Origin of the sequence: [Clostridium] polysaccharolyticum (assembly GCF_900111595.1) — a bacterium.
GTDB lineage: Bacteria > Bacillota > Clostridia > Lachnospirales > Lachnospiraceae > Clostridium_AI > Clostridium_AI polysaccharolyticum.
The window spans coordinates 1-230686 of the sequence record NZ_FOHN01000002.1; the positions used below are offsets into that span (position 1 = coordinate 1).

A 230686-nucleotide genomic window follows, 5' to 3' on the forward strand; every position below is an offset into this window, starting at 1 on the left:
CTTACATTGCTCCAAAGAGAATTGGGCTGGGAATTGCTATTTAATGCACCTTTATTATAACATTGATAGGTAACACCTGCTGGTCTTGGAACAATTGTATCATATTCTTCAAAAGAACCGCATACATTTATCAGGCAGGCAAGCATAAAAGCTTCCCGATAGGCTTCGTTTTTTGAAGGAATTATCTCATCCCTTGCATTTCGACTATTCAATGAAGCAAATGCCCCGCTTTTTGTAAGAATCGAATACAGGTTCGGTGTGGATGTACTGGAAAAGGTACAGGCCTGTCCTTTCATTTTCCTGTATTTATCCTCTAAAAGCCGGTTAATAATAACCCATGCAATTCCTTGTCTGTTATAATGCAAGTATGTTTCCATATTGGCATTATTGTTTGTATTAGTATTTTCAGCATAAATAATCCGGGCAGCCAGTTTATAATGCATCGCAGGACTGCTAAAATTAGTATACCATGTGCTTCCATATTTTTCATACGTACCTGCATTGGTACTTAACGCAGCAGCATACTTGTTGGTGGCAGCGTACAGAAGCTGTGATTCCAAAGTTCCTGGCAGGCTTAAAGGCGAAACTTCCTTTTTGTCAGCCTCTGTACTTTTCCCCCTGCTTAATCTTTCATACTGATCCCCAAACAGTCCTTCCATATCCACATAACACGTATCATCCACTATTTTATTCTTCTTGGGATCGTAGTAGCTTCCTGCATGGATACAGAACAGATCCGTCTCTGGATCGTAACATTCCCCATCATATCTTAGGGAATTTACACAGCCAACAAACTTATCTCCAGAGTTGTCCTTATGCTCTATTTTCTTGCTTCCTCTAATCTCATAGATATGTTTCGTCGCTCCGTTTTTATCATAATCATAAGTGCATATTGTCTTGTTGTTCCTGTCAAGCAGTCCTGTAATAATGCCATTTTGAATACAGTATTTATATGTAGCATTGCAATAAGATATACTGTGGGCACTGGTTTCACTGCCGTTTGCCGTATAGGAGTATTTGATCTGCTTTTTGTCCGGCAGCACTTCCGATACCAGATTGGAAAACTCGTCATACTCGTACGTGGTGATTTCCTGTCCTACGATTTTCTCCGTTCTCTGCCTTTCTTCATTGTATTCAAATTCAATCTCAGTTCCATCTTCTGTTTCCATTGAAGCAATGGGATCTGGCACGATGGTATATGCAAGGACTCTCTCCACAAACTGCTGTGCTGTATATCCACAGCCATTAATTGTAATAATGGGTTCGTTCTGCTGGCAGTATTCCGATTCTTCTGGAGGGAAACTGACGGTTTCATCTGCCTGTATAGATACAGGAATGCTAGATAGCATTGTGGAGAAAGCCATAACAGCCGCCAAAGTTTTCTGTAATTTCATAAAGGTATCCTTTCCGTTGCAAAAGAAGCAACCTAATCCATTCATTTTCCTGCTAATTATAGATTGTTTTGGTTTATTATGTCAACTTGGAAAACTAAAATTCATGATATCCTTATCAATGGGGAGGCAGGACTGGCGAATGCTTTGGAGATTGGTGCAGATTTCCTTTTTATGCCTTTATGAACAAAACTCCAGCTAATCCCTAACTACAGACTGATTAGGATTTAACTGGAGTTTTTTCTTCCTAAATCTTATAACACTTTAGACAGAAATGCCTTTAATCTTTCGTTCTTTGGATTTTTGAAAAATTCTTCTGGTTCATTTTCTTCCTGAATATTTCCTCCATCCATAAACAGCACTCTTGTTGCAGCTTCCCTTGCAAAGCCCATCTCATGGGTTACTACAACCATTGTCATTCCATCTTCTGCAAGTTCTTTCATGAGAGCAAGAACTTCCCCTACCATTTCTGGATCCAGAGCTGATGTTGGTTCATCAAACAGAATCACTTCTGGATTCATAGCCAAAGTCCTTGCAATTGCAATTCTCTGCTTCTGTCCACCTGATAAATGCTTTGGATAAGCATCTGCCTTATCTGGCAAGCCAATGCGTTTTAGAAGTTCATCTGCCCTTTTAGATGCCTCCTCCTTAGACATAAGCTTTAACTTTACAGGTGCTAGCATAATATTCTCTTTCACTGTCAGATGTGGAAATAAATTAAACTGCTGGAAAACCATTCCCATCTTCTGCCGAACCTGATTCATGTTTACCCTTTTGTCCGTAATGCTTTTTCCATCAAACCAGATCTCCCCTGATGTAGGTTCTTCCATACGGTTTAAACATCTTAAAAATGTAGATTTTCCCGAACCAGATGGTCCAATAATGACAACTTTTTCTCCCTTTTGGATAGTGGTTGTCACCCCATTTAACACCACATGTTCCCCAAATGTTTTATTCAAATTCTTAACCTCTATCACCTTGTCCCATCCTCCTTTCAATCAGGCTTAGACCTTTTGTAAGACCTACTACCATTACCAGATAAATAGCTGCTGCAATGATTAATGGGGGCAGCACATCGTAAGTACGGTTTCCTACAAGCTGTGCAGCTTTTGTAAGGTCTGTAACGGCAATATAACCTGCTACTGATGTTTCTTTAATTAATGAAATAAACTCATTGCCAAGAGCAGGCAGGATATTGCGAACTGCCTGTGGAAGAATGATATAAATCATGGTCTGCCCATAAGTAAACCCAAGGGAACGTCCTGCTTCTGTCTGTCCATTATCCAATGATTCTATTCCTGCACGTACAATCTCTGCAACATAAGCACTAGAATTAATACCAAAACAAACTGCACCGGTCAAAATCGGATTCGCATCTTTTGATGTAAAAATCAAGTTATAAATAATCAGCAATTGTACAATGACTGGCGTTCCACGTATAATAGTTGTATAAATGCCACAAAGCTTTCCCAGCCAGCCAAACTTTGAATTAGCATTAGCAGTTACTTTTCCAATGGCAATTAAAACCCCTAATAAAATACCCAGCAGAATAGCAAAGAAGGATATTTCAATAGTTACTAATAACCCACTTAAATATGTTTTATAGCGTCCTCCTTTAATCAGAGAATCATAAAAACGCCCACCAATATTAGAAATCCAGCTTCTTTCTTCTTCAGAACCATATTTGGCAAATATTTCATCCATGCCGCCATTATCCTTCAGTTCCTTGATAACTGCATTAATCTTAGTCAATAATTCCTGATTTCCTTTTTTTACGGCTATGGCATAATTATCAGAAAATGCTATATTTTCCTCTCCTTCAAGAATCTTAAGGCCAGAAACAGACTTCACAAGTTTCTTAGCAGGTGCCTCATCCATAACAATACAGTCTATTTTCCCATTTTTTAAATCCTGGGCTGCTTGTGCAAATGCTGTATATCGTTTAATTTCTTTTGCCGTTACATTGTCCTCATTTGACACCCATAAATCTGCCACGTTTCCCTGCTGCACTCCAATTACCTTATCATTTAACTCTGTAACTCCCTGTAAGGCTGGCTTATCAGCATTCACAACTACAACATCTGTAGAATCTACATAGTTATCGGAAAAATCCATGTTCTTTTTACGTTCTTCTGTTACGGATACTCCCGCAGCCACAAAATCTACTTTTCCTTGCTGTACAGCTACCAAAGCTCCGTCAAAGTCCATATTCTTAATTACAAGTTTTTTACCAGTCTTATTGGCAATTTTCTCGGCAATATCCATGTCAATTCCTACAACCTGATTGCCTTCCATAAATTCATATGGTGCAAAACCTGCTTCTGTCCCTACAATAATGGATTCTGCCGAAGCATTTTTTTTATCTGCACTTGATGAACTGCATCCTGCAAACCCAATCAGCATAGCAGCGCAAATCAACAGATACGCCCATTTCCTTAATTTCTCTTTCATATGCTTCCCTTTCCTATCATTAAACTTACCCTAAGTATATAATATCCTATTATGTTTCGCAATATAAATTTTATATTTATGCATTAAAACCGAATAATAATTCAAACCAGTAGAAATTTTCCTCTCCTGTTTCTTGTATTCAAATAAAAAAGAAGAAAAATGTAATATTTCACCAATATGCAACAAAGGAAGAACTAAAGTTCTCCCTTTTATTATTCCTGTAATATTTTCTCTAACCCTTGCCTTTCAATATTCTCCACTGTTAAAAGAATATGCTTATGAGCTAATTCTTCTGCCCTTTCCGGATTATGTTCCTTTAATGCATCCAAAATCGCCTTATGTTCTAAATTGCATTTTTCCGCTCTCTCTGTGGAGGACAAAGTAATTTTTCTGACACGCTTTACATAATGATGAAAATCCTTTAATAAATGACGTAACATCTTGCTTTGTGAAGCATCGTAAATAATGTCATGAAATTTATTATCCAGTTCCAGCATCTGTTCATAGTGATGCTTTGCAGCCCTAAACTCACTTAGAAAAACGATCTCTTCCAGTTCCTCAATCTGTTCCTGGGTAATATTTTCACAAGCCCATCTAGCACATAACCCTTCTAATTGGGAACGTATTGCATAAATATCCTCTATATCTTTAACCGATAGGCTAATCACCTGCGCACCCTTATTGGGAATGATTTTAACCAGTCCTTCCAGCTCAAGCTGCCTTAACGCTTCCCTTACTGGCGTACGACTGACCCCTAATTCATTGCCAATTGTACTCTCTTTTAATTCTTCCCCTGATTTATATTTTCCGGATAAGATGTCTTCACGAATCTGGTTAAACACTCTACCTCTAAGAGTATATTTATCAGTGGTTTCTTTCTCCACATCAAACTCATCCACAGGTATTCCTCCTACTGCATTCCTGCACAAATTTTATAAATTTTCGATAGTCTCCATAATATAGTCAGCAAATTCTGCACTTGTACAGCCTGTATCACGCCCTGTGATTTTTAACTTGCTGTCTGCTGCTGTACAGATATCTAATGCTTTGTACAATTTATCTGCTTCCTGATTGTAACCAATGTGTGCCAATAACATTGCACCAGCACGGATTACGCTACATGGATCTGCATACTGGTCACGGCCTTCTTTTACCATACGAGGTGCGGAACCATGAATCGCTTCGAACATGGCATACTTTTTGCCTAAGTTCGCACTGCCAGCTGTACCTACACCTCCTTGGAATTCAGCAGCTTCATCTGTAATGATATCCCCATATAAGTTAGGCAATACAACAACCTGAAAGTCTCTCCTTCTCTTTTCATCTACTAACTTAGCTGTCATAATATCAATATACCAGTCATCTGCTGTGATTCCTTCATATTCTTTCGCAATGTTATAGAATGTATCAAGGAATTTGCCATCCGTAGTTTTGATGATGTTTGCCTTTGTAACAGCTGTAACTCTTGTTTTGCCATTATTCTTAGCAAACTCAAATGCAGCACGGATAATACGGTCACATCCCTGGCTTGTAGCGATTGTAAAGTCAACACCAAGGTCTTCTGTCACATTTACGCCTTCCTTGCCAGCAGCATAACCACCTTCTGTATTTTCACGGTAAAAAGTCCAGTCAATTCCTTGTTCTGGAATACGAACAGGCCTTACGTTCGCAAATAAGTCTAATTCTTTTCTCATAGCAACATTAGCAGATTCTACGTTTGGCCATGGATCCCCTTTTCTAGGTGTTGTTGTAGGCCCTTTTAAGATAACGTCACATTGTTTTAACTCTGCTAATACGTCATCAGGAATTGCTTTCATTTCTGCGGCTCTTCTTTCAATAGTAAGGCCATCAATTACTTTGAATTCCACTTTGCCTTTTTCTACTTCGCCTTTTAATAAATATTCTAAAACTCTCTGTGCCTGGCCTGTGATCGCTGGTCCGATACCGTCTCCACCGCAAACACCGATTACAATTTTCTCAAGTGATTTGTAATCTACAAAGCCACCTTGTGCTTTCATTTCTTCCACTCTTTTAAGTTGTTTTTCCAGTAACTGGCCAAATTTCTCTTTTGCAGCTTCAATTTGTTCGTTGTACATAATGTTCCTCCTAAAATTAATTTTCGCCAAACATTGTGGTTGCTGTTTCTTCGCATGCCTGACGGATAATATCCAGTAACTCATCATCCGTAATTACGGTAATACGTCCACTTTCATACTCTGCATCTACCCATTCTTTTACAAGGGCAACAACAGGGTGGGACTTATCCACAGCATTCTGATCTTTTAATTTAAAATGTGTATTAATCCAATGAGCAATTCCTGCAAGGCCAGATGTATTAGACACTGCTACTACGGCAGGCCGGTTCAAGAATTTCTCTGTATCAAATATATTATAAATTTCTTCATTTTTCAATAACCCATCTGCATGGATTCCTGCTCTGGTTACATTGAAGTTACGGCCTACAAATGGCGTACGGGAAGGTACACGGTAACCAATTTCCTTTTCATAGTATTCAGCAAGTTCTGTAATTACCGTTGTATCCATGCCATCTAAAGTTCCCTTTAACTGGGCATATTCAAATACCATTGCTTCAAGCGGTGTATTGCCTGTACGTTCTCCAATTCCAAATAAAGAACAGTTTACACCACATGCACCATAAAGCCATGCTGTTGTAGAATTGCTGACGGCTTTGTAAAAATCGTTGTGCCCATGCCATTCCATCCATTCAGAAGGCACACCGGCATGATTGGTAATGCCATAAATGATTCCTTGTACAGATCGTGGAATAACGGCACCAGGATAGTTGACACCATAACCCATGGTATCACAGCAGCGGATTTTTACTGGAAGATTATATTCTTTGCTTAATTTCATTAATTCAAGACAAAATGGAATAACAAATCCATGGATATCACTACGTGTAATATCTTCTAAATGACATCTTGCTGCAACACCAGTCTCTAAGCATTCACGCACAACACTTAGATAATGTTCCATAGCCTGGCGTCTTGTCATTTTCATTTTATAGAAAATATGGAAATCCGAACAGCTTACTAAGATACCAGTTTCTTTCAAACCAAGTTCTTTTACTAATTCAAAATCTTTTTTACTAGCACGGATCCATGCAGTTACTTCCGGGAACTCATATCCACGCTCTAAACACTTATAAACGGCATCTCTGTCTTTTTTGCTGTATAGGAAAAACTCGCTTGCACGAATAATGCCTTTTGGTCCTCCTAATTTATGTAAGTAGTCATATAATGTAACAATCTGTTCTGTTGAATATGGTGTTCTAGACTGCTGTCCATCACGGAATGTGGTGTCTGTTATCCAAATATTTTCTGGGAAATTATGTGGCACAATTCGGTCGTTAAATGCAATCTTAGGAATTTCATCATAAGGAAATAAGTTACGAAATACATTTGGCTTTTCTACATCAACAAGAGTATACAAATGTTCCTCTAATTGCAAGAGGTTTGTATGTGCGTTCTTAGTGACTCGTCTGTTCTCCATCTTCAGTTGCTCCTCTTCTGCTTTTTGTATTATTGTATACAATAATACGTGTATTGTCAAGCAAATGGGTTAAAATTCCTCTGTTAATTCCTATTATGCTATATATTTCCTGCTAACGTGCAGAAAACGAATTCGCACTTAACAAAATCATATAGCTACAAACAAAGCCAGCTCCCTCTCATCTTCCTCTTGCGACTTTTTTCTTCATATGCCATAATGATAACATACGATTTTTTTCAAAAGAATGGAGGATATTATGGCAAACAGAAAAATAGTTGTTGTATTAGGACACAAAGCTTTTGGACGCAGTTTTCCAGAACAGAAAACTGCTATTAAAACTGCAGCAGGTGCCATTGCTGATTTAGCAGAGTCAAAATATCAAATCGTAATCACACACAGTAACACTCCACAGATAGGAATGATTCATTCTGCAATGACAGAGTTTAGTCGTTTAGATTCCAAATACACGGTTGCTCCAATGTCAATTTGTAGTGCTATGAGCCAAGGTTACATAGGGTATGACTTACAAAATGCAATTCGTACAGAATTAGTAAACAGAGGTATCTTCAAACCAGTTTCTACTTTAATCACCCAAGTTCGTGTAGATCCATTTGATGAAGCTTTCAGCAGGCCTTGCAAAGTCATCGGAAGGTCTATGACTGAACAGGAAGCCAAAGCAGAAGAGAAAAAAGGAAACTATGTTGTAAAAGAAGGTGATGGATACCGCAGAATTATAGCAGCTCCAAAACCTGTTGAAATCTATGAAAAAGATGCTATTAACGCTTTAGTAGATGCAAACCAGATTGTAATCGCTGCTGGTGGTGGCGGAATTCCTGTATTACAGCAAGGGGCTACTTTAAAAGGCGCCAGTGCAATTATTGAAAAAGACTATATCGGTGAAAAACTTGCGGAAGCAGTTAATGCAGATACGCTTCTTTTCTTAACTGGCGTTGATAACGTATGCTTAAACTTCGGACAGCCTGGAGAACTTCCATTAGATGAAATCAGTGCAGAGCAGGCTATTGGGTATCTGGAAGAAGGACATTTCGCTGCAAATTCCATGTTCCCTAAGGTGGAAGCCGCTGCTGCATTTGCTAAGTTAGGCGAAGAGAAAACAGCTATTATTGCTCCAATTGAAAAAGCTTTGGAAAGTGTAAAAGGAAATGCTGGTACTGTAATAAAATAAAGGACTTAAAAAAGGAAATGCTTTGCTCTTAAGCATTTCCTTTTTTAAGTCCTTTTCCTGTTATTTTATTAATTTGGATACTGCCTTAAATTCAGGTGTCCCTGCTTTTTCTAAAAGTTCAAATAAGACAGCTTCTACAGAAGTAACAAAAACACCTTCCTGTTTCATGCGTTCCATCCCAACCTGTAAGTCAGCTTCTGTTCTTGAGCTTGTACAATCGGTTACAATGCATACCTTATATCCTTGTGCAATCAGATCTCTTGCTGTCTGCATAACACAAATATGAGCTTCTACTCCTGCTAAAATTACGGTCTTTCTATTATGTGTTTCTAATTCTTTGCGGATTTCTTCTGTATCAAGGCAGCTGTATGTGATTTTTTCAAGGTAGCCAAACTGTTCCTGAGTTTCCGTTATTTCTGGAACTGTCATTCCTAGTCCTTTTGTATACTGCTGCGTAAACATTACTGGGCAGCCTACTATCTTTAGTCCTGTTAATAACTGAACGGTTTTCTCAATTACCTTTTCATGATTATGAATGGCTGGCATTAATTTCTCTTGATAGTCTACTAGCATTGCAATACTATCTTCTAATTTAATACGCATTGGTACTTCTCCTTTCAAAACTTTATGTAATATGCATTGCTATTATACTGTGGCATTGGCAAAAAAGCAATAAGCCTATTAAGGACTTTCAGACTCCTCAACAGGCTTATGTATGATGAAGCCTACATAGTTTTATTAGCCATTCTCCATAACATCCTCCTCTGCCCTTGTCTGCTGCTTAGTCCCATATGGGTGGCTTGGTGGTGCATAGATAGAATATGCCTTCATAACAATATCACCTGTATTGGATACATTGTGCCATGCACCTGCTGGAATAATGATAGCATCATCATCCGTAACTGGCTGATTGAAAGAAAGATTATCACGAGATGTTCCCATTTCTACAATGCCATCTCCCGCTTCGATACGGACAAACTGATCAACATCAGGATGCATTTCCACCCCAATATCTTCACCTGGCTGAAGACTCATTACAGTCACCTGAAGATGTTTTCCCGTCCAGATTGCTGTACGGAAGGATGTATTCAATTTGGTCATGGATTCCATATCAAAGATAACTGGTACAGGGCCATAGTCACGGAACTGACTTGCTTGTGAGGAACCAGCATTCTGGCCTGTCATGTTATTCTGACTTGTCATGTTATTCTGACTTGTCATGTTATTCTGACTTGTCATGCTGTTCTGACCTGTCATTCCGCCTTGATCTGACATATTATTCTGACCTGTCTGGTTATTCTGCCAGAAATTATTATTTCTATTCTCCAATGAAAAACCTCTAATCTGTTTATATTCCATACAATATATGAATGCATTTGGAAAATATGCTAACTCATTCTTATTAAGCAAAAGAACTGAAGACCTGCAAACAGATCCTCAGTTCTTAACATTAAGCTACTAACGGGAGTTGAACCCGCTAGTTACAGTTTAGCCAAATCCCCATAAACGCGTGAATCCCTTGTAAATACTAGGTTTTCATGCGTATTTATTTTTCTTAAAATACATGTATTTTTCTTAAAATGTATGTATTTTTTCTGCTTATGCAACACGAAATACAACACGACAATTTGAGTTGTATAGATACCTCCAGAACTGATTGCATATGATATTGCAATATGCTATACTCCAATAAATAAGCAAATAAGGAGGATTATTTTATGAAAAAGATTTTGATTTGTGTTGCATTTATTTTTATTTTGTCAGGGTGCAATACTGTAACAAAAGAGACAGTTGTGGTAGATGATGTTACACAGTATAGCAACATATCGGTCGAACAGTTAAAAGAAGTCATGGGAGAACCAGTCTTAAAAGAAGACTGGACAAATAAGACATCTAAAGGTAATTTTAAAGTCTCAACGTGGGGATATGATAAAGATACCAGACACTATGAATTTATTATCGCTGATAAGAAAGTTGTAAGAGCAACAATAAATTCCGGTGATTACTGGAATAGAGACGGTAACAAATTTGAATATGATGGTGATATCAACACCGTATTCAAAATGTTTAATGTTGTTCCAGATAAAAGTGCTAGAAAAAAAGATACTGGTTCAGCATATATCTTAAGACCAGCGAATAATATTATCAGCGAGTTTAATATACAGGATATAAACAATAATACTTTTGGAATGGTTAAAGTTACATACAATCATGATTATTTTGATTAACAGACAAGTGGCAGAACATCACTGCCGCTTTATTTTTTTTATTTTTCTCTTGACAAACCGTACAATGTACGGTATAATATATACATAAGATGAGGAAAGAAAGGATGAATTATTTATGAAATTAAAAGAATTGGAATCAGAAAGAAATGAATTAGAAAAAATATTTGACGGAAATGAAAAATTAAAAGAGCGTACTAAAGAATTTATAATGACATGGATAGACAAAAAGCTTCAAGAAGAAGCTGTGGAATTCGGCTTCAAAATGGGAGTCGAAGAATTATTTTTAAAACTTACAGGAAAAAAGTTCTCCGATGCAGAGAACTGGTTTGCTCTTGATTGTTTTCTCAACGACATCTTAGAGGGGGATGAGTTAGAATTTGAAAAAAAGGGGGGCAAAGAAATATATAAAAATTTAAAATCTAACGAATCGTTAATATACGATTCATTAGAAAATAAATGGACGTGGGAGGTAAGATAGGTATGGAATTTAGAGACCTGCTGAAATTCGAGATTGACCGTCTCGGCTTGACTCAGCGGGAAGCCGCTGAGTTCTTAGACGTAAGCTTAACCACTATAGAAAAGTGGTTAAGTGGAAAAAGAAAGCCGTCAGCAAGAACGGCAAGAAGCGTTCTTGACGATTTAAAGAAAGAAGGGTATAATTAAATTGCAAGAACCAAAGTGGAATGTAAACAGATATATTGTTTGTATTTTGATGAGAAGAACCAAAGTGGAATGTAAATAGTTTAAATATTTACATCCTGATATGTTGAGAAGAACCAAAGTGGAAAAAGGACTAAATAAAATAGTCCTTTTTTTATTTTTCTCTTGACATACCGTACAATGTACGGTATAATATATACATAAGATAAAGAAAAACAAGTCATAGAAAAGGAAAGGTGATAGATATGAAAGAAACATTAAGTAAAGTAATGAAAAGAGCATGGGAAATCAAAAGACAGGATGTAAGAAACATCTTTTCGCTTTGCCTTAAAATGGCTTGGGCAGAAGTCAAGAAAGGGGGTAATACTATAGAAAAGCTTACAGAAGATATTATTGAAAATATAAACAAAGGTGTTGCTAAAACTATAGAAATGCGAAATCGTAGATTTCACAAAAACGAAGAAGCTAAATTCTTCTTAACTAGTGAAAATACTACGGTTTACAATGATATGACTGTAATAACAGTCAATATGTTTGTAAATTATAAAACTTATAAACAGCTGTGCCGTGTTTATAAAGTTACAGTAAAGGAAAACACTTACAATGTTTCTACAAAAAAAATTTTTTTAGAAACTGTAAGTGTTGAAAATACTGCAAGAAATCTGTTATCAGATATCACAGCCGCTTTAGCAATCGACTAAAGCAACTGCACTGCAACCACTTAATAAGATAAAGGAAAAGGTGATTAAGATGAGAAAAAAAATGGAAAGATTAGCGAAAGAATTAAGTATAAGATCCTCACATTCTTATAGCTTTACTGAAACACCATTTAAAGTTGCGAACTTTGTTGAAGGAGAACGATATTTCATAGTTCAAACAACCAGCGATGAAGTTGTGAGGGCTTGGAAAACACAGCAGGAAGCTGTGTTTGATTTACAAGACATCTTACAAAAAGGTGTCTTCAGAACAAGATTCGGAGAAGTATACTTAAATAAATATAAGCAGTCTTAAAGAGCCTGCAATATGGAATTAAGTCTACATTGCAGGGCTCTTGTTGTTGCACTGGTACAACTTTACTTTACAGAAGCAATTGCTTTTACAATTGCTTCTGCTGCCTTATCAGTATTGTACTTTTCAACATCGTCCTTATCGTCTACAAAACATACTTCTACTAAAAGTGCAGGAGCATTTGTCTTTCTCAGGAAGTAAAGACTCTTATCTTCTTTTACTCCCCTGTTTGTTACTCCAAGAGCATTAGCCACTTCTTTTGCAATTGCCTCTGCATATTTTGTAACTTGTCCTTTTTTATTATAAACCAGTACCTCTACACCCTTGGTTTTCCCATCTCCTTTGTCTTGCTTGCAAGCATTAAAGTGGATCGATATATCTAAATCCACTTTATTTGCATTACACTTTTTAACAATCTTGTTAAGCACATCTAATTGACTTATTCCATTATCAACCGTACAGTCATGCACGGTATTCCCTGCTGCTTTTAGCATCTTTTTGACACGTTCTTTTACTTTACGTGCCTCTTTGCTTTCGTCTATGTATCCTACTGCTCCACACGCCTTTTTCCCTGGAGCATTATGTCCAGCATGGATGTTAATTTTCATTAGTCCTCTCCTCCTTGTTTTTTAGCACTTCGATCGCCTTAACAATTTGATTTGGGATTGGCACTCCCATTAATCCAGAGTTTTCTGTTATGCTTATTGCCTCGTTGCATGTAAATGCCATAACCACTGCATCCCTAATGTATACTGTGCCTATTGCTATATCTAGTCTGTTTGCAACAAGCACAAATGCTAGCATCATTCCCTTTCTGCATAAGCCTTTCCATCCTACACTGGAATTAAGCGCACCACTATCTGTTTTTGTACTTTTTTTAAAAACTCCTGCAACAACTATCCCAGATAAATAGTCAAGTGCCATAAATACTAACATCGTTATTATCGCACTGTCCCATCCTCCTAACATGTTTGTTATTGCTCCACCTGTCACTCCTACAATTGCACACATTAAATCCTTTTTCACCTAAATCATTCCTTTCATTATTTTTTGCATAAAAAAAGATTCTAAATTAATAGAACCTCTCTCTTTGCATCATACTATCTGTTATGTTCCGCATCCCATGACGCTCTTGTGTAATGTCTGCTGTGCCCTTTGTAATAATTTACTCCACTAGAAATTCCCAAAATGTCAAGTTCTTCTTCTGTTAATTTTACACATTCTGTGTATTCTGCCACTTCGGTTTGAGTCAATATTACAAAAGTGGTAGCGTCTATCCAGTTTCCACCTCCTGGATTAGTTGCTGAATCAACAGAAGTTTCTGTAAACATCTGTATTCCGTTATCCACTATTAGAACCATGTCTGCCGCCTCCCTTCTAATTCATAAAACATAGTCTTGCAGTTAAAGTTCCTGCAGTTGTAGTATTTAATGCAAACTCTGTATCAAAAATATTTGATGCCATTGCTTGCTCTATTTTTCCTGTGTTTCGTTTTGCTACATGACAACGAAAATAATTATCAGAAGTCCCAGATGATGTATAGGCTAGTATCCCTACGTCCTCTGACAATGATACCATACTACCCATGTATCCATTCGATAGTAGGTACGGTGTGCCATTGTATGTATAATTGTTATATGTATCATTGTAATAACCATCTTTACATATCCGAAGATAACCGTTGTTATCTAAATAGATTCCGTCAATAGTTTCTGCTACTCCGTTCCCCTCCATTCCAAGTGTCTTTCTTGCTGTTGTACCTACGTAGTTAAGGTTTAAACCACTTGCATTTAGTGTACCTGTTGTTCTAGCATCTTCAGACGGAGCAGACAGCATTCTCCCGTCGATTTTTCCATTTTGTATTATGTACAAATGGTGGAATAGAGATAGCTTGATATGATCTAATATCCCATAATTCATCCCAACTGCATTGGCACAAGCTCTATATTCTGACAATGATTTATCTGTAGTTTGAACTTTCCCACTCAAACTATACATTTTTGAATTTTCGCAGTGTGCAGGATATGCACCCACAAAAAAACTTTCATTTTTTCTACAACCATTATTAAATGCTCCATATGAATAACCGGAAGCATTCATATCATTTGTTATTCGAATACTTCCTTTTCTTTCATAAGGATTGAAATTCGACAAAATCCCTATTCTATGGAATTTTATCATTACACTTCTATGTCCGCTCGAAGGAACAGAAGTAATATCTACAGTCTCTCCATTTTTATTTTTAGAATAATCATCTTGATCTAAATATGTTTCGATTAAGCCTTGTGTGTTAGTACTAGTAACAACAAGTACACATGGCTTGTATCCTAGCCATTCAACCCAATCTTCTTGTGTAAAATTTTCACACCCTCCATGGTATGTTATTCCATTTCCTTTGCATGGATTTAAACTTGCATTAAAGTCTAAATCAATTCTAAAATGGTCATATTTTTCTTTTATAGCTAAAAAAGTTACTTTGCTAAAATCCATGTTTCCAGTGAATTGCTCGTTTACTTTGTAATATGCATCATTGTAAACGACAATATCATTGTTCTTGTAATTATTAGCATTGTCATACTCACCACGCCATTCCATTTTTTTATTTACAGCATCATTTAATTGTGACAATGTAACAACTCCAGCTGGATCAACTTCAACTGTCACATTCTCACTACTGGACGTTGTAAGTACCATATCAATGTTCAATGCACTTGATGTGTTACTAGCAGCTGGTAAGTGACAATTACCACTGGTTTCTTGACATACTGCATATAGTATCTCACCAACATCAGGATCATTTGCATATAATCCTAATGTTTTGATGTAGTATCCACTGATAAGACCAGCATTATTGAATACTACCGATAGTTTTACATCCGTAGTATTAACTATTGTTTTACTGGAAATATTACTGATTTGCTGTACATTTATAGATTCTAAACTATGTAATGTAGATGTTTGATATTCTGTGGAGCTTGTAGAAATCTTTGTAAGGTTTAACGTTACACCATTCCCAACTTTAGCATTTAATTCCACGCCTTTATCAGTCATTATCATGTTGCCAAACTGCGCCATTATGAAACACCTCCTACTTGTATTATTTCCGTACTAGTTACCGTACCAGCAATGTATGTATTCCCATATGGTTTACACTCTATCACATTAGATATGTCATATGAAATGTTAAGTGGTAACATTTCATCTAAAATAGTCTCTAATGTTTTGACTTCTGAGAATAATTCTAAATGCACTATTAAATGAAAGTAGTAGTTTTCCCAGTCTGCATCCAATTCGTAGTTGTTTATTCCACACAAGCCATTGATGCGGTTGATTAATATTTTCAAAGTATATGGAATCCTGTCATTCCATCGTAATGATACTCTAGCCTTACGTGATTCCAGTGATTCTGTCCTACTTGGAGTAATTTTAAGTAGTTTCTCATACACTTTTATACCATCCTCATTACAATCATCTATGAATGCATTATTGAGTAATAACTGTATGGATGCATCAACCACATCCATCTCTTTATCCTCAGTCGACATTATCTGTTGCATTTCTTTAAACTTTATCATATATGGTGGTAAATACTCAATCAGATTGTTACGTTCCACTGCTCACCACCCCCAGCACAGGTATATGTTCAATATCTAATGCAAGATTAGATGCAGATCCATTTATCATCGTTTCTGTAATATCTATTACACCATCAATACTAAGTATCGATGATTCAATCACTGATTTTCTTATAATGATACCATCTGATGCGCTCCATTGCTGTCTCAACTCAGTAAGTTTACTCTCTATTACTGTTTCAATCACACTTTGCACATCATCGAATGTTTTACCGCTATCTAATGTGAGTGTAAATGTAAAGTTTACAGTTGTTTCCTCCACGCCTACTACATTAACCACGTGGCCAACTGGAGCAACACCGTCACCCTCTCCATCATATCCAGGATCTAATTCTTCCTGAACAGACTGTATAAGTGTATCTGATGGCTTACGAAACTGTGAATTAATTATGATTATTTTTACTGTACCACCAGTTGTAAGCAAGTGATTCATAGCCGCATTGTAAACATTACTAATCCAGGTGTAAACACCACTACCCAGTGTGCTACTTGACTGCTGATCAAACCAAGTTGTAACTGCAGAATCAGGAATCATACTGGATGGACTGTATCCATTCCAAGCTCTTATTGGTTTACATCCACCTACACCCTGCATGGAGTTTACTTTTTCCATGTAATCCAACTTGTTACCACCATACGACTTAGAAGAAAAGCTGTTAAAATATCGTTCTCTAAAGTCTTCCTCTTCTTCCTCTTCCTCACCGGGTATTAATACACCGGTTATTGTGGCAGTTTCCAATCCTTCAATAGTTTCGATTGGTATTAAATCACCTGTTTCTTTGTTACCGCATTCTCCATCACTCTCACATTCTATTTTCCATTTTCCTGTTTCATCTGCCACAGGACCAATTACACTGTAATTTAAGTCATCTAAATTAAATCTGTCACCTGCATTCAGTGTAACGCTGGACGGTGTTGCTGACATTTTACATACAGCATTTGTGGCCTGCTGTGGATAAACCCCACGCTCTGCCGCACGTTTTATTAAATAGTAATAACTTGCACTGTCACCAAATACTTCTTTCATCACCATTTCAAGAGCCACATAAAAATTAGACAGTTCCAATGCAGCTGGTGCCAATGCATCGTAAATAATTGATCCCTCACGCTTATCCATCTTGTCATCTACTTTTTCCAGCATTCTATCTAATAAAAATTTATCTGTATATGATTCAAACATTATGCTGCCACCTCCCATTCAAATGGTATTTCATCCCCATTGGTTGTGTTAATTGTAAATGTACAATGCACTGCACGCTTACTAATTTTTTCTGCAGTATAATCAGTTATGGATTCTATGCGGTCATCAGTTGTCAATGCATCTGATATGCGATACTCTAATTCCACCATTACATAATCCATATCTTTTCCTATAAGGTCCTTTAGTTCAATTCCATAGTTCCAGCTATAGATTGGACTATCATAACGTTCAGTGTTTAATATCTTATCGGCTGCCTGTATTACTGCATCTGTTTCATCTATTTTACCAGTTATTGTTTCATCACATAATCTGTAAGTTCTCGATGTTTCCTCTTCTATTTCAAAGTCACTTGTATCTATATCATCATCGTATGCATTATCTAAATCAGGAATCATCCACTCACCACCTTATCTACAATTACATATTGTTTTCCACCTGCTTTTCTAATCATAAGTACTTTATCACCTGTACATATGATATTATTGGCTGTATTAGTAACAAGCAGGAAATCTTCATCCAGTGTAATTTGTTGTGATACTTGTACTTTCAATGGTAACAGTGACACAACCTTACCTACTATGTAATCACTAGGCTTGGATGCTCTAAATGCTTCCATAGCGCATTTTTTAATAAGCTGTGTCAGATTGTTAGCCACTGAAACCACCTCCAGATACAGTTAAATCCATTGTGTACTGTTTATTTTTAAAATTGTGTACCACTTTTTCGACTAGCATATAATTAGATATTTTCATATCTTGAAGAGTTAAAAGAACTGGTATCAGGCATCCAGCATGCACTGCAGTATTACCAATGACACCTTTTATTGTCAGATTCTTGGTTTTCTGATTATACAGTTTTAAATATGCCTGTGATTTCAATTTTCCAACATCAGGATCATCTATTTTCTCTAAGTACTGCAAAACTCCCCATTTATTTATATTGTTACTGTCTTTAGTCACATATAAGTCAAATGTACCTTTATCTTTGTTTTCGTATATAAGTTTCACCTGATTGTATGTATTGCTGTCTATGGATGTCTTATATGTATAATCCTCACCAGTTTCTGCATCAATGAGACAACCATTCACAATCATTTTGGAAGTGTCCTGTAACATAAGTTTTCCACAGTCATCCCACAGTGTATATATGATTCCTTTTGTCATCATGGTGTCATCTAATACATTCTGCATGATATCAAACAGAGTCATATTGTCCTCTATTGCAGACACCTTATACTTGGTATCCGTAATAGTACCTGCATTAAGGTTAAATCTGTCTATTATGATTTTAAGTACCTCTGATGCTGTTTTATTCTTATACACAAGTGTATCCTTATTCTTAAAGTATCTCAATTGATTATAAGCAGTAATTGACATCATCCCATCTTTAGATACAGAACGTGTAAATACAAATCCATAAAAACGTTTTACACCATCCACTACAATGAGTACTGCGTTACCCTCTTCAACCTTGTATTTTCTTTCATACTTAAATTCAAACTTTGCTGTACCAGGAGAACATTTACGTTCTTCCGTAATAGTCATGCTCTCATTAACTGGTAAGAAAAATTTATCTTTACCATTGTTAATCAACACAAGTACTTTACCATCAGGTAATTTATTCGTTTCTTTTATCTCTCTGTCAGTAACATCAGCAATAATGGCTGACTTATGATTTTTCAGTATGGAGTTTAAATATGCCAGTTCTTTAGCTGACGTTTTTTTCTTGTTTGAACTTCCTTGTGTAGAGCCTGCAGCTGATGAATTGATATTTGGATATTGAGGTGTGCCATATCCTGTAATCGTTGATTCAGATAAAGAATATGTTCGCCTTGCAACCTTTGATGAAGTGTTACCCTCAATCGTATGTAGAGTGTTTCCTGTCACTGATTCGACTAATCCAACATGACTCCTACCAGTCTTAAAATAAACTACATCACCACGCTTAGGTGTATAGGAGCCTTTGTATTTAAATAACCCATGATCTTTAAACCACTGCATTCCAACATCGGTCGACGCAGTACGTGGAAATATGGATGTACTGACACCTGCCTGATTTGCACACCAACTAGCAAACATATGACACCATGGAGCACCGTTCATACCATACCATGCACCATATTTTGTCCTGTTTTTACCCTCTTCATGGTATCCGATTTGACTCTCGGCAACATTTATTATATCTTTTGCCAATACACCCACCTCCAACTATTTAGGTAATTTTAGTTTAGTTCCTGGATAAATCCACCATCCATCACTCGATGACTTTCTTCCGTGTTTCTTAGCAGTAGATTCTATCACGTTTTTATTTAATGTGTAGATTTCTTTCCACCTGCTGGAGTCATTAAGCTGTGACTTTGCTATTTTTATTAAGCAGTCACCCTTAACGACTGTATAAGATTTAGCTATAGGTTTTGATGCCCTATGCTTTTTGACTGTTACTGTTGTTTTTTTACTACTGCTTGACGATTTTTTCTTTTTTCGTACAAGCTTTTTGATACCTACATCCTTATACTGTTTTAATGTCAGTTTTACTTCTACATCCATGCCATTTCCTGCATCCTCAGTAAACTGTAGTTCTTCTATGGATACTTTTAGTCTTGTACTTCCAAAATTAATTTTATTCGGTGCCTTACGTACAAATAAAAATGTAAGCGCTTTACCTGATGATTTCCACGCTGTAAGTTTATCCATATAGTATTTTGCCCTGTGGAACGTACCGCTATATATGGCAAAAGGATAACGCTGGTTTGGTATTAACAACTTGTCAATCTGCACTTCCATCAACCCTGCATCTTTTAAAACATTAACCTCACTCTCATTAATGAGGTTGATTGTTTTATTCTGATTCTTTGTCTTTATCACCAGTTTCGATGGAGTGACAGGAAACAACACACCATTTATATACATCTTATACACTGTTGTGTTCCCCCTCTGCCATATTACTCATTTCTTCCTCTAATCTGTTTTTGAGGTGTTCCACTAATCCATCCGCATCAACTCCACTATTGATGTTGTTATGATTAGTCATCTCCACTTTAATCTCAGCAGTAGTGAATCTGTTTATTATGTCACGCTCTGCAATGTCTCTCAGATACTTTAAATCCTCTGATGTAGCTTCTAAGGATTTTGCAGTTTTAGATGTACTATCTGCAGTATCTGCCAAGTTAGGCATGCTGTTTAAAGCGTTTGCATAATCACTAGCTCGTGGGATATCAGTTCTTCCAAACAGATTACCTACATTGAAATTCTGAACAGTTTCATCTACTTTTTCACCGAAACTATAACCTGTATTCCACGCATCATCGTAATTAATGTGTGCATCTATCTGTGGTGCATTCCTGTCTAATGTTATTGCATTGTCATTTTTACCCCACGCAAGAACTGTATCCTGCAATGAGTTAAGTCCACTGGTCCAGTCTGTTCCAAATATGGCATCTATAATCTTTGTGACTACTTTTCCTAATGATAAGAACCAGCTTATTATCTGTCCTATCAAATTTGCCACTGCTCCACCAAAGCTGTCAAAACCGCCATTACATACGTTCAACACCCATTCAATAATGCTGATAAATGGCTGTACAAACGTATTATAAATACTTTGAATGATAGCATTAATTAAACCTATTGCTGTATTCCATATAAATGCACCAGCGGTTGTAATTACTCCACATATCACACCAGTGGCTGATATAGTGCTATTTGTTACCTTGTTAATAGCTGCTACAACCATATATATCACCGCTATCACAGCTATTATGAGAATGAGTATCCATGTGATAGGGCATGCGAGTAATGCAGTATTAAATCCATACTGTGCGGCTGTTGCGGCTGCAGTTGCAGATACTTCCGCACCTGTGGCTGCCGCATGAGCATAAGATGCTATGCACGATGCAACTTTTATAGCGTTACTCATCAGCTCCATTGCATTTGTAACAGCTAAGTAGCCAAGATAAATACCCATAGCCGCCGCCACACCAAGTACCAATGGCTCTAGTATAGACCAGTTATTTTGTACAAATCCAGCCACTGAACCAACCATATCAAAAATATTCAGTGTGATATTTGCTATTATCGCAAGACTGTCTATGGCTGATGTCGTAAACAATTGAAAATCACTACTATTTACCATATCGTTCAGTCTTTGTAGTACAGGCTGGAAAGCCATTATGGCTGTATTCTGCATACTCTGCCATGCCTGCCCCCATGTCATAGGCATTTCTTCAAACTGTCTGTTTATATCATCACTGGCATCAAATATGGCCGCCTTGACAACACTAGCGGATAATTCACCATCCTGCGCCATTTCTCGAATCTTGCCTATTGGAACATCCAAATAGTCTGCAATATTCTGAATCAGGTTAGGAGCCTGCTCAAAAATACTATTTAACTCATCACCACGTAATACACCACTACCTAATGCTTGTGATAACTGCAATTCTGCATTTGCAGCTTCTTGTGTACTAGCACCTGCTATTGTCATCTGCTTCTGTATTAAGTTAGCGAATTGTATTACTTCTGCATTGCTGGAGAATGCATCCTTGGCATTGTTGCCAAACCTAGCGACTACATCCGCCATATCTGAAAAACTACCTCTAGCATCTTGTGCAGATATATACACCATGTTTACAAGATCTTTCGTGGACTGCAATCCATCATTCATCATGTTCAGTCTTGCTGTTGTCTGTGTTAGTTCATCAGACTCTTTCAATGCATTTTTCGCTGTTTGCACTCCAATATATGCACTGGCAAGTCTTAAAACATTTGAAATGAGTCCATTATAACAGTCAGATCCACTTCTAGCAATTTGGTTAAACTCTTCCTGTTTTTGTGTATTATATTGTATTTCTTCCCCTATTCTGATTGCATTTTCTGCCACATCATCATAAGCTTCAGTCGGCATATCAATCCCAACTGCCTGCTGTAAGTCGTACACACTCGATACAGCTGATTCAGTTGCAGTTACGACATTATACATGACAGATGAAAAGCCGTCATGCATCTCGATACCTGTCTGTATCATAGCTTATCACCTGCCCCTCTTAGATTCTCTTTCTAATCTTCTCTGTTCTTTCTTTTCATTTTCAACTCTTATTTGTATTGATGCAATGACAAAGGCCTTTTCCTCTTCACACATCGCATCGAATACACTAGGTAGAATTTTAAGTTTATAAAGGGCATAGTAAGCATAATTTGCTTCACTATCCCCTTCCAAAATTAGTTTTTTGCTTCTTCTACCTTGTCATCCAATGATTTAAATCCTTGGAACTGTTGTACCCATGCACCAAGGTTTTGATATTCCCCTGGATCATCCACCATTGCATAAAGCAGTTCGCTAGGCTCTTTCACACTATAACTGTTTTGCAGTTCTGCATTGTATAAATCAGGATCAACCACAGATGCTATAATCATTTCATTGATGTACTTGGATGTATTTAACTTTGGTCTGAATGCATTAGGTTTACCTGTAATTGGAACATCAATCATACATCTATCTCTGATTGCATCGTGTTCCTGCGATGTAATGTGCTTAAACTCCCATTGTAGCGGATTACCTTGTTCATCAGTTAAGAATTTAGTAACCGCATGCATTTCGTTTTTCTTTGTTACTTTATTCTGTTTCATAAATCTACTAAATTTACTCATTGATTTCCCTCCAAAACATATAAAAAAGACACTCAGCAGAGTGTCTTAAATTAAATTTTTACATACCTGGTAATAGTTTGAATTTATCAGGCATTTCAAAGTTTTCAAATGTTCCATCTACATCTTCATCTAGTGGATCGTCACTGGATGCATCAAATTTGGCTAAAACTCCACCGTCGATGTTACAACCAAGAAATGTGACAGTTTGTTTTCCAGCAGCTGACGTTGGATCTTCATTGGATACCTGAATTTCAAAGTATACATCTGCACCAGTGTTCTTGTAATCTAACATCATCTGTCTATAAATACTAGTGTTATAGTGCATAGTGGCTGACCAAGTACCCTCCCAGCCTGTGGCCTTGTTGCCGGCCCCAGTCTGTCCTAAAATTGGTACTTTTACTTTCTTCTTAGTGAACTTCGCTTCAAACTTAATCAAATTAAACGCATTGTATCTTCTCCCGTTAATAGTTACATAGCATTTAGCTAATTTAGCGCTAATGGAATCACCTGCACTCATTACTACATCTGACATTCGTTATCACCTCTTTCTTACGCTACAATGACAGTCATGTACAATTGTGCCATTGCATTTACTACTGTCACAGGATTGCTTACAACTACAGATTTGTGAGTATTCCCCTGTTCCACGGACAAAGTATCAGGGTTGAAATTCTCGATTGCTCTTAATTTTTCAAGTTCCTGATAATACTTGACTAAATCCAGCCATAAACTTGTCCTGCCATCCGCATCGTTTGGAATGTCACCAAGATACTTATTATTAAATAAAGATGCTACATCAATAGCAATCTGATCCAACACTCTGATAGTCTGATTTGACTTAAAGTCCTCACCTTTTTCATCTGTAACGGTGACTAATGAATTGACATCATCCAACACTCTTACTTCATTGGATGACTTGTGGAATACGAATTCACCAGTTGTCAACGCTGCACTTAACTGTGTTTGCGTATATTTAGTATCAATTTCATATTCACCGTCGTATTTCATATTCTGAATTGTCTTATTAATTTGACATTCAGACTCAGCACCAGTCAACCAGTAAACTGCATTTGCCTCATTAGGGTATGTAGTAACACCATCTGACACAGTAGCATCATCAATACATTTATTCTTAAGATTAATTACACCTTCGTAATCAGCTGCTTTATTATAAATAACAAGCTGGAATTTAGCTCCTACTTCATCTCTCATACGCTTTGTGAAACTAATATAAAGAGTCTTTGTTGTGTCATCAGTAGTAACAACACCGATTGTATTGAAACTGTAAGATTCTATTGCATCCAAATAGGATTGATGTTCTGCACCGGTTACTGTTTTATTTGTACCTCCTGCCAACGCTACTGCGCTAGTCGCTGATAGTGATGCATTCGCTTTAAAGTCCACCCAGTCATTACTCTTTAACTCACTAGCAGATGTTACAGTTTGCGTATCTACCAGTGTAGTATCTAAGTATGTAGACACGTCAAATACATCTTCATCATCCACATTAGTAGTTATAGCAATTCTGATGTCATTCCCCCTAATACCGCCATATTTGGCAGTTGCGAATGTATTTGTTGCCTTAGTACCACCACCGTTAAGCCTGTACGCATGTAAGACTTTACAGTGTAGGAATAAATCTCTAAGACCTTTTAATTTATCATGTGTAAAATCATAACCAAAGATTCTTTTACAGTCTTTTTGGAAGTCCTTCAGTGTTACTGTGAATACTTCATTCTCCTGCCCCCAATCTAATTCCAAAGGCATTGTAGCAACTCCACGATCACCAACGCTTGCAGTTGCTCTATTGGCGGAAATAAAGTTGATATATGCACCAGGAAGAACTTTATTTTGACTTGTAAATGTACCTCCACCTAAAGCCATTTATTTCACCTCTTTCTTTAAGTAATCATTAATCAGCTTTTCAACTTCTGACAAAGAAAAAGAACCATTGTCATCCAACACTGCGTTGACAAGGTCCTTCTTACTTTCATATCTTTTACTGTTTAGAATTTGTTCTTTTGTGAACTTAGTTTCTTTACTCTTTTTATCCAAATTATCACCTCACGATGCTTGTATTAGCTTGTAATGTCCCCATAGATGGACTTTGTTGTACTTGCTTGACAGTAAAGCAGTTGTAATCTACAAAGTAGCTTAAAACGTCTCCTGCGAACTCAGAATGAGTATTACTGCCACGTATCAAATTACCGCTCACTGTTATGTACTCAAGTATGCTGTTTAATTCTTCTGAAACACTGTTACATTCACGTTGCTTATGTAATTTGTCCGCAGGAAAGTATTGAATACAAAACTGATTTGTACTCTTATACCTATTATCCCTAAACAAGTTACTTGATGGGTTGATACACTGAATAAAAAAACAAGGCTCCTGTAAACCCTGTTTGATTTCTTCCGTGTAAATATCATACACGTCAGAATTTTTATTAAAATTAGCATCCAAAGCATTTACTATGCCTTGTATAATCTCATTTATCAATGTATCACATCCTCTAAATAATTTTTAATCTTTCTCTCCAATATTGCAGGAGCCATTCGCCGCAGTTCCTCTTCACTTATTGTCATCATGAACTGGCCTTTTACCCATCCTTTGTGGTTTGCGGTTCTATGTCCATATTCCACATAGCTTGCGTACTCGACTGGATTTACTATCTCAATCTTGTACGTATTACCTTCCTTTGCTATTTCCATTGATTCAGCGTAATCCTTGGCAGATGACTTTTTGTTTGCTGTCCAACCACGTCTTAACGTTCCACCATTTTTACCAGTACTGGATGGATATTGTCCAACTGGTGTACGTTTTACAACTAACCTTAAGAGCCTTGCTGCCAATTCCTTAGTACAGGATTCCACGAATTGTTGTGGGTCCTGTAATTTGTTAAGTTCGTCTCTAAGCTTTTCCATCTGTTTGAAATCAAACTTCCCCATGTTAGCCATTACGACCATCCCCTAAATAGTTCTAGCATAATTTCTTGATGTGTATTGTAAACTGCAGGAACACCGCTTGACTTGTATTCTGTCAAACGGTTCTTTTTATCTAAGACTGAAATCTTACTTCCTGGTTTAATTGTTATATCAGGAGATATAAACAATTTTACACACTGACCAATATTGGCAGCTGATTCTGATTGAACGACTGTTTTTAAACTGCTGAAAGAAATTCTGCACGGCTGTTCTTCCAGTACACATTGCTCTGACATTTCAGTTGTACGTGTATTTTGATTCTTATGTTTACCATACTCATAAACATTACATTTACAATCATACATTGATTCCACGGCCTGTCTTGCTGCTAATAACGCAACTTTCGGAAGTGACATAGTCGTTTCCTCCCTTCGTCAATAAGACTAGAAATAAGGCTATCATGTGTATTTTTACTAGTGTTAAATGTAGTGGAAGTATCTCCCTCTGTAATACTCTTAACAGAAATACATCCGTCCTGTTGACCTGTGCTGACTTTTTCCCGATAAAAATAGCCACATACCATATCAATTTCGATTGGTATGCAGCCATCTGGAATATCTTTTCGGTTGCAGAATGTTTTAATTTCTGTTTCTGTTGATTCTATCAACTCTGTTAGCAAAAATGCATCTGCTTTAACAACTTCACATTGCATCTTAATTAGTTTCAGTACCAACCTTTGCATTAACGTTTCATTCAATTCTGAATTAATAGCTACACACGCATTTACTACATCTGTAACTTTTTCAACTGTTTCCTCGCTTTCATTAGCTAGATAGTTCATATCATCACCTATCCAATCTTATGACGAATTTCCACCATACGGATTTGTTTGTCCTCATAAACCTTGTTCCAGTTACGTGCATTTTCAAGTTCTGACCTCAATGGTGTCTCAACCTTTTCACGAACAGCACCAGTATAAGCCACTCCACGTGGATGCAAGATATAAGCTTTACGGTTGATAAGATAGTCTATACCTCCACCAGTCTGCTTATCTCTATCAATTTCAACAGCAACGTGTCCCTCTGGACTTCCATTACCGTAAGCAAAAGCACCATTGCCAAACAGATATGTACTATATACACCATTGCTAACAGGACATCCATCATCTACAATTACTCGTCTTCCCTGGTATGTTTCAAACTCTACATCTGTGCTATCTCTTTCTGTTTCAATAAGATTTCTCTTCTTTAAGTAAGACTTTGTTGCACTGTGCATCATAACACCAGTTAAAGTGCTTTGAGCATCACCAAGCTTTTGGCATCCATCAATAAAAGCATCTGCGCAAATAAGCTGGTCTGACGCATTTGCTTCTGTTGAAATATCCAGGATGTGATTTGCAAGTGGAGATACGCTATTTCCTACACCAGCAGTTGTTGTTGCAGCCGCTGCTACAAGTGTACCGTCGGTTGTTTGCACAACTGAAATTGTAGGTTGTGCTCCATCTCCTGCAACTACTTGAGTAAGAGTAATTACATTTGATGTTACGGTAACTGTAAATACCCCAGAGTACTGCTCCTCTAAAAGAGTTTTTAAAGCAGATGCCTGAGTACTGTTTGTAGAACCTACAGCAATTGTTCGACTTGCTGCACTTGTATCATCGGCAATTGTGTATTCTACTTCATCAACTGTAATTTTATCTCCTATTGCTCCCTTAGTGCTAATTGTAATTGTATAAACACCTATTGTTCCACCAGTGGATGTGTCGTAAGAACCAAAGATACCTTTCAGTACCGCAACAAGCTCTTTTTGATGATCTCTAGCCCAAAATCCAGCGGCTAAGTCACCTATTGCCATCATCGGATCTTTTCCTGCAAGTGCGGCGGATAAGTTACTAGCCCCCCACATTTTCTGACGTAAGATTGTAGTTGATACATCCTTATTGGAACCAATCTTTGCAGCAGTCATTTTAACATCTTCTAATGTAGGTTCTGAATCTCCTGTTAAATCCTCGAAGAACGGCATATTATGTGTTCTTGCCGCTTCACTTGCTAATGCATTGAAGGTATCATTTGTTGCTACGATACCACTAGAAAACATTGCAGATAGTTCCATAGTTCGTTGGATAACATAAGGTTCGAACAGCTCTGGAACGATTACATCACTAATTCTTGTAATTGGCATAAATTACACTCTCCTTTTTTAAATATTTAATTTTAATGTTACACCAGCTGCGGCTGCCATTTCTTTGGCTTGCGCTGGATTTTCTTTTAATAACTTGCCCTGCTCTGTAAGATTAAAAGAATCTTTCGCAAAGGGATTTTTTACATTACCGCCACCATTTCCACCTGCTGGGTCATAGTGTTGATTAGAAGTTCCAAACAGATGAGCCATTGTCTTATCTTCACGGTAAGGCTTGATGGAGTCCTCTACTCCGATAGGCTTGTTATCTTTGTCGAAGTTAAACTTATCCAGTCCCCCATGCTTGAAAATAAGATAGTCAGGATCCGTTACACCTGCTTTGCTTAACTGTTCTTTCAGCGCATAGGTCTTAGTTGTGTTCAGTGCTTCTGATTGAATTTTTTCTAAATCTGCATTTGCTGTATCAAGCTTCCCTTGCAACTCTGTAATAGTATTCTGAAGCTTTTGATTGTCCTTATTACCGTTTTTAAGAGTTTCAATAGTCTTATTTAACTCTGTAATCTGTCCGGTAAGATTTGTTTTCTCCGCTTCTAGCGAATCATACTTGCCTTTTCCAACATACTCACCAGTTCCAAGGTTGGCAATCTTAATTTGCTTATCCTTGTTTTCTGACTTGCTATTGTAGGCATTCACAGCTGTTTCAAACTGCTTATACAGCTCTTCTCCTAATATTTCTTTTAAAAACTCCATAATTCTCTCCTTCAGCTACGTTTTTAATCGTGGTTTCTTCCACTGCAAGCGGTGTTTTAATCACTACCCGCAAGTGAAAATTAGTTTAAACGTCATTTCGGACAAAAAAAAAATTTATCATCCTTCCTTAAGAAATTTTTCTTTCCACTCTTTATACTTCATATTTGAATGTACTTCATAAGTTTTTCCATCAGAACCCTTTGCAGCACGAGTGCCAACTAAATCAAACTCGTCATCAAAGAATGGTACAGTAGTAGAACGACACCAGACATGAAACGGTGGAGCTGTTACACCGACTTGCCATTGCGACATCGGAAAGTGTTGACCGTCCATGCTCTGACAGATATCTGAGGTATGGCTATCCAAGGTTGCCACAACCTCAAATTGTTCAACCCCTAAATCTGAAAAACAATCCTTTTGAGCTACAGACGAGAAAAACGCTGATTCCGTCATAACTAAACGTCCAGCGTTCTTTTTACTAACATCTAACTTTTTACTTATAGCATCAATTGCCTTTCCTGGTTCTCTGCCAAGAATATAGTTCTGTGTAAGCTGGTTTTGTAGCTCATTAATCAACTTAGTTTTGTTACTCCATATTCTATCCGAGAAGTTCTTCCCATCCACTGCCCAAGGCTTGTGTATAAGTAAATCGACCTTGTTTGGATCAATCTTTGTGAACTCAAATCCAATACCTGCTCCCTTTTGAATCTCGAAAACCGATTTATAGTAGGCTTCTGAGTATGACTGTTTTAAGAAGTCTGTTACTCCACCTTCGTAAAGTGTACTTAAAAGCTCACAATGCTGTTCAATTGCGATTTTTGAAGCTTCCAAGTATGAAATATGATGCCTTGCGGATGCATTTTCTAGCTGCTTCATCCAAGCACCATCAACAGCATTATCTTCACCAGCTTGAATGTATCTGTCAACATCCCATTTAAACTCTTCAAGCTCATTTTTCTTAAGAAGTTTTCTAGCAGCATACAAGCTAATATCGTTATTGTCTGCTAATCTCATGTACCATTTTTCAATATCCATTGTGATATCATTCTTGGCACGTCTAAATATTTCTTGCAAGTCGTTATAATACTTCTGAGAATTTACATAGCTATCATTCTCCAATTGTACGAACCGTTCTTTCCAGTAAGCAGATTCTTTACTCATTCAACATCCTCCTGCTTTGGTGGAACATTCCCATTGTAAGGGTCAAACTTCTTTTCCTGTTCTTCCTCTTCCTGTTTCAGATACTCTAATTCCTTATCTGCATCTTCTACCAGAGGATGATTCTTAAGTATTGTACGTTTACTAACAATTCCAACACTATCTTTGCAAATTTGAGCCTGTTCAGTGTCATTCTTTATACAAGTGCGGGTCCAAGTTTGGATTATAGTCTTGCATTCAATTCCTTTATACTTGCATATAGCTCTTACCAATTCAGCAAATCCCAACTGAAATTCAGTTTGCATAAGACCGACTTTCATTTCGAGTAAACTGTACATGAACTTAAGAGCTTCACCCGATTGATTTCCGAAGCTTTCTGGCTGAGGATCAAACCCTTGCCCCTGCTCGAAAATTGCTTTCCTGGTTGCTTCAAGTATGGTTTTTCTAGCTTCAATTGGAATCTCAATTGAAAGAGTGCTAACACCAGCGTTTTCCTCGTCACCATCAACTTTTATTGTTTTGTATTTCTTAAGGTCTTTCAAAAAGTCACTCAGTTCAGTTCCTCCATAACCAGAAAGTATAAAAATCAATTCTTGGATATCATCTAAATCATTGATAAATCCAGAGTACACCTTATCATAAACGTCAATAAGGTGTTTGATATTCTTTAAATCATTGGTACCAATATTATTATTCATGAACGGTATAAACGGAACTCTTCCTAAGTTGTGCTTATACTCTGATGTATCAGAGTTATCCGCTGAATCTGAAAACATATTGTAAAATTCAAGCGTATCAAGTTCATTTATTCGTTTGAACGCTTGACACTCTGTTTCGCTCCAATACTCATATACCGTGTAGCTGGCACTGTCTGTTTCGTCAATTTCATTGTAAACCCTTAACACTCCAACAAGTGTTTTCTTAAGCTTCTTTGACCAAACAGGTATAATCTGCTTACTGTCAACAACTGCCCACTCAAATCCTTCATCACCTTGCCAATAATGAACCCAAGCAATTGAAGCATTAGAAGCATTAATACACAGCTCCATACAATTTTTTGCGTATTCATCACCAAGACACTCAGCAACTGTTTTATTTGCAGCAGTATTTCCAACATCAAAAATTGGAGGTGCCGTGAATGCGTAAGATGCTTTTTGATTCACTATCAGTCCATGAAAGTTCCTTGGAATTCTGTTATCTGCATTCCTCAATGGGTTTCCATCTTCATCCTCTTTCTTTTTTTGAAATAGGACATCTGTTTCATTTCTGTAATATCTCTCAGCTGTCATTGCTGCGTTTACAAAATCCATATGTCCTGATTCATATTTTTTTATTAGTTTTTTTATAACATCTAAATCCACTTTATCACCTCGCTTATTTCATTATTGCAATTCCTGCAGGTTTTCTTATAACTGTATAACAAAAATACCTTACCGCATCCATTGCATGGTCAAGTGTTTTTATTGGCTTATCCTCGCCTTTTTCACTAGCCTTTAAGTCCCATGTATAAGAAGAGAATTCTTTTAGTGTATTTGTGCACTGATTAGAAAATGCAATCAAATTACGATTAAGCAATGTTCCGACGTATCTAATTCCATCAAGTACATCGTTCTTTGCTTTTTTAATCTTGAACCCATTCTTCTTTAACAATGCAATAAAGCTTGCTGCAGATGGGTCAATAACTATCTTTCTTGGATTTATTCCTCCAAGCCAATCTTTCAAGTCCTCTAAGTACTCCTGGTCTGTTTTCTGCTTATCTTCATCACGGCCAGAGTAATAATACTCTTTAATGCAACACCAAACACCGTCTGACCTTTTCCGCCAGAGCAAGAACACTGTAGCATTCTGTGTACCATAGTCACAGCTTACATAGTATTCATCTAGCATGTTTGAAAACACATTGCAAACATGCTTTGCTGAATCAAACATATCGTATATGATTCCCTCAGCAACTACCCACAGTCCTAAAATAAAGCGCTTGTAGAATACACCGGTGTACATGCTCCTGTATCTTTCCTTTATCTTCTCAGAAAGAGACAGGTTATCATCCATTGTAAAGTGCAGGTATAACAGTTTTTTTTCAGCTGCCTTATCAATCCAGTTTAGCTTGAACCAATGCATTGGTCCGTCTGGATTGCAATTGAACCAGAATTTACTTCCGTCAACCGAACAACGTCCGGTTGCTTGGTTCACGAATGACTCAGGCATCAAAGCGACCTCATCGAAGAATACCCCCGCAAGCGTGATACCCTGTATAAGGTCTTGGCTTCTCTCGTCTTTTCCACCAAACATATAAAAATAGTTAGTCACGTTACCACGGCTAACTTCTAACAAATTATCTGCTCTATGGTCTTTGAATGTGTATCCTCTGCTCTTCAACATCAGTTTCAACCAGAACAGAACATTCCTTCGGAAACTTCCTATGGTCTTTCCACACATACCGAAGTTCTGTCCATTAAAACAACACATTGCCCACATAACGAACGAAAGGGACATACAAACCGTTTTACCCGATCTGATTGCCCCATCTGCAATAATGCCATCTTGATTTCTGACTGGTGATGCTGGACACCACCAGGTAAGAACTTGTTTCTGCTTCTTACTAAAAGGCTTGAACTTAAAGCATTTCTGCTTTACTACGTTCTTTACCTTTTTCTTAGCTCTCTCCCTGACTGCTTTAATTCTTTCATCAATGCTTTTTAAGTCAATCCGCATCACCTCCTAACATAAAGTAACCTATTTTTACATGTTCTATTTCAATGCTTGGATAACACATGAAACTCTTTTCAATCATGTTTAGCATGTATTCTATGCTACATGGCAATATATTTTTATTATTCATACGACAACCTCCAATTTATTCATCTTCACAAAGAGTAAGCATCAATTGATTTCTATAACTTGGTTCAAAATCGCATCCTTTTCCTGCTGCTGGATCGTAGTGTACTAGACATCTGCCGCTAATGCAATGCATCCACGCACATCTATATTCCATTGTTGCCATCGTTATCATCTTTCCACACATCTCCTGCAGTAGCGTTCAGGCATTCCAAGAAGCCATCATCTTCCTGTTCTGATGGAACATCATCTTTCTGGCTTAGTTCAATCTTAAGCATTTCAAGCTCAAGCTTCTTGGATGCAAATTCATCTTTTCTTCTATCAGATGGAAACAGTTCAAAGAACTTTGTAAGCCAATTTATTGCTTGCTGCTTATCCTGTAAAACAACGCTCATTCCGCCTTTTGAATCAACCTTGACTTCTTTTATAAGCTGAGTATCAGTATTCTTTGAATTTTCAAGCAATACACAATCTCCATCAAATCTAGCATAGTTACCCATGTCAGAAAATGCAATTCGCATCTGCAAATCAACTATATCGCTTGCATCTGCAACTATATTTTGACGCTTGATTTCTTTCAACCTGTCTATCTCAGTCTTAACACATGGTTTTACAAGCATCTTGTAACCTTCCGCATTAGCTGTATTGTAACAAGATCCAAACGCATTTATATAGCTTTGAGTTGCATTAAACGTTTTTATGTAATACAAGCAAAACAGCTTTTCCTTTTCAGTTAAGTCAGAATTGCTCATTGTTTCCTTTGTTCCGTCGCTCACTTTTTTCGAACGTTCGTTTTTCTTATTCTGAACGTTCGCAATAACAGTGTTTGGATCTGCATCCCATTTACCCTCACACTTCCATCGACGAATTGTCCCTTCTGGCTTACTGAGCTGCTTGGCTATATCAATCAATTGCTTTCCAGCCTTATACATTTGTCTTGCTTCTTCCTTTAATGGATTTTGTTTCCTAGCCATCTTTCTCAGCTCCTTCCGTGACATACATTTAAAACAACATAGGTTGACCTGACGTATTAAAGTATATATATATAATAATTATTGTCACTATATATATTAATATAGTGTTTTTTCTTGCAATAAAAAAAGTACCAACTTTTAACTGCTGGTACTTTTCGGCTAGATGATTAATCGTATCACTCTTTTATAGTAACACATTGTTTTGTATATGTGTGAACATGTTTGTCTAATATCGTACATTTGCATACATTTTATGTTGTATCAAATATGTTAAGTTGACCTGCGCTATCCAATAATAATTTATAACCAGCAATCGCAAGGAATAAAATCTGCTATCTGGTATTGGTTATTTTCCCATTCTTCCTTGTTCATGAAGTTCTTTTCAAGTTCTTCTAATTTTGTGTCCTTAAAAACAGTATATCCAGTTTCATTTTCTGCTTGTTTAGCAAGTTCGAACTGTTCTGGATAAAACTTATATACTTGATAGAAGTATTCTTTCCCTCCCTTGAAGCAAGGAATACAATTATTATGCTTTAGAGCCTTGTATGCATTTGGCAGTTGAAGCTTCCATTCTTCTGTAATGAACTTCTTTATTTCTTCGCTTGAAATACAGCTTTCTGCAATTGGAAATCTGATTTTTCTTCCATGCTTTTGTGCTCTTGCATATGCCTTTTGTACCCTACTAGGTTCATCAGCTCCAAAGCCAACATATTCTATGTACTCTTCTCCCATTCGTTCCAAGTATTTATAATACTGCTCCTTCATTTCTTGCTTTAACCTCTGTGTACAAAACGGTATAAAGTTTCCTGGAATTGCTCCTCTATCCTGTATTAGCTGCCAGATAGTTCTTCCATCCCCCCATATTGTAATAGGCAATTTCAATTTTCTACCTACCTGACACATGAAGCGATATATATCCCTGTCCTCACTCCACGTTGGTGTATTTAATAACACAATGTCCCTCAGTCCTTCCTTGCCTAACTCATTTTTTACCATATGAGCAACATATGCACTTGCTACTCCTCCGCTAAATAAAACTACATGTTTCATACCAACTACACACCAACTTTCATATAAGATTCAACAGCATACTTATTCTTGCTTTTTGCCCAACTTTCTGACTTGTCAAATTGGTTCCCAACCTCTGACCAGTTCAATTCATCTTTGTATCTTAAGCGTACTATTTCAGAAAGCTCGTCATCTTCCATGAGATATATTTTATTTTCGATTTCAGCAATATGTTCAATTGTCTTTTTTCTCCTGTTCTCAATCTCTTCTTTTGTTATTATATAATCGCTTAAGTCTGAGTTTTTCCCACTACCATGCGGCATATCATCAATTTGTTGTGTTTTAGCAGAACTTATCTTTTGTTCCAATTCTTTTATATTTTCCAACAACCTTTTACTTCTTAGTACAAGCTTAGGATAACTTTTAAGTTCTCTCAAAGCATCTCTATATTCCATCAAGCCACCTCCTAAGCAAAACGAATCTGTCCGTTCGGTTCTTCTATGCTTTTAACATTCCCCCTCTGATACTCCTTTATGAACTCAACCAGAACTGGCTTGTTTTGAACACAGTCAGCGAATGTTGTTCCGTCAACTACTTCGAAAACATTCTTCGTTCCATCATATCTAACGTTTACATTAAGCAGGTAATAGCACTGTACAATCTCTTTAAGGCTTCCATCGTAAATGTGTTTCATAGCTGTTTTAACTGCAAATGCAGCACCATTTTTCATCTGGTGGAAGTAAATTTTCTCACCAGTCACTGCATTGTGAGAAATAAGTTCCCAACTCTTGAAATTATCAATAAACTCTGTTCTCAGCTTGTTATTAGTTAATGTTTCCAACATTAATACCATCCTCCATCCATTGATTTAATGTTAATTGCTCATAAATATCATAGTTATACCAAATAACCTCTTTACGTTTTAACCCATGTTCAGCAGTAGCATCGTATGTTACTTTATTCCAACCTTTAAGATAAAAATCGTACATATCATGTTGATATCCACTGATTAGAATTTTTGCTTTGCTATCAACTATTGTTTCTAGCAATCTTACATGATCTGAATCTGACATTTCATGCCTGTACTGCTTTCTAGTTCTTGTAGAAAGCACGTAAGGAGGATCTAAATTCATGAATACGTTTGAATAGTTAAACCTCTTAATCAATTCAATCGCATCCATGTTTTCAATCTGTACCATCTTTAATCTTGCAGTTACCTCTTCTATCAATTGTGGTACCTGATTGAAGTGTTCTACACAGTAAGCTTTCTCTCTTCCTTGAACATCGTTTTTCCACCCACTCTTTTCCGTAACTCTGAATCCATGTGACTGCAGACTTTTAACTAAGAGCAGTCTAGCTCTTTCAATCGGATCATCTGTTTCTATCAGAAAAGCATTGTTGTACTCTTCTCTGCTATAAGGTGTAAACTTAATTACATGTTTCAAATCGTCTGGCCGTTCTCTAATAACTTTGAATAGATTTACAATCTCATTATCTAAATCGTTAATTGTTTCTATGTGAGAACGCTTCTTTGTAAAAAGCACTGCTCCACTTCCAAAGAACGGTTCCAGGTAACTTTTATGCGGTGGAATCATTCCAACTATTCGATTGGCTAGATTCCACTTGCTGCCTGGATATCTAAGTATACTTTTCATCACTCACCAACCTTAAATCCTTTAATTTCAGTTTCTGGAGTAAAACCAGTAACTTTTTTTTCTATCAGAACGGGCTTGTCTCCACGTTCAGCACGTTCAACTTCCTCTAGGTACTGGCAAACTGCAAGAACAAGCTTTTCAGTCAGCAAGTCATTTCCAGTACGTTCTACTACTGAATTGCAATCAGACATTAGCATCATCCATATCATTTCAGACTGTAAATCTTTGCTTATATAGTTACTAAGTATCTTTTTAGTAGTTTCAAAGCTCCATTCTATCTGTTTTGGATTACTTCTTTTCATTCTTGCAATTTACACCCCTTTTATATTGCGATATTGTTTAAAAGTGACATTTTTTTAGTTGTCGGTGACAGTTTTTAAACTATCGGTGACAGTTAAGTGACAATTTTCAAAATTGCTGTAAGCCTTATATATCAAGGCTTTCATAGTTTAGGTGACAAAGTGACAGTTTTTTGAGAGTATACCTATACGCGAGTAAAAAAATATTTTAAATATTCATTTTTTTAGTATGATTTATATAGGTATATTGTTTTTGCTGTCACTTTTGTCACCTCGGCTTGAAAAATCTCTGTAAGCCTTGCAAACACTAGATTTCTTGCAGTGACGGAAAATTGTCACCGCCTGTAAGCTTTTTAAGATAATTAGTTTGATTCTCAATAGTCTCTAAATGAGTACAACAATTCTTTTCAAGGCATCTGATAATCTCTATCAGTTCAGATTTTTTCATATTCAGAAGCATACTATCCGAGTATGTGTTTACTCCATCACCAATTCCCATATTTTCACCCTCTCATTTCTTCAAGCATCTTAATCCAATCATCAATAGTAAATTGCTTAATTTCATTTTTGCTTCTTGCTTCTTTATTAACTTCTGTTTCAACTTTTCCAATAATTTTTGATAGTAAATTCAAAGCACACCGCATATTTTCATCTGGATTTTCATGGTAGAATTTTACCATTGCTCTCCATGCATTTTTAAAGCTTTCAATTACTTTGTTTGCTTCCACTTTTTTCACTTCCTATTCTACTGGAAACGGTACATCTGATTCATCAAGAAGGTCCTTGATGGATTCGTACTCGCTTCCATGATCCAGCTTCAAGAACACACACCTTGGCGCCGAACCATTTTTCATTTTTTTAGTTTTTGTTTGGCTACTTCCACTAGTAAGAAGTAGACCTTGTTTCTCTGCCCAGTTAAGGAAACTCTTCTTGTTAAAGTTCCCTTTCTCAGCCATCCTTGAGAATATATTGTTGATGATAACTGCATAACCTGCATCTATGCATCCCCAACATTCCCCGTGGTAATCGCCGTACTGGTCAGGATTGAACCTGTTTACGTTGATTTCAACCTCTGACATGATGAAATCATACGCTCGCTGGTTCTCTGAAACCTCTCCTTTGTTCTTAAGAATGCTTAAGCATCTGTCAAAATCAAGATACATTTCATCTTTAAACAGATAGTCTGTAACAATCTTATCTGTCGTAAGAAGAATAGACATCGGAAGAACCTGCTTCTCTTCCTTTTCAACACCTTGTCCATGAGCAGCATTGTTAAGCTTGTCCTTAAAGTCATTCTGAATTTTTTTTATTCTATCAGTGCCAATTGACTGCAAAACCTGTATGAAATCAAACCCAGCCCATCCATAGTTCTGCTTTACAGATGTTGCAACCTCGTTTCCGCTTTTAAAAAAATTTCCTTCATCCGCTTCAACGTCGATTACACGGTTTACTGCCCCGCCCTGCATTGTTTCTGTAATAAGACTATGTTCAGCGTTAGTTATAATTACGTTCCGCCAACTGGTAGACTTGTTTAATCCTAATGTTGCATTCGCCCTGTCCTTACCAGCACCACTACAAAGCATGTAAACCAGCTCAGTATAATCATTACCAAATTTCGATGCTATTTGTGCCATATCATCTATCATCATAGGCAAGTTATTCAGAAAATCGAGCCTTAATTCAAGCGCTGTTACCGTGCTTTTTGGGCTTGTTATGTAATCGTTGTCCTTAGGGGTTGCCCATACTGATGTAGCAAACATTAAAGCAACTGTTTTTCCGCGCCCACTGTCTCCCCATAAATTTAAAATAAAAGGCAAAGCATTTAATCCCTCTATCAATACGCTTGCAAAAGATGCTATTAGCATTATGTTAGGCTCAAATCTACCAGAGGAACGAATTTTCTTAGCCGTCTTATACCACATTTCACGGCTTCCACTTGGATTAATCGAATCAAAAGCAGTCTTAAACTTTGATTCGTTATCAAAAATTATGTCTGAACCATAAGGCATAAACTGCCCATTTATCCAACCCAATTTAGATGTTGATATCTGAACAGGGATCATGTTTACATTAAGATTCTCTATATCTGCCAGATACCTTACTAATGCTTTCGCATTTTCCGATGTTACGCTTATTCCGTAATCAGACAGAGATACTATCTTGCTCGAACTTGCTATCTGATTTTTCTCGACAACTATCTTTTTCCACTTGAAACCTTTCCGAAAAGCAAGCTCTATTTTTTCTTTTCCAGTCTCAGCGTTCTCCATACGCTTTACAGGCAATATTGGGTGATAGCAAGCAAGAATAGGTTGCCCCATGAATCCATATGTTTGTATCCCGTGGTCTGTTGCAATCCATGTACCACAGAACAGATTATCGAATCCAGCATCTTCAGGAATGCTAAAGTCTGTATAATGTTCAAATGAATCATTTCCGATTTTCTTTTCACTTTCAGCCTTTAAGTATTCCTTTTCCTTTTTTTTGTATGCTGATAGAAGTTTCTTAAATTCTGTCAGCTTTCCAAGCTCCCTGGCACGAGACATACATTCTAATTCCAACCTTGAACGGTCTATCTCGTCCTTTTCATCCATTATTTCGCAAAATATTTCATCAGCAAGAATGCTGACAGAATCTAAAGTTTCTACGTTAATTGTTCTCACCTCATATCTGTTAGATATTCAAGCTCTGCGATTTGATATTGCAAAGCATTCATATGAAGACACCATTCATCTGAAAATGGTGGATATTTTAAAGTTTGCATTCTGTATATATCAATAAGTTTCTGGCAGAGAGTTATTCTAAACTTTAAATCAGTTCTCAATTCTGCTGTCTTTGCTCTTTTACGCTTAATTTTCTCAATTTCTCGCATTTCTGAAAATGAGTGAGTATAACATCCGCCAAGAGACTTGAAAGCTTCCTTGAAAGTCAAATTGTCCATCAGCATTACGAATGTAAAGATATCTCCATCCGCTCCACATCCGAAGCAGTGGAAATTATCTTTATAAATTTTCATACTGGCCGACTTATTATCATGATGGAATGGGCACATACAAAACCCACTCCGATTGATTTTGATTCCGTAAGACTCCACAACCTCTTTCATTGGGTGCAGAATCTTAAGATCTTCGCTTGTCATTGTTCCAAATCGGGGTCTAAGTATTCCGAACCGTTTCCTTTTAATTCGTTCTTAATTAAGACTAACTCAAGCATGTCTGTATACTCCTTTTCGCCGATCTTTTTAAAAAGATCAACTTTTTTGTTACTATTATCAAATCCAATAACGTTTATAGAGTTATCGAGTAAATCGCAAGAAACATAATCTAAATTATATTTCTTCGCTAATTTTTCAATTGATTTTGCAATTTTTTTAAACTCGTCTTTCATATTTACACCACCTTGTAATTATTTAAAATATCAATTATTCTCTTTCCAGTCTGCCTTTTATCGCAAAACTGAAAAGAAACATCATACTTTTCCTGCATTGTGACTAGTATTTTATACAGTTCTAATCCAGTTGTTGGGTGGAACTCTCTTGTATATTTATTATTTGTACGCTTGTCCACTATTTCTCTTTTGTAGACAACTAGTTCTGTATGCCACTTTCCATCCTCGCCCTTAACACGCTTCTCTGAGCGAGGATTCTTCCACCAAATAACATCATCCAATGACTTTATCATTCCACCATGTTCCACCAGAATGATAAGTTTTACGCCGTGTTCCTTAGCTTTTTCAAGCTCAGATACAAACCGCTTGTGGTCTTGTATTACGTTATTTGTTAGTTCAGTCAAGTTCTGCTTTCTGTCAATTATCAGCCTTGGGTTGTCCAAGTTCATGTAGTCCCCCCAAGGCAGTTTTGACACATACCATCTAACACCTTGATTATCAAACTCTGATAGAATTTTATGTATAGCTTTTGATTTCTCTCTGCTATCAACTTGAATGTCCATCTTGATTATCCTCAATCAATTTATAAAATTCACTAGCTTTCATTTCAACAACATCATTATCAAGCTTTATGTCTGCATAGTCTGTATGTATAGAGCAATATAAGATATCACCTATTTCAAAAATTCTCTCTCTCCAACAACCACATCCGTTTATATAACGAAATAAATTTGGTTTTTGAGGTACTTTAGTATCACGTACAAGCCGAACCCATGCCTTACCTACTTCTGAATATCTTCTGAATTTTCTCAATCCATTATCATGTCTTTCAGCTGTAAACTGTTCATTAAATTTATCTTCATCCTTCAAAGTTGGAACTATAAACAAATATTCTTTCCTTGGTAGATACTCTGTAGCTTCAATTCCGAATTTTTCACGAAGATTATTGAAGACAATTCGGTTTGCTTTCAAATCTTCTTTGTATTTCATATACTCTGTATAAAATACACCATCTTTTGCAAAGATAAAAAACTTTTCCACTTTGACCACCTTTAAAATTTATAATCTTTCAATCTAATGCTACCATCTGTAATTTCAAGATGTAAGCAAAATTCACATCTGAAATTGTCGATGTATTCGATGCCATTTTCAACAAATGTTGAATCAGGCATCATTCTTCTCCCGCATCTTGAACATTTTAATGGTGCTTTAATTAAAGGGTAACTCTTCATCAATTCCATCAGGAATATTCATGAATCCATCACCTGCGGCGAATCCAGATGGACCATTCGCATTTTGAGGATTGAAACCACCTGCAGGTTGCTGATATCCACCTTGCTGTCCTTGGTTCTGATTGTTCTTGCTTTCAACAAATTCTACTTCCTCTGCGACAACATCAGTTGTGTAGACTTTTTGTCCTTCACGGTTTGTGTAACTTCCTGTTTGTATCCGACCAGTAAGACCTATCTTCATACCTTTAAAAAAATAGTTCTGAATAAACTCTGCTGTTTTTCCAAATGCTTTGCAGCTAATAAAATCAGCTTCTTGTTCTCCTTGACGCTTAAATCTTCTATCAACTGCTACCGAAAATGAAGCAACACACATTGATGATTCTTGAGAATATCTTATATCTGGATCTCTTGTTAATCTTCCTACTAAACTAACTTTATTCATTAAAGAACCTCCTTATTGTTGAAGCAAGCCTTCTGAATATCCAGGAGTTGCCTTAAAGCACTGCATGATATGGTCAAACTCTTGAACCGTCATCGTTTCAAGATTCTTTGTAGCGACAAATCCTAATACTTGCCCCTCTTGTACATTCAATGCTTTACACAATTTTCTTACTGTTTCTACCATGTACTTGTTAGATTGATTAGGATTCTGCTGTGCTGGTTGCTGCTGAGAAGATTGCTGTTGAGGTCTATTCTGTTGAACTTGCTGTTGCTGATATTGCTGACCAAATTGGTTATTTGGAACAGTTTCGTAAACTTGTTGTTGATTTTGCTGGTTCTTAAACTCTTCAGTATCAGGATCTTTATTATCATCAATACAGAACAACCCATTGAGTGCGTACTTTCGTGCATAAGAACTTGTAGCACCTGTTACTTGGCTTGCATCCATACCCTTCTTAGACTCTTCCTCTCTTGCAAAAGACGAATTAGAAATCTTTTCTTGCGTTTCAACATCAGTAAATGTTGCAGTCGCTTTAACATAAACTCTTTTATCCCCACATGGAACAATTTCATCCGTGATAATCAATGTTGCTCCAACCTCTGAAAGAAGAGGTTTAACACCTTCCAATATGTCCTCACATGAGCGGTATTTGTATTTTCCAAAAGAATTGTACTGGTTCTTTGGTGCTACCAATCTTCTCTGAACTTCTGCTAACTTTTTATGTACTCCAATTACTCTTGATTCTGCCATTTTTTCATCATTTCCTTTCTTTTCTTCTATATTTGATTCGTTATCAACTACTACTTTAATAATCTCAGCAATATCCATTTTTATTTCATCTGGATGCCCTGCAGGAATGTACATGGTTACCTCCTGTCAAAATCAGTGTAACCCCATTGAGTAATTAAACCCTCAAAATGATTCGCCATTTCGTTAGCAACTCTAACAGTAAACACAACCTGTCTATGCTCTTCCTGTTTTACACCAAACCCTTGAACTGGTGGTGTATCAAACCCTGTTGATGGCGATTCTTGCGAAAATCCTTCAACACCATGAACTGGTGGTGTATCTTGCACTTGTTGTTCAAATCCAACAAAATTATTACTTGCATTTGGATCCGCACTTTGTTCAAATCCACCAAAGCCAGACTGCTCCTGTGAGAATCCAGTTTGAACCGGTTCTTTATGTTCCTGTTGCTGTTGACTGAATCCACCAAACGAGGTTTCTTGCTTTGACTGCTCCTGCACCAATTCGCGTGCCATATTCTCATTGCTTTCCTTGGCTTCTGCTTCTTTTCTCTCTGCTTCTGCCTTGGCTTGACGTTCCTGTTCCTCTTTTCTGATTCTTTCCTCTTCTGCTTTTCTTTGACGTTCCTGCTCTTCCTCTCGTTGCTTTTTAAAAATTTCTTCTTTTTGCACTCTATACTGGTTAATCCATGCAAGAACTTCCTGTAAGCTCTTCCCTGCCTTAAACATTTTCAACGCCTTGTCTTCTGTTTCTTCTCCACAGTCTTTAATAGTTGCAATGCTTTCCTCAACAGCTGACTTTTTAGCATCCATAGTATCCTTGATTGATTTCATAGTAGTTGTTGAATTCAACCATTTTTCATCCCATATTGATTCTAGCTGACAATATTCAGCCAGTTCGGAATCAAATCTCTTCTCATACTCTGCTTTAATTTGCTCTCTCTTTTCCTTTTTTCGCAGATTCTCAAATTCTTCAAGCTGTGAATTAATCTGTTCAATAGGTTCATCAATTATTGCAATAAGTTCCTTAGCCATTTTTTCAAATGCTTTGTAAGGATCATCCCAAGTTCTTTTGATTTCCTTACGCTTATCATCAATGACTTTTCTCATTTTTCTTAGGTCCGCAATATCTTTCTTTGCATCTTTTACTGTATCTGATGTATACACAACATTAGTGTAATCAGAAATCTTAGCTTCAATTGACGCTTTAACATCTTCAAAATTTCCTGTAATCACACCTGCTTGGTATGATACTTGTAATTCTAATATTTCCGACATTATATTTTTCCCCCTCTTTAACGAACATTAAAACTATTTACATCACCTGGAACATAAGGTTCAACAATCTTCCACGCCGCAACATAAAAACCTGATGGTGAATCCCATTTGCCATCTCCTAGATACTCGCATGTGTGAACGTACGGCTCTTGAAACTCTGTATCTGAAGTAGCATACATTGTTGTTTCAAAACATTCACCAGTTCTATTAGGAAATTTATCAACAATCCAGTTTTCTTTTACTACTTCAATAGCTTTCTTCACTATCGAAGTAACAGTTTCAGACTGCTTTATTCGATTTCGAACAATTCTGTCAATGTCATTGCATGATATCACTGTTCCAGAAACTAGTAACCACTTCTTGTAGAATCTGAATGAATCAGGAGCTGAATACACCTTGCTTAAAATATAAGCTGCAGCTTCAAAATCTTTATGTAACAGTTCAAATTTGAACTTGTTCCCTTTTGCAGTTAGAAGCAGGTCAAGGCTAAGTACTTCACCCAAGCTCGAAATAACTGGTTGCTGGTGGAACGCTTCAATCAGCTGTTCAGCTGTGCATTCTTTTCCGCATCCGCGGAACTCTTCAACTTTACGTTTTGTTATAATCTTTCTACTTTTTCTCTGAGTTGCCCTTTTACAAAATTCAATTAATCCCATAACGACCTCCTATTTCTTGCAAACTTTACAGTTCAATTCTTTCTTATTCCGAACTCACTAGAACCTCTTTTAAAGTAAATTGTATTTTCAGTAATCTTTACCACAGTGCCATATGTATAAGGCATTACAGACTTTGTTTTTCTATCAAAGCTAATAATCTGCCCTTCTTTGATATCTTTTACTGCAATTGCAGTCCTTTTCATTCAATCACTCCTATCTTGCACAATTCCATCAGACATGGTACAATGTGCTTGAAATATTATCTTTGTGGGTTCGTGTTCCAGCACACCCACTTTTTTATAACTTCTTACATAATCCAAGTGCACCTTTTCGATCAAGTCTTTGATATTTAAAAGCAACCTCGCATGAGTTTTTAAGCTCGCATTTGTTACAATCACACTTTCTATCTGTCCTATCCCAAATTATTTAACTTCAACTTTGCTAAATTTAGGTATGTAATCTGTGTTAAATCTTAACACGCAATCTTCATGATTAATTCGATTTTGCATTGCTTCTTTTTCAGTGTCATACCAGCATACGGCATCATCTTTCCAACTGTCTACTTTGTGTAATCCATAGCTATTATTTAAATACGCATAATAGCTAACACTCGCTTTTTCTGAATCTACATGCACACTAGCGACACAATACTTATTCATAATTGAACCTCCCGTTTTCTGTTTTAGCTCTGTTACTTTAAATCAACTGCAATTTATCTTCATCTGATAATTTAAATACCTCTGATAATTTTCTTAATTCAGCAAGAGTAAATGTCCCTGGTCGCTTTTTCTTGTTTTGAAAAGTACGTTTTGTAACATGAAGCTTTATTGCTACTGATTCATCATTCAATCCGTTTAACTCCATGTTTTTTGCAATACAAGCTCTTGCTCTTCTGTCTTTTTCTTCCTGCTCAGATAATTTAATCTTTGGCATTTTTTACCCTCCGATCATGCTGTTTGTGGTTGGGATACTTCATAGACATATAGCTGACCTTCCAGCCGTCCTTTTTCCCTCTCTGAAAGCATGTCCCAAATCTTCGCTGCTCTCAGAAGAAACTCGATTTTTTCTGCCGTATCAATTTTTTTTGGCATTGTATCACACCTCCTTAATATTCAACTCATATGTACGTTTTGTAACTGCTCCTACTTTCTTAGTCTTTGTGCTTGTCCCATGTAAAAGGTTTACCTTTCTACTAAACAACGTCTTACTTAACGAATCAGCACCGAATTTAGTTGTATATTCCTCATACACATCATCTGTAATTCTTCCAACTACATCCAGAGACTTAATAAACTTGTCCTCATAAGATTCAGCATTGCTTGTCCCCATATTGAACCCTGCATCTTGTAATATGCTAGATACAAAAGGTAATTGTTCTTTCGTTGACTTCATTATGTATTCCAATGCCTTGACATGTTCATCTGTCAGCTTGACAGTTTCATATTTTCCTGTCTTTCTGATTGATGGAAGTACATCAGAAGTAATCCATTTACGAAACTTCTTAGCTGACGGTTTGTCGCTTCTGAGAATAACTGCATATAGTCCACTCTCATTCACGATGTTTACTTGCCCTTGACGACCTAAGTTAAATTTAGACCGTTCATCTTCGTCTAATCTCTCCTTTACCATTGAGACATTTTTCAATTCCAATGCTGTACATACATCAGTTAATACAAACCAAGGTTCGTTATTAACTGAAACTGTCCGAACTTGTCCGAACTCTGAATTTTCAAACACTTTTATCTGCTCCATGCTACCTCCTGTTGTTAATTTTCTCTTTCTCCTATATAATGTTAATTACCGTGTACAAGACGGAATACTTACAAAAGGAGAATACAAATGACTGATAACGAAAAACGTGCTCATGATTTAACCATTGCAATGATTCCTATAATCTACGATAAAAATTATCGTGACAAAGAAATTGTTGGTGGAAACGCATTTGACATCTATCATGATTTATACCAGCAATTTCTTGGACAGTTCAATCAGGAATATCGCTAACGACCTAAGTTACATAAACTTTTGTCTTTTTGGTTTGGATCAATTTCTTTGAGGTGGAAATTATTTTCCATCTCTTCTCTTGCTGCATCAAAATTCACATTCATTATTTTTTCTACCTTCCTCCATTCTCCTAGAGAAATTCCTTTTAATGCTTTCAAATATTTTTCCATTAAATTTCCTCCTTTAGCTGTGACTATGACGTTATTATAAATCTCTAAGAGATATTTGTCAATATATTTTTATCTCATTGACGTTTTTTGTTGACAATGACGTTTTTATGTTATAGAATTTATTCATACAAAAAGATTGGAGTGATAGCTTGAATGAAAGAATAAAATCATTACGTAAAGTTCTTGACTTAACTCAAACCAAATTTGCACAGAGAATTGGTTCAACGCAAAACACACTAGCAAATTATGAACTTGGCAGAAGAAATCCTTCATCATCTGTAATCAACAATATTTGTAAAGAGTTTAATGTAAATGAAGACTGGTTAAGAGAAGGAAAAGGTGAGATGTTCAAAACATTAACCCCCGACCAAGAGCTTGCCGATTTCGTCGGCGAATTGTTTTCTGATGATTGCGAACCAAAGAAAAAAGAATTTTTCAGAGCAATGGCAAAGCTTCCAGATGAATTTTTCATTCAGATGATGAAAGCATTTGAGGAAGTTCAAGAAGAAAAGGAAAAGCGAGAGGATTAGTTTCCACTCGCTTTTTTGATTATTCTATACACTATATCTAATTTTTCCGTATTAAGTTCTTTCAACCAACTGGATATTTTTTCTCTTTTTTCAATATCTGTCAAAAGGCATCACTCCTTCTATCAGCAGGGGTTAATTGTTAATTGCATTATACAAAAGCAACCTTGCTAATACAATAGACTTTGCTCATTCCGTCGCATGTTTGCAGATCTTGTATCTGTTCTCACAATCTGCAAACTCATCCTTGCAGATTTATTGTAAAAATAAGTAATGTGCAAGTTTATCTTTGCAGATTCAGTTACAAAAATAGTAATCTACAAACTAGACATGCACACGCGAAAAAGCAAAATCCATATTTTTATATAAGATATATTTATATTATTATATATATTTATAAGTTATATTTATTAAAGTGACAATTTTTCTATTCAGGTGACAGCTAATGACAGTAAGGTGACAATTTTCAAAATCGCTGTATCCCTTGTCTGATAAGGCTTACAGCGTTTCGGTGACAAAGTGACAGTTTTTTAAGAGTATATATACCATTACGCGAGTAAAAAAAATTACGAATATTCCATTTTTTACTCTGATAGATATAAACCCTATTATTTTTGTTGTCACTTTTGTCACCAACAGTAAAAAAACGCTTGAAACCATTGTAAATACAGGAATCAAACGCTTTTTTATTTTTGTCACCGAATATCAAATTAGAATTTCCTAAGAGCTGCAACCTTACCTGGCAGTTTCTTCTGATAGAAGAAAAAACCACACCCCTGGTTAGCTTCTTTCTTTGCAACCTCATAAGCTGCTTTTGCAATGAGCTTCATAATTCACCTTCTTTCATCATCTTTTTAGATGCATATAAAACTGTGCCATTTTTCAACTTCACACAGTCCTTGTCAACGTTGATAATATATTTGCGATTAACAAGTATGCCTTGATTTATTTTTTTGAACTGTTGTTCGCCTAATAACTCAAACATTTTGGCAATAGAAGAATTAATTTCGTGTTTCTGACCATCCTGCTCTATTATAATAATTTTTCTAGCATAACGCTCAACATATAAAATACTATCTCTGTTAATATATATTTTCTTCCTGTTTTCAGTAAATTCCAGCATGCTGGAATTCTTTTCTGTCTTCTCTTGCGTATTGGTTTCTTTTAGCTTGAGTTCTTTTAACTCTTCTGTAAGCATATGCAACTTTATTGTTTTCTTTTCAAGTTCAGCTTCTTTTTTCTTAAAATTAGCAAATATAGTATTTTTTGCGCACAATAATTGCTGGACATAGCATATCATTGCAACAACAGTCATCTGGATTATAGTACACATTACAATATTGACAATACTTCCGCTACATGATGATTTGAACATCACAACAAGCGGAATTTCCATTGCAATCATCAAAAATGCAAAAGGGATCATTTCTGAACTAATAGAGACACTTCTTTTTATAATGATTTGTATAAGACAAAACATAACTATCTTAGACAATAACATCCCTGCAGCATTCAAAATGCCATTCCCTGATATCTGTTCTACAGTTGCAAATATAGATAAGATAAGCATAGCAATAATATCGCTTGCAAGATAAACTAAAAACATTGTTCCTGTATGTTTTAGTTTACTTTTTATGCTTCCTTCAAACGCATAACATATAAATACAGTTATGTAAGTAAAGAAAACTAATGAATGAAACGTTTGCAAAATAGTGCAGTTTGCCAGTTTTGTGTATTGATTTAAGAGAGAATCAACTAAATCAATTAGCATAAATAACTGTATTGCTTTTTTACTTTTTACATAGAATTTTGACTTTGCTGATTGATACCATAGCAACGGTTCGGCTACAAATGCTAATATTAGTAATACGTTTACCATGTAATTTCCCTTCTATTGAGTTTATTTTTCTATATTTAATATAGCACATTTGTAATATCTTATATAGTATTTATATTATTTTTGTGATTTTTGCATATATTTATTGTGCTATTTTACAACTACTATTATTTTTAACATGCCGATATACTTTTTTGTATTATTTTTTCTTGATATGTTTTTATTTTTCGTCTATCCTATATACTATATAGTATATAGGATAGACATGAAAGGATGATGACAATGGCAAAGGCAAAAAAATTACCGTCTGGTCAATGGCGAACTTTGGTTTATAGCCATACTGATGGAAACGGCAAAAGAAAATATGAAAGCTTTACAGCAGATACAAAGAAAGAAAGCGAATATCTAGCCGCTGAATTTGCAATGAATAAAAAGAAGTCATCAGGAAAAAAAGTGATGCCAACATTTAAAGTAGCATTTGAAACTTATATAGATTCAAAGAGCAATGTACTATCACCAAGTACTATAAGAGGGTACGTGCAAATGAAGAGCTATTATAATGAACTGGATAATGTTCTGTTATCAGATATAAATACACAGTTATTACAAAGCTGGGTAAACGAACTATCAAAGACACATGCACCGAAAACAGTATCAAATGCTCATGGTTTGGTGGTAAGCATCATGAATTTTTTTGACTGCAAAAAGGTAACTGTTACATTGCCAGCGGCTGAAAGTGTAACTTACCACATTCCAAACGATGAAGAAATACAGCGTATAATAGAATACTTAAAAGAAAATGACATGGAATTATTAAAAGCCGTATATCTTGCTGCATTCGCAACACTCAGACGTTCTGAGATCGTCGGATTATCTGCGAATGACCTGGATGTGCATAACAACACAATACATGTACACCGTGTACGTGTGATAAATAAGGATAAAGTATTTGTAGATAAGAATACAACTAAAACAAAAAGTAGTGACAGGTATATACAAATACCAAGTTTCGTTATGGATGAAATAAAGGATTGCCAAGACAAGGTTGTTACAATAAGTGCAGACAACATAACAAATCGCTTTGGCAGAATGCTGAAGAAACTAAAGATAGGACATTTCCGATTCCATGATTTACGTCATTACTCTGCCAGCATCATGCACGCACTTGGAATACCAGATCAGTACATCATGGCTAGAGGTGGCTGGTCTAATGACAAAGTGTTAAAACAGGTATATAGGAATGTGATGGATGATTATAATAAACAATTCGTTATGGATACGAACAGCCATTTTGAAAAAATGCAACATAAAATACAACACAAAAAATAAAACCCTTGCAAATACAAGGGTTTTAGACAGCTACTAACGGGAGTTGAACCCGTGACCTCCGCATTACCAATGCGACGCTCTACCAACTGAGCTATAGCAGCAGCTATTTATTATTTTCCAATACCTCTATCAGCTTTGACTTAATCCGCTGTATGGCATTATCAATTGACTTTGGCTGGCGATCCAGTTTTTTTGCAATCTCTTTATAATCCATTCCCATAGAAAACAAAGCGAAAACATTTTGTTCAAATGAACTCAATCGCCTTTCGAGTTCATATTGTAACATACTTGTACTCTCTTTGTCAATCACTAATTCTTCTGGATTTCGATTATTTGCAAAAAAGATATCCAGCAATGGAATCTTGTCTCCTTCATTTTCTCCAAATAAAGGCGTATCAAACGAAACGTAATCGTTTAATGGTTTGTTTTTCTTTCTGTTTGACAGTTTTATGGCCGTATAGATCTGACGGGAAATACACAATTCCGCAAATGAATAAAAGTTTGTATTCCGTGTTACATTATAATCACGAATCGCTTTATACAAGCCTATCATCCCTTCTTGTATTAAATCATCCTTGTCCCCACCGATTAAAAATAATGTATTGGCCTTTTTCCGAACCATATGCTTATACTTTTCCAAAAGGAATTCCATAGCTTCATGTTCCTTTTGCCGAATACACTGGATGATTTCATTATCGGTCATTTCCGAATATTTCTCACCTCGCATACCTACCTCCATATATGCCTTTCCCCACTAATATTTCTGCTCTATATTGATTCAAAGGAAAAAGCATAGTTTTATGCCTTTCCCTTCATCTTTTTTTATTTTATTCCTAATCTCTGACGTACAATTTCATATGCTAAAACACCCATTGCAACTGAAGCATTCAGAGAATCAATATCCCCCATCATAGGAATTTTAGCTACGTAGTCACAGTTTTCCTTTACCAATCTGCCTACACCTTCGCCTTCGTTTCCGATTACAAGACCAATTGGGCCAGTTAAGTTCTGTCTATACATCACTTCACCGTCCATATCTGCACAGACAAACCAAAGTCCTCGTTCTTTTAGTTCTTCCATTGTCTGGACCAGATTGGTAACCTTTACAACTGGCGTGTAATTAATCGCACCTGCTGAAGCTTTTGCTACTGTAGCAGTAAGCCCTGCTGCACGACGTTTTGGAATAATAACCCCGTGAGCTCCACACTGATTCGCTGTACGGATGATAGCACCTAAATTATGAGGATCTTCAATGTTATCTAACAGAATAACAAAAGGTGCTTCCCCTTTTTTCCTGGCTAAGGCAAAAATATCTTCCATTTCACTATAATCATAAGCTGCAGCTTGTGCAATGACACCTTGATGCTTTCCTGTAGAAGACATTGCATTTAATCTTTCCTTAGGAACAAAGTTAATGATTGTGTCATGTTTTCTTGCCTCGCGGACAATTGACTGAACTGGTCCATCTTTACATCCATCTAAAATAAATAGTCTATCAATTGTTTTCCCAGAACGAAATGCCTCTAATACTGCATTTCTTCCTTCGATTGTAAATTCTTCGTAACTCACATTTACTCCTATCCGCCAGCTGTCTGGCATCTTATTCACCGATTCATTGGTCTTCTTATTTTTCTATCTGATCAAAACGTTCTATCCCTAAATGCAACAGATAAAGTGCTCGTCCAAATTGCCGGTTTAGATACAGATATCCAATCAGCGCTTCAAATCCAGTTGCAACACGATATTCTATGATAGATGCATTTTTTGCTGAAGTATACGATTTGGCATTCCTGCCTCTCTTATACACAGCCATTTCTTCTTCTGTAAATTCATCCTTAATCAGATTGAGCATAACCATCTGGCTTGGTGCTTTTACATAATGAGCAGCCCTGTTATGCAGTTTGTTTACTGGAGCGTTTCCACTTTCCACAACAATTGTACGGACTACCAAATCGAAAATGCAGTCGCCCATAAATGCCAGCGTAAGCGGTGACATCTGGCTCGGTGGCATTTTCTCTTTCCATGCAGCTGTGTCTTTTCCAGTCATCATATCAAAAAATTCTTTTGTTATCTGATCTGCTAGATTTAAATCTGATACAGAATCCAACCCTATACTCTTTTCCATCTTACTCCTTCACGAGTGTCTTCTAAGACAATACCCTTTTCTAATAACAGGTTTCTTACTTCATCCGCACGTGCAAAATTTTTGGCTTTACGTGCAGCCTGACGTTCTTCAATTAGCTGTTCAATTTCTTCTTCAAGCAGTTCTTCTTCCTGTTCTGCTACCACTCCTAGTATATCACACAATTTCGTAATTTCATCAGCAGTTTTTTGTACAAATTCTTTAGAATTCTGACCTGTTACAGTTGAGTTTGCCAATTTTACCAGCTCAAAAATAACAGAAACAGCATCTGCAGTATTAAAATCATCATCCATTGCAGCTTCGAATTTTGCCTGCAAAGCCGCAACATTTTCTAACTCTTTCTTTTCTTCCTCGGACATTGCTTTGTCTTCTACAGATTTTAATAAGCTGTTTAAGTTAAATACGGCTGTTTTAATGCGCTCTAAGCCAGTCTGTGTTGCTTCCATAAGTTCACGGCTAAAGTTGATTGGATTGCGGTAATGCACACTTAACATAAAGAAACGCAATACTTCTAATGGAAATTTTGCACCAATTTCTTTTACAGTAAAGAAATTTCCCTCTGATTTGGACATTTTCTTATTGTCAATGTTTAAGAAGCCATTGTGAATCCAATAGGTTGCAAACTCTTTGCCATTCGCAGCTTCACTTTGTGCAATTTCATTTTCATGGTGAGGAAAAATCAAATCCTCTCCGCCTGCATGAATATCAATCTGGTCACCTAAGTATTTTTTACTCATTTCAGAGCATTCAATATGCCATCCTGGACGCCCTTCAGACCATGGAGATGGCCAGGCAGGTTCCCCTTCCTTTTTGGGTTTCCATAAAACGAAATCTAGTGGATCTTCTTTTTCTTCGTTTACTGCAATTCTTGCCCCAGACTCTAATTCATCAATATTCTTTTTGGACAACTTGCCATATCCAGCAAAGCTTCTTGTTCTAAAATAAACCGTTCCATTTTTTTCATAAGCATGGCCTTTGTCAATCAAAGTCTTTATCATCTCAATCATGCCATCAATTTCTTCTGTAGCCCTTGGATGTACAGTAGCAGGTTTTACATTCATCGCCTTCATATCTTCTTTTACAGACTTAATGTAACGTTCTGTAATCTCCCTGCACGTAACGCCTTCTTCGTTGGCTTTCTTAATAATCTTATCATCTACATCTGTAAAGTTCGATACATAATTTACTTCATATCCCTTATATTCAAAATATCTTCTTACCGTATCAAAGACTATCATTGGTCTTGCATTTCCAATGTGAATATCATTGTAAACAGTAGGCCCGCATACGTACATTTTCACTTTGCCTTCTTCTAAAGGTTTAAATTCTTCTTTTGATTTCGTTAAAGTGTTATAAATTTTCATAATTTCCTCCTGTCATGAATTTATTTCAATTTAATGAATTTACTTCATTTTATTATACTTTTCTAAATTTTTATTAAAGTTCTCCAGTATCTTTCTAAGTTCTTCATTTTCATGCTGCAAGCGGTCTAGTTCCATTTCTACCGGATCTGGCAGATGTACCTGATCCAGTTCCTCAAATGTCTTTTTGGCAGTTTCACATTTCACAATATGGCCTGGCACTCCAACTACTGTTGAATTTGGTGGAACTTCTTTCAATACAACGCTTCCTGCACCAATTTTGGAATTTTCACCGACAGTAAAAGAGCCTAGCACTTTGGCACCTGTACTAATCATAACATTATCACATATAGTCGGGTGACGCTTTCCTTTCTCTTTTCCAGTACCCCCCAGAGTAACTCCTTGATACAAAGTAACATTGTCACCTATCTCAGCAGTTTCGCCGATTACAACACCGTGGCCATGATCAATAAAGAATCCCTTTCCTATTGTTGCACCAGGATGAATCTCTATACCTGTTTTCCTTGCTGTCTTTTGGGAAATCCAGCGTGCAAGAAAATAGTGTTTTCCCAGATATAATTTATGCGCGATTCGATAACGCCATATCGCTCTGAAACTTGGATATAAAAAAACTTCCATTGTTGATTTTATTGCTGGATCTCTTTCTTTAATTACCTGAATCTCATCATTTATATATTTGATGAATCCCACTGCTTGTCACTTCCAATCTAATCAATATAACATACAAAAAAAACGCCTCTTGCAACAAGAGACGATTTGATCGCGGTTCCACTCTATTTCATTATGTTTCAGCTTTCCATTCTATAAAACAGAAGCCAATTCACATAATAATCTCGTATACTATAACGGCAGCTACCGGGTTAAACTACTAAAGTTCATCTAACCTGCTCCTAGAGGCACTTCATTCATCTTCCTGCCAAGAATGCTTTCAGCTGGCAACATTCTCTCTCTGCTGCAGTCCAATCAACTACTCTTTCTATTCATCACATTTGCACATATAACATATTGTATGCAATCCGAGTTTTTTTGTCAAGTTTGATTTCTCTTTCAGTTTATTCCTGTTTCTTAGAAAAATGCATATTCACCATATAATACTGGTTAAACTCTTTTTCAAGTGCCAAGGATATCTCTTTTGACACATTCACTACTGCTTCTGCTCTCTGTAAAAAATCTTTTTTAAGTATGGCCTCCTTCGCTCCCTGTAGCGACGTATTTCCTGCAACTACAATTTTATCTTTCCATTCGTATGGCAGTAAACCTATAGCAACTGCTTTTTCTATATTGACATGAAAACCGAACCCACCAGCCAGATAAACCGTATCCACATCTTCCAGTTCTGCTCCATAGCGTTTTACAAGCAGACACAAAGCAGAATAAACTGCTGATTTTGCCATTTGAATTTCTCGAATGTCTTTTTGGGTTAGCACAATTTTTCCTGTACTGGATATAGCCACAGGAAATCCTTTCTCCATATACTTCTCTAAAAAAGTACCGTCCTCATCTATAATCTGGTTTTTCAAAAGTTCGGCTGCCAGCTCTAATACACCAGAACCACAGATTCCAACTGGATTTTTATTCTGTATTGTCTCTACTCTTGCAATGCCATAACGAATCTTAGCTCCACTTATAGCTCCTGGAACGGAACCTGTTCCACAAGTGATGTTTCCCCCTTCAAATGCTGGGCCTGCTGCTGCACTGGTAACTAAAATGTGTTCTCTGTTTCCAATAGCCATTTCCCCATTCGTCCCTAAATCAATCAGGACATTTACACGGTCCGACTTAGCAAATCCACATGTAACTAGCCCACTTACAATATCCGCACCTACATACGTACTGATTCCAGGAATAATTTCAACCGGACACCTAGGCACTTGATCTCCAAACAAGACTTCCGACGAAGTAAGAATCGTTTTGATATTCACTGGTTTAAACGGATAGCTCCCCAGAGTTTCACAACGGTATCCCATTAAAATATGGCACATTGTTGTATTGGCAGCAATTACAATCTTAGCTAAGGCTTTCACATCCATCCTAAGAATCATATCTGCTATCTGGCTTCGTATTAGTTTTCTAAGTTCCCCTTCCGCCCCATTATTACAAGCTGATATTCTAGACACTACATCTGCCCCATAACTCCTTTGACGGTTTAATTCTCCGAGACTTCTTACTGTCTCTCCTGAATGCATATCCAACAGCTGAAGCGCAATGGTTGTTGTTCCAATATCAATTGCAATTGCCAGTTCTCTCCCATCCTCTTTTTGTTTCTGACATTCTATCGTTTTGCTGTCATTACAGAGCACTTCATATTCCGCTTCTTCTTCCACCTGAATGGTTACATTCTCAGTAAGAATCGCCTTACAGCCTAATCGCAATCCTTCTTTTCGCTGCTCTTTCGTCAAAAGGCGATTATCAGCTTCTGTCACAGGCAAGTGCCCATTTACTACCTTTACTCTGCACTTGCCACAAGTACCTCTTCCTCCACATGGCATGGCAGGAAAAATGCCATTTCTTCTAAGCACTTGTGTAACCGTCTCTCCTATTTCAAATGTAAGCAGCCTTTTCTTAGTTTCCTTAGATTCTTTTTCTCCTATTACCGTTAAATACATCTTCGCAGCCTTTCTAATGCTTCCTGCATCCATTACAGCCTGAACAGCCTCCGTCTGCCTGTCCGCCATCCATCATCGGATCAGAATATGCATAATTGGCTACTGTTGTTAAAGCACATATGGCCTGAGAAGATATGCCCGCACCAGTTCCTGTAAATCCAAGCCCTTCTTCTGTTGTTGCCTTCACATTTACACGATCTTCATCAATACATAAAGTTTTGGCAATATTTTTCTTCATTTCTGGAATAAATGGTGCCATTTTGGGGCTTTGAGCTATAATGGTTGCATCAATATTTTCAATTACATATAATTTTTCTTCTAATTTTTTTCGGACTTCTTCTAGCAGTTTCAGACTAGAAATTCCTTTATAAGCTTCGTCTGTATCAGGAAAATGTTTTCCAATGTCTCCTAATGCTGCTGCCCCTAGCAGCGCATCCATAATGGCATGTAAAAGCACATCTGCATCCGAATGCCCCAGCAGTCCCTTTTCATAGGGAATCTTAACTCCTCCTAGAATCAGGTCTCTATCTTCTGCTAGTTTATGAACATCATATCCCATTCCTACTCGCATAACTACATCCTTTCTGTCACAACAAATAACTTCTCTTACTTTTTTTGTATTATAACTTATTATAGACAAGGAATCAAATAAAAAAGGATGCTGCATCAACTGCAGCATCCTGCCAAAAGTAGCGGAAAAGGGATTTGAACCCATGACACCACGGGTATGAACCGTGTGCTCTAGCCAACTGAGCTATTCCGCCATATTTATCCATACTTATTTTTAAAAGTGGGACCTACAGGGCTCGAACCTGTGACCCTCTGCTTGTAAGGCAGATGCTCTCCCAGCTGAGCTAAGATCCCATCAAACAAGTATCACTCGCAACACCTTAAAACTGTTCGTCAGCTTATCGCTGTTACGAATGATATTATATTTCATAAAAAAACAAAAGTCAAGCATAAAATATATTTTTTTAGAATTTCATAAACTCTGCCAAATCTGCAGCAAGAATTTTGACACCACGGATCACACTATCGAATAATCCTGAATGATAAAAATTAACGATAACCATTCCAATTGGGATTCCAATAATCAATCCTCCAAAACCGCCTAGCTTATATCCAATAAACATAAAAAACAATGTGGATAAAGGGGAAATACCAATACTGTCTCCCACCATTTTCGGCTGCAGTACCTGCTTAATAATCTGACATAACAAATATATCACAACAAGAAATATCGCATCTGCGTATTTTCCTATAATCAAATCATACACAACCCAAGGACCTATTACAGCTCCTGTACCAAAAAACGGAAGCAAGTCGATAAAAGCAACTACAATAGCAAGCAATATGGAATATTTTACTCCCAGTATAGCAAATCCTAACCATAAAATTGCGAACACAATCAACATAAGCTTGAATTGTGCACGGAAATATCCACCAATTGCCTGTTTAAAGTTGTTTACAACCATGTCAAATTGTTCCAGTATATAATTTGGAATTATTCTCCTTACTGCTGCTACAATTTTATCTCGATCTGCAATAAAAAAGTATGAGGAAATCAAGATAATAATAGCAGAAAAAATTCCATCTGCTATGTTTTTTGCAAAATTTCCAGCCTCACTAAACGATGGCAATTCATAATTTGCCATAAAGTTTGCAATTCCACTGTTAATGGTATTGGCAAGTCGATCTAAACTGCTGTTATCAGTATTTGGCAACTTATCAACAAGCTTACCAGCTTTATTAATGAATAAATCAAATTTCAAGCTTAATGCCGTATAGATATCTGGCATATCCCGTAAAAACTGTAACAACTCTCGGATTAGAAAAGAACCTACACCATATATAATACCTATAACAGCTGCAAGAACTGCAATAATAATAATAGCGGAACTATGTTTTCTTACAATCTTAATTCTCTTTTCCATAAAACGGACCAATGGATTAGCAATCATAGCAATAATCCATCCGATTACAAACGGAAAGAAAAAACGAATAAGCCTTGGCAATACAAAAATACACAATAAAACAATTGCGGCTGCCAGCAGCAGCGTTACTCCAATTCGTATATACAATCCCTTTTTATTCATAATATCACATCCCTATTTTACAAGTGGTTTTGCAAATAGTGTCAGGAAAAACACTACCGACGCAACCAGTACAATTGTCGGACCAGTAGCTGTATTATTATAATACGAGAGAACTAGTCCTAAAATTCCTGAAAAAACCGAAATTACAACCGAATACAAATGATACTCCCGCATATTATCTGAAATGTTCCTGCTGCTGGCTGCTGGAAGTATTAACAGTGCATTAATAATCAAAATACCAACCCAGCGTATGGAAAACATAATAATAACTGCAATTAAAACGGAAAAAATATCTTCTATCAGTTCCACTCTTACGCCTTTGCTCTTTGCTAATGAAGCATTTATGCTAATCGCATGAAGTTTGTTAAAGGCAAAAAACCAGAACAGAAGCGCAAGCACAAACACAGCTGCTAACAGGCTGATTTCCTTATGGGTAATACTTAGTACATCTCCTACTAGCAGATTGGAGTACTTAGAAAAATTCCCTCCAGAAGACAGAATTACAAGTCCCAGTGCTGTCCCTAAAGAAGAAAATACTGAAATAATTGTATCCGTTGAAACCGTATTTTTTCGATTGATCCGATTAAGTCCTAAAGCAAAAATAACTGCAAAGGCAAGCATGGATACATTTTTATCCGCAACACCAAACAGTACTCCTATACCAATTCCTGTATAAGCAGAATGCCCTAATGCTTCTGAAAAGAACGCCATTTTCTGGTTTACGATCATGGTTCCTAATAAAGCAAACAACGGCGTAATGATAAGAACAGCAAGCAAGGCATTTTTCATAAAATCATAAGAAATCCACTGAAATGGAACTACTTTTTCTAATACATTATACATCATATTCATTTCTCATGTTCCTCCAGATACTGTATCTTACCAAATGTTTCTTTAAACTCAGGACTATTAAACACTTCTTTTGGGGTTCCTTCTCTTATTATAGTCTGATTAAGCAATACCACTCGATCGGAATATCTTGCCACATACTCCAGATCATGAGAAATCAGAATCACCGCCAGATCGTACTCTCTCTTTAAGAAATCAATATTATCATAAAACAGTTCCATTCCATTATGATCCATGCCTGATACAGGCTCATCTAAAATCAGCAGATTAGGAGACTGATAAGTAGCTAAGGACAGAAGCACCCTCTGCAGTTCCCCTCCAGACAAATCACAAACCGCCTTATCTATCAATTCCTCCGCTTTAAATCTGCTTAACTGCTGTTTTATCTTTTCTTCCACCCGTTTGCTTTTCCATAAAAACACTGGAATTCCAGAAATGTAGCTTGCAAACAAATCATATACACTAGTCGGGGTATTCTTAGGAATATTCAAATGCTGTGGCACGTATCCGATTCTTAAATCAGACATTGTATTTTTCTTGATATCTTTAAATTCAATATATCCCTCATGTTTTATTTCATTTAAAAGTGCTTTCATAAGAGTGGTTTTGCCAGCACCATTTTTTCCAATAATAGTAGTCAGCTGCCCACAATGTATATGCAGATTGACATCACGAATGATCGTGTCATTTCCTATCTTCACACCAAAATTCTTTACTTTGATACAGTGAAACCCACATGCCTTCGTCCCACCAGAATGCCTGATTTTTTTTTGCTGTTCTATACTCATCTCACCACCAAGCCTTTCTGACTTTCTACTTTCCAAATGCGCCTTTTAGCACGTTAATGTTTTTCTGCATTCCATTAATATAAGCATCTAAAGAATCTTTATCTGAGGTCAAGGAATTCAGTACATAAACCTTTGCATTGGTCTCAGCAGAAATATTATTGGCAATAGAATCTCTATTGGCCGTCTCAGTAAACAAAGCCCTCACATTATGTTTTTTCACTTCATTGATTACTTCTGCTATTTCACCAGCACTTAAGCCAGATTCATTATCCAAATCCATACAGTATACAATATCATTTCCTAGATAATCTGCTAAATACGAAAATGCTTCATGGAAAGTAATAATCTCTGTATGATTTTCATCCTTTAATGCATTTAACTGCTCTTCTATTAAATCAATCTTCTTTTCATAAGCTTTTTGATTTTTCTCATAGGCCTTCGCATTGAGTTTATCTAAATTTTCCAGTTTTTTAGAAATTGTTTTGATTTGTTTCTTATACCGGACAGGATCCATCCATACATGGGCATTTGCCTCATGATGATGTTCATATTCCTCTGGCTCTTCATCATGGCCATGTTCATGATGATGGCCTGCTGCTGGCCCAATAAGTACAATCCCTTCACTAGCATCAATTACTGGCAAGTCAGGATATTTTGCTGCCACCTCTTCAATAAAGCCCTCCATGCCGCCACCGTTCATTACAAATACATCTGCATCCTCAAGCTTTCTCATATCACTGGTAGTCAGCTGGTAGTCATGCAGACACCCAGAATGGTTTTCTGTCATATTCACAACTTTTACTCCATCCACTCCATTGGCAATATTCTTTGTTGCAATGTAGACTGGATAAAAACTAGTCACAATAGTAAATTCATCTAAAGGTGCTGCTTCCTTTGATTTAAGTCCCTTTGTTATGCCAGCACTAGCTAATGTTACTACTGCAAAAATACAAAGGAGTATCAAAAATTTTTTCATGTTCTAACTTACTCTCTTCCTAAAAAATATGCGACACAAAATCCTGCTCCAAATGTAAGCGCACTTATTATAATAGTTGACACCTGGAAAGAAGTTATACCCGCCTGCATGATAATTACAAAAGGTGACGCAATAATTAAGCCCAGTATCGCACTATAAGTATAAGACTCAAACCGGTTTAATAACATCTCGATTAATTTTGCTACATAGTAAATACCAATCAGAACACCTAGTCCAAATGGAAGTAAAATTAAGCACTGATTTATGAACCCTCCAAAATCTCTGCCAGCTAATGCTTTAATCGTTGTCGTAACCGCTTCTATTACTGGCGTATAGAATCCTAGCAGCATTAAAATCATAGAACCGCTAACCCCTGGAATTACCATAGTAGCAGCGGCAATTACCCCAACAAAAAACAAGCGGATAAACATTGGTGCAGATAATACTAAAGTGACATCAGCCGCATTTTTCCCATTAAGCCACTGTAACAGAAAAATAAATGCGAAAAACAAAACAAAAATTACACCATTTCCTATATTCAGCTTGTTTCCCTTTATTTTCCCAAACATCATAGGAAGGCCACCTAAAATAAGCCCTATAAATGCAAATGCCGTTGGCATGGGATGATTGTCAAACAGGTATTCAATGGCAAAAGATAATCCTACAATCCCTAGTCCCATTCCAATAGCATATGGAAGCAAGGTAAGCAGACTTTTTTTCCATTGCCTGAAGATATTCGTTACACTTGAAATAATCTTGTCGTATATCCCCATAGAAACCATCATGGTTCCCCCACTAACTCCAGGTATGGCATTTGCCAGGCCAATAAGTGCTCCTCGCAGTATATCTTTAATAAAATTCATTTTTTTCTACCTTTCTTTTTATTTTGCAACAGAATCTCCTCTTTCGTTCACTATCTTATAACCAATAGAAGCTATTCTTGCCTGAAGACATCCAGCACATTCTGCGGCCTCTTCCCCTGTACAGATTTTATTATCATACAGTTCATACTTTTTTCTTACCTGTACCGGCGATAGATTAGGCATTACCACATTAGCACCAGCTTCTATTCCTAATTCTCTTCCCCTTGGATGAATTGTTCCCAAGGCAGTAGTCGCAGGAAGATTTGCCTTAGGCAGTATAATTCTAAGAATAGACAGTAAAAGCAATGTCTTTTCCAGAGACCCTTGTGCCTCATTGGCAAATGCTGTGTCATGATGCGGGATAAAAGGACCAATTCCCACCATATGAGGGCTGAGCTCTTTCAGAAATATTAAATCTTCTGCCAAATGTTCATCTGTCTGTCCTGGAGATCCCACCATGAAACCAGCCCCAATCTCATAACCTAGTTCTTTTAGAGTATACAGACATTTCATACGTTTTGCAAGACTCATGTTAGCTGGATGAAGCATTTGATAATGGGATTCATTTGCCGTTTCATGTCGAAGCAAATACCTGTCTGCTCCAGCCTCTTTGTACATACGGTAAGATTCTTTCTCCTTCTCCCCAATAGAGAGCGTAATGGCGCATCCTTGATACGTATTTTTAATCACTCTTATTATTTCAGCCATTTTATCATCTGTGAAATAGGGATCTTCTCCACCCTGCAAAACAAACGTCCGAAAACCCAATTTCCATCCTTCTTTGCAGCATTCCAGAATATCTTCCACTGTAAGCCTATATCTGGAACAATCTGCATTTTCTCTTCGGATTCCACAGTAATAGCAATTATTTTTACAGTAATTCGTAAACTCAATTAATCCTCTGGTAAAAACCTTTTCTCCATAATATTGCTTTCGCAGCTCAACTGCCCTTGCCTTTAGCATAAGCCGTTCTTCTTCCGTACAGCATCTAAGCAAAGAGGAATATTCCTCTTTGCTTAGATATCCCTGAGCGATTAATTTTTCTGCTAACATACAATCTCCTTAATCCGTTATCATTTTATCCATTTATGTTCTTTTCATCTGGCAAAATCTCTTTTAACGCATTCACAAGCTGTTCCATCTGCTGATCTGTACCAATGGTAATACGCAAATAGTTATCAATTCTTTCTTTATCAAAATGTCTCACATAAATTTTTCTTTCCTGAAGTTTTTCAAATATCTCCTTAGCCGCCATGCTTTTATGAGTAGCAAATAAAAAGTTTGTACTTGAATCCATGCAGGTAAAACCTAACTGTTCTAGCTGTTCTTTTGACCAAGTACGTGTAGCTATAATCTTATCAATGGTCTGATAAAAATATTCTGTATCTTTCACCGATTCAGCTCCTAATTTAATAGCCAGCATATTCATTGTATAAGAATTATAAGAAAATTTCACTGTATTTAAAGCCTGAATCAGTTCTTCACTAGCAATGCAATATCCAACACGCAATCCTGCAAGAGAACGTGATTTAGAAAATGTCTGTACAACTACCAGATTATCATATTCCTCTAATAAAGAAACCGCACTTTCTCCCCCAAAATCAATATACGCTTCATCAACAATTACAATTACATCCTGGTTATGTTCCAGTACATCCCGGATAAAATCCAATCCAACTGCAATTGAGGTTGGTGCATTGGGATTTGCAAAGATGATGCCCCCATTGTCTTTATAATAATCTTCCTTTTTAATATGGAATTTTTCATCCAGTTTTGGGCATTCATATGGAATCCGGTATAAATCTGCCCAAACGTCATAAAAAGAATATGTAATATCCGGAAACAAAATAGGCTTTCCTGAATTGAAATACGTTAAAAAACACATTCCTATAACATCATCCGAACCGACTCCTACAAATACCTGTGATGGCTTTACTTGTTTAAAATGTGCTATTTCATCTATTAATTCATCTGCATTAAGTGCAGGATAAAGTCTTAAGCTGCTCGTTTCAAATTCTTCCATAGCTTTTACAACACCTGGTGCCGGAGGATATGGATTCTCATTTGCATTCAATTTGGTAACGCTGTAATCTTTTGGCTGATAACCAGCTACATATGGGTGTTTAATTGTTCTTATATTTTTTTCCCATGCCTTCATTTTACCACAACCTTTCGTAAGGTTTATTATAAATTACCAAATACTGAAATACAAGAAAAAAAGACATTCTGGCTATCCCCATTTAAAATTTACGCACAAAAACTTCGCAAACCAAACAAGCTTACGAAGTTTTTTCTTTCTAACTTTTCCTTATCAGGTCCTTAATCGTTCAAATATAGAGAAAATATCAATCTCTCCATATCCCCATTCCCGATTCGGATATACAATTTCCCTTTCTCTAGCTCCAATAACAATATACTGGCGAATAACATTGGAATTAGCATCATCATCATTTCCCTGTACAATAGCCCACTCTAACAGCAAAGCGGCTATGGCAGCTCCAACTGCTGCTGACACACTAGAACCTGTCTTTCTGCCAAACTGGTTATTTAATAATGGACCAAATACAGATACTCCTGGTGCTGCAGCCGCTGGCTGTATCTTTCCTCCTCTTGTGAATCCTCTCCCTGAGTGAATATACATACTATCCGTCTGTCCATTATATACAGATACGGTAATAATCGTTGTAGCATTTCCTGGTTCTGTGATCGTAACATTAGGTTCTGGCTGGTTAAAATAAATCGAATCTGGAATAAAATTCTGGATAGGAAGCCACATATTAAAACTATTTGCCACAGGACTTCGATTGTAAGCACGAATTTTCCAGACTCCTTTTGCTGGAGAATCAAACCTCATAAAGACTAGAAAATCTCCTGCTCCCGCCTCGATTATATAATAAGCCAGCTCTAATACTGTCTTTTCCAGTACAAACCGTATAGTCTCCTTCTTGTTTAATCTTGGCTGAATCGGATCTATCACTTCACCGCTTGGAGAAGTAAAACCTATTGCAAACAATGCTGGTGTAGTCGCCCATAACTCTAAGGAAAATCCAGATACATTTTCCCCTACATTAATCTCTAGTTCCTCAAAGTCTTCTGGCAGCACAGAACTGCTTTCATAATGATGCCCTCTGTTTCCCTCATTTCCTGTTCCTCCCACAAAAACAATCCCTGTAACAAAACCAAAATAATCTATGAAACGGCCTAGAGGAGAGGATCCATTGTGATCTCCTGAGTTAGTGCCAACTCCTATACAGATAACTATAGGTTTTCCAAGCTGTTCAGCTTTTTTTATAAGATAAGACATTCCCGTTAATATATCATTTTCTGCATAACAGTCCACATTGTCATTTACAAGAAAAAAATTTCGCAGTTTTTTTCTCGCCTGCCTAAGTTTCACCATAATAATCTCACAATTTGGTGCAATTCCAGAAAAATTATTATTTTCATCAATATTTCCTGCTGCCACTCCTGCCATAAATGTTCCATGGCCATTGGTATCCATAGATGGAACTACTTCCAGTGGGTTTTTGCTTTCCAATGCCTGGTTAATCTGCTCTTTCCCATACTCAGAACCATAAAAAAAGTTATCAGGAGCCTCCCCATCTGGAATAGACTGGTCCCATATAGCTTCTATTCTAGTAGTCCCATCCGCATTTCGGAATACCGGATTGCGATAATCAATTCCCGTATCCAGAAAACCAATCAGAACATCTTGCCCATACAGATCAATATAAGGCTGCCGACGAAGCTTTAACACTCCTGTCTGCTCCAATACTGCCGTATCCATAAGTCCAAATACTTTTGGTATAGAACGATATGTAAAATTCTGCGACCAGATTTTGGCACTGCCAATATAAACATAGATAATTGCCTGCCGAACACTAAGAATTACATAACAGACAGGCTTATATCTATCTATTATCTGCTGGAAATCTCCTGCATAATCAATTAATAATGGCAAATACTCTTCTGAATAAATCGCATTTTCACAAGTAACAGGATCAAATTGCTGATTCGGTGTATCCATGCACTCTCCGCCAATCTAATATGCTTTTATTCATTATATGCCGGAAAATGAATGTCAATGCGAATTGAAAACCAGAAAAAAGCATAAGTTCCAATAGCCAACCCGTTAGGAACTTATGCCTTTGCTTATTCTTATTCTATTAAATGTGCCTGATTACTCCTTATTTCAATAAGCGGCGCACCCTTGCCTTCAATATAATCACCTGTAATCGTAACACGCCCAATATTATCATCTTTAGGAATCTCATACATAATGTCAAGCATAAATTTCTCAATGATGGCACGCAATGCTCTGGCACCTGTATTTTTCTTCATGGCTTCTTTGGCAATCGCCTCATAAGCTGAATCATCAAAAAGCAGTTCCACTTCATCTAAGAGAAGAAGTTTCTGATACTGTTTTAAAATTGCATTTTTCGGCTCTTTCAATACCTTAACAAGCATTTCTTCTGTTAAGCCATCTAAGGTATACACAATAGGAAGCCTTCCTAAGAACTCAGGAATCATGCCGAATTTGCGTAAATCTTCTGTTGCCACTTCAGACAGGATCCTTGGATCATGATCTAACTCATCTTTCAGTTTTGCACTAAATCCGATAGATGTCTGTTTATTTAACCTGTCTTTAATAATAATATCCAGATCCGGGAACGCTCCACCACATATGAACAGAATATTTTTTGTATTGATCGTTGTCAAAGGAACCATGGCATTTTTACTTGTTGCACCAACTGGCACTTCCACTTCACTGCCTTCAAGCAGTTTTAACAGTGCCTGCTGGACAGATTCCCCGCTTACATCACGGGAATTGGTGTTTTTCTTCTTTGCAATTTTATCAATTTCATCAATAAATACAATTCCCCGTTCCGCTTTTTCCACGTCATTATCTGCCGCCTGTAATAATTTCGAAAGCACGCTTTCTACATCATCGCCAATATATCCAGCTTCCGTTAAAGAAGTGGCATCCGTAATGGCAAGGGGTACTTGCAAAATGCGGGCAAGTGTTTTTACCAGATATGTTTTTCCACTTCCTGTAGGCCCTATCATAAGCATATTGGATTTCTCAATTTCAATATCATCCATAACGCCTTCTGAAACCCTTTTATAATGATTGTATACTGCAACAGAAATCACTTTCTTTGCATATTCCTGTCCAATGACATATTCATCAAGGCTTGCTTTTATAAGATGAGGAGCTGGAAGTTTTTTCGGATCCAATGCCTTTTCAGGTTCTTCCTTTTTCTCCTTCTTTTTCTTTATTTTCTGGCTCTTTGGTATATCATGAGTCAGTGGTGTCTGATTCATCATACCCGGATTAAACGTCATAAAATCCATATATGGCACATTTCCATGATTCATGGTGTCAAACGTTTTCTGCATACAGCTGGAACAAATGCAGATATTATTGGGAATGTGAATCATTTTTCCTGCTTTGCTTTCCGGCCTGCGGCATATATAACAAATATCTTCGTAATCATTATTATCTTTGTCTGTTACATTATCCTTTGTTTCATCACTCATACTTTATCTCCTTACCTAAAACAGCTTGTGCTGAAAGACTAAATTGTTTTTATTATATCTTACAATTTCTTTCGGTACAAGCTGTTCCTTGGGTTTTTTATAAAATCTTAATCAATTTTTGCACATTTCTTACGATTTATTTATCTGCCAAAATAATCTTTGAAATATTCATAGAATTTCCGCATATCCTCATCAGAATACTTTTTAGAAGAATCCCCTTCTGGCTGTCTGCCCTTCTGGCTGTTTTCTTCCTCTTTATTGGTGCCTGCATTTCCCTTATCCGTATTACTTGAGTAATCAAGCTTTCCAAAATCAGCACTAGACATCAATGTCAATTTTAACTCCATTTCTTTGTAGGTGCCATTCTGGTAACGTTCCACTGTTAAGGAAACTTCTGTTCCTGCTTTATAGCTATTTGCCCTTTCCTGCAAAGATTCAATAGATGCGGTTCCTACACCATTTAATTTGGTAATAACATCTCCTGCCTGCACGCCTGCCTTCTGGGCTGCACCTCCTTTTGGAACCTCTCTTACATACACTCCCAGAGGAATATGGTATGTTTCACTTTCTTCTTCTGATACAGAAATTCCACTTAGTCCAAGATATCCTTCTTTTCCTTTTGGAACTTCTTCATTATTCATAAGCTCATTTAAAATTGTCTGCGCATTTGAAATAGGAATTGCAAAGCACATGCCCTCTATAGAATCCTGTACTAATTTTACTGAATTAATGCCAACTACTTCGCCATCTAAATTCAAAAGAGCACCGCCACTATTTCCTGCATTGATTGCAGCATCTGTCTGAATTAATGTCCTTTTTACATTGCTTACACTTACTTCACGGTCCAGTGCACTGATTACTCCTACTGTTGAAGACTGTCCCAGTCCTAGGGCATTTCCGATTGCTACAACAGTATCTCCAACCTTGGCACTTTCTGAATCACCAAGTTTAGCAATTCGGATTGCCTTTTTCGTGCTGTCCTCCATCTGTCTTTTCCTGACTGTGATAACGGCCAGATCCCCTGTAGAATCCGTTCCTTTGACAGCTGCGTTTACATCCTTGTCGTCACAAAATGTAACCGTTATGGTTTTCGCACCTGCAATTACATGATTATTGGTTGAAATGTAATAATACATGTCATCTTCCCCAATAATGATCCCAGATCCTGCTCCCTGCTGCATCTGGCTGTAAGTCTGCCCAAACATGCTGGTAACAGTAGATTCCACCTGACATGTAATAGAAACTATGCTTGGCATATTTTCCTCAATTACCTTTGTGACATCATTTTCCAGCTCAACATCTGTCAGTACTGCTGTATTCTCAAGAGGTTTTTCATTTACATAAGTATCTTTGGCAAGCTGTTTTTCAAATTCGCTCCGCTGGCTGGGAAAACCCTGTGATAAATCAGAAAATTTATAAGAAGCCCCCGCCGCCATTCCTACTAATAATGCTCCTGCCAGCCCTAAAACCATCTTGGCACGAAATGACATTTTTCGCTTTGGTTTTTTATCTCTTGGATTCTGATATGGGTTCCCATTGGGACTATTATTCCAGTTCTGTTGATCCATCCGTAAAACTCCTTCCCTAAAACTCTCGTTTTTCCTGTTTATACTATAACAATAATTTGTGTTCTGTTTGTGAAAAATATTTTTCCTGTTTCGTATCCACTTTACTTTTTTTGTGAAATAATTTATTGTAGAATATAATTCAATATTGTATTATAATAGTTAGACTATGTCAAAGAAAACAAAAGATATTCAAGAAAGATTACAAAGAAAGGCAATGGTGGATACATGATTAAAGATAATCAGAAACTCTTCAATAGATTTCACATACTGATTGATGCAATATTTATTGTAATCGCATTTCGCTTAACATATTATGTTCGTTTTGAAAGTTTCTTAATCTATAAATTTGACTGGCTAAATCCATTTGGCTACCAGGAACCATTTGGAATATTTGCAAGATTTCTCATTTTTATTGTTCCAGTCTATCTGATATTATATTATGGATGCCATGTATATGATTCAAAACGTTCCAAAAGTTTCCGGTATGAAATCTGGGACTTATTTAAAGCAAATGTATTCGGTATTTTCTTCTTTACTTTCCTGCTTGTAATGTTAAAGAAGAAACTGATTTACATGCGTATGTTCTTAACTATGTTCTTCTGCCTGAACTTAGGACTGACCTATATTAACAAAATTATCTTAAGAAGAGTGCTTGCATTTTACAGAAAGAAAGGATTTAACCAGAAACATGTTCTTGTTGTAGGATACAGCCGTACTGCTGAACGTTACATTAACCGTATCCTGCTAAATCCAGAATGGGGGTATCACATTCATGGCATCTTAGATGACAGCATGAAGCCAGGCGCCCATTATAGAAACATAAAAGTCCTCAGTACAACTGATAAACTTGAGTCTATTCTTTCACAAAACCAGTTAGATGAAATTGCAATTACACTAAGTATCAGTGAGTATGCCAAACTCGAGAAAATTGTAGCATTATGTGAAAAATCCGGTGTCCACACCAAGTTTATACCTGACTATAACAACATTATTCCTACAAAGCCTTACATCGAGGACTTAAACGGGCTCCCTGTAATCAACATTCGTAATGTGCCTTTAAGCAACTGGTTCAATAAAGTCCTTAAAAGAACCTTTGATATCGTTGGATCTTTTTTGGCAATTCTGGTGTTCTCCATACCAATGCTGGTAACTGCCATAATTATTAAGACCACATCAAAAGGTCCGCTTATTTTCAAACAGACTCGAATCGGACTGCACAACAAAGAATTTAAAATGTATAAATTCCGTTCAATGGAAGAACAGGCACCTGATAAAGAGAAGCAGGCATGGACTACAATGAACGATCCCCGTGTTACTCCAATCGGAAAATTCATACGTAAAACAAGTATTGATGAACTTCCACAGCTGTTTAACGTATTAAAAGGTGACATGAGCCTGGTTGGTCCAAGACCTGAACGGCCTTTCTTCGTAGAAAAGTTTAAAGAGGAAATACCTCGTTATATGGTCAAACACCAGGTACGCCCTGGAATGACTGGCTGGGCGCAGGTAAGTGGTTACCGGGGTGACACTTCTATCATTAAACGTATTGAACACGATTTATATTATATTGAAAACTGGTCTTTAGGTTTTGACATGAAAATAATGTTTTTAACCGTATTTAAAGGCTTTGTTAATAAAAATGCCTATTAGGCAGATATTCACCTGAAACTGTTTGTCCAATTCTGTTTCTTTAGCGGCAAGCAGTTTTATAACAAAGAAAAGAGGTTGGGATATGGATAAAGAATACAAGGACAAATTAAAGAAAAAACGGAAACTCTCCAAAAAAGGACGACGAAAAAGAAGAATCCGCCGTCTTCTGGCACTTGAACTTATACTGATCATTTTATTAATTCCGGCTGCATTTGCAGTCATTAGTTTATCTAAAATTCAGGTTTATAAAGCCGATTTAGATTCTGTTGCGCAAAATGACGTAAAGGATCCTAACATGAAGAATTTCACCAATATTGTAGTTTATGGGGTAGATTCCAGAGCCAATGAATTAGACAAAAATACACGAAGCGATTCCATTATGGTAGTAAGCATCAATAAAAAGACGAAAGATATTAAGCTTTCTTCTATCTACCGTGACACTTACGTCAACATTCCAGACCACGGTTTTTCGAAAATAACACACGCTTATGCCTACGGAGGTCCTGCACTATCCATAAGTACCATTAACCGCAACACGGATTTAGACATAAAAGATTTTGTCACGGTAAATTTTTCTGCTTTAACCAATGTAATTGATTTACTTGGCGGAATCGAACTGGATATAAATAAAGCTGAATTAAAGTATGTAAATGCATATACAAGAGATGTAGCAAGAATTAATGGCATGGATTTTACTTATATTAAGTCTCCAGGAAAACAGCTGGTTACTGGCGTACAAGCCACTGGTTACTGCCGTGTACGTTATACAAAAGGCGGTGACTTTACACGTGCCGAACGTCAGAGAACCGTATTGAAAGCTATTTTTGAAAAGGCAAAGAAATCCAATCCAATTACCCTCTATAAAGTAGCCAATGAAATTCTTCCTCAGATTTACACCAGCTTATCGACTGGTGAGATTATGAAATTAGGAGCTTCTCTTCCATTTTACAAAATGGCGGACAGCCAGGGATTTCCTTTTGAAAAGACAACTCCAACCATTAAAGGTGCATCCGTTGTTGTTGCCCAGACACTGGCAAGCAATGTAACAGAACTTCATGAGTATCTATTTGGAACCAGCGGATATGAACCAAGTGGTACAGTAAAAGAATTCAGTAATCAGATTGCTGGATAAAAAAGGGGGCTGTAAAAAACAGCCCCTATTTTTATCCTTTCCACTAATATGGCATAACTCTCCCACCTACTCAAACTGCCTCCAGAAATCGTCTAGCCTTTCCTTCATGGAAGAAAGACTTACAATTTCATAAGGATACCATTCCTGTGGAAATAAAGCCGTATACTGCTTCTGCATAAATCTCTCATCTAACAGCAAAATAACTCCCACATCTTCTGCAGTCCGAATTACCCGTCCTGCAGACTGAAGCACCTTATTCATTCCATTGTACAGATAAGCAAATTCAAATCCCTTACTTTCTCTTTCCTCATAATAAGAACGGAAAAGTTCCCGATCATCACAAACCATAGGAAGCCCAGTTCCCACTATAACCGCTCCAATCAGACGATCCTTCTTTAAATCAATGCCTTCACTAAAAATGCCACCCATTACACAAAAACCAATTTGCACCTTAGAAGAATTCTCTTCAAAGTTTTCCAGAAACTCTTCCTTTTCCCGTTCCGTCATATGACTGTCCTGCATAATAATCTCACAATCCTGAAACCTTTCCTGCCACTCAAGCCCTTCCATGTAATCATAAATAATTTTCATATACTGGTAAGATGGAAAAAACACAAGATAATTTCCCTTCTTTCGGGTGACAAATTCATATATATAACTGACTACTTTCTCATACTCTACATAGTTACGCCTTGTATACTTGGTACTTACGTCCTTTGCCACAAAGATTCTCCGTTTTCCCACATCAAATGGGCTTGGTACATAAACAGCATAATCCTCATTGGTTCCCGCAAGCTGCTCTTTGTAATACTGAATAGGCAAAAAAGTTGCAGAAAAGAACACTCCACTACGCCCCTTTTCAAGACATGCTTTCAAATTATCTGATGGATCCATACACTGCAGTTTTACAAAAAAGTGCCCATCTTCTTCATTTAAATAAATTTTATACTTATCATTCATGATTTCATACATATTCAGAAAATGGAAAATATCGAAATATAGTTCTAATACCTTATCACGACCTTCAAAATCCATGAACTCATTTAAAAAATTGTCCAGTTCCGTAACTGCATTCATAACCATAAGAACAAACTGATCTACAAGAGAGTGTGGAGCATATGGAATCCCCGCTTCTTTTGCTTCTTCCCATTCCTTTCTAAGAAGCAGTAGTTTACGATTGCATGCAGATAATCTTTTATCTAATTTTCTGCTTCGCATCTTAACGATTCTTTTCACTGCCAGAAAATCATCTTTTAGAAGAATCGCACTATACATTTCCCTTCCCCGCTCCACTAGGTTATGGGCTTCATCTACCAAAAAACAGTAATTATGTTTTTTCTCATTTTGAAAAAAACGGCGTAATGAAACTTTTGGATCAAATACATAATTATAATCACATATTACAGCATCTGCCCATAAAGTCACATCTAAAGCCATTTCCATTGGACATACCTGATAACGTAAGGCATATTCCTCAATTAGCTCTCTTGAAATCTCATCTTCTGAAACAAGCATATCATAAACAGCATCGTTTACACGGTCATAATGGCCTTTTGCACGTTCACAGGAAGCAGGATTGCAATCTGGCTTATCTAAGATACAGATTTTCTCTTTTGCCGTTAAGGTAATCACCTTAAGTTTCATTCCCTTATCCCGCAGAATATGAAATGTTTCCTCCGCCACTGTTCTGGTTATGGTTTTCGCTGTCAGATAAAATATCTTTTCTACCAGTTCCTCTCCCATAGCCTTTACTGCTGGAAATACAGTAGAAATTGTCTTGCCTACTCCCGTTGGTGCTTCAATGTAAAGCTTTTTCTGCCGCAGAATGGTCTGATAGACGCCTTTTACCAGTTCTTTCTGGCCTTCTCTGTACAGGAAAGGAAAATCGACTCCCTTTATACTGTCATTCCTCTTCTGCTCCCATTTAATTTGCCACACTGCCCATTTTGCATATTCATTTATCAGATTCTCATACCATTCCTTTAACGCTTCAAATGAAAATACTTTCTGAAACCGTTTGACCTCTTCCTCTTCCAGATTACAGTAAGTCATCTGGATTTCGATTTCCTTAAGGTTGTTTTCTAATGCATATATATATCCGTAACATTTCGCCTGTGCCTGATGAATTATAAAGGGTTCCTCTAGTTTTAACACATCCAGATACATTCCTTTTATTTCATCAATTACCGTCCTGCCATCTCTGGTAAAAATCCCGTCTGCACGGCCTTCAACTACAAGAGAAAACGAAACTCCATCCCGCTCCATAGGCATTTCCAGCGAAAGACTTACTTCTGGCCTATAATCGCCTCCCATGGCATTCTGGATTTTTCTGTGAATCTTGCTTCCCTTCTGCATCGCATTAGTATCCCGCATGCCTTTTCCACCAGCACTTATATCTCCAGCACGCAAAATAAATTCCACAAGGGTCCGCACCGATATTTTTACTACCCGTTTTTCCATAATAACACCTTACTCTTCCATGACCTGTAGTATTTGATTCTGTACACAAAATTCAAGACTCAACACTTTTTGCACAGGGTTCTTATCAAACTTAATGGTAATTTTTCCATTTTCCACTTTAACAATTGTACCTGTTCCATAAGTATTATGACGAACTCTTGCATTTTCTTTCATAGCTGCTTTATTCATAAGCAGTTCTCCTACAAAACGGGAACACTGCAGTTCTTTCTCATACCGTTCTTTCACATAACAGATAGTCAGATTGTCTTTTGCCCTTGTCATAGCAACATAAAACATACGGCGTTCTTCTTCCATATCTGCCACATTTACCGCCTTTCGGTGAGGAGTAATATCTTCGTTTGCATCCAGAATATAAACATGCTCAAATTCAAGGCCTTTACATCCATGGAATGTCATAAACGAAACACTTGGTATGCCTGATTCTTCTTTTTTACGAAGCTGGTCACGCAGACTTGTCTCATAATCCCGCATATAAGCAAACCATTGTTCAAAAGTCTTAAAATCCTTTGCCCCTTCACATAACTCGTCTAGCACTTCATAAAACTCATCTGGTTTTACATTCCGAAACTCTGCAAATTCTTTAATATAGGAATCATATTCCATTCCTTTACGTATATACTGAAGTGCGGCATAAGGTGCCATAGAAGATATCATGTTCAAATCATATTCCAATTTAAAAATACGTTCTACCATATAAGGCTTATCCTTATAATAATCCCTAAGCTTTGCCAGATTCACTACTGGTTCTCTTAAGCTGTCTCTGGAAATGTATCGTTTCGGCCGGTTCATCACTTCCAAAAAGATTCCTCGATCCATCTTACCTTGTGCCATTTGAATATAAGCAATCATATTCTTTGCTATCCAGTGTTCAAAAATATTTGGCATAGTATCTTTCATGCGAAATGGAATGTTATATGCCATAAACAGTCCCAAAAGAGAACGTGGCTGCTTATTGGTACGGAACAGGATAGCAATTTCATTTAAATCCACTCCCTGTTTCGAAAGTTCCAGAATTTCCTTTACAATTGCATGGTTTTCTTCCTTGCCAGTTGGATAGCAGTTCACACAGACATCATGAGTGGCCTTGCGGACAGCCTGAATATTTTTCGGAAAACGGTGGCTGTTGTTCTCTACCACTCTAAGTGCAGCATCTACAATTTTCTTCTGGGAACGGTAATTGTACTCAAGTACAACCTGACTGGCAGTTGGAAAGTCTTTATCAAAATTCAGCATAATCTCAGGCTTCGCCCCACGAAAACGATATAGACTCTGATCATCATCTCCTACTAAAAACAGATTTTTACGCTCTCCCGCTAATAGTTTCGTAATCTCATACTGCATAATGTTACTATCTTGTGCCTCATCCACCATAATATACTGGTAGCGCTTCTGCCACATAGCCAGAATATCTTTTCGCTGCTGAAACAGTTCCAGACAGTAAATCATCATATCATCAAAATCAATTTTATTTAAACTACGTAACTTATTTTCATATTCTTTATATACCGTCGTAAAAGACACTTCCGAACAGTTTAGCGAAAAATAGTAGTCAATATCAATCCCGCTGCCCTTTACAAAACTGATTTCACTTATCAGGTTTTCAATCAGTTCCTTCTCGTCCTCTATCTCAAAATCCATCTTGGCAACAATCTCATGTATAATCTGGTACTTCATGTCCTCCCGCAAAATGTTGTCTCCCCGGAACCCATAAGCATACTTTAAAATATTAAAGAACACCGCATGAAACGTTCCAAAAGTGACTCCTTGCACATGGCATAATCTTTCAAAACGTCCCTTCATTTCTGCTGCTGCTGCCTTAGTAAAAGTAATCACTAAAACTGTTCTAGGATCCACACCATGCTGTTCAATTAAATATTTTGTCCTTTGAGTAATAACAAAGGTTTTCCCCGATCCAGGCCCTGCCAGCACAAGCATTGGCCCTTGGTTGTGCTCAATTGCTTCTTTCTGCGCCTTACTAAACTCCATGTCTATCCTTTCTATCCTATTCAAATCCTATGTTAGGCTATTAAGCTAAACAGCACAGCAAATAGCTCCCTATTCGCTGTGCTGCTTCATTTATCCTATTTGGATAGTAATTCGATTGCAGCTTTTACTCTTGCAACCGTTTCATCTTTACCAATAATCTCCATAATTTCTGTTGCTCCACCTGGTGTAGACTGTTTGCCAGAAACTGCTGTACGAAGTGGCCACATTACATAACCATTCTTATAGCCTTTTTCTTTTACAAACTCTACAAGGGCTGCATACAAAGCATCATTGGAGTAGTCCTCCTGTTCCTCTAATACTGGAAGGATTTCCTGTAACACTAAAAGAGAGGTTTCTTCGCTGGTTTTCATCTTCTTGTGTGTATACATTGCTGTATCATATTCAGGAACCGCTTCAAAGAAATCAATAATATCTTTAATATCCGGGAATGTTTCAATTCTGGACTGTACCAGTGCTGCAATTTTCTTCAGGTCATAATCCTTTGTAACAGTTTCCCGAATGTATGGTTCTGCTGCTTGAAAAAATGCATCAAAATCCATCTTCTTAATGTATTCGCCATTCATCCATTTTAATTTCACTACGTCGAATACAGCTGGAGATTTATTAATTCTATGATAATCAAATTCCTTGATAAGTTCTTCTAAAGAAAAAATTTCCTTGTCCTCTGCTGGACTCCATCCTAATAATGCTACAAAGTTTACTACAGCCTCTGGCAAGAAACCTTGTGCAAGCAAATCCTCAAAAGAAGCATGTCCGCTACGTTTGCTTAATTTTTTATGTTCTTCGTTTGTAATAGTTGGACAGTGTACATATACTGGAACTTCCCATCCAAAAGCATCATATAAACGATTGTATTTTGGCGAAGAAGATAAATACTCATTGCCACGAACTACGTGAGTGATTTTCATTAAATGATCATCTACTACGTTTGCAAAGTTGTAAGTTGGATAACCGTCGGATTTAATCAGAATCATATCATCTAATTCTGCATTGTCTACTGTAATATCTCCATAAATAACATCATGGAATGTAGTAGTTCCTTCTGCAGGATTATTCTGACGGATAACGTAAGGCATGCCTGCTTTTAAGTTTGCTTCAACTTCTTCCTTTGATAAGTGAAGGCAGTGCTTGTCATATTTCGTAATTTCTTTATCGTCAGTTCCTTCCACTTTGCTCTTTAGAGATTCCAAACGCTCTTTCGTACAGAAACAGTAATAAGCTTCACCTTTTTCAACTAGCTGTTTTGCATATTCAAGGTATAAGCCCTGTGCCTGTCTTTCGCTCTGTACATATGGTCCGTATCCACCATCTTTGTCTGGACCTTCATCATGAATTAATCCAGTACCAGCCATAGTACGATATATGATATCAAGTGCACCTTCTACAAAACGTTCCTGATCTGTATCTTCAATTCTTAATAGAAAATCTCCATCTTCATGTTTTGCAATTAAATAAGCATATAATGCCGTTCTTAGATTCCCTACGTGCATTTTTCCTGTAGGACTTGGTGCAAATCTTGTTCTTATCTTAGACATATAATAACCTCACTTTATAATATAAACCTGTAATTTTAAAACAATCCGAATTTTATTATATACTAAAAAAAAATTGAAATCAACCTTGGCTTTTTTAGTCGACATTGAAACCAAAAAAGATCCTTATGTAACGTTAAAATCATATAAATCCACCTACCTAATATTGTAAAAGATACTTAAAACTCTTTATATCAATCTTCTCTATCTGCTTCTCAACCTTAGCAGCTATTAAAATGTTATTTACCTGCCTAATTAATTCTAATTCATTTACACCTATCTTTTTCAGTTCTTTAAAATCCGCTTTTATATATTCCATATTCCAGTCACAATCATCTTTATTTTCTAAAAAACCACTCGCAATTTCATAAGCTTGTTCTTTTTCTAATTCCGTAATTTCTTTATCATAAACAATAACTGCCTTTATAAAATTGTCTCTGCTTGTAAAATCTTCTGGATCAAGATATGTAAAATCTTCTGCCTGACTAGGTCTTTTCAAATCAACTAACATCAAGTAAAATTTTACATTACCATATAATGCTTTTTTTATTTCATAAACTTCAATCTCTTTCGTTAATAACAATCTTCTTAATAACATATCCTTCTATTCACCTTATATACTAATTATCATGATCTCCATGACTAGCTGAACCATCTACTCCCTCTGAACCTTCTAACCCTTCTTTTTTATTCTCAGCATGTACATGCCATTTTGCATTTGCATTATCATTATGTGGCGGATCTACTCTAAATCTCCAGCCACCTCCCAAATCAATCCACTGTCCTGAATTTCCTGCATACACTACATTGACGTTACTAAAAGAAAATGAAAAAAACAACAAACTATTAATAATAAAGATAAAACTTTTATTCTTTTCATAATACCTCCCTATATTCTATTGTAAAAAGTTATAGCAGAAGCATTACTAATATACTGCATTTTAAATATATATTCAACTATCTATGCCAGCATCCAGCATTGAAAAATAAATTGAATTATTACGATCTTACTTTAGAAAGCTTCAATTCCAGTGCTGGCTCAAGACTTTCCCTGTATAGTTTCCATTCGTTTGCCTTGCTTTAGAATTAACCCGTATATTTTTCTATGAAAGCGAAATCAGATCTCCTCAGATAACTCGCTCTCTTTTTTTATCTGTTTTTTTGCTAATAAAAATCCTAACACACAGCCCGCAAGAAGCATCAATAGGGAGCAGCCTCCTAAAACTGCAGGCCTTCCAAACACAGGCTCTTTGGACTGTTTGACTTCACCTTGCAAAGGCTGAGATTCATTATCCTCTTCCTGGCCAGATTCCCCTGTTTCTTTTGTTGTTTCTTCTGCCGTTTCCTCTTCTGTAACTTCCTTTTCTTCTCCTTCTACCATATCTGCTTCTTCTATTGCTTCACCTTCAGAAGCATAATTTTCTGAATTAACGGCCTCTTCACCAGCCAAATCCGAATCTGCCGGCTTCGTCTCTTTACGGGTGTATTCTTCCTCTAATCCTTCCTGCCCTTCCACTACAATACAATCCTCATCTTCATCCCCCACAGCCGCTGCTGTCAGATATACGACTGGTATAAAATTAGCTCCAAATGATATTTTCATGATTTATCCTCCTATTATAACTCCATTTCCTCTTCAAGCAGTTTCTTTTTTCGATAGCGGCTAATCATAAATCTCCGCACCACTAAAGCAGACAAAGCAAAAATCATAACTTCCACCAGAATAAAAACCGGAAGACTAATAGAACTATTTCTTTTTGCATTATCCACATTGTCTGGTTCAGTACCCATATCATTTACATTAATTCCAGTCGCTGGAACCACTTCGCCTTTAAAGACAGCTTTCTTTTTTCCTTTTTTCCCATTGCTATTTTCATATGTTACAATCATAACTCCAGTTGCAGTACCTTCCACGATTGGAGTAATCTCGGCTTCATGACTGCTTCCTTTCCCTGCTTCAACAGTACCAATGTAATAAGATTTCTGGGCAGTTTCAAAATCTCCCTTTATTTCTATCTGAACATTATACAGTGGTGATTTTCCCTGGTTATGGAATTCAAAGGTGAGCCTGTCAGCTTCTCCATAAATCAATTCGCCATAAGCACCCACCTTAATGATATTTAGAGATGGCCTTGCATTTTCTTCCACTTGAATGCTTAAAACCTCACTTGCAAGAACCCCTGATGTTACTACTTCTTTTCCATTTTGCACACTCCTGTAATCATATTGAAACTCAAGTTTTAAGGGATAGGATTTCGTCGTGCAATTCCCATTTACTTTAATCGGAATTTCCATATGCTTACAATTTTTCGCTTCTATGGACGTTATATAAAAACTATTACTTCCCTTTGCAATTGAAAATGCTCCCGTTTCGTCTGATGTCATAGTCACTCTAATATTTTCTGCCCTGGAAGACACATGTGTATTAGCTACATCAAACTTAAGCTTAAACATTCCACCAGCCATAACACTTTCTTTTCCCGCTGTATATTTTTTTATAATAAGCCTTGGAACTCCTTTAGAAACATCCTCCTTTTTTGCTTTTATATTTTTTACGTACAGCTTGACACTATCTGAATTCTCTATTCCATTGGCATCTCGAAACACTACTGCATAGTCTATATAACTTAAACCACCTTCAATCTGCCTGGAAATATTATAACTAAGCTTCACGCTTCTCTTCTGTCCAATTTTCAGGCTTTTTATATATACTGCTGGATTTTCCCCTAACGGAGTAAATGTCTTGCGTGACAGTTCTTTTGGAGTTACCGTAATATTCTTAGCCTCCAGTTTTCCTACATTTAGAATGTCAAATGATAACGTGACATTTTCTCCTGCTACAGGCATTTTTTCCGACTGTCTTATATTCCGTATTAAAATTTTGGGAGCCTTTGGCTTAGTATCCCTTTTTCTTTCTGTCCGAATATAAAACTCCTCTCTTTCCACCACATAATTTGTATCTTCTTCTCGTACATGATAAGAAACTCTAATTGTAATTTTCTTAGACCCAGATACTGCATTTTTGGATACTTTTACAGGTAACGTTATCTTCCTGCTTTTATTCGGTTTTATAGGTGAGAGCTTTTTTTTGACTCCATTCTCTGCTGGCAAAATTCCATCATCATTCATTCCTTCATAATCAACAATAATATTTGTAGCAGTACCATCCCCTGTATTTTTTATTGTATATACTACATCAGCAGTTTCACCATACTGCATTACCGATTTGCACTGAATATCCGATATCGTCAGTTCTGCACTGGTAACAACTTGTTCTTCCGCCTCATAAGTCACAGAAATAACATCTTCTAACTGGTAGGACTCTATATCTGAATGGGCATCGCCAGCCAGAAAAATAATCGGAAGGTTATATGTTTTAGTAGAAGTACTTTCTTTTGCCATTATGGTAAACTTTAAGAAATAATCTCCTCCACCAATATGGTTTACCTCTATATACTTATCTTTCTCATCTTTCTGATACAGTTTAGGTACTCCCTTAATAGTAAACGGTGTATTTCTTGTATTCACTGCAATTTTATGTACTTCCCTTTCCCTGCTGGCCCGAACTGCTAATGTCACTTCTGCCTTTTCTTCTTGCTTTAGAGTAATTTCCGGAACTTCTTCTGTTGCAAATACAAACCACTTAGGTCCTTCACTTTCACTTCCACTAGCATAACATGCTCCCATATTCCAATTGCAGACGCTTGTAATGCAAAAAATCAGTACACTTATGTAACATAAAAAATTTATTCTTGTATTCATTCCTGAATTTATTCTTGTATTCATTCTCTACTGTCTTCTCCTTTTTATTCTTCCTCTCCCTATAAATCAAAAACCCAACAAGAATACGTCTTCCTGTCAGGTTAATCTATTCAGCCTAAGTTATGTAATTCTTGTTACACTTCCAAAAATGCTTTGATACATTTTACAGCATGATCAATGCCACCAAAATCTGTACGAATGGACAAATCATAATTATTTACATTTCCCCATTTCTCATTGGCATGGAAGTTATAATAATTTGCACGACGTTTATCCTGACGCAAGATAGTCTCCGCCGCCTTTTCTGACGCAATTCCATATTCTTCAACGGAACGCTTGATTCTGGAATCTAAATCTGCGCATATAAAGATGTTAACCACATCCTCTCTCTCTTTCAGTACATAATCTGCACAACGTCCAACAATAATACAAGGACCTTCATCTGCAACTTTACGAATGACACTTGACTGTGCTAGAAAGATTCTGTCATCTATTGACAGACTGGCATACCCAAAATCATGACTGCTATAAGCTCCAGCTCCCATAGCAATTGAGTATAAAAAACTATTGGTTGCCTTTTCTTCTGCCCGTTCAAATGCTTTGACTGCAAAGCCGCTTTCCTTCGCTGCTAAATTAATAATCTCGTTGTCATAGAAAGGAATATCAAATGCTTCGGCTAACTTTTTACCAACAATACGGCCTCCACTTCCAAACTGTCTGCCGATTGTAATAACCTTATTCATAAAAATACCTCCTCATCCAATATGCATCTGATTCTATTTTACAACCCGCCTCCCTCTTTGTAAAGGAGACAGGCTATTTTCCTAATTACGTCCAAACTCGCTTAATTTAAGTCCTTCGTTTCTTTCTTCCACTGTACGGATACTCCATGGATGTGTAAATATTAATAATGGATTACCTTTTAAATCCTTAATCTTTTTAGTATCAGAAGTTACACTTAAGCTGGCAACATCAATATCATCATTTTCAATCCAGCGAATATGCTCGTATGGCAAAGGTTCTAAACGGATCTCTACTCGATATTCAGATTCCAGACGGAATTTTAACACATCAAACTGAAGCACGCCTACAACACCTACGATGATTTCTTCCATACCTGTATTAAACTCCTGGAATATCTGAATCGCACCTTCCTGAGCAATCTGCTCAATCCCTTTAATGAACTGTTTCCTCTTCATCGTATCAATCTGGCGCACTTTCGCAAAATGTTCTGGTGCAAACGTTGGAATCCCTTCGTACTGGAATGGTTTTTTTGCTGTACAAAGCGTATCTCCAATAGAAAAGATTCCCGGATCAAAAACACCAATAATATCCCCTGCATAAGCCTCCGTAACATGATGTCTTTCCTGTGCCATCATCTGCTGTGGCTGGCTTAGGCGGATTTTCTTATTTCCCTGCACATGGAACACTTCCATGCCAGCATCGAATTTACCTGAACAGATACGCATAAATGCAATTCTGTCTCGATGGGCTTTATTCATATTTGCCTGAATCTTAAATACAAATGCTGAAAAATCATCACAAAATGGTGATATTTCACCTACATCTGAGTTACGAGGCAATGGTGTTGTTGTCATATCCAGAAAATGACGAAGGAAAGTTTCTACACCAAAGTTTGTTAAAGCCGAACCAAAGAATACTGGTGAAAGCTTGCCTGCCTGCACTCTTTCCAGATCAAATTCATCACTGGCACCATCAAGCAGTTCGATTTCATCCATTAATACTCTATGATTTTCTGCTCCAATAATGTCATCTAAATTGGCATCTCCTAAATTTACTTCTACAGAATCTACCTCTTTCTGCCCATTGTTGGCTGCATAAAAACGAGTAATTGTTTCCTTCTGTCTGTCATAAACACCTTTAAAGTTCTTACCAGAACCGATTGGCCAGTTAATTGGACAGGTACGGATTCCAAGAACCGTTTCAATTTCATCAATCAGTTCAAAAGGATCATTTGCTTCACGATCCATTTTATTGACAAATGTAAAAATAGGAATTCCACGCATAACACAGACTTTAAATAATTTAATGGTCTGTGCCTCCACACCTTTCGATCCGTCAATAACCATGACAGCGGAGTCTGCTGCCATCAATGTACGGTAAGTATCCTCAGAGAAGTCCTGATGTCCTGGTGTATCCAATATGTTTATGCAATAACCGTCATAGTTAAACTGAAGAACAGAAGATGTTACAGAAATACCTCTTTCCTTCTCAATTTCCATCCAGTCAGAAACTGCATGTCTAGAAGCCTTACGGCCCTTAACAGAACCTGCAAGGTTAATAGCACCACCATAAAGCAGGAATTTTTCCGTTAATGTTGTTTTGCCAGCATCTGGATGGGAAATAATAGCAAATGTTCTTCTTTTCTTTATTTCATTCGTTATGTCCGACACAGGGATAACCTCCTTAAATCGCTCGAAAAATTTCTTATTTTTTATATAATCTCAGAACATTCTATACTATAAGGAACTTTTATGTCAAGGTTATCCATAATTTCTATCCATAAATTACTTCTGCCTCCGTTTTTTTCAGAATATCCATCCGTCCATAATAGTGCTTCCGTTCTTGAAACCTTTCTAAAAAAATAGCCAGGTAAAATAAAATTTCTTTTCTACCTGGCCATTTGCTTCTTATAAGCAGAATTCGCTTACGATCTGTTTCAAATCCTGTGCATATATCTCGTTTTCTTCCACTTTCCTGCTAGTATCTGAAACAAGTCCAACCACATTTCCTGTTTTTTCTGCAATGTGTGTTACTCCGTTGGCTGCTTCATTCATATTTCCTGCTATTTCAGAAACTGCTGAAGCGATTTCCCTTGTTACACTGCTTAACTGATTAATTTCTACATTAATATTATCCATACTTATCTGGATTTTTTTTGCATCTTCACTATACTGGAGACTGGATTCTTTAAAATTACCGTAATCTCTTGAAATATCCTTTTCAAAGAAACGTAACGTAGTTTCCAGACACTCCGAAATATTAGCAACTGCATCTGTTACATCGCCAACAATAGCTGAGATACCACTTACTGTACTCGCTGACTGACTCGCTAATGCACTGATTTCATTGGCAACTACACCAAATCCTTTTCCTAGTTCGCCAGCTCTTGCTGCCTCAATAGAAGCATTCAATGCAAGCAAAGAGGTCTGGTCTGCAATATCCATAATCGTGCTGCTTAGCATTTCTATTTTTTCTACTGCTTTGGATTTTTCAATGGCAATTTCCGAACGTGCTTTCACTTTCGCATACATTTCCTCTGCTTTCTTGGATGCCCTGGTAGTGTCTTCTTCCAATTCTACAGCCCGCTCCAGAATTAAGCTTGCCAGTTCCGTTCCTGTACTTGTTTTTTCTTTAATACGGTCTGTATTTTCTTCAATTCCCAAAACGTCTCCATTAATAATATCTATATTGGCTGTTGCCTCCTGCATACCTGCAGCCATTTCCTGTGACGTAGAGGAATTTTCCTGTGAATGCTCATTTACCACTGAAATATTGGATGTCAGCTCATTAGAACACTGCACAAGCTGTTCTGATGTAGAATTAATTTTTTTCACTATGCTTTTCAGATTATTCTGCATCATATTATACTTCTTAGCAATTAAACCAATTTCATCTTTTCTGACACAAAGTTTTAATAAATTGTCATCCTCCTGCAGATCCAGCTTAGACGCATTATCAAAAACCTTTTCCAGTTTTTTTATGCCGGTAATGATATTGCCTGCAAACAAATATGCCACTATTAAAAGCAGAATGCAGACTGCCGCTTCACTCCGTATTGCTGTATACTTAAGTTTTTTTGTGGACGCAATAACCTGGGCTTTATCTGCAGTAACCACTGTAATCATTTTTGTTTGTGGACTTACACAATACCCTGCATATTTTTTCTTCCCTTTAAAACGGTATTCTACTACTTCCCTCTCAACATTTTCGCCTTTACTAAGCTTTTTGACTACTCCCTTAATTACTTCATTTTCAACCTGATTTCCAACTTTCTTACTATCTGGATGATACAGCACAATTCCATTCGAACTCACCAGATAAACATAACTGCCCTGTATTCCATTTACTTTTACATCCTTTAACATTCCAGATAACGCAGACGTCTCAACCATGGTTCCCATTCCACCAAGCTTGTGCTCTACAAGGCTGGAATAAGACCTTGCCAGATCTTCCATGCTATACTGAATAGACTGTACGTTCTGTTTATCAAATTTCGGAACTATAACTATGTAACACACACTTGCAGAGATGCATATGCATCCCAGCACCAAAATCAAAAACCTGAACCTGATTGTATGTAATAAAGCAATTTTATCACTATCTTTCTTTTTTGCTTGTTCCATTCTCTTTCCTCCCCTTTTTCTTTTCATTTGTACATATTAATATCATATCATATAATGTGTAAAAATGTAAATATTCCTTCTAGGTTTTATGTTTTTTGTGAAATATAAACAATCCATTTCACTAAAGTGACCACAGTTCTTCCACACAAACATTTGTTTGTACCCAAAAAAACAAAAAAATTACGAAATATGATGGCACCAAACACTCTCAGCAATCTGGTGCCTCATACTGCGTAACATCTTTCGATTTATATAATAATAGACATTATCTTTTCGCTAGTTATTCTTATAAGTATTTTTCAATCTCAGCTTTCATTTTCTCAGGTAAAACAGTTGGTGCATATTTTTTTACTAACTTTCCTTCTTTATCTAAGAAATATTTTGTAAAGTTCCATTTAATCTCTCCTGCAAAATATTCTGGATCCTGACTCTTTAAATACTTAAATAACGGATGAGCAGTTTTTCCATTTACGTCTACTGCTTCAAATACCGGGAAAGTAATCCCAAGTGCTTCATATACTTCTTTGGTTTCCTCATTGCTTCTGTCTTCCTTCTTTCCAAACTGGTTACATGGGAAACCTAGAATAACCAGTCCCTTATCCTTGCACTCAGCATATAACTGTTCTAATCCTTTTAACTGAGATGCGAAATCACAATCACTTGCTGTATTAACAACTACTACTGCTTTCCCCTTGTAGTCTTCCATTTTAACCTCTTGCCCATTTATTCCCTTCGCCTTAAAATCGTAAAAATTCATAAATACCTTTCCTTTCTAACTCGTTGCCTGATGTGTTTAATGTGTAAATGAACTTAATAAATTAGCTACTTTCGATTTGGTTATGTAAAAAACTACACATATTCCAAAATATGCCTCATTATAATCATAACTTTTATAAATAGACAAAATTCTATCTTATAAATGAAACTAGCATAATAATACAAACTTTTTTTGTAAAAGTCAATATACATTGTTTAGAAAAATTGCCTAAAATATATCTTTGTAAACTTTTTCTTAAATTTTTTTGTTCATCTCGCTATTTTTCCCTCTTACTTAACATTTAACGCATATCACTTAAACCAGCGTCCTGAATTTTGGCAACCAAATTATTCCTCTTTCCTTATGTGTGTGATTTCTTACTTTTGATTTGTTCCTTTTTCCCTAGTAAAATCTATATAACCAAAACCTTTTTCTCCCTGTCCAGAATGATTTGAAAATATGCATCCTGTTTCTATTATAGAAATTCAGACGTTTTATGTCAAGTTTTACTACATTAAACAAAACATTTATTTTCAATTACTAAACCTACTGATTTCTAATCTAAACAAATCGTTATATTCGCAAACAAAGATAACCAAAAACGCATTACTAGCAGAATTCTCTTTCATAATAATTTCTTGTTTTTTTTCATTTTTGATCGTATCATAGAACTGTTTGCAGAACTAAATTCGTAAAACAGACGTTCAGCAGATATACAAAAAATATGAAAAACAGAAAGAATGGTGTTACTATGAAATATACTATTTTCATTACCCCACTCATTGGTGCCCTTATTGGATACATCACCAATTACATTGCAGTAAAAATGCTGTTTCGGCCTTTAAAACCAATTATGATTGGAAAATTTAAAGTTCCTTTTACCCCTGGTATTATCCCAAAGGAAAAGCCTCGTCTTGCGAAAGCCATCGGTGAAATCGTCGGCCGCCGTCTTGTAACAAAAGATGGTTTAGAAACCATGCTTCTATCTGACAATGTAAAAGAAACACTCCGTAATAAAATATCTGGAATTTTTCAAAACTCAGATACTACACTGGAGCATTTTCTTGCTGCGAATCTTTCACAAGAAAAGACAGATTCCCTTAGAGAAAATATAACCACAGAATTTACAAAACATATTGTAATCACTTTACAGCAGGCTAATGCAGCAGAGCTCTTGGCAAAAGAAATTATCGGTTCCATCAAAGAACATTTTCAAGGCGGTTTTCTTGCCATGATGCTTAATGATTCTCTGTTAAGTTCTATCGAAGGCCAAATTAGCAAGGGCTTAAACAGCTACTTGGAAAATCATGGAGAGGAAATAATCAAACCATATGTAACTGCTGAATATGACAAAATGGCTAACCTTAGTTTAGCAGACGTAAAAGCCTTTACTGTAAAACACGATCTTGCAATTGAAGACATGCTTCTTCATGTTTACGAATATCTAATCCGTAACAACCTTGACAAAATAATTACTCTTCTTAAAATCGACCAGATTGCACAAGAACAGATAAATCAGATGGATGTGCTAGAGCTAGAAGAACTGATTCTCTCTGTCATGAAAAAAGAACTTAACGCCATTGTCAATCTTGGTGCTTTAATCGGTTTTGTATTAGGGCTTATAAATTTACTGCTGAAATAATGGTTTATATTGCTATTTTTATAATATTTTATTATACTAAATATATTCAATTAACGATCGACTTGACGGATACTAGTTATAGCTGAAATTAAGATTCGTCTTATTTCAGCTTTGGCTTACTTAAACATATACGAATTAAAATTTTATTTATGTTTCTAACAAATGAAAAATCTAAGGAGTTGGTATAAATGAAGTACGAATATCACGGAATTCTTATAGAAGAAGCCTTGGATGATAATCGTCTGATTAATACGTTAAAAATCGAAAAAGTTCATATTACAGGCCACAAAAAGCAGCAGGACCGCAGACATCTTTATCAAGTAAAGGTCTCCCAGGAACAGATTAATACTCTTGCTCACCATATAAACGAAGACTGGTACCTTTATTTTTGGAAAGATAACCAGATAACGGTTTTATTCCCAAACAGGCAATTCCAGTTTGATTACCTCAATCGGGATACATGGACAGATGCTCTTAATTATGCTCACTCAATCGGTCTAGATGAGCAGGATATGGATTTCAGTACCTCTGGCCTGTAAAAAGAGTTGCCAGAAGGCAACTCCTTTTTATGAACCAGCAGCGAGAGTGTAAGGAACTCATGCCTTCTTTCTCACATTATTTCTTCGTAAAAATTTTCTTTTCGTACCGGCTTTCCAAAATAATAACCCTGTATGTAATCTGGTTTTAACTCTTCTACTGTCTGAAGTTCTCTTTCCGTTTCTACACCTTCCACGCAAACTTTCAAATGAATGCTATGGGCCATATCAATAATATGCCTTAATAACTTATAATGATAGGAACTTTTCATCGCTTTCATCACAAATGTCCTATCAATTTTTATTACATGTACTTTCAAATCACTTAGGTAACACAGATTGGAGTAACCAGTTCCAAAATCATCCAGTCCCAGTTTGATTTTCTGCTTTTGAAAGTTTTTAATAATATGGCGAATTGTTGAATCTGTCTCCACAAATCCACTTTCCGTTAATTCGAACAATACATACTTTGAATCCAGTTCATGTTCTCTTAACTGATGGATTACATCAAAAGCTATGTCACTGTTCTTTAACTGTATGTAAGACAAATTAATATTCATGCGAAATCCTGGTATCATCGTCTGCCATTCCTTACATTGTTTCACTGCCGTTTTCATAACCCATCTTCCAACAGGCACGATTAATCCGCTTTCCTCTAGCATTGGCACAAATACAGAAGGCGGCAGGCTTCCAAATTCTTCACAGCTCCAGCGAAGAAGTGCCTCTGCTCCTGTAACTTTTCTAGTATTTACATCAACAATTGGCTGGTAGAATACCTCAAACCCTTTAAAATTATGTTTTACCGCATGCCTTAGTTTTTCTTCAATATCTAATTTCATTATGTACCGGTCATACTCAGTCTTCTCAAAAAGACAGATGTCGTTCTTTCCACGTCTAGTAGCTGAATTAAATGCGAAATCTACTTTCTTGCACTGTTCCACATAATTGTCTACACGAGAATCAAATTCTGCTACTCCAGCAGAAACGGTATAATACACTGGAAACTGCATTCGTTCATTATACTTATTTACTTCTCCCTTTATACAGCGAAATAACTGTTCTGCTTTTTTAGAGCTATTACCATTCATTGCAAAAAGAACCAGTTTGTCTGCACCTGTCTTATAAATTCTTACGTTATCATCCACAAACCCTCTGATGCACTCCAAAGTACATTGCATAATATCTTCCGCCATATGCAGCCCGTACTTCTCATTGATTTCCTTTATATTGTCTATCCCCAGCTTCATAACATAGCCTGTTGTATGAACCTGCGAATTGGTTACCGAACAGAAATCCAGAATAAACTGGGTATTGGATAGCAGGATATCTTTACTCCTAATCTGCTTTAAAGACATCTGGCGTATGCATCCTACTATAATATCAGATGTATCAGGATAATCGACTATCCTTTCAAGATGGCAGTTTATGTTCATTATTTCCCCTTGCTTGCTGTAACAGCGACAGTTAAAATCCTTTTTTGCATAACCATCCCTGACTTTTTCTATACATCTTAATACATACTGAAGTTCTTCTTTATATATAAAATTCTGAAATAACTCTTCTGCGGAATAAAACTTTGTCTTAGGCAAGTCAAATTTGAACATTGCAGATTCTGAAATGCAATAAGTGTCATGATGAAAGTCTAAATAAAACATATACTCTTCTACAGTTTCTGAAAACACATTTTCCGTTCCGAAACAGCTTAACGCTTCTTTTTCCATCAAAATGCCTTGCGCCTTCACTGAGCCACCTCCATTTTGTCATTTCTTGTCTAAATGTATCTATATATAGCTTACTCTATATTATATGCATTGTCTACCTGACTACATGTCGCTACTTAACTTAGTTGGTATATATTTTATACTTTTTAATGTTTTTTTGAGGACGGATTCCTAAGAAAACTCCCCTAGAATTACTAGTAAAACTTCACATACCAGTCCATTCTTCAGACAGAAACGAACAGGTCGCTTTCTCAAAAAAACGACCTGTTTCTAATTCATTTCTGTTCTGTTTCCTGCTTATGCAAAGAGGATAAAGGACCAAGATTTCCTTCTTTAAAATGCTTTCGGCAGACAGAGACATATTTGTCATTGGCTCCTAAAACAATTTGCTCTCCTTCTTTGACTGCTACTCCCTGTTCGTTGTAACGCATATTACAGATTGCCTTTTTTCCACACCAGCAAACTGTTTTTATCTCTTGTATTGTATCCGCAAGTTCCATAAGACGTCTGCTTCCTTCAAAAAATTTATTCTGAAAATCGCATCGTAATCCATAACACATAACTGGAATATTCAGATTATCTACGACATCAGACAAATAATCTATCTGCTGTTCTGAAGCAAACTGTGCTTCATCTATAATAATACACTCATATTGTTTTAATTCTTCTTCTGAGTAATTTTCAATAAGATCCTTTAAAGTGATACACTCTTCTTCCATACCCATTCTGGAACGAATGGTATTCACACCATTACGAACATCTACTTCAGACTTAACCAAAAGAGCCTTCTGGCCTCTTTCCCAATAGTTATAGCGTACCATCATGGCATTTGCTGACTTAGAACTTCCCATTGCGCCGTAATAAAAATATAATTTTGCCATAATCTCCCCTCTATTCACGTTACTATTCTGTTCTTTCTCTATTTAATCACATATACATAAGTTCCTTCTTTTACAGAGATCTCATACTCTTCAATGACCTTAAAACCATTAGCTGGGGCATATTTGCGAACTAAACCCTTATCATGGGAATAAAGAATGATAACCGCATCTTTGGCTAAATGCTGTTTTATTTTATGGAAAAACTGAATATATATCTGTTTTATTTCTTCCTTGCTTATGCGTCCCATTGCAAACGGCATATCTGTAATGATTTCATCAAAAAGATAATCATGTCTGAAATCAAAAAAATCCCGATTAATATAATGGACAATCTGGCGTGCATTTTCAGTATTTTTCCTTGCCTTCTTAATCGCATCACCAAATATATCTATGCCATACATAGTATCTGCTTTTGTCACCTTATGTCGTTCATTTAACATAGTTCCGACTCCACAGAACGGATCCAGTACCTGTGCACCTTCTTTTTGATACTTTTTCGTAAGTGCTACTGTTAATGCAGCATTGACTGGTCTTATGCTGGCTGCAACTGCCTCTTTTCGATACTGGAAACGAGAATCTTTTAACGTAAATAATTTTAACAATACATTAAAATTCCCATCCTTATTTTCCACAAACCGGATTTCAATTTCATAATTTGATGTAGTATTAATCAGCTTTCTTTGTGACTTTTGCTCAATGGCAGATGACAGTTTTTTTGCAAATGCAGCTTTTTTCCCTGGTTCCATTTTACTCTTTAATTCAATACGGAAATAAAAAGGTACCTCTCCATCATGTCTTTCTTTTAAGAACGCAAGAAGCTTAGGAGAAACTGCTTTTTGTGCTGCCCCTTCCACATCCATTGGACAGCTTAATACTCCTGGCACTAAAAATAAAAGTTCGGAATAGGTGCGAATTGGCAATACTTCTTCCAACGAACTGGCTTTTGCCTGAATTCCTGCACTAAATGCTCTTGCACGCGTTCCTTCTGGCAACTGTTCCATTGTAACCCCAATGTGATTTCGGTTAGTCAGCAGAATAATATCTGCTGGTAAATGCTCTCCTGTAAAAGCATGGCCTTTTACCCCTTCCATTGTTGCCACTAGATTGAATATTGCACGCATTTCTTCCCGCATATGTTTTCTGTTCTCTTCCGAAAATTCTGCCTCAGACAGTTCTTTTAACCGCTCTTTCAGCTGTGGCATGATACTTCGGTAATCAAGTTCCTGGATTGCAACAAGATAAGAACTTTTCACGAATAACTTTGTTTCTGACTGATATGCCTGATACAATGGTTCTAGGAAATCCTGTATACCAAGTTCTCCCATTACCAATGCGGCATTTTTTCTTGTCTTGGCATCTTCATGGTTCAAAAGACCGGTAAACATATCATTGTACTGGCTTCCTATATGAAACAGCAATGCATGTTTATTGTTTCCCTCTTTCAATTCCTGCTTTAAAATACTTAAATTCTGTCGGACATTCTCGCCCTTTACGATTGCATCAAAAGTTTCACGAATCATGTTGCTCTCCTATATCTTCTACCTAATCTCATTTCTTCCCTAAGAATACGAAATAAGTTCCTGAATAATTTCTTCTTCCTGATCATATATAAAAAAGTGTTTCCCCATATATAATTTCCATTCTACCTGGCAGCCTAATAACTCTTCCCATTCTTTCTTTAATGAAATTTTATCTAAGTTACCATTCCATATTGTTACAGGACATTTCATTGGAACTGGTACAAATTGGAATTGACTAAGCAGTTCCACATCCATTTTTAAATCTTCAAATGCCATATCCGCCAGTTCTTCACATGCCAAGACTTCTTCACTGATTCCACCTAAGGAAATATACTCTTCCCGAAATTCACGTTCTGAACATTCCCTTGGATCTTTTGTCTTGACTGATAACTTTCTACAGCCAGAAAATATAATACGTTTTGGCAAAGGCAAGTTATTCTGATACAGTCTGCTGTACAGTTCATATTCCATGCGGCTGCCCATACTGTGACCGAAAAAGATATAATCATCATCTGTTATAGAATTGGCTACTTTTTTATAAACCAGATCCACAAGTTCGTCCCAGCTTGAACACCTGTAATTTCTTCTATCCTCTTTCAGATCCGTGTAAACAATACGCACAATGTCATAATTGTTTTTTAACTTCTTGACCCATTGACTATAACCAAGTCCTAGAGAACCTGCATAAGGAAATAAAAATAATTTTGTCATGTACTCTTTCCTCCCCAATTCCTGTAAAGAGTTTTATCCTCTCCTTTGTAATCACTTTTTCTATTGTATCAAAGCATAGAATAAAAAGCAAATAAACTTGCCAGAGTGAAGAAAAATATCTTCATCACTTGATCCAGACAGTACTGACATGGACACAAAAAACGACTATAACTTCAAATCCTAAAATTAATGTTATAGTCGTTTTTTTACCCCTATATTTTATTTACCCTAGCAGCCTCTCAATATTCAGTCTCCCCCATCCCTGCTTTCCATGTGGCTGCCCCAAATCATCCGAGCATTCCCTAAGCTTTAATTTCACATCTCGTGTTGTATATTCAGGATGCTTTGAAAGCATAAGGGCAGCAGCTCCTGACACAAGTGGCGTAGACATTGAAGTCCCACTCTTTTCTGTATAATAACTCATATTTCCCTTAGAAAAACCAAACAAAGGATTCTGACGTTTCATGGCATTACAGCTTATAATGCGGCTTCCCGGCGCAACCACATCTGGTTTTTTTATACAAGCACTGGTTGGTCCTCTTCCCGAATAATCTTTTGTGCTCTTTCCCATAAGATCCACTGCAATATCATCATCAGAAGCACCTACTGTTATTACTTTCCTGCTTATGCCAGGAGCCCCAATGGTTTTTGGATGTGGACCGCCATTTCCCGCCGCTACTACAACCACAATGTTATTGTCCCATACCATATCCACTGCTTTTACCAGTTCAGAATCTTCACTGATAACAGATTTTGCCGTTGTCCCAACTGAAATATTTACAATACGGATATTATAACGCTCTTTATTCTGCACAACCCACCTTAATCCTGCTACCACATTATTAATGTCTCCATTTCCCTTCTGATTGAGTACCTTTACTGAAATGATATTACAGGCGGGAGCCACTCCGCAATACATCCCCCTAGAAGCAAAACCATCCCCTGCCAAAATACCCGATACATGTGTTCCATGACCATTGTCATCATACATTTTACTGCTGCCATTAACAAAATCCTGAAATGCAATAATTCGATTTTTCACGCTTACAAAATCTGGATGTGGAATAATACCAGTGTCAAGAACGGCTACACCAATATCCTGCCCCAGAATATTCTGACTGTGTGCTGCTTTTAAATGTATAATATCAGAAACTCGTTCCATACTGTTCCCCTACTCTCTGCCAGACAGATTCTCCCTATTTAATATCATATGCCAAACCTATCTTTCTTGTGAAAAGGAACAAAAAAGGATTATACACCAGGCATAATCCTTTTTTGAATCCTTTTCATTTAATTGCTTTAATAATTATGGCATTATCCCGATACCAGGCCTTTTCCACTCTACGAAATCCTGATTCCAGAAGCAGCGAAATCTGTTTGGAAAACGCATTACTAATACTTCCAACAATTTTATTCCTATCCTGAATGACACCTTGTTCAATATAAATCCCTTCTGCATCCAAAGCTTTGTGGATTTTCTTGTAAAGCGTCAATGTATTCTTCCTGCTACGTTCTTCCAATTCCATAGCGGATAACACTACATCATAATGTCGAACTCCCAGATCTGCACTAAAATAATCTCCATAAATGAGACGAAGATGCTCTACCCGTTTCCCCGTCTTCTCCTTCAGCAGTTTTTTCAGCTTTTCTTCTTCCTCAATTCCTGTTACTTCAATTTGAGGATTATAGCGTATGAACATTCCATACTCAAGCTCTGTACAACATCCCAGATCAAGCAGCTTAATAGGCCCGTTCACAGGAAGCAGCCTGGCAATCTGAACATGTATCTCTTCCAGTGCATATTTCATCAGTATCGTCCCCTTTACCCAAGCAACAAGCAAGCAAGGAATTGGTATTTCATCTTATGTATTTATTTTATTTCTACCTTTTCTCCATTCAGTATCTTGTTTGTTGTCCTCATAGCACACATTTTACCACACATAGAACAAGTGTGTCTATCTGCTGGAGGCAAACTTTCAAAGTATTCTCTTGGTTTTTTGCTGTCAATTGCATAAGAAAACATTTCTTCCCAGTCTATTCTTCTTCTGGCATCACTCATCTTGTCATCCATTTCTCTTGCCCCTGGAATGCCTTTTGCAATATCTGCTGCATGAGCTGCAATTTTAGAAGCAACAATACCTTCTTTTACATCATTTACATCAGGCAGTCTTAAATGTTCTGCTGGAGTAACATAACACAAAAAATCAGCTCCATTTGCCGCAGCAATAGCTCCACCAATGGCAGAAGTAATATGATCATATCCAGGTGCAATATCTGTTACTAATGGTCCCAGTACATAAAATGGAGCATTATGGCATAAGCGTTTCTGCATAGTCATGTTAGCCGCAATTTCATTCATTGCCATGTGTCCTGGTCCTTCCACAAGAACCTGTACGTCTTTTTCCCAGGCACGTTTTGTTAAATCACCAATTTCAATCAGCTCACAGATTTGTCCTGCATCTGAACTGTCATGAATGGAACCTGGACGTAATGCATCTCCAATACTTATAGTTACATCATATTCTCGTAAAATTTCAAGCACCTCATCATAATATTCATAAAATGGGTTTTCATTTCCTGTCATCTCCATCCATGCAAACAGCAAAGATCCACCTCGCGATACGATATTGGTTAATCGTTTCTGTCTTTTAAATGCTTCAATAGTACGACGGTTTATACCAGCATGAATCGTCTGAAAGTCAACCCCTTCTTTTGCATGAGCTTCCACTACTTTTAAAAAATCTTTTGCTGAAATATCTAATAAATCTTTTTCCAGATACCCAATTGCATCATACATTGGTACGGTACCAATCATAGCTGGAGATATTTTGATTAATTCTTTACGGAAGGTATTTGTTTTTCCATAGTTACTTAAATCCATAATTGCTTCGCATCCAAAATCAATAGATAATTTGACTTTTTCCATCTCCTGTTCATAATTTTTACAGTCTCCAGAAATACCAAGGTTTACATTTATTTTCGTGCGTAGCCCTGTTCCAATTCCTTCTGCTGACAAAGAAGTATGATTGATATTAGCAGGAATTGCTATTTCCCCTTTAGCTACTCTGGAAATAAGTGTTTCCATTGGCATAGTTTCTTTTTGTGATACAATTTCCATCTCTGGTGTTACAATCCCTTTTTTTGCTGCTTCCATCTGTGTCTTATAAGCTCTCATTTTATTTCCTCCTAATTTGCCTTGGTTTCCTTATCAAACCATTCACATTAATTATTTTATCTTTTCTACCAGATCTTTGAGCTGGCGTGCTGCCCTCTCAATATCTGGTTTTGCAATAATAGCCGATACAACAGCAATTCCATTTATTCCTGTATGTTTAAATTCCATCACATTTGTTTCATTAACTCCACCAATGACTATTATTGGTATTGACACGCTTTCACGAATTTTTAATAATTCTTCTCTTTTTGTTACTTTCGCATCTTTCTTGGTACTGGTAGCAAACATAGCACCTACTCCAAGATAATCTGCTCCATCTTGAAAGGCTTTAACTGCCAGCTCTTTTGTAGAAGCTGTTACACCTACAATTTTATCTTCGCCTAGGAGCCGCCTTGCTTCTTTCGCAGGAAGGTCGCTTTGTCCAATATGAACTCCCTCCGCATCTACTGCCAAAGCAATATCCACACGATCATTAATAATCAATGGAACATTATATCTTTCTGTTATTTTTTTTATGGAAACAGCTGTCTCATAAAATTCCTTGGCAGAACAAGCTTTTTCTCTTAACTGAATTAATGTTGCACCACCTAGAATTGCTTTCTCTACCGCTTCTTCTAATGTACTGGTACTCATTAAATCTCGATCTGTACAAAGATATACAGAGTAATCCACTTTTGCTTTCTCAAAGTTCTTCAATTTTTATCCTCTCCTTTATGTATTTACAATCCGTCTTGCAGCAATAAGAACTTTGCCACGCCAGATGGGTGTCGCTGTTTTTTAGCTGTCGCTGTTTTTTAGCTGTCGCTGTTTTTTAGCGACTATCTTCCTTACCCATCTGTGCGCATCCTGTGCCCTTCTTTTTCAGGGCACTTTTTATTTGATAAGGAAGGACTCGCAGAGGACTTTCTTATCAAATAAAAAAAATCGCCCCCCTAAGGTGACGACTGCATATTGAAACAAGAGTTACGTTTCTATATTTTGCTCCCTACGGCAGTATTAACTGACAGGTTCAAAGGGTCAGGTTTTACCTTCTCAACAATAAAGTCCCCCTGCATAACTTATTTAATTTTACTACGTTTGTATTATAACATTGCAAAATAAAATGTCAATAGTTTGAACATTCTCAAAGGTTATGTACATTTTTATACCATACTTAACTCTCAAACACTTTAAAAAACTGTTATAATAACTAGTATATTTAACAAATAACTTATTATAATCGTATATATATAATTTAAAGGTGTTAAATAGCCCAATATATAAACCATTATGGACACTACTATCCACGTTCTATTATTAAACAAAAAACTCTTTGTTTCCTTATCCTTAAAAGAAATTGCTTTACACAAAAGAACAAGAAATATCAATGCAATTAATATATGTTGAATCAAATTCAATTATTTTCCTCCTTCCATATACAATTTTCATATTACCATCGTATATAGTGATCAAGCATTTTTGTAACACCAAAACCTGAATCCTCTCATTTACTATGTATGGCTTCTGGTGTTTGTTAATATATTTCCACCATAAATTACCTTTTTTTATTCTTACTATGTCAAATTATAATTACCAGAAATATTTTATGAGCATTTGCAAAACAAAAATTAAATTTCGGTTTATAATATTTATTTCTAATATTTCACTTTAAACATAGATATTTTAAAAATGCTTGGCTATGGTTTGTGCATGCTCCACTAAACGTCGAAATGAACGTTCAAATCTGTCATCATCTTCCTTGGTTCGCTTTCTTGGCCCTTTTCCATGAAATCTCTTGTTGGCTTTTCTCTGCACCTTAGACAAATGCCGTTCAAATAACATCTGATCCATATTCCTATCATCATATATCTTTCCACTAGGATGAATAGCAAATCCTTTTTTCCCCAAAACCATAGCGGCCACACCATAATCTTGTGTTACTCCTATGTCTCCCGCCCTAAGACGGTTAATCAATGCAAAATCCACCGCATCTGCACCTTGCCCAATCACAAGTACCTCTCCATATTCAGGGTTCAGAATATGATTGGAATCCACTAAAAAAAGCAATTGCACATCATATTCCTTCGCAACTCTCTCAATTATTTTATTGCATGGACATGCATCTGCATCCACTAATATTTTCATTTCTTTCCTTCCATTCTCTCTGTTTTTTCCTATTAATTCCTTATAACCGTTAATATGCAATCACTTGTTTCCATGTTTTTGTGTAAATGCATAAAATTCAGGAGATACAATCTGCGAAATCCTGCTTTGTACAAGTTCTGTATTCTTTATTGTTTCAACTCCTCCAAGAGGCAGCGAAATACCTAAAAACGGAATCAGGCCGTCTATAACTTTGGAAAGATCTGGTGTCTCATTTACTTTTACACAAACCGATTCTCTTTCAAAGTAAAATTTCATTGTCCTGCAATTGGTGTTTTCCAAAAAAGCTATCTGCAGTTTCAACACTGGTTTTTCATCTTCCGTATAGGTTAAAATTCCCCATGCCGAAATCCTATATAACTCTCCATGAATATCCAGCACAGAATACTGTGGCCTTGCAAATCCAATTGGAATCTGAAACCTTAATTCCTTTTCTTCTATATCCAATATAAGAAGCCCCTTCTCCTTTCGGAACTGGAAGCTTTTGATGCCCTGTGAAAAATTATTCTGCATGGTTTGTATAAATAAAGGAATTATGCTTGCACTTGTCTCTTCATTTACATAAAACTTAATATCCGTAATCTGTTCAAGCCCATACGGGAAATCAGATACCAGACTTGAAAACCTGCTTCTTTTTTTAGATACCGCTTTTGGCCATCCATTCTTCCTTTCTGCCATATTACGCACTCTTTCAAACGGCTTTTCAAAGGATAGTCCACCTATATAATTTCTTAATTGGGAATACATCATATGATTGGGTTCCATAGGCTGCTCTGGACAAAAATCATCCCCCGCAAAGTATTTTTCAATGATATCCATAAGTTTACTCTCTAAGAACAGGTTTTCATTACTAGACAGAATTGAAATCACCATATTAATGTCAGGAAGAACAATGGTATTCTGGCCTAAAACGCCATTCATAATAAAGGAACCCCTCCGCTTTCCTATCCAGATCTGATATCCATATCCATACTGGTTTATAAAATGTGGCGTATCTATCTGCTTTTTCGTCATCTCAAAAATCCATTTTTCCGGAATAAGCTGCTTGCCCTCCCATTTACCTTTATTAAGAAGAAGCTGTCCTATTTTTGTTCTGTCCTCTAGTGATATATAACAGCCCCATCCACCTTTTACAATAAATTCAGGGCTCTCTTCCCAGTAAATATTTTCAATTCCCAGTGGTTCAAAAATGTGCTCTCTTAAATAATCCATTAAAGTAACATTTGTGGTTTTCTGTATAATAGCAGATAACATATACGTATTCATGCTATTGTAAGCAAATTCACTTCCTGGCTTAAACGACGGCATGGCGTCTAGAAAACTTCTTCTCCATTCTCTATCTATTACGGCTCCTACTTCATTAAAAGCAATACCAGATGACATAGTCAATAAGTTCTGTATTGTAATATCTTTTTGCAAAAGGCCTTTTATAAAATGATACTCTTTTCCAAAAATGGAAGCCACAGTATCTGTTAACGCAAAATAACCTTCTTCAATTGCTATTCCTACTGCTATTCCAACAAAACTCTTGCACAATGAATGCGTGATTCTCCAAGTATCTAGTTCATAAGGTGCATAGGCCCCTTCTAAAACCACTGCTCCATTTCGTGCAATCATAATACCCTGAGTGTGTACTGCTTCTTCCCTATCTAGTTCCATTAAAAACTCTTTTAAATACTTTGAAGAAATTCCCTGTTCTTCTGGCGTGCTCCTTGGCAGTTTCTTCTTTGCTTTTCTTTTTACATAAGACGGCTTCTGGGGTTCAAATTCTATATACGAAACCTTATTGATGTTTCCATTTACTATTTTTGAAAAGAAGTCCAGTGTTCTTACACGTAATTTAATACCCATATTTATCCCTCATTGCTTTTTTGTTATGTAACTCTGATTATTATACCTCAAACCTTTTATCTTTAAAACCCAAATAACAATTTGTCGAATTTTTTCTTTTTTGGAAAATGAATTCTTTTTTGTTTTTACATTTTATTGGAAAGCAAACAAGCCGTAGTACATAAGATATGATTGTAAAAGATTTTAGGAGGATTTAAGTATGAGTGATTTAGCAGCTACAAGTTGTGGTGGCGGATGTAATAGTTGTGATGGAGGAAGCTGCAGCTGTATTATCTGGATCATCCTTATCCTTTGCTGCTGTGGCAACAATGGTTTTGGCGGATTTGGCAACGGCTGTGGTGATGACTGTGGATGTATCATCTGGATCTTACTTATCCTTTGCTGCTGTGGTGGCAACAATGGTTTCGGCGGATGTGGAAATTCCTGCTGTTAATGAATTTGTAAATCTCATAAACGGCGTTGCTAACCAACGCCGTTTCTTTTATTATATAAAATCGTTGAAGAATAGAGAAAATGTGGTGGCTTTTCTTTATTTATCCTCCCAGATTCTATATATTCTGCAAAAAATCTCATAAACGGCTTAGTTCATATCCTTCTCCTTTTTCAAACAATCCAGACAGTCTTTGTCTATTTCATAAATAGTATTTTCTTCTATTATAAGATCGCTAGACACTCCACTTATTCTCTTATAGGAATCAATAGAACTAACCTTCAAAACATTTCTATCCTTCTTCTGGTTTAATGAAATCTCTCTATCTTTCATATCCTATCCTCCAATTAGATATAAATCGACTTCCATAATTTATTATATTTCATTTTTCAACAAATGTTCACCATTTCCTGTTGTTTTCTTTGTAAAACAGCATTTCAAAACCCACGGAAATGAAACTTTAATTCCTGCACTCCCACTTGCAACTGTTCTCTATTTCCTCTATAATTAAACCCAAACTGATTACATACTATCGAGAAAAAAGAGGTGTTTATATGGCTGGTTCCACATTTGGCAATCTGTTTCGAATTACTACCTGGGGAGAATCCCACGGGAAAGGGATTGGTGTGGTAATTGATGGCTGCCCTGCCAACGTAAAACTATCAGAGGATGACATTCAGGCTTATTTAAACCGAAGAAAGCCTGGCACATCCCAATACACAACTCCTAGAAAAGAAAGTGACTCCGTATCTATCTTATCTGGTGTTTTTGAAGGGGTTACAACTGGATGTCCTATCTCTCTTGTTGTTATGAATGAATCCCAACGCTCCCATGACTATTCGGAGATTAAAACTTATTATCGTCCTGGACACGCAGATTATACATTTGATGAGAAATACGGATTCCGTGACTATCGTGGCGGCGGACGTTCTTCCGGACGGGAAACCATAGGTCGTGTTGCTGGTGGTGCTATTGCCGCAAATATTTTAAAAGATCTAGGAATTACCGTTACCGCTTATACCAAATCCATTGGTCCCGTTTCCATTGACTATGATCATTTCGATATCAATGAAATCCATAACAATGCAGTCTGTATGCCTGATGCAAAAGCCAGTCAGGAAGCTGAAGCTTTTTTACAGAAACAGATGGAAGATATGGATAGCACAGGCGGTGTTGTTGAATGTATCGTTCATGGACTTCCTGCCGGCATTGGAGAACCAGTTTTTGATAAACTGGATGCAAACCTTGCAAAAGCCATGCTCTCTATTGGTGCGGTAAAAGGATTTGAAATCGGTTCTGGTTTTGAAGCCGCATCTATGGCTGGTTCTATACAAAATGATGCATTTTATTCTGAGGATCAGAAACATGTCTTGAAAAAAACCAATTATGCTGGAGGCGTGTTAGGTGGAATCAGTGATGGTTCTGATGTAGTATTCCGTGTCGCTTTTAAACCAACACCTTCTATATTTAAAAAACAGGAAACAATAAACCAGAACAAAGAAAATATTGAAGTCCAGATCAAAGGACGCCACGATCCAATTGTTGTTCCTAGAGCAGTTGTTGTAGTGGAAACAATGGCAGCAATTACCATTACGGATCTTCTATTTGCAAATATGACTTCCCAAATGAATAAAATCAAAGAATTTTACCAAAAATAATAAGGCCAGACTTCATGGCAATATCGGCACATTTAGCTTCATTTTCTTGCTAAATGTGCCTTTTTCCTGCTAAATACTCCTTATTGACAGAAACTCTTTTCTATGTATAATATTATGTTGTACTGTTTAGTAAAACTAAGATCTGAGTTTATTATAGATATACTTTTATAGAAAGAAGGTACACCATGAAAATCGGGCATAAAATTAAAGAACTTCGGATTCAGAAAAGTTTAACCCAGGAAGAACTTGCAGATCGCAGCGAATTATCCAAAGGATTTATTTCACAGTTAGAACGTGATTTAACGTCTCCTTCCATTGCTACTCTGGTTGATATTCTGCAATGTCTAGGAACTAATCTGGAAGAATTTTTTTCCAACACATCTGATGAGACCATTGTGTTTCATAAGGCAGATTATTTTAAAAAAGTGGATACAGAGTTACATAACTCCATCGAGTGGATCATTCCTAATGCCCAAAAGCATATGATGGAACCAATTTTGCTAACTCTTGAAGCTAATGGCTCCACGTACCCTGATAATCCCCACGAAGGAGAAGAATTTGGTTATGTCCTTAACGGAAGCATTACCATTGTGATAGGAAAACAATCCTATAAAGCGAAAAAAGGGGAATCCTTTTATTTTATTCCAAACAAACAACATTACATTAAAGCAACTGGTAAAAACGGAGCCTCCCTTATCTGGGTTTCTACTCCACCAAGCTTTTAAACGGAGGTGTACGAATGGCAAACAAATTAATTGACTTAGTAAATATATCAAAATCTTACGGAAATCAAGTCATTTTAGATGACATGAATTTATATTGTAATGAAAATAAATTTCTTACACTGCTAGGACCAAGCGGATGCGGAAAAACAACTACGCTTCGTATTATAGGTGGTTTTGAAACTCCTGATAAAGGACAGGTTATTTTTAATGGAAAAGACATCACACATTTCCCTCCAAACCAAAGACCATTGAATACTGTATTTCAGAAATATGCTTTGTTTATGCATATGACAGTTGCTGAAAACATAGCGTTTGGTTTGACCATCAAAAAGAAAAGCAAACAATATATCAAAGACAAGATTAAATATGCACTAAAACTTGTTAATCTAGAAGATTATGAGAATCGCTGGCCTGATTCACTAAGTGGTGGCCAGCAGCAGCGTATTGCCATTGCAAGAGCCATTGTCAATGAGCCAAAATTATTATTGCTTGATGAACCATTAGGTGCTTTAGACTTAAAACTAAGACAAGACATGCAATATGAACTGATTCGTTTAAAAAATGAACTGGGCATCACTTTCGTCTATGTTACCCACGATCAGGAAGAAGCACTTACCATGTCAGATACCATCGTTGTTATGAACCAAGGTTATATTCAGCAGATTGGTACTCCTGAAGACATTTACAATGAACCAGTCAATGCCTTTGTAGCAGATTTTATCGGGGAAAGCAATATCATCCCTGCAACTATGGTTGAAGATAAACTGGTAAATATCTTAGGAACTAATTTCCAGTGTGTGGATGTCGGATTTGGCAGAAATAAACCTGTTGACGTTGTAATCAGGCCAGAAGACATAGACCTTGTTGCTCCTGAAAAAGGAATTATCAAAGGCCGTGTAACCTCCCTTATTTTTAAAGGCGTACATTACGAAATGGAGGTTATGGCAAACGGACGTGAGTGGCTTGTTCATAGTACCGATCTATGTCCTGTGGGCTGCGAAGTTGGTATCTGGGTAGATCCATTTGATATCCAGATTATGAATAAACCAGAATCTGAAGATGAGGAGGCCGTTGAAATAAATGAATAAGAAAAAATATCTTGCTTCCCCTTATCTGGTCTGGTCTGTGGCTTTTATCATCATTCCTTTGCTTATGGTGATTTACTATGGTTTTTCTACAAAGGAATTGGATTTTACCTTAGAAAATATAAAATCCATCGGAAGACCAGTACATTTAAAAGCACTTTGGCTTTCTTTGAAACTAAGCTTTCTTAGTACTGCCATTTGCCTGATACTTGCTTATCCATTAGCAAGCATTCTTGTAAATTCTAAAATAAAATCCAATAGTTTTCTGGTTTTTATTTTTATTTTGCCAATGTGGATGAACTTTTTGCTTAGAACTTTAGCATGGCAGACTTTATTAGACAAAAATGGCGTGATAAACGGAATTCTTTCTTCTCTCTCACTGCCACATTTAAATATAATTAATACTCCTACAGCCATTGTACTTGGAATGATCTACAACTTCCTTCCATTTATGGTACTTCCTATCTATAATACGCTAGTAAAAATTGATAAAAACGTTATCAATGCGGCTCGTGATTTAGGTGCTAATGGAGTACAGACATTTTTTAGAATTACCTTTCCACTAAGCATGCCTGGCGTCATCAGTGGTATCACCATGGTATTCGTTCCCGCTTTGACTACTTTCGTTGTTTCAGACATTTTAGGTGGAAGCAAAATTTTATTAATTGGCAACATTATTGAACAGGAATTTATTACAGCCAACAACTGGCATACAGGTTCAGGACTTTCTCTTGTATTAATGGTATTTATCCTGATTTCCATGGCATTAATGACCAAATATGATGCAGACGTGGAGGGAGCTAATCTATGGTAAAAAATATTACGAAGCGTATTTATGTAATACTGATTCTTATTTTTTTATACGCACCTATTTTTACATTGATCGTGCTTTCCTTTAATAAGTCCCGATCAATGGCTGTGTGGAAAGGTTTTACCTTCCAGTGGTATAAGGATTTATTTCAAAATGAATCTATTATGAATGCACTTTACACGACCCTTATTATTGCAACACTTGCTTCTTTGATTGCTACTATTATTGGCACTCTGGCTTCTATTGCTATGAACAGCATGAAAAAGATGCCCCGAGCGGTTTTAATGGGAATTACCAATATTCCCATGCTCAACGCAGACATTGTAACTGGAATTTCCCTAATGCTTTTATTTGTAGCAGCAAACTATACTTTAGGATTTTCTAGTGTATTGCTTGCACACATTACTTTTAACATACCATATGTAATTTTAAGTGTTATGCCTAAGTTAAAGCAGACCAGCCGAAATACTTATGAAGCAGCTCTTGACTTAGGTGCATCACCAGTATATGCGTTTTACAAAGTAATCCTTCCAGATATTTTTCCTGGAATCTTATCTGGGTTTTTATTAGCATTTACCATGTCCTTAGATGATTTCGTAATCACCCACTTTACCAAAGGACCTGGTGTTGACACACTCTCTACCATGATTTATTCGGAAGTACGAAAAGGAATTAACCCAGAAATGTATGCCTTATCTGCTTTACTATTTATCGGTGTCCTGGTTTTATTAGCCATCATCAACCGTAAGTCAAATGAAACAAATGAGTAAGGAGCATGCCATGAAACATAAAGTTTTCCTATGCCTCATTATAGCAGGTCTTTTCCTGACTGGATGTGGCAAAAAATACGATCTTTACATTTATAACTGGGGACAATACATTGACGAAGATGTCCTAAAAATATTTGAAAAAGAGACAGGTCTTTCTGTTTCTTATGAAGAATTTGAAACTAATGAAGCAATGTATCCAAAGGTTGCCAATGGTGCTGGTGATTATGATGTTATCTGCCCTTCTGATTATATGATTCAGAAAATGATTGAGGAAGATTTACTTGCTCCAATTAATTACGATAATATTCCGAATATTAAATATATCGGCAAAAAGTATATGGAACAGTCAGAAGCTTTCGATCCAGGCAATTTATATTCTGTTCCTTACTGCTGGGGAACCGTTGGCATCATCTACAATAAGAAAATGGTGAAGGAACCTGTTGACAGCTGGTCAATTCTTTGGGATGAAAAATACTATGACAATGTTTTAATGCAGAACAGTGTCCGTGATGCATTTGGTATTACGTTAAAATGGCTCGGCTATTCTTTGAATTCAACTGATCCTAAAGAATTAAAAGAAGCTCGGGATAAATTAATTGAAGAAAAGAAAAAAGGCCTTGTGCAGGCTTATGTAGTAGATCAGGTCCGTGATAAAATGTTAGATAACTCTGCAGCACTGGGTGTTATCTACTCTGGTGAAGCAAGCTATACCATTAGCGAAAATCCAGATTTAGCATATGCTGTTCCAAAAGAAGGTACCAATTCCTGGATTGATTCCTGGGTTATTCCTAAGAATTCCAAACATAAAAAAGCTGCTGAGCAATTCATCAATTTCCTTTGCAGACCAGATATTGCACTGAAAAACTTTGAATATATCTGCTACTCTACTCCAAATATAGCAGTTCGTGATATGCTAGAAGATGAAGCTTTAAAGAACGATGAAATCCTATTTCCTAGTGAAGATGTTCTAAAGAACACAGAGACCTATCAGTATCTTGGAGAAGAGATGGACCAGAAGTATTATGAACTTTGGAAAGAAGTAAAGGGAAGCTGATAGAATCCGTACGCTTATATTAGCGTTTTTTCTATAATTAATTGACAGAATAAAATAGCCATGATAGTCCAATAGGCTTTAAAAAACTGCCAGCATAAATGAAACACATCTTATGTAACCTGACGTTCCAAAGCATTTCATTTAAACTGGCAGTTTTACCCTCTATGCAATTATCTGATTCTCTCAGTCAATCCAAGTTTCTTCTGCACTTTTCTTAAAGTCTTGGTTGAGAAATACTGAGCCTTTTCATCATTTGCTTTAATCATGCTATCGATATATGCTTTATCCTTCGCCAATTCCGCAACACGTGCCTGTAATGGCTGTAAAATATCTGCTACGGATTCCCCAACGGCAAGTTTGAAGTCACCGTATCCTTTTCCATCAAACTCTTTTTCGATTTCGTCATAACTCTTACCAGATGCCGCACTGTAAATCTCCATCAAGTTGCTAATACCCGGCTTATCTTCGCTATAACGGACAACACTGTCAGAATCTGTTACGGCACGTTTGAATTTGCGAATAACGGTATCCCTGTCATCTGTTAAATAAATGCTGGCATTTAAGTTTTCATCTGACTTAGACATTTTTTTTGCAGGATCCTGCAGACTCATAACCCTAGCCCCTTTCTTGCCAATGAAAGGTTCTGGAACCGTAAACACATCACCATAAACGGAATTAAAACGCTCTGCAATATCTCTGGTAATTTCAAGGTGCTGTTTCTGGTCTGCACCAATTGGCACTACATCTGCCTGATATAATAAAATATCTGCTGCCATTAATACCGGGTAAGTATATAAACCTGCATTGATGTTATCTGCATGTTTGGAAGACTTGTCCTTAAACTGTGTCATGCGGTTTAATTCTCCCATATAAGTAAAACAGTTTAATAACCATGCAAGTTCAGCATGTCCACTTACATGTGACTGGTAGTAAATACAGTTCTTTTCAGGATCCAAACCAGCAGCTACATATAATATATATAAAGCTCTTGCTCTCTGACGAAATTCCGTTGGGTTTTGTCTTACTGTAAGAGAATGTAAATCCATTACTCCATAAAAACACTCGTATTCTTCATTCAATGTTACCCAGTTCTTTAATGCTCCAAGATAATTTCCTAAGGTTAAATTACCTGTGGCCTGCATTCCACTGTAAAGTACCTTTTTCCCATTTATCATTTTCATACCTCCAAGGTTGTTTCTTTCTTATTAGTTTAACACAATTCCCCATTATAGTAAATGTCTGAATCCAATCCCTTTATTTTTAAAGGAAGTTCTTGGATTTTTCTAAGAATCTTGTACTGATTTCATTCCCTTATTAATATATTATAATAAAAAATGGTGAGGTAAAAAATGGCAATCATGAATGGTTCCACAGAATATCTGTTAAATATTATCCGTGCCGCAATCCCATATGTTACTTCTAGAACAAGAAGCAATATGGAAGTTGCTATAAAAACTGGTGAATTAGCTGAATCTTTTCAGGGAAGGGGGAATTCCCCAGAACTAGAAGCCTGCGATCTGGGCGAGGAAACCGTGGATGTGGAAGGACTTTTACTTAGTGTACAAAATGTATGTGTAGGAAGAGAACGGGAAATGGTTAATACCGCCCTCAATTTCTATAAAACCAGAAGTCTCTATCAAGCCTATCAGGCATTCCGCCGTAACACACTTCAGCCAGAATTACAGGCTGCCAGCGTAGGAAATGAGCAAGGCCACTCTAACAATCCAAATAATACAATGTTTGATTTCTTAATGTCTCAGCTTACACCAGAACAGAAATCTACTTTTGACACTATGAACATGCTCATAAACAATGGCAACTTTAGCGACCCTTCAAACCTCAGCAATCTTGCTAAGATGATGGGGGCAGGCTCTAATAACGGCAACGGAAATGTTAAATAAAGAAAGGGGGATTTCCAATGGCTGATTTAGATTGGATCCATGACCCATTGTTAAAAAATATGAGCCATCACAAAAAAGAGATTTTAACCAGCCTGATAAAACAGGCAGAAGGAAAATCAGCTGCAGAAACCATACCAATACTTCTAAGTACCCAAAAACTTATGAACGAACAAGGTGTAAAATTTTCTCCACAAGAACAGAACGCTATGTTTTCTATTTTATCCAAAAAATTAAATCCTCAAGAACAGCAGCGATTTGATGCAATGAAGAAAATGATGCGGTTTTAACAGCAGCAAAATGTCTTCTCACTCAAGATTAAGGGAGAAGACATTTTGTTTTTATCCGATTAATAAACTAATGGATTAATCTGTTAGTTTATTAATTTATTAATTTATTAATTACACTAGAATAATTGCTTAGCATGTTACTGCTGTCTGAATTTCCATAAAGCTGTGAATACAAATCACGAGCGGATAAAGACGAAGAACTTTTATCTGATATGCTGCGGACGATCTCATTAGACAGTTTTTGAATATCCTCTTCTGATAACCTGCCTGACGAAGCATTTTGAGCTGTATTTTCCTCTGATGTTTTTTCCTTCTTGCTTGCATGCTTTGCAGAATCAACACCTAAATATCCAAATATCTTTTTAATATAATTCTGAGTTTCCTGAAAAGGAGGAACTCCACCATATTTATCAACATTTCCGGAACCAGCATTGTAAGCTGCCAAAGCAAGCTTTACACTTCCGTTATACTTTGTCAGCTTGTCAGCCAGATATTTCGTACCTGCCAGAATATTTTCCCTCGCATCAAAAGAATTCTGGACTCCTAGTCCTTTTGCAGTGGCAGGCATTAACTGCATAATGCCTTGTGCTCCCACACTCGACACGGCCTGTGTATTAAAATCAGACTCAGCCTTTGCAACAGCCTTAATTAGTGCAACTGGCACCCCATAAGTATCTGCTGCCTCCTGAAAATACGTTTCTAGAGAACCTGGCGAATCTACACAAACTAAATCTTCTGGATTTGTATACTTGGTTCCACTATTTTTATCTATTTCTTTTTCGTTATTCTCTTGTTCATTTATCTTTTTGTCTAAAACGGAATCAAACTTTTCTCCATCAGTCTTACTTAATGCTTTGTCTGTTGGCAGGCTTCTTACATAAGTAAGTCCCTTTAATTGGATGGAATTGACCATTTGCACCTCTCCTAACACTATTTTTCCATGTATAATATCTTAGATTATAACACATGTCCGCACTAGTAACAACCCTGTCATTGTACCTATTCTCGTCACATTTCTTGCACAGCAGGCTGATATAACCCAGATACAGGAAATTTACCATAAGTTTCATTCCTTAATACTAATTGTCATTCTTTCAATCATTATCCATGAGAAAATTTATCTCATCATACTAAGAATCATTTCAGCAGTTTCCACCATATTGGTACCGCTATCCATGCTTGTCTTTTGTATGTATCTATGTGCCTCTTCTTCAGACATGTTATTTCGCTCCATTAATACAATCTTTGCCTTATCAATTGTATCTTTGTCCGCCTGCGAACGCTGTTTTCCTGCCTTTTTCTTTTTCTGTCTCGTATACTGGTAAGTCATCATTTCCAATGTATTCATCAAATCTTTTGTCTTTAAAGGCATTCCAAGACAGATAATTTCGTTATTCATACATTCTGAAAGTTTTGCAGGGGATGCAATTAGTAACATTTGAAAAGAGCGGGGCAAATAATTGTACAGTTCAAGATAATGCATATCTGCAAATTTGTATCCACAAATAATAATGCCTTCATCTAACTCATTGGCAAGACTGATAGCCTGTGCTCCCAAAGTACAGACAGCCTGTACTTCTAAGCCACAACGTACCAGCACATTTTTTATGCTTTTCCCATTTTCCAGCTTGGGAAATAGCACTATAAAACTTAACACATCTAATCACCTCCACATTTTTTTGTCTGTTGGTGATTGCATCCTAAATACGGTATAAATACTGTTCGATCTCCCAATTGGATACCTGTTTACAATACTCATCCCATTCCTTTTTCTTTCGTTCCACTAGTTTAGTGGCAATCTGTTTTCCTACCACATCTCTAATAAATGTATCCTTTTCAAACTCCTGAATGGCACATTCTAAGTTAGATGGTAATATTTCCACTCTTTCTTTGTTATCTTTGATACAAGACGTTTTCTTTTTCTCAATGCCTTCCAGTCCTGCTGCCAGACAAGCTGCAATAACCAGATATGGATTGGAAGCTGCATCAGGGCTTCTAAGAATCAGCTGTGTTCCTCCATCAGAAGCAGATTCAATGCGAACCAGAGTGTCTCTGGCAGATTCAGACCAGTTCACTTCTACTGGTGCATTATATCCTTTTACCAGACGCTTATAAGAATTAATAATCGGATTGTTTAATAAAGTCATGCCTTTTATATGTTCTAATATACCAGCTGTAAAATAATATGCAATATCGCTGATTTTATTTTCTTTCTCTCTATCCGTAAAGACGTTTCTGCCCATCTGGTCATACAGCTTAAATGTTAAATGCATGCCAGAACCATTTACTCCACACAAAGGCTTTGGCATAAATGTAGCATGATAACCATGTCTTCTGGCTGTAGTGCGTACAACCATTTTAAATGTTGCAATATTGTCTGCAGAACGTAAAGCATCATCACTTTTAAAATCTATTTCATGCTGGGCAACTGCTCTTGAATGGTAAGAACTTTCCACCTCAAAACCCATTTCCTCAAGAAACATAACCATTTCACGTCTAGCGTTCTGTCCCTGATCCAAAGGTCCAATATCAAAATATGCACCTTTTTCTCTTGTCTTGGTAGTTGGTTCCCCATTCTCATCTGTATCAAATAAGTAAAATTCACATTCCGAACCAACATCCAGTGTATAACCAAGCTTACTAGCTTTCTTAATTACTTTCTTTAATACATTTCTGGAATCCGCTTCAAATGATTCCCCATTTTCTTTTCTTACATCACAAAGCAATCTTGCAACCTTTCCTTGCTGTGGTCTCCAAGGAATAATTGTAAAAGTATCCAGATCTGGAACTAAAAACAAATGTCCTACATGATCATCCATACCCTCAATCGCTGCACCATCAAACATACATTTATCATTAAGTACTTTTTCAAGCTGGCTTGTTGTAACTGCCATGTTTTTTAATGTTCCAAAAATATCAACAAACTGAAGACGAATAAATTCCACATCTTCTTCCTCAACCATATCCATGATATCCTGTTTTGTATATCTGCTCACAAATATCGCACCCTTTCTCAATATAGAGTTATCCTTAATTACCTACTTTCAGTCCAACGACTTTCCTATCAATAAAAAAAGACAAAGTGGTTCCTTATTAGACCACCTTGCCCATTTACCTGTTATATTAACAAGAAAATCTGTCTTTGTCAATTCCTATACTGCTTTCCCAACATGGTATCTAAATAATGTGGTAATGCTCTAACGCTTTGTATATTCCATCATCATGTATATCTGTAGTTACAAATGATACTTTATCTAATAGATATGGATGGCTATTTCCCATAGCTATACTGATTCCTGCATGATCAAGCATAGAAATATCATTCATGCTGTCTCCTATGGCAATTGTCCGTTCATTGGGAATTCCTAAATGCTGTGCCACATAATCCATTCCTGTTGCCTTTGAAAATCCTGTTGGAACTAATTCATAAAAATCTTTCTCTCTTGCAATAAACTCAAACTCCGATTTATATTTTTCATGAAATGCTTCAAAGTTGGAGTTTTCCACTAGCCAGAGTGCCATTTTATCAAATATAATATCTTCATCATCCCAAAGTTTTTGAAAATCTAATTGATTTCCAAATGTATCTCTTGAATGTTTTACCATATCAACAACTGGATGCAGACATTCCTTTCTATAATAAATATTTTTCCTGCCTTCTAAAATTCCATCAATATTGCATTCTAGCAGATCTTTAACAAGCTGTTTTGACTTTTCCGTACCTAATTCCTGTTTCATTAACTCTTTTCCATGTAAATAAATATTTGTCCCGCATCCACAGACAAATCCATCAAAAGATATATCTTTTATAAAAGGGTCAACTGCTGAGTAGGTTCTGCCTGTATTGATAAATGTATAGTGTCCATTTTTCTTAGCAAGCCTGATTGCTTCAATGGTTGAATCTGGAATTCCACTTTTATCTTCTGGAACGATTGTCCCATCAATATCAAAAAATATTGCGTAATGCTCCATAATCTCTCCTGTTCTGTATTTTTCTTTGTTCTTATTATAACGTATCCTTTACAATCCTACCAACCATTTCAAGCAATTTGTGTACTTTTTATAAAACAAACTATTGTAGAAAATATCTTTTTGTACTATACTAACAAGTAAATGGCTTAAAATTATATTTGGAGGAATATTTTTATGAAAAAAACTTCAGTGAAAAAAATTTCAGCATTTCTAATCTCATGTGTTATGGCTCTTAGCATAACTGCCTGTAAACAAAAACCTGCTGAAACCAAAACATCCAAGGTTCCAGCTTCACAAGCTAGTGAAAATACAACTGTTACACCAAATACATCCAATCAGCCGAAGGAATCTGCTACTTCTACTCCTAAAACCAGTACCTCCATCAATAAGATTGAAGCAGGCTTAGGTGATTTAAAATTATATTATAACAGCAAGTGGACTTATGATGCTGAGAAAAGCCAAGATGCTACACTGGCCTTTACAAGAGGAAATACCATAATTGGAGTTACTTGCAGCCAGGAAACTACGTATCAAATTCCACAGGACATGATGAAACGTTCTCTAGATGCTGCCAAAGCACAGGAAAAAGATATAAAAATAATCAAAGACATGAAAGAAATCAAAGTAAATGGCGACATCTGGTATGAATGTTCCTACCAGACAGGCTCTGGAGATGATACTCAGTATTATATTCAGCGTACCTATGGCAAAAACTATTATGCCTATTCTATTTCCTACATGGGAGTTGGCGATGATTTTGAAGCTTTCAAATCTAATGCCCTGACTATTTTAGACAGCTGTATTTTAGATGTTCCTGATAACAAAGGGGAACAGGAAGCGAAAAAAGAACTGATTGGCGAATTAGATGCTGGTTCCAAAGGTTATCTGGAATTAAGGAAAGATGGTACTTACTATTGGTATAGCGATTCTTCAAAGAGTATGGATAATGTACATTACGGAACTTACGCTTGTGATAATAAAATCAAAGCTATGAATATCGCAGAAGGAAAAAACGGTTATTATTTAGCCCTTTTCCCATCCAAATATTTTGTCAATGGCGAAGAAAGTGATATGGCGGCCTATAAAATTGAATTTGCATTTTCTAAAGCTGCATCCAAAGGTGCTGATTACCAGGCAATCAACTTACTCAATTATTCTGTATACGATTTTGTTCGTATCAAATAAACATGTCGTTTTAATAAAGCGTAAAAAACATCCAGGATTGATATATCTGGATGTTTTTTTGCTAACACTGTTTAACTTATTCTGTAATTTCTATGCCTCATATTCTGCTACATCAATAGATTCAATTACAACATCCTCTAAAGGCTTATCGTTTTCATCCGTTTTTGTTGCTGCAATCTTGTCTAACACATCAAGGCCGTCGTATACTTGTCCAAATACAGTATAACCACCACTTAGATAAATAGAACCGCCAGCTTTTAGATAGTTATCAATTACGCTGTCATCATATGCTTCTAATGGCAAGCCTGTCTGTTGTTTGTACTGCTGTACATACTGTGCAAATGCCTGTTTTAACTCTTCTTTATCCTGTGATACAATAGATGATTCCTGAGTAAGAAAGAACTGGCTTCCATTAGTGTTTCCGCCACCTGCATTCGCCATGCATAAAGAACCCCGCAAAGGAATCAGGTACTGGTTAATTTCATCTTCAAAAGATTTTCCCCAGATGCTTTCGCCTCCCATTCCAGTTCCTTGTGGATCGCCACCCTGAATCATGAAGTTCTCTATAACACGGTGGAATGTTATGCCATTATAATACCCATTTTTAGCCAAAGTAGTAAAGTTCTTCACAGCCTTTGGTGCTGCATCTGGAAAGAAATGCACTTTTATATCACCATAATCTTTTATATGAAGTGTAGCAACCGTCTCACCCTTTTCTGGGCCTGCCAGCTGGTCAATTACCTTATCCGTTGGAGCTTGCACATCTTCTATATTTTCTGCCTGTGCCTCTTGTGTTTCTTCTTTACTGGCTGCACCTGAATCTTTTTCAGCTTTTGTATCCTTTGACCCACATCCTGTTAAAGCTGCTGATAAAGCTAACACACAGCCGAATACTGCTGCTTTCTTAAAAAACTTACTTTTTCTCATCGCATTTTCACCTTTCTTCGTTTTCCCTTAATGGTTTTTTCCTGTAGCTGTTCATACACTGATTTTCCCTTTTTGTTCAGAATTTCTACATATGTGATACTATCACGAACGTCAATAATCCCGATATCTTCTGCCGTCACACCTTCCATGCTGCATATGGTACCTACAATATCTCCAGCACGAAGTTTTGATTTTCTTCCACCGCCAATAGAAAGCCTGGTAATGTCTTTCTGGAACACTGCTCCCTTACTTTTTTTAGGCTGCATTTTCTGCTGCTGGCGTTTCCGGAATTCTTTCTCCTTCTCCGCTCTTTCACTGTCATTATCAGAAAATCGTACTTTCTCTGCCATCTGTATAGGAACATTGGTATATCTCTCTACAGACTGCTTCATTTTGATGTCTTCCTGTCTGACAAAACTAATTGCCTTTCCAGATTTTCCATTACGCCCCGTTCTTCCTATTCTGTGTACATAAGACTCCTTAGAGGTAGGAAAATCATAATTGATGACATGTGAGATTTCTTCAAAGTCAATTCCTCTTGCAGCTACTTCTGTAGCAATCAGGTAATAAAACCTGCCTTCCCTGAAATCTTCAATCACCCGAAGTCTCTCTTTCTGATCCACAAGACCATGAAGCATGCAGCAGCGGACTTTCGCTTTTCTAAGCTGACGGTATAAAACATTTACCATATCCCTGGTTGCACAGAATATCATACAGCTCTTTGGATTTTCCTGAACCAGAACATCCATAAGGCACGAAAACTTCTCTTCATTTTCCACTTCGTAAGCAATCTGTTCAATCTGATCCACCGTTAATGTTTTACTTTCTAAGTAAATATCTTTTGCCTCTTTCATATAGTTCTGACTTAGCTTTTCCACATTTTCATCTATGGTAGCAGAAAACAGCATGGTAACCCGTTTTTCTGGAAGCAGACTAAGTACTTTTTTTACATCATCTAAAAACCCCATATCAAACATCAGATCCGCTTCATCAATGACCACATATTTCACCTTATCTGACTTCAGTGCTTCTCTCCCAATAAGATCCAAGGTTCTTCCAGGAGTTCCCACTACTATATGAGATTTCTGTTTCACGGTTCGTATCTGCTTATCAATTGGAAATCCTCCGAATACAGCAGGCACCTTCAGTCGTTTTCTTCGTCCAATATGAAAAAGTTCGTTACTTACTTGTACGGCAAGTTCCCTTGTTGGCTCTAGTACAATGGCTTGTGGATGATTTTCATCCCAATCCACCTTTTCACATAATGGCACTCCAAAAGCCGCTGTTTTCCCACTTCCAGTTTTGGATTTTACCACAATATCGTTTCCATCTAAAACTTCAGGAATGACTTGTTCCTGGACCTTTGTTGGAGCATGATACCTTAACATTGTCAACGCTTCAAGGATTTCCTTACTAAGGCCATACCTTGAAAATAAATTCTGTTCCATATTTTTACCCTTTTATTATACGTTTATTTGATGAAATTTCTGTGTTTTCAACCTTTTTATCTTAACAGATTTTTTGAAAAATAAAAAGAGGGCAAATCACACTAAGTAATTCATATGCATTCCTTTTTAGTACAGAAAAAAAGAAAAGTGCCGTTTAGTGATTTTTCAAATCCCTAAATCGGCACTTTTTTGTCTTAATTCAGATAAAAACGAAGTTCATCCATAAGCTTTTGTTCTAATTTTACAATATCGTCTACCATTTTTTTCACTTCTTCATGAGCAGCAGGATATTTGTTGAAATAACGGCTTATAGACTGAATGCCCATATTGCATCCATCAATCATTAAACTGGCAATTTCGCTGTCAGTAGGCTCCGTAGCATATTTTACATTGATTTTCATCCATGCCATAGCTGTTGCCATTTTACTAGGCTCTTTTTCTTCTTCTCCATAGTCCTTTAGACGTGATTCTGTTTTTTCTTCAATTTCCTTATGCTTGCTTCTTGATTCTTCTAGCTTCTGGCGCATTTCTAAGGATTTAATGCGGTCCATTACCTCATCAAAACTTTTTACAGCCATCTTAACACCTGCATTGCATTCTTTTAACAAACAAATCGTATCTTCATTTGCCATATTACATCTCTCCTATCTGATTATAGGAGTAGTATTTACCACTTTGGGCTTTCTTATTAATATCCAGTCATCATAGTTAATGTATACTTATCCCCATCTTTTATTTGGATTCCATCAATGCCTGTCTGGGATGCTTCTCCATTCACTTCAACATTCCACCACTGTTCTTTGGATTCATCTGCTTCCATTCCATCTGCTGCAGTAATAAATTTACCATATTCTGAATCTTTATATGTAATCAGATCTTCTTTTACTAACAAATCACCTAGTGTTTTTTCTTTTGTCTTAAATTTATAATTCTTATTGTATGACTCCGCATCATTTACAATCTGAACCTGTACTTGAAAACTGCTTTGTCCACTGACATTTCCTTTTTGTTTAAAATTTCCTCCTACCAAAATCGCCGCTAATATAGCTGCTGCCAATAATGCTGCACTGACTGCCAGCTCCCATTTTAAACTCTTCCTTTTATCCATATAATCCCCATCTTTCTTCTTTTTAAGAAAATTATACGGAATTATAAGTAATTAGTAAAGCATTTCTATGAATTTTGTATTTGTCTTCCATCTTTGTTAAGATGATAATCGTATTTATAAATCATATCCGAAATTCTTTCAAAGGAATACCCTCTCTTTTGAAGTACCAAAACAACTTTATTCAATGCATTTTTTATAAATTTAGTACTTGTATGGCACAAAACAATGGAACCTTCTTTTAACTCCTGGTTATTGCAGATCTCGTTTACAATTGCCGCAGTCCCATAATCCTTCCAGTCCTTAGAATCTACATTCCATTTAATCGGGTAATACCCTGACTGCCTAGATGCTTCCAAAATGTTTTTACTAAACTCTCCATATGGGGCACGAAACAGGTTCATATCCACGCCTAGCATATCTTTTACAAGTTTGTGGGCTTCTTTAATCTGCCTTATGCAATCTTCCTTTGAAAGTCTCTCCATCTGTTTATGACTCTGGCTATGGTTTCCAATATCATGTCCTGCTTCATATATTTTTCGTACCGCATCTGGATGTTTCTGTATCCAGTCCCCTGTCATAAAAAAGGCTGCTGGAATTCCTTGCTCATCTAGGACATCAAGGATTTCTTCTACCTTCTTTTCTCCTCCCGAAACATCAAAACTCAGTGCTACTTTTTTCTCATTACAGCATACACTTCTGATAGGCATTTCTTTTGTTTTTGCTTCTTGATGAAAGGCAGAAACTGCTCTTGGTATATAAAAAAATATGCAGCTTGCCAGAACCACAAATGACAGTCCAAATAAACCTGCTTTAATAAATTTTGCAATTCTTTCTCTTTCTTTTTCAATGTCCATTTCTTTCCTCCTGCTTCCAATATTCAAGTATTACTATCAATATATTTAAGACAATCTAAACTATTCCACTTTTTCCCTTTGCCTAATATGACTTATACAGCGAAAAACATAACATCTTGCAAAAAAGCATTTACACGATTTCGTATATACGTTAAAATTGTAGTAGGTTTTGCGGCATCTTTGCAGACCAACGATAACCAAAGAAGGGGTGTAAATTATGACAGGTCAAGAATTTATAGCAAGCTTATCGCCAGTTGCACATCGAATTATGAGCATATATCAATTTAAAGAGGAGAAACCAATTGCCTTGCATATAACAGATAATACGGAAAAACCTTGTTTTATGGTTAATGACGACCCAAATTGTTACCCGCTTTATATTAATCCTGACGCATTAGGTCCTATGGCTGAAAAGGCATTTATTCATCAGTTCTGTCACTGTGTACAGATAGAAGAACAGTTTCCATTCGTAAGAAGCAAAACTCCTGACGATCCACAGACGGTGCAATTAGCTCATGCTATTAACAGTCTTGTTTTAGATATGTTTGTAAACCATGTTTTAAACGATAATGGATATCCAAAAGATGTAAAGAAGTTAGAGGCCCTTTATACAGAGCTGCACTTCCGTTTTCGCTATTTTACAGAGAAAAAACTTCCTATTACTGCAGATAACCAAGTATATGCCGAGTACATATATGCTACACAAATTGCAAGAGTTTACATGGAACTTGACTCAAAACGTGCCCGTGCATTACAAAAAGAAGTAGCTGTTTTCAGTAAAGAAACCAAATTGTATGCGGGTATATTTATTAATACAATCAAGGCTTATCCTTATGATACCCATGTAGGATGCCATTACATATTTGATCATTTAGTAGATCAGTTAAAATTATCAGATGTGTTAGAAATTGGCCATATTAAAAAGCCAGCAGATGAAGCTGCTGCAACAGAAGAAGTTAATGCTCCTGATAATGTTATGCCACTTAATAACTCTGATTCAGAGGAATAAATACGACGTACTTCTAAGCTCCTGGTCTCAAAGGAGCTTTTTCAATGAAGTTTATTCTTTTTTAACATTTATTCATAGTATACTTATTTCTTTTTATTTCCCGATATGATAAACTTTTAGTATATTAAAGGTTATTCTACAGAGAGGAAATCAGTTATGCGTAATTTTTTCAGAAAAATTCTTTATGGACGTTATGGTGTTGATCAATTTACAACTGCTCTTATTGTAGGCAGTGTGGTACTTTCCTTACTGTATTCCTTCTTCCATATTCGTATTTTTTACCTTACATCAAGTGTTTTGGTAGTATATGCACTGTTTCGTATGTTTTCTAAGAACTTTGCCAGCCGCCAGAAAGAAAATACTCTCTGGCTTAATTTCTTTGGAAAAAGCAAAAAAACATCTAGAAAATATATTCGTATGGCAAAGGATCTGCCTCATTACCGTTACTTCAAATGCATGAACTGCAAACAGGCTATTCGTGTTCCAAGAGGAAAAGGAAACGTGGAAATCAGATGCCCCAAATGTGGATATTCATTCCGAAGCAAGACTTGATGCTGCTTCAAAAAAGAGAAACACTGCACTTAAATTTCCTGCCACAAAAAAAAGCTGTCAAACTAATTTATGTTTAGCCTGACAGCTTTTTTTAACAGGAAGCGATAAAACTTCTTACTCTTTCTAATAACATATCTAGCGCAACAGAATTAAATCCACCTTCTGGAATGATAATATCTGCTCTCTTTTTACTTGGTTCTACAAATTCTTCATGCATTGGCTTCACTGTATTCAAATACTGGCTAATAACAGAATCCAAGCTCCTGCCCCTGTCTTGTACATCACGAAGCAGTCTTCTGATAATGCGGACATCTGCATCTGTATCTACAAACACTTTAATATCCATAAGTTCACATAACTCTTTATTCTCAAAAATCAAAATGCCATCTACAAGAATTACACGTGCAGGTTCTACTTTCACCTTTTCTTTCATACGTGTATGCTCTACAAAAGAGTATACTGGATGTTCAATAGCATTTCCCCTTTTCAGCTGTTTTACATGTTCAATTAAAAGCTCTGTATCAAATGCATCTGGATGATCGTAATTTAACTTGGTACGTTCTTCATATGTCAGATGATCGTTTGATTTATAATAATAGTCATGTGATAAACTGACCATTTCACCTTCAAATGCTTCTTTTAATCTATCTGCCAGCGTTGATTTTCCCGATCCGGTTCCGCCAGCAATCCCTATTACCATGGTCTGCATGCTCTTCCTCCAATGTACCTATTTATATCTCATATCAGCTTTATATTATAAACCAAAACACGGGCTGGAATCAAGACACATTTTTAGTGCAAGTAAAAAGGCGGTTACCGAAGTAACCGCCTTTTTGGCTCTATCTAAAGACTATTTGGCTAATTTCATCATAAGCTCATTGCTTCTTGCAATAAATGCTGTTAATTCCTCTGCTTGTAATGGCTTATGGCTTAACATTGCTAAATCATAAAGCTGCTGGCAAATTAAGCTTACAGATTCTCCTTCTGGATTCTGTAATAAATACTGTACCAGCTGGTTGTTAGAGTTAAGCACTAATGTTTCACCCTGGCCACCAAACATTGCTGGATCCATTCCACCCATGTTGTACATTTTCATCATATCCTGCATTCTGCGGCTTTCTTCTGATAATGTAATCATGGAAGAAACATTTGCATTCTTTAGCTTCTCAACTTTTACATCCAGTTTGTCATTACTTAAAGCCTTTCTAAATAAGTCTGTTAAAGATTCTGTTTCTTTCTTTAATGTTTCTTCATCTACCTGATCCTCTTTAAAGGATTCTGTTAAATCAGCATCTATTCTCTGGAATTTGACCTTGTCATCACTTTGTTCTAATTGTGTGATAAATGGCTGGTCAATATTATGAGTAAGGATTAACGCATCTAAGCCTTCTTCCTTAAACATTTTTACATACTGGCTCTGCTGCTGAAGATCTGTTACATAGTAAACTGTCGTTTTCTCTTCTTCTTTGTTCTCTGTATTTTCTTCCGCCTTTTCTTCCACTGCTTCAGTCTCTTGTTCCTCTTTCTTAGGATTTACAGCCTCTACATATTCAGATAATGTAACAAACTTGTCCTCTAAGTTTTTGAAAATAATGAAATCTTTCATTTTTTCACGGAACTTATCGTCTTTTAAGCAGCCGTATTTGATAAATGGATGAATGTCATCCCAGTATTTTTCATAATTTTCACGATCTACTTTATACATGCCAGACAGCTTATCTGCTACCTTTTTAGTAATGTAGTCAGAAATTTTCTTAACAAATCCATCATTCTGTAAAGCGCTTCTTGATACATTAAGTGGAAGGTCTGGACAATCAATTACCCCTTTTAATAACATCAGGAATTCAGGAATAACCTCTTTAATATTATCTGCGATAAATACCTGATTATTATAAAGCTTAATTACGCCTTCCAGATTATCGTATTCTGTATTTACCTTAGGGAAATATAAAATACCTTTTAAGTTAAATGGATAATCCATATTTAAATGAATCCAGAATAAAGGCTCTTTCCAGTCATGGAATACTTTACGGTAAAATTCTTTATAATCTTCATCACTGCACTCATTTGGATGTTTTGCCCATAATGGTGTTGTATCGTTAAGCGCTACTGGACGTTTATGGATTTTTGCTTTTTCTTTTCTTGGAGAAACCTCTACAATTTCCTTTTCTCCATTTTCATTTTCTTTTTCTTCTGTTTTCGCTTCTTCTACAATATTTTCTACTACTACATCATCTTCGCGTACATCAGCTAAATCAACTGTTTCAAATTCCTGCTCTGCATTGGCTTTTTCAAAATAAATTTCAACAGGCATGAAAGAACAGTATTTATCTAAAATTTCTTTTACACGGTAGTCATTGGAGAATTCATAGCTGTCTTCATTTAAATAAAGTGTAATTTCCGTACCAGCTTCCATTCTGCTTCCTGCTGCCATCGTAAACTGCATTCCACCTTCAGATTCCCACAATACAGACTCTGCACCATCTTTGTAAGAAAGTGTGTTAATGGTAACTTTATCTGCTACCATGAATGCGGAATAAAAACCTAATCCGAAGTGGCCGATAATCTGATCTTCATTAGTTTTATCTTTATATTTATTTAAGAAATCAGTAGCACCAGAGAAAGCAATCTGATTGATATATTCTTTTACTTCATCTGCTGTCATGCCAATACCATTGTCAATAAATTTAAGAGTTTTGTCTTCTGCATTGGCAATTACTTTAATCTGTGGCTTATAATCATCTGCCAATGTTACTTCGCCAATCATGTCAAGCTTCTTTAATTTTGTTATCGCATCACACCCATTGGATACTAACTCACGAATAAAAATATCATGGTCAGAATATAACCATTTCTTTATGATAGGGAATATGTTTTCAGAATCAATTGATAAATTGCCTTGTTCATTTACCATACTAATGTTCACTCCTTAAACTTCGATTTATATTTTGACACGCTGTAAATACGTGTTATGTTCGTTTGTATTATTTATATTAATACTTAACAAATCAAAAGTCAAGAAAAAATTAGCACTCATTTCAATCGAGTGCTAATAACCGTTAAGATACTTCCTCATATTCAATTTGGTAATACTTTAAAAATTTCTTTAAATCATAGTCCCACTGCTCCTGCATGGTATGATCCATGGTAAAAATGCGGTACGCAACTCCCGTTGTAATGTACATTTCCCCATTTTCATACTTCATATTTAAGCAAAACTGAGAAATATCATGTTCTTTCCAGTCTCCACCTGCCCGCTGAATCAGTCGTGTTTTGTTTTCACCTGATAAAAAGAAAACAAGTTTCATGGAAGCAGGAACTTTATTTCCCTTAATTACCTGATAAGCATAAGGTTTTATCTGACTCCATTTGGAGTATTCTTCTGACGTTTCCAGTTCACCTGTATCATACCATGATTTATTAATCTTTCCATTTATATGAAGCGTACAAAATGTAGCAACATCCAGTTCTGACACTAGAAAGTTATCAAATACCGTCTGTACCAGCAGTTTTGACATGACATTTTTTACATCACTCATTTTTAGGCAAAGCATGCAATCCCTCGTTTCTGTTCCTTATAAGCCTCGTTGACAAAGCTGTTTCGTTATTTTAGAATTATATCATATGTATTTTTAATTGAAAACATAAACTATTAAGAAAGAAGGTTTGGAAATGAATGTAGCAATTACTAGTTTAAAAGAGTTCATCGAAGAAGCAACTTCTCCTTACCATGTTGTTGCAAAATCAAAACAGGTTCTGGATGCAGAAGGCTTCACAGAACTTCCATTTGGTTCTGCCTGGAGTCTGGAAAGCGGTGGACGATATTATACAATCCCTTACGGCACAACTCTTTACGCTTTTACAATCGGAAGTGAACCCGGCAATCAGCCAAGCTTAAGAATCGCCACAGCCCATACCGATCACCCATGTTTTCATATAAAGCCCTTTCCTGAAATGAACGAACATGGTTACTTGAAAATAAATACGGAAACATATGGCGGACCAATTCTAAATACCTGGTTAGACCGTCCACTCTCTGTTGCTGGCAAAGTATGCTTAAAGAGTGACTGTGTCATGAATCCTGAAACCGTATTGTTTGATGCCAGATTACCTTTGCTTACAATCCCTAATTTAGCAATTCACATTAACAGGGAAATCAATAAGGGAGTGGAACTGAATAAACAGACCGATTTAGCTCCTATCATTGGAATGATGAACGAAACATTGAATAACAAAAACTTCTTTATGGAATATTTAGCCAAAGAATTACAAGTAGAAATATCTGATATTCTGGATTTTGATTTGTGTATCTACAACTGCGAATATCCAGCATTAATCGGACTGAACCAGGAGTTTTTCCAGTCACCAAGACTCGATAACCTGACCAGTGTTACAGCATGCCTGAAGGGTATTATTAACGATGAAAACAAAAATAACATTCATGTTATTGCACTTTATGATAATGAAGAAATCGGAAGCCGTACTAAGCAAGGTGCAGATTCTTCCATTACAAGCATCCTGCTTGAAAAAATTTATACAGGAATCGGCCATGGCCGCACAAGTTTATACAGTGCTTACCTTAACAGTATGGCATTATCTGTCGATGTTGCACATTGCCTGCATCCGAATTATGTTGGCAAAAATGACCCTACTTCCTTCTGTGAACTTGGCAAAGGTGTAGTTTTTAAATTAGACAGCAATCAGAAATATGCCTATGATACAGAAGCAGTTGCCATTTTAGAGCAGATTTGCCAGGCACATGATGTAAAATATCAGAAATTTGTAAACCGTTCTGATATGACAAGCGGAAGTACTCTAGGTTCCATTCTTTCTTCCTGGATACCAGTTAAAACTGTTGATATTGGAATTCCACTTCTTGCAATGCACTCTGCAAAAGAATTAATGGGTACAAAAGATCAATCGGAATTAGAAAAAATAATAGACAGCTTTTTTAAAGAATAAATGTCATTCGCGGTGTCCTTTGCCAAAGACATGCTTTATGTCATGTCCTTGGCGGCTATCGCGAATTTTTATTTTCAAAGTTAAGTTTCTATAAACATAATTACTGTTCTTGCAGGCACATCATATGTCTTGCCAGAAACAGGTTCAAATCCATCACCCAGTTCCTGTTCATTTTCTAAATCCGTACGAACAAGAACTGCCCATTTTTTTCCCTTTGCTGGATTTGGCAAAGAGAATGCATGCTGTTCCCAATGGAAATTGTAAGCTATATACATATCCTTTTCAAACTCATTACGGCTTAATTTCGCATATTGTCCACATAATAGTATTCCAAGCGTTCTACTGTAATTCGTATAATCCGGATACCATGTCTGCAGGCCATGGAATGAAATATCAGGACATCCACAAGAAATATAATCCATTCCCTTAAGCTGTTCTGTCCTATGAAACAAAATATGCTGCTTCCTAAACTGAATACACTTCTTTGTAAATTCAAGAATCCAGCTGTTTTTATTCTGATCATTCCAGTTTAACCAAGTAATCTTATTATCCTGGCAATACGGATTATTATTTCCATTCTGGCTGTTGCCAAACTCATCGCCTGCCACTAATAGTGGCACTCCCTGGCTAAAAAACAATAGCATAAGAGCATTTCGAATCTGCTTTTTCCTAAGCTCCAGAACTGATTTCTTCCTAGTCTTTCCCTCCACACCACAGTTCCAGCTAAAATTGTAGTCCGTCCCGTCCTGGTTTTGTTCTCCATTTTCTTCATTATGTTTTACATCATAAGATACCATATCCATCAATGTCATACTGCCAGTATTGGATAGATAATTTATCACAGCCTTACCTTCTGGATTATTTTTAAATACATTGGTAAAGGAAAGTACCTGTTCCTCGTCTCCCTTTAAAAACCTTCTGGCAGCATTCATAAATTGATCATTATAATCCGCTAAATGCTTTCTTTTAGGAACTCTTCCATCGGGATAGCAGTTCGTTATATTCCAGTCCCAGGTAAACAGTTTTGCCTGATTCAAGACAGGATCTGTGGCCAATAATTTATCTGGAATCCATTCTTGATTAACCTTAAAACCATCAATCTGGTAATACTTCTGCCAGAAGTGCAGGCAATCTATAATCAGGCTTTGATTCGTGTTAAATGCAAAATAAAACTCCATATACACTTCAATGCCATTCTCATGCAAAGCATCTACCATTTCTCTAAATTCATTACAGCAGTTATCAGGTACTGCTGCATAGGATGCTTTTGGTGCAAAATAAAAATTATCTTGGGCATATCCCCAGTAATTCAGTTTCCAATCTTCCTGTTCCTGAAAATACGGCCTAGTTATAGAAGATGAGACCGGATAATTCTTTTGCCAAGTACAGTCTTTCACTTCACTGAACTCATAGCAAGGCATAAGTTCAACTGCATTAATACCCAATGATTTTATATACGGTATTTTTTCTATAACTCCCTTATATGTGCCCTTCTCTTTTACCCCAGAGGATGGATCCTTGGTAAATCCTCTGACATGAAGGCGGTAAATCAGCAACTCTTGAAAACTAATCTTTGTCCTGCTGCTTATTCTTTGATTGAGGTCAAAATTCTTAACTTTATGGTAAATCTGATTTTTAGAAACTGGTTTTCCCCAAAGCTCTCTTCCCACAATCTGCTGTGCATATGTGTCTGATATTACGGCTCCATTTTTCTCATAATAATAATACCATTCCTTATCTTCCTCTAATGGCACAATGATGGAAAAAACATCTCCTATGCAATACTTCTCATCTACAGGAATCACCATTTCCTGTTCATTATAAGAAGGAAATTCAGAGTCACTATATTCAATTCTTTTTATTTTGCCTGACAGAATATGCAATTTGCAATCCGGTTCTTCCATAAGCGAAATAGAAAACTGAATTTTACCTTGCTCTATCCAGCAGGCTCCAAGCGGATAGCCCGTTCCCGGTTCTATTTGAATGCTTTTACAACGCCCTTTTGCCACAATATGCCTCCATCCCTGTTATCGGTTATTCTTCTCTGCTTCAATTTGTTCATTTAAATTGTTAAGATAAACCCAACGTTCCATTTTGACATCTAGCAATTCTTCTACTTTATCTTTTTCTTCCATCAGTTCTCTAAGCTTGCCATAGTTATTGGCATTCGCTTCTGATTGTGATTCTAATTCCGATAATTTTTCTTCTAGCTTTGCAATTACATCGTCTATTTCATCAAACTCTTTCTGCTCCTGATAAGAAAATTTAAGACGTTTTGTCTTTGGCTTTTCTTTTACACTTGTCTTTTCTTTCTTAGGTGTATTTCCAACAGCAGGCATAACATATGTTGTATTTTCTTTATAATCTGTAAATCCGCCTTCATATTGGTTAATCTTTCCATTTCCCTCAAATGCCAGAATTCTCTGAACTACACGGTCCAGAAAATATCTGTCATGGGAAACTGTAATAACAATTCCTTCAAACCTGTCAAGATAATGTTCTAGAATTGTAAGAGTCTGAATGTCCAAATCATTAGTAGGCTCGTCCAGAATCAAAACATTAGGTGCTTCCATAAGAACTTTTAGCAGATATAAACGTCTTTTTTCTCCACCTGAAAGTTTACTGATATAAGAGTACTGCATATCTGATGTAAACAGAAATCTTTCTAACATCTGGGAAGCTGAAATACGGCCTGTACTAATTTCAATATATTCCGCAACATTTTTTATATAGTCAATTACTCGCAGTTCTCCATCTAAATACTCGTTTTCCTGAGAGAAATATCCTATTTTCACAGTAGTTCCGATTTCAATTGTTCCACTGTCTGGCTCTAGGTTTCCTGTGATTAATTTAAGCAAAGTGCTTTTTCCACAGCCATTATGTCCAACAATACCTAGCCTTTCTCCCTTGACCATGGTATAACTGAAATCTTCAATTAATTTTTTCTCTCCAAATCCTTTACACAGGTGCTCAATCACGATAGTTTTTCTTCCTAATCTAGCAGAAGCAGATTCTATCTCCACATTTTTATCTTCTACGATTTTTTCCCTGTCTCTTAACTCCTCAAATCTCTGGATATGTGCTTTCTGCTTCGTTGATCTTGCCCTTGCCCCACGCATCATCCATTCTAAATCCTGACGGTACATGCTTTCTTTTTTACGCTCTGTAGCAAGTTCCATTTCTTCACGTTCTGCTTTCAGTGTAAGAAAAACCGTATAATTTCCATTATATGTGTAAAACTTTGCTTTGTCGATTTCTAATATTTTATTGGTAACCTTATCAAGGAAATATCTATCGTGAGTTACCATAATAATAGAACCTTTATATTTGTTCAAATAATCCTCTAGCCATTCCGTCATTTCATTATCTAAATGGTTGGTAGGCTCGTCTAAAACCAGAATTTCTGAAGGATTCAACAAAGTACGAACAAGTGCTGCTCTTTTCTTTTGACCTCCTGACAGCTTTCCTGTTATCATGTCCGGCTCAGAAAGCCCAAGTTTCAGTAACATGGAAGTTGCCTGGCCTTCTAGATTCCAGTGCTCATTTTCACTTTCAATGCCACGTACTACATTTTCAAGAATGGTCAATGTTTCATCAAATTCAGGGACCTGTGAGAGATAACCAATGCGGACTTTGTTTCCTTTGGTTACTTTGCCTTCATCTGGTTCTTCCAGACCTGCAGTTATTTTCAGAAAAGTTGATTTACCTGTTCCATTTATTCCAATTACACCAAATTTATCTCCCTCATTTAAACCGAAAGATACTTTATTGAATATTTGCTTCTCTCCATATATTTTACTTACATTTTCTATCGTCAATAAATTCATATTAATGCTCCTCTGTAAACACATCTAGCACTCATTATACTATGGAATGAAAATCAATACAAGTTAAAAGGTTTTCTAAATGTTTCAACTATTTCACTTCTAAAACGCTTCCTTTCTTCCTTGGCCACTTTCATCTGCAAAAAACACTTGCAAATTATTGATTTTCCTGTAAAATAAGGAGTGATGTTTAATTTTAGCCAATAATCGAATGATTTGAAAATATAAATTAAGAGAGGTAACGCTATGATACAAGCAAGTAATGTAACTTTAAGACTCGGTAAAAGAGCCTTATTTGAAGATGTTAATATCAAGTTTACAGAAGGAAACTGCTACGGTCTTATCGGTGCAAATGGTGCAGGAAAATCTACATTTCTTCGTATTTTATCTGGTGAGTTAGAACCTACTAATGGTGATATCATCATCACACCTGGCCAAAGACTTTCATTCTTGAAACAGGATCACTTTAAATATGATCAGTTTGTTGTATTAGACACTGTTATCATGGGCAATCAGAGATTATACGACATTATGAAAGAAAAGGAAGCCATCTATGCCAAAGAAGATTTTACAGAAGAAGATGGTATCCATGCCAGTGAATTAGAAGGCGAATTCGCAACTATGAACGGATGGGAAGCGGAATCTGACGCTGCTATGCTTTTAAATGGTTTAGGCATTGACACATCCCTTCATTATATGGAAATGCACGAATTAAGTGGTTCCCAGAAAATCAAAGTTCTTTTAGCTCAGGCTTTATTTGGCAACCCAGACATCCTGTTACTAGACGAGCCTACTAACCACTTAGACTTAGATGCCATCAGATGGTTAGAAGAATTCTTAATTAACTTTGAGAATACCGTAATTGTTGTATCTCATGACCGTTACTTCTTAAATAAAGTATGTACACACATTGCGGATATTGACTACGCAAAAATCCAGCTTTACTCTGGTAACTATGACTTCTGGTATGAATCCAGCCAGTTAATGATTAAACAGATGAAAGAAGCAAATAAAAAGAAAGAGGATAAAATCAAGGAACTTCAGGAATTTATCCAGCGGTTCAGTGCTAACGCTTCCAAATCCAAACAGGCTACTTCCAGAAAGAAAGCATTGGAAAAAATCCAGCTTGATGACATTAAGCCATCTAGCCGTAAATACCCTTATATTGATTTCCGTCCTTTCCGTGAAATCGGCAACGAAGTATTAACGGTTTCCAATCTGTCTAAAACAATTGATGGGGTAAAAGTATTAGACAACTTATCCTTTATCATCGGCCATGATGATAAAGTCGCTTTTGTTGGTAACAACGGACTAGCTACTACTACATTATTCAAGATCTTAGCTGGCGAAATGGAACCAGACGAAGGTGAAGTAAAATGGGGTATTACTACTTCCCAGGCTTACTTCCCAAAAGACAATACGAAAGATTTTGACTGTGATGATATTATTGTTGACTGGTTAATGGAATTCTCTCCTGAAAAAGATGTGACTTATGTACGTGGTTTCTTAGGAAGAATGCTTTTCGCTGGCGAAGACGGCGTTAAAAAAGTTAACGTATTATCTGGTGGTGAAAAAGTACGTGTCATGCTATCCAAAATGATGATTATGGGTTCAAATGTTTTAATTATGGACGAACCTACTAACCACTTGGACATGGAATCCATCACAGCATTAAATAATGGGCTTATTAAGTTCCCTGGTGTTGTATTATTTACTTCACAGGATCACCAGTTCATTCAGACAATTGCAAACCGTATTATGGAAATCACGCCTGGCGGTTTAATTGATAAGATTACAACTTACGATGAGTATCTTGAAAATGACGAATTAGCACGTAAGAGACAAATCTTAAGCAATCAGGATGATAACGAAACAGATTTATAATGTTGTAGGAAAAACGGCTCTATGTCAAGTGTTGGAGGGTGATTCCCTGAAGCATGCTTCATTACTAGACGTAGGGTTATTTTTATATTAAAATTTACCCCTTTCTCCCTAAAATTCCTTACTTGACAACCCTATAGCAGATCCTGTAAAATGTTGAATGCGTAACACTAATAATATATGAAATGGAGATGATATTTTTGGACCCTAGTGACGTCACGCAGCTTATTATTCTTTTCGTTTTATTAATACTGTCTGCATTTTTTTCATCTGCTGAAACGGCGTTGACTACTGTCAATAAAATTCGTATTCGCAATCTTGCTGATGAAAATGTAAAAGGTGCAAAAACAGTAAGCAAACTGATTGAAGATCCAACAAAGCTGTTAAGCGCTATATTAATTGGGAACAATATCGTGAATCTGTCTGCCTCATCCTTGGCAACTACTCTTACAGTAAATATCTGCAAGTCATCAGGTGTATCAGATAGTGCTACTGTTGGCGCAGGTATAGCAACTTTTGTACTTACGGTTTTAGTCCTGATTTTTGGAGAAATAACCCCGAAATCATTAGCTACTATTCATGCCGAGAAAATTTCCCTGGCATATGGTGGCATTATTTATTTTATTACTCAGCTTCTGACTCCTGTAATTTTTATCATTAATAAACTGGCGTATGGTTTATTAAAGCTATTACAAGTAGATCCTCATTATAAAGGATTAACAATTACAGAAACGGAACTAAGAACCATCGTGGATGTAAGCCACGAAGAAGGTGTCTTAGAAAGCGAAGAACGGAAAATGATAACCAATGTTGTTGATTTTGGTGATGCTCTTGCAAAAGATGTTATGGTTCCAAGAATCGATATGGTTTTTGTAGATATCAACTTAAGTTATGACGAACTTGTTGAGGCATTTTCTAAAGATAAATTTTCCAGAATGCCCGTATTTGATGGTGCCAGAGACAATGTGGCTGGTATTATCAACTTAAAGGACGTTTTCTTTTATCAAGGTTCGAAAGAAGACTTCCACATAAAACAGCTGCTACGAGAACCTTATTTTACGTATGAATTCAAAAAGACATCTGAACTTCTAATCGAAATGCGCAAAGCTTCCCGTTCCATTGCAATTGTATTGGATGAATACGGGGCAACGGCTGGCTTAATCACACTAGAAGATTTATTAGAAGAAATTGTTGGTGAAATACGTGATGAATATGATGGAGACGAAGAAGATTCCATCATACAGATTTCTCCATCTGAATTTATCGCAGATGGTTTTACAAAATTAGACGAAGTAAACGAAATAATTGGTTCTGATCTTGAATCTGATGATTATGATTCCATTGCAGGACATATCATCAGCTTGCTTGAACACCTTCCTGTAGAAGGAGAATCCATTATTGATAATCATATACAGTATACTGTTCAGTCCGTTGAGAAAAACAGAATTGACAAAATACATATTCTGCTTTTACCAAAAGAGGAGAATATGGAAAACGAATAGTATTTTCAGGGAGACGTTCTTATGTCTCCCTTTTTTGTTTGGCAATTCTCGCTCCACCTAAAGCAGCACGGTTAAAAATACCAGTCCTGCTGTTACCAAATGGATATCCCTGAAACAAAGCGATCATACTGACATCCTGAATTGTACGATACCACGCTTCATACTCTATTAACGGCAAAGTAAACTTATATTCTATACCATACTTTCTGGCAATCTGATTTTGATGATTGATGCACTCACTGGTACAGCTCTTAATAGTATCAATCACCAGTTCCCTTTTTTTCTTATCAAATATATCATATCTCCATCTTAGTTTCTCAGGCAGTTCACTTACAATGTCACGGTAATCACCTTCCATATGTTTTCCCGTAACCAGATTATCATAGTATACATAATCTGTTAAAGTAGCCCTTAATATCTCTTTATTCTCCATACTCCATTGATAGTGTATTTTCTTTCTGGTTTGAAAAACTATCTCTTCACTTTTTCCTGCAATCTCTTGCTGATATGGTATAATTCCATCTTTTTCAACAAGCAGAATATAAGGCACATAAAATTTACAAAGCTCTTTCTTGGCTGGCTGCTCCATAATGCCGAGATTAATAAAAAGACTTTGAAAAAAACGATGTATTACCTCTTCTTCATTCATGATTAAATCCAGTCCTGAGTCTTCTTCCACCACATCGTACAATGCCGCTTCTACCGCTTCATCTATTGCAAGATTATATTGAGTCTGCAAAGTTCGTACCACTTCATAATCAGCCAAATGTATGACATGAAATAATACAAACACAATAAAAAGGATCGAAAACAACAAACCATAATCAGAAACACTCATCTCGAACCATCCCTCCATATTGAAGTGGAATATTTTCCACTTCTTTTCTTCCTATAGTCAATACGTGAAGCATCCGTTCTAACAAAGTCTTATCCTTTCGTCTGACTGATACTCGAAGAAAATCTCCCTGATGAAGGATATACCAGCTTTTTTTATTCAAAACAGTTTCTAAAATAGAATCTGTGTACGTCCCAAATACAAAACTCTCCTTTGTCCCTGTATTTTTGTACGTTTCATAAACTGCCATCTCAATTTCATAAACATGCTTGCTTACTGCTAACTGCCTTTTGAACTCCTTATATGTATTTTCACTTATATAACCCGTATTTCGAATGCAATCTGTAAAATAAATAACTTGTGACTGTACATATCCCTGCATAAGGATTTCCCTTTCATAAGAAAAAAACAAGACAGGAACAAGAAACAGCAATACCACAGTAATTATAAACTCCGCTACGAAGCTAAAACTTTTCAAAATTCCCTCCTAATTCCTAATTACTTCACACGAAATAACATGTTGCCGATACATTGCATTATCCACATGATGTTCCATTTCATAAATCTGTTTCGACAGGAACACAAGCACCAAAAAAGCAACACAATAGATTGACATCGAAATTCCCTGATACAATAGATCAATACTATTTTTCATATTTACCTCCTATTCTGTCTGGCGAAATACTACCCCAATAATGACATGATTCACATCTCGTATAATATCACCAATAAATTGAGCATTTGGATTTATGTAACTGTCACTATTGGAATTTTGCACTGCATATCCATCTGATTGAACCTTATTTCCCAATGCCCACTCGGTCTCTCCTGTTCCCAGCGTTTTATTTTTCAGCTCATAATGATAAGCTGTTGCACATTTATTATTTTCAACCATTACAGATAAATTGCTATTCCGGAATTTATTGATTACATTAATTACTTCACTTCCTGATACCGTAAGTCCGTCATACATAACTTTATCGCTTTCATTAAACTCTGCATTCAGCTTACTAATCTGTCCTGCTCCATCTGCCGCTGTATCTCTTGCTTCTCTTGCAATGAAAAATCCTAAACTGATTACAATGCAAGTAATTATCGTGCCAGCTGCCAGCAACAGCCCTTTTAAACTATTTTCCATAACTTCATCCTCCTTAAAAAACTATCTGTTTCACATATACTTCTAACTGCACAAGGCTTTCCAGCACAAATGGAACAATGAGGTACAGTCCGATTACCGCAATGGCTGGTATAAAAGCAGCAAACGTTCCTAATGCCCCTCTATTCACTGCGCTTATTTCATTTTCTTGTTTTCTTCTCTCTGCATAGTTTTCCAATTCTAATAAAAGCGGAGTCATTGCCTGTTCTAATCCAGTAATCTCGCTTACTTTAAGAACATCTAACAGTTTCATAAATAAACCAAAAGGCGCCAAGCTTTTCCCATGTTCCAATGCCTCTTCATTGTCGTAACTGTATTCATCCATACAGACCTGAAGTACAGGTTCAAAAATATCGCTTCCCAGTTCCAGTACATTCAAAATCTCATCAACATCACCGTATCCCTCTGCCACTATCATTCTAAAAAGGCCATAAAATAAATAACACTCATCCTCCTTCTGTTTTTTCATAAGATAGGTTCGAATCTCTAGATACCATTCAGGTATTCGGGCTAAAATGAAACTTAAAAGAAATGAAGCCACTACAATAATCAACGGAGCGTACAAACCAATAAAAAGCATAGGGTATAGCATAACAACATTCAGTCCTAAAGATGACAGAAACAGCACATCATGTATAAAACAGAATTCCTGCAGCTTAAGCCTTGATGAACTGATCTGCAGAATGCGGATTCTCTTCTTCGCTTTTTTTGTCCAGTGTTTTAGCCACCAGCTATAATAACGTTCCACGAAAGGATTTTTCACAGCTTCTGTTAATCGTCTGCTTTCATAGAAATGCACACTATAATCCCTTCTTAGCCACATTGTAATCTGAAAACACAAAAGCGTAATCAACACAATGGCGTATCGAGTAACCACACCATAACTTCCATCATAATATCTGCTTAAATCTGACAGATTATATACTCCCCATACCTCTATCACTTTTAAGAGCTGCACTGGAATTAAAATAAGATAGATAAGTCCAGCAAAATCATGCTGTATTTTTTCCCAGTTTAAAATCCATAGAAAAATCTGCTTTTTAAGAAAAGATATATTTTTCAGATACGTAGAATCTTCAATAGAATCTCCATACTCCATTGCTAGATAAGAATACATAAGGAAATGATAATAAAACACAAAGAAATCTTTCTTCTTATATTTACGAAGTTCTTCCCCCTCCCCAAAACAGCCTTCCTCATAAACTTCCTTTATGGTTTTAGGCAGATTATGTTCTGCTTTTTCCATACACGACTGAAATGTAGCTTCCACATTTTGATACACTGTATATTCATAAAAAATCTGTTCTAAAAATGCCAAAAAGCTTTTTAGCTTTTTCACCTCTTTCTTTTCTTTGACTATACTTCTCCTGTAATGAAGAAATACTATAATTCCTACTGCATTTATGAGCCAATACACTATATCCTTTTTTCCCAATGCTCTTGTTCCCTCCACCTGTCAAGCTCTATTAAAAACTCCTTCTTTTCTTCTCCATCCAGAGCATCCAATATACGTCTCTTTGCCTCTTTACTCAAGGAATTGACCAGCTTGTATCTTCCATTTTCATACCGGATGATATCACAGATTTCAAACATATTCGCAGATGATCCTGTGTAATCAGATGTTCTTTCCCTAATCTCCGTAATTCGTTCTATATAACGATGACCCTTTTCGGTCTTCCTCATATGAATATCGAATTGAACTGCATGCAATACCTGTTCCAAAGCAATTCGTTCCTCCGAAAAACCTCCTTCCATTAAAAGTGCATTTCGGAAGGAATAAAGTAAATCTTTAGTGGTCTTGGCATGGTGCGTAAAGACAGTAAAATCAGATGCCACTTGAGCCATCTGTATCATCCAGGAGCACACTTTGTTAGAAGCCACTTCTCCTAATATATGTACTGCGCCATCCGTTTTCTTTTGAAAATCCAGTCCACTCTGTCCCGATATGAAATTTGTTTCTTGAAAACTTACAATGTTTCGTTTTGGATACATCTTTCTTAAATGAAGTTCAAAAGCATTTTCCTGAACTCGCAAGTTAAACCAAGGCCGAATAAACGCAACCAAAGCCATCAGAAGTGTTGTCTTTCCACTTCCTTGTTCTCCTGTTATACCAATATTCTGGCACCCTTTCACTGCCCATTTCATAAAATGAACTGGAAGTTCTTTTCCTTCATCCCTAAGAAGTTCTTCCATACTGCTAAAACGCACCGAATCAAACTTTCGGATAAAAAACACCCATCCTTCGCAAAAAGGAGGCCTTGCAACAGCTATACGAGAACCATCTGCCATCTCATTTATCATATAACCTTTTCTTTGTGAAAGCTGTCCTGGATTCTGAAAGCGGTAAATATTCCTGCAGATACGGATCAGCTCTTTTTGAGATGAGAACTCCAGAAAAGAAAAGTGTATGGATTTTCCATGATAAAACACCCAGATACTTTGATAAGAGTAACTCTTTCCTTCTTGAAATGAAAATTCACTCTCTAACAATGTCGTTCCAGAAACCCCACCACTAATACCATCTATCCTAAGGTAAAACAATTCATCTATCGGCCCATTGCCCTTTGTATCTTCATATATTCTTTGGGCAACTATATTCACTTTATCTACATACGATAACAATATCATTCCTTCCTCTTGGTATATCTCGTGAATATCCTGAGCACTTACCTCGTAGTAGGGTTCCCCTGTTTCGTCAGATTTTTGACTATCTAACTGATACTGTTCCATAAGAACCTCTAGTGCATCCCTGCCATGAGATTTTCCATAATGATATAGCAAGATAGCAAATTTATCTCGTGGCACTAAACCAAAACTATTACCAAATGGAAGGATTCGGTCTAATTGTTCCTCCGTTAATTTTAGCTGCACTACTAATATGTCTTTTATGAAATCTCGAATAAATATTTTGGCATCATAATTCCCAACACTTCCACCTCGAATTGCTTTCCTAAGATCCTGCTTGAACTTCATGATTCTTTCTATTTCCCCCTTAGAACCAACTGCCTCATATGGATTTTTGTGCAGAATGCCTAAGATAAACTGATTCACCTCCCTTTTTAAGCTTTCGTAATCCAAGCACTTCCCTTTAGCTGTAATATTTTTTTCCTTATGAAACAAAAGAAACCTCCTCTTTTTTCAAGTGTTCCAGCACCAGTTGTGCTGTTTTAGTAGCCTGGTTCATAAACAGATAGTTCTCATCCTGCCGCTTGCAATTCATGTTGCGCATAAGAAATTCTACTGCATTTCCTGAACTTACTGCATCTCCAAACTCTACGTTGTAAGGAATTGCTTCAATAGCTTCTTTGGGTATCTGGTATCTTCGACAAAGATTTGCTAAATTGAATTTGGATTGTTCCTGATAATTGCCAACTAAAAAAATGGTTTTTTCCATTAGAAAATGATAATTAGAAAAGAAATGATCTAAGACTGCTTTATTCTGACACAGATTCACCACGACTAATTCCGCTTCTTCCAAAATAAGCTTTGATGAGAGAGAATGATTTGGAGCCGTATCCACAAAAACCAAGTCAAATGTCTGATTAAGCAAAACCAGCAGCGGCTTTATCACTTGATTGAGCTCATATTCAAAATACTCCTGATTCATGTCTGCACTCTTAGGCAGGTAATAAATCAAATCATCCAAAAACTTTATGGATACATCCTCCATAATCTCTTTATAGGTATAATTAGAATGCACCCGCCGTATCAGTCCATCTAGTCCTCTCTGATCGTAAAAAGAAAAGGATTCTCTTAAAATATTTGCATTTTTCTCTCTCCCTCCAATCAAAATCTGTTCCAAACCATGCAGACTGCAATGATTTTCAAATAAAACTGATTTCTTCCGTTCCAGCATTGCACACAAAATACTTATACATGCCATATTACTTGTGGTTCCTGCCCTGCCACTGCAATTGCTCCAAAATGCTACTTTCATTGCGTAACTCCTTTCACATACATAACCTTTCTGTCTTTTGGATTTTGTTAAAAACTGAATCTTTACAAGAATATTTTGATAAAACAGAAATTAATTTAGATATAAAATAGAAATTGAATAGATATGTAAACTTCTTGTGTAGATAATAATACCCCATTCACATTATTTTGTAAATAGGGTATTTCTATTTTCGTTTTTCATTTTATGTGTTTTTTCGACATTTAGAATATAACCTCTGACTTACGTTTCAGCAGTCTGGTACTGCATACCAGCATGACAATCCCTGTAGCGATTCCCATAACAATTGTTATTATTCCAAATACAAGGTTTACAATCCCCGTGACTTTCATAGTACTATAAATTTTTTCATTCATAAAATCCCTCCAAGCTATTTTACACCATACTCTTCATAGTACAGATCAATTGCTGCTTTCATGGCATCGTCAATTACTATTTTACCCTTATAAGGCTTATTATATAAGTGCTCTACAACTTCTTCCATTGTAACAATGGCTGTAGTTTTCATTCCATAAGTTTCTTCTATTTCATCTAATGCACTTTTTTCACCTGTTCCACGTTCCATGCGGTTTACAGAAACAACTAAACCCAAAACCTGGACGTCTCCCTGTTCCTTGATTATTGGCATAGTTTCACGAATAGATTTACCAGATGTCGTTACATCCTCAATCATAATGACACGATCCCCATCTTCAATTGGACTTCCTAATAAAATCCCTGTATCACCATGGTCTTTCACTTCTTTTCGATTGGAGCAGTAACGTACATCTTTGTCACAGAATTCGCTCAAAGCCATTGAAGTGGCTACACTAAGGGGAATTCCTTTATAAGCTGGTCCAAATAATACATCAAAATCCGTTCCAAATTTTTCTTCAATTGCTTTTGCATAATACTGTCCCAGCTTGCGAAGCTGTGAACCAGTACGATAAAAACCAGTGTTAATAAAAAATGGGGTATTTCTTCCACTCTTAGTTACAAAATCTCCAAACTTCAACACGTTAGAATCTACCATAAATTCTATAAATTCCTTCTTATATTGTTCCATCTTAAATTCTCCTTTATTCTGTCATAATGTGATGTATTTTATCTATTCGTCTTTCAATACCCTGCCAAATAGTTCCAATACCAGGCTATTTAAACACACTGAAATTATTATAACATCCCCTAATGTATCTTTCAACTTCCTAACATTCCATCAAAAAAACGAACTTTATTTCACACAGCCAATAAAATCCTTAACATCTTCTACATTCTGCTGCTTCATAAATGCCTGCATGCCAGCCAGAATATCCAAAGTAGCTCTTGGATTATGGAAATTAGCAGTTCCAACGGATACTGCTGTTGCTCCTGCCATCATAAACTCAATGGCATCTTCGCCTGTCATAATGCCACCCATTCCTATAATTGGAACTTTTACCGCATTGGCAGCCTGATATACCATTCGTACTGCAACCGGCTTAATGGCTGGACCTGACAAACCGCCTGTTTTATTGGCAACTGCAAATGTTCTTCTATTGATATCAATTTTCATACCAGTCAATGTATTAATTAAGGACAATATATCTGCACCACCTGCTTCTGCTGCCTTTGCAGTTTCTGTGATATCTGTCACATTGGGACTAAGTTTCATAATTACCGGCTGTTTTGCCCTTTTCTTAATTTCCTTTGTAATCTCTTCCACTGCCTTTGGATTTTGCCCAAATGCAATCCCGCCTTCTTTTACATTTGGACAGGAAATATTAATTTCTAATAAGTCCACTGGCTGATCCCCTAACCGTTCTACTACTTCACAATAATCCTCGGTAGTCCTGCCACATACATTTACAATAATTTTTGTATCGTACTTCTTTAAAAATGGAATATCACGCTGTATAAACAAATCAATTCCTGGGTTCTGAAGTCCTACTGCGTTAATCATCCCGCCGTATGTTTCTGCAATTCTTGGTGTAGGATTGCCTGGCCATGGCACATTGGCAACACCTTTCGTAACTACCGCACCTAACTGGCTTAAATCAACAAATTCACTATATTCTGCACCAGAACCAAAAGTACCGGATGCTGTCATAACAGGATTGCTAAGTTCAACTCCTGCAAGATTCACTTTCATATTCATATCATTCTCTCCTGTTCTGCCTAAAATGCATCAATTTCATCTGCGTAAAATACAGGACCATCTTTGCAGATTCGCTTGTTATTTACATTCGTGTGATGATCTTTTTCTTTAGATCTGCAGACACAGGCAAGACATGCACCGATTCCACAAGCCATTTTTTCTTCTAAAGACAGCTGTGCCTTGATTCCATGTTCACTGGCATATGCCTTAATGCCCTTCAGCATTGGAGCTGGACCACATGCAAAAATAATATCTGCATCTAAGTTATGTTCTTTTATGGCATCCATAACATTCCCCTTTGTACCTGCTGTGCCATCCTCCGTAGATACATAAACATCACCGTACGTTTCAAATTCATTTTTTAAGAATAAATCATTCGTACGGTAACCTAACACAATACTCTTTTCAATAGAAAGAGATTTTGCCAGTTCAAGCATTGGAGGAATTCCAATACCACCACCAATTAAGACTGCTTTTTTCCCTTCTAATGTAAAACCATTTCCTAAAGGCCCCATCACTTCAACCGTTTCTCCTTCTTGTAAAGCCGAGAACTCTTTCGTACCGGAACCTGCAATACGGAATACTACACGAAGTGTTCCTTCTTGTGCATTTATCTCACAGATACTAATCGGGCGTGGCAATAACCTGCTTCCATCTTTACTGAAAAACGAGATAAATTGTCCTGGTTTTGCTTCATTTGCTATCGTCTGTTCTTTGATCCATAAGCTGTAAATGTCATCTGTAATTGCTTCTATTTTTAAAACTACAGCTTGTCCTTTCACTTTTCCTGCCATGATTTCCTCCATTTTTTTCATTCCTTTTATTATATCGTCTTAAATTTTTATAGTCAATCCTATTTGACAAGCAATTCAAATCCTGTTATAGTTTTGTTTACAGATATGAAACGTAACTGCTAGGGGAGCGTCTGCTGAGAAGTGAAATCACTGACCCTTAACACTTGATCCAGATAATTCTGGCGTAAGGAAGCATTTGAAGCTATTCCTCCCTTGTATGTTACGAATACACAGGAGGTATTTTTATGCTTAAATATTTTTACTCGGTAAACAATGGAACCATCTCTTTTAAAACTCCAAGTTACATGGTAATCCTTGTTTTAGCCGCTCTTTTGTTATTGCTGGCTTCTATTTTGGGAAGCAGAAAATGTTCTAAAAAATTCAGTACCAGACAGCTTGCATTTTGTTCCATCTGCATGGCATTAGCTTTCGCTTTATCTTTTGCCAAACTTTTTGAAGCTCCTATGGGTGGTTCTATCACCCCTATGAGTGCTTTTTTCATTACATTTGTTGGATATCTTTATGGTACATATGCTGGTGTAATAACAGGAATTGCTTATGGATTTTTACAGCTTACGGTAGGTACTGGCCTGATTCATCCAGTCCAGATTCTGGTAGATTATCCTCTTGCTTTTGGTGCTCTTGGACTTAGCGGGCTTTTTGCCAATTCTAAAAATGGATTAATAAAAGGATATCTTCTTGGAATTACAGGACGATTATTTTTTCACGTTCTAAGCGGAGTTGTTTTCTTTGCTTCTTACGCAGGAGATCAGAATGTCTTTTGGTATTCCTTTACTTACAATATTGGTTATATTGGAATCGAAGGAATTCTTACTATTATAATTCTATTTGTTCCTGCAGTAAAAAAAGGGATTGGACAGATTAATAGAATTGCTTTAGATAGTTAATAGAAAGAAAAAAGCTGAACACTTTTTCTGTGTCCAGCTTTTTTCTTAACCATTATTCTGCTCCGTTTTAACCAGTTCTTTCTTACTTTCCAGCCAATGCTCCAAGCAAATCCTCTTTCATATCCAGTACAGCCTGTCTTGATGCATCTGCATAAGCTTCTGCTCCAAATCTTGCATACTTATCCTGCTTGTAAGCAGCAATAATGCCTCTAGAGGAATTAACAATAGCTCCTAATCCATCTTTATTGAAATAATGTACAAGATCGGAACCTTTCCCTCCCTGTGCACCATATCCAGGTACTAAGATATAAGTCTTTGGCATTAACTGTCTTAACACCTTCCCAATTTCCGGATAAGTAGCACCTACTACTGCACCTACATAACTATAGGAATCTCCCATATGGGATTGTCCCCATTCATCCACCATTTTTCCTACTATTTCATACAAAGGCTTTCCATCTGCCAAACGATCCTGAAATTCTCCACTAGATGGATTGGATGTCTTAACAAGAACAAAGATACCTTTCTTTTCTTCCTTACATACCTCAATAAAAGGTTTCACGCCATCAGTTCCTAAGTACGGATTTACAGTTACAAAATCCTCATCAAATGCACGGAATTTATTGCTGCCAACCTGAACCTGTCCAACATGTGCAGTTGCATAAGCTCCTGAAGTAGAACCAATGTCACCACGTTTGATATCTCCGATTACCACTAAATCTTTTTCCTTACAGTAATCAACAGTCTTTTTAAACGCCTGTAAACCAGGAATTCCAAACTGCTCATACATAGCAATCTGTGGCTTTACTGCTGGAATCAGATCACAAACAGCATCTACAATCCCTTTGTTAAACTGCCAGATGGCTTCTCCTGCCCCTTCTAATGTTTCACCATATTCAGCAAATGCTTTTTCCTTAATATGATCCGGTACATAATTAAGCATAGGATCTAACCCTGCTACAATCGGTGCCTGTAAATCTTCAATCTTCTTTACTAATTTGTTAATCATAATCAATCAAGCCTTTCTACTATCCTGTTGTATATTATAGTTCATCTGCTAAGCTTTTTTCGATATCCTCTAGCACGTGCGGATTGGTAATATACTCTTTTATCTCCTCTTTAGTAACCCATTTGTATTCAATCAAATCTTCTGATAATACAATGTCATCATTGGCAGTAATCATTAAATATGCCAATCCGATACTACATACATCCCCTAGCATAAAGGACCAGGTATACATTATCTTCCCTATGTAAGCATCGATCCCTGTCATGTCTGCAACAGCACGCACAACCGCTTTATCTGGCGATTCTCCAAATACAACCTGGCCATCTAAAAACTCCCATTGATACGGCTCTTCAATTCTGTCATCGTACCATCGCTTTACAATCAGGTATTTGTCATCATGCTGCACTATTCCTTTTACTTTGATTTTATATTTTTCCATACTTCCCTCCAATTATGCTATATGCTAACAGGAAGGCTTCTACTATAAAAGTCTAAGCCTTACTATCTTTCTAACAGAATCTCAAAATATTATAGCATAGTATGTCCCATACTTCAATTAATTGTCTTACTAGACTTTTTCGTTAATCGCTGTTTTACATTCTCACCAATTAAAGCATAAATTACCGACATAGTAGGTACACTGACCATAATTCCTGCAAGGCCGAACAAGCCTCCACCAACTGTTACAGCGAAAATAACCCAGATTCCCGGAAGTCCAATGGAACTGCCTACTACTCTTGGATATATCAGATTGTTTTCCAGCTGCTGCAGAATTGTCAGGTATATAAAGAACATTACCGCATTAATTGGCGAAACCAAGGCTAACAGCAAAAATGATAATCCTCCACCAATCCAGGCTCCTGCAACAGGAATTAAAGCCGTTACTGCTATCAGGGTACTAATCAGAACGGAATAATCAAAGCGGAATATATTCATTCCTATAAAACACAGTCCACCTAAAATACAAGCTTCTGTAACTTGTCCAATTAAATACTTTCCAAAAATATCATTTACAATTAAAGCAATTTTCTCATTTTTCTTAGAATACTTTTCTGGAATATATGCATGATTCAGCTGTGCAATCTGTTTAAGCAGATGCTCTTTTCCTGCTAAAAGGTTTATGGCAAACACAAGGGTAATTACTAAATTAAAAATTACACTAACAAGGTTTGTCGTCACGGTAATCAATCTAGGAACAATATCACGAATGTAATTTACAACAAATGTAGATACAGACTGGATAATATCTGTCAGCTGTCCTGACAGCATTTGAAAGTCCACACTTTTTAAATTGTATTTGTCACTTAAATCATTGATCCAGACTTCTAATCTGTTAATATATATGCCCGTTCTTGATATAAACATATTGGCATTTACTACTAGCTGAGGAACAATGAACCAGATAACCGCCACTATAATTAATAAAAAAATTAAAAATGCAATGGTTATAGATAATCCTCTGACAGTTGACTTTTTCTTTATCTTCTTACTAAGAAGACGTTCAAAAAAGCACATAGGTTTATTTAAGATAAATGCAAGTACCACTCCTAATAAAAAGGGCGATAAAATATGCATGATATTACTTAAAACGCCCCTGACAAAATCAAACTTCATAACGACAAACAGTAAAAACGCAGCATACGTTATGACGATCAATTTTTTTCTTAAACTTAAATCCTTCATAATTTCCTCCATACATCCTTACATTTCTTTCGAAATCGTTGTAATTCTAGTATACTGTTTTTTCTCCTGTTACGCAATTGCCGTTTTTCCATTTCGAACCGTCCTTTATATCACATAATCATCAAATACTGTCTTCTGGTACATATCCACCAGATCCTGCAGGGTAAGTTCCTCCAAAAGCAGTACTACCTTTTCTGATATAAGCTGTAGCATCTGATCTACCACTGTTTCATTGGTGTAATCCATATTCTTGTTCTCTCGTCCTTCGTATTCCTCTACAAGAGTTCTTTCTGTTAATCGAAGAATTGTCCCGATTGTATAATTCTCTGGTTTTTTTGCCAGCTTATACCCTCCATTGGAACCTCTTGTGCTTTTTACAAGTCCCGCCTTTGATAACAGAGAACTGGTCTGCTCTAAATACTTCTCTGACAGCTCCTGTCTTGAAGAAATCAGTTTAAGGGAAATATATTCCCCTGTGTCATTCACTGCCAGATCAAGCAGAAAACGAATCGCATATTTTCCCTTCGAAGATACTTTCATTCCGATATCCCCCTCTACTTTTCCTAATAGAAATCTATAGAATCCTTCCCTCCTGAAATACATACGGCAATTTTATCACCTTCCTATTTATATATTTCATATATATATACTATGAATTAGTATAAAACTATCTATGTCATTCGTCAATGGAAAAAAGCTGTCTCCATTTCCAACGATATATTTTCGCAGAAACAGAAACAGCTTTTTCTGTTTATTTATGTAATTTTACTGGTTAATGTACTTCTTAACTTCACCTAAAAGAGCCTTAGATACGTCTTCACTAACTTGCATTCCTTCCGTAACCCCTTCCATGGCAGAAACCATATCCGTTGCATTTTCTGCTACAGAGTTAATAGTTCCAGAACTTTCTTCAATGGTATCTGCAATTAAATGAATGGAGTGATCTACTGTCTGCATCGTATCCTGTAACTGATCTGACATCTTGGCAAAATCATGGAACTTCTTATCAATTTCATGAACCCCTTCATAGTAATGTGCTGCCATAGCCACAAATGAGTCGTAATCGCCCATTACAGTTTCCTCAATGAAATGAATCATCTTAGAAGAATCTCCTGACAGCCTATGTACTGCTTTTTGCACTAACTTGCTTATCTCCTGAATAGTATTAGCCGTTTCCTTGCTGGTATCTGCAAGCTCACGGATTTCATCCGCAACAACAGAAAATCCTTTTCCCGCTTCTCCTGCTCTGGCTGCTTCTATGGATGCATTTAATGCCAATAGATTCGTCTGGGCAGAAATGTTTAAGATTTCTTCCGTTAATTCATCAATTTTGTCTACCTGTCTGCTGTTATCAATAGATTTAGACAAGTCACTACTGATTTCTTCAATGACATCTTTCGTTTCTTCTTTACTCCGATTGGCCTGCTTTTTACTTGTTTTCGCTTCTTTCATAAGCTTGCTGGCATAGGCAGAACCATCTTTAGCATTTTCTGCGAATTTCACCATCTGGTCATAGATTTCATCCGAATTTGATGTTAATTCCTGTGTCGTTACCGCAATTTCCTGCATACTTGATGCTAATTCTTCCATTGCCACTGAAGAATCATTTACACTAGTATTGGTATCTGCCACTTTTCCTGAAACTACCTTGACGCTAGTAATCAGGCGGTTAGAATCTTCACTGATTAGCAGAAGAATATTTCCCATTTTCTCAATCAGCAGATTAATGTTGTTTACCAGAATGCCTATTTCATCCTTAGATTTAATGAAAATGCGGTCATTAGTGTCAAATTTATTGCGGTTGAGTTTTTTAATTATAATGTCTAGCTGTTTTTTTACACGCTCAATTGGAATCACAACAATCCATACCAGATAAACAGCCATTAAAATAGCAACAAAGATTACAATGATGTTACCTGTATTGATAGAACTGCTTGCCCTATCCGCAGTATGAATCAGGCTAGTCTGCTGATTATTGGTTGCTGTTGCATTTTCCGTAATCATCTCATTGAGCAGCATGCCAACTTTCTCACCGGCTTCTGTTACGCTGGAAACTCTCACATTTCCTTTTAGATAAGATTCAAAATAATTACTATAAGAGTCTGCTAGTTCTAAAAGTTTGTCTGCATTACGGATGTCTTTTTCATCTGTTGCACTGTCCCTGTAAGTCTGAATAACTTCAGAAAGTTTTAAAAACTGATCCTTTTGCGCTGCTTTCGCCTCAACCTTTACATTCTCATCCTGAGCTGTAAAAAATGTAAGCAGATTTGTCTGAGTCTTCACATATTGTGTATTGATTTCCTGTATGTATAAAATACGGCTGCCACTTCCATTTTTTACTGCAATGGTTGTCCTTCTTACGTCTGTCAATGACTTTTGGCTAATCGCCCCGATCCCTAAAGTCATTGCCATCATAATGACTACTGCAACAATTACTTTTACTTTCATATTCAATTTCATAATAAGCACCCCTTATAAGCAAATATTCTAATGTTATATTAATTATATAATAAACTGCCTTATCAAACAATAATTTTCCTATAGTTCTATAAATTCTATAGTTCTTTTTCATAATTTCTGGTTTAATCAGCAAACCAGATATGCTGATTATAAATAAAAACGTAAGAAAGGATGAATGGTCATTTGACCAATATACACAATGAACAAACAATTTTGTAGATTATGGAACAGCATCTCTTCTACCACATATGAAAGCATCGCCAAATATATTCGGGATTGATGGCATTGGTCTTTTCTTCTGTTCCTAGCCCTTTCACAAACTGCATTGCCAGGAACAGAATACACGCCACAATAGCCACTTTGACATATTTTCCGCAATAATAAAATCCGTCCTTCCAGTTTGCACATCTATAAACTATATGCCCAACTGCCTTGATTATGACAAAAAATTAAAAAATATTACTCCTAAATGCTCCAATAGAATTTTAAGACCAATTAAAATAAGAATTACGCCCCCTGCAATTTCAGCTTTACTTTTAAATTTCATGCCAAAACGGTTTCCGATCATAACACCGCCAAAAGATAAAACAAAAGTAGTAATCCCAATAATGGTAATAGAGCTTGCAATTGATACTTTCAGGAATGCAAGGGTAATCCCCACTGCTAATGCATCAATACTTGTAGCAACCGCCATAATTGTCAGCTCTTTCAAATCCAGCTTATCACCTGCTGTTTCTTCTTTCTCTTCTTCCCCTTTGATTGCTTCATAAACCATCTTGCCACCTATATATGCAAGCAAAGCAAATGCAATCCAGTGATCTACACTTTTAATGCAAGATTCAAAACTTTTTCCAAGAAACCAGCCGATTAATGGCATAAACGCCTGAAATCCCCCGAAAAACAAAGCAATTATTATGGTGTGCACGTAATTTACCTTTTTCATGTTGAGCCCTTTACACAATGCTACTGCAAAAGCATCCATAGACAGGCCCACACCAATTAAAAAAATCTCCTGATAACTCATTGTCTCCACCTTTCTAATTTATCCTATTCATTTTCTTTTTACCTATTCCACATCATGCAAAAAAAAACAGGTAAGCCACAGCTATACCTGAATTATATTCTCTAACATCACATTCCTAATGAGAAACATTTTCATGTATAGCTTTAAAGCCATACATGAGTCTCATTATTTTAGACAAGCCTGGCCAGAAGCCAGTATGTTGACTTGCCACGCATGCGCCAATTACTCCCTCATGTAGAGCGTCCTTATTGTAACATACTGTTTTTTTTCATGTCAATGGTTACTGATTATTTTTATCAGTTGTTCTTATAACATATGCATAAAGTGATGTGCCTGTGATAAAAATGCATACGAAAATTTTATGATTTTCCTATGCTGTTTTTCTTTTACAGCAAATTAGCTTTCGCAAGCTGTCTGCGTATCACAGGACCTAGAAATGCAGCAGATACTATTTTTATAAAATCCCCTAGCAAAAACGGAAACACACATACTCCTAATGCATAAGCTACCTTACATTGTGCCTGCACCACAAACCATCCAGTACCAAAAGCATACGCTATGAAAGTAGCCGCTACCATCCCCATAACGCTCCATACCACATGATAACATGCCAGTTTAATAACGGTTCCTGTAACAAGAGCCATAAATATAAATCCAATAAGATATCCGCCTGTTGGACCTGCCAGCTTTGCTACACCACCGGAATATCCTGAAAAAACAGGCAGTCCAAATATCCCTAATACTAAATAAATTCCATAACTAGTTGTACCCTTTTTGGTTCCTAAAAGGTAAACTGCCAAATACACTACTAAATTCGTTAATGTAATTGGAACAGCACCAACCGGAATTGACATTGGCCCTAATATACACATTAATGCTGCCATTAAAGCAATTCCTGCCATTTCATATGTACTGCTTTTACGCTTACTGTTTACAATAACTTTTTCCATGATATGTACCTTCCTAATTCTTTTGATACTATAATCATACCAAAAGAACCAGGAATGTCAACCTTTTTATTTGAACTGGTTGACTAATTAGAATATCCTTAAAATACGGCTACTAAACTCTTTTTAAAGTTATCTGAGAATTATTTCCTTCTGCATTCATAGAATAAACCGTAATAGACGAGAACTCCTCTTGTTCTATTCTGTCAATTGCCTCCTTTACATAAATAGCAGGATGGCTTGCACCAAAACAATTATCGCTGCTTTCCAAAATGCAAAATGCGTCTCCTCTATCATACCCTAAGCCACAAACTTTTGCCTTTCCATCAATTTGCTTTCCACCTGCTAATCTGGATAATCTGCTTTCTTTTTGAATGGATTTTTGGAAAAACGTATCATACCCTGCTATTTCTGCGTAAATATGTGCGTTTCTTGCTATTGCATTCTCATAAGTCTCTAATACAAAAGCACCACTGCCTTCTACATAAACGGAGCTTGCCTCATAAAAAGGATCTGCCTTATAAGACTGAAACAGCTTTTTCCCATATTTTCCAATAGCCGATTCTGCTGCACATACAATTACCGCCTTTGCACGCTTCTCCTGCAGCAGTTCAACTCCCTCAATTAAAGCATCCATTGCAGCATTAAATCCCGTTCCAATCGTGTAATTTACTCCTTTTACTCCAAATTGAATTGCAAGGTTTCCAGCAAACATATTCATAACTACTTTGGGAATAAATAATGGCGATATATGTCCTGTCTCTATATAGCTAGTTACATCCTCGTTTATAGTGGTTACACTTCCAAAGGAAGAAGCTGCAATAATTCCTATATGATCGGCATCTTCACTTAAGTCAATTCCAGATAAATTCACAGCAATTGCCGCAGATAGCATGCCATTTTGAATATAACGGTCTAGACGCTTTCTGCTTTTTCGATCCATCATTTGAAACCCTTCTTCTGAAAGGCGAATTTCCTGATATTCTTTGCTATCAGCCCCCATTGCATCTTTATATCCTTCTGGCACCTGAATTCCAATACCACTAATTACAATTCTTTCCATATCATTTTGCTCCTTTCTCTGGTTCCGGTTCCACAACACGTTTCAATATAAGTGTTGCATTCTGCCCTCCAAATGCACACGTATTATTCATGGCCGTTTCCAGATGAGCTGGTTTTCCTTCATAAACATAATTTAATGGGTAGTTATTGTCTGGAGTGTCAAGATTTGCAGTTCCTGGAACAAACTGTTCATAAAGCGCATAACTGCATATAATAGATTCTACAAGGCCACAGGCTCCTATTAAATGCCCCGTCATAGATTTTGTTGCACTAACATAAGGCTGTTTTTCTCCAAACACATGAAGAAGTACTTTGGCTTCCACTTCATCATTGATACGGGTACCTGTTCCATGTGCATTGAAATAATCAATCTGGTTATCTGGCAGGTCTGCTTCTTTTAAAGCATCACGAACTGCTATTTCTGCTCCAATGCCTTCCGTATCTGGTGCTGTTATTTTTTGTGCATCGCAGCTTGCCCCAAAGCCTACTACTTCACAATAGATTTTTGCATTTCTTTTTTTTGCATGTTCGTACTCTTCTAACACAACTGCTCCAGATCCTTCACCTAATACAAATCCATTTCTTCTAACATCAAATGGCATGGAGCCACAGTCTTTATCGCTACTTGGGCTTAAAATTCCAAGTATTTGAAATGCCGAAACTCCTAAAGGGGACACTGCTGCTTCTACACCAACAACATATGAAATATCTGTTTTTCCCTCTTTAATTGCACGAAATGCCTTTCCTATGGAGTATATGGAAGAAGAACAAGCTCCTACAATCGTTGTACTTCTAGCATTTACGCCGAATTCTTCTGCCAGCATACTGGTTACTTTTCCAGGAAGAATTTTTTGTAATTCATCTTCATCCATATCTTTGTTTTCCTGAAACTGTTCATAATAAGCCTGAGCTTCTCCGATTCCATTTCCTAGCACAATGGATACTTTTGTCTTTTCTAACTGTTCTTCCTTTAAACCTGAATCTTCAAATGCTTCTTTTAAAGCATGCCTTGCAAAATAACTTAGTTTTCCTTCCGTTGTTTTAGCTTGTACTTTCCCAATAAGCTTTACACTAGCTGGAGAATCCACATCCTTTACCCAGTCTGCAATCTGAAATCCTGTTTCGTTCTTTTTCACTCTTTCCCATGTTTCAACAGCACTATTGGCTAATGGTGTAATTGCACCCATACCTGTAATTACTACTCTTTTTCCCATAAAAAATCCCCTTTTTAAACGGTTACATGACATTCTGAAATACTTTTGTCATATAGTTGACGGTTATGTACGAATATAGTTCCTTTGCCTGTATCTCTCCTGCTACTAAATCCTCTCTTCCTAAGGACTGTTTCATTTTTTTCATTCCTATACCTCTTTTCTAAGAAATAACGTAGAAATAAATCAAAAATATTCCCTTGACTATCTATTATTTATCTCCTCCCTTTTCAAGAGCCCTTGCAAACAAGTACAAAGGCTCCTTATTGTTTAATCACATTATACCTTATTTTACATCTCTACATCTACACATTTTTTATCAAATTCTGGATTAAAGAAGTAATAATTTCGAGAATCTAACTGACCTTTCATTTTTTCCAAAGCCTCTCCAAATCTTTGGAAATGCACAATTTCTCGTTCTCGAAGGAATTTGATTGGTGCTATGATGTCTGGATCATCTAGAAAACGCAAAATATTATCGTAAGTGGTTCTTGCTTTCTGTTCTGCTGCCAGATTTTCAAACAAATCTGTTATAGCATCCCCTTTTGACTGAAATTCTTTTGCTGTAAAAGGAATTCCTGCTGCCGCCGCTGGCCAGATACCACCTGTATGATCAATATAATAAGCATCAAAGCCTGCTGTTCTGGCTTCTTCAATGGATAAATTTTTTGTCAGCTGGTATACAATTGCACAAATAATCTCCATATGTGCCAGTTCCTCTGTACCAATATCTGTAAGCAATCCTCCAATTGCTTTGTCTGGCATGGTATAACGCTGGGAAAGATAACGTAGAGAAGCTGCTAATTCTCCATCTGGGCCACCATATTGTGACATGATAAACTGAGCTGTCTTTGGATCTGTTTTTTTAATATTCACTGGAAACTGTAGTCTTTTCTCATAATTCCACATATATGATTTCTCCTTCCGTCGTTCTGTAATGCTATTCTACGTTATCCCATGGAATTGGTCCATCTCCCCATGTCCAATGCTCCTGTGCTGGATAATCAGTAGCAAATCCATTTTTATTATTTTCTTTTGGATTCACACAATCTACAATAAGCGGTTCATATTGAGACTCAAATTCTTCTAATGCTGCCTTCCGTTCATTCATTGCCTTTTTAAAAAATTGTAATGCTTCTGTATCTGCTGGGTGGGTATCTAGATAAAGAGTAATGTCATTTACAGCAAAACTTGCTTCATTAATTTTCTGCAATAACGTTTTTCTATCTGACATCTTCATCACCTCCCATATAAAATGGTTTGTCTAATTCAGGGAAAATCGTTCCCTGTTTTAGTGCTGTTGCCATATCATAAGGTTCACTCCATGTCTGGCATGGAACAGATGCCATTCCAATTACCACTTCACTATCCATAAGTCTGCTCCTTTCTATAGAGGCTCTAGAAAGAATCTAGAATCATTTCACGTTACATTAGATAGTATGTACAGCTGATTTTTGTTTTACATTCGAACATATTGTTAAAAGAGGAAATATTCCTCTTGGAAAATTTCCTCTTTTAAAATTTTTTTATGAAACTGTATCTGTAAGCAATGCCCAGCCTCCGCTTTTTCTAGTAATCTGGCCATCGTCTTTTAACTGTTTTACAGCCTTCTCTACAAGAGACTGGAGGCTTTTGGTACGTCTTGGATAACCCAGAAGCCTGGAAAAGAGTTTCGTTAAATCGTCCAGTGTCATTTCCTGCTCTACCTCAAGGACCTTCTGAATGCCGTACATCATTTCCTCATTAGAAATAGTATCCAGAGCCCGTTTCTCTTTATCCTTTGCAAGATAGAACTGCAATTTTTTCTTATCCGAAACAATCACAAAACCATCCTTTATACCAAACCCCTCTGGAAGTTCATTATAAAGAGATGTTTCTATCTCCTGTTTCAATTTTGGAGTAGCTCTTTTAAACCCAAGAAGCTTACAGCATTTTTTTATGACAGCGGCTACTGGAATGGAGGTTTCATCCTGAAGTATCCACTGTATTGCCTGTGTTGCAGACTCAGGTTTCCCAGAAAGCTTCCTGACAAGACGGTTATCTTTTTCTGTATCGTCTTTTACAGCAAATCCATATTGTAAAATTCTATTTTTAGGAATGCCATTAATCTCAACGAAAGCTTCCTGTATACAAGCCTTCATTCTCTCCCAGTCCGTAGCACTGCCTTCATAAGCGTTTCCAAACACGTTCTCTATATCAGGCTGCTTTTCCTTAAGCCAGTTTTCTTTATCCACTACCCTTTGTACAAGCTTGTTCCATTTTTCCAATGTGAACACTTCTTTTATATCGCTAAGATAAGAAATCCCATAATGTTTCCGTATTGTCCGCAATGCATACTGATAATCTGCAAGCTGCTTCTCTAGCTGTTCAAATGGCATATCATACACACTATCCCAAGCCAGTATAGGAATAAGTTCTTGAAGCTTTGCATAATAATCCTGTTTTTCTATTTTTTTCAGTCTTTCAAGATACTGACAGTATTGTGGAAATGTCTCCAATGTTATCTTAGAACCTTCTGGCTGTAAAAGTTTCCAGGAATAAAACAAATTATAATTTTTTCGTATCTGACTAAAATCCGTCTCTTTTCCTATATAATTCTCACCTAAAACTTCTTTGATTCGTCTTTTTTTAAAAAAGAGCCAATTATCATTTTCTGTCATAACTGCAACATTTTTCTTTAACAGCTTAATTTCCTCATCACAGTATAAATTTTCTTCTGCTGTAAATAATGTCTTCAAATGCCTGCGGTATTTCCAGAATTTTGTATTAAAATATTTCCTGCCACTGCCAAGCATATCCACATATTCAATGGTAAACCGGACATTATGAGCCTGCAGAACATCCTTATTCCACACAGCAAAAATACGCTTTCTGCTTTTTACACTATCTTCAGCCTTAGTCTGTACTTCATCTAACATATCATATATTGCATCATAATTGGATGTCTGAAACCACATAGCCGAAGGTTTTAGCTCTTCTGTTATTTTTTCCTGCAATGCCAGCCAGTCATCTAATTCTTTAAAGCTTTTCCATTCCATAGCCTGAAATTTCATTTTTCCTTTTCTGGAAAGCTTGCGTAACTGATGGATGGATTGTCTAAATTCCTCTAACTGTTTCTCTTCTTCCCTCATAAATGCCTCAACTTCTCGAGGTTCTCGCTGTCTGTGTCTACTATTCGTGGATACTATGCAGCTATATAGTGCCTCGCTATCCTTTGCCAAACTTTTCGTTACGTACTTTATATCATTGTAAAATACTTTTAATTCATTCTGTCTATCCATGCTGTCACCTAATGAGCTTGTATATTCTTAGATGGAAACCATTTTTTTGTTCCCTCTTCTATTTCCAAAAACGGTTTGTAACACTTCTTCCATGGCCAAAATGTATCTTTCGTTCTCCACTTTGGCTTATAATCTGTGCACTCTGTTTCGTTTTTTCATAATTCCAGTAAATCTTTGAAATAGATGGTTTTCCAAAATGCATAAGTGCATCTCCAACTATAAAATCTTTTCTCCCTGCCTTTAGCCCAATGGACCCTTTGGTATGGCCAGCTAAACGGATTACGGTTGCGTCTACTCCATATTCCTTTAAATCCATTCCTTCTTTTAAAAAAACAGTACAAGGAAACGGTTCCATTGTTTCTTTCTTCATTCTTCCTTTTACTATCCATAACAGGACTTTTCCCATAAAGGAATGTGCATACAAAGGTTCTATAAAATTGTCTTTTGTGAGTGGATAATCCAGCTTATGTATCGCAATGGGTACATGGTATTTTTTCGATAAATACTGTGCATTCTGAACCTGATCCCAATGTCCATGCGTCAGAACAATTAAGCTTAAATTAACTTGTTCGCATGCTTTCTCGACTTTATCTCGGAACTTTACCGTACCTGTATCTACTAAAATTGCGTCGTCACCGTCTTGCACAACAAAACAGTTTACATGACCACATGCTATCCTCTCGACTGTCACAAAACGACCTCCTTTATTAAGCCTGTACGCAAAAATTCTAATCCATTATAGCATTAGCCAAACAGATTTACAAATGCTGATAGCAAAAACTTTTTTACTATCTTTCTATTTCTAGTCATGTTAAAATAACTGCAAGGAAGCTCTTGACTTTCCAAGTCTCAAAGAGGACTTAATTCAATACATACGTCAAAAAAAGTAAGCAGAATCTGACTCCACCTGCTTACTTTTCCCTTTAAAACGGTATATTAATGTGCATTTAAATTCAGCAATTTCGCCTTTAACTCTGCTTCCATCCGGTTAAGCTCAGCTTCTGCTTCTCTTCTCTTTTGTTTTCCCTCTGTCTGAATACGAATTACTTCATCTAAAGTGGATATTAAAGACTCATTGGTAATCTTTAAGGTTTCCATATCCACCACACCACGTTCACTCTCTTTTGCAGTTTCAATAGTAGCTATCTTAAGCGTCTCTGCATTTTTACGAAGCAGTTCATTGGTCATATCGGTAACTTCTCTCTGCGCTCTTGCTGCCTGCTCTGAATGAGTAACCCCTAATGCTAACACCATCTGGCTTTTCCATAATGGAATTGTATTCACAATGGTAGACTGGATTTTCTCACTCATTAACGTGTCATTGCCCTGTACCAGACGAATCTGAGGTGCCATCTGAATGCTGATCATTCTGGTAAGCTCCAAGTCATGGATTTTCTTTTCAAAACGGCTGCAAAGACTTGTCAAATCGTTGACTGCCTGAGCATCCTCTGGCAAGCCAGAACGCTGTGCCTTTTCTGCTAGCATAGGAAGCTCAGTTGTCTGTACCTCCTGAAGCTTTTTCTTTCCTGCTAAAATGTACATAGACAGTTCTTTAAAATATGTCTTATTAATTTCATACATTTTATCTAACATTGCAATATCTTTTAAAAGCTGTACCTGATGTGCTTCTAACGCAGAACAGATCTGGTTCACATTTTTCTCAGCACTGTTGTATTTCGTTTTTAATGCCTCTAGCTTATTGGCCTTACCTTTAAAAAATCCCAGAAACTTTCCTTTCTCTTCTTTAATTTCAAAGCTCTTTAAATTAGTTACAACATCAGTAAGCATTTCCCCTATTTCGCCTAGATCCTTCGATTTTACATTATTAAGGGCAGACTCTGAAAAATCCGCAATCTTTTTTTGTGCTCCTGCACCATATTGTAAAATCATATTGCTATTGCTTAACTGAATCTGTTTTGCAAAATCATCTACCATTTTCTTTTCTTCTGGTGTCAGGCTTGCTTCCTCAAATACCGGCTTTTCAGCTTCCAGTTCTGCAGCAACCTCCTGTTTTGGTTCTGGTTCAGCACTAAATGGCTCAAATGTCAAGGTTGGTGCCTGGACTTCCATGTCAAATTCATCACTCATATTACTCCTCCTATCCACTACTTGTTCATCTCAAAATCCTTTTTGGTTAATCCTTCTTGTGCAAATAATGTTTTTAGCACAGATATATCGGAAGAGACTTCCATCGCCTCATCTTCATACAAACTGTCCAATAGTTTTTCAAATGCCAGATCAATCGTATCTAACGTATTTTCAATCTCCTGCTTTGAATTTCTGATAGTATCTCCTTGAATAGATTGTGAATCAAATTCTTTATACGCATTCACAAGTTTCATGGTTATTGGAAGATAATACTGCATAAATTTCCGAATCTCGGACAATTTTTCTGGATGTTTTTCCACACAGATAAAAATTTTCCCAATCAAGTCCTCTAAACGGCCTAATTTTCTGCTGATTTCTTCTCCTGGAATATGCTCATTGGCTCTTTGTATCTGCTGAATATAAGAATGTCCTTCCCGAATGGCAGTTTCCAGTTCTTCATTTACAACAGAATCTGCTTTCTTTTTCGTATCGGTTTCCTCCTGTTTATGTTCCATAGTACGTTCGTGATACCCTTTTTCTGCCTGTTTATATTGTTCATAGATTTCATCTCCAAGCATAAAATATCTTTTATTCTCATCAAAATGTGCTTCACAAAACATCTGGAATGCCATCATTTTCTTCAATTCTTTTATTACAAACTTTTCTGGTTTATTGACATACTCAGCCATTCTTTTTACTTCACATACGTTCTTTTTGCTAAGCAGCGACTGGTAAATGCCAAAACGGTTTACGAATTTACCTTGCTTTATTCCTATCCCAAGCATAATAAAACTGATCGCTGTTACGGCTGAAAATACTTCTGTCAAAAGCTTTATCTGATCATCCGCAAAGCTTCGCCCTGCCAATATAGCAAACATAATTAATGCAGTAATTCCAAACCCTGTCGTTCCAATCGTACCAAAAACCGTATACAAAACACTGGAAACCCGGCCCTTTACTTTCACCTTTGGTACATATACCGTATCATTTCTGCAGTCATCACGTCTTTGCTTTTTCTGTTTTCTTCTGTTCCACTTTTCTTTCTGCTGACGATAAAATCTAATGCCCCAGGCAGTCTCTCCAGGCTGTCCCGCTCCTGTGTAATAATGGTTTTCTCTTTTTTCCTTCTGAGACGGTGGCGTATTCCGCTTCTGGTTTCCATTATTTTTTTTATTGTTACCACAGAATGTCCCAACAGCTTGATTCAATTCATCAATTGCATCCTCTGCCAGATATCCTAATCTATTACTCAACTCTCGGTAATCTCCAGTACTAACCGCATCTTCCACAGCATGTTTCGCTTCTTTCAGATACTCTCCCATATTTTTCCTATTCATGCTTACCTCCTGATTCAGTAACTATCTTTCACAATTATACCTTATTGCAAAGAAAATAACAAACAGTAAGTAGGAAAATACCTCTTGGTATCAAAAAACTGCGTTTATAAATTCAGAGAACCGAATAGACAAACGCAGTTGTAATGCTATTTTATTTTCTTTAATGCTCCTTTATCCATTTCTGCAGCCGTATCACATAAAACATGTTCTATATTGCCAAAAGGCGTATATCACATATCCTGGTAAAATGGCAAGTCCACAGCTTAATGCTGCTGTTTTTTATCTCCCGCTTACAAATTCCACTTCTCCAGTAATGCAGTCTACCATGGCAAATGTCCGCTGGTTAAGCTCCTTGCTTAAGTCATTGCTTAAATAAAAAGTCCAGCATGGTCTTGCTTCATATTCATTCCCTGCTGCCCAGTCACAATAGTAAAATCCAGGATCGTCTACTTCCCCTCCTTTCGTCCGCACAAGACGGTACTCCAGATTGGCATGGTATACATTATAGGCTTTATAAGAAGATAGTTTATTGGATAAACACTTTGCGGCACTTTCCAATGTAAGAATCTTGTCATAGTTTTTTTTCGTTTCCACATAGTCCATGATTCCTGGCAAGTTATCTATAATCATCATTTCTTTTGATGAATCCAGTACTAGAAAGGGCTGCATTACAGATACATACAATTCTTTCATATACTTCATGGAATACCGATAGTCTCCGTAAAAGAGATGTACTCCCTTATAGGATTTTGTAAACAGATATTCAAAGAAGTATTCTCCTTCTTTATTGGTGTATATGTTTACACTGCTTGGCTTCCAGTCCATGCTGTCATATTCTTTTGTAAAGCCATCCGCATATTTTTGTGCTTCTTCTGTCATTTCGGACAGCTTTAACGTAGTTCCTTTCCACTGGTAGGTTTCTTCTTCATAAGCACTGTCCAGGCTTATCTGGTCTATTCGTGTGTATTCGCCTGATTCATCTGGAATTGAAAGCCATTTATCTGCCTCTTCTGTTCCAAAAAATAAAAAACCATTATTTTCTATAGAAAATGATTTTCCATCCTTTTTATCTATATATTGCAAACCAGGTATCGTAAAGTTTTTGTCCTCAATTGCTTCTGGATTAATCTTACCTATAAATTTTCTTAAAATTTCCATTCCATCTTTATGAAAATGTTCTTTCTGTTTGAATGCAAGCAGTCCTATCTCCTCTGGCTTATTTACTTCAAACTCCTGTTCAAAATATAAATTGTCACACGTTATTTCTTTATACTTTTTTGCCTGTTCCAATACTTTGCTTAATGTATCCATCTGGATATTGTCCGATTGACTAGTTACTTTTCCAGTTTGCTTTACCTGTTTATTCTCTGGTACTTTTGCACAGGCTGTCAGGCCTGTCAACAAAAACAGAAGCAATATCAGACCAGTTTTCTTTCGCATCTCCATTCTCCTCACACCTTCTATCTCCTAACATAAAGTTCCTTTTATAACATGAAAAAAGCCACCTGACTAGTGGCTCAAAATGCTGTCTATCAGCCATTTCCTTCTCGAATCTCTCCATATATGGCAACACTTCTTTGTCCATTGTAATTATATAACTGGGAGGTTGCTCCTATATATTTCCCTACTCTTACAGACGCTCCATTTACATATTGAACATTCCGATAACCAGTAATAGCAGAATTAAAGCTTGTCATATTCAGTCTTGGTGTTGTAGTTATCGCAACGTAAGGTCCAGTATAGGTTACATGAAATGTAGGCACATGCAGTATTACATAATCTTTACCAAGAGACTTATACACACCATAACTTATTAACTGGTTATCACTGGATGGTGCTCCATATGTATAATATAGATTAATGTTATTAGAAGCCTTTACCGTACTTGTCTTTGCTCCACTAATCGCCATTGCTGCAATCAACATACCAAAAGCAATCGGCTTTCCTGCTTTTTTCATTATGCTCCTCCATTCTGATATTTTTTTAACAATCTGTTATAGTTTATTCTATTTATTAGCAAATGTCAACCTTTTTTATCTCCCGCTTACAAATTCCACTTCTCCAGTAATGCAGTCTACCATGGCAAATGTCCGCTGGTTAAGCTCCTTACTTAAGTCATTGCTTAAATAAAAAGTCCAGCATGGTCTTGCTTCATATTCATTCCCTGCTGCCCAGTCACAATAGTAAAATTCAGGATCGTCGAGAGTGTAAACTAAATTGTGTAAATCAAAAAAACTATTGATTTTTCTTCTCTTTTTAATAATGATTTATGGAAGGAACTATACCAGTGGCTAAGAAAATTGAACGTCAAAAAGAAAGTATAGAGCAGCAGATACTATCATGAAAGCTTTTGATCCTGAGACAGTTGAATCTTAAGTATTCTCCTTCTTTATTGGTGTATATGTTTACACTGCTTGGCTTCCAGTCCATGCTGTCATATTCTTTTATAAAGCCATCCGCATATTTTTGTGCTTCTTTTGTCATTTCGGACAGAATAAAGGTGTATGATTCCACTTCTTCCAGCAATTAAACCATACACCTTAATTCTTCTATCGAGACAGGATTTCTGCACCAGTCTCCGTTATTAAAATGGTATATTCCCACTGTGCAGAAGGCAATCCATCTGCAGTGGAAATCGTCCAGCCATCTTCCTCATCTTCATAATATTCAGCAACGCCCATGTTAATCATAGGTTCAATAGTAAAAGTCATGCCTGGCACAAGAAGCATGTCCTCTCCACGGTTTCCGATATGGCTTACATATGGTTCTTCATGGAAATCCACACCACAGCCATGCCCACAGATATCACGAACGACTGTAAATCCATGCTTGGTAGCATGTTCGTTAATCACATAACCAATATCCCCTAAGAAACTGTATGGTTTTGCTTCTTTCAGACCAAGCTCTAAACATTCCTTGGTAACTTCTACAAGCTTACGAACCTTAGGATCTACATCCCCGATACAGTACATACGGGAAGCATCCCCATAATAGCCGTTGTAAATGGTTGTACAGTCAATATTTATAATGTCACCGCTTTTTAATATACGATTTGGATCTGGGATTCCATGACATACCACTTCATTAATAGAAGTACATACACTCTTTGGATATCCACAGTATCCTAAACAGGCTGGTATTCCACCTAACTCCAATGTATAATCATGGACAATTTTATCTAATTCCTCTGTGGTAACACCTTCTTTTACATACTGCTCTACCTTATCAAGAACCTTCGTATTGATTTCGCCCGCTTTACGAATTCCTTCGATTTGTTCTGGAGTACGGATAATATCATGAGTTGGAACAATTGCACCTTGTTCCTCATACGCTTTTAATTTCTCATCAAATGCCAAATGGCAGTTTTTGTATTTCTTATGACTGCCACACCAGCAAGGATCATTACGTCCAATTTTCATTGTAATTCCATCTCTTTCTGTTTCTTTATAGTCTTAGAATCATGTTCAGTATACCACCTGTTTTTTGTGAATACAAGATTTCCAGGGAGAAATTTTACCAGACAGCATATGGATTATGTCTGAAACTGACTATTATATAAATTCGCATAAAATCCATTCTGTTTTAACAAAGTTTCATGATTTCCCTGTTCCATAATCGAACCATCTTTCATGACTAATATAATATCGGCTTCACGAATGGTTGATAAACGGTGGGCAACGATAAAACTGGTTCTTCCCTCCATCATCCTTGCAAATGCTTCTTGTATCTTACTTTCTGTTCTGGTATCTATTGATGAGGTAGCTTCGTCAAGAATGAGCATAGGTGGCAGGCAAAGCATCACTCTGGCAATACATAAAAGCTGTTTCTGTCCCTGTGACAGATTGCCTCCATCTTCTGAAATAACTGTATCATATCCATTTGGAAGACGTTTGATAAAACTATGGGCATGGGATGCTTTTGCTGCTGCCTGTACTTCTTCCTCTGTGGCATCTGGTTTTCCCATAACCAGATTTTCACGAATGGTTCCCTCTTTTAACCAGGTTTCCTGTAAAACCATTCCATAACTGGCACGAAGACTTTTTCTCGTCACATCTCGGATATCCCTATCCTCCACTTTGACTGCCCCCCGATTCACATCATAAAAACGCATCAAAAGATTAATTACCGTTGTTTTTCCACATCCTGTCGGACCAACAATGGCAACTCTTTGTCCTGGTTTCACTTCTAAATTCAGGTTTTCAATTACTTTACGTTCTGGTACATAAGAAAAATCCACATGCTCTAATGTTACATTTCCTTTGACATGGGTAAGCACCTTCACTTCTTCTGTTTCTGGCAGTTCTGGCTCTTCTTCCATTAATTCAAATATCCTTGCAGCACAGGCTAAAGCATTCTGAAGTTCCGTTACCACCCCTGATATTTCATTAAATGGTTTGGTATACTGGTTCGCATAACTTAAGAAACAGGAAAGCTGACCTACTGATAATCCACCCCGTATTACAGAAAATGCACCGGTTATTCCTACACCTGTGTATACAAGACTGTTTACAAACCTCGTACTTGGATTCACTAATGACGAATAAAAAATAGCACGAAGAGAACATTTCTGCAGACGTTCATTAATTTCACTAAATTTTTCCAATGTTTCTTCTTCCTGAGAGTAAGCCTGCACTACTTTCTGATTTCCGATCATTTCATCAATATAAGCCGTCTGCTCTCCTCTAGTTTCCGACTGGAGTTTAAACATAGCGTATGTGCTTTTGGCAATTTTACTGGCTACCACAAGGGAAACCGGTGTAATCACTACTACTACCAGCGTTATTGTAACATTGACAGATACCATAAATGCTAAGGTACCGATTATCGTAATAATACCGGTAAATAGCTGGGTAAACCCCATAAGCAGGCCATCTGCAAACTGATCTACATCTGCAATAACACGGCTCACGATTTCTCCAGAGGATTTCGTATCCAGATAATTCAGTGGCAGGATTTCTATTTTGCGAATGGCTTCTGCCCTTATATCCTGTACAACCTTGTAAGTAATCCTATTATTACATACATTCATAATCCACTGTGCCAATGCTGTAATTCCAATTACGACAACCATTCTCTTTAGTATTACAAGCAATGCCGCAAAATCCACCGCACCTTTTCCTATTACCTGATCCACTGCATTTCCTGTAAGAATAGGCAGATACAAACCAAACACTACCGAAACGGCTGCAAAAACAAGGGATAGAAGCAAAAATGGCCAGTATCTTTTCACATAGTGTAGTACTTTTTTTAATGTAGCCTTCTGTGAGGTCTTTTCCATTTTTTTATCCATTGCTAGTTCGCCTCCTTTGGAAACTGGGAATAGTAAATTTCCTGATACACACTGCAATCTGCAAGCAGTTCGTCGTGAGTTCCAATGCCAGCTACACATCCATCGTCCAGTACCACAATCTTATCCGCAAACTGAATGGATGCCGCACGCTGTGACACAATAAATACGGTCATCTGTTTTTGCAGGCTTCTTATCGCTTTTCGCAGTCTGGCATCTGTTGCAAAATCCAAGGCTGAGGCACTATCATCTAAAATGAGAATCTCTGGTTTTCTTACAAGGGCACGTGCGATAGTAAGACGCTGTTTTTGCCCACCTGAAAGATTCCTTCCATTCTGCTCAATAAAGAAGTCTAATTTGCCAGCTTTTTGCTCTACAAATTCTTTTGACTGAGAAGCTTCAATGGCTTCCATTAGTTCTTCTTCCGTTGCATCCCCTTTTCCCCATAAAAGATTTTCCCTTATGGTTCCTTTAAATAAAACGGCTTTCTGCAGCACGATTCCTATTTGTTCTCGAAGTATCTTTAACGGATAAGATTGTACGTTTTTTCCATTCATACGGACTTCTCCACTGGTTACATCATAGAATCTTGGAATCAGATTGACAAGAGAGGATTTTCCCGAACCTGTACCACCAATAATTCCTATGGTTTCTCCTCTGCGAACCTGAAACGTAACGTCTGTTAAAGACTCTCCACCTGCACCCTTATATTTTAGGCTTACATGGTCAAATTCCACAATAATATCTTCCGTTTCTTCCATTTTATCCACGCCATTCTGAATCATTGAGGATTCCGTTGACAAAATACCCTCTATACGATTGGCACAGGCTAACGCTTTGGTAACTAAAATAATCAGATTTGCCAGCTTTACAAGTTCCACTAAAATCTGTGACATATAATTTACAAGGGCAATCAGTTCTCCCTGCTTAATAATGCCTGTATGAACCTGAATGGCTCCCGTCCATAAAATTGCTGCTGTGGCCAGATTTACAAGGATAAAAGTGAGGGGATTGGTCAGAGCTGAAATTCTTCCTACAAAGATCTGCCAGCTGGTTAATGTCTGATTCTGCTCATCAAACTGGGCAATTTCGTTTTCCTGTTTATTAAAAGCACGAATAACACGAACCCCTGTAAGATTCTCTCTTGTCTTTCCTAGTACACGGTCTAGGCTTGTCTGCACTTTTTTGTAAAGTGGAATCGTAATTCTCATAATGCCGAATACGATAAATGCCAATGCAGGAATCGTTACGACAAAGATAAGTGCTGCCTTTACATTTACGGTAAACGCCATAATCATAGCTCCGAATACGATAAATGGCGATCTTAAAAACAGACGAAGGAACATATTCACTCCTGACTGGACTTGATTAATATCACTGGTCATTCGTGTGATTAACGTAGAAGTCCCGATGGTATCCAGTTCTGTAAAGGATAGGGACTGTATATGTTCAAATAATGCATAACGAAGTTTCGTGGAAAATCCTACTGCTGCCTTCGCTGCGAAATACTGGGCAGTAATGGCACTAGCTAACCCGACAATGCCAAGCAACACCAGTACTCCTCCCATTTTTATTATATATGATTTATCGTGGTTCCCGATTCCTGTATCAATAATTGCGGCCATGACAAGTGGAACCAGCAATTCAAATGATGCTTCTAGCAGTTTAAATAACGGACCTAACAGACATTCTTTTTTGTAATCCTTCAAATATACTAGCAGTTTTTTCACTTTGGTACCTCCTTAAAGATTCTCATCCGTAATATAGTACCACAATTGCTAAGATTAGAACAAGGGGGGTAAAACCTGTAATACGCATTAATCAGGCTTCCAACTGGATGTACCAGTTCCAGCACCTATATGAATATCTACTGTGCCATTGTCCTCACTCATTACTGGCTAAATTGCACATGAACCATATATTTCGGTATAGATTGGCTTACTATCGTTGCCTAATACATAAAATTGGAATTCCTCATCTGAAATCTTTCAGTTTTAATGTTCTATTCTCGGTTTTCTGGGTATCTTTATCTGTATATTCAATATAGATTTCTGTGTCATTCTTTCTGAACTCACATTTTGTTATTTCACATCCATCCAAAATATGTGGAAATGGATATTCTTTTTCCTGATGTTGAATATACATATCTTTCACTACTAATTTTGTATTTGAACCGTCTTTCCAATCGCCATCAACTGCTAGAACATGATATTGACCTTTCCCACGAATATTATCAAACCAGACAGATTGTAAATCCTCTTTATAGTTTATATATTTATCACAATATGCATTTGTTCCATAACCAAAATGAATATCTACTGTGTTATTTGAGATGCTCACATCAGGCGGCTGTTTCAGTGGTCCAATAATTTCTCTATGAATTATTACTTTATTATCATCATATATTTTACACTGATAATAATCATTGTATTCTCAAAGCCCCATCCTTTCAACACAATAATGTTTTTTACTTTCTACTATTTTCCATTCTGTATGATTTGATTTTTTTGGAGCTTCCGTTACAGGTTCCGTAGTTGTTGGCTGAACTGTATTATCAGCAGGTACATTTTTCATAGTTGTACTATTATTATTCTTACAGCTATAAAGAATTATTGTTAATAACAACATTAATAATATATTTGTTTTCCTTTTCATTCTCCTCATCGCTCCTTATCAAGCACCCTAGTATACAATTACTTTAATTTAAATTAAAAAATCGAAATTTATTTTTATCTACTCCATTTACAGTAACTTCTTTCAGTTTGCTAAAATTCCATGTTTTTGGTGGTAATCCATCTTCCATGCTTTGTGGCGAATAAAACAACACTCTATCGGATGTTGAATCACTTACTATTCGATATGCCACTTTTAAACTAGTCGTAATGATATTCTCATAAAGCTGGCTGCTTCCATCTCTGCTATTCAAATAACGCATGCACTTTTGATACAATGGTCCCTTGTAAGACGAGTATTGAGACGCCCTCGATACAGTATCTTGAAAACTTCCGTCGCTAAAATACCGTTGCTGACATCGGTTTACGATCGCACAAGCAACTGCTTTCCTACAATAACCATTTTCGCCCTCAGCTTCGCCGTCAACTGTTGCAATTAAATATTTAACATCCGTAGGTATATTATCCACCTTATTATTAATGTAATAATACACTTGATCTTTCACATATTCAATCACATGCGAATTCTGCATTGCAAAGAAACCTTTACTATCTATATAGTACATTGGATTATTTTCACAATACTTATACATATTCTGGTTATTATCAATGCAAAGGGAATATTCATCAGCATTGATAAATCTTTCTGTTTCTGGATTATAGTAACGGCTGCCTAAATAATAAAACCCGGTTTCATTGTCAAAATAATATCCTCGATAACGAATTGGATTCATGCACCCAATTTGCATATCACCAGTAATCACACAATTGCCCCATGGATCATATTCATAACTGCAGATATTTTTTCCATTTACATCTTCGACTGCTATTACATCACCTAATAAATTTTTTACATATTGATATTTTTGGCCATTTAATGTAAATCCTAGATAATCACAGTTTCGATCCATATGGAAGATCATGTTGTTCTTTTTATCCCATTGCTTATAAACTTTTCCGCCAATGTACTGGTAACTAGTTTCTATTCCGTTGACAATTTTTGCAATACGATTCCTATCATCATATTTATATCGTATTATATTATCCGTGCCAGAGGATAGTTCAACTAATTTTCTGCCTTGTTCCCACTCCATTGTCCATTTCCCATAATGAGTAGGATTGCCCAATTCATCATATTTAATGGTGTTATTATCAAATTGAATCATTCGGTCTGGGTATTCCTTATCATAATGATATGTTTTCTGTTCCAATAAACCAGTTGTGCCTTCGTTTTTCAATCCGTAGGCTTCTTTCTTAATTAAGTTTCCTATTTCATCATATTGGTATCCATATTTTACGCCTGATTTTTCATCTTCTACACAGGTAAGCTATCTTTTCTGATCGTAAGTATACAATCGTTTCTTTCCGTTTTTCTGAATCTCAACAATATCACCACTGTTTTTTAACTGGTATGTTTCCTTTGCTTTCTTTTGATTACAGCTGTATGTATAGGTAAGACTGGTTCCATTTACCAGTACATCAGCCTCAACTGGTTCAGGCAGGTATCTGACAGCATCCACTTTGCCACTATATAAGGAAATGTCTTTCCCCTTCCCCATCTTATAAACCGTATAGGCAAGATCCGAGTAGCATGTTTTTAAATACGTGTCTGAAAAAGTTGTATTGTCAATTTTTTCTTGATTGGTTGTATGAACAGACTTTTCCTCATTAACTTTAATTTCATTGCAAATTCTCCTTTTCATTATGGGTGGTGTAAAGCCTAACTGCCTTTTCTATTTTCAAGGATTTCAAATTTTTTTCAAATAAAAAAATAACGGACCTAACAGGCATTTTTTTTTGTAATCCTTCAAATATACTAGCAGTTTTTTCGCTTTGGTACCTCCTTAAAGATTCTTGTCCGTAATATAGTACCACAATTGCTAAGATTAGAACAAGGGGGGTAAGATTAAATCAAAAAACAGCTACAAACAAAGTCCCCCTTCGTTTGTAGCCGCTTTTAGCATAAATGAATTCTACAATCTATTATTTAAAATACTTCACTCCAGATTCAAATATCCTCTGATTCTGATCTCCATAAATATTTAATGCAACTCCATCTCCACGACGTTCAGAATGAGCCATCTTACCAAGTACACGTCCGTCTGGGCTGACAATCCCTTCAATTGCCATATAAGAACCATTCGGATTAAATGCTTCATCCATCGTAGCATTGCCATTGGCATCTACATACTGGGTTGCAACCTGGCCATTGGCAATTAATTTTTTAAGCCATTCATCATTGGCAACGAAACGTCCTTCTCCATGAGAGGCAGGAATGGAATACACTCCGCCAAGTTCCGCTAATTGTAACCAAGGAGATTTGTTCGTCATAACCTTTGTATATACCGATTTGGAAATATGACGGCCAATGCTGTTTGTTGTAAGAGTTGGTGTATCTTCCTGAATATCAGTGATTTCACCATAAGGTACAAGACCTAATTTGATTAATGCCTGGAATCCATTACAAATACCAAGTACCAGACCATCTCTTTGTTTGATTAAATCATTGACTGCTTCTTTCATCTTCACATTACGGAATACAGAAGCAATGAATTTTGCAGAACCGTCTGGTTCATCACCAGCACTGAATCCTCCTGGGAACATTATCATCTGAGAGGATTTAATTGCCGCTTCAAATGCATTGACAGAATCAATGATATTCTGTGCATTCATGTTCTTAAATACAACCGTTTCTACTTCTGCTCCAGCCGCTTCAAATGCTTTTGCTGTATCGTACTCACAGTTGGTACCTGGAAATACAGGAATAAATACCTTAGGTTTTGCAATTTTATTTTTTGCTGTATAAACCGTTTTTGCATCAAATGTGTCAATCTTCACTTCTTTTTGTTCTACATCCGATACCGTTGGGAATACTTTTTCTAATGTCTTTGTCCAGGCTGCAATAGCTTCCTCCATGGTAATAGTTACATCGCCACATGTGAACGAAGCTTCTTCTTTTACTTTTGCTACTTTTGTATATTTAACTCCTGCTTTATCAAGTTTCGCAAGATCTGCTTCTGCTACTTCTGCTACGATTGCACCGTATAATGGTGCAAAGAATTTTGCTTTGTCAAACTTAGGACACATGTCCACACCAAGTTTGTTACCGAATGCCATTTTACTGATTGCTTCTGCAATTCCGCCAAAGCCTACTGCATATTCGGATACCAGCACTTTTTCTTTTCCTAGCTTAGTTAATTTTGCATATAAATCCATTACCATTTCATAATCTGGTAAGTCAAATTCATCTGTTTCAATTTCGATTACTACAATTCTGTTGCCAGCCTGCTTTAATTCAGGTGTTACCACATCCCCAACTTCTGCAACATCTACTGCAAAGGAGCAAAGTGTTGGAGGCACATCAATATCGTTAAAGGTTCCAGACATACTGTCTTTTCCGCCGATAGATGGAAGACCAAATTTCATCTGGGCTTCATATGCACCTAATAGTGCTGCCATTGGAACACCCCAGCGTTTGGGATCTTCTCCAAGGCGTTCAAAATATTCCTGGAATGTGAAACGGATTTTTGTCATATCCCCGCCAGATGCAACTATTTTTGCAATAGAAGATACCACTGCATATACGGAACCATGGTATGGACTCCAGCTAGATAAATATGGATCCATTCCATAACTCATCATGGTTACGGTATCACATTTTCCTTTTAACACTGGAAGTTTTGCAATCATAGTCTGAGTTGGTGTCAACTGATATTTTCCACCATAAGGCATAGTAACCGTTGCAGCTCCAATGGAACTGTCAAACATTTCTACTAAACCTTTTTGTGAGCAGACATTTAAGTCGCTTAAATTCTTTAACCATGCTTCTTTGAAATCCGCTACATCTGCTGTTTGACTAAAGTAGTTTGCTTTTTCATCTGGCATTGAAACTACAACATCTGTCTCCTGATGTGCACCATTGGTATCTAGGAATGCACGGCTGATATTTACGATTTCTTTGCCTCTCCAGGATAATACCAATCTAGGTTCTTCTGTTACAACGGCAACACAAACTGCTTCTAAGTTTTCTTCTTCGGCGTAGCCAAGTAATGTATCCACATCTTTTGGATCGACTACAATAGCCATTCTCTCTTGAGATTCTGAAATCGCTAATTCTGTTCCATCCAGACCAGCATATTTTTTCGGTACTTTGTCTAAATCAATCTGCAAACCAGCAGCTAACTCACCAATGGCAACCGATACCCCACCTGCACCAAAGTCATTACATTTTTTTATAATCGAACTGACTTCTTCTCTACGGAATAATCTCTGGATTTTACGTTCGGTAGGTGCATTTCCTTTCTGCACTTCTGCACCACAGGTATGGATAGATTCTGTTGTATGGGATTTGGAAGAACCAGTTGCACCACCACAGCCGTCACGTCCTGTTCTTCCACCTAATAAAATAATAATATCACCCGGATCAGAGTTTTCACGAATTACATTTCTTCTTGGTGCCGCACCCATAACCGCACCGATTTCCATTCTCTTAGCCACATAGTTTGGATGATAGACTTCATTTACTAATCCAGTTGCTAAACCAATCTGGTTTCCATAAGAACTATAACCACTTGCAGCACCTTTTACAATTTTCTTCTGTGGAAGTTTTCCTTCTAATGTTTCTTTTAAAGATTTCGTAGGATCCGCAGCACCTGTTACACGCATTGCCTGATAAACATAGCCACGTCCTGACAATGGATCACGTATCGCACCACCAAGACAAGTAGCTGCACCACCAAATGGTTCAATCTCTGTTGGATGGTTGTGTGTTTCATTTTTAAAGAATACTAACCATTCTTCTTCCTTTCCATCAATTTCAACCGGTACTACGATAGAACAAGCATTGATTTCGTCCGATTCTTCCATATCTGCAAGCTTGCCATCTTTCTTTAACTGACGCATTGCAAGCAAAGCAATATCCATTAACGATACATATTTATCGTCTCTTCCTTTGAAGATTTCATCATGCTTTGCTTTGTAATCATCATAAGAAGCTTTGATAGGTTTGTAATAATAACCATCTTCAAATGTTACATTCTTAAGTTCTGTTAAAAATGTGGTATGACGGCAGTGATCCGACCAGTAAGTATCTAATACACGGATTTCTGTCATAGATGGATCCCGTTTTTCTTCTCCATTAAAATAGTTCTGAATATGAAGGAAATCCTTGAATGTCATAGCAAGTCCTAACGAATCATAAAGTTCTTTTAATTTGGACTCTTCCATATCTTTAAAACCATCAAAGATAATAACATCTTCTGGCTCTTCAAACTTCTGTACTAAGGTTTCTGGTTTCACCTCATCAGTCTCTCTGGAATCTACCGGGTTGATACAGTATGCTTTTACACGTTCTAAATCCGCATCCGAAATGGCTCCAGACAGGATATATGTAGTAGCGGAACGGATAATTGGTTCTTCTGTTTCTTTTAATAATTTTACACACTGCTCAGCAGAGTCAGCTCTCTGATCAAACTGTCCTGGAAGGTATTCCACGGAAAATGTCTTATCCATATCATTCTTTGTAACTGTTTCTTCAAATAATATATCAACAGGAGGTTCTGAAAATACAATGCCTAATGCCTTCTGATAGGTTTCTTCACTTAAATTTTCAATATCATAACGAACTAATACACGAACATTTTCCAGTTCTTTTAAATCAAGATAAGTCCTTAATTCTCCTTTTAATTCTTTCGCATGAACCGCATATTCAGGTTTCTTCTCTACATAAATTCTTCTTACTGTACTCATAAATAGCTCCTTTCCAGACACCATTTCTATTCTTTCGTTTATCTTAACACAATTTCTTTTATTAATAAAATAAATAATTATAATTTATAATATTAGTTCTGCTAATATAATAAATGCACTTTTCTAACTTCTGCATAATATTACGTAACAAATGGAGTGTAACGGAATTCTCCATAAATCAAAAAACTCCCGTGAACAGAACTTTAATTCCATTCACAGGAGCCTCTGCTATCAGCTATAACACAAGTCTCTTATTTCGCTGTAATATCACCAATCTTAACTCCATCCCAGACTTTAGAGTTAATAGATACTGTGTATTTTTTAAATACATCCTGATACCATGTATCAAATTGTTTGTTTTCTTCTGTTGTAATCTGGTTCTTTACTTCTGTCTCATACGCTTCGTCATCGTTGTTGTTTACCATTTTTACAAGATATAAGTAACCCTGTCCTTCAATTACCTGAGATACTTCGCCGTTCTTCATTTTTTTAAGAACATTTTCTACTTCTGTAGTAAATGTACCATCCCCTGCAACAAATTTACCATTTGTTGTAAAGTTTGATTTGTATTTCTCTTTATCCTTGTTTTCATCTTTTGACTTATCTGATTCGTCTTTTGACTCATCGGAAGAAGGTGAATTTGCTTCTTTTGTGATCTTAACAGCTTCTGGAGTTAAAGAATCGAAATCTTCTGTCTTTGCACGGTTTGCAAGTTCTTCCAACTCAGCTTTATAAGTTTCTAACGTTTTCTTATCTACATCAACTGTTTCGTTTTTGTCATTCTGAGTCTGTGTTGGAATAGAATAATATTGTACATCATACTGTCTGAAATCTGCTTTCTTAACACCATCTCTGATTTTCTTGTCATCAATATCGAATCCGTCAATGGTATCTTTTTTGAAACGGTCAGCAACGTATTTTTTCTCTAATGCTTTTTGTAAAGCGCCTTTCGTAAAGCCAGTTTTGTTTTTCTGCTCAAACGTTAAATTCTTACGAATCTGTTTTACATCTTTTTGGGCTTTCTTCGTATCCTCTTTTGTTACTTTATAGCCAGCTTTTACAGCTTCTCTATATAAAATGTTGTATTGCTCAATTGTCTGTTCAGCCTGCTGTTTTGCACTATCTCTGTAAGTAAGGCCTGTCTGTTCGTCCTGCATGTCCCAGTAGCTCTGTCCATAGAACTGACGATACATAGAATCCATATAATTGCCTTGCATTTCTGTTGTATACAGATAATACATAACATCACCCATAGTAACTTTTTCTTTGCTGATTGTCATTGCAACACGTGGCCTGAAATTTTCCAATGCAACACCAGCTACCATAGCAATAACAAGAATCACACCAATTGAACACATAATAAGTGCTGTTATATTCAATGGTTTTCTTTCCTTTTCCATTGTTTTTAAATTTTTCTTTCCATCTACATCAGAATTCTGTAATGTAGTTTTATTCGTTTCCATGTGTTTTCTCTCCATTCTTATTATTTTCATCCCAAGATATCAGGATTCTTTTATCACAGTACCTCCAACCTGGACATTATCCCACTGTTTCGTAGTTTTAATATCGGCATCTTTTTTAAGCGTAGCGAAATACTCATCAAACTGCTTGTACTTTTCATGCTTTACGGCATCTGCTACTGCCTCTTCATATGCATCACTGGAAGTATTGTCTAATACCTGAACAATAAAATATCCTGTATCCGTTTCTATTACATCAGAAACCTCTCCAGGTTTCATTGTCATTACTGTATCCTGAATCTTCTTATCGCAGGCCGTTTCACCTGGAATAATACTTAACGATTCTGTTTCAAGCGGTTCAGAATCATCGGTTAGAAGTTCATCAAAATCTTCTGCCTTCTTTGCTTTATCTGCAATTGCCAGAAGGCTTTCCTTCCCCATCTGATTCTCTTCCTTACTTTTCTTAGTCTCTGAACCATCTTCACTATAAAGATATTTATAATATCCTATGGTCTGAATGTCAATCTCTTTATAATCCTCTTGCGAAATTGTGGCCCTGATTTTCTTTTCATCTGCCTGACAGTCATTTAATTTATCTGAAAAAAACTGATCAATTAAGCTTTTTTCTTCCTTTATACGTATCAGCAAGCTTTTGGAAGCACCAATTGCCTTCTTTACATCCGAAGACATATCTTTCCACTCCACATCTGCTTGTTCGTGACAGATATCTTTCTGGTTTTTTGTCAGTACATAGCCTTCCTCTACCGCTTTCTGGTAAAGCAAAACATCTCGGATAATGTCATCATAAAGCTGTTCTTTTAAATTTTCTCGAACGGTTGTGCCCTTGATAATTTCACTATCCCAATATGCCTCTCCATACTGTTTCTGATAATCCCTGCTATAGTAAGAATTCTCTTGTTCACTTTCCCAAACCTTATATAACACCTGATCGAGAAAAACCTGCTGTCTATTTATCGTAAATACCTCTACACTCGAATTATCCGGTCTGTCTGCTTTCTTTTTACAGCCTGTAATCTGAAGCAGGCATAATGCAAGTATGAGAACATAACTGATTTTTTTCTTAAAAGACACAATAACTCCTTTCATTGCAAACTTAAATCCGGTTACACGTGCATTCTGCGTAATAACTGATACACAATACAGTTCTGCATAACCAGAGGTTTCGTGTGTGTAAAGAATATTACACCATCACTTGGTGCTAATATCTGCGAAATCACTTCTCCTTCCATTGGATCTGCAACTTCTGCTAACACATCACCAAACTTCACCTCATCACCAGGGTTCTTAAATCTGCGGTAAATTCCCGATACATCTACCCTGACTGGCATTAGTGCATCTTCCTCAATAATTGATGCAATATAGCCATTGTGGCAGTTAAACTTGATAATTCCCATTCTCTTTAAAAAACGGAGCACCGACGCAACAGACTGGGAAGCACTTGCTTCGTCAATTACATCAGTTGAACTGGTGTATACAGAAAACGCACTGGTTCCTGATACTTGCCAGTTATAATTTAATGTCCCGTAATCAAATGGTTCCGGCTTCCTTAACACAACAAATGGCAAACCAAACAAATTGGCAAGACTTGAGTTCTCCACCCCCGTCTCCATAAGCCGAACATGAGGAATAAATTCACCTGGTGTATGAAAACTGGCAAACTGGATTCCATAGTTAAATCCTTTTACCTTCTCAAACACACCTGCTGCAATTCTATCCGTTGTCTCCCCACTGCTGTTGCCTGGAAACATCTTATTTATATCTGAATTATCTAACGCCCAGAATCTTTTTTCAATATTCATTGAAAAATGGTTTACAGATGGAATGACTAGTATCCGGTTATTCGATACAATTCCACCCTTCCGTTCCAACACTGTAAGTGTCTTTACAAGCTGTGAGCAGGCATAAAGCTGCTGCACTTCATTTCCTCTGGTGGCACCAACGATACAAGCTGCATCTTCACCTTTTCCAAAGGAATATCCATATATGGTCATATCCTGCCTATAAGGCGCTTTCAAAGTAAATATCTCTTCTTTTAACATTAGGATGCACCTCCTAATATTCTTGCTATCAAAGATCCTTCATACACTACAGGATACTCTCTAAGCGAAAACACCATTCCGCTGACTGGTGCAGCAATCATCTGTTTTACTGTTCCCTCTAATGGGTCAATAATTTTACCTACAAGATCGCCTGCTTTAATTCCCTTCCAATGCTCTATGTAAGGAACAAAAATTCCTGCCGCCTCAGCGTGAATCATCTCCACTTCTCCATCTGTTGAAATAATAGGTTTACGAATTGGACTTACCTGTCCATCCCAGATACCCAGTTTTTTCATAACATGAAGCAGTCCATCCACAATCTGATCTCCAAAATCTTTTGCAATCCGCATTCCTACGCCCATTTCAATGGCTAAAGTCGGAACTCCTTTTTGATTCAGAGAATGGGTTAAAGTTGCGTCTTTTACCGTTTTTGACTCATAAGCCCATATAAAATCTACATTCAGTTCCATTGCATATTCAAAAAGCTTTTCTATATGCTCATGGCGAATACGAACTTGTGGTATCTCTCGAATAAAAATATCACTAGCATGTAAGTCAATACATAAATCCGCACCTTCTACATCCTCAACAATACAAGATGCAACATATTCTACTAAATCTCCATTTTTATAACCTGGAAAACACCGGTTCATATCAATATCAAACGTAGGAATTCCTCTGGATATGGATTCTATTCCTAACGGATTCATACAAGGGTAGATATCTACAATACCTTTTAAACTTTCTAAGCTGTCCTGTATTCGTCTTACTAATTCATAGCACACATATTGTCCCTCTAATTCATCTCCATGAATACCGCTAACAATACAGATTCGTTTTTCATGTCCACTTGCCTTAATAGGCTGTAAGGTATTTTTCTTAAGCGTTAAAACTTCACCTACTGGCAGTCCAACAGAAACAACAGTTTTCACCATATTTCCTCTTCCTTTCAAATAAGTGCATCACGAAAATATTATACCCCACAGATATGGTACTGTCAAACAAACCAATTTTATCAAAACAATGTGATAAATTTGTGTTCTTTTGATTGTATCTTTCCCATAAATGTGTTAAGATGTTTCCATAAGTCAACCTTATAAATGGAGATGAATATATGGATATAAATTATGAATTATACAAAGTATTCTATTTTGTAGCCCGAACACTTAGTTTTTCCGAGGCTTCCAAGGAATTATACATATCCCAGTCAGCAGTAAGCCAATCCATTAAGACACTGGAAAAACGACTTGATCAAACCTTATTTGTCCGTAGTACAAAGAAAGTAAAACTCACAAAAGAAGGGGAACTCCTCTTTAAACACATTGAACCTGCCATAAACTTAATTAGCCGTGGTGAAAATCAGATTATTGAAGGTCATACTTTAAATGGCGGCCAATTGCGTATCGGTGCTAGTGATACCATTTGCCGTTACTACTTAGTTCCTTTTTTTAAATCTTTTCATAACCGCTATCCTAACGTCCACATTAAAATCATCAATGAAACTTCTTTGAACTGTGTAGATTTATTAGAAACCAACCAAGTTGATTTAATCATTGCGAATACTCCAAACTCCAAGTTGAACTCCTTAGAAAATGTAAAAACCATTCACGAATTTCAAGATGTATTCCTTGTGAATACAAACTACTTTACCGACATCAGTCTAAACATGAACTTAACGAAACTGCAAAGCTATCCAATTCTGATGCTAGGCAAAAACTCAACTACAAGCCAGTTTTTACACTCTATTTTCTTACAGAACCAGCTTGATCTGATACCTGCTATTGAATTAAGCAGCAATGACTTATTAATTGATTTAGCAAAGATTGGACTTGGTATCGCTTTTGTACCTGATTTTTGCATAAAACCTGATACGAACGATTTAAAAGTAATCCAAATCAAAGAACGGCTGCCAAAACGGAAAATAGTCGCAGCCTACTCCAGCCAGCTTCCACTGTCTGCTGCTGCATCCTATTTCTTAGAATCTTTATCTTTCAAAGACAGAATATAATTGACAAGAAAAGAAGAAAGGGGTATTTAGCTATGACTGAAGACTTTAAGCATGGTGTAAAACGTGGAATTCCTATTTGTCTAGGATATCTTTCCGTTTCATTCACTTTTGGTTTACTTACAGTAAACGGCGGCTTCCCAATCTGGATTGCCGTCTTAATCTCGATTTCAAACTTGACTGGTGCCGGTCAGTTTGCTGCCATGAATCTCATGATTTACGGCACTACATATGCGGAAATTGCATTAACCACACTTTTTATTAATCTTAGGTACACGTTAATGTCGATTTCCCTCTCCCAGAAGCTGAAATCAGAGATTCCTACTAGAAAACGTCTGCTTATTGGTTATGGAATTACAGACGAAGTTTTTGGAGTTGCCTCTTTGGAATCTGGTTCTCTATCCTTTCCTTTCATGATGGGATTAATCCTGATTTCCCTTGCAGGCTGGCTTAGCGGAACAGTTCTGGGTGCACTTATCTGTTCTGCAATGCCTGAGTATTTAAGCAGTTCCATGGGAATTGCCATCTACGGCATGTTTATTGCCATTGTAATTCCACCACTTAAAAAATCCAGACCTATATTATATATAGTTCTGTTCTCAATTATTTTAAATATGATTATGTACTACATTCCTGCATTCCATAAGATTTCTACTGGTTTCCGTGTTATCATCACTTCTCTGATAGCTTCTGGAATCGGTGCTTATTTATACCCAGCAAAGGAGGAAGAAGAAAATGCTTAGAACTTTAATTATGATCGCCATTATGGCCGCCATAACCTATGCACTTCGTGTACTTCCTATTACCTTGATCCGTAAGAAAGTAAAATCGCCTTATTTAAATGCATTTTTAAATTATGTGCCTTTTGCAATCCTTGGTGCCCTGACAATACCAGATGTTTTTTATTCCACAAAAGACACGGCATCCGCTATTTTAGGCACTATTGTTGCTCTCATTTTTGCTTATTTTGGACGAGGGCTGCTTACTGTTACCATCGCTGCTATTGTAACAGTCTTACTGTATGGTTTTCTTTTTTAAGCATTTATCAGAATTTAGACTTGACTTTTGCGATAAAATTAGCTATTCTTATATGTGTTGAAACGATTTATTCGTTTTTTCATTCTGCAGTTGTGGCGGAATTGGCATACGCGCATGATTCAGGTTCATGTCCACGTACGTGGGTGTGGGTTCAAGTCCCATCAACTGCATGTTTTAAAAGTCTTAGTTTTACTAGATAGCTAGTGGGGTTAGGGCTTTTTTTCCTGTTAAGAAACAAAAGAGCCTGGTTACCAAAATGCAGCCTGGTTCTTTTATTATGATTCCAAAACTTCCTCATAGGATTTTAACAGAAGTTCAAATTCTTTTACTGGCAATGGCTTAGCATATAAATATCCTTGTGCCATATCACACTCTACGGTCTTAAGAAAATCAGACTGCATCTGTGTTTCTACCCCTTCCGAAAGCACTTTCATATTGAGCTGTTTCGCCATTCTTATAATACTTGAAACAATAATCCGTTCTTCCTCTTTCATTTCTCCTGCACGGAAAAACTCTTTGTCCAGTTTTAACACATCTGTCCTCATATCCTTCAACAGGTTCAGTGAGGAATATCCAGCACCGAAATCATCAATGGAAACACAAAATCCCATTTTTCTCAGTTCTTTCATAACTGTGATAGCGGTTACTGTGTTATTGAGGAAAATGCTTTCTGTAAGTTCAAACTCAATCATCCATGGTTCTACCTGATAGGTACGTATCAGTTGTAATACTTTATCTAAAAAATCATCGTGATACAAATGTACTCTTGATACATTTACCGAAATCGGAACAATCTTAGCCCCGCTCTTTTTCCATTTCTGCAGAAGCTTACACACCTGCTCATAAATGTAAAAATCCAGTTTTACAATAAATCCATTTTTCTCAAACAGTGGAACAAAATCATTTGGCGGCAACATAGTTCCATCCCTTCTCATCCAGCGGACTAGTGCCTCTGCACCACTGATTTTTCCTGTTACTAACTTAATTTTAGGCTGCAAATACACTTGAAACTCTTCATTGTCCAGTGCACTATGCATATTGCTGATAATCTGCTGCTCTTTCTTTATCTCACGTTCCATATTGTCATCAAAAAACGCACAGCTGTCCACGCTTGAATTTTTCACTAACTTACGGGCAATGTTAGCATTATCAATAGCCGCCATAAAATCTTTCTCTTTATCCTTTAACATATAAATGCCTGCTGAAATACCAATATTCAACGCAACATTCTTGCGGTTCTGCTGTTCACTAAAGGATTCCACAATACTCATTACGCGAAGTTTTAGCTGCTCTGCCGTTTCATAAGGCATTAAAACAGCAAAATTATCTGCTGAGGATCTGGCACAAATCTGCTTTCCGTAAGACGTATCCCGCAAATACTGTGCAAACTCTTTTAACAGCCTGTCTCCAGCATCATACCCTAAAGAATCATTAATATATTTAAAATTTTTTATATCCATAGACACAATTGCAAATCTAGTAGTATTGTATGCCTTAACTAAAATTTCTGCATCAGTCAGAAATTTATGAACGGTTGGCAAACCTGTCAGGGAATCAAAATTTTTTGCCATTTCCATCTTCTCTGTAATCCTCTCTGAATTACGTAATTTTAACAGATAGAACGAAATAATCTTTGTAATAAACATAAAAGACTCTACTTCCTGTTCCGTCCATCTTAAGCACCCACTGTTTCTCTCCATGTATACATATCCCTTTAAGTGATCCTCTTCATAAAAACCACATAAAAGCATAGTTCCACCATCTTCCACACGTACGCCCATGTCCAAATCTGTATAACAGCTTCTTCTCATGCCAGATGCCTTTGATAGCAGTTCAAAAAGCTCTTCAACGTATTTCTGTGAAGCAGTACTTTTTCCCAGTCCCTCTTTAAAATTCCATGAATAAGAAATACCTGTTTTTTTCTTTTCCTGCTCCACTACAAATACATTGCTGACCAGAAAATTTCGTCCTATCTTATCTAAAAGCATATTAACTGCACTTCCAACATCTTTTGTATTGGATAGAAGCTCCATAGCAAAATGAACCAGTTCCATATTTGCCTCGCTTTTCTTATAGGAACCAAGCTCTTTGATATGATATTCATTATAATACAGCTGCCCCTCTGCCAGCTTCGGAAGCTTCAGGCCGTCTCTATGATATATCGTTATTTCTTCTCCGTTCTGTTTTGCCTGATATAATGCAATGTCCGCTTTGGAAAACAGTTCAATATACTGTGTCCCCTGTTTTGGGAAAAAACTGACACCAACATTGCATGACAGCTTTTGTTCAATATTTTCACCTGCGTATGTTTCATGAACAGCCTTTAACAAAAGTTCTGCCTTTTCATAAGCTTCAGAAACAGATTCCATATTCTTTAGAAAGAGCACAAACTTATCTGTTCCAACACGCCCTATAACATCTCCCTCTGTTATCCGTTTTTTTAAGTTTACCGCAATATTATTTAATACAACATTTCCAAATAAAAATCCAAGTTTCTGGTTTAGCACATCAAAGCCAGCAATATCCAAAATCATAAAGGCATGACAGTCATCTGAATCACTTGTATGTAGAACACCATTAATGATCTCCTTCACCGCAAACTGGTTCCAGACTCCTGTAAGCGAATCCATTCTGCTTCTTGCTGTCTGTTCTTCCCGTTCCCGTTTCTGCTGGTCAATATTGATAATATAACCTACGAAAGCAACCGTCTCATTTTGTTCATTTCTAATGGCGGTACCTCTTGCCTGACACCAGATTGCATTCTGCACGAACCCTTTAAGGCGGAATTCAATTGGATTCTCACCTGCAAAGTGTAAAAACTCAATAACAATTGGAACATCTCTATCCACAATTATACTGGACATCTGAAAGGTACTATGTTCAATCACCTTTCCACTTAGTTCTGGAATTACCATGTTGTTTGAAAAGGATAATCGATCTGCTTCCATATCAAATTCAAAGAAGCAGCAGCAGTTCATCTCAATTAAAGCATTGTACTTCTCAAGTCCATACTTACTTATAACGCCTACTCCTTGTACATCTTCCATGATAACAAAACTCCTTAATATGAATCGTTTCTTTTATTGCTTTTTGCATTCTGAATTAGTTTCATTATATCATGAATCCTGTTTCTGCACAATATCTTACAGCTGCTCCCTATTTTTGCACAAAAACGTTATCTGTCAAATAGGATTTGATATTTGATACATTTGCACACCTTTCTGCTTTGCCATTGTGCATTATTAACAAAGTAGGTGCCTGCATAACACCATATTCCATAGCCAGATCTGGATTTTCTTCTGCATCAACTGATACATATGGCAGTTCTTTCATCATAATTTCTGCAATTTGGCAATTAGGACATCTTTTGGTAGTAAATAAATACATGCCATCTTCCAATAAATCATCTTTTACATACAACTCAACATTCTTTATATTTTGTTCAACTTTCATCCTCTTTACTTCTTCATCTGTTTTCTCTACATTTTTGTAAGTAACACGATTTGAATATTCCTGCTTTTTCCCTTCATTCCAGTTCTGAACTGGCCTATAGTAGCCAGTTATTCTGCTATAAACTTCTGCCTTTTCCCCACAATGCGGGCATACAAACTGTTCCCCCTCAAGGTAACCATGATTTTTACAGATCGAATACGTTGGCGAAATGGTATAATAAGGCAGTTTATAGTTCCTTGCAATGGTTCGGACTAATTTTGCAGCAGCCTTCCAGTCTGGTAGCTTTTCTCCCAAAAATGTGTGAAATACCGTTCCTGACGTATAAAGTGTCTGTAATTCATCCTGAATATCCAGTGCACTAAATACATCCTCTGTGTACTCTACTGGCAAATGAGAACTATTTGTGTAATAAGGACAATCCTCTTCCTTTCCCGCTGTTATAATCGCAGGCCATTGCTCTTTATCATGCTTTGCCAGACGATAGGTTGTGGATTCTGCTGGCGTTGCTTCAAGATTATACAGGTCTCCATATTCCTCCTGATAATCAGAAAGTTTTTCCCTCATAAAGTTCAAAACTTTCTTAGTAAATTCCTGTGCATTTTTATTGGACAGATCTGCTTGAATCCACCGTGCATTTAAACAGGCTTCATTCATGCCTATCAGACCTATGGTAGAAAAATGATTATCAAAGTTGCCTAAATAACGCTTGGTATATGGATATAACCCTTCATTCAGAAGTTTTGTAATCACTTGTCTCTTCACTTTCAGAGATCTGGCAGAAAGATCCATCATTTTCGTCAGCCGCTCAAAAAACTCTGTTTCATCCTTTGCCAAAAATGCAATACGTGGCATATTTATCGTTACCACCCCAATCGATCCTGTACTTTCCCCTGAACCAAAGTAACCCCCTGTTTTCTTTCGAAGTTCCCGTAAATCAAGGCGAAGCCTGCAGCACATAGAACGAACATCACTAGGTTCCATATCGCTGTTTATATAATTAGAGAAATAAGGAGTTCCATACTTGGATGTCATCTCAAACAAAAGTTTATTATTCTCCGTTTCAGACCAGTCAAAATCATTGGTAATGGAATACGTAGGAATTGGATACTGAAATCCTCTTCCATTGGCATCTCCTTCTACCATTATTTCTATAAAGGCCTTGTTTACCATATCCATTTCCTTTTTACATTCTCCGTAGGTAAAATCCACCTCTTTTCCACCAACAATACAAGACAGGTTTTCCATATCCGCTGGTACCGTCCAGTCTAACGTAATGTTAGAAAAAGGTGCCTGTGTTCCCCATCTTGACGGAGTATTAACCCCATAAATAAAACTTTGTATACATTGTTTCACTTCCCTGTATGATAAATGATCCTGTTTGACAAATGGTGCTAAATATGTATCGAAAGAAGAAAATGCCTGTGCACCCGCCCATTCATTCTGCATAATTCCAAGGAAATTCACCATCTGGTTACAAAGCGTACTTAAGTGAACTGCCGGGGAAGACGTAATCTTTCCAGGAATCCCCCCAAGCCCCTCTTTTATTAACTGCTTTAAAGACCATCCAGCACAATATCCCGTCAGCATAGACAAATCATGGATATGAATATCTGCATTTCTGTGAGCATTGGCAATGGCCTCATCATATACTTCCGATAGCCAGTAATTAGCAGTAATAGAGCCTGAATTATGTAAAATCAAGCCTCCTACCGAATAAGTAACTGTTGAATTTTCTTTGACCCTCCAGTCCTCCTCCCGCACATAACTGTTCACAATTTCTTTGTAATCTAATATAGTGGATTTCATATTTCGGATTTTTTCACGATTTTTACGATATAATATGTATGCTTTTGCTACTTCTGCATAACCCGTCTGCTCTAAAACACTTTCTACGCTGTCCTGAATATCTTCTACATGTACATACCCATCTTTTATTTTCTTTTGAAACGAAGAAGTAACTCGAAGTGACAATAAGCTGATAATTTCTTCTGTATATTGATTATCTGTGGCTAGAAAAGCTTTCATTATAGCATTTTCTATTTTTCCCAATTCGAACTCTGAGATTTTTCCATCCCGCTTTGTAACTTTAATCATGATAGAAACAAACTCCTTCCACTACTCATACTCCTGATTTTGTATTTTTCACCTAAATTATATTAGCAGATACCATCCTGTTAGTCAAGAAAAAGGCCACAATATATAGTGATGTTTTTTCGCATATCACTATATATTGTGGCTTTCTTTTGTGTAAATTAACAGAAGCCGACAAGCATTCGACAATCTGTGTTCTATTCAGCTGCTGCATCTTCTATTTCATTTTTTCTGGATCATAAATTTCATGAGGAACATAAGCACGTACAAATATTCCATTTTCCAGATACTTTTCCTCTAAAAGCTGGCCATATTTACGAATTCGCTGAATTTCCCCTGCATCATTATAAGAAAAAACTTTTTCAATATAGACTTTGCTTTCCTTTAAGATTTTCTCTATAATCTCCAGCAATTCTCCTAAGCCATCTCCCTGCTTTGCAGATATTTTTACTGTATAATCTGCTCTGACATCTTTTAGAGTAACTTCTTCCTCTAATTTATCCTGCTTATTAAAGGCGGTAACAAACATTTTATCTTTTACTCCCAGATTGTCTAATGTTTCATATACCGTTTCCATCTGTCTAACAACAGCTCTGTTTGAAGCATCTGCCACATGCAAAATAATATCTGCATACTTTGCTTCCTCTAATGTGCTGCGAAATGCATTTATCAGGTGATGAGGAAGCTTTCTGATAAAACCAACGGTATCCGTTAACAGAATCTGCTGTCCACTTTCTAATTCCAGATTACGTGTAGCAGGATCTAATGTGGCAAACAGCTTATCCTCCTCTAGCACGCTGGCATCTGTCAAGGTATTAAGCAGTGTGGATTTTCCTGCGTTTGTATATCCAACAATTGAGACAATTGGTATCGGATTCTTAGTCCTCTGCTTACGGAGTGTATCACGGTTTTTCTTTACCTGATCCAGCTCTTTATTCAACTTTGCAATTCTGTCCCGAATCAGACGTCTGTCCACTTCCAGCTTTTTCTCGCCAGGTCCTCTAGTACCGATTCCACCGCCAAGTCTGGATAAAGAATGTCCCAAACCAGCCAGTCTGGAAGAACGGTACTTTAACTGTGCCATCTCAACTTGGATTTTTCCTTCTCTTGTGCTTGCTCGCTGAGCAAAAATATCAAGAATCATAACGGTTCTGTCAATTACTTTTGTCTCAAGTTCCTCTTCAAGATTCTTTAACTGTGCAGGGGATAATTCATCATCACATACAATTCCCGTAGCTTCATATTCGTATATCATCCCCTTCAGTTCCTCGATCTTTCCTTTTCCAATGTAAGTACCAGGATGAACACTTTCTCTATTTTGGTAGATTTTAGCTACTGTAATTGCTCCAGCCGTTTTTGCTAATTCTTCCAACTCATCTAAGCATTCCTGTGTTTCTTTTTCGTCACCCGTGCAAACACTGACTAAAATCACACGTTCTTCTTCGTCTTTTACATCATAAAACTCTGTCATTCTATTTTCACCATTCTACTTTCTATTCAACCTTGTTTTTATAAACTCCACTTCCCGAATGATTTCCTGGTCATCTGGAAAATCAGTGAGGTATTCTGTGGCAATATCATATGCCTTGTCAAAATCTGATAGATACTCATATACTGCTATCTGGTTTTTCTTTAGGATTCTTGTCCATTTCACTTCATTACAAGAAATTCCGTCTGAAAAACAGTTCAATGCTCTTTCATAATCCTTAACAAGCATAGCACATCTTCCTAACATTTCATACGCCTCTGCCAGATGCTCAGCATGTTCCGTTGAAACGTAGCTATTTAAATAGGTAGAAACTTTTTCAAATTCCTCCTCCGAAAAAGCAATCTTCGCAAGATAAAAGTATGCTTCTGTCTGTTTTTCTTCCACAAGTTTCTGCAGGCTTTCCACTGCCTCATCCGTAATTCCATAAAAGTAATACTGGACAATTGCATATTTGAGCTTTTCATCTAATGTGACTGGCTTTACCTTTAATGCCGCCTGCAGATAAGAATCCGCCTTTTCCTCTTGTTCTTCCCTTGCTAATAGTGTATATGCTCCTAAGTAAGCGTCAAAATTCCTGCTGTTCTTTTCAATAACATAATCATAATCTTCCAGAGCGTCATCAACCCTGTTTCCCTCTGCTTTCGCATAGGCACGTTTCAGATAACTATCATCACTATACTTTTCATTTTTTATTATATGTGTATACACCTCTACTGCATTTTCAAAGTGGCCTAAATGCAATTGTGCATCTGCCTTGTATTTTAATATATCCAGATTTAAATATTCTAATGCATCTATTTTTAATGCTTTGTCGAAATTTATTATCGAATTTTCGTAATTTTTGGCAAAAAAATAACAGATTCCAATGCCCCGATATGCCTTTTTATTTCTTTTAGCTGCTTTTGAGGTATTTTTCTTTGAAATTCCTTTGTCGAATTCTTTCAAAGCATCTTCATATTCACCATTCCCTGCCAGTGCCAGACCATAAACAATCCGGTATTCTTTGTTGGATGGTTCTCTCTTTGTTGCCTTTTGCAGACATTCTGCTGCTGTCTGGTACAGTTCTTTTCTTATGGCTCGTTTTCCTTTTTGGTAAGATAAATACCCTCTATTCATAACCAGAAAAACGGATGTTAAAACCAGAAAAAACAGAAACATTACCAGCAAAACATCCAGTATTCTATTTCTCCTATATCTGCGTCTATTTCGTCTATACATTTTTTCTCCATTCCACTTCCTTATTAGACTTTAATACCCATTATAAGGAATTTGCCTAAAAAATGCAAACAAAATACGGATTAATTACTTACTTTCCCTAAAACAATGTGTACATTTTTCATTATTCTTTGTTGCATTTTTAACAAAGTTGTGATAAGATTAACACATGGTAAAAGCTTTAGCTTTTCAGTACATATTAGAATGACGAATTTACAATTAAATACTGTAAAACAGTTGTTGAAACTGTAAAGCTGCTTACAAAACATATTTCGAATAAGTGGAAATGGAGGATTCATTTATGTCTAAAAAAGTTGTTTTAGCAGGCGCTTGCCGTACTGCAATCGGTAAAATGGGTGGAGCTCTTAGCAATACTCCTGCACCAGAATTAGGTGCTATTGTAATCAAAGAAGCTCTTAACAGAGCTGGTGTAGCACCAGAAGCTGTTGATCAGGTATTAATGGGTTGTGTTATTCAGGCTGGACAAGGCCAGAACGTTGCTCGTCAGGCTTCTATCAAAGCAGGCCTTCCTATTGAAGTCCCAGCTGTTACTTTAAATGTTGTTTGTGGTTCTGGCTTAAATTGTGTAAACACTGCTGCTGCAATGATTATGTCAGGTGAAGCGGATATCGTCGTTGCTGGTGGTATGGAAAATATGTCTATGGCTCCATATGCATTAAAGAATGCTCGTTATGGTTACCGTATGGGTAATGCTCCAATGGTGGATACTATGGTAAACGATGCATTATGGGATGCATTCAATGACTATCATATGGGTATCACTGCTGAAAACGTATGTGAAAAATATGGTATCACAAGAGAAGAATTAGATGAGTTCTCAGCTGTCAGCCAACAGAAAGCTGAAAAAGCTATTGCTGACGGAAAATTCAAAGATGAAATCGTTCCTGTTCCTGTCAAAGTGAAAAAAGAAACTGTTATGTTTGATACAGACGAAGGTCCTCGTCCTGGCACAACAGCTGAAAGCCTTGCAAGATTAAAACCAGCTTTCAAGAAAGACGGTATCGTAACTGCCGGCAACGCTTCCGGTATTAATGACGGTGCTGCTGCTATCGTTGTCATGAGCGAAGAAAAAGCAAAAGAACTTGGCGTTACACCAATGGCTACTTGGGTTGCAGGTGCTCTTGGCGGTGTAGATCCTTCTATTATGGGTGTTGGACCAGTTGCTTCTACTAAGAAAGTATTAGCTAAAACTGGCATGAGCATTGATGATTTCGATTTAATCGAAGCAAACGAAGCGTTCGCTGCTCAGTCAATTGCCGTAGGAAGAGATTTAGGATTTGATTTATCCAAATTAAATGTAAACGGTGGTGCTATCGCACTTGGACACCCAGTTGGTGCTTCCGGATGCCGTATCTTAGTTACATTGCTTCACGAAATGCAGAAACGTGATGCTAAAACCGGTTTAGCTACCCTTTGCATCGGTGGCGGAATGGGCTGCTCTGCAATCGTTAAAAGAGATTAATGAAACATTAATGTATTTTGTGGACAGGAAACAAAACATAAGCTGAGTTCCTGTCCATGCAATAAAATATTACTGTATGGAAATGTTGAAAGGAGAACCAACATGGAATTTATTACATACGAACAGGAAGGATTCGTTGGCATAATCACAATCAATCGTCCTAAGGCTCTTAATGCATTAAATAGCCAGGTTTTAAAAGAAATTGATGCTGCTTTAGATGCAGTTGATTTAGAAACAACCAGATGCTTGATTTTAACAGGTGCTGGTGAAAAATCATTTGTAGCTGGTGCTGATATTGGTGAAATGAGCACATTAACAAAAGCAGAAGGCGAAGCGTTCGGCAAAACCGGTAATGATGTGTTCCGTAAATTAGAAACTTTCCCAATTCCTGTTATTGCTGCTGTCAATGGTTTTGCTTTAGGTGGCGGATGTGAAATTTCTATGAGCTGTGATATCCGTTTATGCTCTGACAATGCTGTATTTGGCCAGCCAGAAGTAGGTTTAGGAATCACTCCTGGATTTGGTGGTACCCAAAGACTTGCTCGTCTTGTAGGTGCTGGCAAAGCAAAAGAAATGATCTATACTGCCTTTAACATTAAAGCAGACGAAGCTTACCGTATTGGTTTAGTAAATGCGGTTTATCCACAGGCTGAATTAATGGAAGCTGCTAAGAAAATGGCTGCCAAGATTTCCAAGAACGCTCCGATTGCTGTTCGTGCCTGCAAAAAAGCCATCAATGAAGGTTTAGATGCTGATATGGATCAGGCTATTGTAATTGAAGAAAAGCTATTCGGAAGCTGCTTTGAAACAGAAGATCAGAAAGATGGCATGGCTGCTTTCTTAAACAAAGAAAAAGTCAGCGGATTTAAAAATAAATAAAACCAGATGCAAAGTACCTGGTTCTAGGAATAAATTGTTTTTACTACAATTTTAACATTATTTTTAGGAGGATGAATCAATGAAGGTTGGTATTATTGGTGCAGGAACTATGGGTTCCGGTATTGCTCAGGCATTTGCCCAGACAGAAGGCTACGAAGTTTTCTTATGTGACATTAATGAAGAATTTGCTGCAAACGGCAAAAAGAAAATTGCAAAAGGTTTTGAAAAACGTATTGCAAAAGGAAAAATGACTCAGGAAGCTGCTGATGCTATTCTTAACAAAATTACAACAGGTGTAAAAACAATCTGTACAGACTGTGATTTAGTTGTAGAAGCTGCTCTTGAAGTTATGGACATCAAAAAACAGACTTTCAAAGAATTACAGGATATCTGTAAACCAGATTGTATCTTCGCTACAAATACATCTTCTCTTTCCATTACAGAAATCGGTGCAGGAATTGACAGACCAGTTATTGGCATGCATTTCTTTAACCCAGCTCCTGTCATGAAATTAGTTGAAGTTATCCGTGGTGAAAACACAACAGATGAAGTAACAGCAAAAGTTATCGCAATTGCTGAAGAAATTGGCAAAACTCCTGTTGAAGTAAAAGAAGCTGCTGGTTTCGTAGTAAACAGAATCTTAATCCCAATGATCAACGAAGCTGTTGGTATCTATGCTGATGGTACTGCTTCTGTTGAAGGCATTGATGCTGCTATGAAATTAGGTGCTAACCACCCAATGGGACCTTTAGCATTAGGCGACTTAGTTGGTCTTGACATCTGCTTGGCTATTATGGAAGTATTACAGGCTGAAACAGGAGATCCTAAATACCGTCCTCACCCATTGTTAAGAAAAATGGTTCGTGCTGGAAAATTAGGTATGAAAACAGGTAAAGGATTCTACGATTATTCTAAATAATATCGTTGTATAAAAGGTTTACGCCAGGGTGCTTGCATTCTGGCGTACTTGAATCAATAGAATAATGATAAAAATATGGAGGAATTGACATGGATTTTACATTAAGTAAAGAGCATGAAATGGCAAGAACATTGTTCAGAGATTTCGCTCAAAATGAAGTAAAACCTCTTGCTCAAGAGGTAGACGAAACAGAACATTTTCCAAGTGGAACTGTTGACAAAATGAAAAAATTAGGTTTCATGGGTATTCCTGTACCAAAGGAATACGGTGGACAAGGCTGTGATCCTTTAACATACATTATGTGTGTAGAAGAATTATCTAAAGTTTGCGGTACTACTGGTGTTATCGTATCTGCTCATACTTCTCTTTGTGCAGATCCTATCTTAACTTATGGTACCGAAGAACAGAAACAGAAATTCTTAGTTCCTTTAGCAAATGGCACAAAATTAGGTGCTTTCGCTTTAACAGAACCAGGTGCTGGTACTGATGCCCAGGGTGCTCAGACAAAAGCTGTTTTAGATGGTGACGAATGGGTACTTAATGGTTCTAAATGCTTTATCACCAATGGTAAAGAAGCGGATGTTTATATCGTTATCGCTATCACAGATGTTCAGGTTGATGCGAAGGGAAGAAAGAAAAAATCCTTCTCTGCATTTATCGTAGAAAAAGACACACCAGGATTTACATTTGGTGTAAAAGAAAAGAAAATGGGTATCCGTGGTTCCGCTACTTATGAATTAATTTTCCAGGACTGCAGAATCCCTAAAGATAATTTATTAGGAAAACAGGGCAAAGGTTTTGCGATTGCTATGCACACACTTGATGGCGGACGTATTGGTATCGCTGCCCAGGCTCTTGGTATTGCAGAAGGTGCTTTAGAAGCAACGGTTGCATATGTAAAAGAAAGAAAACAGTTTGGCCGTACTTTAAGTGCATTCCAGAATACACAATTTGAATTAGCTAACATGGCAACCAAAGTAGAAGCTGCTAAAATGCTGGTTTATAAAGCTGCTATGGCAAAAGCTACACAGAAAGTTTACTCTGTAGAAGCTGCTAAAGCGAAATTATTTGCTGCTGAAGTTGCTATGGAAGTAACAACAAAAGCAGTTCAGCTTCATGGTGGTTACGGTTATACCAGAGAGTATGACGTAGAACGTATGATGCGTGATGCTAAGATTACTGAAATCTACGAAGGAACTTCTGAAGTTCAGCGTATGGTTATTTCCGGTAACTTATTAAAATAATTCTATCGATCCAGATAAAACATTATAAGGAGTGAATACAGAGTGAATATTATAGTATGTATTAAACAAGTTCCAGATACAAACGAAGTAAAATTAGACCCTGTAAAAGGTACTCTTATCCGTGATGGCGTACCTAGTATCATCAACCCAGATGATAAAGCAGGTTTGGAGGCTGCTCTTCAAATAAAAGAACAGACAGGTGCTACTATCAAAGTAGTTTCCATGGGACCTCCTCAAGCTGATGCTGCTTTAAGAGAAGCTTTAGCTATGGGTGCCGATGAAGCTTATTTAATTTCTGACCGTGCATTCGGTGGTGCTGATACATTAGCTACCTCTTATACCGTTGCTGCTGGTATCAAAAAAGTTGGTGACTATGACATGATTATCACTGGCCGTCAGGCTATTGATGGGGATACTGCTCAGGTTGGTCCTCAAATTGCTGAATGGTTAGGAATCCCTAATGTATCCTATGCGGAAGACATTAAAGTAGAAGGAAATACCGTTGTTGTAAAACGTCAGTATGATGACAGATACCACACTGTAAAAGTTGAAATGCCTTGCTTAATTACAGCTCTTGGCGAAATGAATACACCTCGTTATATGACTCCAGGTGGAATCTTTGATGCTTACAGAGAAAAAGAAGTTACTGTTATCACACGTGCAGATGTGGATGCGGATGATGAGTTCCTTGGCTTAAAAGGTTCCCCTACAAACGTAGCTAAATCTTTCCCTAAGCAGTTAAAACCAGCTGGTGTTAAAGAAGAAGGTTTAGAACCAGATGCTGCAGCTGATTATATCTTTGCTAAATTGAAAGAAAAATTCATTATCTAATGAAAGGAAAAGAGGTAAAAATCATGAGTATACAAGATTATAAAGGCGTATTTGTCTTCGCTCAGCAGTTAGATAATACAGTATCTGGCGTATCTTTTGAATTAATTGGAAAAGCAAAAGAACTTGCTGCTGACTTAAATACAGATGTAACTGCAGTTGTTCTTGGTGAAGGTGTAAGAGGCTTAGCTGATGAACTTGGTGCATACGGTGCTGATAAAGTTATCGTTGTGGATAACCCAGCTTTAAAAGAGTATACAACAGAACCTTATACACAGGCTATGACAGCTGTAATTGAAGCATTCAAACCAGAAATCATCCTTTACGGTGCTACTGCGATCGGACGTGACCTTGCTCCTCGTGTATCCGCAAGAGTAAAATCCGGTTTAACTGCTGACTGTACAAAACTTGAAATCGATCCAGAAGCAGATGCAGACAGTGGATTACATAACTTGAGAATGACACGTCCTGCATTCGGTGGCAACATCATGGCAACAATTCTTATTAAAACAAGAAGACCTCAGATGGCTACTGTTCGTCCAGGTGTTATGCAGAAACTGGAAAAAGATGCTTCTAAGAAAGCAGAAGTAATCGAATTCAACCCAGCACTTGAAAAGAACAACAAATATGTAACCGTTGAAGAAGTTGTAAAGAAAGTTGCTGGCAAAAAAGATATTATGGATGCTAAGATCTTAGTATCTGGTGGACGTGGTGTCGGAAGCAAAGAAAACTTCAAACTTCTTGAAGATCTTGCAGAAGCTCTTGACGGAACCGTTTCCTGTTCCCGTGCTGCTGTTGATAATGGCTGGTGCGAAAAAGATCAGCAGGTTGGCCAGACTGGTAAAACAGTTCGTCCAAACGTATACTTTGCTATCGGTATCTCCGGTGCTATTCAGCATTTAGCTGGTATGGAAGAATCCGATATCATCATTGCAATCAACAAAGATGAATCTGCTCCTATCTTTGATGTAGCAGATTACGGTATTGTTGGTGACTTAAATAAAATCTTACCTCAGCTGACTGAGAAGATTAAAGCTGACAAGGCTAGTAAGTAATTCATTACTAGTTTTATATAGGAAAGAAGCACTGGACGGCCGCCAGTGCTTCTTTTTTATACTCTTTACTGCCCTATGCTTTTTTATTTCTATATCCCTTATACTTCCCCTTTTGTCTCCTTATCTTTCTTCTTTTTTTTCCTTTTTTTTGTTGTCGTTCCTGTCAAACGTTGTCTCTCTTCCTTATCAGCTTTCTTTTTACCCATCATAGTTTCAAAGTTACTTTCAATTTGAGTCTGAAGTCTCTCGTTCAGCATTTTAGGAGCAATATATCTCATTACTCCTTCACTCATAGGATATAACACCGTATACGATTGTTCTTCACCATCTTCTACTTTTTTATTCATTTGGTCCAAATTAAAAGGCTTTTTTACTTGGGCTATTTCACTAAGTATTTGTGAGACACTATTAATCTTATTATTTGCATCAGTTATTCCATCTCCATAAGCTACTTCCTGCATATTATTGAATGCCTCCTGATACATTAAAGCAAATCTAAAAGCATCGTCTTCTTTTACACCACTTCTAACCTTCTCATCATAAACTAGATGCAACAATTCATAATCTAATCCTTCAATACCACTTTTATGATAAAACTCTTGATTCCATTTATCTATTTCAGATTTTCTTTCAGCCTTTGTCAGAATCTGCTCTATTTCCGTATTTGACGCTATTCCTGTATTTGGCGCTGTTCCTTTTTGTTTTTCAATATGCTCGTTAACTACCTTGATCGACTCGTCCGTATGATCCATGATACGCGTTCCCTTTTCATTAAGTGCAATATTTCCTGACATCCATGAAACTGCATTATTAATGATATCCTTCATTTTACCATTACTAATTCCCCTTAGACCTTTAATCATAATTTCATCTAACGTAGAAATAACATCAATATCTTCATATCCAGATAAACCTTCTCCTAGGTAAACGGGGCTCTCTTCCTTGGCATACGTAGTACCATTCCAACTTAAATCCGTTTTCCCTGCTTGCTGAAATGAACTTATTATCGCCTCTATAATCCAGCCGTATCTTTCTTTATTTATTTTTTCCTTTTCTTCCTTTGTTCTATTTTCTTTGTCTTCATTTTCCATTTCATACAATTTATTTACATATGCTCTAATTAATGAATGCGGAATTATATGATCCCTTTGATAATTCTTACCAGATGGTTCTCCATGAACCTTTCCTCCCCAGTCGCCTCCAGCTGGATTAGCAGGACGTTTTCCAAGAAAGCCATCAAATTGCACAACATTACTGGTTATACATCTTTGTATTAGCCCATTTTGACTCTCAGCTTCCACCCTCTGACTATCTGGTAATTCTGCAACCTTGTTTCGACGAAACTGGATAGGCTGTATACGTTCCCATGTTTTTTGTGAACCAATTCCTGTCTCCCCAATTTCACTATTAACATTACTAACTGGCATTTGAAAATTTAAATTTCCCCTACTCTTTTTCTGTACGTATTGCTCCACACCTAATCCTCCTTAAAATCTTGATACCCTTTCGTATTATACCACAGTTTATTTTAATGTAACTACAAAATCATATAGAAATTAGCAAATCTCATATATCCTAAAACTTTTCTATAAAGTAAAAAAGAAAGCATAAAGAATCTCGCCTCTATGCTCTCTTTTTCTATATCATTGAACACCAATTATTCCTTAACTATTTCTGATTATATAACTTGTCTACAATCTTATGATAATGAATAATTTGCAGGTGCACTAGAACCATTACCATCTGCTACAAAGTTAATAGTAACCGTTTTTCCTGCTGGTAAGTTCGCATCCCAAGATGGAGCTTTTACAACAACTTTATTGCCTGTCTGGCCAGCTAAGTCAGCTCCCCAAAGACTTGCAATTTTGTTAGATGTTTCAAAAGCCAAAGACCAGTTATTGAAGCTCTGGCTAGAACCATTCTTTAATACAATCTGTCCCTGGAATCCACTGCCCCAGTTACTTGTTACAGAATAGGTACAAGTTACACCAGCTGGCAAACCTGCTGTACCTGCTGACTGAGAAGGTGCTGCAGATGGTGCTACGCTTGGCACTGCAGATGGTGCTGCACTTGGACTAGCTACAGGAGCTGAATTTACTTTTTCAAATACCCATTGCTGATTTGTCTGTCCATTAGAACTGTAGATCTGTACGTTTGCTCCATCAGATGTACTACGGTTAGATACATCTAAAGCCTTAGAACCATTGCTTCCTTTAGAAACAATCGTGTATACGCCATTTGTTGAAGTTGCATTGATTTTGAACTTCTGAGGATCGCCTGAATATGCAGAGTAAATCTGAGCATTTGCTCCATCTTCATCTGCTCCATTGGCAATATCGAGCATATAATTACCTAATTCACTCTTTAACGTTACATATCCATCAGATGTGTTAGCTAAATACCATTTCTGGCCTGCTGCACCTGTTCCTGCTCCAATTTCAACATTCTGGCCATCACTAGCTGTATTGCCTTTAACCTGTAGATATTTCTGTGAACCTACACCCTTAATGTAGTATAATCCTTCACTAAGGTTTGCTGGTTTTGCAGATGGTACAGGTGCTGTGGATGGCTGAACAACAGGAGTATCTCCTGAACTGCTTCCACCAATTACAATGTTATTTTTTGTAACATTTGCAGTACCACTGCTTTGATAACCTTCTACTGTTAAAGCCACTTCATACATTTTGCCAAGGTTAAGTCCCATTCTTGTCCAAGCTTCAAAGTGCTTGCTTACAGAAATCGTTCCACTTGTTTTCTTAGATGTACGAACACTCCAGTATTGTTTGAAAGTTGTATTACCATCAATAGATGGCTGATTCACTCTTGTTGTTTCGTACACATCATATGTACCTCCATCAACAGTGATCTGTCCTTTCGAAGATGCTCCAGGTGGTCTCCAAGTACCCCAACTGTCTACAATATAATACTCTACCAAAGGACTTCTTGTCCATCCGTATACGCATAAATATGAGTTGCCAGATGGATTATAATTGCATGCATATTCAACTGAGATATTGCCAAGCTGCTGCCATGTTTTTGTACTATCAAATTTTCTTCCTTTACGGAAAAGGGCATTATTGATATTACTCCAGCTGCAGCTGAAAGTACCGCCAGGATTTAATGTCATGCTAGTTGTACCATTGTCTTTCCATAATTCGTAGTCATAACCGTCTTGTGTTCCTGTTTTATTGCCAGTAAGCACAGTTGCAGCGTCTACGATAGTCGCTGGTACAATGAGTTGCAGGCATAAAATAAATGCTGCTACATAACTTAAAATTTTCCTCATTTTATTAACTCCTCCTTTCAGAATCATGGTAACATAAATTTATTATTATGTATATTTCTAGATATCCTAAAAAAAAAATTAAAAATTCGGCAATTTTCCATTTTTTTTAATATCATCTATAAATACCATTCTTTTTTTTGGTAATTTTTCATAATTATTTCTTTAAACATTATTTACTATGTATATAAAAACAGGCTCTTTGTAAATATCATCCAAAAACATTTGTCCATAATTTTCTTTTGACATTTGGATCAATGCCTTTTTCCAAAAAGATTTCACTAGCTGTTACAAATGTATATCCCTGCTCTTTTAATCCTTCTATAATACCTGGCAAAGCTTCTACTGTATTGTCATTTCCAATAAAATCATGAAGCAGGACAAGCGTTCCATCCTTTACTTCGTTTAAAACAATTTCTTTTCTTTCCTTGGCAGTTGCATCAGGTTCCCAGTCTCTGCATCCTAAACCTACTATAAATGGCAAATCAATATTTTCATACATTTCATCTGATAAAGAAATATATGGCGGGCGAAAGAACTTTACATCGTAACCAACCGTTTCCTTTATAAGCTTTGTTGTCTTGTCAATTTCTTCTCTAATCTGTTCTCCAGTCATAGCAGCCATATCACTATGGGTAAATGAATGATTTGCTATTTCACATCCCATACGAAGTTCACGTTCCATAATTGGTTTGGTTTCTTTTGTAATTAAATTACCGATTAAGAAAAAAGTAGCTTTGATATTATATTTTTCTAAAATATCTAATATCTTAGGAGTAGTTTCTGATGGTCCATCATCAAATGTCAATGCCACTAATTTCCTATTGGTTTCTTGTTTTTCTGTATTCATCTTTCCCTCCAGAATTAGCATAAGGAGAAACAGCCTTACATTCCTGCAGGCCGTCTCTCCACTGTATTATCTTATATAACTACCACTTTAGATAATCAATAAATGCATCCCATTGACCATCATCTGCGGTTACAACTAATTTCACTTCTTGGTTTCCTGTACCATGACTTACATTATTGATTGTATATTCAGCTGGATAAGAACCTCCATAATAGAACGTTCCTTTATACTGATTGCCAATATATAAATCTACTCTTGCCATGTTGTTATTGTTAGAACATCCTCTTAATGTGAAATTGTGTGTTCCATTCGCAAAATACTGATTAAATGTTACAGAATCATTGTTAGCATATAATGCAACACCTGAGAATGGTGAATTGATATTGCCAGTATACTGGCCACCTTTTGTCATGCTTTCACATTCTTTTGAGTTATTGCTGCTTGAGCCACCTTGGTAACCCTGATTTCCTTGATTGCCTTGATTACCTTGATACCCCTGATTTCCTTGATTGTTATTGGAAACACTTCCGCCAATTGTCATATTATTTTTGTAGACATTTGCAGAACCACTACTCTGATAACCTTCTACATTTAATGCTGCTTCGTATATATTGCCTAATCTCATTCCCATTCTTTCCCAAGCCTTAAAATGCTCAGTTACAGAAATCGTTCCGCTTGTTTTCTTAGATGTACGAACACTCCAAAATTGTTTGAATGTCGTATTCCCTTCAATTGATGGCTGATTTACACGAGTTGTCTCATAAACATCATAGGTACCGCCATCTACAGAGATCGTTCCCTTTGAAGAAGCTCCAGGTGGACGCCATGTTCCCCAGCTCTCTACAATGTAATACTCTACAAGAGGATTTTTAGACCATCCATATACACATAAATAAGAATTTCCATTTGGACGGTAGTCACAGCCATAATCAATAGAGATATTGCCTAACTGCTGATATGTTTTTGTACTATCGAATTTCTTGCCCTTTCTAAAAAGTGCATTTCCAATATTACTCCAGCTACAGTCAAAAGCACCTCCACCATTAAGAGTCATGCTTGTTGTTCCGTAGTCTTTCCACAGCTCATAATTATAACCGTCCTGTGTTCCTGTGGAATTGTTGTAAAGCACAGTAGCTGCCTGAATTGTTGTATCTACTGTTACAGGTCCTGTAAATACAGTAGATAGCGATAGAAGAGCCGCTGCACAGATGCCTAAAATTTTCTTCTTCAATAAAATATCCTCCTTTTCTTATGAATTTTTTTCTAAACTAACGATACACATTTGACCATACTTTATAACCTACGTTTGGATTTACTCCTTTATATTTAAATAAATCACTTACTGTCACAAATGTATATCCTTTGTTTCTTAGTCCCTGAATAATTGCTGGCAATGCCTGTACGGTATTATTATTGCCTTGGAAATCATGCAGGAGAATAATCGAACCATCAGTTGCTGTATTCAGTATGGTATTCGCTCTCTCATTTGCTGATACATAAGATTCCCAGTCTTTGCAGTCAATACCTTGAATAAAGGTAAGATTAATATTCTGGAACATAGTATTGCTTGTTGACAAATATGGAGCCCTGAAAAACTTAATATCTGTATTTACCTGACTCTTAATTGCATTAACACATTGGCTGATCTCATTCTGTACCTGCCAAGCTCCCATATTTCCCATATCACTATGGGTATAGGAATGACAAGCTAATTCACAGCCCATGCTAAGCTGTCTCTGCATAGTTGCCTTTGTACTTGCATTTACCTGATTTCCAATTAAGAAAAATGTTGCAACAGCATTGTTTCTTTGCAGAACATCCAATACGTCATTCGTTGTAGAAGATGGACCATCATCAAAGGTCAACGCAACCATTTTTGTGGAAGCATTTAAATTGGTATTAGTATTTGTGTTAGTGTTAGTTACTGGGGCAGCACTGCTGCTTGTCCCTGCACCACCGATTAACAAATAATCCAAGTATGCATCCCATTGGCCATCATCTGCTGTTACTACAAGTTTGATTTCCTGATTGCCAGTTCCATGACTTACGTTTTTAATGGTGTATTCTGCCGGGTACTCATCTCCATAATAGAAGGTACCTTTCATTTCTCCACCAATATATAAATCTACTTTCGCCATGTTAGAATTATTTGAACATGCTCTTAAAGTAAAATCATGAGTGCCATTGGCAAAATACTGATTAAATGTAACAGAATCATTGTTTCCATAGAGTGCTGCTCCATCAAATGGAGAACTTAATGGTCCAGCGTACTGTCCACCTAATGTACCATTTTCACACTCTAACTTTGTCCCCTCAGATGATATATCTGGTACATTTTGTGTACTGCCTGCTGCTGGAGTTTCATTTCCTCCAGTTGCAGTTCCACCTGTACTGCTTTGGCCTTCACCACTTATTTGCAAATTATCAATATATGCATCCCACTGACCATCATCTGCTGTCACCACAAGTTTTACTTCCTGATTTCCTGTTCCATGACTTACATTTTTTATGGTATATTCAGCTGGATACTCATCTCCATAATAGAATGTTCCTTTGTTCTGGCCTGCGATGTACAAATCAACCCTAGCCATATTTCCATTATTGGAACATCCTCTTAAAGTAAAGTCATTTGTTCCATTCTTAAAGTTCTGGGTATAAGTGACTGCATCTTCATTTGCATACAATGCAACTCCATCAAATGGATTATTGATCTTGCCGGCATATTGGCCACTTATGGTCATATCCTCACATTCCATTTTACTTCCAGCACTTACTGTCCCAGTATTTCCAGTAGCAGGGCTGGTATAAGCTGGTGTATTAGAACCATTTCCTCCTACTTTAATTGTATTGCTGTAAACATTAGCAGACCCACTGCTTTGATAGCCTTCAACATTTAATGCAGCCTCATACAATTTTCCTAAACGCATTCCCATTCTGGACCATGCTTTAAAATGTTCGGTAACAGATATTGTACCGCTTGTTTTCTTAGATGTACGCACACTCCAGAATTGCTTAAATGTTGTATCCCCCTCAATAGAAGGCTGATTTACTCTCGTTGTCTCATATACGTCATATGTACCACCATCTACTGAAATGGTTCCTTTTGATTGTGCTCCAGGTGGACGCCACGAACCCCAGCTTTCTACAATGTAGTATTCTACTAATGGGTTTTTGGACCATCCATAAACACATAAATAAGAATTACCTGATGGGCGATAGTCACAGCCATAATCAATTGTTATATTTCCCATCTGGTCATAGGTCTTTGTAGAATCAAATTTTATCCCCTTTCGGAATAACGCATTCCCTATGTTACTCCAGCTACAGCTAAATGCTCCCCCGCCGTTTAATGTCATGCTCGTTGTTCCATAATCTTTCCACAATTCATAATCGTATCCATCCTGATTACCCGTGGTATTGTTATAAAGTGTCTGAGCAGCTTGTACTGTTATGGCTGGTACAACTAACTGTAAACATAAAAGAAGTGATACTACAAATCCTATCATTTTTCGTCTCATATAACCCCTCCTTTCATAAATAATGCTAGCATAAATAGAAGGATATGTATATTTGTAGTTTTTCTAAAAAACCAGACGAAATTTCGTCATATTGATATTTTCGACCATTCAATAATGTATTTTTACTTTTTTATTGTGCATTATGCACATTTTTTTATTATATATCTCTCCAAAATGTAAAAAAAGCAATTGAATGTCCATGATATTTATTATTTTGATTATCAACAAAGTGTAAGTTCCTTACCTATTCGTGCATATCCCTCCCTTGTCCTTTTAGGAGCCTTTCAATTTATAGGAAGATCTCAAAAAGAATTTCTTATTAAATTAAAAAAGACGATTAAAAAAATAACCGTCTTTTCTACCATTATATATGCTATTTATTGCTTCGCCTCCAGATATGCATTTTTTCAGCTTCTTGGATTAATTCATCACGGAAGTCCGGATGGGCAACGGAGATAATTTTTTCGCATTTTTCCCAGGCAGATAAGCCTTTCAGATTTACAATACCATATTCTGTTACAAAATAATGAATATTAGCACGTGTATCTGTTACGATAGAACCTGGATGTAAGGTTGGTAAAATTCTGGATTTTACTTCACCTGTTTTTGTTGTATAAGTAGAAGAACAACAGATAAAACTCTTACCCCCTTTAGATAAGTAAGCACCTAATACAAAATCCAACTGGCCGCCAGCACCGCTAATCTGCTTTGTGCCAGATGATTCAGAACTTACCTGTCCAAATAAATCTACATCTACTGCATTATTGATAGACATAAAGTTATCAATTGCTGCGATAGAACGGATATCGTTGGTATAATCAACTGGTGCTGACATACATTCTGGATTATTGTTCAGATAATCGTACAATTTCTGAGTACCCGCACCAAATGCATATACCTGGCGTCCCTTATCAATTGCTTTCTTTCTTCCTGTAATTTTGCCCGCTTTTGCAATATCAACAAATGCATCCACGTACATTTCTGTATGTACACTTAAATCTTTTAAGTCTGATTCTGCAATTAAAGAACCTACTGCATTTGGCATTCCTCCGATTCCTAACTGAAGGCATGCACCATTTGGAATTTCATTTACAATCAGTTCTGCAACTTTTTTATCAACCTCTGTGGCAGGTCCACCGGCACCTAATTCAGCCATAGGCGCATTATCTCCCTCTACAATCATATCAACATCGGAAATATGTACGCCATTTTCAAATCCGCCAAGGCAGACTGGCATATTTTTATTTACCTCTACAATTACTACTTTAGAACGTTCTGCTGCTGCTGCCAGATGAGAAGCATTTGGTCCAAAATTGAAATAACCATGCTGATCCATTGGTGCAACCTGAATCATCATAACATCGTTTGGCTCAATATGTTCCCTGTAATATCTTGGCAATTCAGAATAACGAATTGGAGAATAAAATGCAAGTCCACCGTTAATTGCTTTTCTTTCAATTCCAGACATATGCCATGAGTTCCATGTAAAATGAGCTGCTGCATTTTCTACCTTAAAAATCTCTGGTACCCACATTAAGATACCGCCTCGGAATTTCACATCAAACAATTCGTCTGCACGTGCGGCTAATGCCTTATCCAGGACACGAGGCGTTCCTGATGTCCATCCGTAATCAACCCAGTCACCTGACTTTACGACTTTCACTGCCTGTTCTGCTGTCGTGAGCTTCTGGCTATATTCCGTTGTATAACTCATATGTAATTCCTCCTAAATCTTCATTTGATTTATTATTTTACATGATTTTTATTATAACATATTACTTTGTGAAATTGTAGACAAATAAGAAATTTCTTATTAATAAAAAAGAAGATATCTCACAGTCATTTTCCTGTTAAGATATCTTCCTTCTATCAGACTACTTATTTTGCAAAAAACAGGCCTTCTTCCTTCTGTGTATCCGCTGCAATATCATTGCATAATAGTGCAACTCCTGTCACATTATCAAGATTTTCTATGGTTTTTGCATCACTCATTTTACCGTAGCCGTCTTTTCCATAAGTAACTTTTTTGTAAGTTGTTGGATCGGAATCTGGATTAATAAAAATCAAATCACGGTAACCATTCGTTTTATTGTCACTTACGATTACAGGATTCGCAAATGCTGTGAACTGTGCGATAACATCAAATCCATCGTCATCGTCGTCATCATCATCGGCATTGGTCTGTTTCACAATTAAAACAGTATCTCCGTCTTTTGTTGTATTGTACTCACCATTTAACTGCACGATAATTTCATCAATATTGTCACCATCTAAATCCACGTAGTTATAATAATAACGAGTTTTTGACATATCTTGATTTTCATAATCTAACTCATCAATAATTTCACTTTCTAACAATGGATATGCAGCTGTTTCACTATAAAAACCAGTAATATTATCATTAATCGGATTTGCTTTGGATGCCTGTGGAGTTCCCGTCATGGCAGTGCCGGCTCCATTAGGATTATCTGTTGCTTTAACTCCATCTGAAGGGTTATCTGCTGCACCACTCTCAGATCCTGCAGCTACGTCACTTGGATTGTCCTTGTTATCGTCTGTATTTTGCGTTGCATTAGGTTCATTGGCATTGCCATTATCTGTCTTACCTGCACAGCCAGCTAAACAAATAGCCATAAGGCACACAAACAGAATAGAAATTTTTTTACTGAATATTTTTCTTTTCATTTCTATGTCTCCTTTAATAAGTAAGCTTATGTACCTTATCATAACCAAAATTTAAAGTATCATGCAAAATAATCCGATTAATTTAATTTATTATGTATATATTTCCCTTTTCCATATCCTTCCTTATGGATACATACTATTTACCTACGTCCACCAAAAGATCCTCTGCTTGATGTGCTTGCACTTGTCCTGCTTGATGTACTTGTCCTGCTTGACGTTCTCATGAAATTTCCACTTGCACTATAGATTAAAGAACTTGATGAAGAATAACTAATTGGATCAGCAGTACCACCTAAACTTACAATATTCTGATTATTCTTTGCCATTTCATCATCAATCTGCTTAAAGAATGGATCTTTATATCCAAAAAGGTAAATATAGTCACCGCCTGATCCCTTATTTAAATCAATTACACTTCCAGTAGCATCCTTAATTGGTACCCATCCATCACCTCGGTCTGCTGCATCATTTCTAGTGCAGAATTCCTGGAATCCTGTATTGTTCTGATCTCCACTTCGTTTATAACTAAGATAAATATATGCACCTCCTGCGCCTTGATTTAAATCTGTATTAAGCTCTGTATAACCACTCAAAGCTCTAGGAGTTGTTCTACCATTAACCCTTACCATCACATCTGTGATTTTACTAGCACTGTCTGTGCCTTTCGTGTATAAAAGATAAATATATGCACCTCCTGCTTTTCTATTTAAATCAGAAGGTTCATTCGTTCCTGCTGAATCTCTTCTTGTAACAGTTTCTCCACTATTAATATCATTCGCAATAGGATTTACGGTGGATATTCTCATATTAGTAACAAAAGGAATCGCTTCTCTTGTTTCTTTTAACTTTTTATTGTAATAATGCCAGTAAGCAATTTGGATTTTATTACGAAGCGCCTGATCAGAGAATAATTCCCATATAGGGATTGCTTGATTTACCTGATACATTGCTGGTTCAGTTTTTACTTGGTTTGCCCATTGTTCATAAGCCTCTAAATCATTCAGGCTCTTAGGTATTTTAACACTTTCTCCACCTAAGCATTTCATATTATAAGTACAAAGAGACTCAAAATCTTCTCTGCTCTTTTTCTCAGATTGTGATGCCTCAGGAGACATTCCTTTGTAACTAGCAGAAGCTGCCATCTCCAATTGTGATGATGTCTTTGTTGATGTTTCTTTTGTATGGAAAGACATAGTAAGCTGACCACCAAAATATGCTTCTGTAATTAAATGCGTTCCATAACGGTTGAAAATATACTCAAAATTTCCTTCCTTTACTTCACTCACAAAACCATCTGATAAACAGGCTCTCATCTCAGCCATTGTTAATCTGTTGGTATAAGTTCCAATCTGACGTCTAGAAACCATTTCACCAAAGTATTCATTTTGTGTCTTTGTTTCACTAGTTGTACGGTTTACACTTGCTGAAAAACCGATTGCAGGTGATTTAAAGCCAATTGACAGCTTTCTTGATACTTCTTTTTGTACCTCACTTTTTGTTGTTCGTGCTACGGAATTGCAGTCAAAACCAGTATCTCCACAAGCAGATACGAACCATTTATTCTGTTTTTTTGCTGTAAGTTTGTCCATATCAAGAATCGGCACCTTATAAATGCCCTTGTAATCTGGCATTGGATTCGTTACGCTATTAAACCCATAAGTTAAATAATCTTTAAACCTTGTGTTAATATCGGCATATGGACTAGCCGCTTTTGTTGCAATATGTCCTGATGATAAATTACAGACCATCACAAAGGACAAAAGAACACCAATTTTTTTAATTGTTTTCCTCATTTTTTACATCTCTCCTCTTCATTTTATTATTTACACTTAATTATACCATAATTTGAGCTACTAATTCCATAGATATAATATCCTATTTTCATATAATTCCACTTTTTTCTTTGCATTTCTATTCTTATTTCTAGCAAAAGCTCGTTATTCAAAATAACAAATTCCGAATAACAAGCTTTTTCACTAAATCTGCCTAATCCCAATATAACGAAAAGTTCCCATTAAACATAAAGCCCCAAATCCAATCTGAGGATTCGGATATTGCTGTTCAAAACTTAATTTTCTTGTCCCTGCAATTAAGTAGGCCTTTACCTTTTCTCCATACAAATAAGGATCAAATCCTCTTATAATCCCCCACTCCATTAAAAGTGCCGCTGCTCCTGCAACAAACGGTGTTGCCATAGATGTTCCTGTTTTTTGTATATACCCATCATTCGGAGCACATGAGAAAATATTGACTCCTGGAGCTACTAAATCTGGCTTTACCTGGCCATTTAATGTATATCCACGTCCTGAGAAAAATGCAAGACTGTCTGTATCACTATCATATGCTCCAACTGAAATAGACTTGGCAGATGTTGCAGGTACTGTTAGCGTAGTTGCTAATGTAGGTCTTAAAAACTTAGTGGTTGGACTAATGGTTTCTGCAATCGGAATCCACATATAAAAATTACCTGTTATAATTGTCTTTGGACGGAATTCAAATCTCCAGATCCCTTCTGTCAGATAAGTATTGCCTGAAGCTGGAATCATTTCAATATAGATTTCCTGCAGACTGTTATATGGGGTAGGTTCCCCATAATATAAAAACACTTGGGTTTCTTCCAATACAAACTGCTGCCTGCCGCTGACTCTGGAAATAGTCCCTGAACTTGTATCTCCAGGTGCATGAAGAATAATTTCAAAATCATCATAGAAATTCTTCCAAATCTGCAGATTAAGCGTATTCTCTCCACTGGCAACCGACATTTCCACATCTAGTGGTTCTCTTGCTGTAAGCACTCCAGCATAATGCCTAGAAGATGCTCCCTCATTTCCAGTGCCAATGGCAATCGTTGTTTTCCATAGACCAGACACATCATTTATGTACTGCTCTAATATGGAATTATTTGCATGAGAACCATAATTATTACCAAAACTCAAATTAATTACCAGCGGCCTTCGAAGCTCAATTGCCCTTCTCACTACATAATCCATTCCCTGCATAAGCTGAGTAGTTTTTGGAAAACTGTCTCCCGCTGATGCCCCAAGCTTTACTATTAAAAGTTCACTCATTGGTGCAACTCCCACTGGTGCATTTTCCGCACCTCTGCCATTCCCCGCTGCAATTCCTGCTACATGAGTTCCATGCCCACTTAAATCTGCACTTGGCACAAGGTTCTGCCTCTCCTGTCTCGTTCTTGCTTTCAGTGCCTCATTAATCCGTTCCCTCGTATATAAAGTCCCTGTGGCAAATCCTTCTGGAGGTGCCAGCCCTTCTTCTGGTTCTATAGTCTGATCCCAAAGATCGAGAATTCTGGTTGTTCCATCATCATTTCTAAAATCTGGATGTGCATAGTCAATTCCAGAATCTATTATAGCAATAATAACGCCACTGCCAAACAATCCAGATGTACTCTCCTGCACACCATTAATACAAGAGGCAGCTTTCCCGTTTGTGGCAGCAAAAAAGAGTCCTTTTGGCATCTCAATATATTCAATCTGAGGATATTCTGTTAATCTTCCAATCAGATATTGCGGAATGGTAATAATGGCATATCCACCAAGCAGTTCCACCACCGAAATATCCAGTTCATTCTGAATGTCCTCTAGACTTCCTGCATGCCGTACAATAAGTTCCCACGTATTTGTAAATGCATCATACCCAAGATTCAAATCTGCTGTCCTGCTTCTTTGTTCTTCTGTTGACTCTAAAGCAAGCTTTAACTGATTATCTATTTTTTCGTTATTCATTGTAACCTCAGGAAATTCTTTTTTTTATTCTATGATTAAAACTGTCCATTTGTTAAAAATATTACATACTTCATATGTTTTTTGTTTTTTTATAGACATATTACAAATTATATTATAATATGTAATATATATTCCATTTCATACCATAAGCTACGTCTTAATTTTCATTAAGAAAACTTTCTAAACAACATATATTAACATCAATGTTATTTTTTCACCCAAATACACAATAAAATAGAAAAGGAGTAATCAATATGAAAAAAACTATTCGAAACAGAATCACGTTGTATACATGTATATGTCTTATTTCAGTTATTATTGCTGCTGAAATATTAAACGTCTTTTCTCAGCACTTAAATCTGGTAAAAGATGCTAACCAGTTTGTTACCTCCCAAGCTGATTTAAAAGCTGAAAGTACGGATAAATGGCTCACTAGCCAAAAAAACATTGTCATTCAGCTAAAATCCGCTTTGGAATACATAAATACCACAGATTTAAAATCCATTAAGAATTATTTATCTTTTGCATTTCAATATAATCACCTGGCCAATGAGTATTTTATAGCAAATGAAAATGATCCATATATTTACGGTACACATAGTGGAGATTTTAATGCTGATCCGAAACAACGTATATGGTGGAAAATGGCAATAAAAAAACAAGATGTCATTTTTACAGAACCTTATCAGGATCTTGCCACAAATGATATGATTATCAGTATTGCTGCTCCACTGAAACTAAAGGGAATACAATATGTCATTTTAATGGATATTTCCATAAAAGAACTAGTCAAATTAGCAACTGAGACAAAAACCAAAAGTGTACAGGCATTCTTAATTAATCGTACTGGTGAAGTTATTACACACGAAAACAAAGCATTTCTTCCTAAAGAAGATTCTGCTACTAATTTATGTGATAAACTTCATGTAGACTTAATTAACTCCTCTCCATCTGTCATTAAAGATTATAATGGTCAGAAAAAATTTATTCATACAGCCAAAATAGAAAATACAGGCTGGATCCTAGGTTTCACAGAAAATCAATCCGTTGTCTGGAATAATCTGCTCAAAATTATCCTGCAGGTTTGTATTGTATGTACTATACTTATTTTAATTGCCTCATTTCTAATCCAATTATTATTGAAAAAATCTCTAAAGCCAATAGACACACTAAAAAGTTTTGTTATCCAAAATGTAATTGGCAAAGAAAATACTGTAACCTACAATGACGAAGTTGCAGAAATTGCTTACTTGATTGACCAGATTCAAAGCAAATTTATCGATACGATACAAAAAACCCAGACTGCAGTAGGATCTATTCATGAAGATACAGCTCTTACAGAACAGCAGATGAGTTCCATTAACCAATCTATTATGGATATATCCGCTATGATTCAAGAATTTGGTTCTTCTATTGAAACACAGAGTGATTCTATTCACGAGATTAACAGCACCTGCTCTACTGTTGAGTCATCGGTAGATGAACTATCCAAACAGGCTTCTAATATGGCAAGCCGTGCAGGTACTATTATCACTCATGTAAATACAGTGGTTCCTGAACTTCTGGAAAGTAAGAACAGTGCTGTTGATATGACCTCCCAGAGCCGAATCAGCCTGGAAAATGCTATTGAGGGAGCTAAAGTTATTCATCAGATTACAAATATCAGCAATGCAATTAAAGACATTGCCACACAAACTAACTTACTGGCATTAAATGCTTCTATCGAAGCTGCAAGAGCTGGCGACGCTGGAAAGGGCTTCTCTGTAGTGGCTGATGAAATCCGTCAGCTTGCAGAACAGTCTAATAATGAAATTAACAAAGTTGATACTTTAGCTAGTAAGGTTTTATCTAGTGTTGACGTATTAAGTTTTGAAAGTACAAAGGTCATTCATTTTCTTGGAGAAACAGTTCTTGAAGATTATGATAAACTAGAAAAGCTGGCCCAGCACTATAAAGAAGATGCTACTTACTATGAAAATGAAAGCAATACCCTCAATGCTTCTAGTGAAGAACTAAATGCAGCAATTCAAAATATTTCCAATGTAATTCAAACTATTACGGACACCCAGGAACAGCTTGATGAAGGTACCGAAACTATCAATTCTAATTTACAGAAAATCACGATGGACAGTGCCTCCATAACAGAAGAAAGCCAGAAAATCAAAAGAGATGTAGAGGAATTAAGTTCTACTATTGAAACCTTCCACGTCGAACAGAATCAAGACTAAAAATACTGTAATCTAAAGCCGAATAAACGATTCGCAGTTTATTTCTTATAATGAAAAACACTATCAAAAGTCTATTTATTGGACCTTTGATAGTGTTTTTTATTATATGCACAGTATTTAGAGATCTCTTTTTCTCCATAAAACAGAGTTAAGCACAGCAAAGATAAAGATATATATAATTGCTACTATTATACTGCGTACTACGTCGCTTCTTGCAAAATCACTTTTCATAATTGCCAGATTCCCGAATAAAGTATAGTTCTCAATAGAAACCTTTATGTCAAACGCCCTATTTAACAGTGTATCTATGCCCATATAAATCAAGTTGCAAAACATAAGTCCATAGACCAGACCTACCGTAAGAGGTACACTCTTTCTCATCCACGCTGTAAAAAACATAGCCACAACTGAAACTGCAAAATTCAAAAGAAGCAGTATTGATATGCATGTCGCAAATTCTGCAAGACCGTCAAACTGCAGATTCTTTCCGTAAAGAACTAAATCAAACAATAAACCTGAAATAAATGTGATAACAAAAAGTGAAATGACAAAAATAAAACAGTTTAACAAGTTACACAGTACAAACTTATACTTATATGGAGTTAAACCAAATGTATTATTGTTGTACCTGCTTGCATATTCGTCTGCCACTACGGCAACTGCAAAAATCAAAACTAAAATTGGAAGCATGTCACCAAATATGCCTCTAAAGTCATCATAAAACTGCACCACATTATTTCCATTATCTGATGCTGATTGAAGTATTTTCCCAATAGCAGAAAAAAGAACTTGAAATCCCACAGAAACTAAATACAGTATCCAGGTTCTTTTAAACCGGAACATTCTATATAAATTCATTTTTATCAAATTAAGCATTGGCAATACCTCCTGTCAGCTGAAGATAATATTCTTCGATGGAACGATTGGTAACATTTAAAAGTTCTACCTGAATCCCGTTCTTCACAAGATTCTCATTGAAATAAGCACTTTCATTCATTCGCTCCAGCACATATAAGGTATTGTCATCAACTTGATTTATCTGGGTAACGCCCATCCCATTAAGAATGTCTGCAGCCGCTGCTGCATTACTAGTTCGTATTTCAAGCCAGGAACCACAGTTAAACTCTAACTCTTCCTTTGTCAGTTCCTTTATAAGCTGCCCGTTATCAATAATACCATATGAAGTTGCAATCTTTGATAATTCTTCCAGAATATGACTGGATATTATAATTGTAATGTTCTTTTCCCTATTTAAACGCAATATTGTATTACGGATTTCTGCAATTCCCTGTGGATCTAGTCCATTTACTGGCTCATCCAATAATAAAAGCTCTGGCTCCCCAACTAAAGCCAAGGCAATCCCCAGACGCTGCCTCATTCCTAATGAAAACTGCTTCGTCTTTTTCTTTTCTGTATGTTCCAGACCAACAAGTTCTAGTAATTCATTTATATATCTGGGATCATTTTTCCCAACTCCTATGCATTTCATCTTAAGATTCTGATAAGCAGTTAAATTGCCATATAACCCTGGATTTTCAATAAGAGTTCCAATTTTAGAAACCAGATTGTTTTTTGTAATCTCATTACCTCTTTTTCCAAACAGAACAATCTCTCCACTTGTTGGATGTGATAACCCTGCCGCCATCTTAAGAAATGTTGTTTTACCTGCACCATTTTTCCCTATAAATCCATAAATATCGCCCCGCTTGACATGCAGGTTTACGTTATTAACAGCAATATGCTTACGGAAACGCTTTGTCAAATACTCTGAAGCCAAAACATACTCCATTCTGCAACCACCCTTTCAGTTTTGAATAATTCACCAAATCATTTTACTATACCTTATTGATTTATGCAAATATATTCTCTCCACCTTAAAAAATTTGTAATTTTCTATGAGTATATCCCCGCTTCAACACCAAATGCGTACAAATACTGCACTACATTAATAATAGCATGCTGAACACTTAAATTGCCTGCTTCAAAATAGGTTTCTTCCTCCTGTGCCATATATTTCAAATCATATGCATAATAGGCTCCATTCCTTAGAATCTGTGACATTGGTACCTCTTTGGTTTCTTGATAATAATATGGATCGATTGTATTTCCTTTTATATAAAAGGACGTTCTGTTTTCATCCACGAATTTTTCAAATTCACTATGGTTGCTAAGTACAGCAGTCAGATTTGATGCATGATGTGGCTCATTTAGGTCTGAAACATAATGTGTACCCTTTCCAATCTTTATAAGTGCTTCTGACATGTTTCCAAGCTGTACTTGTTCCAATGCCTCGTTAAAGTATCCCATTGCACGGGTCATTGCTGTTTTTGACTTGCTTCCTGTCCAGGTCTTTTCAGTGTATGGATTATAAAAATGTCCTGAAAATGTAAGGTTATCTGTCTCATTTCCTACTTTATCTGGCCAGTCCGTATATGTTTTTAAAACATTCATATTCGCTGACTGGTTTAGACTAGTATAGCCTTTGTCTTTTCTAAGCACTGCCAAAGCCTGCGTTACTATGTACTGATGTGTATGTGTACTTCCTCCGCTTTTAAACATTGGTTTTGCTTCGCGACTATGTGTCTTTAGATATTTCTGCAAATACCCCTTAGCATCAATTGTAGCTCCTTTCGCCTGTGTTACCGTCCCCATAAAACAAAAGCAAAGCATTATGCTGACAAGCATACAGGCAGTCAGTTTTTTCATGTACCTTTTCATAAAAACTCCTCCTTAAAATTTTTTTAACGTTTCCACCTCTAAGTATAACACGAAACAAAGGAGTTACTATTGAATTTTACAAATTGCAATAATTTCTTCTATAAATACAACGAAAAAGAAACTTTTGCCCTTTATAACACAAAAGTTCCTTTTTCTAATAAGCAACATGCCCATTCTATTTATGTCTTACCCTATATAAACAGCATTCCAACTTGATAAATGATAAATGCAGCCACATAAGCAGTTGCCATCTGAAATAAAATAGTTCTGAGTGTCCATTTCATAGATCCCATTTCCCGCCGTATTGCTCCAACTGCTGCAAAGCAAGGCATACACAATAAATTAAATGCCATATATGCATAGGCGCTTGCGCCATTAAATACATCTCTTATTTCAGGAAGTGCTTTCGAGCCATCTGAGATTCCTTCTATTATGGATTCATCTGTAATGCCACCAAATAACTGGCCAAAGGTTGAAACGATATTTTCTTTGGCAATCCATCCTGTGCAGATACCAACGGAAGCTCTCCAGTCGCTAAATCCTAATGGCACAAAAATAATTTTCACCGCATTTCCAATGGACGCCAGAAAGCTGTCTTCCATTTCACACATTCCATTTATATTGAAATTAGAAAGTAACCAGATAAGAATAGTGGAGCCGAATATGACAGTCCCAGCTTTAATCGCAAATCCTTTTATTTTCTCCCATCCATGTATCAGTACACTTCTAAGTGTAGGAATTCTATACTGTGGAAGTTCCATAATAAAAGTTGATGCTTCGCTCCTAAATACAAACTTATTGAGAAGCAAGGCACCTAATACTGCTACTACTAAACCAAGCATGTATATAGAAAACAGAATAAGAGTCTGATTATATCCCGAAAATAAAGTCGCTGCAAACATGCAATAAATTGGAACTTTTGCACCACATGACATGAATGGCGTAATCATCATAGTTATTTTACGATCCTTATCGCTATCTAACGTACGGGATGCCATCAGGGCTGGAACGGAGCATCCAAATCCCATTAACAAAGGAATAAAGGATTTTCCAGATAAACCGAACCTGCGGAACAGACGATCCATAACAAAGGCGACTCTCGCCATGTATCCACTGTCTTCTAAAAAGGACAATAACAGGAACAGAACAAGAACCAATGGCAAGAAACTGGCAACGGCACCCACACCTTCCAGAATTCCATCAATCACAAGTGACAGTATCCATTCTGATGCACCTGCATTGCTTAATAAGTTATTAAGGCCATCGGTAATTGCTCCCCAGCCTGTTTCTACAAGACTTTGAAGCCAGACACCCGGGCTTGGAAACTCTGGAATAAATAAAAAGTTTTCGCTAAAAGTGCAAGCAAATATTAAATACATTACTAACGCAAAAATTGGCAACGCAAGAATACGGTTCGTCAATATCTTATCCAGCTTATCTGATCTGGTTTCTACATGATCATTATTCTTCTTTTTTACTGCATCTTTTATCACTTTTCCAATATACTGGTATCGCAGATCCGCCACCCTTGCTTCTGAATCCTCACATACTTCGTCTAATCTTGCAAGAATTTGAGATACTCTTGGTTTTTCCTGCTTAGTAAGTGTTTCTTGTACAATTTCGTCTCCTTCTACCAGCTTGATAGCCTTCCATTCTTTTTCATCATCCGTTCCAGAAACAAGCATCTGCTTAATTGCTTCAATACTATTCTCTATGTCCTTATCAAATAGCTGCAATGGCTTTGGCCTATTATGGGCTTTTGCGGCCTCTGTTGCTGCTCCCATCAGTTCAGTAAGTCCCTTCCCATTTCTAGCCTGAATTGGAACAACTGGCACTCCGAATTTTTCACTTAACTTCCGAAAATCTATTTTATCCCCTTTTGCTTCTACCTCATCCATCATATTAATGGCCACTACGGTTGGAATCTGGGTCTCCAGAATCTGAATGGTCAAATATAAATTTCGTTCCATACTAGTTCCATCCACAATATTGATTACAGCATCTTGACGCTCCTTCACTATGTAATCTCTTGCCACAATTTCTTCTGCTGAATATGGAGATAATGAATAGGTACCTGGCAAATCCAGAATCGTTACATTTTTATCTTTTTTATATGTCCCATCCTTTTTATCTACCGTTACACCTGGCCAGTTTCCTACGTGCTGCTTAGAACCAGTCAGTTCATTAAATAGCGTCGTTTTCCCACAGTTAGGATTTCCCGCTAATGCTATTGTATATGCCATAATTCCTCCTTCAGTTAGCTTTTGCTAACTCCATTCCAAAAAATTAACGAAGCGATATCTGTCTTGCTTCAGCCTTTCTTAAGCTTAATTCGTACCCCCGAACATTCACTTCCACAGGATCTCCTAATGGTGCAATTTTAATTACTTTTATCGATACCCCAGGAGTAATGCCCATATCCATAATTCTTCTTCTAGTGGCTCCTTTCTCTCCAAGTGAAGCAACAATTCCTTCTTGCCCTGGTTTCAAATCTTCTAAAGTCATCCCATATCCTCCAATCCTGAACTTTCCTGTCATGCTACTACAATCTTTGTAGCTAACCCTTTATTTAAAGCGATTCTTACTCCCTTTACCAACAGAATCAGACCACTCTGGTTTGAACCAAGTACCTGAACAGTTTCTCCTTTTAGAAACCCCAAATTGGTTAAATGTTTTTTCACTTCTTCTTTTCCTCTATAATCCACAATTGTTTTTTCTTCTCCAACGGTAACCATGGTTAATGGCATAAAATCTCCTTCTTTCTTCTATTACTGAAACTGATTATCATTTTTATTAATGCAAATTATAAATCTTATTTTCATAATTGTCAATTTCTTAACTGATAATATTTCTCATTTTTCAATTAAAAGCAATGCACCTGCAAGAATCTGCAAAGAAAAACTCTCCCTAAGAACATAATTTTCTTAGGGAGACACTGCCATTTGAAACTATATATTATATGTTATAATTTAATTCCATTAAAATATAATCCACTAATTTTGTAATGGTTGGATATTCAAAAAATACCGAAACGGTAAGGTTCATTTCTAAAAGCTGATTTACTGCAGCATTCATAGAGAAAATCATTAACGAATCCGCCCCTTGTTCACTCATTCCCTCATCTATGGAAAGCTGTCCCTTGTCAAAGCCCATGATTCTGCCAAAAACATCTTGCAGCTGTCTGGATAGATATACCTTCCTCTCTGGTTCAGAAAGCTTATTAAGTTCTTCACGGATATTTCTCTGGTTCACCTTATCCTCATCAGGCTGCGATTCTCTTTTTCTTACTCCATCAATATCTGCAATCAAGTTACCTCTGCCTTTAGAATGTCTTACATATTGTACTGCCTTATTCCAGTCTATATAAGATAAAACCAGATTTTCATATGGCTGCTCAAAGAATTCATCAATCATTTTCTCTCCATGTTCTATATCCATCTCTAGTAACCCCATACGTTCCAGATTACTGCTAACAGACTTATTGCCAGCAGCCAGTCCTGCTCCTTTCCAAGGTCCCCAGCAGAACGTATATCCTGGAATTCCTTGTTTTCTTAGGTAGGAAGCAAATGTGTTTAAGAAATAATTGGCTGAACAATAATTGGCTTGTCCCATATTTCCAAGGACAGAGGCTAAGGAAGACAGCATCATAAAGAAATCTAACTGGGTGCTTTTTAATGCATTATACAAACAGATAGTACCTTGCACCTTAGGTTCTAATACTTCCAGAAAGGTATTCCAGTCCATTTCTGCCAGCATTTTATCCTTAATCACTCCTGCAGTATGTATCACTCCTCCAATTTTGCAGCCCCTTTCTTTTGCTGATGCAACTACATTTTGAATATATTCTGAGTCACAGACATCACCCTGTTCTATCAGCACTTCCACACCCTGCCTTCTAAAATTATCAATTCTCTCTTCTATCTTTTTATCTGGCTGATGTCTTGCCAGCAGAATTAAATGTTTCGCACCCTTTCTCACTAATCTTTCCGCATACACCATTCCAAGTGCCCCTACACCACCTGTAATCAGGTAAGAAACATCCTCTCTTATAACAACTGGTTTTTCCTTAGATGAATGCAGCTTATTAAACTCTTTATGATTAACAATACGTGCAACATACCGTTGCTTTTCCCGTATTACCGCCTCTTCTTCATCCGTCCCTAGCAATGTTTTCAGAAAATCTTCATATTCCAAGGCACCATCATCTATGTCTACGATACCTCCATAAATTTCAGGACACTCCATACTGATTGCCTTGGCTAATCCCCAAATCATTGCCCCTGATAAATTTATTTCTTCTGCATTTTTTAAACTTTGCACATTCTTCGTTACCAGTCTTAACTTGGTGTTTTTCAGATATCCTTCTTTCGTTACCACAGATACTACATGGAATAAAGATTTCACATCAGCGTAGCTTACTTGTACCTCAGCTCCTTCTACATCATTTACCTGTTCGTTAAAGTAAATAATCTGAAATCCCGTATTCTCCCCTTTATTCGAAATAGTTTTGAAAAGCTGGGACCAGTCCGCTTTCTCCTCTGAACGTATTACAAATCTCTTTTGGGTTACCTGCTGGTATGCTTCCCCCTCTAATACTTCTACTATATCAGCACCATAACCTTCTAATTTTTTGGACAATCTCTGTAAAGACTCTTCCTTCCGCACAAATATTAAAGTTTTAATGTCTTTCATATCCGCTCTAGGTTCCACATACTCATTTACGTTCTTCCACTCCATATGATAATACTGCTTGTCCAGAGTTTCCATTTCCCGAAGAAGGCGCTTTGAGCTGGTCAATTTAATTAGCATTTTATCAATCTGCATTACAAGCTCTCCTGCCTCGTTATAGACCTCTATATCCACATAAATTACCTTATTCCTGATTTCAGACTTTGTATGGCACCAAAGCCTGTTTGCTTCTTTATAATAGAATGTCAGTTTTTCAATATAATATGGAATTATAGTTTTGTTCACAGATTCCTTCTTGGAAGTTTCCAGAAGCTCGTCAAGAATTAAGGCTAGTCCAGACTGGAATATAGAATCAATCACTCCAGGATACAATATATAATCCTTGTATTTAGGCACGTCAGTAAATGGTTCTAACAGGCAAATGCATTCATTTTTTTCTTTATGGATTTTCTTAATGCACCGGAATCCATCTCCTAACCAGAATCCCGTACTGCGCATATAATCATAAATGGTTTCTTCTACGTTTTCTTCAAATGAAAGTTTATCAAACTTACTAGGATCTATCCGAGAATCACTCGTTTTGCTTGTTTCAAATACGGATGCTTTTCCTTGTGCATGTAAAAGCCATTTGCCGTTCCGATTCTGGTAATCACGGCTAGACACCTTAAATGGTGCCTCTTTCTGACCTTTTTCTAAATAAATCTGTACCTGTCTTTCCTCTTCTCCCTTTGCCGCTAATGGTGCACGGAACTCCACATGTTCTAATAAACAGCTTTCACTCTGAGTCATATCTTTCACGGCAGACAATAACATTGATGTATGAGCAGCTGCTGGAGAAATGCTTACATCAAAAATAATATGTTCACTCATAAAATAAGGTTCTTTTATAGAGAATCTGCTTTGATATAGCACTGCCTCTTTTTCCATTGGCACATCTATCCTCTGGCCTAGAACAGGATGATAATCCTCTCCACCAGTGGAAGGGGCATGATATTGTGTACTGCGGTCGTATTTTAATTCCATCCAGTATTTCTTTTTATTATATGGATAGTTCGGAAGAGTAACTTTCTTCCAGTTTTCCTTTCCTGCAAAAAGCAGGTTGTTCCAATTAATATTTACACCTGAACTATATACTGCTGCAATCTGAAGCGGAAGAAACTCTTTCTCTTCCTTTTTGACACTTAAGGTTGCTGCAATTACCTGACTGGATCCAAATGTCAGACTGGCTAATGCTGCTAGCACTCTGTTTGCACCAACCTCTAGAAACAGATACTGCTTTTTCGTGTCAACACTAGTTAATGCACCATAAAAATTAACTTCTGCACGAATATGGTCCGTCCAGTAATCTGCGTCTAAAATTTGTCCATTTTCTATTTCCTTGCCATATAATGCGGATACAAATTTTACTTTTGCCTCATGAAACCTGACTGCTTTGGCTACGTTATAGAAATCCTTAAGAACTGGCTCCATCAGCATAGAATGGAAAGCATGGGAGACCGCTAGTTCTTTTGTACGGCAACCTCTTTTTACTGCCTTTTCCATAACCTCTTCTACATCCTGTGCCACACCAGATATTACATGGTTTTCCTGAGCATTTTTTGCGGCAATGCAGACAGTATTCTCATATCCTTTTAATAATTCTATCACCGTTTCTTCCGATGCAAAAATGATTGCCATTTTCCCATATCCTGGTGCCATATCCATCAAACGCCCTCTTGCCGATACCAGTTTCACGGCATCTTCAAGGCTCATTATTCCAGCTGTTACTGCTGCTGCATATTCCCCAATGCTATGCCCCATAACAAGCTCTGGTCTTACTCCGATTTCATCCCACATCTGACTTAGTGCATATTCAATCGAAAAAATCAGCGGTTGTGCATATACAGTACGCCCAACCTGTTCTTCCTGACTGTTTATTCCGTAAACCAGTTCCAATATTGATTTTAACAGGTACAGCTGAAAGAGTCTATCGCACTCATCCATAGCTGTCCTAAACACGGCATTGGTCTCATACAGCAGTTTGCCCATATCCACATATTGAGACCCCTGTCCTGTATACAGGAATGCCACTTTTCTATCTTTTTGAAGATTATTATTTACATTACAGCTAACACCATTAGCATATCCATCTTCCATATATGCTTTTATCCGTTCTAATAAGCTTGCCCTGCTGCTTCCACAAACCAGAAAACGGTAAGCTAAATCTGTTCTTGTGCAGTTTGCAGTGTAAATAATATCTGCCACCTGATCCTCTGAGGCTTCTGATAGCAGCTTGTAATAAGCTCTAATCAAGGCATTTAAAGATTCCACACTTTGTGCTGTAATTTTCAGAATATAATCTATGCCTTTACGCACTTTAAAACTATTGGTTTCTTCTTTCTCTTTATATTCTTCTAGAATCACATGTGCGTTAGAACCACCAAATCCAAACCCGTTTATTGCTGCCATTCTAGGTTCTTCTTTTTCTTCCCATTGTGTATTCTCTGCAACTACTTCTAAATTATAACTTTCCCATTTGATAAAAGGATTTGGCTCATGAAAATGCAGATTTCCTGGAATCAGATGATGCTTCATTGCCAACAGAACTTTAATAATAGAAGCCGTTCCCGCCGCAGACTCTAAATGTCCAATATTAGATTTTACAGAACCGATTTTCAATGCATTTTCAGTTGTTCTTCCTGTTCCATATGTAGCTCCTACTGCATTAACTTCAATAGGATCTCCTAACTTGGTTCCCGTTCCATGCATTTCAACAAAGTCTATCTGATTTGCTCTAATTCCCGCACTTTTCATCGTTTTCTCGATAAGCTTCTCTTGAGCTTCTCCATTTGGTGCCGTTAATCCATTGCTTTTTCCATCTTGATTAATCCCCGTAGCACGGACAACTGCCAATATCTCATTTTTATCACGAATCGCATCTGAGAGTCTTTTTAATAAGATAACTCCACAGCCTTCACCTCTGGCATAACCATTCGCTGCAGCATCAAATGACTTACAATATCCGTCTGGACAGGTTGCCTGTAACTTTGAAAACCCTATCCCTGTTGTGGGGGATTCTATCAGATTTACGCCTGCCACTACCTGCATATCTGCCTCACCAGTTTTTAATGCATTACAAGCAAAATGTAATGCAGTCAAAGCTGAGGAACATGCAGTATCTACAGATGCACACGGTCCTTCAAATCCAAAAGTATAAGAAATCCTGCCACATGCAGTGCTCCAGCTGCATCCTGTAAGAGAATATGGATTAATGGTATTTAAATCACCCGACTGCGTCTGTGACATATAATATTCATTATTGCAGATTCCAACATATACCCCTGTATTACTGCCATTATACTCTTCTATGTTCATATTTGCATTCTCAAAAGCTTCCCAGGTTACTTCTAAGAGAATTCGCTGCTGTGGATCTAATGCATTGGCTTCTTTTGGAGATATATTAAAAAACCTCGCATCGAATTCTCTAATATCCTGATTAAGATATCCTCCTTTTTTATTGCAAGCCTTTCCTGGAGTCTCTCTGTCTTTATCAAAGTATTTCTCCACGTCCCATCTTTCTTTTGGCACTGTTGAAATTCCATCCTTGCCACTGACAAGCAAATCCCAGAACTGATCAATAGAATTTGCACCTCCTGGAAAACGGCATCCCATTCCTACAATAGCAATCTTTTCGCCTTTTATAGCATCTGTTTTCTTTTTTTTATGCTCTGGAATATATTCTTCCCTCTGTAAATCGTTTATATGATTTGCGATTTTCGCAATTGTAAAATAAGTAAAAATATCTCCTGCACTCATATTTACTTGGAAGCATTCATTTAAAGCTGCAATATAAGATGGAATATTAATTGATACAACACCATATTCAAATACTGGTGCATTCAGATCTGTAACTTTCACTTGAAAACTGCTTTCAATATACTTTACTATTTTTTCTTCTATTGCCTGCCGTGAATACATCCTTTTTACTGTTTTTTTCAACCTTATGTCACTCTCCTTAAACGTACCTAAGTTGTATAGCTCTGTCAACTTTCTGCGAAAGGCTTTTCCACTCCCTGTCCTTGGAATCTGCGTAACAGGAATTACTTCGCTGATTGTTATTCCAATTTGCTCAAATACAACGGTATAAATTTGCTTTTTTAACGCATGTAACTTTCGCTTCTCCCACTCCGAATCTAAAACTTTGTCCGATTTTATAAATGCAATTACCTTTTCGCTTTCGTTTCTCTGTTGTACTCCATTGCAGACAACGCATTGGGTATATGCGGTCCCCCTCAGCACAGTCTGAATCAGATTTTCAATTATAACACAAGCAATCTTTTTTCCATTGCTTATGACAAGCTCCTTTTCTCTCCCTCCAAGAATCAGATGATTTTGATAAACAAAACCTATATCCCCTGTGTTAAGCCATGTTCCTTCCTTAAAAACCCGATTGGTTTCTTCTGTATTTTTATAATATCCTTTTGTAATACTAGGTCCACACACATAAACATACCCGATTGCCCCTTCTGGAAGTTCACGGAATAATTCATCTCGAATGCTGACTTTTACATTCTCTAAAACAGTTCCCCCTTCTACTAATTCTGTCTCTTGCTGTGGATTTCTTATTGTTTCCTGAAAGTATACTTTCTCACCAATTGCCGTAGTTCCCTTATTTAGCTGAAAACGCTTCATTATGTTACCTGCCTCCACAGTAGATACACACACGGTTCCTTCAGACAGGCCATACATTGGAATTATTTTCTCAATATCAAAACCATATTGTCGTGTAAATGAACAGAATTCCTCACATAGTTCATAATGTAAAACCTCTCCCCCCAAAATCAGATTCTTAACACTTCTAAAATCCCAAAAGCAGTTTTTCTCTCCTTTTCGATAGATATTAATAAAATGTTTTAATGCAAACGGCAAGGATGCTACAAATGTTGCATGAAATTCTGTTATCATATCTGCCCACACAAGCGGCTTATTCATATACAGTCTGGTGGAAATAAGACACTGCTCAGCCCGAGCCATAATTGGAGCAAAATGGAACGCAACCAGTCCAAAACAGTGTGTTAATGGTGAAAGAGACAGAAACCTGTCATGTCCGTCAGCCTGATAATGCTTTATAATATCGTATGTATTCACTATTACATTAGTGCCTGTAATGACAGCTCCTCTTGGCTTACTGGTTGTTCCAGAAGAATACTGCACATACAAAATATCATCTTCGCAATAGTCTATTTCTTCCGTATATTCCCTACATTCATGAATTCTCTTTAAATACCAGGACATATCAATTTTTTTCTTCTCTGGCTCTGTTTGAAGTTCCTGATCCGTAAGAATCATAGGGTCTTTTAAGGATTTTTTAATATAGCCTAACATATTATCGTTACAGATTTCTTTACTGATATCGAGAGGAACAGCAATATATCCACCTAGGATACAAGCCCACAAAGAATACAAAAAACACTCATTATCTTCACACAAAATAATGGCTTCTGTTCCTTTTTTTAGTCCTCTTTTCGCAAGTTCTTCCTTTATGCAGCCACTTCTGTTCCATAAATCATGGTAGGTAATCCTTTTCTTTTGTTCATCTGCTGTAACCAATGTGATTCCTTTCTGTGTCATGGAAAGTTCTTTTAGCACTTCTACTAAATTCTTACGTTGTTCCATAAACTTTGCCCCCTAAGTTGTATTTCGTATACAAACTAATATTATTGAATTTTCACTAAAATTGTCAATATCATTCGTAATAATGTCGTAAATATATACCTACAATGCCAATTAAATCTAAAATAAAAAAGCCCTCAAAACATCATTCATTTTGAAAGCTTTTTTACTACATTTTTGTTTCACAACATAGTAGGAATTTCATCTATATCAGAGTAATGTCTCCACTAAATCCTGCAAGGAAACAATCTTAAACTTCCCTTCAATCGGCTCCCGACTGCATGTTGCTACCTGAACCCCATCTGCAATTCCATACACTTGAAATTCATATGTATTACATGGTTTTCCTTCTACTTGCAGCTTTATTTCATCATGTGCTATGTCAAAAGAAAAAGTATCAAATGGAATCTGCATTCCTTTTCCTTCTGCCTTTACATAGCTTTCCTTTAGGGTCCAGTAGGATATAAATAATTCTTTTGGACTTTCACATTCTCTTAACGTCTCATACTCTGTTTTATCAAAAAAACGTTTTGCAATATCCAGATTATGTTCTTTTTCTATTTCTACATCCACACCCACTGGAAATGATGAAAACGCACAGATAACCCAGTCTCCAGAATGGGATACATTATAGTGGATATCTTTTCGTTTGATAAGTTCTGGCTTTCCATATTCGTTCTTTTCAATAGAAACCTCTTCCTTTTCCATTCCAAAGTGTTTCTTTAGTCCATAACGCACCAGTACTTCAGCAAATAAAGAACGTATTTTATCCGCTTCAAATCGATAGCGTTCCATCTTCTTCCTGCGTTCTTCTGAAATGATCTCTTTTAACTGATTAAGAACCCCTTCCTTTTCTACTCCCTGTATCGAAAATGCATAACGAATCAGCATATTCTCATCCTTTCTGTATTTACTGAATTGCCCCTGCAGTATAGTTGTTCTTTGCATTCCACAAAATCCATTCTTCATAACCGCTTGCATAAACTGCTTTTATCTGGTCCTTTATTTTTTCTGCATCATATGTTACATGATTATCAACCCAGGATGCTGTAAAATCCTGTAGCCACGGCCGAACAACAACATTCCGATTCCCAGACAGTTTTGTTTGAGAATCTTGTAATGCCTGATAAACAATCTCATATGGTGATGCATCTGGATTTTTTACTCCATAACATCCTCTTTCAAAAGCTGATGGATATACCATCGGACAGATACAGTCCAGACATTCTGACATGCCTATATAATCCTGCCCAATCCTGCTACTGTCTAATTCACTGCCAATGACTCCACCAAATACATCTGCAGATACTTTCACTCCTCGTTCTCTAAGAAAATCAGCAGCACACAGGGTAAACTGTTTAATTAACTCCTGTTTGCTTACTAGTTTCTCTTCTGAGCCATAGGTGACATCTGTAAGTTTCGCATCTGTCGGAAACCGGATGTAATCAAACTGAACCTCATCAAACCCAAGTTCAGCCGCCTGTCCCGCTACATTTAAAACATATTTCCATACATCTCGGTTATACGGATTCACCCAACCCAGCCCCTTGTTGTCGTAAAAGATTGTACCATCCTTGTTTTTAATGCTATACTCTGGTACCTGCTTTGCAAGAATGGGATCTTTAAATGTTACGATTCTGGCAATCAGGTAGATTCCTTTTGCTTTTAAATCCTTAACTAGTGCTTTCATGTCTTTTACATAGTTGTATGTAGCACCAATTGAATTCGCCAAATCATAGTTCATTTTATAGGTAATCTCACCGGCGTCATTTTTTATATCAATGACCATAGCATTCAGTCTCGTTGTTTCAACCAAATTCACCAGCTGATTCATTTTCTTTTCAGATCCAGCTGCTGGTCCTGTTACATAGATCCCTTTCACTTTGATATCCTGAACCCTGCCACTTATGGTCTCTACAGAATCCGCATCAGCCGTTACACAAGGATCGTCTGTAACAGCAGCTGATGCTGGTTTTGTGGCGGTTTTCTCCAAATGATTCTGTTTTACTATATCTGTCGTATTTTTATGTTGACTGTTCTCGGGATGTACGACAAGCAATGTACAACACAAAAGCAGTGTTACAGTTACTATCTGGAAAAATGCTTTCTGTTTTTTATCCCCCACTAACTTTGCCATTGCTTCCCCCTAAACATTCTTTTTACTATAGTATTTTCTCTTGCTCCATTCTATCCTTGTTTTTTTCATCTTCTGCAATCTTTTTTTAAATTAACACCGTTTTCCTTTAAGTGTTCCATCAGTGCACACACAGGCAATCCTACCACATTATAATAATCTCCTTCAATTCCTTTCACGTAACTGGCAAACAATCCTTGTATGGCGTATGCCCCAGCTTTGTCCATACTTTCGCCGCTTGCTACATAGTCTGCAATTTCTTCTTCTGTCATAGCCGCAATAAAGACTTTGGTTTCCTCATAAAACGTAATTTGTTTTTGGGCTCCATTTTTTTTGATAACTGCAGTAACTCCAGTATAAACTGAATGTTCGTGACCTTGAATGGCCGCTATCATCTCTTCCGCCTCTTTTTCACTCTTGGGTTTTCCTAATATCATATCCCCATTTGCAACTATAGTGTCTGCACCAAGTACAATGTAGTCTCCTTCCTTCACTCTATCTGCTACTTCTAATGCTTTTACTAATGACAATTCTTTTACCACTTCACAAGGCTTTGTCTGTGTAATGATTTCTTCCGCATTGCTTTTTTCAGTTCGAAATGAAATTCCGCATTGTTCTAATATTTCTCTTCTTCTAGGTGATCCTGAAGCTAAAATAACCTGATACATATTACTCCTCTTTTCTCATCATACATTCTGGGTAGCCTTCTAAATGGGCAAAGTCATTAAAGCGCTCCAACGTAATACGTCCTGTTGCCTCATCATAAAACAGTTCTGTAAATCCACCACGTTCCATACACTTTCCAAACATAAGCCGATTTTTTTGCCCCTGCTGAAATAACCCGGCCAATAACACTCGAATCGTTCCACCATGAGTTACAACCGCCACATTTTTGTAAGACGAATCTATTAGCTCTTTTAACACTTTATAAGCACGTTCAAAGACTTCCTTGCCACTCTCTCCACCTGGATACGCCCAATCCTCCTCTACGGTATAACGAGATTCCATAAATTCTTTATACCTTATCTTGATATCTTCATCTGTCTGGTACGTAAGTTCACCAAAATCCGTTTCCCGAAGTCCTTCTCGGATATTTACTTGTAAGGGATTATCCCATTGTTCTGTCATAATCTTCGCCGTTTCCAATGCTCTTGTTAAATCACTAGCAAAAACAGCATCTATATGATATGGTTCCATTCTCTTTCCTAACAGCACAGCTTGAGTTTTCCCAATTTCACACAATGGCGAATTGTCATTACATAATCTGCTTTGCTGCTTTGCATGACGAATCAGGTATATTCTCAAAATCCAGCCTCCTTTTCTTTATCCTGACAGATTTTTTTATGGTACAAGTATACATCATTTCAAGCCATTCTAAAATCCTTTTCTTTTACATAAATTTAAAAGATTACATAATCGAGGGAATTATGAAAAGATATTTGAAACTCTATCTTCCTATCCTTTGTATTCTTGCCATCACTATTGCAGGAATCCAGTTTATACATAAAATAGAAGAGGAAACTGTAACCACTTCTTCTATTCAGCGTGACTATATAAAATGGGTTGATTTTACCGTAACTTCCAGTGCCATGTCTGCTGCGTATAAATACGATATAGAATCTTACCAGTCCAAGGTACATCTTAACTGGATTGAACTTCTTGCCTATTGTGCCGCACGTACAGGAGGTGACTTTTCCAAAAATTCACTAGATACTATGAGAAAAGCTGCAAAGCTCCTTACAAACAAACAAGAAACTATAGATTCCCTTACAAAAGATTTAAAATACTACTCCTATTATAAAAAAGCCTATACTGCTGTTCTTGGTGGTCTTGTAGGAGAATATGAGGTGGAACAGGATGCTGTTGAGACTGGTGACAAAAAAGAATGGGTTAAAAAATACGGATTAAAAGGCTTCTCTCCAATCGCATGTGGCTATTATTATAGTGATTTTGACGATTTTGGTGTTTCTAGATCCTATGGATATAAAAGAAAGCATTTAGGCCATGATATGATGGGATGCACTGGTGCTCCTATTATAGCGGTAGAATCTGGATATGTAGAAGCTTTAGGATGGAATCAATACGGTGGCTGGCGTATTGGAATCCGCAGTTTTGATAAACAGCGCTATTATTATTATGCACATCTTAGAAAAGACTTTCCATTTACAAAATCACTTAAAGTAGGTTCTATTGTTTCAGCTGGTGATGTCATTGGGTATCTTGGAAGAACTGGCTACAGCCGAAACGCAAATGTCAACAATATTGAAACGCCACATCTGCATTTTGGATTACAGCTGATTTTTGATGAAAAACAAAAGGATGGTAATAACGAAATATGGGTCGACTGCTACGATTTAATTCATTTCTTATACCAGAACCGCTGCTTGACGCAACAGGCTTCGGACGGTAAATCCCTGGAACGAATCTATCAGTTCAAAGATCCTGCTGTAGCAGAATACAAAAAGAAATTAGAGAAGAGAAGACGTAACTTTATCTTTTCATTTTAATAAATCCTTTATGCAGCAATGCGAAAGCCAGCCAGCTTTCGCATTGAATAAAAAAGGTTTTCTTAATTCTATTGAAAGAGTTTACTGTAAAGCTTTTTTCACTTCGTCCGTAATTTCCCTCTGATATGCAATCTCATGTTCCATATTTCTAGAAACATCATTGGCTACATGAGCAGCTTCTAAGATTTGGTCAAAGATTTCACCTGCACTGGTATTTACCTGGCTCTGCTCATTTACAAGTCTTTTCAGTTCATCCATTTCCGATACCATTTGTGCTGTAAACTGCTGTACAGACTGGATTGTATCTTTAATTTCAGAAGATGACTTTGCTGACTGGCCTGCAAGTTCACGTACCTCATTGGCAACAACGGAAAATCCTCTTCCTTGTTCCCCCGCTCTAGCTGCCTCAATTGACGCATTTAGAGCAAGCATATTGGTTTTATTGGCAATACCAGCTATAACACCTGCAACACCTTCAATTTTCTTTGTCAGCTTTTCCATGTTGATCATATTTTCTGCTGTCTTCTGCATAACACTGTTCAAAATGTCAATTTTCTCTGAAAGCTCTTTAATGCATTCATTTCCCTGTTTTACCAGATTTAATGTAGTATCTGAAGAATTTATTGCATCAAATGCATTCTGCTCTACCTTTGACTGTGATTCATCTAAATTCTCCATAATTTTCTGTATACTTTGCTCGTTCATAATATCTTACCTCTTTTTCTTTATTTAATATAATTAATGATTTCTTTTATATTTGTAATTCCTATGAGTTTCATATGGCTGGTTTTCATGCTTTTGCAATTGACTGCAGGCATAATACAGGTTTCATAACCCATTTTTTCCGCCTCTAGTACTCTCTGTTCTGCCATACTGACCGCACGAACTTCTCCTGTCAAACCAACTTCCCCGAAAATAATCATTCCATCATCAATTACAAGATTCCTGTAACTAGACAGAACTGCAGCTATTATTGCCAAATCAAGTGCTGGCTCTGTCACTTTCATTCCTCCCGCTACATTTACATAAGCATCGCATTCTGCCATGGAAATTCCTAAACGTTTCTCCATAACTGCCATAAGTAAATTAACACGATTATAATCAGTACCTGCCGATGTACGTCTTGGCATATTAAAATTCGTACGGCAGATAAGTGCCTGCGTTTCAATAAGAATTGGCCTGGTTCCTTCCATGGAACAGCATACTACTGATCCTGACTGGCCTTTTGGTTTTCCCTGAAGCATATACTCAGAAGGGTTCTTAACTTCTGCCAGCCCATTTTGCCTCATTTCAAAAACGCCTATCTCATTGGTAGAACCAAAACGGTTTTTTACACCTCTTAACATACGGTAAGCAGCCCCCGAATCCCCTTCAAAATAAAGCACAGTATCAACCATATGCTCTAATACCCTAGGACCTGCAACCATGCCTTCTTTTGTAACATGTCCAACAATAAATGTAGAGATTCCAAATGTCTTTGCAAACTTTAAAAATACTGCTGTCGATTCCCTAACCTGACTTACACTTCCAGGTGCCGCACTGACATCTTCCTTAAACATAGTCTGGATGGAGTCTATAATTAATACCGCTGGTTTTACTTTGTGGATTGCTTCTTCGATAATGTCTAAATTCGTTTCGCTGTATAATAACAGCTCTCCTTTGAACTTTCCGATACGCTCTGCGCGCATTTTTATTTGATGTAAAGATTCTTCACCAGAAATGTATAATACTTTGACTTCCTGATCTGTTAATAATTTGCATATCTGTAGTAACAATGTCGATTTCCCTATACCTGGGTCACCGCCAACTAGCACAAGAGAACCCTTTACGATTCCACCACCTAGAACGCGGTCAAATTCCCGCATGCCTGTCTTCAGTCTTTCGTTTTCTGTCATGGACACCTTGGATAATTCCAATGGTTCATTATTCGTAAATGAACTGCTTACACCGACACCTTTACTCACTTTTTTTGCTGCTCTTGGCGCTTCTGCAAAAGTATCCCACTGATTGCATGCAGGACATTTTCCTAGCCATTTATTTGATTCAAAGCCACATTCCTTGCAAAAAAAAGCAATTTTCGTTTTTGCCATAACAACCTCGTCTTATCAGCAAAAGGCTATCACTGGTTTTATAAAAACATATTTTCTCATAATCCAGCAACAGCCTCTATTCTTTATAATTTTACAACTCTGACTTTCACACGCTCCTGTTCTTCCAACTCAACGCTAAAAACAAGTTTGCCACCTAGATTGGTCTTCATTGTACCCATATTAGCATCATTCATAACAACTGTATACTCTTTTTCTGGTTCTAACTCTAATGTAATCTGAGCATCTTCATCACCTTCAACTGTAAATTCAATTCCTTCCTCAGAAAGTGAAAGACTCTCCACTGCAGTTCCTGGAACAGACTCATATACAAATAATCCGTTTCTTTCAAGCTTTGTAATTTCTTTAAAAGTTTTTACCTTGTAAAGATCTCCATTATGCTCGAAATCGGATACCTTTGACTTATGATCTAACTTGTAATTTCCGAAACTTAATGTTCCTTGTGCATCCTCACGAATTAATTCTTCGATAATAGCCATACTTAGTCCTCCTAATGTTCCCAAATTTACATTATTTCTAGTCACATTATATTATATTTTTCTCAAAAATACTAGTTTTTTCTCTTTCCTCTGGACTACTTAATTGTAAATTTGATTTCTTTCCCCTTTAATCTCATAGTTACAGTATTTCCATTTTTCACTTTTCCGTCTAGCACAGCCTCTGCCAGCTTATCCTCTACATGATTCTGGATTGCCCTCCGAAGAGGCCTTGCTCCATACGTTGCATCATAATTCGTTTCCGCAAGAAACTCCAGCACAGAATTACTTGCTTTTAATGTAATATCCATCTGCTCCTTGGTACGCTTGTTCATATTTTCCAGCATAATAGCTACAATCTTCTTAACATCTTCTTTGGTTAAAGCATGAAATACAATGATTTCGTCAATTCT

The 230686-nt window shown here is 36.8% G+C and carries 222 protein-coding genes, 4 tRNA genes, 2 pseudogenes, 2 riboswitches and 1 other annotated feature (1 of these 231 cut by a window edge); of the genes and pseudogenes, 40 read left to right on the top strand and 188 right to left on the bottom strand.

Annotated elements, in window-relative coordinates; translation table 11 throughout:
* The 7 genes and pseudogenes from BMY85_RS01225 to BMY85_RS01250 form a co-directional block, all read right to left on the bottom strand.
* Positions 1-1394 (bottom strand): hypothetical protein (locus BMY85_RS01225; RefSeq protein ID WP_143066302.1); only part of this gene is annotated, 1394 nt, incomplete at its 3' end.
* Between the two features lie 251 nt (positions 1395-1645).
* Complete coding sequence (locus BMY85_RS01230; RefSeq protein ID WP_092475266.1) at positions 1646-2368, bottom strand: amino acid ABC transporter ATP-binding protein; 723 nt, start codon at positions 2366-2368, stop codon at positions 1646-1648.
* Entirely contained in the window at positions 2355-3095 is a 741-nt protein-coding gene (locus BMY85_RS16220; protein WP_177180588.1) for an amino acid ABC transporter permease, read from the bottom strand. Before BMY85_RS16220 ends, BMY85_RS01230 begins: the two co-directional genes overlap by 14 nt.
* Positions 3078-3842, bottom strand: a pseudogene (locus tag BMY85_RS16225) (ABC transporter substrate-binding protein); the annotation flags it as partial. The pseudogene BMY85_RS16225 and the gene BMY85_RS16220, both read right to left, overlap by 18 nt.
* A 212-nt stretch (positions 3843-4054) precedes the next feature.
* Positions 4055-4741 (bottom strand): GntR family transcriptional regulator, encoded by a 687-nt coding sequence (locus BMY85_RS01240; protein ID WP_092475268.1) that lies wholly within the window; start codon positions 4739-4741, stop codon positions 4055-4057.
* 33 nt (positions 4742-4774) lie between these two features.
* Positions 4775-5938 (bottom strand): isocitrate/isopropylmalate family dehydrogenase, encoded by a 1164-nt coding sequence (locus BMY85_RS01245; protein ID WP_092475270.1) that lies wholly within the window; start codon positions 5936-5938, stop codon positions 4775-4777.
* Positions 5939-5954: 16 nt separating this feature from the next.
* The gene (locus BMY85_RS01250; protein ID WP_092475273.1) at positions 5955-7355 is read right to left on the bottom strand and encodes a 2-isopropylmalate synthase; all 1401 of its coding nucleotides are present in this window, start codon (positions 7353-7355) and stop codon (positions 5955-5957) included.
* A gap of 256 nt (positions 7356-7611) precedes the next feature.
* Between BMY85_RS01250 and arcC the strand changes: the two genes are divergently transcribed.
* Positions 7612-8541, top strand: a complete 930-nt coding sequence (arcC, locus tag BMY85_RS01255) for a carbamate kinase (protein WP_092475274.1) — start codon at positions 7612-7614, stop codon at positions 8539-8541.
* Positions 8542-8601: 60 nt separating this feature from the next.
* Here arcC and BMY85_RS01260 read toward each other — a convergent pair whose 3' ends face one another.
* Together BMY85_RS01260 and BMY85_RS01265 are read right to left on the bottom strand one after the other, a co-directional pair.
* On the bottom strand, positions 8602-9144 hold the full coding sequence (locus BMY85_RS01260) for a hydrolase (protein ID WP_092475275.1): 543 nt from the start codon (positions 9142-9144) through the stop codon (positions 8602-8604).
* A 135-nt stretch (positions 9145-9279) separates the two neighbouring features.
* Positions 9280-9870, bottom strand: coding sequence for a cupin domain-containing protein (locus BMY85_RS01265; protein ID WP_242939649.1), 591 nt, complete (start codon positions 9868-9870; stop codon positions 9280-9282).
* Between the two features lie 389 nt (positions 9871-10259).
* Between BMY85_RS01265 and BMY85_RS01270 the strand changes: the two genes are divergently transcribed.
* The 5 genes from BMY85_RS01270 to BMY85_RS01290 all read left to right on the top strand — a co-directional run bounded on the left by BMY85_RS01270 (position 10260) and on the right by BMY85_RS01290 (position 12440).
* Positions 10260-10769: a putative periplasmic lipoprotein gene (locus BMY85_RS01270; RefSeq protein WP_092475276.1), complete on the top strand. Its 510-nt coding sequence runs from the start codon at positions 10260-10262 to the stop codon at positions 10767-10769.
* 115 nt (positions 10770-10884) lie between these two features.
* The gene (locus BMY85_RS01275) at positions 10885-11247 is read left to right on the top strand and encodes a hypothetical protein (protein WP_092475277.1); all 363 of its coding nucleotides are present in this window, start codon (positions 10885-10887) and stop codon (positions 11245-11247) included.
* Positions 11248-11249: 2 nt separating this feature from the next.
* Entirely contained in the window at positions 11250-11432 is a 183-nt protein-coding gene (locus BMY85_RS01280; RefSeq protein ID WP_177180566.1) for a helix-turn-helix domain-containing protein, read from the top strand.
* Positions 11433-11674: 242 nt separating this feature from the next.
* On the top strand, positions 11675-12130 hold the full coding sequence (locus tag BMY85_RS01285; protein ID WP_092475284.1) for a hypothetical protein: 456 nt from the start codon (positions 11675-11677) through the stop codon (positions 12128-12130).
* Between the two features lie 49 nt (positions 12131-12179).
* Positions 12180-12440 carry a hypothetical protein gene (locus BMY85_RS01290; protein WP_092475285.1) on the top strand — a complete coding sequence of 87 codons (261 nt, stop codon included), beginning with the start codon at positions 12180-12182 and terminating at the stop codon, positions 12438-12440.
* A 62-nt stretch (positions 12441-12502) separates the two neighbouring features.
* Here the strand turns inward: BMY85_RS01290 and BMY85_RS01295 are convergent, their stop codons facing one another.
* From BMY85_RS01295 to BMY85_RS01520, 49 genes are all read right to left on the bottom strand, one after another.
* Complete coding sequence (locus tag BMY85_RS01295; protein WP_092475286.1) at positions 12503-13045, bottom strand: N-acetylmuramoyl-L-alanine amidase; 543 nt, start codon at positions 13043-13045, stop codon at positions 12503-12505.
* Entirely contained in the window at positions 13035-13463 is a 429-nt protein-coding gene (locus BMY85_RS01300) for a phage holin family protein (protein WP_242939650.1), read from the bottom strand. The genes BMY85_RS01295 and BMY85_RS01300 overlap by 11 nt, the downstream gene beginning before the upstream one ends.
* A 74-nt stretch (positions 13464-13537) precedes the next feature.
* A complete protein-coding gene (locus BMY85_RS01305) occupies positions 13538-13798 on the bottom strand; it encodes a hypothetical protein (protein WP_092475287.1) in 261 nt (86 codons plus the stop codon).
* Positions 13799-13814: 16 nt separating this feature from the next.
* Positions 13815-15512, bottom strand: a complete 1698-nt coding sequence (locus BMY85_RS01310) for a phage tail protein (protein WP_092475291.1) — start codon at positions 15510-15512, stop codon at positions 13815-13817.
* Entirely contained in the window at positions 15512-16051 is a 540-nt protein-coding gene (locus BMY85_RS01315) for a putative phage tail protein (RefSeq protein ID WP_092475294.1), read from the bottom strand. Before BMY85_RS01315 ends, BMY85_RS01310 begins: the two co-directional genes overlap by 1 nt.
* Positions 16041-17252 carry a baseplate J/gp47 family protein gene (locus BMY85_RS01320; RefSeq protein WP_177180567.1) on the bottom strand — a complete coding sequence of 404 codons (1212 nt, stop codon included), beginning with the start codon at positions 17250-17252 and terminating at the stop codon, positions 16041-16043. Before BMY85_RS01320 ends, BMY85_RS01315 begins: the two co-directional genes overlap by 11 nt.
* Positions 17252-17668: a DUF2634 domain-containing protein gene (locus BMY85_RS01325; RefSeq protein ID WP_092475299.1), complete on the bottom strand. Its 417-nt coding sequence runs from the start codon at positions 17666-17668 to the stop codon at positions 17252-17254. Before BMY85_RS01325 ends, BMY85_RS01320 begins: the two co-directional genes overlap by 1 nt.
* Positions 17665-17928: a DUF2577 domain-containing protein gene (locus BMY85_RS01330; RefSeq protein WP_092475301.1), complete on the bottom strand. Its 264-nt coding sequence runs from the start codon at positions 17926-17928 to the stop codon at positions 17665-17667. The genes BMY85_RS01325 and BMY85_RS01330 overlap by 4 nt, the downstream gene beginning before the upstream one ends.
* Complete coding sequence (locus tag BMY85_RS01335) at positions 17921-19465, bottom strand: CHAP domain-containing protein (protein ID WP_092475313.1); 1545 nt, start codon at positions 19463-19465, stop codon at positions 17921-17923. Before BMY85_RS01335 ends, BMY85_RS01330 begins: the two co-directional genes overlap by 8 nt.
* 15 nt (positions 19466-19480) lie before the next feature.
* Positions 19481-20191, bottom strand: a complete 711-nt coding sequence (locus BMY85_RS01340) for a LysM peptidoglycan-binding domain-containing protein (RefSeq protein WP_092475316.1) — start codon at positions 20189-20191, stop codon at positions 19481-19483.
* Positions 20184-22295: a tape measure protein gene (locus tag BMY85_RS01345; protein ID WP_092475319.1), complete on the bottom strand. Its 2112-nt coding sequence runs from the start codon at positions 22293-22295 to the stop codon at positions 20184-20186. Before BMY85_RS01345 ends, BMY85_RS01340 begins: the two co-directional genes overlap by 8 nt.
* A gap of 6 nt (positions 22296-22301) precedes the next feature.
* Positions 22302-22487 carry a hypothetical protein gene (locus tag BMY85_RS01350; protein WP_092475322.1) on the bottom strand — a complete coding sequence of 62 codons (186 nt, stop codon included), beginning with the start codon at positions 22485-22487 and terminating at the stop codon, positions 22302-22304.
* Between the two features lie 2 nt (positions 22488-22489).
* A complete protein-coding gene (locus tag BMY85_RS01355; protein ID WP_092475325.1) occupies positions 22490-22918 on the bottom strand; it encodes a phage tail assembly chaperone in 429 nt (142 codons plus the stop codon).
* 58 nt (positions 22919-22976) lie between these two features.
* Positions 22977-23450 (bottom strand): phage tail tube protein, encoded by a 474-nt coding sequence (locus tag BMY85_RS01360; RefSeq protein WP_092475328.1) that lies wholly within the window; start codon positions 23448-23450, stop codon positions 22977-22979.
* 17 nt (positions 23451-23467) lie between these two features.
* Positions 23468-24802, bottom strand: coding sequence for a phage tail sheath family protein (locus BMY85_RS01365; protein WP_092475330.1), 1335 nt, complete (start codon positions 24800-24802; stop codon positions 23468-23470).
* Positions 24803-24973 carry a hypothetical protein gene (locus tag BMY85_RS15420; protein ID WP_092475333.1) on the bottom strand — a complete coding sequence of 57 codons (171 nt, stop codon included), beginning with the start codon at positions 24971-24973 and terminating at the stop codon, positions 24803-24805.
* A 4-nt stretch (positions 24974-24977) separates the two neighbouring features.
* Positions 24978-25415 (bottom strand): phage tail terminator family protein, encoded by a 438-nt coding sequence (locus tag BMY85_RS16230; protein ID WP_334292350.1) that lies wholly within the window; start codon positions 25413-25415, stop codon positions 24978-24980.
* Entirely contained in the window at positions 25412-25873 is a 462-nt protein-coding gene (locus BMY85_RS01380; protein ID WP_092475336.1) for an HK97 gp10 family phage protein, read from the bottom strand. The genes BMY85_RS16230 and BMY85_RS01380 overlap by 4 nt, the downstream gene beginning before the upstream one ends.
* On the bottom strand, positions 25873-26256 hold the full coding sequence (locus BMY85_RS01385; protein ID WP_092475345.1) for a hypothetical protein: 384 nt from the start codon (positions 26254-26256) through the stop codon (positions 25873-25875). The genes BMY85_RS01380 and BMY85_RS01385 overlap by 1 nt, the downstream gene beginning before the upstream one ends.
* Positions 26229-26681, bottom strand: coding sequence for a head-tail connector protein (locus BMY85_RS01390; protein WP_092475354.1), 453 nt, complete (start codon positions 26679-26681; stop codon positions 26229-26231). The genes BMY85_RS01385 and BMY85_RS01390 overlap by 28 nt, the downstream gene beginning before the upstream one ends.
* An 8-nt stretch (positions 26682-26689) precedes the next feature.
* On the bottom strand, positions 26690-28021 hold the full coding sequence (locus BMY85_RS15425; protein ID WP_177180568.1) for a hypothetical protein: 1332 nt from the start codon (positions 28019-28021) through the stop codon (positions 26690-26692).
* Between the two features lie 18 nt (positions 28022-28039).
* Positions 28040-28729 carry a phage scaffolding protein gene (locus BMY85_RS01400; RefSeq protein ID WP_092475357.1) on the bottom strand — a complete coding sequence of 230 codons (690 nt, stop codon included), beginning with the start codon at positions 28727-28729 and terminating at the stop codon, positions 28040-28042.
* A 117-nt stretch (positions 28730-28846) separates the two neighbouring features.
* Complete coding sequence (locus BMY85_RS01405) at positions 28847-29890, bottom strand: minor capsid protein (protein ID WP_092475358.1); 1044 nt, start codon at positions 29888-29890, stop codon at positions 28847-28849.
* Entirely contained in the window at positions 29887-31248 is a 1362-nt protein-coding gene (locus BMY85_RS01410) for a phage portal protein (protein WP_092475359.1), read from the bottom strand. Before BMY85_RS01410 ends, BMY85_RS01405 begins: the two co-directional genes overlap by 4 nt.
* A gap of 13 nt (positions 31249-31261) precedes the next feature.
* Positions 31262-32602, bottom strand: coding sequence for a PBSX family phage terminase large subunit (locus tag BMY85_RS01415; RefSeq protein WP_092475360.1), 1341 nt, complete (start codon positions 32600-32602; stop codon positions 31262-31264).
* Positions 32592-32729 carry a hypothetical protein gene (locus tag BMY85_RS15430; RefSeq protein WP_177180569.1) on the bottom strand — a complete coding sequence of 46 codons (138 nt, stop codon included), beginning with the start codon at positions 32727-32729 and terminating at the stop codon, positions 32592-32594. The genes BMY85_RS01415 and BMY85_RS15430 overlap by 11 nt, the downstream gene beginning before the upstream one ends.
* A 15-nt stretch (positions 32730-32744) precedes the next feature.
* Positions 32745-32891 carry a hypothetical protein gene (locus tag BMY85_RS15435; protein WP_177180570.1) on the bottom strand — a complete coding sequence of 49 codons (147 nt, stop codon included), beginning with the start codon at positions 32889-32891 and terminating at the stop codon, positions 32745-32747.
* Positions 32872-33699, bottom strand: coding sequence for a terminase small subunit (locus BMY85_RS01420; protein ID WP_177180571.1), 828 nt, complete (start codon positions 33697-33699; stop codon positions 32872-32874). Before BMY85_RS01420 ends, BMY85_RS15435 begins: the two co-directional genes overlap by 20 nt.
* Positions 33700-33999: 300 nt before the next feature.
* Positions 34000-34749: a hypothetical protein gene (locus tag BMY85_RS01425; protein ID WP_092475362.1), complete on the bottom strand. Its 750-nt coding sequence runs from the start codon at positions 34747-34749 to the stop codon at positions 34000-34002.
* A gap of 5 nt (positions 34750-34754) precedes the next feature.
* Positions 34755-35162: a hypothetical protein gene (locus tag BMY85_RS01430; protein ID WP_092475369.1), complete on the bottom strand. Its 408-nt coding sequence runs from the start codon at positions 35160-35162 to the stop codon at positions 34755-34757.
* 11 nt (positions 35163-35173) lie between these two features.
* Positions 35174-35551 carry a hypothetical protein gene (locus BMY85_RS01435; RefSeq protein WP_092475372.1) on the bottom strand — a complete coding sequence of 126 codons (378 nt, stop codon included), beginning with the start codon at positions 35549-35551 and terminating at the stop codon, positions 35174-35176.
* Positions 35532-36362: a DNA adenine methylase gene (locus BMY85_RS01440; RefSeq protein WP_092475375.1), complete on the bottom strand. Its 831-nt coding sequence runs from the start codon at positions 36360-36362 to the stop codon at positions 35532-35534. Before BMY85_RS01440 ends, BMY85_RS01435 begins: the two co-directional genes overlap by 20 nt.
* Positions 36362-36664: a hypothetical protein gene (locus BMY85_RS01445; RefSeq protein ID WP_092475378.1), complete on the bottom strand. Its 303-nt coding sequence runs from the start codon at positions 36662-36664 to the stop codon at positions 36362-36364. The genes BMY85_RS01440 and BMY85_RS01445 overlap by 1 nt, the downstream gene beginning before the upstream one ends.
* Before the next feature lie 304 nt (positions 36665-36968).
* A complete protein-coding gene (locus tag BMY85_RS01450) occupies positions 36969-37160 on the bottom strand; it encodes a hypothetical protein (protein ID WP_092475394.1) in 192 nt (63 codons plus the stop codon).
* A 4-nt stretch (positions 37161-37164) separates the two neighbouring features.
* Positions 37165-37389 carry a hypothetical protein gene (locus BMY85_RS01455; RefSeq protein WP_092475397.1) on the bottom strand — a complete coding sequence of 75 codons (225 nt, stop codon included), beginning with the start codon at positions 37387-37389 and terminating at the stop codon, positions 37165-37167.
* 12 nt (positions 37390-37401) lie between these two features.
* Positions 37402-39321, bottom strand: coding sequence for a DUF927 domain-containing protein (locus BMY85_RS01460; RefSeq protein ID WP_092475400.1), 1920 nt, complete (start codon positions 39319-39321; stop codon positions 37402-37404).
* Positions 39318-39797 (bottom strand): CHC2 zinc finger domain-containing protein, encoded by a 480-nt coding sequence (locus BMY85_RS01465; RefSeq protein WP_092475406.1) that lies wholly within the window; start codon positions 39795-39797, stop codon positions 39318-39320. The genes BMY85_RS01460 and BMY85_RS01465 overlap by 4 nt, the downstream gene beginning before the upstream one ends.
* On the bottom strand, positions 39794-40045 hold the full coding sequence (locus BMY85_RS01470; RefSeq protein ID WP_092475409.1) for a hypothetical protein: 252 nt from the start codon (positions 40043-40045) through the stop codon (positions 39794-39796). Before BMY85_RS01470 ends, BMY85_RS01465 begins: the two co-directional genes overlap by 4 nt.
* 2 nt (positions 40046-40047) lie before the next feature.
* Positions 40048-40608 (bottom strand): ERCC4 domain-containing protein, encoded by a 561-nt coding sequence (locus BMY85_RS01475; RefSeq protein ID WP_092475412.1) that lies wholly within the window; start codon positions 40606-40608, stop codon positions 40048-40050.
* A complete protein-coding gene (locus BMY85_RS01480) occupies positions 40592-41086 on the bottom strand; it encodes a hypothetical protein (RefSeq protein ID WP_092475415.1) in 495 nt (164 codons plus the stop codon). Before BMY85_RS01480 ends, BMY85_RS01475 begins: the two co-directional genes overlap by 17 nt.
* Before the next feature lie 168 nt (positions 41087-41254).
* A complete protein-coding gene (locus BMY85_RS01485) occupies positions 41255-41719 on the bottom strand; it encodes a single-stranded DNA-binding protein (protein ID WP_092475418.1) in 465 nt (154 codons plus the stop codon).
* 12 nt (positions 41720-41731) lie between these two features.
* Complete coding sequence (locus BMY85_RS16010) at positions 41732-42583, bottom strand: ERF family protein (RefSeq protein ID WP_330387172.1); 852 nt, start codon at positions 42581-42583, stop codon at positions 41732-41734.
* A gap of 2 nt (positions 42584-42585) precedes the next feature.
* Positions 42586-43743, bottom strand: coding sequence for a DUF1351 domain-containing protein (locus BMY85_RS01495; RefSeq protein ID WP_092475421.1), 1158 nt, complete (start codon positions 43741-43743; stop codon positions 42586-42588).
* A 17-nt stretch (positions 43744-43760) separates the two neighbouring features.
* A complete protein-coding gene (locus BMY85_RS01500; protein ID WP_092475424.1) occupies positions 43761-44399 on the bottom strand; it encodes a hypothetical protein in 639 nt (212 codons plus the stop codon).
* A gap of 32 nt (positions 44400-44431) precedes the next feature.
* A complete protein-coding gene (locus BMY85_RS15440) occupies positions 44432-44602 on the bottom strand; it encodes a hypothetical protein (protein ID WP_177180572.1) in 171 nt (56 codons plus the stop codon).
* A 219-nt stretch (positions 44603-44821) separates the two neighbouring features.
* On the bottom strand, positions 44822-45058 hold the full coding sequence (locus BMY85_RS01510; protein ID WP_092475452.1) for a hypothetical protein: 237 nt from the start codon (positions 45056-45058) through the stop codon (positions 44822-44824).
* Between the two features lie 37 nt (positions 45059-45095).
* Positions 45096-45332, bottom strand: a complete 237-nt coding sequence (locus BMY85_RS01515; RefSeq protein WP_092475455.1) for a hypothetical protein — start codon at positions 45330-45332, stop codon at positions 45096-45098.
* A gap of 14 nt (positions 45333-45346) precedes the next feature.
* Complete coding sequence (locus BMY85_RS15445; RefSeq protein WP_177180573.1) at positions 45347-45490, bottom strand: hypothetical protein; 144 nt, start codon at positions 45488-45490, stop codon at positions 45347-45349.
* A 4-nt stretch (positions 45491-45494) separates the two neighbouring features.
* The gene (locus tag BMY85_RS01520; protein ID WP_092475459.1) at positions 45495-46151 is read right to left on the bottom strand and encodes a BRO-N domain-containing protein; all 657 of its coding nucleotides are present in this window, start codon (positions 46149-46151) and stop codon (positions 45495-45497) included.
* Positions 46152-46238: 87 nt separating this feature from the next.
* Here BMY85_RS01520 and BMY85_RS15450 point away from each other — a divergent pair, with 87 nt between their 5' ends.
* Entirely contained in the window at positions 46239-46403 is a 165-nt protein-coding gene (locus BMY85_RS15450) for a hypothetical protein (RefSeq protein WP_177180574.1), read from the top strand.
* Here BMY85_RS15450 and BMY85_RS15455 read toward each other — a convergent pair.
* Positions 46400-46573, bottom strand: coding sequence for a hypothetical protein (locus BMY85_RS15455; protein ID WP_177180575.1), 174 nt, complete (start codon positions 46571-46573; stop codon positions 46400-46402). The two genes, BMY85_RS15450 and BMY85_RS15455, sit on opposite strands and share 4 nt — an antisense overlap.
* 149 nt (positions 46574-46722) lie before the next feature.
* Here BMY85_RS15455 and BMY85_RS01525 point away from each other — a divergent pair, with 149 nt between their 5' ends.
* Complete coding sequence (locus BMY85_RS01525) at positions 46723-47103, top strand: helix-turn-helix domain-containing protein (protein ID WP_092475460.1); 381 nt, start codon at positions 46723-46725, stop codon at positions 47101-47103.
* A gap of 707 nt (positions 47104-47810) precedes the next feature.
* Here the strand turns inward: BMY85_RS01525 and BMY85_RS15300 are convergent.
* The gene (locus BMY85_RS15300; RefSeq protein ID WP_143066303.1) at positions 47811-47930 is read right to left on the bottom strand and encodes an AgrD family cyclic lactone autoinducer peptide; all 120 of its coding nucleotides are present in this window, start codon (positions 47928-47930) and stop codon (positions 47811-47813) included.
* Positions 47927-48979, bottom strand: a complete 1053-nt coding sequence (locus BMY85_RS01535) for a LytTR family DNA-binding domain-containing protein (protein ID WP_092475462.1) — start codon at positions 48977-48979, stop codon at positions 47927-47929. Before BMY85_RS01535 ends, BMY85_RS15300 begins: the two co-directional genes overlap by 4 nt.
* 240 nt (positions 48980-49219) lie before the next feature.
* Between BMY85_RS01535 and BMY85_RS01540 the strand changes: the two genes are divergently transcribed.
* A complete protein-coding gene (locus BMY85_RS01540) occupies positions 49220-50266 on the top strand; it encodes a site-specific integrase (protein ID WP_177180576.1) in 1047 nt (348 codons plus the stop codon).
* Positions 50267-50294: 28 nt separating this feature from the next.
* Here the strand turns inward: BMY85_RS01540 and BMY85_RS01545 are convergent.
* The 20 genes from BMY85_RS01545 to BMY85_RS01640 all read right to left on the bottom strand — a co-directional run bounded on the left by BMY85_RS01545 (position 50295) and on the right by BMY85_RS01640 (position 69078).
* Positions 50295-50367, bottom strand: a tRNA-Thr gene (locus BMY85_RS01545).
* 2 nt (positions 50368-50369) lie between these two features.
* Positions 50370-50993, bottom strand: coding sequence for an RNA polymerase sporulation sigma factor SigH (gene sigH, locus BMY85_RS01550; protein WP_092475464.1), 624 nt, complete (start codon positions 50991-50993; stop codon positions 50370-50372).
* 95 nt (positions 50994-51088) lie between these two features.
* On the bottom strand, positions 51089-51865 hold the full coding sequence (rlmB, locus tag BMY85_RS01555; protein ID WP_092475468.1) for a 23S rRNA (guanosine(2251)-2'-O)-methyltransferase RlmB: 777 nt from the start codon (positions 51863-51865) through the stop codon (positions 51089-51091).
* A gap of 25 nt (positions 51866-51890) precedes the next feature.
* The gene (locus tag BMY85_RS01560) at positions 51891-52391 is read right to left on the bottom strand and encodes a Mini-ribonuclease 3 (RefSeq protein ID WP_242939651.1); all 501 of its coding nucleotides are present in this window, start codon (positions 52389-52391) and stop codon (positions 51891-51893) included.
* Positions 52376-53773, bottom strand: coding sequence for a cysteine--tRNA ligase (gene cysS / locus BMY85_RS01565; RefSeq protein WP_092475485.1), 1398 nt, complete (start codon positions 53771-53773; stop codon positions 52376-52378). The genes BMY85_RS01560 and cysS overlap by 16 nt, the downstream gene beginning before the upstream one ends.
* A 39-nt stretch (positions 53774-53812) precedes the next feature.
* Positions 53813-54481, bottom strand: a complete 669-nt coding sequence (epsC, locus tag BMY85_RS01570) for a serine O-acetyltransferase EpsC (protein ID WP_092475486.1) — start codon at positions 54479-54481, stop codon at positions 53813-53815.
* 54 nt (positions 54482-54535) lie between these two features.
* Positions 54536-54784: a binding site (T-box leader), on the bottom strand.
* A gap of 59 nt (positions 54785-54843) precedes the next feature.
* Positions 54844-56466: an ASKHA domain-containing protein gene (locus tag BMY85_RS01575; protein WP_092475488.1), complete on the bottom strand. Its 1623-nt coding sequence runs from the start codon at positions 56464-56466 to the stop codon at positions 54844-54846.
* A complete protein-coding gene (ispF, locus tag BMY85_RS01580; protein WP_092475911.1) occupies positions 56411-56968 on the bottom strand; it encodes a 2-C-methyl-D-erythritol 2,4-cyclodiphosphate synthase in 558 nt (185 codons plus the stop codon). Before ispF ends, BMY85_RS01575 begins: the two co-directional genes overlap by 56 nt.
* 119 nt (positions 56969-57087) lie before the next feature.
* A tRNA-Met gene (locus tag BMY85_RS01585) sits at positions 57088-57161 on the bottom strand.
* 27 nt (positions 57162-57188) lie between these two features.
* Positions 57189-57261, bottom strand: a tRNA-Val gene (locus tag BMY85_RS01590).
* A gap of 110 nt (positions 57262-57371) precedes the next feature.
* Positions 57372-58493, bottom strand: coding sequence for a sporulation integral membrane protein YtvI (gene ytvI, locus BMY85_RS01595; RefSeq protein WP_092475489.1), 1122 nt, complete (start codon positions 58491-58493; stop codon positions 57372-57374).
* Between the two features lie 12 nt (positions 58494-58505).
* A complete protein-coding gene (locus tag BMY85_RS01600) occupies positions 58506-59345 on the bottom strand; it encodes a metal ABC transporter permease (protein WP_092475491.1) in 840 nt (279 codons plus the stop codon).
* Complete coding sequence (locus BMY85_RS01605) at positions 59342-60166, bottom strand: metal ABC transporter ATP-binding protein (protein WP_330387174.1); 825 nt, start codon at positions 60164-60166, stop codon at positions 59342-59344. Before BMY85_RS01605 ends, BMY85_RS01600 begins: the two co-directional genes overlap by 4 nt.
* Entirely contained in the window at positions 60156-61106 is a 951-nt protein-coding gene (locus tag BMY85_RS01610) for a metal ABC transporter substrate-binding protein (protein ID WP_092475492.1), read from the bottom strand. Before BMY85_RS01610 ends, BMY85_RS01605 begins: the two co-directional genes overlap by 11 nt.
* A gap of 8 nt (positions 61107-61114) precedes the next feature.
* Entirely contained in the window at positions 61115-61969 is an 855-nt protein-coding gene (locus BMY85_RS01615; RefSeq protein ID WP_092475493.1) for a DUF368 domain-containing protein, read from the bottom strand.
* A gap of 18 nt (positions 61970-61987) precedes the next feature.
* A complete protein-coding gene (gene hydE / locus BMY85_RS01620; RefSeq protein ID WP_092475494.1) occupies positions 61988-63022 on the bottom strand; it encodes a [FeFe] hydrogenase H-cluster radical SAM maturase HydE in 1035 nt (344 codons plus the stop codon).
* A 25-nt stretch (positions 63023-63047) separates the two neighbouring features.
* Positions 63048-64127 (bottom strand): histidinol-phosphate transaminase, encoded by a 1080-nt coding sequence (gene hisC / locus BMY85_RS01625; protein WP_092475495.1) that lies wholly within the window; start codon positions 64125-64127, stop codon positions 63048-63050.
* Positions 64128-64280: 153 nt separating this feature from the next.
* Complete coding sequence (locus tag BMY85_RS01630) at positions 64281-65996, bottom strand: S8 family peptidase (RefSeq protein WP_092475496.1); 1716 nt, start codon at positions 65994-65996, stop codon at positions 64281-64283.
* Positions 65997-66127: 131 nt separating this feature from the next.
* A complete protein-coding gene (gene clpX / locus BMY85_RS01635) occupies positions 66128-67510 on the bottom strand; it encodes an ATP-dependent Clp protease ATP-binding subunit ClpX (RefSeq protein ID WP_092475497.1) in 1383 nt (460 codons plus the stop codon).
* Between the two features lie 140 nt (positions 67511-67650).
* A complete protein-coding gene (locus tag BMY85_RS01640) occupies positions 67651-69078 on the bottom strand; it encodes a S1C family serine protease (RefSeq protein ID WP_092475500.1) in 1428 nt (475 codons plus the stop codon).
* Positions 69079-69303: 225 nt separating this feature from the next.
* On the opposite strand from BMY85_RS01640, the gene BMY85_RS01645 reads away from it, so the two are divergent.
* Entirely contained in the window at positions 69304-70728 is a 1425-nt protein-coding gene (locus BMY85_RS01645) for an undecaprenyl-phosphate glucose phosphotransferase (RefSeq protein ID WP_092475502.1), read from the top strand.
* A gap of 82 nt (positions 70729-70810) precedes the next feature.
* Positions 70811-71860, top strand: a complete 1050-nt coding sequence (locus tag BMY85_RS01650; protein ID WP_092475506.1) for an LCP family protein — start codon at positions 70811-70813, stop codon at positions 71858-71860.
* A 66-nt stretch (positions 71861-71926) separates the two neighbouring features.
* Here the strand turns inward: BMY85_RS01650 and BMY85_RS01655 are convergent, their stop codons facing one another.
* The 11 genes from BMY85_RS01655 to BMY85_RS01705 all read right to left on the bottom strand — a co-directional run bounded on the left by BMY85_RS01655 (position 71927) and on the right by BMY85_RS01705 (position 86766).
* Positions 71927-74320 carry an ATP-dependent DNA helicase gene (locus BMY85_RS01655; protein ID WP_092475509.1) on the bottom strand — a complete coding sequence of 798 codons (2394 nt, stop codon included), beginning with the start codon at positions 74318-74320 and terminating at the stop codon, positions 71927-71929.
* 9 nt (positions 74321-74329) lie between these two features.
* Positions 74330-76327, bottom strand: a complete 1998-nt coding sequence (locus BMY85_RS01660) for an ATP-dependent helicase (RefSeq protein WP_092475512.1) — start codon at positions 76325-76327, stop codon at positions 74330-74332.
* Positions 76328-76422: 95 nt separating this feature from the next.
* The gene (gene gltX, locus BMY85_RS01665; RefSeq protein ID WP_092475514.1) at positions 76423-77883 is read right to left on the bottom strand and encodes a glutamate--tRNA ligase; all 1461 of its coding nucleotides are present in this window, start codon (positions 77881-77883) and stop codon (positions 76423-76425) included.
* Between the two features lie 157 nt (positions 77884-78040).
* On the bottom strand, positions 78041-78478 hold the full coding sequence (locus tag BMY85_RS01670) for a hypothetical protein (protein WP_092475517.1): 438 nt from the start codon (positions 78476-78478) through the stop codon (positions 78041-78043).
* A gap of 22 nt (positions 78479-78500) precedes the next feature.
* Complete coding sequence (locus BMY85_RS01675; RefSeq protein ID WP_143066304.1) at positions 78501-78683, bottom strand: hypothetical protein; 183 nt, start codon at positions 78681-78683, stop codon at positions 78501-78503.
* Positions 78684-78997: 314 nt separating this feature from the next.
* The gene (locus tag BMY85_RS01680) at positions 78998-79483 is read right to left on the bottom strand and encodes a hypothetical protein (RefSeq protein ID WP_092475523.1); all 486 of its coding nucleotides are present in this window, start codon (positions 79481-79483) and stop codon (positions 78998-79000) included.
* 14 nt (positions 79484-79497) lie between these two features.
* Positions 79498-81666, bottom strand: a complete 2169-nt coding sequence (locus tag BMY85_RS01685; protein WP_092475525.1) for a COG1361 S-layer family protein — start codon at positions 81664-81666, stop codon at positions 79498-79500.
* 110 nt (positions 81667-81776) lie between these two features.
* Complete coding sequence (locus tag BMY85_RS01690; RefSeq protein ID WP_092475528.1) at positions 81777-82385, bottom strand: cytidylate kinase-like family protein; 609 nt, start codon at positions 82383-82385, stop codon at positions 81777-81779.
* 81 nt (positions 82386-82466) lie between these two features.
* The gene (locus tag BMY85_RS01695; RefSeq protein ID WP_092475531.1) at positions 82467-84056 is read right to left on the bottom strand and encodes a peptide chain release factor 3; all 1590 of its coding nucleotides are present in this window, start codon (positions 84054-84056) and stop codon (positions 82467-82469) included.
* A 237-nt stretch (positions 84057-84293) separates the two neighbouring features.
* A complete protein-coding gene (locus BMY85_RS01700; RefSeq protein WP_177180577.1) occupies positions 84294-86009 on the bottom strand; it encodes a methyl-accepting chemotaxis protein in 1716 nt (571 codons plus the stop codon).
* A 286-nt stretch (positions 86010-86295) separates the two neighbouring features.
* Complete coding sequence (locus BMY85_RS01705; RefSeq protein WP_092475537.1) at positions 86296-86766, bottom strand: glutathione peroxidase; 471 nt, start codon at positions 86764-86766, stop codon at positions 86296-86298.
* Positions 86767-87490: 724 nt separating this feature from the next.
* Here BMY85_RS01705 and BMY85_RS01710 point away from each other — a divergent pair.
* Both BMY85_RS01710 and BMY85_RS01715 read left to right on the top strand, forming a co-directional pair.
* Positions 87491-88408, top strand: coding sequence for a DUF445 domain-containing protein (locus BMY85_RS01710; protein WP_092475540.1), 918 nt, complete (start codon positions 87491-87493; stop codon positions 88406-88408).
* A 188-nt stretch (positions 88409-88596) separates the two neighbouring features.
* Positions 88597-88947, top strand: a complete 351-nt coding sequence (locus tag BMY85_RS01715) for a hypothetical protein (protein ID WP_092475543.1) — start codon at positions 88597-88599, stop codon at positions 88945-88947.
* 71 nt (positions 88948-89018) lie between these two features.
* On the opposite strand, the gene BMY85_RS01720 is transcribed toward BMY85_RS01715, so the two are convergent.
* The 10 genes from BMY85_RS01720 to BMY85_RS01770 all read right to left on the bottom strand — a co-directional run bounded on the left by BMY85_RS01720 (position 89019) and on the right by BMY85_RS01770 (position 100945).
* A complete protein-coding gene (locus BMY85_RS01720) occupies positions 89019-90686 on the bottom strand; it encodes a putative bifunctional diguanylate cyclase/phosphodiesterase (protein ID WP_092475546.1) in 1668 nt (555 codons plus the stop codon).
* A 254-nt stretch (positions 90687-90940) separates the two neighbouring features.
* Positions 90941-91546, bottom strand: coding sequence for a thymidine kinase (locus BMY85_RS01725; RefSeq protein ID WP_092475548.1), 606 nt, complete (start codon positions 91544-91546; stop codon positions 90941-90943).
* A gap of 38 nt (positions 91547-91584) precedes the next feature.
* Positions 91585-93066 carry a TRM11 family SAM-dependent methyltransferase gene (locus BMY85_RS01730; RefSeq protein ID WP_092475551.1) on the bottom strand — a complete coding sequence of 494 codons (1482 nt, stop codon included), beginning with the start codon at positions 93064-93066 and terminating at the stop codon, positions 91585-91587.
* A gap of 39 nt (positions 93067-93105) precedes the next feature.
* The gene (locus BMY85_RS01735; protein WP_092475554.1) at positions 93106-93777 is read right to left on the bottom strand and encodes a thioesterase II family protein; all 672 of its coding nucleotides are present in this window, start codon (positions 93775-93777) and stop codon (positions 93106-93108) included.
* A gap of 223 nt (positions 93778-94000) precedes the next feature.
* A complete protein-coding gene (locus BMY85_RS01740; protein ID WP_092475557.1) occupies positions 94001-94939 on the bottom strand; it encodes a S8 family peptidase in 939 nt (312 codons plus the stop codon).
* Positions 94940-95063: 124 nt separating this feature from the next.
* Positions 95064-95585: a methyltransferase domain-containing protein gene (locus BMY85_RS01745; protein ID WP_092475560.1), complete on the bottom strand. Its 522-nt coding sequence runs from the start codon at positions 95583-95585 to the stop codon at positions 95064-95066.
* A 62-nt stretch (positions 95586-95647) separates the two neighbouring features.
* On the bottom strand, positions 95648-96952 hold the full coding sequence (thiC, locus tag BMY85_RS01750) for a phosphomethylpyrimidine synthase ThiC (protein WP_092475563.1): 1305 nt from the start codon (positions 96950-96952) through the stop codon (positions 95648-95650).
* A gap of 51 nt (positions 96953-97003) precedes the next feature.
* Positions 97004-97648 carry a thiamine phosphate synthase gene (gene thiE, locus BMY85_RS01755; RefSeq protein ID WP_278280369.1) on the bottom strand — a complete coding sequence of 215 codons (645 nt, stop codon included), beginning with the start codon at positions 97646-97648 and terminating at the stop codon, positions 97004-97006.
* Positions 97649-97917: 269 nt separating this feature from the next.
* Positions 97918-98013: riboswitch (TPP riboswitch) on the bottom strand.
* A 601-nt stretch (positions 98014-98614) separates the two neighbouring features.
* Positions 98615-99076: a YaiI/YqxD family protein gene (locus BMY85_RS01765; RefSeq protein WP_092475920.1), complete on the bottom strand. Its 462-nt coding sequence runs from the start codon at positions 99074-99076 to the stop codon at positions 98615-98617.
* A gap of 60 nt (positions 99077-99136) precedes the next feature.
* Positions 99137-100945, bottom strand: a complete 1809-nt coding sequence (locus BMY85_RS01770) for a serine hydrolase domain-containing protein (protein WP_092475569.1) — start codon at positions 100943-100945, stop codon at positions 99137-99139.
* A gap of 199 nt (positions 100946-101144) precedes the next feature.
* Between BMY85_RS01770 and BMY85_RS01775 the strand changes: the two genes are divergently transcribed.
* A complete protein-coding gene (locus BMY85_RS01775; RefSeq protein WP_092475572.1) occupies positions 101145-101378 on the top strand; it encodes a chorion class high-cysteine HCB protein 13 in 234 nt (77 codons plus the stop codon).
* A gap of 147 nt (positions 101379-101525) precedes the next feature.
* Here the strand turns inward: BMY85_RS01775 and BMY85_RS01780 are convergent, their stop codons facing one another.
* On the bottom strand, positions 101526-101708 hold the full coding sequence (locus BMY85_RS01780) for a hypothetical protein (RefSeq protein ID WP_092475575.1): 183 nt from the start codon (positions 101706-101708) through the stop codon (positions 101526-101528).
* A 221-nt stretch (positions 101709-101929) separates the two neighbouring features.
* Between BMY85_RS01780 and aroC the strand changes: the two genes are divergently transcribed.
* From aroC to BMY85_RS16235, 5 genes and pseudogenes are all read left to right on the top strand, one after another.
* A complete protein-coding gene (aroC, locus tag BMY85_RS01785; RefSeq protein ID WP_092475577.1) occupies positions 101930-103033 on the top strand; it encodes a chorismate synthase in 1104 nt (367 codons plus the stop codon).
* 185 nt (positions 103034-103218) lie between these two features.
* Entirely contained in the window at positions 103219-103758 is a 540-nt protein-coding gene (locus BMY85_RS01790) for a helix-turn-helix domain-containing protein (RefSeq protein ID WP_092475580.1), read from the top strand.
* Positions 103759-103772: 14 nt separating this feature from the next.
* The gene (locus BMY85_RS01795) at positions 103773-104846 is read left to right on the top strand and encodes an ABC transporter ATP-binding protein (RefSeq protein WP_092475583.1); all 1074 of its coding nucleotides are present in this window, start codon (positions 103773-103775) and stop codon (positions 104844-104846) included.
* Positions 104839-105657 (top strand): ABC transporter permease, encoded by an 819-nt coding sequence (locus BMY85_RS01800; RefSeq protein ID WP_092475586.1) that lies wholly within the window; start codon positions 104839-104841, stop codon positions 105655-105657. Before BMY85_RS01795 ends, BMY85_RS01800 begins: the two co-directional genes overlap by 8 nt.
* Positions 105651-107478: pseudogene (locus tag BMY85_RS16235) on the top strand (extracellular solute-binding protein). The gene BMY85_RS01800 and the pseudogene BMY85_RS16235 overlap by 7 nt, the downstream one beginning before the upstream one ends.
* A 170-nt stretch (positions 107479-107648) precedes the next feature.
* On the opposite strand, the gene trpS reads toward BMY85_RS16235, so the two are convergent.
* Positions 107649-108653 carry a tryptophan--tRNA ligase gene (gene trpS / locus BMY85_RS01810; protein WP_092475589.1) on the bottom strand — a complete coding sequence of 335 codons (1005 nt, stop codon included), beginning with the start codon at positions 108651-108653 and terminating at the stop codon, positions 107649-107651.
* A gap of 174 nt (positions 108654-108827) precedes the next feature.
* Between trpS and BMY85_RS01815 the strand changes: the two genes are divergently transcribed.
* Complete coding sequence (locus BMY85_RS01815; protein ID WP_092475592.1) at positions 108828-109379, top strand: hypothetical protein; 552 nt, start codon at positions 108828-108830, stop codon at positions 109377-109379.
* A 17-nt stretch (positions 109380-109396) separates the two neighbouring features.
* On the top strand, positions 109397-109666 hold the full coding sequence (locus BMY85_RS01820; protein ID WP_092475595.1) for a hypothetical protein: 270 nt from the start codon (positions 109397-109399) through the stop codon (positions 109664-109666).
* 91 nt (positions 109667-109757) lie between these two features.
* On the opposite strand, the gene BMY85_RS01825 is transcribed toward BMY85_RS01820, so the two are convergent.
* From BMY85_RS01825 to BMY85_RS01840, 4 genes are all read right to left on the bottom strand, one after another.
* Positions 109758-110579 (bottom strand): lytic transglycosylase domain-containing protein, encoded by an 822-nt coding sequence (locus BMY85_RS01825; RefSeq protein WP_092475598.1) that lies wholly within the window; start codon positions 110577-110579, stop codon positions 109758-109760.
* Positions 110580-110783: 204 nt separating this feature from the next.
* A complete protein-coding gene (locus BMY85_RS01830; RefSeq protein ID WP_092475600.1) occupies positions 110784-111323 on the bottom strand; it encodes an ANTAR domain-containing response regulator in 540 nt (179 codons plus the stop codon).
* Between the two features lie 43 nt (positions 111324-111366).
* The gene (locus BMY85_RS01835) at positions 111367-112662 is read right to left on the bottom strand and encodes a glutamine synthetase family protein (protein ID WP_092475923.1); all 1296 of its coding nucleotides are present in this window, start codon (positions 112660-112662) and stop codon (positions 111367-111369) included.
* A gap of 181 nt (positions 112663-112843) precedes the next feature.
* On the bottom strand, positions 112844-113638 hold the full coding sequence (locus BMY85_RS01840; protein ID WP_092475602.1) for a Cof-type HAD-IIB family hydrolase: 795 nt from the start codon (positions 113636-113638) through the stop codon (positions 112844-112846).
* A gap of 174 nt (positions 113639-113812) precedes the next feature.
* Between BMY85_RS01840 and BMY85_RS01845 the strand changes: the two genes are divergently transcribed.
* The gene (locus BMY85_RS01845) at positions 113813-114823 is read left to right on the top strand and encodes a hypothetical protein (RefSeq protein ID WP_092475605.1); all 1011 of its coding nucleotides are present in this window, start codon (positions 113813-113815) and stop codon (positions 114821-114823) included.
* A 90-nt stretch (positions 114824-114913) separates the two neighbouring features.
* Here the strand turns inward: BMY85_RS01845 and BMY85_RS01850 are convergent, their stop codons facing one another.
* The 5 genes from BMY85_RS01850 to BMY85_RS01870 form a co-directional block, all read right to left on the bottom strand.
* Positions 114914-115750: a peptidylprolyl isomerase gene (locus tag BMY85_RS01850; protein ID WP_092475608.1), complete on the bottom strand. Its 837-nt coding sequence runs from the start codon at positions 115748-115750 to the stop codon at positions 114914-114916.
* A complete protein-coding gene (locus BMY85_RS01855) occupies positions 115747-117198 on the bottom strand; it encodes a DEAD/DEAH box helicase (protein WP_092475611.1) in 1452 nt (483 codons plus the stop codon). The genes BMY85_RS01850 and BMY85_RS01855 overlap by 4 nt, the downstream gene beginning before the upstream one ends.
* Before the next feature lie 194 nt (positions 117199-117392).
* Positions 117393-117830 (bottom strand): DUF2383 domain-containing protein, encoded by a 438-nt coding sequence (locus BMY85_RS01860; RefSeq protein WP_092475614.1) that lies wholly within the window; start codon positions 117828-117830, stop codon positions 117393-117395.
* Positions 117831-117886: 56 nt separating this feature from the next.
* Complete coding sequence (locus BMY85_RS01865; protein ID WP_092475617.1) at positions 117887-118306, bottom strand: DUF4430 domain-containing protein; 420 nt, start codon at positions 118304-118306, stop codon at positions 117887-117889.
* A 65-nt stretch (positions 118307-118371) separates the two neighbouring features.
* Positions 118372-119160, bottom strand: a complete 789-nt coding sequence (locus BMY85_RS01870; protein ID WP_092475619.1) for a polysaccharide deacetylase family protein — start codon at positions 119158-119160, stop codon at positions 118372-118374.
* 217 nt (positions 119161-119377) lie between these two features.
* Here BMY85_RS01870 and BMY85_RS01875 point away from each other — a divergent pair, with 217 nt between their 5' ends.
* Positions 119378-120169 carry a hypothetical protein gene (locus BMY85_RS01875; protein ID WP_092475622.1) on the top strand — a complete coding sequence of 264 codons (792 nt, stop codon included), beginning with the start codon at positions 119378-119380 and terminating at the stop codon, positions 120167-120169.
* Positions 120170-120325: 156 nt separating this feature from the next.
* Positions 120326-120721 carry a hypothetical protein gene (locus tag BMY85_RS01880; protein ID WP_092475625.1) on the top strand — a complete coding sequence of 132 codons (396 nt, stop codon included), beginning with the start codon at positions 120326-120328 and terminating at the stop codon, positions 120719-120721.
* Between the two features lie 91 nt (positions 120722-120812).
* Here BMY85_RS01880 and udk read toward each other — a convergent pair whose 3' ends face one another.
* The 3 genes from udk to BMY85_RS01895 all read right to left on the bottom strand — a co-directional run bounded on the left by udk (position 120813) and on the right by BMY85_RS01895 (position 124275).
* On the bottom strand, positions 120813-121430 hold the full coding sequence (udk, locus tag BMY85_RS01885; protein WP_092475628.1) for a uridine kinase: 618 nt from the start codon (positions 121428-121430) through the stop codon (positions 120813-120815).
* Between the two features lie 141 nt (positions 121431-121571).
* Entirely contained in the window at positions 121572-123635 is a 2064-nt protein-coding gene (htpG, locus tag BMY85_RS01890; protein WP_092475631.1) for a molecular chaperone HtpG, read from the bottom strand.
* Between the two features lie 145 nt (positions 123636-123780).
* Entirely contained in the window at positions 123781-124275 is a 495-nt protein-coding gene (locus BMY85_RS01895; protein WP_092475634.1) for a DUF5721 family protein, read from the bottom strand.
* Between the two features lie 118 nt (positions 124276-124393).
* On the opposite strand from BMY85_RS01895, the gene BMY85_RS01900 reads away from it, so the two are divergent.
* Positions 124394-125683, top strand: a complete 1290-nt coding sequence (locus BMY85_RS01900) for a M18 family aminopeptidase (RefSeq protein ID WP_092475637.1) — start codon at positions 124394-124396, stop codon at positions 125681-125683.
* Positions 125684-125763: 80 nt separating this feature from the next.
* Here BMY85_RS01900 and BMY85_RS01905 read toward each other — a convergent pair whose 3' ends face one another.
* Positions 125764-127692, bottom strand: a complete 1929-nt coding sequence (locus tag BMY85_RS01905; protein WP_092475640.1) for an alpha-amylase family glycosyl hydrolase — start codon at positions 127690-127692, stop codon at positions 125764-125766.
* Positions 127693-127710: 18 nt separating this feature from the next.
* Positions 127711-129510 carry an ABC-F family ATP-binding cassette domain-containing protein gene (locus BMY85_RS01910; protein ID WP_092475642.1) on the bottom strand — a complete coding sequence of 600 codons (1800 nt, stop codon included), beginning with the start codon at positions 129508-129510 and terminating at the stop codon, positions 127711-127713.
* Positions 129511-129753: 243 nt separating this feature from the next.
* On the opposite strand from BMY85_RS01910, the gene BMY85_RS01915 reads away from it, so the two are divergent.
* Together BMY85_RS01915 and BMY85_RS01920 are read left to right on the top strand one after the other, a co-directional pair.
* On the top strand, positions 129754-131391 hold the full coding sequence (locus tag BMY85_RS01915) for an ABC-F family ATP-binding cassette domain-containing protein (protein WP_092475645.1): 1638 nt from the start codon (positions 129754-129756) through the stop codon (positions 131389-131391).
* A 197-nt stretch (positions 131392-131588) separates the two neighbouring features.
* The gene (locus tag BMY85_RS01920; protein WP_092475648.1) at positions 131589-132890 is read left to right on the top strand and encodes an HlyC/CorC family transporter; all 1302 of its coding nucleotides are present in this window, start codon (positions 131589-131591) and stop codon (positions 132888-132890) included.
* 19 nt (positions 132891-132909) lie between these two features.
* Here the strand turns inward: BMY85_RS01920 and BMY85_RS01925 are convergent, their stop codons facing one another.
* The 11 genes from BMY85_RS01925 to BMY85_RS01965 all read right to left on the bottom strand — a co-directional run bounded on the left by BMY85_RS01925 (position 132910) and on the right by BMY85_RS01965 (position 141743).
* Positions 132910-133728 carry a hypothetical protein gene (locus tag BMY85_RS01925; RefSeq protein ID WP_092475651.1) on the bottom strand — a complete coding sequence of 273 codons (819 nt, stop codon included), beginning with the start codon at positions 133726-133728 and terminating at the stop codon, positions 132910-132912.
* A complete protein-coding gene (locus tag BMY85_RS01930) occupies positions 133715-134203 on the bottom strand; it encodes a hypothetical protein (RefSeq protein WP_092475654.1) in 489 nt (162 codons plus the stop codon). Before BMY85_RS01930 ends, BMY85_RS01925 begins: the two co-directional genes overlap by 14 nt.
* A gap of 9 nt (positions 134204-134212) precedes the next feature.
* Positions 134213-134380 carry a hypothetical protein gene (locus BMY85_RS15460; RefSeq protein WP_177180578.1) on the bottom strand — a complete coding sequence of 56 codons (168 nt, stop codon included), beginning with the start codon at positions 134378-134380 and terminating at the stop codon, positions 134213-134215.
* Positions 134381-134389: 9 nt separating this feature from the next.
* Positions 134390-134863, bottom strand: a complete 474-nt coding sequence (locus BMY85_RS01935; RefSeq protein ID WP_092475656.1) for a hypothetical protein — start codon at positions 134861-134863, stop codon at positions 134390-134392.
* 13 nt (positions 134864-134876) lie between these two features.
* Positions 134877-136316: a hypothetical protein gene (locus BMY85_RS01940; protein WP_092475658.1), complete on the bottom strand. Its 1440-nt coding sequence runs from the start codon at positions 136314-136316 to the stop codon at positions 134877-134879.
* Entirely contained in the window at positions 136298-138001 is a 1704-nt protein-coding gene (locus BMY85_RS01945; RefSeq protein WP_092475660.1) for an ATPase, T2SS/T4P/T4SS family, read from the bottom strand. The genes BMY85_RS01940 and BMY85_RS01945 overlap by 19 nt, the downstream gene beginning before the upstream one ends.
* The gene (locus BMY85_RS01950; RefSeq protein WP_092475663.1) at positions 137991-138818 is read right to left on the bottom strand and encodes a hypothetical protein; all 828 of its coding nucleotides are present in this window, start codon (positions 138816-138818) and stop codon (positions 137991-137993) included. Before BMY85_RS01950 ends, BMY85_RS01945 begins: the two co-directional genes overlap by 11 nt.
* Before the next feature lie 221 nt (positions 138819-139039).
* A complete protein-coding gene (locus BMY85_RS15465) occupies positions 139040-139192 on the bottom strand; it encodes a hypothetical protein (protein WP_177180579.1) in 153 nt (50 codons plus the stop codon).
* Between the two features lie 14 nt (positions 139193-139206).
* A complete protein-coding gene (pyrE, locus tag BMY85_RS01955; protein WP_092475666.1) occupies positions 139207-139881 on the bottom strand; it encodes an orotate phosphoribosyltransferase in 675 nt (224 codons plus the stop codon).
* Between the two features lie 165 nt (positions 139882-140046).
* Positions 140047-140949, bottom strand: a complete 903-nt coding sequence (locus BMY85_RS01960; RefSeq protein WP_092475668.1) for a dihydroorotate dehydrogenase — start codon at positions 140947-140949, stop codon at positions 140047-140049.
* Between the two features lie 20 nt (positions 140950-140969).
* On the bottom strand, positions 140970-141743 hold the full coding sequence (locus BMY85_RS01965) for a dihydroorotate dehydrogenase electron transfer subunit (protein ID WP_092475669.1): 774 nt from the start codon (positions 141741-141743) through the stop codon (positions 140970-140972).
* 111 nt (positions 141744-141854) lie between these two features.
* Positions 141855-141951, top strand: a riboswitch (TPP riboswitch).
* 37 nt (positions 141952-141988) lie between these two features.
* Here BMY85_RS01965 and BMY85_RS01970 point away from each other — a divergent pair.
* Positions 141989-142651 carry an energy-coupled thiamine transporter ThiT gene (locus tag BMY85_RS01970; RefSeq protein ID WP_092475672.1) on the top strand — a complete coding sequence of 221 codons (663 nt, stop codon included), beginning with the start codon at positions 141989-141991 and terminating at the stop codon, positions 142649-142651.
* A gap of 82 nt (positions 142652-142733) precedes the next feature.
* Here BMY85_RS01970 and pyrF read toward each other — a convergent pair whose 3' ends face one another.
* The 31 genes from pyrF to BMY85_RS02125 all read right to left on the bottom strand — a co-directional run bounded on the left by pyrF (position 142734) and on the right by BMY85_RS02125 (position 176915).
* Positions 142734-143660, bottom strand: coding sequence for an orotidine-5'-phosphate decarboxylase (pyrF, locus tag BMY85_RS01975; RefSeq protein WP_092475678.1), 927 nt, complete (start codon positions 143658-143660; stop codon positions 142734-142736).
* A 34-nt stretch (positions 143661-143694) separates the two neighbouring features.
* Entirely contained in the window at positions 143695-144099 is a 405-nt protein-coding gene (locus tag BMY85_RS01980; RefSeq protein WP_092475682.1) for an NUDIX domain-containing protein, read from the bottom strand.
* Between the two features lie 113 nt (positions 144100-144212).
* A complete protein-coding gene (locus BMY85_RS01985; RefSeq protein WP_177180580.1) occupies positions 144213-145343 on the bottom strand; it encodes an AI-2E family transporter in 1131 nt (376 codons plus the stop codon).
* 105 nt (positions 145344-145448) lie between these two features.
* Positions 145449-145883: an RrF2 family transcriptional regulator gene (locus BMY85_RS01990; RefSeq protein ID WP_092475925.1), complete on the bottom strand. Its 435-nt coding sequence runs from the start codon at positions 145881-145883 to the stop codon at positions 145449-145451.
* A gap of 225 nt (positions 145884-146108) precedes the next feature.
* Positions 146109-147803, bottom strand: coding sequence for a methyl-accepting chemotaxis protein (locus BMY85_RS01995; RefSeq protein WP_092475687.1), 1695 nt, complete (start codon positions 147801-147803; stop codon positions 146109-146111).
* Positions 147804-148239: 436 nt separating this feature from the next.
* A complete protein-coding gene (locus BMY85_RS02000; protein WP_092475690.1) occupies positions 148240-148827 on the bottom strand; it encodes a manganese efflux pump MntP in 588 nt (195 codons plus the stop codon).
* A 386-nt stretch (positions 148828-149213) separates the two neighbouring features.
* Positions 149214-149777: a biotin transporter BioY gene (locus BMY85_RS02005; RefSeq protein ID WP_092475693.1), complete on the bottom strand. Its 564-nt coding sequence runs from the start codon at positions 149775-149777 to the stop codon at positions 149214-149216.
* Between the two features lie 112 nt (positions 149778-149889).
* Complete coding sequence (locus tag BMY85_RS02010) at positions 149890-150837, bottom strand: beta-ketoacyl synthase N-terminal-like domain-containing protein (RefSeq protein ID WP_092475695.1); 948 nt, start codon at positions 150835-150837, stop codon at positions 149890-149892.
* Between the two features lies 1 nt (position 150838).
* Positions 150839-152050 carry a beta-ketoacyl-[acyl-carrier-protein] synthase family protein gene (locus tag BMY85_RS02015; protein WP_177180581.1) on the bottom strand — a complete coding sequence of 404 codons (1212 nt, stop codon included), beginning with the start codon at positions 152048-152050 and terminating at the stop codon, positions 150839-150841.
* Positions 152051-152072: 22 nt separating this feature from the next.
* The gene (locus tag BMY85_RS16015) at positions 152073-152195 is read right to left on the bottom strand and encodes a hypothetical protein (RefSeq protein WP_278280372.1); all 123 of its coding nucleotides are present in this window, start codon (positions 152193-152195) and stop codon (positions 152073-152075) included.
* A 143-nt stretch (positions 152196-152338) separates the two neighbouring features.
* Complete coding sequence (locus tag BMY85_RS02020) at positions 152339-152956, bottom strand: manganese catalase family protein (protein ID WP_092475701.1); 618 nt, start codon at positions 152954-152956, stop codon at positions 152339-152341.
* Positions 152957-152987: 31 nt separating this feature from the next.
* Positions 152988-153281, bottom strand: a complete 294-nt coding sequence (locus tag BMY85_RS02025; RefSeq protein ID WP_092475703.1) for a spore coat protein CotJB — start codon at positions 153279-153281, stop codon at positions 152988-152990.
* Complete coding sequence (locus tag BMY85_RS02030; RefSeq protein WP_092475706.1) at positions 153271-153420, bottom strand: spore coat associated protein CotJA; 150 nt, start codon at positions 153418-153420, stop codon at positions 153271-153273. The genes BMY85_RS02025 and BMY85_RS02030 overlap by 11 nt, the downstream gene beginning before the upstream one ends.
* A 153-nt stretch (positions 153421-153573) precedes the next feature.
* Entirely contained in the window at positions 153574-155328 is a 1755-nt protein-coding gene (locus BMY85_RS02035; RefSeq protein ID WP_092475708.1) for a hypothetical protein, read from the bottom strand.
* A 58-nt stretch (positions 155329-155386) separates the two neighbouring features.
* A complete protein-coding gene (locus tag BMY85_RS02040) occupies positions 155387-156019 on the bottom strand; it encodes an MBL fold metallo-hydrolase (RefSeq protein ID WP_177180582.1) in 633 nt (210 codons plus the stop codon).
* Between the two features lie 245 nt (positions 156020-156264).
* A complete protein-coding gene (locus BMY85_RS02045; RefSeq protein ID WP_092475714.1) occupies positions 156265-157416 on the bottom strand; it encodes a toxic anion resistance protein in 1152 nt (383 codons plus the stop codon).
* Positions 157417-157433: 17 nt separating this feature from the next.
* Positions 157434-158753, bottom strand: a complete 1320-nt coding sequence (locus tag BMY85_RS02050) for a 5-bromo-4-chloroindolyl phosphate hydrolysis family protein (RefSeq protein WP_092475718.1) — start codon at positions 158751-158753, stop codon at positions 157434-157436.
* A gap of 279 nt (positions 158754-159032) precedes the next feature.
* The gene (locus BMY85_RS02055; protein WP_092475722.1) at positions 159033-160193 is read right to left on the bottom strand and encodes a hypothetical protein; all 1161 of its coding nucleotides are present in this window, start codon (positions 160191-160193) and stop codon (positions 159033-159035) included.
* Positions 160194-160285: 92 nt separating this feature from the next.
* Positions 160286-160711 (bottom strand): hypothetical protein, encoded by a 426-nt coding sequence (locus BMY85_RS02060; RefSeq protein WP_092475725.1) that lies wholly within the window; start codon positions 160709-160711, stop codon positions 160286-160288.
* Between the two features lie 591 nt (positions 160712-161302).
* Positions 161303-162172 (bottom strand): methionyl aminopeptidase, encoded by an 870-nt coding sequence (locus BMY85_RS02070; protein ID WP_092475732.1) that lies wholly within the window; start codon positions 162170-162172, stop codon positions 161303-161305.
* A gap of 113 nt (positions 162173-162285) precedes the next feature.
* The gene (locus BMY85_RS02075) at positions 162286-164043 is read right to left on the bottom strand and encodes an ABC transporter ATP-binding protein (RefSeq protein ID WP_092475735.1); all 1758 of its coding nucleotides are present in this window, start codon (positions 164041-164043) and stop codon (positions 162286-162288) included.
* A 2-nt stretch (positions 164044-164045) separates the two neighbouring features.
* A complete protein-coding gene (locus tag BMY85_RS02080; protein WP_092475737.1) occupies positions 164046-165770 on the bottom strand; it encodes an ABC transporter ATP-binding protein in 1725 nt (574 codons plus the stop codon).
* A gap of 244 nt (positions 165771-166014) precedes the next feature.
* Positions 166015-166380 carry a hypothetical protein gene (locus tag BMY85_RS02085; RefSeq protein WP_092475740.1) on the bottom strand — a complete coding sequence of 122 codons (366 nt, stop codon included), beginning with the start codon at positions 166378-166380 and terminating at the stop codon, positions 166015-166017.
* A 93-nt stretch (positions 166381-166473) separates the two neighbouring features.
* A complete protein-coding gene (locus BMY85_RS02090) occupies positions 166474-166695 on the bottom strand; it encodes a hypothetical protein (RefSeq protein ID WP_092475743.1) in 222 nt (73 codons plus the stop codon).
* A gap of 43 nt (positions 166696-166738) precedes the next feature.
* On the bottom strand, positions 166739-167950 hold the full coding sequence (locus tag BMY85_RS02095) for an RHS repeat domain-containing protein (protein ID WP_092475746.1): 1212 nt from the start codon (positions 167948-167950) through the stop codon (positions 166739-166741).
* A 90-nt stretch (positions 167951-168040) separates the two neighbouring features.
* Positions 168041-168415 (bottom strand): hypothetical protein, encoded by a 375-nt coding sequence (locus BMY85_RS02100; protein ID WP_092475749.1) that lies wholly within the window; start codon positions 168413-168415, stop codon positions 168041-168043.
* 280 nt (positions 168416-168695) lie between these two features.
* Positions 168696-172460: a phosphoribosylformylglycinamidine synthase gene (locus BMY85_RS02105; RefSeq protein WP_092475752.1), complete on the bottom strand. Its 3765-nt coding sequence runs from the start codon at positions 172458-172460 to the stop codon at positions 168696-168698.
* Between the two features lie 251 nt (positions 172461-172711).
* On the bottom strand, positions 172712-173923 hold the full coding sequence (locus BMY85_RS02110; RefSeq protein ID WP_092475755.1) for a peptidylprolyl isomerase: 1212 nt from the start codon (positions 173921-173923) through the stop codon (positions 172712-172714).
* 39 nt (positions 173924-173962) lie between these two features.
* Positions 173963-175012, bottom strand: a complete 1050-nt coding sequence (locus tag BMY85_RS02115) for a peptidylprolyl isomerase (RefSeq protein ID WP_177180583.1) — start codon at positions 175010-175012, stop codon at positions 173963-173965.
* A gap of 32 nt (positions 175013-175044) precedes the next feature.
* The gene (locus BMY85_RS02120; protein ID WP_092475760.1) at positions 175045-175980 is read right to left on the bottom strand and encodes a M14 family metallopeptidase; all 936 of its coding nucleotides are present in this window, start codon (positions 175978-175980) and stop codon (positions 175045-175047) included.
* Positions 175980-176915 carry a M14 family metallopeptidase gene (locus tag BMY85_RS02125; RefSeq protein WP_092475763.1) on the bottom strand — a complete coding sequence of 312 codons (936 nt, stop codon included), beginning with the start codon at positions 176913-176915 and terminating at the stop codon, positions 175980-175982. Before BMY85_RS02125 ends, BMY85_RS02120 begins: the two co-directional genes overlap by 1 nt.
* 179 nt (positions 176916-177094) lie before the next feature.
* On the opposite strand from BMY85_RS02125, the gene BMY85_RS02130 reads away from it, so the two are divergent.
* The 4 genes from BMY85_RS02130 to BMY85_RS02145 all read left to right on the top strand — a co-directional run bounded on the left by BMY85_RS02130 (position 177095) and on the right by BMY85_RS02145 (position 179193).
* A complete protein-coding gene (locus BMY85_RS02130; protein WP_092475766.1) occupies positions 177095-177988 on the top strand; it encodes a LysR family transcriptional regulator in 894 nt (297 codons plus the stop codon).
* 32 nt (positions 177989-178020) lie between these two features.
* The gene (locus BMY85_RS02135; protein ID WP_092475769.1) at positions 178021-178728 is read left to right on the top strand and encodes an AzlC family ABC transporter permease; all 708 of its coding nucleotides are present in this window, start codon (positions 178021-178023) and stop codon (positions 178726-178728) included.
* Complete coding sequence (locus BMY85_RS02140) at positions 178721-179023, top strand: AzlD domain-containing protein (protein WP_092475772.1); 303 nt, start codon at positions 178721-178723, stop codon at positions 179021-179023. The genes BMY85_RS02135 and BMY85_RS02140 overlap by 8 nt, the downstream gene beginning before the upstream one ends.
* A gap of 86 nt (positions 179024-179109) precedes the next feature.
* Positions 179110-179193, top strand: a tRNA-Leu gene (locus BMY85_RS02145).
* A gap of 105 nt (positions 179194-179298) precedes the next feature.
* Here the strand turns inward: BMY85_RS02145 and BMY85_RS02150 are convergent.
* The 4 genes from BMY85_RS02150 to BMY85_RS02165 all read right to left on the bottom strand — a co-directional run bounded on the left by BMY85_RS02150 (position 179299) and on the right by BMY85_RS02165 (position 187274).
* Complete coding sequence (locus BMY85_RS02150) at positions 179299-182070, bottom strand: bifunctional diguanylate cyclase/phosphodiesterase (RefSeq protein WP_092475773.1); 2772 nt, start codon at positions 182068-182070, stop codon at positions 179299-179301.
* Between the two features lie 109 nt (positions 182071-182179).
* A complete protein-coding gene (locus BMY85_RS02155) occupies positions 182180-184570 on the bottom strand; it encodes a ribonucleoside triphosphate reductase (RefSeq protein WP_092475776.1) in 2391 nt (796 codons plus the stop codon).
* 214 nt (positions 184571-184784) lie between these two features.
* The gene (gene hflX, locus BMY85_RS02160; RefSeq protein WP_092475779.1) at positions 184785-186038 is read right to left on the bottom strand and encodes a GTPase HflX; all 1254 of its coding nucleotides are present in this window, start codon (positions 186036-186038) and stop codon (positions 184785-184787) included.
* Between the two features lie 15 nt (positions 186039-186053).
* Positions 186054-187274, bottom strand: coding sequence for a tetratricopeptide repeat protein (locus BMY85_RS02165; protein ID WP_092475782.1), 1221 nt, complete (start codon positions 187272-187274; stop codon positions 186054-186056).
* 298 nt (positions 187275-187572) lie between these two features.
* On the opposite strand from BMY85_RS02165, the gene BMY85_RS02170 reads away from it, so the two are divergent.
* From BMY85_RS02170 to BMY85_RS02195, 6 genes are all read left to right on the top strand, one after another.
* The gene (locus tag BMY85_RS02170; RefSeq protein ID WP_092475785.1) at positions 187573-188754 is read left to right on the top strand and encodes an acetyl-CoA C-acetyltransferase; all 1182 of its coding nucleotides are present in this window, start codon (positions 187573-187575) and stop codon (positions 188752-188754) included.
* Between the two features lie 102 nt (positions 188755-188856).
* Positions 188857-189633: an enoyl-CoA hydratase-related protein gene (locus tag BMY85_RS02175; protein WP_092475788.1), complete on the top strand. Its 777-nt coding sequence runs from the start codon at positions 188857-188859 to the stop codon at positions 189631-189633.
* Between the two features lie 79 nt (positions 189634-189712).
* A complete protein-coding gene (locus BMY85_RS02180; RefSeq protein WP_092475791.1) occupies positions 189713-190552 on the top strand; it encodes a 3-hydroxyacyl-CoA dehydrogenase family protein in 840 nt (279 codons plus the stop codon).
* A gap of 89 nt (positions 190553-190641) precedes the next feature.
* Positions 190642-191796: an acyl-CoA dehydrogenase gene (locus tag BMY85_RS02185; protein WP_092475794.1), complete on the top strand. Its 1155-nt coding sequence runs from the start codon at positions 190642-190644 to the stop codon at positions 191794-191796.
* A gap of 42 nt (positions 191797-191838) precedes the next feature.
* Entirely contained in the window at positions 191839-192627 is a 789-nt protein-coding gene (locus tag BMY85_RS02190; RefSeq protein ID WP_092475798.1) for an electron transfer flavoprotein subunit beta/FixA family protein, read from the top strand.
* A 23-nt stretch (positions 192628-192650) separates the two neighbouring features.
* The gene (locus BMY85_RS02195; RefSeq protein ID WP_092475801.1) at positions 192651-193679 is read left to right on the top strand and encodes an electron transfer flavoprotein subunit alpha/FixB family protein; all 1029 of its coding nucleotides are present in this window, start codon (positions 192651-192653) and stop codon (positions 193677-193679) included.
* A 98-nt stretch (positions 193680-193777) separates the two neighbouring features.
* Here the strand turns inward: BMY85_RS02195 and BMY85_RS02200 are convergent, their stop codons facing one another.
* The 9 genes from BMY85_RS02200 to BMY85_RS02240 all read right to left on the bottom strand — a co-directional run bounded on the left by BMY85_RS02200 (position 193778) and on the right by BMY85_RS02240 (position 207761).
* Entirely contained in the window at positions 193778-195154 is a 1377-nt protein-coding gene (locus BMY85_RS02200; protein ID WP_092475804.1) for a hypothetical protein, read from the bottom strand.
* A gap of 224 nt (positions 195155-195378) precedes the next feature.
* Positions 195379-196965, bottom strand: coding sequence for a glycoside hydrolase family 11 protein (locus BMY85_RS16145; RefSeq protein WP_092475808.1), 1587 nt, complete (start codon positions 196963-196965; stop codon positions 195379-195381).
* 208 nt (positions 196966-197173) lie between these two features.
* Positions 197174-197812, bottom strand: a complete 639-nt coding sequence (locus tag BMY85_RS02210) for a polysaccharide deacetylase family protein (RefSeq protein WP_177180584.1) — start codon at positions 197810-197812, stop codon at positions 197174-197176.
* 79 nt (positions 197813-197891) lie between these two features.
* The gene (locus BMY85_RS16150) at positions 197892-199043 is read right to left on the bottom strand and encodes a glycoside hydrolase family 11 protein (protein ID WP_207646524.1); all 1152 of its coding nucleotides are present in this window, start codon (positions 199041-199043) and stop codon (positions 197892-197894) included.
* Between the two features lie 37 nt (positions 199044-199080).
* On the bottom strand, positions 199081-201330 hold the full coding sequence (locus BMY85_RS02220) for a glycoside hydrolase family 11 protein (protein ID WP_092475814.1): 2250 nt from the start codon (positions 201328-201330) through the stop codon (positions 199081-199083).
* Between the two features lie 373 nt (positions 201331-201703).
* The gene (locus BMY85_RS02225) at positions 201704-203044 is read right to left on the bottom strand and encodes a butyryl-CoA:acetate CoA-transferase (protein ID WP_092475817.1); all 1341 of its coding nucleotides are present in this window, start codon (positions 203042-203044) and stop codon (positions 201704-201706) included.
* 164 nt (positions 203045-203208) lie between these two features.
* The gene (locus tag BMY85_RS02230; RefSeq protein ID WP_092475819.1) at positions 203209-204015 is read right to left on the bottom strand and encodes a hypothetical protein; all 807 of its coding nucleotides are present in this window, start codon (positions 204013-204015) and stop codon (positions 203209-203211) included.
* A 140-nt stretch (positions 204016-204155) separates the two neighbouring features.
* A complete protein-coding gene (locus tag BMY85_RS02235; protein WP_092475822.1) occupies positions 204156-205808 on the bottom strand; it encodes an MAC/perforin domain-containing protein in 1653 nt (550 codons plus the stop codon).
* A 183-nt stretch (positions 205809-205991) separates the two neighbouring features.
* Positions 205992-207761: a S8 family peptidase gene (locus BMY85_RS02240; protein ID WP_092475824.1), complete on the bottom strand. Its 1770-nt coding sequence runs from the start codon at positions 207759-207761 to the stop codon at positions 205992-205994.
* Between the two features lie 254 nt (positions 207762-208015).
* Here BMY85_RS02240 and BMY85_RS02245 point away from each other — a divergent pair, with 254 nt between their 5' ends.
* Positions 208016-209989, top strand: a complete 1974-nt coding sequence (locus BMY85_RS02245; protein WP_092475827.1) for a methyl-accepting chemotaxis protein — start codon at positions 208016-208018, stop codon at positions 209987-209989.
* Between the two features lie 117 nt (positions 209990-210106).
* Here BMY85_RS02245 and BMY85_RS02250 read toward each other — a convergent pair whose 3' ends face one another.
* The 11 genes from BMY85_RS02250 to BMY85_RS02300 form a co-directional block, all read right to left on the bottom strand.
* The gene (locus tag BMY85_RS02250; RefSeq protein WP_092475830.1) at positions 210107-210865 is read right to left on the bottom strand and encodes an ABC transporter permease; all 759 of its coding nucleotides are present in this window, start codon (positions 210863-210865) and stop codon (positions 210107-210109) included.
* Positions 210858-211778, bottom strand: coding sequence for an ATP-binding cassette domain-containing protein (locus tag BMY85_RS02255; protein WP_092475834.1), 921 nt, complete (start codon positions 211776-211778; stop codon positions 210858-210860). The genes BMY85_RS02250 and BMY85_RS02255 overlap by 8 nt, the downstream gene beginning before the upstream one ends.
* 104 nt (positions 211779-211882) lie before the next feature.
* Positions 211883-212707 carry a zinc dependent phospholipase C family protein gene (locus BMY85_RS02260; RefSeq protein ID WP_092475836.1) on the bottom strand — a complete coding sequence of 275 codons (825 nt, stop codon included), beginning with the start codon at positions 212705-212707 and terminating at the stop codon, positions 211883-211885.
* 191 nt (positions 212708-212898) lie between these two features.
* On the bottom strand, positions 212899-214950 hold the full coding sequence (gene feoB, locus BMY85_RS02265; RefSeq protein ID WP_092475838.1) for a ferrous iron transport protein B: 2052 nt from the start codon (positions 214948-214950) through the stop codon (positions 212899-212901).
* 43 nt (positions 214951-214993) lie between these two features.
* The gene (locus BMY85_RS02270) at positions 214994-215212 is read right to left on the bottom strand and encodes a FeoA family protein (protein WP_092475841.1); all 219 of its coding nucleotides are present in this window, start codon (positions 215210-215212) and stop codon (positions 214994-214996) included.
* 29 nt (positions 215213-215241) lie between these two features.
* Complete coding sequence (locus tag BMY85_RS02275; protein ID WP_092475844.1) at positions 215242-215454, bottom strand: FeoA family protein; 213 nt, start codon at positions 215452-215454, stop codon at positions 215242-215244.
* A 208-nt stretch (positions 215455-215662) separates the two neighbouring features.
* Positions 215663-223051: a type I polyketide synthase gene (locus BMY85_RS02280; RefSeq protein WP_092475847.1), complete on the bottom strand. Its 7389-nt coding sequence runs from the start codon at positions 223049-223051 to the stop codon at positions 215663-215665.
* Between the two features lie 207 nt (positions 223052-223258).
* Positions 223259-223939: a 4'-phosphopantetheinyl transferase family protein gene (locus tag BMY85_RS02285; RefSeq protein ID WP_177180585.1), complete on the bottom strand. Its 681-nt coding sequence runs from the start codon at positions 223937-223939 to the stop codon at positions 223259-223261.
* 19 nt (positions 223940-223958) lie between these two features.
* On the bottom strand, positions 223959-225185 hold the full coding sequence (locus tag BMY85_RS02290) for a putative glycoside hydrolase (protein ID WP_092475854.1): 1227 nt from the start codon (positions 225183-225185) through the stop codon (positions 223959-223961).
* Positions 225186-225250: 65 nt separating this feature from the next.
* Positions 225251-225850: a Maf family protein gene (locus tag BMY85_RS02295; RefSeq protein ID WP_092475857.1), complete on the bottom strand. Its 600-nt coding sequence runs from the start codon at positions 225848-225850 to the stop codon at positions 225251-225253.
* A 1-nt stretch (position 225851) separates the two neighbouring features.
* Entirely contained in the window at positions 225852-226487 is a 636-nt protein-coding gene (locus BMY85_RS02300; protein WP_177180586.1) for a histidine phosphatase family protein, read from the bottom strand.
* 122 nt (positions 226488-226609) lie between these two features.
* On the opposite strand from BMY85_RS02300, the gene BMY85_RS02305 reads away from it, so the two are divergent.
* On the top strand, positions 226610-227689 hold the full coding sequence (locus BMY85_RS02305) for a M23 family metallopeptidase (RefSeq protein WP_242939652.1): 1080 nt from the start codon (positions 226610-226612) through the stop codon (positions 227687-227689).
* Positions 227690-227770: 81 nt separating this feature from the next.
* Here BMY85_RS02305 and BMY85_RS02310 read toward each other — a convergent pair whose 3' ends face one another.
* The 4 genes from BMY85_RS02310 to BMY85_RS02325 form a co-directional block, all read right to left on the bottom strand.
* The gene (locus tag BMY85_RS02310) at positions 227771-228394 is read right to left on the bottom strand and encodes a methyl-accepting chemotaxis protein (RefSeq protein WP_092475866.1); all 624 of its coding nucleotides are present in this window, start codon (positions 228392-228394) and stop codon (positions 227771-227773) included.
* A 20-nt stretch (positions 228395-228414) separates the two neighbouring features.
* A complete protein-coding gene (radA, locus tag BMY85_RS02315) occupies positions 228415-229779 on the bottom strand; it encodes a DNA repair protein RadA (RefSeq protein ID WP_092475869.1) in 1365 nt (454 codons plus the stop codon).
* Between the two features lie 83 nt (positions 229780-229862).
* Positions 229863-230276, bottom strand: coding sequence for an endosialidase (locus BMY85_RS02320; protein ID WP_092475873.1), 414 nt, complete (start codon positions 230274-230276; stop codon positions 229863-229865).
* Positions 230277-230371: 95 nt separating this feature from the next.
* Positions 230372-230686: the end of an ATP-dependent Clp protease ATP-binding subunit gene (locus tag BMY85_RS02325; RefSeq protein WP_092475876.1), read on the bottom strand. Its footprint extends 2130 nt past the window's final position; the window shows 315 of its 2445 coding nt (coding positions 2131-2445); its start codon lies beyond the right edge, outside the window — the gene reads right to left on this strand; its stop codon occupies positions 230372-230374.

Excerpts from the sequence above, each read along its gene's own strand:
- BMY85_RS15460 (WP_177180578.1), bottom strand. The coding sequence starts at position 134,380 with ATGAAAAATAGTATTGATCTATTGTATCAGGGAATTTCGATGTCAATC.
- BMY85_RS01900 (WP_092475637.1), top strand. The coding sequence starts at position 124,394 with ATGAATGTAGCAATTACTAGTTTAAAAGAGTTCATCGAAGAAGCAACT.
- BMY85_RS01435 (WP_092475372.1), bottom strand. The coding sequence starts at position 35,551 with ATGTTGGAAACATTAACTAATAACAAGCTGAGAACAGAGTTTATTGAT.
- BMY85_RS02005 (WP_092475693.1), bottom strand. The coding sequence starts at position 149,777 with ATGGAAAAAGTTATTGTAAACAGTAAGCGTAAAAGCAGTACATATGAA.
- BMY85_RS01320 (WP_177180567.1), bottom strand. The coding sequence starts at position 17,252 with ATGTTTGAATCATATACAGATAAATTTTTATTAGATAGAATGCTGGAA.
- BMY85_RS01475 (WP_092475412.1), bottom strand. The coding sequence starts at position 40,608 with ATGGACATTCAAGTTGATAGCAGAGAGAAATCAAAAGCTATACATAAA.
- BMY85_RS02250 (WP_092475830.1), bottom strand. The coding sequence starts at position 210,865 with ATGCTTAATTTGATAAAAATGAATTTATATAGAATGTTCCGGTTTAAA.
- BMY85_RS01405 (WP_092475358.1), bottom strand. The coding sequence starts at position 29,890 with ATGAGTAAAGAATCTGCTTACTGGAAAGAACGGTTCGTACAATTGGAG.
- BMY85_RS01825 (WP_092475598.1), bottom strand. The coding sequence starts at position 110,579 with ATGGTCAATTCCATCCAATTAAAGGGACTTACTTATGTAAGAAGCCTG.
- BMY85_RS01915 (WP_092475645.1), top strand. The coding sequence starts at position 129,754 with ATGATACAAGCAAGTAATGTAACTTTAAGACTCGGTAAAAGAGCCTTA.
- BMY85_RS02025 (WP_092475703.1), bottom strand. The coding sequence starts at position 153,281 with ATGTCAGATAGAAAAACGTTATTGCAGAAAATTAATGAAGCAAGTTTT.
- BMY85_RS01840 (WP_092475602.1), bottom strand. The coding sequence starts at position 113,638 with ATGGAGCATTACGCAATATTTTTTGATATTGATGGGACAATCGTTCCA.
- BMY85_RS01965 (WP_092475669.1), bottom strand. The coding sequence starts at position 141,743 with ATGGCAGGAAAAGTGAAAGGACAAGCTGTAGTTTTAAAAATAGAAGCA.
- BMY85_RS15300 (WP_143066303.1), bottom strand. The coding sequence starts at position 47,930 with ATGAAGCTCATTGCAAAAGCAGCTTATGAGGTTGCAAAGAAAGAAGCT.
- udk (WP_092475628.1), bottom strand. The coding sequence starts at position 121,430 with ATGCAGACCATGGTAATAGGGATTGCTGGCGGAACCGGATCGGGAAAA.
- thiC (WP_092475563.1), bottom strand. The coding sequence starts at position 96,952 with ATGAGAGCTTATAAGACACAGATGGAAGCAGCAAAAAAAGGGATTGTA.
- BMY85_RS02165 (WP_092475782.1), bottom strand. The coding sequence starts at position 187,274 with ATGTATAGACGAAATAGACGCAGATATAGGAGAAATAGAATACTGGAT.
- BMY85_RS02130 (WP_092475766.1), top strand. The coding sequence starts at position 177,095 with ATGGATATAAATTATGAATTATACAAAGTATTCTATTTTGTAGCCCGA.
- BMY85_RS01280 (WP_177180566.1), top strand. The coding sequence starts at position 11,250 with ATGGAATTTAGAGACCTGCTGAAATTCGAGATTGACCGTCTCGGCTTG.
- BMY85_RS02100 (WP_092475749.1), bottom strand. The coding sequence starts at position 168,415 with ATGAAAAGGAGAATTTGCAATGAAATTAAAGTTAATGAGGAAAAGTCT.
- BMY85_RS01795 (WP_092475583.1), top strand. The coding sequence starts at position 103,773 with ATGGCAAACAAATTAATTGACTTAGTAAATATATCAAAATCTTACGGA.
- BMY85_RS02045 (WP_092475714.1), bottom strand. The coding sequence starts at position 157,416 with ATGAGTGATGAATTTGACATGGAAGTCCAGGCACCAACCTTGACATTT.
- BMY85_RS02255 (WP_092475834.1), bottom strand. The coding sequence starts at position 211,778 with ATGGAGTATGTTTTGGCTTCAGAGTATTTGACAAAGCGTTTCCGTAAG.
- BMY85_RS02305 (WP_242939652.1), top strand. The coding sequence starts at position 226,610 with ATGAAAAGATATTTGAAACTCTATCTTCCTATCCTTTGTATTCTTGCC.
- BMY85_RS02000 (WP_092475690.1), bottom strand. The coding sequence starts at position 148,827 with ATGAGTTATCAGGAGATTTTTTTAATTGGTGTGGGCCTGTCTATGGAT.
- BMY85_RS02030 (WP_092475706.1), bottom strand. The coding sequence starts at position 153,420 with ATGGATAGTGAAGTGGTAATTGGAATGGCATCTGTTCCATGCCAGACA.
- pyrE (WP_092475666.1), bottom strand. The coding sequence starts at position 139,881 with ATGGAACAATATAAGAAGGAATTTATAGAATTTATGGTAGATTCTAAC.
- BMY85_RS02140 (WP_092475772.1), top strand. The coding sequence starts at position 178,721 with ATGCTTAGAACTTTAATTATGATCGCCATTATGGCCGCCATAACCTAT.
- BMY85_RS02110 (WP_092475755.1), bottom strand. The coding sequence starts at position 173,923 with ATGGAAACGAATAAAACTACATTACAGAATTCTGATGTAGATGGAAAG.
- BMY85_RS01615 (WP_092475493.1), bottom strand. The coding sequence starts at position 61,969 with ATGAATTTTATTAAAGATATACTGCGAGGAGCACTTATTGGCCTGGCA.
- BMY85_RS02245 (WP_092475827.1), top strand. The coding sequence starts at position 208,016 with ATGAAAAAAACTATTCGAAACAGAATCACGTTGTATACATGTATATGT.
- BMY85_RS02105 (WP_092475752.1), bottom strand. The coding sequence starts at position 172,460 with ATGAGTACAGTAAGAAGAATTTATGTAGAGAAGAAACCTGAATATGCG.
- BMY85_RS02310 (WP_092475866.1), bottom strand. The coding sequence starts at position 228,394 with ATGAACGAGCAAAGTATACAGAAAATTATGGAGAATTTAGATGAATCA.
- BMY85_RS16220 (WP_177180588.1), bottom strand. The coding sequence starts at position 3,095 with ATGGATGAAATATTTGCCAAATATGGTTCTGAAGAAGAAAGAAGCTGG.
- BMY85_RS16015 (WP_278280372.1), bottom strand. The coding sequence starts at position 152,195 with ATGAAAAAAATGAAACAGTCCTTAGGAAGAGAGGATTTAGTAGCAGGA.
- pyrF (WP_092475678.1), bottom strand. The coding sequence starts at position 143,660 with ATGATTAACAAATTAGTAAAGAAGATTGAAGATTTACAGGCACCGATT.
- BMY85_RS01850 (WP_092475608.1), bottom strand. The coding sequence starts at position 115,750 with ATGAGAAAAAGTAAGTTTTTTAAGAAAGCAGCAGTATTCGGCTGTGTG.
- BMY85_RS01770 (WP_092475569.1), bottom strand. The coding sequence starts at position 100,945 with ATGGGTATTAAATTACGTGTAAGAACACTGGACTTCTTTTCAAAAATA.
- BMY85_RS15435 (WP_177180570.1), bottom strand. The coding sequence starts at position 32,891 with ATGGCAACAATGGAATATAGATGTGCGTGGATGCATTGCATTAGCGGC.
- BMY85_RS02240 (WP_092475824.1), bottom strand. The coding sequence starts at position 207,761 with ATGAATAACGAAAAAATAGATAATCAGTTAAAGCTTGCTTTAGAGTCA.
- BMY85_RS02195 (WP_092475801.1), top strand. The coding sequence starts at position 192,651 with ATGAGTATACAAGATTATAAAGGCGTATTTGTCTTCGCTCAGCAGTTA.
- BMY85_RS01960 (WP_092475668.1), bottom strand. The coding sequence starts at position 140,949 with ATGAATATGAAAGTGAATCTTGCAGGAGTTGAACTTAGCAATCCTGTT.
- BMY85_RS01400 (WP_092475357.1), bottom strand. The coding sequence starts at position 28,729 with ATGGAGTTTTTAAAAGAAATATTAGGAGAAGAGCTGTATAAGCAGTTT.
- BMY85_RS16145 (WP_092475808.1), bottom strand. The coding sequence starts at position 196,965 with ATGAGGAAAATTTTAAGTTATGTAGCAGCATTTATTTTATGCCTGCAA.
- trpS (WP_092475589.1), bottom strand. The coding sequence starts at position 108,653 with ATGATAAATGGGAAAAAGGTACTTTACAGTGGAATGCAGGCCACAGGT.
- BMY85_RS01355 (WP_092475325.1), bottom strand. The coding sequence starts at position 22,918 with ATGAGTAAATTTAGTAGATTTATGAAACAGAATAAAGTAACAAAGAAA.
- BMY85_RS01780 (WP_092475575.1), bottom strand. The coding sequence starts at position 101,708 with ATGAAAGATAGAGAGATTTCATTAAACCAGAAGAAGGATAGAAATGTT.
- sigH (WP_092475464.1), bottom strand. The coding sequence starts at position 50,993 with ATGCGAGGTGAGAAATATTCGGAAATGACCGATAATGAAATCATCCAG.
- BMY85_RS02010 (WP_092475695.1), bottom strand. The coding sequence starts at position 150,837 with ATGGAAAGAATTGTAATTAGTGGTATTGGAATTCAGGTGCCAGAAGGA.
- BMY85_RS01600 (WP_092475491.1), bottom strand. The coding sequence starts at position 59,345 with ATGAATATGATGTATAATGTATTAGAAAAAGTAGTTCCATTTCAGTGG.
- BMY85_RS02075 (WP_092475735.1), bottom strand. The coding sequence starts at position 164,043 with ATGGATAAAAAAATGGAAAAGACCTCACAGAAGGCTACATTAAAAAAA.
- BMY85_RS01270 (WP_092475276.1), top strand. The coding sequence starts at position 10,260 with ATGAAAAAGATTTTGATTTGTGTTGCATTTATTTTTATTTTGTCAGGG.
- BMY85_RS01640 (WP_092475500.1), bottom strand. The coding sequence starts at position 69,078 with ATGGATCAACAGAACTGGAATAATAGTCCCAATGGGAACCCATATCAG.
- BMY85_RS01980 (WP_092475682.1), bottom strand. The coding sequence starts at position 144,099 with ATGGAAAAATATAAAATCAAAGTAAAAGGAATAGTGCAGCATGATGAC.
- BMY85_RS01540 (WP_177180576.1), top strand. The coding sequence starts at position 49,220 with ATGGCAAAGGCAAAAAAATTACCGTCTGGTCAATGGCGAACTTTGGTT.
- hydE (WP_092475494.1), bottom strand. The coding sequence starts at position 63,022 with ATGTTAGCAGAAAAATTAATCGCTCAGGGATATCTAAGCAAAGAGGAA.
- BMY85_RS01450 (WP_092475394.1), bottom strand. The coding sequence starts at position 37,160 with ATGGGAATTGGTGATGGAGTAAACACATACTCGGATAGTATGCTTCTG.
- BMY85_RS01715 (WP_092475543.1), top strand. The coding sequence starts at position 88,597 with ATGAAGTACGAATATCACGGAATTCTTATAGAAGAAGCCTTGGATGAT.
- BMY85_RS01535 (WP_092475462.1), bottom strand. The coding sequence starts at position 48,979 with ATGGTAAACGTATTACTAATATTAGCATTTGTAGCCGAACCGTTGCTA.
- BMY85_RS01260 (WP_092475275.1), bottom strand. The coding sequence starts at position 9,144 with ATGCGTATTAAATTAGAAGATAGTATTGCAATGCTAGTAGACTATCAA.
- BMY85_RS02220 (WP_092475814.1), bottom strand. The coding sequence starts at position 201,330 with ATGAGACGAAAAATGATAGGATTTGTAGTATCACTTCTTTTATGTTTA.
- BMY85_RS01305 (WP_092475287.1), bottom strand. The coding sequence starts at position 13,798 with ATGGTTCTAATAGTGGATAACGGAATACAGATGTTTACAGAAACTTCT.
- BMY85_RS01345 (WP_092475319.1), bottom strand. The coding sequence starts at position 22,295 with ATGATACAGACAGGTATCGAGATGCATGACGGCTTTTCATCTGTCATG.
- BMY85_RS02050 (WP_092475718.1), bottom strand. The coding sequence starts at position 158,753 with ATGAATAGGAAAAATATGGGAGAGTATCTGAAAGAAGCGAAACATGCT.
- BMY85_RS01990 (WP_092475925.1), bottom strand. The coding sequence starts at position 145,883 with ATGAAAGTATCTTCGAAGGGAAAATATGCGATTCGTTTTCTGCTTGAT.
- BMY85_RS01610 (WP_092475492.1), bottom strand. The coding sequence starts at position 61,106 with ATGAAAAAATTTTTGATACTCCTTTGTATTTTTGCAGTAGTAACATTA.
- BMY85_RS02120 (WP_092475760.1), bottom strand. The coding sequence starts at position 175,980 with ATGTTAAAAGAAGAGATATTTACTTTGAAAGCGCCTTATAGGCAGGAT.
- BMY85_RS01730 (WP_092475551.1), bottom strand. The coding sequence starts at position 93,066 with ATGATTCGTGAAACTTTTGATGCAATCGTAAAGGGCGAGAATGTCCGA.
- clpX (WP_092475497.1), bottom strand. The coding sequence starts at position 67,510 with ATGAGTGATGAAACAAAGGATAATGTAACAGACAAAGATAATAATGAT.
- BMY85_RS01845 (WP_092475605.1), top strand. The coding sequence starts at position 113,813 with ATGAAAAAAACTTCAGTGAAAAAAATTTCAGCATTTCTAATCTCATGT.
- BMY85_RS01815 (WP_092475592.1), top strand. The coding sequence starts at position 108,828 with ATGGCAATCATGAATGGTTCCACAGAATATCTGTTAAATATTATCCGT.
- BMY85_RS02055 (WP_092475722.1), bottom strand. The coding sequence starts at position 160,193 with ATGCGAAAGAAAACTGGTCTGATATTGCTTCTGTTTTTGTTGACAGGC.
- BMY85_RS01325 (WP_092475299.1), bottom strand. The coding sequence starts at position 17,668 with ATGATTCCTGATTTAGATAATGCATACGATGATGATATAGATACAAGT.
- BMY85_RS15425 (WP_177180568.1), bottom strand. The coding sequence starts at position 28,021 with ATGCCAATTACAAGAATTAGTGATGTAATCGTTCCAGAGCTGTTCGAA.
- BMY85_RS01775 (WP_092475572.1), top strand. The coding sequence starts at position 101,145 with ATGAGTGATTTAGCAGCTACAAGTTGTGGTGGCGGATGTAATAGTTGT.
- BMY85_RS01705 (WP_092475537.1), bottom strand. The coding sequence starts at position 86,766 with ATGAATTTTTACGATTTTAAGGCGAAGGGAATAAATGGGCAAGAGGTT.
- BMY85_RS01865 (WP_092475617.1), bottom strand. The coding sequence starts at position 118,306 with ATGGATAAAAGGAAGAGTTTAAAATGGGAGCTGGCAGTCAGTGCAGCA.
- BMY85_RS01385 (WP_092475345.1), bottom strand. The coding sequence starts at position 26,256 with ATGTCACTTCCGAAAGTTGCGTTATTAGCAGCAAGACAGGCCGTGGAA.
- BMY85_RS01985 (WP_177180580.1), bottom strand. The coding sequence starts at position 145,343 with ATGAAGGATTTAAGTTTAAGAAAAAAATTGATCGTCATAACGTATGCT.
- BMY85_RS01420 (WP_177180571.1), bottom strand. The coding sequence starts at position 33,699 with ATGGCTAGGAAACAAAATCCATTAAAGGAAGAAGCAAGACAAATGTAT.
- ispF (WP_092475911.1), bottom strand. The coding sequence starts at position 56,968 with ATGCGAGTAGGAATGGGATATGATGTTCATAAACTAGCAGAAGATAGA.
- BMY85_RS01875 (WP_092475622.1), top strand. The coding sequence starts at position 119,378 with ATGACAGGTCAAGAATTTATAGCAAGCTTATCGCCAGTTGCACATCGA.
- radA (WP_092475869.1), bottom strand. The coding sequence starts at position 229,779 with ATGGCAAAAACGAAAATTGCTTTTTTTTGCAAGGAATGTGGCTTTGAA.
- BMY85_RS01520 (WP_092475459.1), bottom strand. The coding sequence starts at position 46,151 with ATGGAGCAGATAAAAGTGTTTGAAAATTCAGAGTTCGGACAAGTTCGG.
- htpG (WP_092475631.1), bottom strand. The coding sequence starts at position 123,635 with ATGGTAAATGAACAAGGCAATTTATCAATTGATTCTGAAAACATATTC.
- BMY85_RS01295 (WP_092475286.1), bottom strand. The coding sequence starts at position 13,045 with ATGAAAATTAACATCCATGCTGGACATAATGCTCCAGGGAAAAAGGCG.
- BMY85_RS02260 (WP_092475836.1), bottom strand. The coding sequence starts at position 212,707 with ATGAAAAGGTACATGAAAAAACTGACTGCCTGTATGCTTGTCAGCATA.
- BMY85_RS02235 (WP_092475822.1), bottom strand. The coding sequence starts at position 205,808 with ATGAGGAAAACAATTAAAAAAATTGGTGTTCTTTTGTCCTTTGTGATG.
- BMY85_RS01290 (WP_092475285.1), top strand. The coding sequence starts at position 12,180 with ATGAGAAAAAAAATGGAAAGATTAGCGAAAGAATTAAGTATAAGATCC.
- BMY85_RS01895 (WP_092475634.1), bottom strand. The coding sequence starts at position 124,275 with ATGCTTTGCCTAAAAATGAGTGATGTAAAAAATGTCATGTCAAAACTG.
- BMY85_RS01445 (WP_092475378.1), bottom strand. The coding sequence starts at position 36,664 with ATGAAAAGAAGTAATCCAAAACAGATAGAATGGAGCTTTGAAACTACT.
- hflX (WP_092475779.1), bottom strand. The coding sequence starts at position 186,038 with ATGACAGAGTTTTATGATGTAAAAGACGAAGAAGAACGTGTGATTTTA.
- BMY85_RS01935 (WP_092475656.1), bottom strand. The coding sequence starts at position 134,863 with ATGGAAAATAGTTTAAAAGGGCTGTTGCTGGCAGCTGGCACGATAATT.
- BMY85_RS02230 (WP_092475819.1), bottom strand. The coding sequence starts at position 204,015 with ATGAAAAGAAAAATATTCAGTAAAAAAATTTCTATTCTGTTTGTGTGC.
- BMY85_RS01650 (WP_092475506.1), top strand. The coding sequence starts at position 70,811 with ATGGATAAAGAATACAAGGACAAATTAAAGAAAAAACGGAAACTCTCC.
- BMY85_RS02020 (WP_092475701.1), bottom strand. The coding sequence starts at position 152,956 with ATGTGGAATTATGAGAAAAGACTACAGTTTCCAGTGAATATTAAAAAA.
- BMY85_RS02320 (WP_092475873.1), bottom strand. The coding sequence starts at position 230,276 with ATGGCTATTATCGAAGAATTAATTCGTGAGGATGCACAAGGAACATTA.
- BMY85_RS01700 (WP_177180577.1), bottom strand. The coding sequence starts at position 86,009 with ATGGAACAAGCAAAAAAGAAAGATAGTGATAAAATTGCTTTATTACAT.
- BMY85_RS02035 (WP_092475708.1), bottom strand. The coding sequence starts at position 155,328 with ATGGATAGACAGAATGAATTAAAAGTATTTTACAATGATATAAAGTAC.
- gltX (WP_092475514.1), bottom strand. The coding sequence starts at position 77,883 with ATGTCTAAGATAAGAACAAGATTTGCACCAAGTCCTACAGGAAAAATG.
- BMY85_RS01800 (WP_092475586.1), top strand. The coding sequence starts at position 104,839 with ATGAATAAGAAAAAATATCTTGCTTCCCCTTATCTGGTCTGGTCTGTG.
- BMY85_RS01500 (WP_092475424.1), bottom strand. The coding sequence starts at position 44,399 with ATGGGATTAATTGAATTTTGTAAAAGGGCAACTCAGAGAAAAAGTAGA.
- BMY85_RS15440 (WP_177180572.1), bottom strand. The coding sequence starts at position 44,602 with ATGAAAAGGACTGCAATTGCAGTAAAAGATATCAAAGAAGGGCAGATT.
- BMY85_RS01710 (WP_092475540.1), top strand. The coding sequence starts at position 87,491 with ATGAAAAACAGAAAGAATGGTGTTACTATGAAATATACTATTTTCATT.
- BMY85_RS15445 (WP_177180573.1), bottom strand. The coding sequence starts at position 45,490 with ATGCCAAAAAAAATTGATACGGCAGAAAAAATCGAGTTTCTTCTGAGA.
- BMY85_RS02135 (WP_092475769.1), top strand. The coding sequence starts at position 178,021 with ATGACTGAAGACTTTAAGCATGGTGTAAAACGTGGAATTCCTATTTGT.
- rlmB (WP_092475468.1), bottom strand. The coding sequence starts at position 51,865 with ATGCCAGACAGCTGGCGGATAGGAGTAAATGTGAGTTACGAAGAATTT.
- BMY85_RS15465 (WP_177180579.1), bottom strand. The coding sequence starts at position 139,192 with ATGAATGAAAAAATTTATAGTACTATGAAAGTCACGGGGATTGTAAAC.
- BMY85_RS01740 (WP_092475557.1), bottom strand. The coding sequence starts at position 94,939 with ATGGAACGAGTTTCTGATATTATACATTTAAAAGCAGCACACAGTCAG.
- BMY85_RS02060 (WP_092475725.1), bottom strand. The coding sequence starts at position 160,711 with ATGAAAAAAGCAGGAAAGCCGATTGCTTTTGGTATGTTGATTGCAGCA.
- BMY85_RS02185 (WP_092475794.1), top strand. The coding sequence starts at position 190,642 with ATGGATTTTACATTAAGTAAAGAGCATGAAATGGCAAGAACATTGTTC.
- BMY85_RS02070 (WP_092475732.1), bottom strand. The coding sequence starts at position 162,172 with ATGAAAATTGGACGTAATGATCCTTGCTGGTGTGGCAGTCATAAGAAA.
- BMY85_RS01745 (WP_092475560.1), bottom strand. The coding sequence starts at position 95,585 with ATGAAATATGCACTGGAAGAGATACATGTTCAGATTGCCAGGCTGCTT.
- BMY85_RS01425 (WP_092475362.1), bottom strand. The coding sequence starts at position 34,749 with ATGAAACATGTAGTTTTATTTAGCGGAGGAGTAGCAAGTGCATATGTT.
- BMY85_RS02290 (WP_092475854.1), bottom strand. The coding sequence starts at position 225,185 with ATGGCAAAGTTAGTGGGGGATAAAAAACAGAAAGCATTTTTCCAGATA.
- BMY85_RS02270 (WP_092475841.1), bottom strand. The coding sequence starts at position 215,212 with ATGACTTTAGAAGATTTGAAACCAGGGCAAGAAGGAATTGTTGCTTCA.
- BMY85_RS01790 (WP_092475580.1), top strand. The coding sequence starts at position 103,219 with ATGAAAATCGGGCATAAAATTAAAGAACTTCGGATTCAGAAAAGTTTA.
- BMY85_RS01995 (WP_092475687.1), bottom strand. The coding sequence starts at position 147,803 with ATGAAATTGAATATGAAAGTAAAAGTAATTGTTGCAGTAGTCATTATG.
- BMY85_RS02125 (WP_092475763.1), bottom strand. The coding sequence starts at position 176,915 with ATGGTGAAAACTGTTGTTTCTGTTGGACTGCCAGTAGGTGAAGTTTTA.
- BMY85_RS02225 (WP_092475817.1), bottom strand. The coding sequence starts at position 203,044 with ATGAGTTATACAACGGAATATAGCCAGAAGCTCACGACAGCAGAACAG.
- BMY85_RS01860 (WP_092475614.1), bottom strand. The coding sequence starts at position 117,830 with ATGGCAAATGAAGATACGATTTGTTTGTTAAAAGAATGCAATGCAGGT.
- BMY85_RS01735 (WP_092475554.1), bottom strand. The coding sequence starts at position 93,777 with ATGACAAAATTATTTTTATTTCCTTATGCAGGTTCTCTAGGACTTGGT.
- arcC (WP_092475274.1), top strand. The coding sequence starts at position 7,612 with ATGGCAAACAGAAAAATAGTTGTTGTATTAGGACACAAAGCTTTTGGA.
- BMY85_RS01855 (WP_092475611.1), bottom strand. The coding sequence starts at position 117,198 with ATGGAACAGAATTTATTTTCAAGGTATGGCCTTAGTAAGGAAATCCTT.
- BMY85_RS01670 (WP_092475517.1), bottom strand. The coding sequence starts at position 78,478 with ATGTTATTAAGAAGATTGTTATTAACGAAAGAGATTGAAGTTTATGAA.
- BMY85_RS02175 (WP_092475788.1), top strand. The coding sequence starts at position 188,857 with ATGGAATTTATTACATACGAACAGGAAGGATTCGTTGGCATAATCACA.
- BMY85_RS01655 (WP_092475509.1), bottom strand. The coding sequence starts at position 74,320 with ATGGAAAAACGGGTAGTAAAAATATCGGTGCGGACCCTTGTGGAATTT.
- hisC (WP_092475495.1), bottom strand. The coding sequence starts at position 64,127 with ATGAAGGCATGGGAAAAAAATATAAGAACAATTAAACACCCATATGTA.
- BMY85_RS15430 (WP_177180569.1), bottom strand. The coding sequence starts at position 32,729 with ATGAATAATAAAAATATATTGCCATGTAGCATAGAATACATGCTAAAC.
- BMY85_RS01380 (WP_092475336.1), bottom strand. The coding sequence starts at position 25,873 with ATGGCTAACATGGGGAAGTTTGATTTCAAACAGATGGAAAAGCTTAGA.
- BMY85_RS01725 (WP_092475548.1), bottom strand. The coding sequence starts at position 91,546 with ATGGCAAAATTATATTTTTATTACGGCGCAATGGGAAGTTCTAAGTCA.
- BMY85_RS01515 (WP_092475455.1), bottom strand. The coding sequence starts at position 45,332 with ATGCCAAAGATTAAATTATCTGAGCAGGAAGAAAAAGACAGAAGAGCA.
- BMY85_RS01250 (WP_092475273.1), bottom strand. The coding sequence starts at position 7,355 with ATGGAGAACAGACGAGTCACTAAGAACGCACATACAAACCTCTTGCAA.
- BMY85_RS01950 (WP_092475663.1), bottom strand. The coding sequence starts at position 138,818 with ATGAAAGTAGCATTTTGGAGCAATTGCAGTGGCAGGGCAGGAACCACA.
- BMY85_RS01275 (WP_092475277.1), top strand. The coding sequence starts at position 10,885 with ATGAAATTAAAAGAATTGGAATCAGAAAGAAATGAATTAGAAAAAATA.
- BMY85_RS02015 (WP_177180581.1), bottom strand. The coding sequence starts at position 152,050 with ATGGGAAAAAGAGTAGTAATTACAGGTATGGGTGCAATTACACCATTA.
- BMY85_RS01925 (WP_092475651.1), bottom strand. The coding sequence starts at position 133,728 with ATGAGTGTTTCTGATTATGGTTTGTTGTTTTCGATCCTTTTTATTGTG.
- BMY85_RS01310 (WP_092475291.1), bottom strand. The coding sequence starts at position 15,512 with ATGGCGCAGTTTGGCAACATGATAATGACTGATAAAGGCGTGGAATTA.
- BMY85_RS02275 (WP_092475844.1), bottom strand. The coding sequence starts at position 215,454 with ATGCCATTAACCATGGTTACCGTTGGAGAAGAAAAAACAATTGTGGAT.
- BMY85_RS01660 (WP_092475512.1), bottom strand. The coding sequence starts at position 76,327 with ATGGAGTTTAGTAAGGCGCAGAAAGAAGCAATTGAGCACAACCAAGGG.
- BMY85_RS01680 (WP_092475523.1), bottom strand. The coding sequence starts at position 79,483 with ATGAAAATATCATTTGGAGCTAATTTTATACCAGTCGTATATCTGACA.
- BMY85_RS01415 (WP_092475360.1), bottom strand. The coding sequence starts at position 32,602 with ATGCGGATTGACTTAAAAAGCATTGATGAAAGAATTAAAGCAGTCAGG.
- cysS (WP_092475485.1), bottom strand. The coding sequence starts at position 53,773 with ATGAAAATTTATAACACTTTAACGAAATCAAAAGAAGAATTTAAACCT.
- BMY85_RS01690 (WP_092475528.1), bottom strand. The coding sequence starts at position 82,385 with ATGAATAAGGTTATTACAATCGGCAGACAGTTTGGAAGTGGAGGCCGT.
- BMY85_RS15455 (WP_177180575.1), bottom strand. The coding sequence starts at position 46,573 with ATGGAAAAATATTTGAAAGCATTAAAAGGAATTTCTCTAGGAGAATGG.
- BMY85_RS15450 (WP_177180574.1), top strand. The coding sequence starts at position 46,239 with ATGACTGATAACGAAAAACGTGCTCATGATTTAACCATTGCAATGATT.
- BMY85_RS02295 (WP_092475857.1), bottom strand. The coding sequence starts at position 225,850 with ATGTATCAGGTTATTTTAGCTTCAGGATCACCTAGAAGAAGAGAAATA.
- BMY85_RS01765 (WP_092475920.1), bottom strand. The coding sequence starts at position 99,076 with ATGAAAATATTAGTGGATGCAGATGCATGTCCATGCAATAAAATAATT.
- BMY85_RS01360 (WP_092475328.1), bottom strand. The coding sequence starts at position 23,450 with ATGTCAGATGTAGTAATGAGTGCAGGTGATTCCATTAGCGCTAAATTA.
- BMY85_RS02210 (WP_177180584.1), bottom strand. The coding sequence starts at position 197,812 with ATGAATACAGAAAAACAAGAAACCAATAGGAAATTAGTGGCATTGACA.
- BMY85_RS02280 (WP_092475847.1), bottom strand. The coding sequence starts at position 223,051 with ATGGAACAACGTAAGAATTTAGTAGAAGTGCTAAAAGAACTTTCCATG.
- BMY85_RS01285 (WP_092475284.1), top strand. The coding sequence starts at position 11,675 with ATGAAAGAAACATTAAGTAAAGTAATGAAAAGAGCATGGGAAATCAAA.
- ytvI (WP_092475489.1), bottom strand. The coding sequence starts at position 58,493 with ATGAATAAAAAGGGATTGTATATACGAATTGGAGTAACGCTGCTGCTG.
- BMY85_RS01870 (WP_092475619.1), bottom strand. The coding sequence starts at position 119,160 with ATGGACATTGAAAAAGAAAGAGAAAGAATTGCAAAATTTATTAAAGCA.
- BMY85_RS01510 (WP_092475452.1), bottom strand. The coding sequence starts at position 45,058 with ATGAATAAGTATTGTGTCGCTAGTGTGCATGTAGATTCAGAAAAAGCG.
- BMY85_RS01560 (WP_242939651.1), bottom strand. The coding sequence starts at position 52,391 with ATGGAAAAGAGTATAGGGTTGGATTCTGTATCAGATTTAAATCTAGCA.
- BMY85_RS01575 (WP_092475488.1), bottom strand. The coding sequence starts at position 56,466 with ATGGCGGACAGGCAGACGGAGGCTGTTCAGGCTGTAATGGATGCAGGA.
- BMY85_RS01630 (WP_092475496.1), bottom strand. The coding sequence starts at position 65,996 with ATGGATACACCGAATCAGCAATTTGATCCTGTTACTTGTGAAAATGCG.
- BMY85_RS02150 (WP_092475773.1), bottom strand. The coding sequence starts at position 182,070 with ATGGAAGATGTACAAGGAGTAGGCGTTATAAGTAAGTATGGACTTGAG.
- BMY85_RS01470 (WP_092475409.1), bottom strand. The coding sequence starts at position 40,045 with ATGAAAGACGAGTTTAAAAAAATTGCAAAATCAATTGAAAAATTAGCG.
- aroC (WP_092475577.1), top strand. The coding sequence starts at position 101,930 with ATGGCTGGTTCCACATTTGGCAATCTGTTTCGAATTACTACCTGGGGA.
- BMY85_RS01465 (WP_092475406.1), bottom strand. The coding sequence starts at position 39,797 with ATGACAAGCGAAGATCTTAAGATTCTGCACCCAATGAAAGAGGTTGTG.
- BMY85_RS01970 (WP_092475672.1), top strand. The coding sequence starts at position 141,989 with ATGCTTAAATATTTTTACTCGGTAAACAATGGAACCATCTCTTTTAAA.
- BMY85_RS01685 (WP_092475525.1), bottom strand. The coding sequence starts at position 81,666 with ATGAATACAAGAATAAATTCAGGAATGAATACAAGAATAAATTTTTTA.
- BMY85_RS01440 (WP_092475375.1), bottom strand. The coding sequence starts at position 36,362 with ATGAAAAGTATACTTAGATATCCAGGCAGCAAGTGGAATCTAGCCAAT.
- BMY85_RS02285 (WP_177180585.1), bottom strand. The coding sequence starts at position 223,939 with ATGCTGATTCGTTATGCATTTTCGATACAGGGAGTAGAAAAGGAAGGG.
- BMY85_RS02155 (WP_092475776.1), bottom strand. The coding sequence starts at position 184,570 with ATGATTAAAGTTACAAAGCGGGATGGAAAAATCTCAGAGTTCGAATTG.
- BMY85_RS01485 (WP_092475418.1), bottom strand. The coding sequence starts at position 41,719 with ATGAATAAAGTTAGTTTAGTAGGAAGATTAACAAGAGATCCAGATATA.
- BMY85_RS02170 (WP_092475785.1), top strand. The coding sequence starts at position 187,573 with ATGTCTAAAAAAGTTGTTTTAGCAGGCGCTTGCCGTACTGCAATCGGT.
- BMY85_RS16010 (WP_330387172.1), bottom strand. The coding sequence starts at position 42,583 with ATGTACATTCCTGCAGGGCATCCAGATGAAATAAAAATGGATATTGCT.
- BMY85_RS01245 (WP_092475270.1), bottom strand. The coding sequence starts at position 5,938 with ATGTACAACGAACAAATTGAAGCTGCAAAAGAGAAATTTGGCCAGTTA.
- BMY85_RS02090 (WP_092475743.1), bottom strand. The coding sequence starts at position 166,695 with ATGAAAAGGAAAACAAATATATTATTAATGTTGTTATTAACAATAATT.
- BMY85_RS01820 (WP_092475595.1), top strand. The coding sequence starts at position 109,397 with ATGGCTGATTTAGATTGGATCCATGACCCATTGTTAAAAAATATGAGC.
- BMY85_RS01645 (WP_092475502.1), top strand. The coding sequence starts at position 69,304 with ATGATTAAAGATAATCAGAAACTCTTCAATAGATTTCACATACTGATT.
- BMY85_RS02180 (WP_092475791.1), top strand. The coding sequence starts at position 189,713 with ATGAAGGTTGGTATTATTGGTGCAGGAACTATGGGTTCCGGTATTGCT.
- feoB (WP_092475838.1), bottom strand. The coding sequence starts at position 214,950 with ATGGCATATACAATAGCATTAGCGGGAAATCCTAACTGTGGGAAAACG.
- BMY85_RS01430 (WP_092475369.1), bottom strand. The coding sequence starts at position 35,162 with ATGGAATATAGAGATGCTTTGAGAGAACTTAAAAGTTATCCTAAGCTT.
- BMY85_RS01880 (WP_092475625.1), top strand. The coding sequence starts at position 120,326 with ATGCGTAATTTTTTCAGAAAAATTCTTTATGGACGTTATGGTGTTGAT.
- BMY85_RS01390 (WP_092475354.1), bottom strand. The coding sequence starts at position 26,681 with ATGAACTATCTAGCTAATGAAAGCGAGGAAACAGTTGAAAAAGTTACA.
- BMY85_RS01910 (WP_092475642.1), bottom strand. The coding sequence starts at position 129,510 with ATGAATTTATTGACGATAGAAAATGTAAGTAAAATATATGGAGAGAAG.
- BMY85_RS01365 (WP_092475330.1), bottom strand. The coding sequence starts at position 24,802 with ATGGCTTTAGGTGGAGGTACATTTACAAGTCAAAATAAAGTTCTTCCT.
- BMY85_RS01495 (WP_092475421.1), bottom strand. The coding sequence starts at position 43,743 with ATGTCGGAAATATTAGAATTACAAGTATCATACCAAGCAGGTGTGATT.